A 230,686-nucleotide genomic window follows, 5' to 3' on the forward strand; every position below is an offset into this window, starting at 1 on the left:
AGAAGCGGCCACCCTGGCTGCCTTCCATCACCGCGGCGTTGTCTTTGTAGGCAGACAGGACATGATCCGGCGTCTGCTCGAAGGTGTTCTTGATCATCTTGAACAGCGACTTGGGCTGCTGTTCGCCGTCGATGGTCCAGTCGGCGTTGAAGATCTTGTGGCGGCAGTGCTCGGAGTTCGCCTGGGCAAACATGTAGAGCTCGATGTCGTTGGGATTGCGACCCAGCCGGGTGAAGTTGGTCACCAAGTAATCTATTTCGTCATCGGCCAGGGCCAGACCCAGGGTCACGTTGGCCGCTGCCAGGGCGGCGCGACCACCACCCAGCACATCTACCTGGGTAAAGGGGCGCGGCTCGTGGTGAGCAAACAGGGCGGCGGCCTCGTTCATCTCGGCAAAGACCACTTCCATCATGCGATCGTGCAGCAGGGCCGCGATCTCGCTACGCTGGGCCACGCTCAGCTCACCCTTGGCCTGCACGTAATAGGCAATGCCGCGCTCCAGCCGCTTGACCTGTTTCAGGCCGCAGTTGTGGGCGATGTCGGTTGCTTTGGAAGACCAGGGGGAGATAGTGCCGGGGCGGGGGGTAACGAGGAACAGCTGACCGCTGGGGGTGTGTTCCGGGATGGTCGGGCCGTAGCGCAGAAGCTGGCCCAAGGTCGCTCGCTCGGGGGGCGACAGCGGGCTCGTCAGCTTGGCAAAATGCACGTATTCCGCATAGACGCTTGCTATCTCTACTCCTCTCTGTGCGCAGCTCTGCAGCAGCTTGTGGACACGAAACTCAGACAGTGCTGGGGCACCACGCAAGATTTCCATATACCTTTCTCACCAAGTTTTAGAGTGTGGGGGGATTTGAGACGCGCGTATTATAGGGATCAGGCCCATCCTGAACAAACGTTTTTCTCATCTCGCGCGGTGTGACTCCCTTCATACTCTCTGGTATAAAGGTGCCTCTTTTTTGACAAATGCCGTTTTTTTCAACAAGGGTACTCACCTACTTGCGCTGCATTTTTCGACTGTTCATCGGGATGATGTTGACGCTGGCCCTGGCCGGTTGCGACTTCTACCACCCCTCCAGCCAACTGGAGCAGATCCGCCAGCGAGGCGAGATCCGGGTTGGCACCCTCTATGGCCCCACTTCCTATTACCAGCGTGACGACACCGCACTGGGGTTCGACTACGAGCTGGCGCAGCTTTACGCCGACTGGCTGGGGGTCAAGCTGACCATAGTACCGGCCTACAGCACCGCCGAGCTGGTCGAGCAACTGCAAAAGGGCAAGCTGGATCTCGCCGCCGCCGCCATCGTCGTGACCCCGGAGCGGCGCAAGCTGTTCCGCTTCGGCCCCGGCTTCTACCAGGTCTCCCCCAAGCTGGTCTATCGCAACGGCTCCCCCAGGCCCAAGAACCTCGGTGACATCAAGGGCAGCATAGTGGTGCCGGCGGGCTCCACCGGCGAGGACCTGATGAAGGAGCTGGCCAAGCAGTACCCCAACCTGAAGTGGAGCACCAATCGGGATGCGGACGTGGAGGAGCTGCTCAAGCAGGTCGCCGACGGCAAGGTGGACTACACCGTGGTGCAGGACACCATACTGGCCCGTACCCAGCGCTACTACCCCGAACTCACCGAAGGCTTGACCCTCGCCAGCAAGCAGACCGTGGCCTGGGCCATGACCAAGCTGCCCGACGACAGTCTCTACGCCAGCATCATCGACTTCTTCGGTCAGCGCTTCATGGATGGCGCCATCGCCAAGCTCGACGAGAAGTACTTCGGCCACGTGCAGAACTTCGACTTCGTCGACACCCGTACCTTCCTGCAACGGGCCAAGAGCCTGCTGCCCAAGTACCAGGCGCTGTTCCAGACCCACGCCAAGGATATCGACTGGCGGCTGCTGGCCGCCATCAGCTATCAGGAATCCCACTGGGATCCCCAGGCTCGCTCCTACACCGGGGTGCGTGGCATGATGATGCTCACCGGTCCGACCGCCAAGGCGATGGGGGTAAACGATCGCACCCACCCGGAAGAGAGCATCAAGGGGGGCGCCCGCTACCTGCAGGAGATGATGGCGAAGGTGCCCGACTCGGTCCCGGCGGACGAGAAAGTGTGGTTTGCCCTCACCGCCTACAACATCGGCTACGGCCACATGATGGATGCCCGCCGCCTGACCAAGGAGCTGGGCAAGAACCCGGACGCCTGGAGCGACGTGAAAGAGGTGTTGCCGCTGCTGCAGCAGTCACGCTGGCATCGCAAGGTACGCTATGGCTATGCCCGTGGCGGCGAGGCGCGCAACTATGTCAACAACGTGCGCCAGTACTACCAGAGCCTGCTCTGGCTCGACAACGAACAGCAGAAGGCCCATCGTCGGGAGGAGCTGGACGAGGACGACAGCAGCGAGCCGGACGTGCCGGCACAGCGTCCGGCCATCATCGCCGAAGTGGTCAAACAGATCATCACCCCCTAGCCTCGCCGGGGGTGTGTTTTCCTGCTCTGTTCTCTGTTACCATCCTTGGGTATACGAGGGGCGCTGGAGCGAACTTATTGCAATGTATTCATTGCGTTGCAGTTCCTGCCAAGGGCCCTTTCGGCCCCACGCAAGACCAGGGAGGAGAACAGGATGCGAGCACGCAGAAGAGCCATGTTGGCCCGAAAAACCAAATGTGCCTGGAGCCCGAGACGCAAGCTCAAGCTGGCCGACATGAAACGCAAGATCTGGCACAGAAACCGCTCCTTCACGCTGCTGATAGCGGAGCACACAGTATAAACCCGGCATCAGCCGGGTTTTTTTATGCCTTGTCAGGCTGCGCTTCAAACAGAACGGTGCGCTTGGAGACCAGGGTGTTGCAGTGGTTGCAAAAATAATCCACCGCGCCGCAAGCCCGAAGCCGCTCCAGCTCCTGCCCGCAGGCAGGACACAGGGCCCGGATGCGATAATGGGCCTGACACTGGCCACACGTCGTCTCGCGGCTGCGGCTGTCCAGTTCACCCTGACAGGCAGGGCAGGTCAGCGTGTTCATTCTCTTCTCGACTCCTCTGTTACGTCACTGTGCACCGGCGTCACTCGCAGCCCCTCCCCCGGTTTGTCTGCCCTGAGGAGGGCCACCAATAAAAACGGCTGCCGGTAAGGGCAGCCGCAGGGCTTTATTTCTTCGCTTTGGCCTTGAGCAGGCGCTTGCGCTGGCGTTCCTGGCTCAGGGTCAGGGTGTTCTTCTTGCCCTCGAACGGGTTGACCGACTCCTGGAACTCCACCCGGATCGGGGTCCCCATGATCTTCAACGACTTGCGGAAGTAGTTGATGAGGTAGCGCTTGTAGGAGTCAGGCAGGTCGTTCAACTGGTTGCCGTGGATCACGATGCGCGGCGGGTTGTAACCACCGGCGTGGGCATACTTCAGCTTGACCCGGCGACCGTTCACCATGGGCGGCTGGTGATCTTCCTGTGCCATCTGCATGATGCGGGTCAGCATGGCGGTGCTGGTGCGGCGAGTCGCGGACTCGTAAGCCTCGTTGATGGATTCGAACAGGTGACCGACGCCACTGCCGTGCAAGGCGGAGATGAAGTGCACCCGGGCGAAGTCGATGAAGCCCAGGCGTCTGTCCAGCTCGTTCTTGACGTCCTCTTTCACCTTCTGATCCAGGCCGTCCCACTTGTTGACCACCAGTACCACGGAGCGGCCGCTGTTGAGCACGAAGCCGAGGATGCTCAAGTCCTGATCCGTGACGGTCTCCCGGGCGTCAATGACCAGCAGGCAGACGTTGGCATCTTCAATCGCCTTGAGCGTCTTGATGACGGAGAACTTCTCCACCGTCTCGTGCACCTTGCCACGGCGACGCACGCCGGCGGTGTCGATGACCACGTATTTCTGATCGTCGCGCTCCATGGGGATGTAGACGGAGTCGCGGGTGGTACCCGGCATGTCGTAGACGATGACCCGATCTTCACCCAGCATGCGGTTGGTCAGGGTGGATTTGCCAACGTTGGGGCGACCGACGATAGCAAATTTGATGGGCAGGTCGGCGAACGGCGTCTCCTTGGTGTCTTCCCGGGTGTCGAGCTCACCAGCGGCCACCATGCGCAGCAGGGCCTCTTCGTCGAACTCCTCCAGCTCCTCTTCCTCTTGTGCCTCGGTGGCAGAGCCGACCAGGGTCTCGAGGTGAGGGGCTAGGGCCAGCTCCAGCAGGCTCAGTACGCCACGGCCGTGGGCGGCCGCCATCTGGTAGACCTCGCCCAGGGCCAGACCGTAGAACTCGGACACCGCGGAGTCACCGTCGATGCCGTCGGTCTTGTTGGCCACCAGAAACACCTTCTTGTGGGTCTTGCGCAGGTGCTCGGCGATGGCCTGATCCGCCGCGGTGAGACCGGCACGGGCATCCACCATGAAGAGCACCACATCGGCCTCTTCGATGGCCAGCAGGGACTGCTCGGCCATCTTCAGCTCGATCCCCTCCTCGGTGCCATCGATACCGCCGGTATCGACCACGATAAATTCCAGCTCGCCCAGCTTCGCCTGGCCATATTTGCGGTCCCGGGTCAGGCCGGGGAAGTCGGCAACCAGGGCATCCCGGGTACGGGTCAGGCGGTTAAACAGGGTGGATTTCCCCACGTTGGGGCGGCCCACCAGGGCAACTACAGGAGTCATAAAAGCCTCATTCTCAAGACGACAAAGGCTCCGGGTCCGAAGACCAGGAGCCGGATATTCACATTATCGGACGATCAAGGACGCTTGAGGGCGTACAACTTGCCGTCACGGCTCTGCACATACAGGGTGTCACCCTCCACCAGCGGAGCGGCATAGAGACCACTGCTGTCGAGCTGCTGCATGGCCTTGATGATCCCGTCGGTACGGTCCAGCCAATACAGGTAACCTTCCACATCTCCGACCACCACATAGTCACCCAGGATGACGGGGGCGGTCACGGTGCGGTTTTCCAGCTGGGTGTTGGACCACAGCTCGAGACCGTTGCGACGATCGACCGCAAACAGATGGCTGCGGCTGTCGGTCAGCACGATGGCATTGCCGGTCACCGCCATGTCGCGATAACCGGAATACTTGCGTTTCCACACTTCGTCGCCGCTCATCAGCTTGCGCGCCATCAACTGGCCGTTGTAGGCGATGGCGTAGAGCTCATCACCGGCAATCAGCGGGCTGGCATCGACGTCCACCATCCGATCCAGTTCGGTGGCGCCGCGCGGGTCAGCCACCTTGGATTGACGCACCGGCTGGCCGTTGCTCAGCAGGGCGATGCCCACCTTGCCATCGGCGCGGCCATAGATGACGGCACCGTTGGTGATGATGGGGGCACCGGCACTGCGCAGGGTCAGGGGCGGCTGCTCTTCGGACAGGGTCCACTGCAGCTTGCCTTCGTCGGTATCGAGCGCCACCAGGCGACCGGAGGTGGTCAGCACCACCACGCGGCCATCCTCGACGGCGGGGCTCGCCACCACTTCCCCAGGAACCGTGGTCTGCCACAGCACTTCGCCGTTGGCCTCGTTCAGGGCGTAGACCACCCCGTTTTCGGACCCGAGGAACAGCTTGCCGTAGCGGGAGACCAGACCACCGGAGAGACGGGCGCTGCGCTTGTCGGCGTTGATGGGCAGATCTGCCAGATCCACGCTCCACAGCTCCTTGCCGCTCTCGCGCTCGAAGGCGGTCACATCGCCATCGCGGGCCGCTGCATAGATGCGGTCCTCTTCCACCACCGGCTTGAGCTGGGAGTAGAAGTCGCCGATGCCATCCCCGACCGAGGAGGACCAGGCGGTATCGGCAGTGAACGCGGACTCGACCTTGGGCAGGGGCGCCATGGGGTTGAGATCCTCTTCCGAACTGAACAGGGAGCAGCCCTGCAAGGCGAAGGAGACAGCCACCCCCAGCGCCATTCGCTTGTACAGATTACGCATCCGGTGCCTCGCCCGCAGTGACGGCTGGCAGCGCCAGATCATCCATCTTCAGCTTGAGTTCGGCGCTGCTCTGCAGGCCGCCAGCATCCGCCGCCGCCTGATAGGCATCGCGCGCTTCTTCGGCCTTGCCCTGCTTTTGCAGGATATCGCCGCGCACTTCCGCCACCTGGGCCTTGAAGGCGTCGTTGTTGATCTTGCCAAGCTGGGCCAGGGCCTCGTCAGCCTTGCCCTGATCGCTCAGGACCCGTGCCAGACGCAGGGCGGCGATGGGCTTGATGCTGTCGTCGCCACTGGCGGCCACCTGGGTCAGCTGCTCGGCAGCCAGATCCAGCTTGCCCGCCTTGACGGCGGCCGCGGCCAGTTGCAGGGCGGCCAGCTCGGCATAGGCGTCACCCTTGTGAGCGGTAATGAAGCTCTTTGCCTGCTCCAGGGCGGCGTCGTCCCCCTTGGCGAGCTGGGCGGTCATCTCGTTGTAAGCCTGGGAGGCGGCTTCCTGGTTGTTCTGCTGCATCTCGTTGTAGTAGCGCCAGCCAAAGAGGCCGACCAGACCGATCACGGTCCCGGCGATCACCGAGGTGCCGTTCTCTTTCCACCAGTTCTTGATGACCTCAACCTGTTGTTCTTCAGTGGTATACACTTCCACAGCTTACTCTCCTTTCGCTGCCAGCAGGGCGATGGCGGCATCGACCGAGACGGTCTGTTGCTCGGCCTGGCCACGCAGATATTTGATGGTGATCTCCCCGCTTTGCACCTCGGTCTCCCCAAGGATCAGGGCAATGGCCGCGCCGCTCTTGTCGGCACGCTTGAGTTGTTTCTTGAAATTGCCGCCGCCGCAGTGGCTCATGAGGCGCAAGTCCGGCAGGGCATCGCGCAGGCGCTCTGCCAGGGCAAAGCCAGCCTGTTCGGTCCCCTCACCCACCATGCAGAGATAGACATCCACCGCCGGGCGGATGTCAGCATTGAGCTCGAGGGTTTCAAGCATCAGCACCAGACGCTCCATGCCCATGGCAAAGCCCACCGCCGGGGTCGGCTGGCCACCGAGCTGCTCCACCAGGCCGTCGTAGCGACCACCGGCACAGACGGTGCCCTGGGCACCCAGGCTGTTGGTCACCCACTCGAACACGGTCAGGTTGTAGTAGTCGAGGCCGCGCACCAGACGCTCGTTCACCTCGAACTGGATGCCGGCCGCCGTGAGCAGGCGCTTGAGCCCTTCGAAATGAGCCAGGCTCTCTTCGCCCAGGTGATCGAACAGACGGGGCGCCCCCACCAGGATGGCCTGCACTTTTTCGTCTTTGGAGTCGAGCACCCGCAGGGGGTTGCTGTACATGCGGCGCTGGCTCTCTTCGTCCAGCTCGCTCTTGTACTGTTCCAGATAGGCGACCAGGGCATCGCGATAGGCGGCACGTTCGCTGCTCTGGCCGAGGGTGTTGAGCTGCAAGGTGACGTGATCGCTGATGCCGAACAGACGCCACAGGCGGTGAGTCAGCATGATGAGCTCGGCATCGATGTCCGGCCCGTTGATGCCGAACAGCTCGACCCCGAACTGGTGGAACTGGCGATAGCGACCTTTCTGGGGACGCTCGTGACGGAACATGGGGCCCATGTACCACATCCGGCGTTCCTGGTTGTAAAGCAGACCGTGCTCGATGCCGGCACGCACGCAACTGGCGGTCCCTTCCGGACGCAGGCTCAGGCTGTCGCCGTTGCGGTCTTCAAAGGTGTACATCTCTTTTTCGACCACGTCGGTCACTTCACCGATGGCGCGCTTAAACAGATGGGTCTGCTCGACGATGGGCATGCGCACTTCGCTGTAGCCATAGCTGGCCACGACCTGGCGCAGGATCTGTTCTACTTTCTGCCATACCGGGCTCTGCTCCGGCAGGCAATCATTCATACCGCGAATAGCTTGGATCTGTTTTGCCACGTTGATACTCGAGAAAAAGAGGTAAAATTTGGCCGCATTATAGGGATTTTCGACCCCGAGGTAAAATCGGGTGCCCGGATGCGGGATGTAAAATCAACAACCTAAAGCCGGGGCCACCCCAGGTGGCCCCGTCATGGTTCAACCTTTGTCCACCTGGATCTGGTTGGCCGGATCCAGCATGGCGGCCCGGGCACGGATGCGACGCTCCAGAGTCGGGATCAAATCCTTGTTGTCGAGCCGGTCGACCCGCTGGCCCCCCTCGTAGAAGGCACTCTTGTTGGCGGCGCCCGCAAGGCCGAGATCGGAGACCAGCGCCTCCCCCGGACCGTTCACCACACAGCCGATGATGGAGACATCCATCGGGGTGATGATGTCTTCGAGCCGCTCTTCCAGGGCGTTGACTGTGCCGATGACGTCGAACTCCTGACGGGAGCAGGAGGGACAGGCGATGAAGTTGATGCCGCGGGAACGGATGCGCAGGGATTTGAGGATGTCGAAGCCCACCTTCACCTCTTCCACCGGATCGGCGGCCAGGGAGATGCGCAGGGTGTCGCCAATCCCTTCGCTCAGCAACATGCCAAGGCCAATGGCGGACTTGACCGCGCCGGCGCGAAAACCGCCCGCTTCCGTGATGCCCAGATGCAGGGGTTGATCGATCTGCTTGGCCAGCAGGCGATAGGCACCGACCGCCAGGAAGACATCGGACGCCTTGACGCTCACCTTGAAGTTCTGGAAGTCGAGGCGATCCAGGTAATCCACGTGGCGCATGGCGGACTCCAGCAGCGCCTCCGGGGTCGGCTCGCCGTATTTCTCCTGGAGATCACGCTCAAGGGAACCGCCGTTGACGCCGATGCGGATGGGGATGTTGTAGTGACGGGCGCAATCCACCACCGCACGCACCCGCTCTTCGTTGCCGATGTTGCCCGGGTTGATGCGCAGGCAGTCGGCCCCGTACTCGGCCACTTTGAGGGCGATGCGGTAGTCGAAGTGGATGTCGGCCACGATGGGGATGCGGGTCTGCTGCTTGATGAGCTTGAACGCTTCCGCCGCCTCCATGGTGGGGACGGAGACCCGGACGATGTCGGCGCCGACCCGCTCGATCCGCTGGATCTGCTCGACGGTAGCGGCCACGTCCGTGGTCTTGGTGTTGGTCATGGTCTGTACCGTGATGGGGGCATCGCCCCCAACCGGCACGTTGCCGACCATGATCTGTCTGGATTTGCGACGAACGATGGGTGATTCGTGTGCGGGCTTTTCGTGAACAGACATGGCGGACTGATTACTCCTGCGGCAGTGAGAAGCGGGCAGTCCGGCCGTTGTTGTAACGGCTCATGTCGAAGGACTTGCCCTGATATTCGAGATTGACCGCCATGGGCGCGCCAATGATGAATCTGAGTGGCTCGGGTCCTTCCAGTACCAGTTCGTCGTTCGCCTTCTTCAGACCGCTGAACAGGGTCTTGCCGTTGGCATCCTTGACGTCCAGCCAGCAATCGGCGGTGAAGCTCATCTTGAGCTGGGGCGCCTTGGCGGGCTCGGTGGTCGTGCTCTCGGCAGTCGAGACCGCACCGGAAACGTTCGTCGGGACGGCTGCGCTGGCATCCGTAGCGACCACAGGCAGGGTCGCGGTGGCACCGCTCACCACAACCTGGGTGGACACGGCATCGGACGCTGCGGGCAGCACGGGCTCGGCGACCTCCACGGCGGGGGCAACATTCGCTTCCGGCGTATTGACGGTCGCGCTCATCTCGGTCGCCGCCAGGGCGTCGTCACCGGCAGAGCGGCGCGCCGTGCTCTGCCACCACCAGGCGACGGAGAGCCCGATCAGCACCAGGATCACCAGCCAGGTCACCACCTTGAGCCGGCTGTCATTGGCCTGCTGGCGGGAGCGACGGGAGAAGCTCTGCATGTCGATGTTGTCGGGGGGAGTCAGTCCCAGCTTCTCGTAGGCGGCGAGGATGGTCTCCTCGGGGATGCCCACGAGCTTGGCATAGGCTCGCAGATAGCCACGAATGAAGGTATGGGACGTGTGCTTGTCATAGGTATCCGCTTCGATGGCGGCGATCAGGGTCAGACGAAGGTGAATGCGGGACGCAACCTGTTCCCGGGTCCAGCCGAGCTGTTCACGGGCGTTGCGCAGCAGCTGGCCTGGGCCCGCAGCCTGGGAGTCGTCTTGGAAATCGTGTGGCTGTTCAGTAGTCATTGGCTAAGTAACGCTTGGCTTGTTGCGAAGTGGGATATTGCCTTACCAGCTCAGTCCCGAATTGGTGAAGTAATGCCGGTTTGTCCATGGCCTGGGCCAGCCGCAGCCGGAGCCAGAGGCTCTCCTCGTTCTCCTCTGCCACATCGGCAAAGCGCGCGAGGTAAGACTGGACATCAGGAAGCTTGCCATCTTTCATGGAAAGCTCGGCCATGTCCAGCAATAACCTAGGATTGCGGGGATTATACCCCAAGGCCAGACGATAATACTCGCCAGCCTTGTCATTTCTGTGATTTTGCATCGAGCAGAGCGCCGCATTCTCGTAGGTATCGGCGATCTTCACGTAATCGGGCTGGCTGACGGCCTGCAAGAACGCCTTTTCCGCTTCGTCGAAGCGGCCACGGTTGCAGAGGAAGGCGCCATAGTTGTTCATCGCGTCAGCATTGGACGGATCCATGGCCAGCGCTTTCTTGTAGCTCGCCTCGGCGGCCTTGAAATCCGACACCTGCTGGTAGAAATAGGCAAAACCGATGTAGACCTGAGGATTGTTGGGATCGTACTGAAGGGCGCGGTCGAGGTTGAATTTGGCCTGCTCGGCATTGCCCTGGCGCAGATACTGGATACCCAGATCGAGACGAGTCAGGGCGGCAGCCTTGAGGTCGGGACCCACTTCACGCTGGGTCGAATTCTGGCCAGCGTAAGTGGTCTCTGTGACACAGCCTGGCAGCGCACAGAGCGCTGCCACTACGATCAATGTACGGATATCCATTTCCTGTCTATACAATGGCTTAGGAGTTAAACCATTTTGACGGAAATCCCATCCTGTTGCATCCGATTTTTCATGGTGCGCTTGGTGCGGTCGATCACCTCCCCCACCAGCTGCCCACAGGCGGCGTCGATGTCGTCACCACGGGTCTTGCGCACGATGACGGTCAGGCCGTATTCCATCAACACCTTGGAGAAACGGTCGATACGGCTGTTGCTCGGCTTGCCAAACGGGTTGCCCGGGAAGGGGTTGAACGGGATCAGGTTGATCTTGCAAGGGGTTTCCTTGAGGACCTTGGCCAGCTCATGGGCATGCTGCATGTCGTCGTTGATGTGATCGAGCAGCACATACTCCACGGTCACCCGGCCGCCGTTGGCGTTGGACTTGGCCAGATAGCGGCGTACCCCGGCAAGGAAGGACTCGATGTTGTACTTGTCGTTGATCGGCATGATCTCGGAGCGAAGCGCATCGTTCGGCGCATGCAGGGAGATGGCCAGGGCAACGTCGATCTGGTCCCCCAGCATATCCAGCGCCGGCACCACACCGGAGGTGGAGAGAGTGACGCGGCGCTTGGAGATGCTGAAGCCGAAGTCATCCATCATCAGTTTCATGGCCGGTACCACGTTGGCGAGGTTGAGCAGCGGCTCACCCATGCCCATCATCACCACGTTGGTGATGGGGCGCTTGCCGCCCACCACTTTGGCGGCACGCCACACTTGGCCGATGATCTCGGAGACTTTCAGGTTGCGGTTGAACCCTTGCTGGGCGGTGGAGCAGAAGGTACAGGCCAGGGCGCAGCCCACCTGGGAGGAGACGCACAGGGTAGCGCGGTCCGCTTCCGGAATGTAGACGGTCTCCACCTCCTGATCGCCCACCTGCAGCGCCCATTTGATGGTGCCATCGGCGGAGCGCTGTTCACGGCTGATCTCGGGGGCACGGATCTCGGCAATGGCCTTGAGCCGCTCGCGCAGCGCCTTGTTGACGTTGCTCATCTGATCGAAATCATCACAACCGAAGTGATAGATCCACTTCATTATCTGGTCTGCCCGGAACGGCTTCTCGCCCAACTCGACGAAGAAGGCACGCATGGCATCCCGGTCGAGATCCAGCAGGTTGGTTTTTGTTTCGCTCATCAGGGGCCTCAGCTCACACACTTCATAAATTATCGGCTGACCTACGTCAGGGGGCGGCATTGTACAAATAATGGGTCTGGCTTTCCACCTGGAGAATAAGTGGATATTGGCAGGATGACCAAAAAACAAAAGGGAGCCGAAGCTCCCTTGGTCACCAGCAGACAACATCAGCCGCGCGGGCAGATCTCGTCGTCGGAGAAGAAGTAGGCGATTTCACGGGCGGCAGAGGCCGGGGCATCGGAGCCATGGACGGCGTTGCGATCGATGCTCTCGGCGTAGCAGGCGCGCAGGGTGCCGGCCAGTGCCTCTTTCGGGTTGGTGGCGCCCATGATTTCACGGTGACGGCGGATGGCGTCTTCACCTTCCAGCACCTGTACCATGACGGGGCCAGAGGTCATGAAACCGACCAGAGCATCATAAAACGGCTTGCCCTGGTGCTCGGCGTAGAAACCGGCGGCCTGTTCGCTGGTCAGGTGCAGCATCTTGGCGGCGATGACTTTCAGGCCGGCGCTTTCGAAGCGGCTGTAAATGGCACCAATCAGGTTCTTGCTGACCGCATCCGGCTTGACGATGGAGAAGGTACGTTCGATAGCCATTGAGTTCTTTCCTTAACTACAGAGTTTTATTGTAGGAATCCATGTTCGGCGGCGATTATACGTAAACAAAAAACGAAATAACACACAAAAAATCAACTTTTTGTTAAACAAAAGAATCCTTGAAACAACATGGTGACTCATCTTGTGCCAGGGCAGAGAGAAAAAATGTGCGCTTGCGCACGATCGGCATGCTAATGCCTCAAAACCGTATCAATTGCTCAGCAAAGCAGCACTGGAAAGGGCACCCTAAGGTGCCCTTGTGATGCCGCTCACTGACTCAGCGCGTCTCCGCCAGCAGGGTATGGGCGATGGTGCGCATCCCCAGGGTATTGGCCCCGGGCGCCCACAGACTATCGCCGTTCTCGCTGAAGCAGGCGGCGAGATCGACATGCAGCCACCCTCTTCCCTCATCAGGGACAAAGCGGGAGAGGAAGCCTGCCGCATTGGAGGCCCCCCCCGGTCCGCCGCCCGGCACGGGGCGGCTGTTGGCGGTGTCGGCATAGTGGGACGGGCACTGCTGGCGATGCCAGGGCTCCAGCGGCAGCGGCCATGCTGGCTCCTGCTCCGCATCCGAATAGGCCATGGCGCGGCTCACCAGCCCCTTGTCCAGTCCAAACAGGGCGTTGTAACGCCCTCCCAGCGCCATCACGGCCGCCCCGGTGAGGGTGGCAGCGTCGATGATGAGCGGCGCACCAGACTCGCCGGCCAATTGCAAGCCGTCGGCCAGGATCAGACGCCCTTCGGCGTCGGTATTGACCACCTCCACCGTGGTGCCGTTCTTGTAGGTGAGGATGTCACCCAGCTTGTAGGCATGGCCGGATACCAGGTTCTCGGCGCAGCAGAGGATGAGCTTCACCCGCTTGTCGAGGCCACGCAGAATGGCCAGCGCCAGCGCGCCGGTGACGATGGCGGCACCGCCCATGTCGTGTTTCATGGTCAGCATGCCCTGGGAGGTCTTCATGGAGTAGCCGCCGGAATCGAAGGTGATCCCCTTGCCCACCAGGGCGGCCGCTACCGGCGCCTTGGGATCCTTGCCCGGATTAAAATCCAGCTCCAGCATCACGGGCTCGCGGTCACTGCCACGACCCACTTGATAGAGACCGACCCAGCCCGCCTGTTGCAGCGCCTCTCCCTTGAGGATGCGATGGCTGATCCGGTCCGGTGCCAGCTCGGTGAGGAAGGCAGCAGCTTCGACCGCCAGCTCCAGCGGCCCCAGCTGCTCCGGGGTGGCGTTGGTCATCTCCCGCACCCAGCGCCCGCACAGCCAGCGCGCCTCCAGCTCCTCCCTGTCCTCCTCGGACGAAGTGGCCCACTGCAACCCCACTTCCGCCTTGGGCGTCTGCAGCCCCTGGGCAAAGGCCCACTGCTGCTCCCGCTCCCAGTGGCCAGCCAGGACCACCTGCTGGATCCCCTGGCTACACAGGCGCCGCGCCGCCTGCTGGATATCCAGCAAGGGAGTGGCGCTCACCAGATGGATCACCATGCCGTCGGCACGGTGGGAGAGCAGTGCCCCCTCCCCCCACTCGGCCGGTGCAAACTCTCGGCTCAACCAGACGTTCATGCGCACACCTCCTGCAACCAGCGGGCAATCGTGCGAAGACCATGGCCCTTGGCCCCGGTCGCCCAGAGCTCATTGCCCGACTTCTGATAGGAAGCGGCCAGGTCCAAGTGCACCCAGCCCTTGCCTTCGTCACGGACGAAGCGCGACAGGAACGCCGCTGCCGTGGTGGCGCCGGCAGTACCTTCTGCGGACGCCACATTGCCCAGCTCGGCAAAGGCCGAGGTGAGCTGGCCTGCGTGCCAAGGTTCGAGCGGCAGCGGCCAGGCCTTCTCGTTTTCGGCGTTGGCGGCAGCCAGCGCGCGCACCTGCTCCGCCTCATCGAGGGCAAACACGGCATTGTAGTCGCGGCCCAGCGCTGTCTTGGCGGCGCCGGTCAGGGTGGCAGCGTCGAGGATGTAGGCAGCCCCGCTTTCGCTGGCGGCCAGCAGGCCGTCTGCCAGCACCAGGCGACCTTCCGCGTCGGTATTCTGGATCTCGACCGAGATGCCGTTGCGATAAGTGAGGATGTCGCCGAGCTTGAAGGCGTGGCCGGAGACCAGGTTCTCGGCGCAGCAGAGGATGAGCTTGACCCGCTTGTTCAGGCCACGGCTGATGGCCAGCGCCAGGGCGCCGGTCACCATGGCGGCGCCGCCCATATCGGACTTCATCGGCAGCATGTTGTCGGAGGACTTCATGGAGTAGCCGCCGGAATCGAAGGTGATCCCCTTGCCCACCAGCGCCGCGACCACGGGGGCGTTGGCATCCCCGGTAGGGTTGTAGTCGAGCTCCAGCAGCACCGGCTCGCGCTCGCTGCCACGGCCCACCGACCAGATCCCGATATGACCCGATTCACGCAAGGTTTCGCCAGCGGTGATGCGGGCGGTCACCTTGTCACCGCCGAGGCTGCGAATGAGCAGCAGAGCGGACTCCGCCAGGCTCATGGGGTAGATGGCTTCCGGGCAGCCGTTGGTCACCTCGCGCACCCAGTGGGTCGCCTTGAGCAAGGCGGCGAGTTCGGCCGCTTCCTGCTCGCTCTGTTCACCAAAATCGAGCTCGCGAACCCCCTTGGCGGCATAGAAGCCCTGGGCAAAGGCGTAACGACGCTCCCCATTCCACCCCTCGCCCACCAGTTTGATGCGCTTGATGCCGCTCGACTCGAGGCGTCTGGCCCCACGCTGGATAGCGCGCAGCGCCTCCTTCTCCTGGCCAGCGGCCAGATGGAGATGGGCCTCGTCCCCGTTGAAACTGAGCAGGGCACCCTCGCCCCAGTGGGCGGCGGCAGCCTGGGACGACAACCTTACGTTCATCATGTCAGCCATGTTCTCTTGCTTCCTTTTTATTGGCACTTTCATCAACGAATAGGGAAATCACGGGCACAAAAAAGGCCGCTCCCTCAAGGGTCACGGCCTTCACCATATCATTACTGCACCATGAGATGCTGCACGCGCAATTCACTCATGTGTAATTAAGGGGTCATCAGTGGCGCTCGGACGCCAGATTCAGGGTGTACTTGGGCAGTTCCACCACCAGATCCTCGTCCGCCAGTCTGGCCTGGCAGCTGAGACGGGATTCCGGCTCCAGCCCCCACGCCTTGTCCAGCATGTCGTCTTCCAGCTCGTCGCTCGGCTCGAGGGAGTCGAACCCTTCCCGCACCACGCAGTGGCAGGTAGTACACGCACAGGACTTCTCGCAGGCGTGCTCGATCTCGATGCCATTGCGCAGCGCGATATCCAGAATGGTTTCACCGGTCGCACCTTCGAGGGCCGCGCCGTCCGGACAGAGCTCAGGATGGGGCAGAATAATCAGTTTTGGCATATCACACCTTGTTGACGTTTTGTCCGGTCAGCACCTTGCGGATGGAGGCATCCATCCGGCGGGCTGCAAATTCGCCACTGGCAGCGTCCGCCGCCTCGATGGCCTCTTTGATCTGGTTGGTGGTGCCCGTGCTGCGCATGGTCAGCAGATGGGCGATAGCGGCATCCAGCTCGGCCCGTTCGGCGGGGCTCAATAAAGCCTCGCCATCGGCTGCCAGGGCGGCGTTGAGACTCTCGACCACCCGGTCGGCCTCGACCTGCTGCTCCGCCAGCATGCGGGCGTCCATGTCCTGCTGGGCATTGGCGATGGAAGCGCTCAGCATGTTGAGGATGTCATCTTCCCCCAGCCCGTAGGAGGGCTTGACCTGGATCTCGGCCTGCACGCCGGAGGATTTTTCCATGGCGCTGACCGACAGCAGACCGTCCGCATCCACCTGGAAGGTGACGCGAATGTGGGCGGCGCCGGCCGCCATGGGCGGAATGCCGGTCAGGGTGAAGCGGGCCAGGGAGCGGCAATCCGCCACCAGCTCGCGCTCCCCCTGCACCACGTGGATGGCCATTGCGGTCTGGCCATCCTTGAAGGTGGTGAACTCCTGGGCGCGGGCCACCGGAATGGTGGTATTGCGCGGGATCACCTTCTCGGCGAGGCCGCCCATGGTCTCCAGACCCAGGGAAAGCGGGATGACGTCCAGCAGCAGCATCTCGGCGTCGGGCTTGTTGCCCACCAGGATGTCGGCCTGGATGGCGGCACCGATGGCCACCACCTTGTCAGGGTCGATGCTGGTCAAGGGGGTGCGGCCGAAGAACTCGCCCACCCGCTCGCGCACCAGCGGCACCCGGGTCGAGCCACCGACCATCACCACTTCCAGCACCTCTTCCTGCTCAAGACCCGCATCGCGCAGGGCGCGCCGACAGGCCTGCAGGGTGCGCTTGACCAGGGGCTGGATCAGCTCGTCAAACTGGCTGCGGGTGACGGTACCCTGCCAGCCGGCAAAGGTGCAGGCAACGGCATCGGCATCGGTGAGGCCGTGCTTGATGCTGGCCGCCGCATCCAGCAACTCGCGCTGGGTACGGGCATCGAGCTGACCGGACAACCCGGCTTGCTCTTTGAGCCAGTCAGCCAGCAGATGGTCAAAATCGTCACCACCGAGTGCCGAGTCGCCGCCGGTGGCCATCACCTCAAACACCCCGCGATGCAGGCGCAGGATGGAGATATCGAAGGTTCCGCCACCCAGGTCATAGACGGCGATCACCCCTTCCTGACCGGAGTCGAGGCCATAGGCGATCGCGGCCGCCGTGGGTTCGTTGAGCAACCGCAGTACGTGCAGACCGGCCAATCTGGCCGCGTCCTTGGTACCCTGACGCTGGGCATCGTCAAAATAGGCGGGCACCGTGATGACCACGCCGTCGAGGTCTCCCCCGAGGGACGCGGCACCGCGCTCGGCCAGTTTTTTCAGGATCTCGGCCGAGACCTGCACCGGATTGACCAGCCCCTGGCGGGTCCGCAACTGGGGCATGCCCGTCTCGGTAGCCACGAACTCGTAAGGCTGCTGGCGGGTATCGATGTCGGCCAGCCCCTTGCCCATCATCCGCTTGACCGAGACGATGGTGTTGTGGGGATCGAGGGCCGCCTCACGTTTGGCATCGAAGCCAACCCGGATGGTATCGGCCTGGTAATGGACCACGGAAGGCAGCAGATCACGCCCCTGCTCGTCACAGAGGGTGTCGGCCTGGCCGCTGCGCACGGCGGCGACCAGGGAGTTGGTGGTGCCAAGATCGATGCCGACGGCACGTTTATGCTGGTGAGGTGCGGCGCTCTGGCCTGGCTCGGCAATTTGCAGTAATGCCATGGGTAATCACAATTCCTGCGTTAGAGGGTCAAGACTCGAACAGCGAGTCTTCGAATCGTTCCAGCTCCTCGAGGAGCTTGTCGACAAATTTGAGCTTGCGAACGCAATCCGCCGCCTGCAGATCCTCACCCCTGGTGAGAGAGTCGGTCAGCCGTTGCATCAACGCCTGGTGATCATGCCTGATCTCCTGGCGAAAATCCTTGATGGCCCCCTCAGGGTCGGCGTCGCCCTTGAGATCAGCCAGCCGCTCTCGCCACTCCAGCTGTTGCATCAGAAAGGCAGGATCTTGCAGTGTCTGCTGCTCGCCGCGAATATCGGTGCCCCGCAAGGAGAGCAGATACTCGGCTCGGCGCAAGGGGGCCTTGAGGGTGGTAAACGCATCGTTGATCTGGGCAGCACGCTGCACGGCAGCAAGCTGCTCCCGCTCGGGGGCAGTCGCAAAACGATCGGGATGGAACTGGGTCTGCAGCTGACGATAGGTGTCAGCCAGTTGGCGAGTATCGAGCTCGAAGCCCTCAGCCAGCCCGAACAGCTCGAAATGATTCATCCTTCGTCCTCAGACAATAGCGCTGGGAGTGCAACCACACTCGTCTTGAACTTGAAAGCAGTGGCATGGACTGGCGTCCACACCACTGTGTTGATGAGCAAGGTGTTGATCACAAGATACTCGCCGCAACAGGGCTCACCCTTGTGGCTGCGAGGCGTTGCAAACATGGGCGATCGGTCAATCGAACCACTTACACGCTGAAGCTTTCGCCACAACCACATTCGCCCTTGGCATTCGGGTTGTTGAACTGGAAGCCCTCGTTGAGGCCTTCCTTCACGAAGTCCAGCTCGGTGCCATCCAGGTGGATCAGGCTCTTGGCATCCACGATGATCTTGACGCCTTTCTGCTCGAACACCTGATCCTCGGCAGCCAGCTCATCCACGAACTCGAGCACATAGGCAAGGCCAGAACAGCCGGTCGTCTTGACGCCGAGGCGCAGGCCGATACCCTTGCCCCGGTTGATCATGAAGGAGGAAACCCGCGCCGCTGCGGCATCTGTCATGGTTATGGCCATACTGCTCTCCGGACCTTAAAGACCTTTCTTCTGCTTGTAATCGGCGATGGCGGCCTTGATGGCATCCTCCGCCAGAATGGAGCAGTGGATCTTCACCGGCGGCAGCGCCAGCTCTTCGGCGATGTCGGTGTTCTTGATACCGGCCGCTTCGTCCAGGGTCTTGCCCTTGACCCACTCGGTCACCAGGGAGCTGGAGGCGATGGCGGAACCACAGCCGTAGGTCTTGAACTTGGCATCTTCGATGATGCCATCGTCGCTGATCTTCAGTTGCAGCTTCATGACGTCACCACAGGCCGGTGCACCGACCATGCCGGTGGCGACGCTGGGATCGTTCTTGTCAAAACCACCGACGTTGCGGGGATTCTCGTAGTGGTCGATTACTTTTTCACTGTAAGCCATATCTAACTCCTGCTAATTCCGTTGTTCACCAGACCCTTGCCATGCTGGCAAGGATCAGTGATGTGCCCATTCGACCGTGTTCAGATCGACGCCATCCTTGAACATCTCCCACAGGGGGGACATCTCGCGCAGACGACCGATGGAGTCGCAGATGAGCTTGATTGCGTAGTCGATCTCTTCTTCGGTGGTGAAGCGACCGATGCTGAAACGGATGGAGCTGTGTGCCAACTCGTCGTTCAGACCCAGGGCGCGCAGCACGTAGGAAGGTTCCAGGCTGGCCGAGGTACAGGCAGAACCGGAAGAGACCGCCAGATCCTTCAGTGCCATGATGAGGGACTCCCCTTCCACATAGGCGAAGCTGACGTTCAGGTTACCCGGTACACGCTGATCCAGATCCCCGTTGATATAGACTTCTTCGATGTTCTTGATGCCATCCCACAGACGCTGGCGCAGGGCCATGATGTGCTGGCTCTCGCTCGCCATCTCTTCCTTGGCGATGCGGAAGGCTTCCCCCATGCCGACGATCTGGTGGGTTGCCAGGGTACCGGAGCGCATGCCGCGCTCGTGGCCACCGCCGTGCATTTGGGCTTCCAGACGAACACGGGGCTTGCGGCGCACATACAGGGCGCCAATGCCTTTCGGGCCGTATACCTTGTGGGCGGACATGGAGAGCAGATCAACCTTGAGCGCTTCCACGTCGACCGGGATCTTGCCCACGCTCTGGACGGCGTCCACGTGCAGCAGGATCTTGCGGGAACGGCACAGCTCGCCGATAGCAGCAATGTCTTGCACCACCCCGATCTCGTTGTTGGCGTGCATGATGCTGACCAGGATGGTGTCATCACGCAGGGCGCCTTCGATCTGCTCTAGAGTGAACAGGCCATTGGGCATGGGCTCGAGGTAGGTCACCTCATAGCCTTCCCGCTCAAGTTGGCGGCAGGTATCCAGCACGGCTTTGTGCTCGGTCTTGGAGGTGACGATGTGCTTGCCCTTGCCGGCGTAGAAATGGGCGATGCCCTTGATGGCCAGGTTGTTGGACTCGGTCGCACCGGAGGTAAAGACGATCTCGCGCGGGTCCGCGCCGATCAGCTCTGCCACTTGATTACGGGCCAGATCCACCGCCTCTTCGGCCTGCCAGCCGAAACGGTGGGAACGGGAGGCTGGGTTGCCGAACAGGCCGTCCATGGTGAGGCACTGCATCATTTTTTCTGCGACACGCGGGTCCACCGGACAGGTTGCCGAATAATCAAGGTAAATAGGCAGTTTCATCTTTTTCTCCGTTACGACGGGGTCACACAGCGACTCGTCGTGGAAAGCACGTTTATAGTTGGACTTTCAAGCTCACATCACCGCGTTCGGCCCGATCAACCAGGGACAACACGGTCTTCATTTGTTCATCTTGCTTGCCGGCGATACGGCGCACATCGGCCTGACCAACCAGCTCGGCCAGGGTGATATCCCCCAGGAAACTGGAGATGCGTTCGCTCAGATCCCGCCACAAGGAGTGGGTCAGGCACTGGGTACCACCGTGGCAGCCCCCTTTGCCGAGGCACTTGGTCGCATCGACCGATTCATCGACCGCTGTGATCACCTGACCGACCGAAATCTCGCCAGGGGCCAGACCGAGGCGATAGCCGCCACCGGGGCCACGTACGCTGCTCACCAGACCATGTTTGCGCAGACGAGCAAACAGTTGTTCCAGATAGGACAAGGAGATGCCCTGGCGCTCTGAAATATCAGCCAGGGGCACAGGCCCCTGCTCTGCATGCAACGCCACGTCGAGCATGGCTGTCACCGCGTAACGTCCTTTTGAGGTCAGTCTCATATGCCTTACCGTCTTGCGAACCAATCAATATGTGGCATATGGTCACATACCCGACTAAATCAGTCAAGTATATGCTTGAGTAAATCAGTCGGGATTAATCCTGTGCCCTGGACTTCTGGACAGAGGTGAGAATGCCCCGCAGGATGTTCAACTCCACCGCTTCGGGTCTGGCCCGATTGAACAGACGACGCAGTTTGCTCATCACATGGCCTGGGTGGTCATCGGCAATGAATCCCGTCTTTTGCAACGTCTGCTCCAGATGCTGATAAAACCCTTCCAGTTGCTGGGCGCTGGGGTACTCGACCCGCTCATCCTCCGGCTCCTGGTTCTGTACTTCCAGCCAGCGCATCCGCACCTCGTAACAAAGGGTCTGCACTGCCATGGCCAGATTGAGGGAGCTGTATTCTGGATTGGCGGGAATGGCCACATGGAAGTGGCATTTTTGCAGTTCGTCATTGGTGAGGCCGGTGCGTTCACGGCCAAACACCAGCGCGACCGGGTGCTCCATGCCCTCGGCAACCAGCTTCTCGCCCGCTTCACGGGGATCCAGCATGGGCCAGCTCAAGGTGCGGGAACGGGCACTGGTACCGATGACCAGACCACAGTCGGCAATGGCCTCGTCCAGGGTCGGCACGATTCGGGCGCGAGCCAGGATATCGCTGGCCCCCGCCGCCAGGGCGACGGCCTCCTCATCCGGCTGGGCCTGGGGATCGACCAGCACCAGTTGAGTCAGTCCCATGGTCTTCATGGCCCGCGCCGCGGATCCCATGTTGCCGGTGTGAGAGGTGTTTACCAACACGATACGAATCTGATCCAACATGCCCAGTCAATCTTCAGTCAAAAATGGCGCACAATTGTAACATAACCAATCGCTATTTTGGCACCGCTTCCAACCAGGCATTTCTGCACAAACAGGCAGATGACGCCTCCCCACCCTGCGTGGTCACGCTGACAGTGGGGTACTGCGGCTAAAGTTCGCCTGTTCGCAGCACTCGGGCTCAGCTCATTGTCGCGGCAGTGGGCACGTGCGTCTCGCGGGCACGCTCGATAAAGGTCGCCAGATCCATCAGGGGGTATTTCATCAATCCCAGCCCGTCCAGATCCAGGCTGTCCATCAGATTTTTCACCTCCAGGCCCAACTCTGTATCCCCCTCTATCTTCAGCCGGCGCTGGAAGAAGAGGGAATCCGGGTCTTCACGGCGCCCGGCGATCAGAACAAGATCCTGGCTATTGCCGCTGAAACAGACATCGGCGTGCTCACACTTCCTCGCCACTACCAATTTGCCCTCCTGCTCGCTGATAAACCAGCATAGCCCCAGATCGCTGACTTCCACTTTCAGCCACTTGCCCGTAAGAAACGCAAATTCCCCCTCTTCGATGGCCTCCCGGAATACCCTGCCCAGCAGGGCCTCCATCAGGTTTTGTTGCAGCGGGAAGGGCACCAGCTTGAGGGGGTGGCGCAAGAGACGGGGTGCCTGTTCGACCAGGCGACGTTGCAGATGTTGAAACACGATAAACTCCCAGTTTTTTGCGCATTCAAGCACAGCCCCTTCGGCAAGATCCTGTTGAAAATCAAACTTGTGCCCACTTACCTCAAGAAGGGTAAAGCCACCTAAAGCTGCCTCAGGTCAAAAAGCGGGAGGGCAAGCATGAATACAATCGGGCCACTTTTGCATTTTTGCCCTCTCGGAGCGTACCCGATGGAATTACTCTGCCCGGCAGGCAGCCTGCCGGCACTGAAGACAGCCGTGGATAACGGGGCCGATGCGGTCTACATCGGCTTCAAGGATGACACCAATGCCCGCCACTTCGCCGGGCTCAACTTCACCGACAGCAAGCTGGAAAGAGCGGTTGACTATGTCCACCAGCATGGCCGCAAGCTGCACATCGCCATCAATACCTTTGCCCACCCGGGCTCCGATGCCCGTTGGAAGCAGGCCGTGGACAAAGGGGTGGCGCTCGGTGCCGATGCCCTGATCATCGCCGATCTCGCCGTGCTCGATTATGCCAGCCGCCGCCATCCCGACATGGAGCTGCATGTCTCGGTCCAGGCCAGCGCCACCAACGCCGCTGCCATCCGCTTCTACCAGCAGCACTTCAACGTCGGCCGGGTGGTGCTGCCGAGGGTGCTCTCCATGCATCAGGTCAGGCAGCTGGCCCGCGAGACTGACGTCGGCCTCGAGGTGTTCGCCTTCGGCAGCCTCTGCATCATGGCGGAGGGGCGCTGCTACCTCTCCTCCTACATGACCGGCGAGAGCCCCAACACCGTCGGTGCCTGTTCACCGGCCAAGTTCGTGCGCTGGGAAGAGACCCCGAGCGGCCTCGAATCCCGCCTCAACGAGGTGCTGATCGATCGTTACGGCCCGGGGGAAAATGCCGGCTACCCGACCCTGTGCAAGGGCCGCTTCGAGGTGGATGGCCAGACCTATCACGCGCTGGAGGAGCCCACCAGCCTCAACACCCTCGGCCTTCTGCCCGAGCTGTTCCAGACCGGCATCCAGTCAGTCAAGATCGAGGGACGCCAGCGCAGCCCCGCCTATGTGGAGCAGGTGACCCGGGTCTGGCGCGCCGCCATCGACGCCTATCAGGCCAACCCCGAGGCCTATCAGGTCAAGGCTGAGTGGGATGCCCAGCTCGCCCGTGTCTCCGAGGGGAGCCAGACCACCCTCGGTGCCTATCATCGCCAGTGGCAATAAGGAGCCCTGTTCATGAAATTCTCTCTCGGCCCCCTGCTCTTCTACTGGCCCAAGGCCGACACCCAGGCCTTCTATCAGGCGGCCGCCGCCAGCCAGGCCGACATCGTCTATCTGGGAGAAACCGTCTGCAGCAAGCGGCGCGAACTGAAAGTGGATGACTGGATTGCCCTCGCCAGTCAGGTGGCAGGCTCCGGCAGGCAGGCGGTGCTCTCCACGCTGGCGCTGATCTCTGCCCCCTCCGAGCTAAAGGAGGTCAAGCGACTGATCGACAACGGCGAGCTGATGATCGAGGCCAACGATCTGGGGGCCGTCCAGCTCGCCAGTGAAGCCGGGCTGCCGTTCGTCTGCGGCCCCGCCATCAACGCCTACAACGCCGACGTGCTGCGCATGCTGCTTAAACAGGGGATGCAGCGCTGGGTGATGCCGGTGGAGCTCTCCCGCGACTGGCTGATGCAGCTCAATCAGGATCTGGGCAGGGAGCGCCAGCAGTTCGAGGTGGAGGTGTTCGCCTATGGTCATCTGCCGCTCGCCTACTCGGCACGCTGCTTCACCGCCCGCTCCCTCAACCGGCCCAAGGACAACTGCGAACTGGCCTGCATCGACTACCCCACCGGGCGACTTGCCAGCAGTCGCGAGGGGCAGAAGGTGTTCAACCTCAACGGCATCCAGACCCAGTCCGGTTACTGCTACAACCTGGGCAACGAGCTCAAGGGGATGGAGGGCCTGGTGGATGTGGTGCGCCTCTCGCCCGAAGGCATGGAGACCCTGACGATGCTGGAGCGCTTCAAGGCCAACGAACAGGGGATGGCCCCCCTGCTCTTGCTGCAGGAGCGGGACTGCAACGGTTACTGGCGCAAGATCCCCGGCATGAGCCTGGTGGAGTAGCGACACACCCCGTGTCACCAGACAGCAAAAAGGCCTCGTCAAGAGGCCTTTTTCGTGGGGATCAAACCCGTTTAGTCACGCTTTGCCGCTCTTGCCCTGGGCTCCGGGTGGCTGGGGCTTGCGCGCCATCAGTTCCAGCTCCAGCAAGGCATAGCGATGCTCGATGAAGTCATAGACGTTGTTGGCCAGCGCCAGCTTGAAGTAGCTGATGGCTTCCTTGCGGTTACCCTTGGCCAGCTCGAACTTGCCGAGGTAGAAGTAGGTCTCGCACAGGCGCTCGGCGAGCTCCCTGTTGTCCTTGACCCCTTTCACCACGTTGCTCATCAACTGGGTGGCATTGATGTCGCCCGTATAGAGGCGCACCAGATCCCAGTTCCAGGCGTCGTCGTCATACTTGTTGAGCCGCTCGCGCATCCGGCTCATGGCCGCCGGTCCGTTGAGCTTCTGCTCGGCCAGATAGAGCCAGATCACCCGATAAGGGTCTTCTGGTTGCGCCTCGTAGAAGCGCTTCATATCCGCCGCGGCAAGCTCGGGGCGATTGCCGTAATAGAGCGCGATTCCCCGGTTGAGATAGGCGTAGTCGTAATCCGGGGCGAGCTCCAGGGCGGAGTCGAACGCCTCATAGGCCTCGTCGTAGTTCTGCTGTTGAACCAGATAGACACCGATGAAGTTGTAGGCCTCGGCAAAATCCGGCTTCTCCCGCAGGGCGCGGTTGAAGTCAAGTCGCGCCAGGGAACGCAAGCCCACCCGGTCAAACACCACTGCACGCTCATAGAAGAGTTCTGCCCGCTGTTCGGTCGTCAATTCCATTTCACTGAGCATCTGCCCGAGTCGCGCCAACGCCAACTCGCTCTGGTAGGAGACCTGCAAGGGGGTCGCCAATACCAGTGAAGCGGGTTGCGGCTTGGGAACTTGAGGCGCTTTTACCTGACTGCTACTGCTGCAACCCCACAAGGGGAGCAACAACAGGATACCCGTGAGGTATCCAATCCCTATCCTGACGTTCAATGAACACTCCGACGCTTACGCTTGACCCCGCATATGGTAAAGATCACGGGGCCGTTTGTCATGTGGCGCAGCCCCTCTCCCTCAAATAAATCAGGATTCGACAGGGTATCCGGCATCGCTCCAGCCGCGAAAGCCTCCATCGACGCTGACGACCCGGGAATAACCCATCTTCTGCAGGTTATCCGCCACCAGGATGGAGCGAAATCCCCCACCACAATAGAGGTAGAGTTCGGTGTCGGGATCCGGATACCGGGTCTCGATGTCACGCTCTATCACCCCGCGCCCGAGATAGGTGGCCCCCGGCAGATGGCCCCTGGCCCACTCGCTCTCTTCGCGCACGTCGATCAGATGAAATGCTCGGCCCTCATCCTGCCAGCGCTTGATCTGATGCACATCGGTTTCCTGCACCTGCGGGCGGATGGCCTCTACCAGGGCCAGAAAACGGGGATTGTGTTGCATGGGCTTGCTCCTTGCTTTGGGTAATGGATGCTGGGTTGTGGGGAGCATCATGACTCACCCCGGCCACAAGAGAAAGGGCGCCTTGCGGCGCCCTTGTCTGTTACGGCAGGATCTCTTGCTGATCCGCGCCCTCTTTTTCCACCTGGGTCGGCAGCATGTGCTCCCGCTTGATCCCGAGGAACATGGCTGAGGCGCTCGCCACATAGATGGAGGAGTAGGTCCCGAAGGCCACCCCGATCACCATGGCGATGGAGAAACCGTGGATCAGAGGCCCCCCCTTGAGCAGCAGCGCCACCACCACCACGAAGGTCAACCCCGAGGTGATGATGGTCCGGCTCAGGGTCTCGGTCATGGAGAGATCCATGATCTCCGCGGTGTCCCCACGGCGTACCTTGCGGAAATTCTCCCGCACCCGGTCGAACACAACGATGGTGTCGTTCAGGGAGTACCCCACCAGCGTCATCAGCGCCGCCAGCACGGTCAGGTCGAACTCGTACTGGAAGTAGGCAAAGATGCCGAGGGTGATGATCACGTCGTGAGCCAGGGAGAGGATGCCCCCCGTGGCCAGACGCCACTCGAAGCGCACCGCCACGTAGATCAGGATACAGAGGATGGAGGCCAGCATGGCCAGGGCACCGTCGGTGGCCAGCTCGTCACCCACGGAGGGACCGACGAACTCGACACGCTTGAGCACGGCGCTCTCGTCGACCAGCTTGGCGGCCGCCAGGACCTCGTTGCCCTGCTGCTCGACCTTGACGCCCTCTTGGGGGGCCATGCGCACCAGCACATCACGGCTGGAGCCGAAGAACTGCAGGGTCGCCCCGTCAATCTTCTGCTGATCCAGCGCCTCGTGCATCTTGTCCAAGCTCACCGACTGCTGGAACCCCACCTCGATGGTGGTACCGCCGGTGAAGTCCAGCCCCCAGTTCAGGCCACGATCGTACAGAACGTAGAGGGCGAGCACCGTTACCAGAGCAGAGAGGACCATACCCAGCTTGGCGAAACGCATGAAGGGGATGGGCTTTTCAAAATGTAGAATTTGAAACATGTCTCTTCCTTAGATCGGCAGCTTGTCGATGCGCCGTCCACCCCAGGCCAGGTTGATGATGGCGCGGGATACCGTGATGGCAGTGAACATGGACGCCGTCAGGCCGATCCCGAGGGTCAGGGCGAAGCCCTTGATGGCACCGGTACCGATACCGAACAGGATCACGCAGGTGATGAGCGAGGTGACGTTGGAGTCGGCGATGGTGGAGAAGGCGCGATCAAAGCCCAGGTGAATGGCTTGCTGCACCCCGCGACCATTGCGGATCTCTTCACGAATACGCTCGTAGATCAGCACGTTCGCATCCACCGCCATGCCCAGCGTCAACACGATACCGGCGATGCCCGGCAGGGTCATGGTGGCCCCCGGGATCATCGACATGATACCTACGATGAGCACCAGGTTCATGGTCAGCGCCAGATTGGCCACCCAGCCGAAGGCACGGTAGTAGATCCCCATGAAGAGCACGATCACCAGCATGGCCCAGCCGATGGCTTCCATCCCGCTGTCGATGTTCTGCTGACCCAGGCTCGGCCCTATGGTGCGCTCTTCGACGATCTGGATGGGGGCAATCAGGGCACCGGCACGCAGCAGCAGCGCCAGGTTGTGGGCTTCGTTGGCGTTGTCGATCCCGGTGATGCGGAACTGGCTACCCAGGCGAGACTGGATGGTGGCGACGTTGATCACCTCCTCCTGCTTGCGGAACTTGCGCTTGCCGTCCGGACCAGGCTGACCCACCGGCTTGTACTCGATGAAGACGGTCGCCATCCCCTTGCCAACGTTGTCCTTGGTAAAGTTGGCCATCTTGTTGCCACCCTGACCATCGAGCTTGATGTTGACCTGGGGACGGCTGTATTCATCGAAACCGGACTGGGCACCCACGATGTGGTCACCGGTCAGGATCACGCGCTTTTGCAGTACCACGGGACGACCGTTGCGATCGTTGTAGACCTTGGAGCTCGGCGGCACGCGGCCTGCGGCAGCGGCCTGGATATCGGCAGCCTCATCGACCATGTGGAACTCCAGGGTCGCGGTGGCACCCAGGATCTCCTTGGCACGGGCGGTGTCCTGGATCCCCGGCAACTCGACGATGATACGCTCACCGCCCTGCTGCTGGACCAGCGGCTCGGCCACACCCAGTTCGTTCACCCGGTTGCGGATGATGGTGATGTTCTGCTCGAGGGCATACTTCTTCACCTCTTTGACCTTGGCTTCGCTCAGACTGGCCAGCAGGATGAAGTCATCCCCTTTCTGGTCGGTGGTGAAGACAAGATCCGCATTCTGGCGACGCAGGAAGGAGAGTGCCTTGGCCTGATCGGCCTCGTCACGGAAGACCACCTGCACCTGATCCCCGACCCGGCGCACACCGGAGTAGCGGATCTTCTGGGTGCGCAGTTCGGCGCGGAAATCCTGCACCATCTGTTCCTGCTGCTTGGCCAGCGCTTCGGCCATGTCCACTTCCATCAGGAAGTGCACACCGCCCCGCAGGTCAAGACCGAGCTTCAGGGGCGCCGCGCCGATGGCCTCAAGCCAGGCGGGGGTGGACGGAGCCAGGTTGAGGGCGGTGATGAAATTGTCGCCCAGCTTGTTGGCCACGATGTCGCGCGCCTTGAGCTGGTCTTCGGTGTTGTTGAAACGGATCAGGATGAAGCCGTGCTCGAACGCCGCATGCTTGACCGGGATCTTCGCCTCGTCGAGGGTTTCCTTCACCTGATCGAGGGTTTCTAGTTTGACTTCGGCACCACGGCTGGCAGAGACCTGCAAGGCCGGGTCTTCGCCGTAAAGATTGGGGGCTGCATATAGAAAACCGATGGCGATCACGACGATCACCATCAGGTATTTCCACAGCGGATAGCGATTTAACACGCTGTGCTCCTCGGGAGATTAGAGGGACTGGATAGAACCCTTGGGCAGAACGGCAGAGACGAAGTCACGCTTGATGGTGACCTGGGTCTGATCGTTCAGGGCCAGCACAATGTAGTCGCTGTCGGCGGAAACCTTGGCGATCTTGCCGACCAGGCCACCGGAAGTGAGCACTTCGTCGCCCTTGGAGAGGGAGCTCATCAGATTGCGATGCTCCTTGGCACGCTTGGCCTGGGGACGGTAGATCATGAAGTAGAAGATGAGACCGAACACGGCCAGCATGATGATCATTTCCATGCCACCACCCTGTGCTGCCGGAGCCGCGCCTTCTGCATACGCCTTGGAGATAATGCTCATTTAACAACCTCTTATTGATGTAGATTTGAATACTAACTTATATGTCGTTGTTATTTCACGTCATTTTCAGCCAGTGGAGGCACAGGCTTCCCTTGCCGACGGTAAAACTCAGTTACAAAGTCGTCTAATTTACCCTGCTCGATCGCGTCCCGCAAACCCTGCATCACGCGCTGGTAATAACGCAGGTTGTGGATGGTATTCAGACGGGCACCGAGGATCTCGTTGCACTTGTCCAGATGGTACAGATAGCTGCGGGTGTAGTTCTTGCAGGTGTAGCAATCGCAGTCCGCATCCAGGGTGCTGGTGTCTTCCCGGTACTTGGCGTTGCGGATCTTGACCACCCCATCGGTGGTAAAGAGATGACCGTTGCGGGCGTTGCGGGTCGGCATCACGCAGTCGAACATGTCGATACCGCGGCGCACCCCTTCCACCAGATCCTCCGGCTTGCCCACCCCCATCAGGTAGCGCGGCTTGTCGGCCGGAATTTTCGGGCAGACATGGTCAAGGATGCGATGCATGTCCTCTTTGGGCTCACCCACGGCGAGACCGCCGACCGCGTAACCGTCGAAGCCGATCTCAAGGAGACCGTCCAGCGACACATCCCGCAGCGGTTCGTAGACAGAACCCTGGATGATGCCGAACAGGGCGTTCTTGTTGCCCAGCGCATCGAACTTGTCACGGGAGCGCTTGGCCCAGCGCAGGGACATCTCCATGGACTTGCGCGCTTCCTCGTAGGTGGCCGGGTACGGGGTGCACTCGTCGAAGATCATCACGATGTCGGAACCCAGATCGTACTGGATCTCCATGGACTTCTCGGGATCGAGGAAAATCTTCTCGCCGTTGATGGGATGACGGAAGTGCACCCCCTCCTCGGTGATCTTGCGGATGTGCCCCAGACTGAATACCTGGAAACCACCGGAGTCGGTCAGGATCGGCCCCTGCCAGTTCATGAAGTCGTGCAGATCGCCGTGGGCGCGCATCACTTCCTGACCCGGGCGCAGCCAGAGGTGGAAGGTGTTGCCAAGCAGGATCTGGGCACCGGTCTCACGTACCTCTTCCGGTGTCATCCCCTTGACGGTGCCGTAGGTGCCGACCGGCATGAAGGCCGGGGTCTGGACCACGCCACGCTCGAACACCAGTTGACCGCGACGGGCACGCCCATCGGTGGTTTTCAATTCAAATTTCATTGCTACCTCTATTCAGTCAGAGAAACAGTCTGACAACAAAGGGCCCGAGGGGCCCGGTAATATGAAGCCGGCCGGCATACTGACAAGCAGAGCCTGAACGACTTCTGAAGGGCAAGGCTTAACCCTGCACCCGGCGACGGGTGACGAACATGGCGTCCCCGTAGCTGAAGAAACGGTACTGTCCCGCCACGGCGGCCTGATAGGCGGCCATCACGTTGTCATAGCCGGCAAAGGCGCTGACCAGCATGATCAGGGTGGATTCGGGCAGGTGGAAGTTGGTGATCATGGCATCGACCACCTGGAACTCGTAACCGGGGAAGATGAAGATGTCGGTGTCATTGAAGAAGGGCGCCAGCGGCTTGCCCTGGGCCAGGGTCGCCTTGGCCGCGCTCTCGAGGGATCGCACCGACGTGGTGCCCACCGCAACCACCCGACCGCCGCGGGCGCGGGTCGCCGCGATGGCATCCACCACCTCCTGGGGCACTTCGGCGTATTCCGAGTGCATGTGGTGATCTTCAATCTTGTCGACGCGCACCGGCTGGAAGGTGCCCGCCCCCACGTGCAGGGTCACGAAGGCCATCTCCACGCCCTTGGCACGGATCTGCTCGAGCAGCGGCTCGTCGAAGTGCAGACCGGCGGTCGGCGCCGCCACAGCACCCGGCTTCTGGTTGTAGACGGTCTGGTAGCGCTCCTTGTCGGCATCCTCGTCGGGACGGTCGATATAGGGAGGCAGCGGCATGTGGCCGATGGCATCCAGAATGGTCAGCACAGGGCGCGGGTCCAGGAAGTGGATCTCGAACAGAGCGTCGTGGCGGGCACGCATCTCGGCCTCGACGGGCACGCCGTCGGCACCGCCATCCAGAAGGAGACGGGTACCTGGCTTGGGGGACTTGGACGAGCGGACGTGCGCCAGCACGCTGTGCTCGTCCAGAATGCGCTCCACCAGCACCTCCAGCTTGCCGCCGCTGGCCTTCTGGCCAAACATGCGGGCCGGAATGACCCGGGTATTGTTGAACACCAGCAGATCGCCGGGGTTGAGCTGGTCAAGCACATCGACAAAATGACCGTGGCGCAGGGCGCCGGTTTGACCATCGAGCTGCAGCAGGCGGCTGGCGGTACGCTCCGCCATGGGATAGCGGGCAATCAGCTCGTCTGGCAGATCAAAATGAAAATCGGATACTTGCATCTTTCACCTCGGGGGAATCGGCGGCTAGTCTAGTTATCCCCCTCTTCCAAGGCAACCCAAAAGACTAAAAACCCAAGGAAGACAAGGGATAGCGGGCCATTTTGTGAGGCTGGGCCCGTTAAAAAACCTTTAAGGTTTTGTATTGACCCCGATCATGTTCTGGCGACGGGGGCTGGGCTAGGGTGGAAGCAGACACACAAGGAGGCCCACCATGATGACCCTCTCCGAGATCATGACTGAACACCCCTTTACCCTGGGTCCGGAAAACAGCGTCAAGCAGGCGATGGAGCTGATGCAGCAGGAGCGGATCCGTCACGTTCCCATCGTCGATGAACACCAGCATCTGCTTGGTCTGGTCACCCTCTCGGACATCCTGGCCACCCGTGAATCCAAGCTGCTGCTGATCAACCCCGAGCGGGAGGCGGAGTTCACCGACAGCGTCCAGCTCGACGAGATCATGACCCGTCAGGTGGCGAGCGTGGATCCCCACGCCGGCATCAAGGAGGCGGCCCTGTATCTGCAGCGCCACAAATATGGCTGTCTGCCGATACTCAAGGGGCGCAAGCTGGTTGGCATCGTCACCGAGTCGGACTTCATCGCCGTGGCCATCAATCTGCTGGAGCTGATGGAGGAGCAGGAGCCCCCAACCGACTTTTGATCTTAAAATTTTGTAATAAAATTACAATAAAAGCGTTTTCAGCCTAATTTAACGGCTATTAAAGTGAAATACTTTCAATTTGACTGTAAAATTACACCACAAAGCTTGCATTGTGACATTCATCACACTATGATGCCGACCATGCAATGGTTGCCGAAGAGGAGATGAGGATTGTGCACCCGCCATCTTCTCTTCATATGTCTGCAAGTTTGCACACCCCGTAGTTAGTCTTTGCTGTAAAGCATATTTATCGCCATTCCTTGTTTGATGACCCGGCCCTGTCTGTGCGACGGCGCCGGGATTTTTTTATCCCTCTTTTTTCTACTGCGCCGCCTCGTCTGCCCCCTTCTCTGCTCACGCAATGAAAACAAATCCGGTCCAGCCCTTGAAAATGTGACATGCAGGACAGAAATTGAACTTCGACAATGAGTTATCTCCGAAGGCCTGAGATATTCATGTTAGGTACAGTTGTGATGATCTATCTAATAAATAGATTTATGTGATTCAAAATTGTGGCTTTGACCGATTAGAAAAAGTCACTATGATGACTCCATCGAAAGTTAAGCGCCTCGTCTGGCACGACTCTTCAACACCAGACAGGCATATGTACATCACCAAGGAGCAAATACATGTCTACCTACATCAACACTGAAATCAAGCCGTTCAACGCCACCGCCTACCACAATGGCAAATTCGTTCAGGTGTCTGACGCTGACCTGAAAGGCAAGTGGTCCGTGGTGTTCTTCTACCCGGCTGATTTCACCTTCGTCTGCCCGACCGAGCTGGGCGACCTAGCCGACAACTACGCCGAATTCCAGAAGCTGGGCGTCGAGATCTACGCCGTCTCCACCGACACCCACTTCACCCACAAGGCCTGGCATGACACTTCTGACACCATCCAGAAGATCCAGTACCCGATGATCGGCGACCCGACCGGCACCATCACCCGCAACTTCGGCGTGATGATCGAAGAAGCTGGCCTGGCTGACCGCGGTACCTTCGTCATCGACCCGCAAGGCGTCATCCAGATCGTTGAAATCAACGCTGGCGGCATCGGCCGTGACGCACTGGAACTGCTGCGCAAGGTCAAGGCTGCCCAGTACGTTGCTTCCCACCCGGGTGAAGTGTGCCCGGCCAAGTGGAAAGAAGGCGACGCCACCCTGGCCCCGTCCCTGGATCTGGTAGGCAAAATCTAAGCCTCCCCGCTCTGAAGACCGGCCCGTTCAAGGGCCGGTCTTGTTTACGGCCCTCAGAAAATGCGCCGGTCTGCTGTGTGGACCTCTGTTTTCTGTATCCGGTCATCGTGCCGACCCGCATTCAGCAAGAAGGAATTCGACCATGTTAGATACCAACCTCAAACAACAACTCAACGGTTACTTGCAGTACATCGTCAATCCCATCGAGATCAGCGTGTCCGGCAACGACAGCGACAAATCCGCCGAACTCCTGGCATTGGCCAGCGAGATCGCCGAGATGTCCCCCAAAATTTCCCTGACCGATGGCACCAATGCCCGCAAGCCTTCCATGAGCATCGCGCCCCAGGGCCAGGCCCCGCGCGTGCACTTTGCCGGCATTCCCATGGGTCATGAATTCACCTCCCTGGTGCTCGCCCTGCTGCAAAGCGGCGGTCACCCCTCCAAGGCCGATCCGGCCGTGCTGGAGCAGGTGAAGAACCTCAAGGGCGAGTTCCACTTCGAGACCTATATTTCCCTCTCCTGCCACAACTGTCCGGACGTGGTACAGGCCCTGAACCTGATGTCCACCCTGAACCCCGGCATCACCCACACCATGATCGACGGTGCCCTGTTCCAGGATGAGGTGAACGAGCGTCAAATCATGGCGGTCCCGAACGTCTACCTGAACGGTCAGCCGTTCAGCCAGGGCCGCATTTCGCTGGAAGAGATCGTTGCCAAACTCGACACCGGCGCTGCCGAGCGCAAGGCGCAAGAGCTGAGCGGAAAAGCGCCTTATGACGTGCTGGTGGTGGGCGGTGGCCCGGCCGGTGCCGCCGCGGCCATCTATGCCGCCCGCAAAGGCATTCGCACCGCCATTGTCGCCGAACGTTTCGGTGGCCAGGTGATGGACACCGTCGGCATCGAGAACTTCATCTCCGTGCCCTACACCGAGGGCCCCAAGCTGGCAGCCAGCCTGGAGCAGCACGTCAAGCAGTACGGCGTGGAAGTGATCACCGAGCAGCGCGCCGCCGCCATCAGCAAGGATGGTTACGTCAACGTGGACCTCGCCTCCGGTGCCACCTTGAAGAGCCGCGCCGTGATCCTGGCGACCGGTGCCCGCTGGCGCGACCTGAACGTGCCGGGTGAACTCGAGTACCGTACCAAGGGTGTGGCCTACTGCCCCCACTGTGACGGCCCCTTCTTCAAGGGCAAGCGCGTGGCGGTGATCGGTGGCGGCAACTCCGGCATCGAGGCGGCCATCGATCTGGCCGGCATCGTCGAGCACGTCACCGTGGTGGAGTTCGCCGATACCCTGCGGGCCGACGACGTGCTGCAGAAGAAGGCCCGTTCCATGGGCAATATCGACATCATCATGAGCGCCCGCACCACCGAAGTGATCGGCGACGGCAGCAAGGTGGTGGGCATGGACTACGAAGATCGCACTACCGGCGAGATCAAGCATCTGGCGGTGGCCGGCATTTTCGTCCAGATCGGTCTGGTGCCGAACACCGAGTTCCTCAAGGGGAGCGAAGTGGCCCTGACCCGCTTTGGCGAAATCGAGATCGACACCAAGGGTGCCACCTCCCTGCCCGGCGTCTATGCCGCAGGGGATGCCACCACGGTACCGTTCAAGCAGATCATCATCTCCATGGGGGCAGGTGCCACCGCCGCCCTGGGTGCGTTTGATTACCTCATTCGCAACCCGGCGCCGGAAGCACAAGCTACCCAGGCCGATGCCGTGACCGCCTGATAACCGTCACCCAACAAAAAACCGACTCCCTGGAGTCGGTTTTTTTATCCCTGTCATTGGGTCGCCAGCCTTCAGCGCCCCTGCGGCGCGTCCCTCTCCTGCCCCTCTTCACTCACCGCTCTCTCTTCTGCATCAGGCGCGGCATAGCTCGCCGGCACTGCCTCCCCTTCCAGATCCGTTCTTGGCTCCAGCTCCGCCGTCATGGGGGTGTTGGGGGGCACCGGCATGAAGACCTGATGCTCCGTCAGCGGAATGGGGGCTCGCTTACGCCTGCGCCAGCCGAGATAGGCCGACAGCAGCAGACCGCACAGGGCAAAGTAGACGAACAGCCCCTGTGGTCCGAACGTTGCCATGGTAAAGGGGGCCAGCAGCGGACCCGTCATGGCCCCCAGGCTGTAGGCAAGCAGCAACCCCTGGTTTGCCCCCAGCACCTGATCCGGGCGCAGTTCATCGCAGGCATGGCTGAGGCTCAAGGGATAGATGGAGAACGCCATGCCCCCCAGCAGGAAGACAAGAGTCCCCTCGACTGGCTCACGCCAGGGCTCCGGCAGCAGCACCATCCACAACGCGATCAGGGTCAGCAGGGCGCAGAGCAGCAGGATCACCAACCGTCTGTCGTAACGATCAGATGCACGTCCGATAGGATATTGCAGACACATCCCCCCAGGATCACCAGCGCCATCATGTCCGCCACCTGGGAGAGGGAGGCGCCGCTGTCGGTGAAATAGAGCGGCAACAGCCCATAGATGGCCCCGAGGATGAGGCCCGAGGTAAAGCTGCTGCCCATCCCCGCCGGAGTGAGGCGCACCAGCTCCAGCACTCCCACCGGCTGGGGTGCCACCATGGCCGGCGTCGCCACCCGGGAGAGAGCCAGAGGCACCACGGAGAGAGTCGCCGCCATGGCGCACAGGGCGAACGGCGTCAGCACCATGGGGTCCACCTGCTTGAGCAGCAGCTGGCCCAGGGCGAGTGAACCGTACAGCAGGATCATGTAGAGGGACATCAACCGCCCCCGGTTCGCCGGGGTGCTTGAGACCAGCATCCAGGACTCCAGCACCACGAACAGGCCGCCGGTGGCAAACCCCCCGATCAGCCGCAGCGCCGCCCAGGTGACAGGCTCCACCACCATGCCGTGCAGCAGAAACAGAAAACAGAGCAGGGAGGCATAAGCCGCATAGGCCCGGATATGCCCCACCCGGATGATGAGGCGGGCATTGATGAAGGTCCCCAGCACCAGGCCGCCGAAATAGGCAGCCGACACCAGACCGATGGCCTGGGCGGACTCCTGCTCGGCGGAGAGACGCACCGTCAGCAGGGTATTGAACAGACCGTGACCCAGAATGAAGATCACCAGACTGGTCAGGGGGGACAGCAACCTTGTCAGTGCCATGGAGCCTCCTCGCAACAAAAGGGTCATGGTAGCCCCTGCCTCCCGCCCCCTTCAACCCGAATGCCCTCCCCCTGCGGGGCTATGCTTGACGGGAACCCCACATGGAGATCCGAAAGATGAGACTCATGCTGTTGTTGGCCGCCCTGCTCTTTTGCGGCAGCGCCCTCGCCTTCCACTGCCCCATGGACATGAAGAAGATAGACGACGCCCTGGCCGCAGGCCCCGCCCTCAGTGCCGAGCAACTGGCCGAGGTGAAGCAGTTGAGGGCGGACGGAGAGACCTTGCACAACGCGGGCAAGCATCAGGAATCGGTCGATACCCTGGCCAAGGCCATGGCCATTCTCGGCATCGATCAGGGCTGATACCGCCCCTTCGCCGCGCGACGGTCTCTTTCGCATCGCCCGGATACAGACCGCCAAAATGAAACAAGGCCCTCGCCATCACTGGCGGGGGCCTTTTCACTGCGGATGTCAGCGCTGAACGGGGCTACACCCGACCACTGTAGACCAGGGTGCAATAGTTGAAGGCTATCTTGCCGTCAACGGCATGGCGAGCAAACTCGCGGCGAACGAGCGCCGTCATCTGATCGTGGGCCGGCGTGCCCGCCACAGGCGCATAGGAGGAGGAGTTGAGCCGTCCAAGCACCCCGTCAAGATCGAACAGCTGACTGTTCTCGAAGCGATCGAGCCGGTACTCCCCGGTGAAGAAGGCGCGAAAATCCGCCTCACCGAGGTTGCGATGATTGACCTCCTCGTAATCCCCCGAGTAGGCGTGCAGCCCCTCTTCATAGGCCTTGAGAAACGGGGTGTTCGTCAGCCTGTCATTCCAGATGAGGGCGACCTGGCCACCGGGCTTGAGCAGCCGCTGGCACTCCTGCCGAAAAGCCGCGCGATCGAACCAGTGAAACGCCTGGGCGACCGTCACCAGATCCATCGCCCCCGTGGGCAGGCCCGTGGCTTCCGCACTGCCGTGCAGCCAGCCGATGTTCCCCACCTGGGCGAGCAGCCGTTTGGCGGCTGCCCGCATATCGTCGTTGGGCTCCACCGCCCAGACCCGCGCAACCCGGGGGGCCAGCAGGGCGGTCAGGATGCCGGTGCCCGCACCGATGTCCGCCACCTGGGCCTCTGGCCCCATGGCCAGCTCCCTTGCCAGAAAATCCAGCATGGCGGCGGGATAACCGGGTCGATATTTCACATAGGCCTCGACCCGGGTCGAGAATCGCTGGGTACTGTCCATGGCAGACTCCTCTCTTGCTGCGGCCTTCATGCCGGCTCCCGGCCTGGTGACCAGGATCCCCATGCCACTACACTTGACCCCATCATGCAAGCCCCAAGCGGGTGGCAAACGGCGTACAGGCTGGCTTGCCACCCAGCGAAGCAGCAGGCGCTGCGGGCGGCAGGCGCTGCGGGCGGCAGGATACCCATCGGGGCGCCCGCTCACGGGCGTCGAAGGACAAACACCAGGATGGAGCTGCGACACAATGAGACCAGTCAAGAACAGGATTTGCCTCTGGTATGACGGGGATGCCGAGGAGGCGGCACGGTTTTACGCCAGCCTCTTCCCCGACTCCGCCGTCGGTGCCGTACACCGGGCCCCGGCCGACTATCCCGCCGGCAAGGAAGGGGATGTGCTGACGGTCGAGTTCAGGGTGATGGGGACCCCCTGCCTCGGCCTCAACGGCGGGCCCGGGGTCCGCCACAACTGGGCGTTCTCGTTTCAGGTGGCTACCCAGGACCAGGCCGAGACGGATCGCTACTGGCACGCCATCATCGACCATGGCGGTCAGGCGAGCGAGTGCGGCTGGTGTCAGGACAAGTGGGGCATCTCCTGGCAGATCACTCCTCAGGTCCTCATCGAGGCGATAAGCGATCCCGACCCCGAGGCAGCGAGGCGCGCCTTCGAGGCCATGATGCAGATGGGCAAGATTGATATTGCCACTATCGAGGCGGCGCGCCGGAGCGAGTAGCCCCTTCGCACGGGCGCCACACACAACAAGGCCACCCCTGGGGGTGGCCTTGTGCATATTGGCAGTCAGCCTTACGGCGCTGATCACTACCATTTAAGTTGGAAACTCTCTGGTCAAAAAATTCAATATCTTAGCGATTCCCAATATGACAATTAAGTTGGAAACTTGAAAGAGATTCTCCATCCGCTCCACAAACAAACAGGACATTGAAGTTGGAAACCGAAACCCGCCACATCTTAATATGACGTAATCATTGGCACGCCTATTCGTTCCACATCGAGCCTTACCCTAGGACTCCATCGGGAAAGCCTGCGCAATAGAAACGGCTTTCCATCCCCAAGTACCGCGTTTTTTGTTGAAATTGAGAACTGCCGTACCGGATATCATCAAGCCATCTTTTATGTTGTGCTCCACAACCAGTGGAGGAGCAATAAATATGTCATTTTCCGTAAATCCCATTCCGTTGGACACGCGAACTTTATCGCTAAACTGCTTCTTGATGTGTTCGCTTGGTTGTTTGCTTGTGGGAGTAGCTTGGCAAACTCGATATTTAGGCCCGTCTTTTGATATGTACCTAGACAACCTGAGAGCAATCGAATCCCCTTCAGAGAACGACTCAGTCAAATCATTAAGAGGAACAAGTCCGTCAATAATACGATCAACAATAAAATGAAGAACCCCTCTATCGCGATTCACGTGATCAACAACGCCAATTATCTCGTGGAACACATCCCACCTCGTTTTGGACGCCCTACTGTCGAGAAGGAAAATCTTGAAGCGCTGGTTGTCGTCGATCTCGCCTTTGACCCTTATCGCGTCGCCAAGGATGAATTTTTTTCCTCCGAGTTTTGATTCGGGAATGCTCTCCTCCGAAGGGAAGGTGGATGTTTCAAGGAATATCTTTCGCTTCTGTATCGACTTACCATCTTTGCCGAGAACGGTAAATTTTTGGTTCTTCGCGGGATCTTGGGGAAGTGGAAGTTGACAGACAGGGTGCTGGTAAACTGGCTGTCTCCAAACACACCACCACCATCACCCTGCTGTCGCCGTGCATCATATTGATATTGCCTCCTTCTGGCCAGGTTATACCGTCATCGCCCAAGCGCTTTCTGCCAACCATCACACCCTGTTTACCCTTGAGCCTCGCGCCGACCTGTTGCCCCGTTGTCGCCGATGCCTGCAACCCACGCCATTGATCCACGACCAACGTATCCGCCGGGTGCGTGAGCGAGACCTATTTGACCGACAAGTCTGGTTACAACTGCCTGTTCGCCGCGTCGACTGTCTGCGCTGTGGTCGCGTCAGTGAACATATCGACTGGCTCCCCTCTGGCTCCCGCCTCACCCGGCGCATGCAGTGCTGGATTGAAGCGCTCGTTCAGTACCTCCCCATCCGCCATGTCAGCCAGCTCACCGGGGTCGGTTGGCACACCATCAAGGAGATCGACAAGCGCCGTTTGCAGACCAGTGTGGGCACCATCGAACTTGGGGAGGTGCGGCGGCTGGTGATGGATGAGTTTGCCCTGCACAAGGGACACCGCTATGCCACCGTGATCATGGATGCCGAGCGAACCCGCGTCCTGTGGGTGGGGCACGGCAACAGCCGGGCCGCTATCCGTCCCTTCTTCGAGCAGCTCGGCGAGCGATGCCAGCAGATTGAAGCGGTGGCGATGGACATGAACACGGCGTTCGACCTGGAGGTGAAGCAACACTGCCCGCAGGCGGAGGTGGTCTACGACCTGTTCCACGTGGTGGCTCGCTATGGCCGAGAGGTGGTGGACCGGGTGCGAGTGGAGCAGGCGAATGCACTGAAAAGCGATAAACCGGCGCGAAAAGTGGTCAAAAGTGCGCGTTGGTTGCTGCTACGTAATCGGGCGAAGTTGAGTGAAAAACAGGATGTGAAGTTGCAGGAGCTGTTGGCGGCGAATCAACCGCTGGCGATGGTGTACGTGCTGAAAGAGGGGTTGAAGGGCATCTGGTATGCGCCGAGCGTGTGGGAAGGATGGCGACGATGGCGGAGCTGGATGCGGCAGGTGAAGGAAAGCGGGCTAGCGCCGCTGCAACGATTTGGTCGAAATTTATCGAAATATATGCGGGGGATCCTGGCGAGTGCAAACTACCCGATGCACACGAGTGTGCTGGAAGGGGTGAACAACAAGATCAAAGTGATAAAGCGTATGGCATATGGATTTAGGGACTCAGAATACTTTTTTCTGAAAATCAAGGCGGCCTTCCCCGGAAAGCCGCGATGAACCAAATTTTTCACCCACGTTTGCATTGACCCATGGCAAGTCACTCCACAATAGGGCTTCGGCAACCGGGGAACGGGACTTATAGAAATCATGGTTGGACGAGGCTGCCTGTGTTTCAGCAAACCAGGGCCGGGAGGCGATTTCCGCTACCACTTCGGGGATTTTATGCCCCTCGCTCTCCTTCACACGCATGAGGGTCTCAATTTCAAGCTTAGCTGCGGCCAAATCGCTACCTTCCAACATGTATTGAGCGACACTAATCCTTATTTTTCCTGTGAACTTATCCTCGGCACGGCAGGACAATGCTTTGCAATAACAGCCGATGGCTGCATTCCGATCCATCGGAGAAATGATGTCACCCAACAAACCCCAAGCCCAGTAGTCGTTCGGTTTGGCCTTGGCGACGGCGAGACCGAAAGCCAAAGCTTCGGCATGCATACCGATGGAGATAAGCACCTTTGCCTTGTCCAATTTGAGCCAGATGTTGTCTGGAAAGCGCTCGATCGCCGCATCGATGTAAGGGAGGACGTATTCTTGCTCTCGCTCGTTTTCGGAGGCAGCGGCTTCCTTTCCCGCTTGCTGGAGTACCCTCTCAGCCAGGGACGGATACTCCTTTCCGTCTTCCGAGCGATATCGCTCGAAATCCTCAGGACGCAGATATTCCAGATTCCACAGACGAGAGAAAACGAGCATACTCAATTTGTCTTGACCCGCCAGTTTTGAGGCGAGTTGGAGAAAGCAAGCGTGCAGGAGTGAAGGCTTTTCAACATCCAGTTTGAGATAGTCGTTCAGGTTGCGTTTGATCGTTCCGATATTGACGTTCTCGGCAGCAATCAGCGCCTTGGAGTGTTTGAACAACTCCCAGCCGAACCCCGTTTGTGTTTCCCTGTCTGCCTGGCATTGAGCCAGAGCCTTTCGGTATGCGGCGACTGCTTCCGCATGTCTGCCCGCCTTGCTAAGAGCTTTGGCTTGACTGATTTCCCGCCCACAGGGGCTGCACAAAGCTAGGGCACTACGAATTCCCTTCGTGAGAACCTCGTCAGATGGGTCAACTCTAATACTCTCCAGTTGGCTACGATAATGGGGCAGGTTATCAAGCATCCCATTGCTGGCATCACGTTTGATAAGGTCTATTAAGCACCAACAATAAGCTTTCTTATCCCAGTAATCACGATCAAGTGATCCCATGAGCTCCAATGCCATGCGATATGCCTCATCAACATCCCCCTGCTTGCGTTTTGCGTAAACGTCGGTGCGTGTAATCATCCTCGCATACCCTCTGTAAGCATCTGGCCAATTACTCTGACCAATGGGCTAGGTGTGCAGGCAGTTATCACGGGCTGACATTTAGTAAATTGATCTCTACCATTGTACCAAACGTCGTAAACGGCGACAGATCCGTCCCTGACAAAGTGATAGCGCAGAAACCATTGCTGCTCTACGACATTCTGAACCGTTATTCCGCTCGCGCTGCACAGCCCGATGACCTTCTGGTGGAAGTCATTCAGGAACTGTTTGGAAAAACTCGCTTCCGCAATTGCTGAACCACTTTCAGGAAAAATCAGCCTGCCTTTGAGAGGGGAAAGTAGGGATGCAACCTCGACGCCCAAGTCGTTTAAGTTCCGTTCGATAACATCGGTAATCTTATGCTTGCCGTTGTAGGTTATATCTACGCGGGCGGACTCCGCTTCACGATTGAAGTGGTAGGCCTCTTGGTATTGGTTATGAGAAATATTTACTATAACGATGCCCTTTCCATCGATAAGTTTATGAACCTCCGTCAGTATCGAGAGTAGAAACTTGGCGTTGCAGGGAATGCCGAAAGTTTCATACTTCTCCGTAGCGGATGCACCCATTGATGAGGGAGGTGAAGAAACAGAGGCTGAAGGGCAGACTTCTAGAGCTCCTGCGGCATCGAATAGACCCCGTACAGGGTTTGAGACAATTTTAATGCCGCTCCACGGTTGTAGATTAGGCGGGTCAAGCAAATAGAGTTTTTGGGCAGTACGCGTTATTGAGGTGTAGAGCCATCGGAAATAGTCGGCCGTCAGTTGGCTTTGATGGCTCTTGCATTTCACGAACACGTTGTTCCATTCGCTGCCTTGGGCTTTGTGGCAGGTAATTGCGTAGCCGAATTTTAGCCTAAGAGCATTGAAATACGGGTCTGTTTTCAATGCTTGCTTGAACTCCACGCTTTTTCTTTTCAACTGAGGGTTTCGGATGCAGAAATCGAGATAAAGAGCCTTGTTCTGATCAGAAGATAATGCAGACTCCTTGCTGTAAAGCAGATCCTCTATGATTTTGGCTTGAAAAAAGTGCGCGACGCCATCGAAGTCTTTGAAGCCGATAATCACGTCTTTGAAAAGCAGCGAGACGGGGATCTCCTCAAGCATCCCTGAATCTTGGATTTTCCTTTTTAGTTTAATAGTGCGTTTCTCTGTGACCGTGCCCACCTGCCGAACCAAGCCGAAATCGCCATTCGAAATGAATATCCCGTATGCGTTGCTATTGGAGACAGCCATCACCTTATCTCCCGGTACAACTTCCGGGTAGCCAGGGAAAAAATGCTCACGAATCAGGCGATTGTAGTCACCGACTTCGGAGTTAGAGTGAGCAATAAGTATCGATTCTCCGTTTATCTTGTTCCCGCAGGATTCGAGATATCGCCCCATCAAATCCTGGTGTTCGACCTTCTGAACGTCGGGGTAACTGAAATCAACTACCAGTTGGTTGAAAGACTTGGCACGCAATGCGCTTCTAAGGGGAACTGCGTTCGCCATTACGCCGCTTTCCGATTTCTGTCGGACAACCTCAGATAACTCGAACTCAGTCGAGCGCACGTGATGTTCGCGGTATAGGTAGTCAGAATCTAATGCGGGGGAAAAATTCATCCCGACCGGTGGCAGTTGCGCATCATCACCGATGAAAATTACCTTCTTGCAGTGATCATTGTGATCCAAATTTACGAACTTTAGGAAGTCAGCAAGCAGATATCCCGTTCCGAATCGGAAAAACTCGCCCTCTTGATAGATATCCGAAATCATTGAGGCTTCATCCACGATGTAAACTGTGTCGGAAGAGAGGCAGTTAACATTCAGTCTGGCGTAAAATTTGTAGGTTTCGGTACCGTCGGTATCGTCGTCGCAATACTCAGCTATATCATCGAACGAGTAGATGGTCTTGTGAATCGTGTATGCGGGTGATTTAGTCTTGCTTGCGATCACCTTGGAAGCCTTGCCTGTTGGCGCAGCTAGAACATAATTGCGCCCAATGGCACGAAAATATTCTGTCAGCCCCTTAGTGATAAAGGTCTTGCCGGTTCCCGCATAGCCTTTGAGGAGAAAAACGCTTTCTATTCTGCCATCTAGGAATCGTTCAAGTTGGCTGACGAGTTTCGCCTGACCGTCGGTCAGGTCATATCCCGCGAAAACGTCGTAAATACTTATCAACCTGCGCGTGTTAGAAGGGCTGAAGTCAATTGCCCTTGAGGCATTGGTGGAAGCATGCTTGAAGCTGACAAGCGCTGCTTCGTCGAGAGCTTGGCTGAGGTTAGCGATCTCTGCTTGCGCAGCTTTCTCAGAAGCCTCCAAGCGGCTCAATTCCTCCTTAGCAGCGGCATGCATTTCTGCCTTTGTGTCGGTGTCGGGGACAGCAACGCCTTCCGAGGCCTTGGCCGGTGGGATGTAAGCCGGATACGGTTCGAGAACATCACCGCTGTAGGTTTTGTAGAACCACAATGCGAGAAGGTATGCCTCTTCAATCAGTGACAAGGAAGTCTGAGCATCTATCGAGCAGCCATGAGCGGCTTTGTTGCCGAGGATACGCAAGGCGTGAAGTTTCTGACATACGGATTCACCAACTGCGTCTTGGAAATAGGGAGATTTGAGTTTTTCGAAAAAACCGTCAGTTAACTCACTGGGCAGCCTCAGTTCTCTGTATATGATACCAACCAGTACTTCCGCGAAGCAGCGAAGCTTTACTGCAACTGTGTGTGGATCCGTGTGCGCATATTGCTCAGCGAAAGCAGCATGCTGATATAGCTGTGGCCAACAGGCTTTTAACGGCTCAAAATTACTGGGATTCATTTGGATTTTTTCATAAGGCAACAATTCAAGTACAGTTCGCCAGCGTAACCTAAAACATGTAGTTAATGCTGGGTGTATGTCACAACCACTATATCTTGCGAGTATTTAGCTGACCACTAGACAGACCCCGCGAATGACCCTGCATAGATTGGATGCTAGTTATATGGTCCTAGTGACTCGTAGATTGTAGTCATTAAGTGCCTGATGCAAACACCTGCGTTGAAGATCGCGGGGGCCAATCGGCACAAAAAATATAAGAGACTGATTCAAAAGGATTTAATATGTTTATCGTTCTTGTGGTCAACCGCTCACGAATACCCCAAACTAGATGATGACCCAATGAACTCCTGAGTGATGATTCGCATTGGGCTGCCATCAACAACCCCCAGACGGAGGCGCAGACTAATCATGACTCATGTAGAGCAATCTCCCCCAACCAGCAATCTATCTGTTCTGGAGTCGCTCGGTCTACCACGTAACTGGCTAGCCGCCCATCAGCACATAGTGTCTGGTGTATCTCCTGAGATCGTCGTCAAACTGAGCACGCTATTGGGGTCTAATACCCGAACAATTTGCCAGATGATTGGCATTAGCCGAGACACACTGAATCGCCAAATCAAACGGGGCAATCGCTTATCGACAGCTCAGGGAGATCGCGTTTACTGGGCAGCCTTAGCAGTGGACGCAGCCATATCCCTACACCGGGGAGATACTGCTAAAACGATGAGATGGCTCACCCGCTCTGCGTGGGGATTAGGTGGTGAAAAACCGGCCGATGTGATTACTACGCCTATGGGAGCGCAGGCAGTTATCGATCTTGTCGGCCGGATTCGGCATGGCATCCCCTGTTGATTAACAGTTCATACGTGACCATAAAGCACCAACAATAGGCTCATCTGGTGAGCCGATCACCCCGACCAATCGGCTCATTTGATGAGCCGATCACCTCGACCAATCGGCTCACTTGATGAGCCGATCACCTCGACCAACCGACTCACTTGATGAGCCGATGACCTCGACCAATCGACTCACTTGATGAGCCGATCAACACAACCACTCAAATCGTGGTTAGATAAGCTCTCGATTGCCTTCAATTTTCCCAAATTGATCAGGGTCTGCGGGTTGATAATCATCCGAAAACATATTCATCAACCGATGCTCCTGTCTCAGGTTGGCCAGCGCCCCAAAAAAGCAGCCTTCACATAGGTGTACCTGATATCGTTCACCATCGTGCTGCGAACCATAACCCCAGCAAGCTTCCAGCGTGCCGAATTCCTGCGTACCGAGCGATTTAGTAGTACTAGCACCACAGACATCGCACAAAATATCGACGACCTGTGTGGTAGGAACGATTGCTTCGACCTTCATGGCAATACTCCTCGTTGTGATGCCTGATATCAGAACCTGTATAGGTATCGATGGCGAGCATCAGGGCATAGGATGTTGAGCGGCATACGCCGCAACCAGCCGCACAGCCAATGCGTAACTGAGCGGTAGACGTGTTTTGTATTTCCTCAGGCAGTCTGGCCTATCGACTGCCCGTTCCAGTGCAGATAGAGAGCTTGCCTGCTCGGCCAGCAGCCCCAGTTGCTCAGCCAGTTTCCTATCCCGTTCTTCCCAATCCACACTGGGATGGTGAACTGCTCGCTTGGCGGCAGGTAACTGTTGATACAACCAGGCACGATCATGTTTATAGAGCCAGGTGAAAGCCGTTCTGCACACCTGCTCGACAAAGCCTCGACTAGCATCAGCATGTTTTGCCAAATATGCAGCCACCGTTACACGGTGCTCACGGAGACGGTTAACCCTTCTCAAATGCCGTCGCCAGTCAGACAGCCCTTGGTGGCTCTGAATAATGGCTTCGACCGCCCCGACAGAAACGCCATGACTGTGCGCGATCTGCTGCCGTGATCCCCCCATGAACGCCTGACGCCATATTCCCCGCTCAACTTCAGCTGTAATGCGCTTGGCACGGTGATCAACCGGTTGATTGTGTCTCAGGGCGAGTTGCTTGATATAGCCGATGCTGTATCCGGTCTGGCAGGCAATCTGTCGCATGGAAACCCGCTTCACCAACAATGTCAGTATTGCTGTTTCTGATAGCTGTCCGTCGCTAGGCATAGTGGATTGTATCTGCACCGCAGCTGGGCTACTGATAGAAAAAAATTCCGCTGGGCTACGGCTTACAAACGCCATCAGCATCACATGTTTCAGGTAGTGGTGACTGCGGTCACCGTGCACCAGCCCCGAGACGTATCGATAGTTGGCCAGCCCCGGCGGCACTATTGGCGTTATATCGGCAAACAACCCCTGCCAGAACTCCGTCATGGCCTGCAACAGGGGCTGGCTACGCAGATGGCCTCTGGCCGTCAGATAGCCCTGTTGCCCGAGCCATCGCTGGTACAGCTCAGCTAGCGACTCCGTTGGCGACTGGACGCACAGATACCGATGCATAGCGGTGATATATGTAGAAAGTTTGATTTCCTGTTCAGATGGACGCGATGGTTCACAGGGTATCTCGGGATCCGGTATTAGCAGTCGCCGATCAATACCTCCCGCACTGGCCGCCAGGGTTTGCAATCGTAGCTCATGCTTGGCACAGGCCGTGACCCCATACAACTGGTGTACCGTATGCCAATACCCACACCCGAACTGCTTTTCATCTTCTAGAAGACAGGCCGGACACCATTTCAGGCAAGCGCCACCGACCCTTAGTTTGCTGGCGGCTTGTCCTGACAGGGCCATTATTCCCCTCCCCTCACCCAGCATGGCGGCAGCCAGGGCGTGGACTTGGTGCTTATTGTTCAGCGTCAGGGCGAACAATGGGAAGGCCGAGCCGTGGTGCAGCAGGTATTGCGGATCCACCCCCGCCGCCTGGGCAGCCGCCTTAATATGGCCTGGTAATGCCGGATGCAACCGAACAGCAGGACAGTGGAATAGCTGGTTACAAAAATGGTTTCGATCACTGTATGCCGAATGAACAAAATACTGGCTGACCCAGCTGTAGGCCGACTCGCCAGGAATATAGGTGGGGATCACCGAGGTCAACACTGATCACCCCTCAGATCCCAAGAGCCCCACCAGATCGACGCCTGCATGCTGCAACATCATTAGATGGGCCAGAGGGTGCAACGGATCTCGGGCTGACTTCTCATGGTAGCCCCGTGCATTGCGCAGCTGTGGGGGTAATTGCCATACCTGACCTGGCCCCCCACTATTGGTGAAATACGCAGTAAGTGCCAGGGGATCACATTGCGAGTCCATCTGCTGAAACCACGCATTGATCGTTTTGATACTTTTGACCGTGCGCATCGCCTCGCCCGAGATGCCCATCGAATCAGTCACCAGCTGAGTTAGCGCACACAGGGTGAGAGCACTCGCGGACTGGGCTAATGCCAGCGACGCCAACTCAATCTCTTTCATCCGCTCGGAAAAATGACCATCGTATCCCCCCATCCAGTGCCCACAATGGGGGCAGAGGCCCTCGTATGGTGGGATCAGTTGTTCCGACAATAATTTGGCAGAAAAACCACAGCCTGCGCAGTGACCAGACAAACCGCATTGATGCCGATAACAATGGAACACTCCTGGTAGTTGATGATCTCGGTGGTAGTAGGGCATACCATGGAGCTCATAATCCTCGGCAATACAGTCTGCGCACCAGCGCCAATATTGGTGTTGTACATTGTGCAGGCCAGTCACCCGTAACCGAAGCTGAGAACGGCCCGCCAGTGCTGATGTCACTATCCTCTGCTCATCCGGAGTCAAAAAAGAAGCTAAATAATTGCCGACAGAGTGATCCTGCCACGCACGTTGAACGTGTCGGGCCCGAAATTGGGTATCGAGGACAGGATCGTCGGGATGACATAAACGATGGGGACGGATTTGTGGGCTGCTCAGCCCCAGCACCTGGGCCGTTGCAGTAAACGTCCCGTGCGTGCTCAGCACATGCATCCGGCCAACTACCGCCCCTAAATGCTCACCAGGTAGCAACTCCAGCCGATGGAGGATCATTTCCACGACCCCTTATCTACAGAGTAACCGAGTTGCCCCAGCAATGAATCCGGGGATAATTGCTCTAAAGTTTTTAGCTTCTTTTCCTCTGTTTTTGGCAGCTTTTTGGTGATTTTAACCTCGCCTTGCAGCAGGATTTCTCCTTCTGCTGAATATGCGTCTCCATCAACAACCTGACTATTTCCCACTGATTCGAGCAGTAACATCGGCGATAAGTCCTCAAATTGGTAGTAATCACCTTTACGCAGAGCACTCAACGCAGGCTGGAGGATTTTAAATTCGCGATTGAAACATAGGTCCAATGCTGCGATCGAGAGATCTTGATCTGTTGGTTTCAGCAGGGTTAGATATGATAGCGTGGCGCGAACTAGACTGGTTGCAATAGCCGGGATACCGGCACTCAAATAATGTATATGTTGGCGTAACACATCCTCTGATGTTTTCTGGTTTTTCAGAAATCTGGTTTGACATATCAGGCGGATAAAACGCAGCCAAAATGAGCTATTTATATCGCAGCTAACCAACTGCATAAATCCATTTTTAGTTGCTCGGCGGGTTAGCGTCATTTCGCTATCAAACAATTTCATCGTGGCCAATGTTCCGACAAACATCAACGGGATCCCCACTCGATTTAATAGTTCCTCTAAAAATTTCATGGTGGTTTTCTCGTTGTTACTGATCACTTCATTCTTGGCAGACCTGGCCAGGTTTTGCGCTTCATCAAGGATCAGCAAACCAACCCCATGGCCGATAAACGATTTTTGCACTACCGAAATCAACTCATTAACAGAGCGGTTCCTATGGGTATGGCTATAACTCTCACCAGTGACAGCGTCGAGTGATTCTAACAAGTTCAGCAAAAGTGCTTTTTGGCCACGGCGATCATGAATTTCAATGTACAGATAGGTCACCTGCACTCGACTCACAATAATTTCGTGACCATGCAGGTCCGTATAGCGATCATGCTCTATCGTTTGTGGTATCTGTTGGCAAATTTGCCTAACCATCGTGCTCTTCCCACGTCCGCTGAGCCCTAGCAGTAACAGGCTATACTGAACAGACAACCCAAGACTCAGTACATGAGAGGCTTTCCATGGCTCGGCTTTGTCACGATCAATTGCAGCTAATATCCGGCGCACATCTGCCCCCACAGGATTGCGTCGAGTATACCCGGCCTCGATCATTCGTCGTATTTGGTCATATAAACGGTACGCCTCATCTGGAGAGGTATACACGTCCGCCAGTTGATCTATGGCAGTGCGGATAAAATATGAATGCAGCGATTCATCCACCCCTGCAAGATCCAGATCACACTGAAAAGGGATCTCACAGTTCGCATAAAATTGTGCCGTTGAGAGCGGCAAGCCAAGCCCCTCGATATAGGGGTTTCCCCGATATTTTGAATTGGGATGTGGGTAATATTGAGGTGCGGCCATGACTATTTCTCCTGAACTGTAAATATTGTCGGATCAGCAAGGTTCTGACTGGGTGTTTTTTTAATATAATTATCTTGCTGATATGTATTTCTTAAATCAGCAGCAATAGCCATTTCCTCATGATGACGTTGCAAGTTCCCTTCGACCTGTTTATGGCTTTTCATTCCTGACTGTATATTTTTTGCAGTGGATTTTTTCAGTCCACGATTAGTTTTTCGAATTACCTCATCACATTCGCGAAAGTCCATTTCTAACACTGCGCGAGCATTGAATCTCTTCTCATCTAACGCAGCCAATTGTTGTTTAACAATATACAGGCGATGCATGACATTTGCCCAAACCTGATTCCGATATGCCTCACTGCGATCTGTCAGCTCAACCTGATAGACCTCATCACTATCTTCAGTTTTAAACCAAAGATGATTAGTACATGTATCTATGTACCTGACTCTGATTTTGAAACGCCCGAGATTTTTCGCCTGATCCAGCCACTGCATTCGAACAATTTCATTACTGCTATAGTAAAGGCCTCGAAAAAATATCCCCTCAGCACGCACCGTAGCCTCATCCTCTGGCAACAGAGCAAATCGCAGGCGGTCTATGGGAACAGGCCTCACCATCACTGAATTTTTCAGACCCCAGTTCCATACATCACGAGGAGTAAAACCAACCCCATCACGTGACATTTCTAGGTTGTGCGAGGTCACGCGCTGACGATGATTATTTGAATAGATAATGATATTAATAAGCCGATACATGAACTGTTCATACGTCAGCAGGGGGCGACGAGATGCGTGCTGATCCTCCTTATGTGGATACTTAACCACCTTGCCTGCCTCGAACGGGACCGCTAGAGTCTGAATAATGTCGAAAGTTTTCTCCACTTGGCCTTTCATATCCCCGCGATGATAGGCATTAAAATTACCAACTGTGACACCAATGAGTCCGCGCAGCAGGCTGCAAATATTGGTATCAGTATTCTCAGAGCCCCGGTCGAACGTTAATTCACGACATGGTAAATTGCAGGGCCAGTCAGCCTCTTCGATCTCCACACCATACTGCCGACAAAACTCTTGCTTACTGCTCATCGCATTGAATAAAGCCTGGCTTGCTCCATGCCAACAAGGCGAGTCGAAACCAACATGCAATCCAACAATCATACTGCTGGCGGTATCAACGACAAAATATATAACCGGTCTTCCAGTACTCAGTAGTTCATCGTTACTATACGGGTAACGGATGTAAACATCGGCAATAGTACTGTCTATTTCATATCGTGACGTTGGCCCCCGCAGGCCCGCACGGGCAAGACCTGGCTTTCCTGCATGGTCACGAGAGTAATTAATACTGCCTACTCGTTTTTTTAGGAACGTGAGATTACTGACGAATTTTTTTAGATGATATTTAAATATCCTTGGTGATATTAAATCTTCCCTATGAAGTAACATTTTAATTGGTTCTGCTACGTCACAATCCTCAACACCCTTCGGTAAAACATTGACACACTCATATTTCAAACAATAGTCAAAGTATAGCTCTGACAGCCTCACGTCTGAGCCAGATTTAATAGATTTTGAAAAACGCTCAATTTGTATAATATCTCGCCGAGTAATGCCACGATATGGTGTACCATATCGAGTAATTGGGCCGTTCTTGGTTGCTCTCTGACCTAAGGGCACATCTGGCAATTGAAAGTTGCTGCCACAATTAAAATAGTGTGGGAGCAATGAATTTGGAAATGATCCAAAAGTGAAATAACTGTTCAATTGAGCGCAAATGTATTTCCTACTTCGACCGGAATTTTCAATCAACGTTTGCAATATACCACTTGCATCACCATATAAATAGCGATGTAACAATTCAGGCTGACTAAGCAACGGACTGATTACAGCCAGCCTCTCATTGCGAATCTTGATCCATTGAGGTTCTAGCTCACTATCAGAGGAAAACAAAATTTTTGGAAATTGATGTTCAGCAAGAGTCCACTCACCACTTTCAATATTAGACTCGACATTCTCGATTAATAGATTAGTCGGCCGTTTTGGTGGCCCATCTAATAATTCACTTACAGCTAACAACCCCATGTCATAACAAATAGAAACAATCAGAAACTCTGAACCACCATTTGTATTAGTGATCAGTTTCTGGTTAACTCGCATGGACCACCTCGTTGAATGGCACAGGCCTATATAACTCTAAACGTTGTGTAAGATCAACGATGATAACACCATGATAAACTGCATATTGAAATACACATTTCACCTGCACGTCAGAAACATTCAACTCCTTGGCCACCTGCTGGATCAACACTAACAACGTATTTGAGGGATGGGCAATCAGGTGATGTTTGATACGTCCCAATACAATGAGGTATATGGTCTCAGATACCTGTATATACTCAGGCATATCAAAGCACTCACGTAGAAATTCCAGATTATATATATGTATTTTATTGAAGCTTTTTTCCGTTAACAACACATGATCAATATTTTGAGTGCGCCAATACTCAAGAGCAATTTTCTCTTTTGCTCGTGTTCGATTAACGACTCGGGGACTTGTGATCGCAGAATCCAGTGCATCGGAATATTTAAAGCTGTATGCTGTCAATCGTGCTTTGCCACTATCGGATTGCCTCAGCACGACAAAATCCTGAGTCATAGTTTTAGCTGGGATGCGGCCACCATAATTCGCCCGCTCTTTGTAATTACCAGGATGGACAATGTGCAGAGATGCCGCAATTTTGAGCGTTTCATGCAGTGGTAACGGATACTGTTCGAGAATGTCGATAACGGTTGGATCGCGTTCGAAATAGAAAAATGGTGCCCTCTCGCCACGACTCAGCAGATGATGCTCACGCCGAGTTTTGTGACTATACACAATCTGCCCCTGACCATAGGTATGGGACTGCCGCACCGTGACCCAGGGCCGATACCCCCGAGCCTGGATACTGCGGTTGTACCGTTCTGTTTTTGCGATCTCCGCATCGGTGACGATGGGCTGCTGAACCGTTTTTTGCTGCATGACTACTCCTACCTGACTTGCATACAACCTAGTAACTGGGCAGGGAGTCGTCAACCGCAATAGCGCACGTAAGGCGTTGTTTTTACTTATTTATTTTTATAAATAATAACTATCGACGCTATCATGGCAAAAATGCCACACTCAACAAAATTTCATTTTTTATCTTAAAAAACATAGAGTTATAAAAAATCACATAAGCATACATAATCACGAATATTTATTTTTATAAATAATAAGCAAATATTTTTTATTCCTTTTTTGACATAAGAGGGTGGCGGATATAGAACATTATTCTGAGGCGATTGGTGATTCCGCTCAGAAAAAATGTCCATTTTGGGCTACAAAAGGCTCCATGCGAAGAGCAATCAATGCATCCATACCAAAAAATTCAGCCCGGCAAGGGTGGCCTGCCGGGCTGTGGGTGACTGACGAGCGGATAACTCACGTCAACAAGCGATTAGACATGCCATCCAGCTTCGCTTTGGTCTTTTCCCAACCGGGCATCACCTGACTCATCAACCGGTAAAACTCAGCCTGTTAGAGCTCGCCAAAGAGCTCAATAACGTCAGCAAAGCCTGCAAGCTCATCGGCTACAGCCGTCAGCAGTTCTACGAAATTCGCCGTAATTACCAGACCTATGGTGCCGAGGGATTGCTCGACAAATTGCCCGGCTGCAAAGGGGTTCATCCCAATCGGGTCGCTCCCGAGATTGAACAGGCCATCCTCGATTACTCCCTCACCAGACCAACCCATGGCCCACTGCGGGTCGCCCAAGAACTGGCTCTGCATGGTATCAACGTCAGTGCCGGTGGAGTGCGTGGCGTGTGGCAACGGCACGACTTGCTCTCCAAACACGACCGCTTGCTGCGCCTTGAGAAAACGCACCGTGTGCATATTCCGGCCGATCATGAACACCGATTCCGGTTCAACGTAAACACCATTTCCGGACCAATGTGAACGCTCATTCCGGCTCAACCTGAACACTTTGCCCCTCCTTTCCGGAAACAGTGTTCAACATCCCGGAATCACTGTTCACATTCACCAGAATCATCCTTAACGCATTGATTTAACAACCTTTGATACGCTCTCCCTTTTGCCAGGGAAGAGCCTATGTCTGCCAAGAGGATTGCAATGCGTAAAATTCGTGAAGTGCTGCGACTGCGGCTGGAAGCTGACCTCTCTGTTCGCCAAATCAGTATCTGTACCAAGGTCAGTGTCGGCTCCATCCAGAAACTCCTCAAAAGTGCCCAGGCGCTCGGCCTTAGCTGGCCCCTGCCCACCGAGCTTGATGATGGCCGACTGGCTGCCCTGTTTTATCCGCAGGCCGATACCACCATATCGGCCTGCCATGTCGTGCCGGATTGGCCCTCTGTCCATCAGGAGCTCAAGCGCAAGGGGGTCTCCAAACAGCTGCTCTGGGAGGAGTACACCCAGCGCTATCCCAATAGCTGTTACAGCTACTCCCAGTTCTGCGACCGTTACAAGTCCTGGTGTCAGTTGCAAAAGCGCTCCATGCGCCAGATCCATAAGGCGGGGGAAAAGCTCTTTATCGACTACTGCGGGCCCACGGTGCCCATCGTGTCGCCGACCACGGGTGAGGTCCGTCAGGCACAAGTCTTTGTCGCCGTGCTCGGTGCGTCCAACTACACCTTTGCCGAGGCCACCTGGTCACAGTCACTGCCGGACTGGCTGCAAAGCCATGTCCGTGCCTTTGAGTTTTTCGGCGGGACACCGGCACTGCTGATCCCCGACAACCTCAAGAGCGGTGTCAGCAAGGCTTGCCGATACGATCCCGAGCTCAACCCCAGCTACCAGCAGTTGGCCGAGCACTATCAGGTGGCGGTGATGCCAGCTCGTCCTTACAAGCCCAAGGACAAGGCCAAGGCGGAGGTGGGTGTGCAGATCGTCGAGCGCTGGATCCTGGCCCGTCTACGCCATCAGACCTTCTTCTCGCTTGCCGAACTCAACCAGTGCATCCGTGCCTTGCTGAACGAACTCAACGAGCGTCCGTTCAAGCAACTGCCCGGTAACCGACGTGACGCATTTGAGCAGTTGGACCGCCCGGCACTGGGACCACTGCCGGTGCATCCCTATCGCTATGTCGCCATCAAAACGGTCAAGGTCAACATCGACTATCACGTCAGCTATGAGCGGCACCATTACTCGGTGCCACACCAGTATGTGGGTCAGCAACTGGAGCTCCATGCAGGCGACACACTGCTTCAGGTCTATCACCAGCAACAGCTGGTCGCGAGCCATCCACGTAAAACCATCCCGGGGATGAGCACGCTCCCTGAGCACATGCCGGAACGTCACAGCAAGCAGCAACGCTGGACCCCAGGGCGTCTTAAACAGTGGGCTGCTGACATCGGACCGAGCACCTTGTGCTGGGTTAGCGAACGGTTGGAAGAGAAAGCCCATGCCGAGCAGGCATACCGACTCTGCCTGGGGCTGCTGAGTCTTAGCCGGGAGTATCCGCCATCACGGGTTGAAGCCTGTTGCCAGTTGGCCAACCGGGAAGGTCTGGTGCGACTCAAACAGCTCAAGTCGGTGCTGACCAGTGGCCGCGACCAACTGCCCGCAAGCCCGCTGAGCTACCCAGAGTTACCGCAAGAGCACGAGAACATCCGTGGTCCCCAGAGCTTCCACTAAAGAGGATACGCCCCATGACCCAACAAACCCTGACCCGCCTGAGAAACCTGAAACTGACCGGCATGGCGGATGCCGTGCAACAACAACTGGAACATGCGAGTACCTACGAAGGGCTGCCCTTCATCGAGCGGCTAAGCCTGCTGGTCGAACACGAACAACTGAGCCGGGAGCAGCGTAAGCAAACTCGGCTGGTCAAGCAGGCAAGGCTCAAACTCCAGGCCACGGTGCAGGAGCTGGACTACCAGTCAGCACGCAACCTGGAGCGGTCACAGGTAGCAAACCTGGCCCAAGGAGAGTGGCTGCGCCGGGGCCAGAACCTGCTCATTACCGGCCCCTGTGGCTGTGGAAAAACCTACCTGGCTTGTGCGCTGGGCTACCAAGCCTGTCAGCAAGGGCATAGCACTCGTTACTACCGGCTGCCACGTCTGCTGCTTGAGCTGAGCCAGGCCAAGGTAGATGGCAGTTACGCCAGACTGTTGGGTCAACTGGCAAGGATAGAGCTGCTGATCCTGGATGACTGGGGACTGGAGGCGGTGAATGCCGAACAGCGCAACGCACTGCTGGAGATCATGGATGATCGGTATGGGAAATACTCGACGATAGTGGTCAGTCAGCTGCCAACTGAAGAGTGGTACGCGAGCTTGGGTGACAACACCCTGGCAGATGCGATCCTGGACCGGCTGATGCACAACGCTCACCGGCTGCCACTGAAGGGAGAATCGATGAGGAAGAGGAGAAGTGAGTTGACCCAATCTGAACAGTCGAGTTAGAAACGAGATGACGTGAGCGCGTTAAGGATCAGGGGGTTCACGTTGGCCGGAATGGCTGTTCAACTTCGCCGGAATACGCACCGTGAGCAGACCATTGAGCTCAATGACGAGCAAATTCGCCTGTTAGAGCGCTTCAGCCCCGAGTTTCGCGAACGTCAGATTGAGGTCCACTACACCGGGGAACTGGTGGCGGTCGATACCTTCTTCGTCGGCGCGCTCAAGGGGGTTGGTAAGGTGTATCTGCAAACAGTACTGGACTGCTACAGTCGCCACGCCTGGGGGCTCTACACCAGCAAGCTGCCGGTGACCTCGGTCCATGTGCTCAATGAAACGGTACTGCCGTTTTTCGAAGCCCACGAGGCACTGATCTATACCATCTTGTCGGACAACGGGCGTGAGTTCTGTGGACGACCTGACCACCATCCCTACGAGCTGTTCCTGCAACTGGAGGGGATTGAGCACCGGACAACCAAGGTACGCAGGCCGCAGCGCAACGGCTTTATCGAGCGACTGCATCGCACACTGCTGGATGAACACTTCCGTATCAAGGGGAGGACGACCTGGTATGAGTCGGTAGAACAGATGCAGGCAGACCAGGATAGCTACCTGGAGCACTACAACACCCAGCGGCCACATCAAGGCAGGATGATGGAGGGTCAACCCCCCTACAACATGTTCAAGAAGAGTCTGAAATTGATACCGAAGGAAGTGCGCACTAAAATAGCGTAAACAAGACACCGGTTTGAGGCCGGTGTCAGGTGATAACTAGATCTGTACATACCAATAGAGGCTTATGATCTCACATCAAGGACTTATTCGCTCTTTCCCTAACCTTCCCTTAATGTCAGGACACCAGTTGATAATACAAATTATTTTCTACTCAGCATCTTAAATATGTCTAGAGCCTTTGAACAGGTGTGATACAAATAAGGTTCCAAGATGCAAAGCCTTTCGAGCATTGCCTCTATTCTAAAAATTGCATCATCACTGATTGGCAGATATGCTAATTCTGTACACCATTGCCCTATATATTCAGCCCAGTCATTCTTATCCTCAAAGGCAGCTCCTGCGACTAAACCTAATGAAAGATAGTTTTCGGGCTCAGAGTCCACATCAATATAGTCCCGATATAGACGACTTAAAATCACTACCGACGCAGAAAGCTTTCTGCTTCTAGTCAGACAAGAAACTTGCGCTAACCCGTTCAGCACCTGATAGACTGAATCTTTATCGTTTACCGAGGATAACTTATGCTGTGCGCTTTCTAACAGCGAAACTGTATGTTCCAAATATTTTTCATCAATTTTCCAGAAAGGCGCTGAATTCATCAAAACTTTGAACGATGCTAATGAAACATTAGCGCCGACTTGCTTATCAAGCAAATTAAATATTTCTCTCGGCACATCAGCTGGAATAGAGTTACCTTCCAACGGTCCAGGTAAAAACGAATTCATATTGAGTCGAGAACCAGTCATAAGCTCTTCTTGCAGACATTCAGCGATCTCGAATTCACCAACTTCTTGACATACATTATATACCCGTCCATAAATCTCATTAATGAATTGATCTGCTGTCAAGTACGTTGGTAACCATCTTGGCTCCTCTAGTAGATCAATAAAATTTTGACAGTAAAAATAAAGCCCTCTCTGTTGAGCCGCCCATTGCTCTACTTTGTCAAAGGTAACATTTTCTTCCAGTGCAGCTTCAACAATTAAGGCTGACTGGGCAAGTGAAGCGAGACGCCGGTAGAATGGTGGCATACTGCGAAATATCTGAAGTCGCGCCAGTTCACCATCGACGAAAACAGCCATCGAGCAAAAAAGACGTAGATTTTCTAATGTTTTTACAGCCGACACACTCTCAAAAAGAGCTTTAAGAGTCGCATCTAATGAATTTGCGAATTTCAAAATACCGATTTCAAGGCAAGATATCAAAAGTATCGGATGACTGCTTTCAATTGCTCGCTTTGCTATTGACTGATACGAATCTTCGTCAACGAGCCTAGTTGAAATGACTTTTGATATTGACTTATGCATACAAAGCAATAAATTATTTTCAGTTACTCCACCTTCTATTCTACCTTCGAGGTACTGCTTGAGTTCATTATTACAGAACTCCTCAATGTTTTTACTCCCGCTGTACTTACCCACAAGCCGTTCATAATAACGGATTTCATTTGGGACCAGTGTTGAAACACTATTTGATGGTCCTTGAAACTCATTCTTTAACACACCTTTAATGTGGGCTGGTGATAAATCCAAATCAAGCAACAAGTCAGATACATCATCATCACTTACTGCCTCCATTGAGAGAACTGCTCTCCAGTACTCAAACTCCTCTTTCGAAAGGCAACTCTTCTTCGCTACTGTCTCAAATATACTTAACCGTCTGTCGATATCTCCCAAAAGCGGCCAAAAACTATTATTAAGTATCTGCACATCACCTTTGGTTAAAGAAAATGCTGAACTTTCTTCTGGAATATTTCGTAGAAACCAAACATTGCGATTAATATCCTCTAAGGAGGACTCTTCCTCGACATTGTCAAAAGTACTGCGAATAGCTTTAAAGAGAGCGGTTCTGGAAAATGCGACTTCTTTATCACCAAAACTAATCGTGACATCTGTTACTAGCTCTAGTTCTTCCAACAACTTACTATCAGATAATAGTTCCTCTCTCACCAAACTGGGGAATAAATTGAGAGTGTGCGAAACCATATAAGCTCGCACTGAATATGAGTTAGTCATAAACCTCTTCCTCCAGTATCGATTTCTGAGCGATACTTTTAACCTCCGACTTCATCGAATCAATTACAGTCTTAAAGCTCCACGGGTCATTATCCTTTAGCGGCCCCAAAACAAACTCATCCAACCATGCTTTGTAGCCTTTCTTTTGCTCGTCTGATAAAGACTCCGGCGGAATCAACACTGAATTCACTTTAATAACCTCGCCTAAATAGGCCATACCTTCATCCCCTCTTATTTTATGAGCTTGGGCCCACTCCCTATAACCCATAAGCTCATATAGCCAGCAGGAGCTAGCGCGACTTAGTTCAGGTGAGATATCGGCGGTCCACTGAGTTTTTATTGCTTTTGCAATAGTCTTCATCGTCTCATGTAGCCACTGGGCATCTCTTGGGAGCTGAACCAGACCACTAATCCTGATCAAAAACAGATTTTCTCTTATCATTCTTAGCTGTTTAGTTGGTTTAAACTCACCATCAGACATAACGGAGTGATTTAGGTGATATTCAAGCTCTTCACTGGAAATGCTAACAATCTCTAACCCAAACTCCCGAAGTAATGTTCTGAATTCAAGCTTCTGAGCTTTAGAAATAAGTCCTTTATGGTGTAGCGTCTCGATAAAGTCTAATGATGTATAGATTGGTACTGTTCTTTCATCAAATGCAATATTTCGATGCTTATTCATAAATCGATCATCTATCAAAGCTGCATCGCATATTTTTAGCGCCTCAAAAAGCTCTTCTGTTGGCTTGGCATAATTGTTCTCAGAAGCAGCTATTTGGTCTTTTTTTAAAGGTATTTCAGCGAGTGTAACTTTCCCAGATGTAAGCCCATTAAAAAACAACTTTCTTATACTTTCTATTTTCGAATCTGCCTGCTCGACAACTGAACCGTAGTTTATCAGCGTTCTATATCTATCACGCTCGCCCTTAAATACATACACTTCGAATCCGGCTTCGCTAAGTCTATCAAGCATATCAACGGTAATCAGGTAGGTAATTGACAGTGAATCGAGAAATAATCGTGCTCCACTGAACACTTCAAGATCGACAGGCCATTCTTTTTCGTGCTGGCTAAGATAATTTAAGGCTTTAACACACTGAAATTCAGTGATTACGGCTAGATCTTTGAGTTTTTTTATTAATTGGGAACATGAAGTAAGACTGTGATGAAATAAAGAAAGGTCAGCTTCCACCTCTCTAAAGGTGCCTCCTGCCTTATATACAGGGTAGGAACACACGACCACAGATTGCGACTCATTCGCAGGATTCTCACGCACCTCTTCTAGCATAAACGCAAGCTCTTCACCTACATCTAGTGCCAGCTCAGGATTATTAATTTTCTTAGGATGAAAAACGGAAATTTTGCCATCAGTAACAAGCCGCTCAAAATACTTTGCCTTTTCAATTTGGCTCGGCTGATGAAAAGCAACTTTCTGCTTCTCTTCAAAAAGCCATCGCATAAAAGAATGCGGGATAACTATTTTTTCAAAACAATCAAACAGATGGGTTAATATCCCAATATTTTCCATCACCAAAGCACTGGAAGCATCGACTACAATTGTATTACCAACAATGACCTGATCCAACCTTACACCATGAAATAGCGGAATTACATTTTTCCGCCTTATATCTTTAGCCTTTTTATTTTCAAATGGCTGGATCAGATAAAAATCAGACATTGTCTTATTCAATAGTTCCGCTACTGTAAAAATGGGTGCATCGCCATCTAAATAGGCTTTATAGACCCTCTCATTTTTCTCTCTAGCCTCGGACACCATCTCCCTTAGGTCTTCGAATGATGCCCTTCGCAATGGACCGTTGTCATTAGAGAGATCTATTGCCTTATTGAGCCATGCTGATGTTTCTTGATTGTCCTCCGTGCCCATTGTTGTAGCGATGAAGTATGATGATGCTAGCACTTGAGGATCATCCATATATTTTCCTGTACAGAAATCTAAAATTTGCCTTGCTCTCCGTGGAGAAATTGCTTTAGCTAACTGGGCAGCTTGTAAAAGGTCATTGGCCTTTAACTCATCCCGATTATTCCAGCAATCTTCCACAAAAATGCTAAGAGACTCCCAGTCACCACCAAATATAGCTAGATTGATCTCAAGAGTTTTAAGATCAGTCTGTTGCGACTTATACTGCTTCAATCGAACAATCTGTTCATGAGCACCGATTAAGTCTCCTTTTCTAAAAAGAGACCAAGCCCAATGGGCTTGCAGCCTCTCGCTTCTTTTTACAAGATCTATCTTATCTAATAAAAACTGATGAAGTTCAGCAAACCGCCCCAATAAACAGGCCGCATTACAGACTCTGATAGCATCAGTTTCCTGGCCTGTTCGGTAAAAAAGATCTCGGCAGTATGAGTAGTATTTACTACCTCGATTTGTCCTTTCTAACAAATTAACCAAATGAGCAAGATCACTTGTATCTTCACTTTGTTGATATTGACTTATAGCTAATGCAACTGGGTCAGCCCCCTTAACTGATTCGATGATATTTTGCAACTTTCTGACATCAGCATCTGACGCTCCAGAATTCCCGACCTTCTGTAAAAGCTGTTGTGCATCATCGACCAACCCTGACTTCGCTAATGCCTCTATCTCTAGCATACTAATTGCAATGGAATTAACGGCGGCTTCCATTTGAGTTCTGTGGCGGTTAATATAATCCACTGCTGCCGATATTGGCTGTTGTACCTGTGCCAATACAAATCTGGCTAAACCAAGAGTTGCATCATTCTCTGGACTTAGTGCTGTTTGTCTATTTACTTCCTTTTCTATCGCATCAAAATCGATTTCAATTCCAAAAGCAAATGCCAATGACAAATTCTCAAGTGTTTTCTGAGTGTAACTAACAAAGTAGCTCTCAAGTTCTGAAATTGCTTGTTCGTGTGTTTCACTGTTTCTAAGCTGTAACCACAACACATATTTATCTGATATATTAGCGACATCTTCAGCACCGAGGTGCCTTGCCTGACCTGAACAATATTTGAATAGTTCGACAGCTCTATTTCTAAGCGCTGTCGATTCAGAATCATCTGCAAGTGGAAACTTATCTGCTGCTAAAGGAATAAAAGCCAACACGCTCTCGCGGAGTTCAACCGCCTTAATTGCATTTACCAAGAATGCAAACGCAGAAATCTGCGCCAGTGCTGGTGAAATATAAAATGATGCGTCGCCTATCGCCTGCGCCGAATCTAAAGCCTTTTCCCATTGATGCTCTATCAACAATGTAGAAACCAAAAAGACTTTGCCATCATTGTCTAAATCTTGAGAGCTTAATCCTGCACTTTCTAACCAGAGCAAAGCAGCGTCGTTTCCTTCTACTATTTTTTTAATCATAAAAAAGGCAGAATAATTTGAAGCCCCCCCTGCAAGCAAACCAGACGCCGCATCTACTCTGTTCAATTCAATAGCATCGATAAAGGCCTGTGCTATCGCAGCCTCCTCCGTTTGACACAATTTTTTAGAACATGATAGCCATTTTTTCGCTAGCTGAGCCCTTTCTCCTACACATAAGTATCTTGCAATTAGCGCTAGCGCCCTAGCTTTTACTTGAGGGGTGCCGCCGGACAGCTCTCCATCAATAATGCTTTCTGCTAAAGCAATCGATTTCTCTTTCTTAGGAAAAGAACCGAAAAATCTCAGCAAGGTAATTTCGTGGGCAAGTTTTTCTATTCTTTCGTCTTGAAGATGCTGAGCGGTAAATCCGGCCCCCCTCATCTGATCAACTATCAAATCCGCTGTTTGTTTTGGATGATTTTTAACGGTTTCCAGTAGCTTTTTTTCACTTTCCTGGCGCATTGATTTAATTTGAAGCCACACTTCAATAAAATAAATAAAAATACTTAGACCAATTAACACCCACCCGGTTATAAACATTGGAGTTGATATTGGTCCACTATATTCTGGGAAGAATTTTTGGTTACTCAAAAGCCAATTTAAAATATCTAGCCATAAAGGAGTGTTGAGAATGCCTACTCCTGCCAACAACAACGGTACACTTAGTGCTTTCGCTAATGAAGGTCTATATAGTGCAACTAAAAATTTTATGTTTTTTCGCACAACATCCCAATCAATATTCATGTTGTTCTAAACCCTCTCTGAAGGTGGAGTTTCCTTATCAAATGGCTTGGATATCTGCGCCGTTTCGGTATTGGTTGGTAGCGTCACCTCTTTTGGTGGGCTCTTCTCTTATCAACTCGGTCATCTGTATGCCCATCTACCGCACAGAGAAGTAATCTCGTAGAGCTCATATTCCATGGCGCCATCGCAGATGGTTATTCCACTGCTGCATGTAGTGAATTCGTAGCATGGTGTCGAGTGGATAGGAACGGCTGCCGTTGTCAGCTTTCGGGTAGACCGGTTCAATGACACTGAGCATTCTGGCCCATGGGAGCAAAGCGTCCATGCGGGCTAGGAATGTCTCTTTGCGGGTTTTGCGGCGTTTACCATTGAACTTGCTATCCGCGAAAGTAAACTGTTGGACCATGCTGAACCTCATCCCTGATACCAAGTGAGACTGATAGTCTCACACCAGAGACTTGTTCGCACCTTCCCCAACACGGCTGAAAGATCAAAATGCGATCATTTTTATAATTTAATGACTCTCAGTCCACGGAATAATAAAAAGGCCCTGCTGTTGCAGGGCCTTTGAGTTTCCAACTTGAATGGTCGGTTTCCAACTTCAATGTCACGGTTTCCAACTTAAATGGCCGTGATCAGGCGCCGCGATTACTTGGCGTAATCCTCGGTCGGCACGCAGGAGCAGAACAGATTGCGATCGCCATAGACGTCGTCGATGCGGTTGACCGACGGCCACAGCTTGCTGGCGCGCACCGCGTCGGACGGGAAGACCGCCTCGGCGCGGCTGTAGCCACGGTTCCACTCTGCATCCATCACGTCGTCCTGGGTGTGCGGCGCATGGACCAGGGGGTTGTCGGCGAGACTCCAGTGGCCGTCCTGCACCCGGGCAATCTCGGCGCGGATGGCGGTCATGGCTTCCACGAAGCGATCCAGCTCGCGCTTGGATTCGGATTCGGTCGGCTCGACCATCAGGGTGCCCGCTACCGGGAAGCTCATGGTCGGCGCGTGGAAGCCGTAGTCCATCAGGCGCTTGGCCACGTCCATCTCGCTGATGCCACTGGCTTCTTTGAGCGGGCGGATGTCCAGGATGCACTCGTGGGCCACCCGGCCGTTGCGACCTGTATAGAGCACGGGGAAGGACTCGCCGAGCTTCTTGGCCAGGTAGTTGGCGTTGAGGATGGCGACCTGGGTGGATTTCTTGAGCCCCTCGTCCCCCAGCATGGCGATGTACATCCAGCTGATGGGCAAAATGCTGGCCGAACCGAACGGGGCGGCAGACACGGCGCCGTTGTCACGGCTCTCCTTGTCGGTCTTGACCACGGCGTGACCGGCTACAAACGGTGCCAGGTGTTTCTTCACACCGATGGGGCCCATGCCCGGACCGCCACCGCCATGAGGAATGGCGAAGGTCTTGTGCAGGTTGAGGTGAGAGACGTCCGCGCCGATAAAGCCTGGTGCCGTCAGCCCGACCTGCGCGTTCATGTTGGCGCCGTCGAGGTACACCTGACCACCATACTGGTGAACGATGTCGCACACCTCCTTGATGGTCTCCTCGTACACCCCGTGGGTGGAGGGGTAGGTCACCATCAGGCAGGAGAGCTGGTCTCCGACCTCGGCGGCCTTGGCGCGCAGGTCGTCCAGATCCACGTTGCCTGCCTTGTCACAGGCGGTGACGATGACCTTGAGGCCCGCCATCTGGGCGGAGGCCGGGTTGGTGCCGTGGGCAGAGGCCGGGATGAGGCAGACATCGCGATGCCCCTCGCCGCGAGACTCGTGGTACTTCTTGATGGCCAAGAGGCCCGCGTATTCGCCCTGAGCGCCGGAGTTGGGCTGCATGCAGACCGCATCGTAGCCTGTCACCTTCACCAGCCAGTCTTCCAGATCTGCCAGCAGCAGCTGGTAGCCCTGGGTCTGCTTGAGCGGCGCGAAGGGGTGCAGCTTGCCGAATTCAGGCCAGGTCACCGGGATCATCTCGGCGGTGGCGTTGAGCTTCATGGTGCAGGAGCCGAGAGAAATCATGGCGTAGTTCAGGGCCAGATCTTTCGCTTCGAGACGGTGGATGTAGCGCAGCATCTCGGTCTCGGAGTGGTACTTGTTGAATACCTCGTGGGTCAGCACGGCGTCGGTGCGCAGCAGATCCTGCGGAATGGCGTGATGAGTCTGGGCGGCCTGGTCGAGGGCCTCCACATCGAGGCCGTGACCCGCCCCAAGGAACAGGTCGAACAGCTCGGCTACATCGCCTCGGGTGGTGGTTTCAGAGAGGGACACACCGACTGCACCATCGAGATCCGCACGCAGGTTGATGCCGAGCCCTTCGGCCTTGGCAATGAGTGCAGCCTTGTCCGACGTCAGTACTGTGAGGGTATCGAACCAGCTTCCGTGCTTGAGGGCCACGCCCTTGGCGGTGAGGCCGAGCGCCAGGATGGTGGTCAGACGGTGCACGCGGGAGGCGATGGTTTTCAGCCCCACCGGCCCGTGGTAGACGGCGTAGAAGCTCGCCATGTTGGCCAGCAGCACCTGGGCGGTACAGATGTTGGAGTTGGCCTTCTCGCGGCGGATGTGCTGCTCGCGGGTCTGCATGGCCATGCGCAGGGCGCTCTTGCCACGGGCATCCTTGGAAACGCCGATGATGCGACCCGGCATGGAGCGCTTGTAGGCATCGCGGGTGGCGAAGAAGGCGGCGTGGGGGCCACCGTAACCCATGGGCACACCGAAGCGCTGGGCACTGCCGAACACCACGTCGGCACCCAGTTCACCCGGGGATTTGAGCAGCAGCAGGGAGAGCATGTCGGTCCCGACGCAGGCCAGCCCCTTCTGGGCCTGGACGGCGGCAATGAGGGAACGCAGATCGGTCACATTGCCGGTGGTGCCCGGGTACTGGAACATGGCACCGAACACCTCTTCGCTCACGGCCTCGCTCGCAGGGCCGACCACCACATCGAAACCGAAGTGGACCGCGCGCTCCTTGACCACGTCGATCACCTGGGGGTGAACGTCGTCGGCCACGAAGAAGAGGTTGGATTTGGATTTGGCCATGCGCTTGGCCAGCGCCATGGCTTCGGCGGCGGCGGTGGCTTCATCGAGCAGGGAGGCGCTCGCCAGATCCATGCCGGTGAGATCCAGGGTGAGCTGCTGGAAGTTGAGCAGGGCTTCGAGACGGCCCTGGGCCAGCTCGGGCTGATAGGGGGTGTAGGCGGTGTACCAGCCCGGGTTTTCCAGCACGTTGCGCAGGATGACGTGGGGCACGTGGGTGTCGTGGTAGCCCATGCCGATGTAGCTCTTGGCGATCTGGTTCTTGGCCGCATAGCCCTTGAGCTTGGCCAGGGCCTCCACTTCGGTCATGGGGGCGCCGATACCAAGCGGCCCCGGACGACGGATGGCGGCGGGGACCGTCTGCTCAATCAGATCGTCCAGGCTCTCGGCACCCACGGTGGCGAGCAGGGCCCGCAGTTCTTCCTCACCCGGGCCGATATGACGGCGGATGAAATCGGTTTTTTGCTCGAGTTCAAACAGTGACTGGGTCATTTCCCTATTTCCTGGTAATAGGTCCTGGCATGACATCCTGATAACCAAGACCTGATGTTCCTGTAGCCGGTCGATACCGGCTCCACTCATGTTCTGTGTCCGCCGCGGGCAGACGGGGAATGCGGCAAGGGCATCCCGAAGGCGCAAAGGCTGCGCCCATCCTGCAACCGCCATGGCCGCAGGATGGCAGTCATACAAGTGGGCCCTGCTGTGTTGGCAGGGCCCGGGGGCATTACTCTTCGTCCACCACGTTCTGGTAGCCTTCGGCATCCAGCAGGTTGGCGAGCTCGCCCGCGTCGTCCAGCTTGATGCGGAACAGCCAGCCGGCGCCGTAGGGGTCGGAGTTGACCAGCTCGGGGCTGCCTTCCAGCTCTTCGTTGACGGCCAGGATCTCGCCGCTCACCGGGCTGTAGATGTCGGAGGCAGCCTTGACGGACTCCGCCACGGCGCAATCTTCACCGGCGCTCACCTGCTTGCCCACTTCCGGCAGATCGACGAACACCATGTCCCCCAGCAGATCCTGGGCGTGCTCGGTGATGCCGACCACGGCTTCGCCGTTGGCTTCAACACGGACCCACTCGTGGGAGGTGGCATATTTCAGTTCGCTCGGGATATGGCTCATTTGTGCTTCCTTTATGCTCTTGGATCGCTTCAACAAAAATGGGGCGGCGAAGGTCAACCCTCACCGCAATCAATGATTACACCAACGGCTGGCCGTTGCGCACGAAGGCCGGCTTGGTGACTTTCACGGTGACCTGCTTCTTGCGGATCTCCACCTGGGCCTGTTCGCCGATATCGCGGGGCACCCGCGCCAGGGCAATGCTGTAACCCAGGGTGGGCGAGAAGGAGCCGGAGGTGATCACCCCTTCCCGTGTTTCGCCGCTCTCGCTGGTGAAGGTGACCGGCATGCCGGCACGCAGCACGCCCTTTTCTTCCATCACCAGACCCACCAGCTTGGGCTGGTTGCCGGCGGCCTTCTGGGCTTCCAGGGCGGCGCGGCCGATGAATTGGCGGGAGGCAGGCTCCCAGGCCAGGGTCCAGGCCATGTTGGCGGCAAGCGGAGAGATTGACTCGTCCATGTCCTGACCGTAGAGGTTCATGCCCGCTTCCAGGCGCAGGGTATCACGGGCACCCAGGCCACAAGGGGCCACGCCGTTGTCCAGCAGGGCCTGCCACAGATCGCACGCCTTCTCTTGGGGGACCACGATCTCGTAGCCATCTTCGCCGGTGTAGCCGGTGGTGGCGATGAAGAGATCCCCGGCCTGCACACCGAAGAAGGGCTTCATGCCCTCGACCGCCGCATTCTGCTCGGGGGTGAACACCTTGGCCGCCTTGGCCTTGGCGTGGGGGCCCTGCACCGCGATCATGGCAAGCTCGGGGCGCTCGGTCACGCTCACGGCAAAGTCGATGGCGTGATGGCGGATCCAGGCCAGATCCTTCTCGCGGGTGGCGGAGTTCACCACCAGGCGGTAGAAGGTATCGGTCAGGAAGTAGGTGATGAGGTCATCGATGACGCCGCCTTCCGGATTGAGCATGCCGCTGTAGAGGGCCTTGCCGGGGACGGTGAGTTTGGCCACGTCGTTGGCCAGCAGGTGTTGCAGGAAGGCTTTGACCCGCTCGCCGGTCAAATCGACGATGGTCATGTGGGAGACATCGAACATGCCTGCATCGGTGCGCACCACATGGTGCTCTTCCAACTGGGAACCGTAGTTGATGGGCATCTCCCAACCGTGGAAGTCCACCATCTTGGCACCCGCTTCCAGGTGTTTCGGATGCAATACAGTAGTCTGGATCATCGCTGTGTTTCCTTAAGCGTTCGCGACAACACTCGCAATCCGCCCCGGCTCGTCGGGAACTACGGACCACAAGCTCTGTGCTCGTTCCCGCCCGGGCGGGCAGGAGTGATTCCTTGAACGGAGCGGATTATATGACAAGCGTGCCGGGGCACCGCTCAAAAAAAACTAATCCTCACCCAACTCACTGACACCAGACACTAAGGCAAAAACAGTGATAAAAACAGCCAAAACCGCGCCACTGCGGGATTTAATGTTGATTTTTACCGTCCCGTCACAATTTACAGAAAAACGTTTCGCTTCTCGCCAACATTAAAGGCTGACACCCCGAAGGGGCATCTCGCCCTGTCAGATTAGTTTTTTTGTTAAAACCCCGGGGTAATATTAGATTTTTTCACCTTTGGCCAGGGTGGGCAGCTCCCCATCCAGCCCCATGGCGGCCCGGATCATGCCCTGCTTGAGGGGACCAAGACCGTCGACGGCGCGAAGCCCCACCCCGCGCACCAGCTTCTTGAGGGGGTTGCTGCCCGCAAACAGTCGCTTGAGCCCCTCCATGGCCGCCAGCATGCGCGCCGCCTCGCTCTTGCGCCAGCGCTCATAGCCCCGCAGGTTGGCGAGCAGGCCGATGTCCGCGCCCTTGCCGTGATGAATGAGGATCTGCTCCGCCAGGGCGGCGGCATCCAGCAAGCCCAGATTCACCCCCTGCCCCGCCAGCGGGTGGATGGTGTGGGCCGCATCCCCCACCAGCACCAGCCGCTCGCGGGCAAAGTCGCGGGCGTAGCGGGCGGTCAGCGGAATGGCGCTGCGAGCCCCCTCCACCTTGCACAGCCCGAGGCGCCCATCAAAGGCGGCGGTGAGCTGGCGGTTGAAGCCGTCGTCATCCAGGGCGCAGAGCGCCTCGGCGCGGGCCGCGGGCACAGACCACACGATGGAGCAGAGGTCGGGCTGCCACAGGGGCAGGAAGGCGAGCGGCCCCTGGGGGGTGAAGATCTGGCGCGCCACCGCCTCATGGGGTTCGGCACAACGCACCGTCGCCACCAGGGCGTGATGACCGTAATCCCAGCTGGTGAGGGGAATATCTGCCTGACGGCGCACCCAGGAGTGGGCGCCGTCGGCGGCCACCACCAGCTTGGCCGAGAGGGCCTGGCCATCTTCCAGCAGCAGCAGGGCGCCCGCTGGCCCGCACTGCAGGCTGGTGGCCCGGGCCGGGGTCAGCATCTGGATATTGCTGGCCCCCGCGATGGCGTCCAGCAGCGCAAGCTGGATCACCCGGTTCTCGACGATGTGGCCAAGGGCCCCCTGACGCAGGCTGGCAGCATCGAAATCGATGTGGCCGAAACTGTCCTGCTCCCACACCTGCATCTTCTCGTAGGGCTGCAGGCGGCGCGCCACTATGCCGTCCCAGGCGCCGACCCCTTGCAGGATGTGCTGACTCGCGAGGCTCAGGGCACTGACCCTGTTGTCCGGCGTCTCACCGAGCGTTGCATCGGGCAGCCGGCCTTCCACGATGGCCACCTTGATCGCCCGGTTCTTGAGGGCGGCAGCGAGCCCCAGGCCCACCATGCCCCCCCCACGATCACCACATCCACATCTTGCATCTGCATTCTCTTGTGTCCTTTCCGGGCGAGTCGCCAGGATCTGCGAGGCGACGCCCACAGGCGTGCCTCTTGCTCGAAATCGTCTTTGCCGCCGGGGCGACAGCGCTTATTGGCCGCACACCTCGTCCACGAATCCCAGGGTGCGGGAGGCGAGCGGTGCCTTGAGCCAGGGCACTCTGCCCATCAGGGAGAGCGCCAGATTGCGGCCCACCACCAGGGGAGCGTGATGGTTTGAGAAGAGCTGGGCCAGGGAGGACGTGAGCCAGACGGTCTGGGCCTGATCGTCCCGCCGCTGCTGCCAGTAGCCGCTTAGCACCTCAAAGCCGCCGATGTCTTCCCCCGCCGCGAGCGCACGGGCCAGGGTCCGGGTCAGCACGTCCAGATCCCGCATGCCGAGGTTGAACCCCTGACCGGCGATGGGATGCAGCAGGTGAGCGGCGTTGCCCACCAGCACGGTACGCTGGGCCAGGGGATAGTCGGCCACCGTCAGCACCAGGGGGTAGAGGTTGCGCGCCCCTGTGCGCACGAAGCGCCCGAGTCGCCAGCCAAAGGCCTGCTGCAGACGGGCGAGAAAGGCGGCATCATCCAGCGCCATCAGGGCCTGTGCCTCGTCCCGCGGGACGCTCCACACCAGGGAGGATAGGCCGTCCTGCATGGGCAGCAGGGCCAGCGGCCCTCCGTCGGTGAAGCGCTCGAAGGCCCGTCCGGCGGGATCCTCGGCGGTCTTGACGGTGGCGATGATGGCGCTCTGACCATAATCGTGGCGACTGACCGGCATCTTGAAATGCTGGCGCACGAAGGAGTGGCCCCCGTCGGCCGCCACCAGCAGCCGGGTGCGGTAGCGCGCGCCCCCCTCCAGGGCGAGCGTCACTCCCCCCTCGTCGGGGTCAATGGCCTCAAGCCTGGCCGGGCACAACATACGGATCTGCGGGCAGGCGGCGATCGCCTCTTGCAGCACGATGCCCGCCGCCGACAGCTCGATCACCTGACCGAGGGCGGGCAGGCCATACTCCGCCGCCGACAGCCGGGTCTGGCCGCAGTGGCCCCGATCCGACACATGGATATGGGTGATGGGGGAGCAGCGGGGCGCCAGGTGCGGCCAGAGGCCGTGACGGGCCAGCGCCTCGCAGGTACCGGCGGAAAGCGCGATGGCACGGGCATCGAAACCGGGATGAGCATTGAGCTCGGGCGCACTCGCCTCCAGCAGCAGGATCTGCAGGAGGGCACCATCCTGTCCTTTCAGGGCGGCAAGGGAGAGTGCCAGCACGGCACCGCTCATACCACCGCCGACGATAGCCACGTCGACGTGAACCAGATCAGTTTGAGACATGAGAAGAGGGCATAGGCGAAAAAACGTGGGCCAATCCTACCACAAAGGTGGCGGACGGGATGCGAAGCCACGGGCAAAAAACCGCTTTGGCACCATGGGTTAGCAGAGTACCTCCCCTGCTCTCACCCCTTGTAAAACAGAAAGAGCGCCGTGATGCGCTCTTTCATTGACCCGCTGGGCGGGCAGATCAGTGCAGGGTCGGCGGCGTGCTCGGCGCGGCCGGGCGCTTGCCAAACTCCTCGAACGCCATCATGACTCCGAGGCGCACGTGTTCGTAGAGCACCAGGAAGGAGGCTTCGTTCTCTTCATCTTCCTGATCGAACTCGGCAGAGACCTGGGTGATGCTGGCGATGTCCTGAATCATCTCCTGCAGCTCTTCGGATGCCTTGGAGAGCTCCTGTTGGACCACGCCAAAGCCGGCCAGGAAGGCCTGGGACCAGTCCACCAGCGAGTCGATGCGCTCATCGAGCGGCGCCTCGTCGCTTGGCAGCAGCAGCTCGACGCCCTTTTGTGCCATCAGGCTCTCGATCACCTCGTGATAGAGGTCGGTCATCACCTGGCGCACCGGTGCCGGCAGACCGAAACCGTCGTTGATCAGATCATTGAAATGGGGCTGCCAGCTTTTGTCGTCCAGGGCCACGCCACCGCACACCAGGCCGCAGATCACACCATGGGCCTCGACGGCCGTCGCCATGAGGTCGTGCTGTGCCATCAGGTCCGCCACGGCGGCGTATTTCAGGGGGTTTGTTTTGCTCATCTAGGATCCGCTCAAAGTTCAGGCAAATATGCAGAATTTATGGCCGAGATCCTAGCATTCTCCCCCTGCCAGAGCCAGCAAGGCCTTGAAACTTCTGCATCTGCGCTATATAGTCCCGCCCAGTTGTCCACGTGGATAAAGGCGGAAATCAGCCCCGCCGTATTGAGGAAGGCATGAGCATAGAGGCCGTAGAAATCGTCATTCTGGGACGTCCCTACAAGGTGTCCTGTCCCTTGGGACAACAAGATGCCCTGCGCCAGGCCGCCGACCAGCTGACCGACAAGCTCATCGAGCTTCGTCAACGTTCCAAGGTCTCCAGCAACGAACAGCTGGCCGTCATGGCAGCGCTCAATTTCTGTCACGAGCTCTGCCTTGAAAAAGAGAAAAACCACCAATACTCTGAGACCATGGACAAGCGGATCAAGATGCTGCAACGCACCATCGAAGCCGCCTTGATCGAGCACGGACAATACGGTGAATCCAGCGAAGAGGCGCAACGGCCCTAATCGCACCGAGTTTTGAAATTCCCTGGAGTGTTTGTCAGCCGGTTCAAGTCCCCGAGCCGATATTCATACCAAACAGGGGGTCTGCCTTCTGGCTATTGAGCATGCTCGGCCCGACCGAGAAGCCTGCGGCCAGATTAGATCTCCGCCTTGAACCGACGGTTCAAGGGCCCAAACCGGCAACGGCATCTCCGGGGTACCTACCCAAAAAAGCCCGTCATCATGACGGGCTTTTTCTTTGCCTGCGCGGCAACCCCCTTCCACTCCCCTGCGGCGTCTCGCCACCCGGCAGGAGGCAGTAAAAAGCCCGCCAACGGGGCGGGCTCTTGGCCGTGTCAGACGGCCATCTGCTCGTGGGGCGCGCCGTTGTGGCGCAGCCACACAAAGCTCAAGGCCACGATCAGCACCATCACCGTCATGATGGCCCCCAGGGTCACCTGCCCCGTCATCGGGAAGCTGGCGGCCAGCAGGGTTACCACGCCAGCCCCCAGATTCTGCATGCCCCCGAGCACGGCTCCCGCGGTGCCCGCCTGGCCCGGGAAGGGCTCGATGGCACAGGAGGTGGCGGTCGGATAGAGGATGCCGCTGCCAATGAAGTAGACCGCAGCCCCGCCCACCAGGGAGGCAGCGCTCACCATGCCGAGCAGCCCGGGTACCAGGATGATGAGCGACCCCAGGGCCAGGAAGGCGATGCCAAGGCGCATCAGCTTGCCCTGGCTCAGGCGAAAACTCAGTCTGGCGGAGAGCCAGGCGCCGAACAGATAACCGGGCAGCGGCAGCACGAACAGCACGCTGACGGTGCGGGCACTCAGCTTGAGCACGTCCCCCAGCAACACCCCGGCCGCCGCCTCGAACACCGCGAGGCCGGCAAAGGTGGCCATCAGACAGAGCAGGTTGCCTTGAAAGCGCGGGTTGCCGAGCACATGACGATAGGCGGCGCCCACCCGCAGCGAATGCTGGCGGGCGGATGCTGGCAGCGTCTCCCCAAACCAGGCCAGCAGTGCCAGGGTGGTCAGGGCACCAAAACCGAACAGGAACCAGTAGCCGGCACGCCAGTTGAACAGCTCGGTGAGCCAGCCGCCCAGCACAGGTGCCAGCAGAGGGGAGAAGATGACCCCCATGCTCACCAGGCTGTTGGCACGGTTGAGCTCGGCGCCACTGTAACGGTCGCGCATCACGGTCCGGCTCATGGCGCCCCCTGCCCCGGTGCCCAGCCCCTGGATCAGGCTGCCCGCCAGCAAGGCGGTGAAGCTCGGGATCAGCTGGATGGTGAGGGTACCGACCAGGAAGATCATCATGCCGATGATGAGCACAGGGCGACGACCGATGCGATCCGACAAGGGGCCATAAACGAACTGGGAGAGGCCGTAGGGAATGAGGTAGCAGGCCATCACCGCCTGCAGCTGGCCGGAGGCCACATGGAAGTCCCCCGCCATCATGGGAATGGAGGGCACATAGAGGGTCTGGGTCATCTGACCCACGGCGACCATCAGAATGGTCAGGAAAAACAGGGGATAGAAGCTGTGCCGATACATATCTCGTCCGAAAAAAATCAAAAAGCCGCCACCCTCCGGGCAGGGATCTGCAGGAGGTGTCTGACAAAGGTCGTTGAAGAGGAACAAGGCAGAGGACCCGCATCCGCCAGCAGCAGGACGCTCTCTGGCTTGCGACAATCTTAGTGATTCATATCACAAAAAACGAACGAAACTTTATAATCTGCTTACCCAAGTTTTTCTAATGCGACGGGGCCCAAGGCCCCGTCACTGTCATCTCATCATGGGAAAAGGATTCATTCTGTCCCCTCTTTACCCCACTCTTCTCACCTCCGCCGACGCGCCTTCGAACATGGGGTTACCCGCCTCCCCCAGTCTCAGACAACGAGGGGCAACCTTGCCGGCCAGCCCCTCGTCATGGGTCACCAGCAGCAGGGCGCAGCCAATCTCTCCCAGTTCCTCCAGCAGACAGGCGATGGTCTGTTGCTGGCTCAGGGGGTCGAGCCGGGACGTGGGCTCATCGGCGAACAGCAGCACGGGGCGCAGCAGCAGGGCCCGGATAAGCGACAGCCGCTGCAGCTCCCCTCCCGAGACCTGGTTTGGCAGGCGCGTCAGCAGCCGTTCATCCAGCCCCAACCGGGCCAGATAGTCGACAAGCCGATGGCGAGGCAGCCTGTGCAGACGCAGCACATCATCGAACTGGGTGGCGAGGCGCACCCGGCTGGCAAAGGCCTGCACCGGATCCTGATAGAGCTTCTGCCAGCGGCAGGGGGCTATCCCTTCCCGGCGCAGCACCTCCCCTTGCAGGGGGCGTTGCAGACCCAGCAGCACGTTGCCGAGGGTGCTCTTGCCCGCGCCGCTCGGCGCCATGATGGCCATTCGCTCCCCTTGCGCCAGGGCAAGGTCCAGCCCCGTGAACAGGGGTTGATCCCCATATCCCATGGCAAGCCCCTTTCCGCGGATGAGCCAGTCTCCGGTGGGAGGGACAGCCGCCTCGGGCCAGGCGGAGGGCTCCGCCGCCAGCAGGGCCCGGGTATAGGCATGGGATGGCGTGTGCAGCACACGCTCGGCGGGCCCCTGCTCCACGATCTCTCCTCCCTTGACCACCAGCACCCAGCCCCCCAATGCGCGAGCCAGGGAGAGATCATGGGTGATGGTCAGCAGATGGCGTCCACGGGCCAGGTAGCCCAGCAACAAGGCACCCAGCCTGGCTGCGGCCCGGCTGTCGAGCCCCTTGGTGGGCTCGTCGGCCACCAGCAGACGGGCCTCCCCCAGGGTGGCGGCGGCAAAGGCCGCACGCTGGGCCATGCCTCCCGAGAGCTGGTGTACAAAGGCGCCCTCCCGCCCGGCCAGTCCAAGCCGCTCGAGGGCGGCGCGGGCCCGCGATCGGGCCTCCTTGCCCCCTGGCAGCCACCCCTCCTCCACCTGGGCAAGCAACCCCATGGTGGGATCCAGCGCCAGCACCGGCTCCTGGGGCAACATCGCCAGCTCCCGCCCCCAGAGAGTGCGCAGGCGAGGCGTGTCGGCCAGGTTGTGATGGCGGCCACCCGACACCATCTCGCCCCGGCCTGTCAGAGGGGTTGGCAAGGTCCCCATCAGGGCATGAGCCAACAGGGATTTGCCCGAACCGCTCTCCCCGATCAGGGTAAGGGCGGTGCCGGGATGAATGGTGAAATCCAGCGCCTGCAGCAGGGTTTTCTGGCCATCATCGACCTGCAACCCCTTGATATGAATGGCCGTCATGAGGTGGCTCCTTGTGAAGATGGCATGTCAAGGCCGCGCGTCTGATGAAGCAGCACCAGGGCCAGCAACATCAGCCCCATGACAAGAATGGGGGCCAGCAGCAGACGGGGAGCCTCCTGATAGTGGGGCAGCGCCTCCGTCATCATCAGCCCCAGCTCGGGCGTTGGCGGCTGAATGCCGACGCCGACAAAGCCCAGGGTAGAGAGGGTTAGAATGGCACCCGCTAGGCCGAAGGCCATCATGGTGAGCAACTGGGGGGCGAGCTCGGGCCAGAGATGGCGCCGCACCACATGGGCATGGCCGAATCCCAGCAGACGGGACGCCTCCACCTGGGGCGAGGCGAGCAGCCCCCGGCTGCGGGCACGCACCACCCGGTAATACTCCACCCACTGGGCCATGGCCAACCCGAGATAGAGGATGGCAAAGCCACCCTGGGCCATGGCGGAGAAGAGCAGCACCAGCAACAGGCCTGGCAGGGCCAGCACGCCGTCGGCCAGGCTGCGCAACAGACCGTCGACCCAGCCGCCGCGCCAGGCCGAAAGCCAGCCCAGCAATGAGCCCAGCAGCGCCGCCGTGATGACGCACAGCAGTCCCAACAGCAGGGAGAGCCGGGTCGCCGCCGCGAGGCGCGCCATCAGGCTGCGCCCCATCTGATCCCGCCCGAGGGGCTCCTGCCAGGAGGGATCAGCCAGAAACTGTGCCAGATCCTGAGCCGCCGGATCGGGCCAGAGCACGGGGCCCAGCAGGGCAAACAGCACCACCAGCAGGAGCAGACCCAGCCCCGTTTTGACAGACAACGACATGATCAGGACTCCTTGGGACCACGGGGGTCAATGGCAAGACAAAGCAGATCGGTGAGGGTATTGAGCAGCACGAAGAGCACCGCCAGCACCAGCACTGTCCCCTGAACCATGGGGATGTCGCGCCAGAAGATGGCGTGCACCAGCGCATGGCCGATCCCGGGCCAGGCAAACAGGCTCTCGACCACCACGACCCCCTCGATGAGCAGCACCAGCTGCACGCTGGTGTAGGCGATGATGCTGACCCCGGTGTTGCGCAGACCGTGGCGCCAGAAAACCCGGGCCGGCGAAAGCCCCTTGGTGAGGGCAAATCGGTAATAACCGGACTGCACCACGGTGAGCACGCTTTCACGCACCACCCGGGAGAGCACGCCGGAGAGCCCCAATCCCAGGGTCAGGGCGGGCAGCAGCAGGTTGCTCCCCTCCCCGTGCCCTGCCGCACTGACCCAGCCCAGCTCCACCGAGAGCATCACCATGAGCACCAGGCCGAGCAAGAAGGGGGGCAACGCACGCATCAGCACGCTCCAGCCCAGGGTCAGGCGATCACACCATCCCCCCGGGCGCAGCGCACTCAGGCTGCCAAGCGGCAGCGCCACCATCAGCGCCAGCACCACGGAGGCGCTCGCGAGCATCAGGGTGGCGCCCAGGTGATGACCCACGTCGGTGGCGACCGGTGCGCCCGTCACCAGGGAGCTGCCGAGATCCCCTTGCAGCAAGGCCCACAGCCAGTCGCCAAAACGGGCAAGGGCCGAGCCGGCCAGCCCCAGCTCGCTGCGCACCGCGTTGGCCGCCTCGACGGTGACATAGTCATAGCCATAACGACCCGCCGCGATGCGAAAGGCGATGTCTCCGGGCAGGGACTGCACCATCAGAAAACAGAGTCCGGCCACCAGCAGGGCAACCACCAGCGCCTGCACCAGACGCTGACCCAGTATCCCCATGACGCGAGACAAGGGTGTCGCTGTCATCGTGCGCTCCATGTCAACTTGTCCAGGCCATAGCTGCGCTCCTGGGGATCGAGTTCAAACCCCTCCAGCCCCCGACTGACCGCCGCGCTCTGGCGGTACCAGGCGATGGGCAGGAGCGGCAACTCCTGTTGCAGTGTCGTGGCTATCTCCCGGCGAGCCGCGGCGGCGTCTGTGGGCGACAAGGCTTGCGTGGCAAGGCGGGTCAGTGTTTGCGTCATAGCTGGGGAGTGCCAGTTCATCACCCCCCAGTCCGCACCGGCAGGGGCCAAGTCCCCCAGCAAGGTAACCAGGGGATCCGGTACCAGGGCATAATTGCGGGCGTAGAGACCAAGCTGGAGGGAGCCGTCCTGATGGCCCGCCGGGATCTCGCTCGAGTTGCCCACCGCCACCTTGAGCTCCACCCCTACCGCCTTCCACTGCGCCTGCAGTGCCGTGGCAAGGAGCGGCAGCTCCGGACGGTCAGGGAAGGTACGCAGGGTCAGGGCGAAGCGCTCTTCCCCCTTGCGCAGCACACCGTCCTCCCCCGGCTGCCAGCCTGCCGCCGCGAAGGCCGCCCGGGCCGCCTTGACGTCATAGGCAAGCGGCGTCAACCCGAGCTGGTGCCACTCCCCCAGAGTGGGAGGAAAGAGCTGGGTTGCCGCCATCTCGGGATCCCGCAGCAGGGCGGCTGCCATACCACGACGATCGATGGCGAGACTCAGGGCACGGCGCACCACCGGATCGCTCAGACGAGGGTCGGCGCCATTGAGCTTGAGCTGGATGGTTCGTGGCAGGGTGACCGAGGCGATGGAGACCCGTGACGCCTGCTGCAAGCGGCGGATGCTGACCGGATCCAGCCCCCAGGCAATATCGGCCTGACCGCTCTCGGCCATCAGGGTGCGGCTCTCTGCACGCCCCACCGTCAGGTAGCTGACCTCCTCGATTGCGGGCCTGGCCCCCTGCCAGGCGTCGAAACGCACAGTCTCTATCCGCTGGGGTTGTTGCAGGCGGGTGATGCGGTAGGGGCCAGAGCCTATCACCTGGGTTACCTCCCCCTTGGCATCGTAGGCGGCCTTCGCCAGGATCTGGGTGCTGGGGTGGGCCAGCACGGCCGGCAGGGAGGCGAAGGGTTCGCTCAGGGTGACCTTCAAGACGCCATCGCCAGCCTCGATGGACGCAATGGGAGCGCTGGTCATCACGCCGGGCTTGCGCCAGGCCTGTTGCAGGGCAAAAGCGGCCTGCTCGGCGCTCACCTCGCTGTCATCGTGAAACCGGGCCCCGGGGCGCAACGTGAATCGCCACTGCAGACCGTCATCGCTACGCGACCACTCACTGGCAAGCCCGGGTTGCAGATTGCCTTTCCCATCGACATCTACCAGGGTCTCCGCCACCTGCATGCGAGTAAAGAAGACCCCGTTGCTGGCGGGGTCGACACTGTGGATCTCCCAGGGCCCCACCATGGCAAGCGGTTTGCCGTCGGCTGCAGTCGTTCCTGCCATCAGAGCCAGGGCGAACCACCCGGCTGCGGTGCATTTTTTTGTCATCCTTTCCATCCAAGCTTCATGTTCATCAACCAAAGAAGTGGAGTTATAACATAACAATTAATCAGGAAGAATGACTTTTGATTTTTGATAAATGGCTTATTTGAAAGACAAAAAGCGACTGCGATGCAGATCGTCAAACAACGGGGAGTCAAAAGGGAATAAAAAAGATGGCCCGTCAGGGCCATCATGATGGCGTCAGCGAGTCACCATCTGCTGCGCCCGCTTGACCTGATCCTCGGGGCTCTCATTGCGCGGTGGAATGGTGATGCCCTTCTGGCAGGCGGGCCTGGCTTCCATGCGTGCCATCCATGTCTGCAAATGCACCAACCCCTCGATGGAGATACCACTCCAGTCGTGGATGCGCACCCAGGGCCAGGTAGCGATGTCGGCGATGCTGTACTCGTCCGCAAGATACTCATGGTGTGCCAGATGGCCATCGAGCACCTCGAACAGGCGTCGCCCCTCCTTCTGGTAACGCTCGATGGCGGCCGGGATCTTCTCGGGGAAATAGCGATAGAAGACGTTGGCCTGCCCCATCATGGGACCGACGCCCCCCATCTGGAACATCAGCCACTGGATGGCCTGGGAGCGGCGCTTGGGATCCTGCGGCAGCAACTTGCCGGTTTTTTCCGCCAGATAGATAAGGATGGCGCCGGACTCGAACACCGCGAAGTCACCATTGTCCCGATCGACGATGGCCGGGATGCGGCCATTGGGGTTGATGGCCAGGAACTCGGGCTTCTTCTGCTCCATGGTCGCGAAATCAAGGGGAATGACCTTGTAGGGCAGCCCCAGCTCTTCGAGGGCGATCGACACCTTGAACCCGTTGGGCGTGGCGGCAGTGTACAACTCTATCATCTTCGACTCCTTGAACGTTCAGGGGAAAGGATCAGGCCTGGGCGCTGGACCGGGCACTCACCCGGTCATGCCAGTCCTGCAAACGGGGCTGTTCGGGGGTGATACGCAGGCCGACCACCTTGCCAAAATCAATGGTACAGAGGGCAAGAATGTCGGCGATGGTGAAGCGCTCCCCCGCAATATAGGGCACCTCGGCAAGACGGGCATCAAGCTTGTCAAACCAGATCTGAGCCTGTTGCTTGCACTCCTCCCCCCATTCGGGGAAGACCCGCTCCCGGTCTTTGTAAAAACCGGTGATATGACGAAACGCCATACCGGTCGGCAGCCAGAGGTTGAACTCGATGAAGCGACTCCACATCTCTATGGTGGCGCGCTCCAGCGCGGTGCTGCCAAACAGGTTCGGTTCGGGGTGAAGCTCTTCAAAATAGCGACAGATGGCCAGGGTTTCACTCAGACAGGTTCCGTCATCGAGTTCCAGCACAGGAATGCGCCCGGCCGGGTTCTTGGTCAAAAAAGCGGGCGCCAGGTTTTCCCCCGCCCCCAGATCGACCTGCTGATATTCCATCTCGATCCCCTTCTCCGCCAGAAACATTCTGACCCGACGGGCATTGGGGGCTCGTCTCAGCTCATAAACCTTCATGTCACCTCCGTCGACGAACACACGGTGAGCCGCTGCACAGGCCATAGCAAAGCGGCACAATGTCGGTCAGTTATGACAAATATTGTGCCGCTTGAACAGCCCGCATCGAGGGTGAGATGATTAGCTGCTCAGTACCCCTGGTTGGCGCTGGCGCAGCAAAATAAGACGGGAAAGCAGCGGGAAATAGGATTCAAACTTGCTTTGCAGCACCAGGCTGCAGGCAGGATCCGCCAGTTCGGCCTCATCCAGCAGAATACCGTTGGAGACGAAATAAAAATGCGGATCCCGGACATCCGGCCCCTGTGGAGGATGTTCATACTGTCGATGCACCAACAGGGGAAGCACCGGCAATCCCAGTGCACTGCCTCCTGCTGGCCAGAGCGGAACAGGCCAGGCAGCGCCCTCTTCTTCCAGCAGCAGGATCGCCGCTTCATCCTTCGACGGTTGCCACTGCTGGGGCTGTGCCACCCGGACCTCGGTGACATAATCGCTCTCTTCGCTGGCGGCACGCAGTGCGGCCAACACACCCAGAGTCGTCGGCGACGACGGTTTCTGACTGATTAATGACAGATTCATGGCTCATATCCCTATGCTCACCACAGCCTGTTATCCGGCTGTCGCGATAAGACTAGTTGATTACAGGTCTTTATTGGAGCCGTCAGATCTGTCAGTCACCACCCTGACCGAATGAGGGCATAGCAGTTGCTATTCCCGAATATCTTGGTAAGATGTCGCGTCCTTTTATCCCCCGTTCTTTAACATCCAGTGGTGAACCTATGCATCCGATGCTGAATATCGCCGTGCGCGCTGCGCGCAACGCCGGTCAAGTAGTAGTAAAAGCCTTTTCTCAACCCGAGAACATCGAGGTTATCCAGAAAGGCAGCAATGACTTCGTGACCAACGTTGACCGTGACGCCGAAGCGGCCATCATTCACACCATCAAAAAATCTTACCCGGAACACAGCATCGTTGCTGAAGAGTCTGGCGAGATTGCCGGTACCAATCCGGACTACCAATGGATCATCGACCCACTGGATGGCACGACCAACCTGGTCAAGGGCATTCCGCACTTTGCCGTTTCCATCGCTCTGCGCGTCAAGGGCAAGACCGAACAAGCCGTTGTCTACGATCCCATCCGTGACGAGCTGTTCACTGCCACCCGCGGCAGCGGCGCCCAACTGAACGGCTACCGCATCCGTGTCGGCAAGGCCAAAGAGCTCTCCGGCACTATCCTGGCCACCGGGTTCCCGTTCAAGCAGAAGCACCACATCGAACCCTATCTGAAGATGTTCCAGAGCATGTTCATCGAGTGTGCCGATATCCGTCGTGCTGGCTCCGCCGCGCTGGATCTCGCCTATGTTGCCGCTGGCCGCGTCGACGGTTTCTGGGAAATCGGCCTGAAACCCTGGGACACCGCCGCCGGTGAGCTGCTGGCCAAAGAAGCCGGCGCCATCGTCACCGACTTCGTCGGTGGTCACAACTACGAAAACTCCGGCAACATCGTGGTGGCCAACCCCCGCGTGCTGAAAGAGATGCTCGGCAAGATCCGCGAAAACCTGCCGGAATCCCTGGCCAAGTAATCCCGGATACCCGTGAAAAAAATGCCAGTCGGTTCGCCGACTGGCATTTTTTATTCCTGACTTCAGCGAAAATCCCGCCCCTCTCGATGACTCAACAGGATCAGATAGTGCCGTTGCGTCCCATGTTGATCACCACCCGGCGGTTCTTGGCTCGGCCAGCGTCCGTTTCGTTGGAGGCCACGTGATGTTTCTCACCGTGCCCTTCCACCGAGATCTTGCCCTCCTCGATGCCGAGATCCACAAACACCTGCTTGATGGCATCCGCCCGCTTCTCGGAGAGCTTCTGGTTTGGCCAGCGGCCGCCATAGCTGTCGCTGTAGGCGTCGATCACCACCACATCGATGCTCTTGTCTGCCTTCACATAGTCACCGATCATCGCCAGCCGCCGCTTGGAGGCCGGTGACAACTGATCGCTGTTCTTGTCATAGGAGAGCACGCTGAAGGCGATGTCGTTGAAGCTGTAGGGCAGCAAGCCACTCAGGCAGTCCATGAACGCCTGGTACTTGACCCTGAAATTGATCGACGAGAGCGATACCCGCACCGGCCTGTCCTGACGATACCAGTCGCGATACTGGAAAGTCGGCATACGTCCTCCTTCCAGCTCGTCCAGCATGGTCCAGGCGGTCTGCCCCGCCACCAGGCCGTCAAACTGCTGATAGAACTGCAACTGGCTGATCTGTCGCCCGGCCACCCCGGGACGCCAGCTGGGGGGCATGATCCCGAGGCTCACTGTCTGGGTACGCGCCTGGGGTCGCTGCCCCTTGAGCTCGAAATCCAGATTGATCTTGCGCCCGGCCCGGCTGACAAAGGCCCCGGTTCCCCAGCGGGGAATAGGATGCTCCAGCCTGCACTCCACCTGGGTATCAGAGGTCAGGCGCCAGACGGATTGATCCAGACCGGCGCCAAATTCGGTCACGCCCGCCTGCAACTGCATACTCACTGATATGCTGATCAACCCCAACACCCAAGCATTCAACGGCTTGTCCTCCACACTATCTCGAATTATCTATCGGCAGCGGCAGGACAAGCTTTAGGTCAAAACGCTCAGTGGGGGGAAGAAGGGGCCATCAGCTTGAAGCTGGCGATGCGTCCCGCCAGATCCCGGGCCAGGGCATCCAGTTCGGCACTGTGTTGTTGCAGGGTATGGGAGTGCTGGCGATGGGCCTCATACACGTCACGGATGGTCATCACGTTTTGCTGGATGTCGTCGGTCACGTAACGCTGCTCCTCGGTGGCGGTGGCCACCTGGGCCGTCATGTCGCTCACCTTGCGCACCTCGTTGACGATGTCGGTCAGCTCGCTCCCCGCCCGTTTGGCCTCCGTCACGCTAAGGCCGGCCTGTTCGGTGCCCGTGTGCATTGCAGCCACCGCCTCGTTGGCCCCCTGGCGCAAGCGGCCCAGCATCCGCTCTATGTCATCCGCCGCCTGCTGGGTACGGGAGGCAAGCGATCTCACCTCGTCGGCCACCACTGCAAAGCCGCGCCCGGATTCACCGGCACGGGCCGCCTCGATGGCGGCATTGAGGGCCAGCAGGTTGGTTCTGTCCGAGATCTGCTTGATGAGGCTCAAGGCCTCCCCCACCGACTCGGTATCCCGATGCAGGCTGTCCACCAGGTGCTGGGTATCCACCAGCGTGCCCGCCACCTGCTGGATGGTGTGGATGGTCTGATCCACCTCCTTGTCACCCTGCTTCGCCCGGCCGATGGCCTGCTGAGTCGCCTGGGAGGTCTGGGTTGCGTTGCGGGCAATCTCCGCGACAGTCGATGCCATCTCGGTGGCGGCAGTCGCCACCAGATCCACCTGCCCGCATCCCCTGACTACGCCGGCATTTACCTCGGCAATGACCTCGGCCGAGCTGGCGGCGCTGCGTATCAGCACGTCACAGGAGTGGCGCACAGCCAGCAGCAAACTCTCCAGGTGCCCGAGGAAATGGTTCAGATCCCGCGCCAGGGCCCCCAGCTCATCCCCGGATCGCCAGTCGACCCGCACGGTCAGGTCGTTCTCCTGCACCAGGCGCTTGAAGGTCTGGTGCAGGGCCATAAAGCCCAGATGCAGATCCCGCACTACCCGCCAGCAGACGAAGGTGGTCAGGACGATGCACAGCAACACGCCAACCGCCCCCCACCAGAAGTCACTGGCACTCCCGACCCGCATCTGTTCAACCCGCTCGAAGAGCTGCTGATAGAGGCTGTCTTCTATCTCCTTGAGCAGGCCTATCTTGTCGGTACTCAAGGCAAACCAGGCCTCCGCATCGACACCAAAACCGCCGCTTGCCGCCTTGTCCAGGGCCAGTTTCTCCATGGCGGCCACCTTGGCCACCACGGGTGAGGCGAGGCTGTCGTTCAGCAACTGACGCTGGGCTGGACTCGCCACCGCCTGGAAACGTTCGAGATAGGTGTTCTGGGCCGCCAGCAGGGAAATGAACTGCTGCAACAGCGCAGGCGTGAAGCTGTCACGGCCAAAGACGTTGCTGAGCGTCGCCCGCTCCAGCCCCGCACGCTCCTTGCTCTGCAGGAAGGCAGCGTAGGCATTGGTCTGCAGGGCGATGGTGGCATCCATGCTGTCGACACTTATCTTGTCCACTACCGCCAGCAAGGCGGTCACGAGGCGGGTATAGAAGCCGACCTGTTCCGCCACCTCGACCCCCAGGGCGCTGACCCGCTCACGCATGGCGGTGAGTCCCGCCACTCCTTGCTGCACCTCGGTCAGCGCCAGCAAGGCAGGATCCTGATGAAAACGCTGCAACAGGCTGTCCACCACCTTGCGCTGGGCAGGCAGCGCATCGCGAAACTTGCTGCCGCCAGAGCCGAGGAAGCCGGCCGACATGCCGCGCTCCCGTTGCAGCTCATGGGCCAGCTGCGCCGCCTCCTTCACCACCGCCAGCGCGACCAGGGCGCCGCTCATCTCCTGTTCGACCCGATAACGTTCATAGACGTACCGGCCGGAGAAAAACAGCAGGGCCAACAGCGGCAGACAGACCACCAACATCATCTTGTGTGCCAATCCCAGCTTCTTCATCGTCCTCTCCCTCCATGGTTGACGTCGCCCATTATAAGCACAGGTGTTTCAAAATGGCCCTCTTGCCGTCCCATGGCGGCAGATAAGGGACAAGGGCACGCTTTTTTGCCATAATGCCGCCTCCTTTCACGCCGACCGAGATACCATGACCGACGCCGTTCACACCCTCAAGGGCCGTTTTCGCGGCTTTTACCCCGTCGTCATCGATGTTGAAACCGCCGGATTCAATGCCAAGACCGATGCCCTGCTGGAAATAGCCGCCCACACCCTCAAGATGGATGAGCAGGGCTGGCTCGTCCCTGACCAGATCTTCCATTTTCATGTCCAGCCTTTTGAGGGCGCCAATCTGGAGAAAGCGGCGCTGGAGTTCACCGGCATCGACCCCTTCAACCCGCTGCGGGGCGCGGTGGACGAGAAGGAAGCACTCACCGAGATCTTCAAGGGGGTGCGCAAGGGCATGAAGGAGCAGGATTGTGGTCGCGCCATCATAGTGGCCCACAACGCCACCTTCGACCACGGCTTCGTGATGGCCGCCGCCGAGCGGGCCGGCCTCAAGCGCAATCCGTTCCACCCCTTCGCCACCTTCGACACCGCCGCCCTCTCGGGTCTTGCCCTGGGGCAGACGGTGCTGGCCAAGGCCTGTCAGAGCGCCAATATTCCCTTTGACAACAAAGAGGCCCACTCGGCCCTCTACGACACCGAGCGCACCACAGAGCTCTTCTGCCACATCGTCAATCGCTGGAAGAGCCTGGGAGGCTGGCCTCTGGCCAACCCGGATGAAACGACGGACACCGAAGACGAGGGCTGAACACTCCCAGCCCCTGCCCAGACAGGCTGCCCATGGCAGCCTGTCTGCATGAGGGGACCTGTCTGGGCAACGAAGAAGGGCCATTTTCCCGGTTCCCGTTCACCGCCAGCAGAAGATGCGTCCCTTGGCCGGGATCTGCCGATTTTTTTCTCGACATTTAGCCTGTTTTTCGCAAACTAGCTGGCTTTCACACGACTGACAGCAACACAATCCATAAGGAAATCAAATGAATCCTGTTGTTATCGCGGTGGCGCTGATGCTGGTGCTCAGCCTGCTGCGGATCAATGTGGTGGTCTCCCTCGCCATCGGTGCCATCGTGGGTGGCCTGCTCGGCGGACTCTCCCTCGAGCAGACCCTCAGCACCTTCACCGGCGGCCTGGGCGGCGGTGCAGAAATCGCCCTCTCCTACGCCATGCTGGGGGCTTTCGCGGTAGCCATCTCCCGCTCCGGCATCACCGATCTGCTGGCCCGCAAGGTCATCAACCAGCTCGGCAAGGATGCCAGCAGCACCCGCATTCTCTGGGTCAAGAGCCTGCTGCTCACCTCGGTGCTCGCGGTCTCCATCTCCTCCCAGAACCTGATCCCGGTGCACATCGCCTTCATTCCCATCCTGATCCCGCCGCTGCTGCATGTCATGGCCCAGATGCAGATCGACCGCCGTCAGGTGGCCTGCGTCATCACCTTCGGCCTGACCGCTACCTACATGCTGCTGCCGGTGGGCTTTGGCGGCATCTTCCTGAACAACATCCTGGCCAAGAATCTCGTCGACAACGGCGTACCGGTGGAATTCAGCCAGTTGCCCCTGGCGATGGCCATCCCGGTATTCGGCATGTTCCTCGGCCTGCTCATCGCCGTCTTCTTCAGCTACCGCAAGCCGCGTCAGTATGATCTGGAGAAGATCCTGGCCGCCGAACCCGAGACGGTCGAGCTCAATCTCAACCACATCTGGGTCGCCCTGCTGGCCATCGCCGTGGCACTCGGTCTGCAACTGATGACCAACAGCATCGTGCTGGGGGCGCTCGCAGGCTTCATCATCTTCACCTGCGGCGGCGTCATCAAATTCCGCGAGAGCCAGGATGCCTTCACCCAGGGTGTGCGCATGATGTCCCTCATCGGCTTTATCATGATCTCGGCCGCAGGCTTCGCCGCCGTCATGAAGGAGACCCACGGGGTGGAGAGTCTGGTGCAGTCCGTCTCCAGCATGATGGCAGGTCACAAGGGACTGACGGCCTTCCTGATGCTGCTGGTGGGCCTGCTCATCACCATGGGGATCGGCTCCTCCTTCTCCACCGTGCCCATCATCGCCACCATCTATGTGCCCCTGTGCATCCACCTCGGCTTCTCGCCCATGGCGACCATCGCCCTGGTGGGCACCGCGGGCGCGCTGGGGGACGCGGGCTCCCCCGCCTCCGACTCGACGCTCGGCCCCACATCGGGCCTCAATGCCGACGGTCAGCACGACCACATCTGGGACAGCGTGGTGCCAACCTTCATCCACTACAACATCCCCCTGGTGATCTTCGGCTGGATTGCCGCCATGGTGCTCTGAGACCATCCCGAGCAGACAGACAAAAGGCGACCCCGGGGTCGCCTTTCTTGTCTTGCACATGCCTCAGATGGCCGGTTGCAGCCCCCGCCTGCCGGCCAGGGCGCAGAGACAGGCAACCAGGGCCAACCCCATGCCGGCTGCTCCCACCCCGAGCCAGTGTCCCTGTTGCCAGACCAGCATCCCCAGGCTGGAGCCGAGGGTTCCCCCCAGGAACATGCCGGTCATGAAGAGGGTATTGATGCGCCCCCTGGCCTCAGGTCTCAGACCATAGATGCGCTGCTGATGGGCGATGAGTGCGCTCTGCACGCCGAGATCCAGCAAGATGACCCCGCACGCCAGCCCGGCCAGAGAGAGCCACAGCTCGAAGCAGATCCAGGCAAGCACCACCAGCACGGCACCGGCCAATACCACTGGTCTGGCCCCCAACCGATCCGCCATCCGGCCTGCCAGAGGGGCCGCCACCACCCCAGCCACCCCGATGACGCCGAACAGACCCGCCATGTCGGCCCCCAACCCATAGGCAGGTTCGGCCAGGTAGAACGCCAGCACGGTCCAGAAGGCGCTGAAGGAGGCAAACAGCAAGGCCTGGGTCAGGGTCGCGCGGCGCAGGGCGGGCTCCTCGCGCCACAGACCGACCAGAGAGTGAAGCAGACGGCCATAACCGAGGGGAGAGCGCGGCAATCCGGACGGTATCATCCTGGCCATCAGCAGAGCCCCCGACAGGGCCAGGGGAATGGCCAGCCAGAACATGGCGCGCCAACTGCCATAGGCGGTGACCAGGCCGGCGACCGTTCGGCTGAGCAGTATCCCGGCCAGCAGGCCGCTCATCACGCTGCCGACCACGGCACCCCGGCGGGCGGGATCTGCCAGGGTCGCCGCCACCGGAACTATCTGCTGGGCCGCCGTGGCCCCGATGCCGAGCAGGACGGAGGCCAGCATCAAGGTGGTGGCACTCGTGGCCGTGGCCGCCAGCAGGGAGGCCAGCGCGATCAGTGCAAACTGCCCCGGAATGAGCCAGCGGCGCTCGACCACATCGCCAAGCGGCACCAGCAAAAGCAGACCCATGGCATAGCCGAGCTGGGTCAGCATGGCGATCAATGGCATGCCCGAGTGCCCGGGAAAGTCCTGCGCCATCACCGCCAGCATGGGCTGGTTGTAGTAGATGTTGGCAACTGCCAGGCCGCATGACAGGGCCATGGCGAAGAGCAGGGAGGGGCCGGGGGTTGCGGCCCCTCCGGCAGAAGGCGATGTACTCATGATCTTCTCCTCGTGGTAGAAGGGCTCCCGCCAGGATACGGGCCCCATGCGCACAGCCTACCCGGGGAGCGTCGCCACCAGTAGAGCGGTGGGGACCATAACAGTTATTCCGCTGGTGCATGCCCCACGCCGGGCAGGCCGGTCACGAATGCCAGAAAGGCGCTCGCCTTGGCACCGGGCTGGCGACCTGCCGGGAGCAGGGTCCAGAGCTCCTGCATGGGCAGTTGCCACTCGGGCAGCACCGCCACCACCTCGCCGCGGGCAAGCTCGGGGGCAAACATCCACTCCGAGGCGATACCAAGCCCCAGGCCTGCCAGCACGGCGGCGCGCATGCCTTCGGCCGCCGAGACCGTCAGCCTGCCTTCTCCGGAAACCACCCTCTCCTCGACGCCACGGCGAAATCGCCACTGCTGCCCCACTCCGGGCCGTGGACTGTAAAGCACCAGATCATGCTGTTGCAGAGCCTGAGGGGTCTCAGGCTCTCCTTTGGCGGCCAGATAGGCCGGCGTCGCCAGCACCCGCATGTCGCTTCGGGCGAGGCAGCGGGCGACCAGCGACGAGTCGGCCTGTTTGCCGATCCGCAGAGCCACCTCGATGCCCGCCGAAATGAGATCCACATTGCCGTCATCCAGCAGGATCTCCAGATCCAGTCCCGGGTGAGCCGCCAGAAAACCGGCAAGATGGGGAATGATATGCAGGCGGGCGAAGGTGACGGGAGCGCTCACCCGCAGGCGTCCGCTCAGGCCCGCCCGGCATTGCTGCACCATGGCATCGGCCTCGTTGACCTGGGCCAGGATCTCTCTCGCCCGCAGATAGTAGGCCTCTCCGGCCTCGGTAGGCGCCAGCCCCCGGGTCGAGCGCAGCAACAGGCGGCTGCCAAGGTGCGCCTCAAGCTGGGCAATCAATCTGGAAACCGTGGGTTGCCCCATCCCCAGTCGGCGGGCCACCGCCGAAAACGAGCCGGTCTCCACCGCCAGCACGAACACCTCCATCACCCCCAAGCGATCCATTTATGGCTCCTCTGCCCTGTGGCACTGTTCGTGGCACAAGGTAGCACCGGGCCTGCCCTCTCGCACCCTCGTTCTGGCAGGAGGCACAAGAAAACCGCGTCATGAGCGCTCCTGCCATGGGAGAAAGGTGTCGGGATGAAATATCAACCAGGAACGATCGAACAGAGGGACTCGAAGACAAGGCTACAGGAGCTCGATTGCCCCAAGGCTAGCCCAGTGCCACTTCCTGAATGGCGGCACTGTGGGCGAAATAGCGGTGACAGAACTGCATGAACTCCGGCAGCGGCAAGGGACGCGAGTAGAAATAACCCTGGATCTCATCCACCCCTATGGTGAGCACCGCCTTGAGCTCATCGCTGTTTTCCACCCCTTCTGCCACGACACGCACCCCCAACTGATGAGAGAGGGTGGTGATGGTCTCGACGAAGAGCGCCTGCCGGGTGTCACTGTCGATCGCGGTGATAAAGGATCTGTCTATCTTGAGCTTGTCGAAATAGAGTTCACGCAGGTAAGAGAACGAGGACCAGCCGGTCCCGAAGTCATCGAGGGCCACCCGCACCCCTATCTGGCGCAGGGAGTGGATGATCTGCTTGCTCAGGGCGATGTCATCGAGGGCGATGGTTTCGGTCAGCTCCACTATCAACTGGTGCAATCCCAACGGACCATCACCCATCTTCTCTTCAATCTCCCTGGCCAACCCCATGTTGAACATGGAGTTGGAGAGGTTGATGGAGATCTCGAGCGGTGCTAGCGCCTCCTCCGGGAAGCCGGACAGATCGAGCTGCATGCGCCGGATGATCCAGCCCCCCAGCGCCTCGCCCAACCCGTTCTCTTCTGCCAGCGAGATGATGTCGAGGGGGGCAATAAAGCCATATTCCGGATGATGCCAGCGGATCAGCGCCTCGGCCCCCAGCCTCACCACACTCTGGCCGCGCACGATGGGCTGATAGTAAAGGGCCAGTTGCGGGCATTGCGGGCAGTGGATAAGCTCCCGCAGCTCGGTCGACAGCCGGCGTTTGCGCTGATAGTGCTGATACATGCTGCTGGAGAAGAGCACATTGCGATTCAGCCGCTTGCGCTTGGCGCTGTCGAGGGCGATATCGGCAAATAGCAGCATCTCTTCCGGTGAATGATCCGGTTTCACGTACTGGCTGGTGCCCATGAAGACCCGCACCCGGTGCGCCGGATCGGCAGCAAACACCAGATCCGCCAGCTCGCTGCGCAGTTGCTCCAGAAACGGGAAGCGCAGATAGGTGGGCATGGTGCCGGTGATGATGAGGGTGAACTCGTCACTGCCGGTTCGGGCAACGAAGATCCCCTGGCCAGAGGCGGCCTTGATCCGCGCCGCAAGCCGTTTGAGCAAGGCGTCCCCCACTTCGTAACCCAGACTGTCATTGACCTCCCTGAAATGCCCCAGATCCATGAGGCAGACGGTGATGCTGCTGCGCCGACCGGGATGGCTGGTCCACTGCTGGAGGTGCTTGATGAGCGCCGCCCGGTTGGGGAGACGGGTGAGAGGGTCGTTCCACGCCAGAAAATGCTGGCGACGCACTTCGCGAAACAGCACCATCAACATCACCATGGTCGCCAACATCAGAAAACCCAGGATGAAGAAGTTCTGGGTTTTCGACTCGTTGAGCAGCTCGCGCTGGGCGATGGCAGAGGGCCCGGTGAAGTTTTTCACCATCACGTCCCGCACCCCGCGCATCTCGTCATCGAGCGCGGCCGTGAACATCTTGAGTGCGGGGGAATCCGGCTCCCCATGCACCACATCCTGCTCATAATGTTCGAAGAGAGCGAGGATCTTGCCGACCGCCTTGTCCGCACCGAATCGGGCCCTGACCGACTTTGCCTCCTCCCCGTGCAGGAAGACATCGAGCCGGTTCCAGGCAATGTCAAAGCGCTTGTTCATCTCCTCCCGGCTGGCGGCACCGGCACGATAGAGCTGCAAGCCCTCCTCGAAGGCGTGGATCTCCAGCTCGAGCTGGGCCAGTGCCCAAGCGGAGAGCTGGGTGTAGCGCGTCACCGCATTGAACGCGCGGTCATAGTTCCAGACCGACCAGAGGGTCACCCCCAAAAAGGTGGTCACCATCAGGATCAGGCTCAAGAACTTGCCGCACAGCATCTTATTTGCTCTCCAGCGCCGCCAGCTGCCACACCATCCGGCTGTGATAGAGCTCCTTGTTGAGTTCGGGATGGTCGGTGAGGGGATAAATGACCCAGAGCGGCCCCTTGTTGCGTAAAGTCAGCGCCTTGCCATCCTGCTTCTCGGCCACCAGCACCGGGTACTTCTCCCCGTCTTCCAGCGGCAGTGCGGCCCAGTATTCATTGACCGCGAGGGCCTTGACCTCCTGGCTCTTTAGACCGTAGATCCTGACCAGGTCCCGCAGCAACACCCCGCGATAGAGGTGCTCCCCCTCGGTCCAGGGCGTCCCTGTCTTAACCTCCGTCTGCGGCAAGGCCTCAAACTCTGCACGGGTCAGCACCACCTCCCCCTTGCCATTGCAGCACCCCGCCCCCGCAATTCTGAAGAAGGGCTCCTCCGCCAACACCATACCCGACACGAGCCATCCAGATATCAGCAACACCTTGCCAAGCCACTTGCCCATCACGCACCTCCCTGTCATACGGTTTATTTATTCATCTCACTCTGCTGACTCATATGCAAACAACAGAATGCACCTTCAGACCAAAGTCGCAGTCGTTTGCAACCAGCAACTATCTCTACGCCTTCCAAAAGTACCCAATCGCTTCCCAAAGAATGACACCAGGCGCCACCCCCAGGCAAATGGATTGCACCATTTTTCTTTTCACTGGCTCCTCATAAAACCGGGTGCCCGCCCCGGCCGGAAAAAGGTGACAATCTTTGCTACGCATCTGAAAAACAGACACAAAAAAGGCCGCTCCATGGAGCGGCCTTCTCATCAGTGCAGTCAGGGTTTAGCTGTCGCGGCGCTTGCCACCGAATTTGCGACCCTTGTCGAAACCGCCTTCACGGCGATCCTTGTTGAAGGGACGGTCACCCTGTGGACGGCGATCCTTGTTGAAAGGACGGTCGCCACGGAACGGGCGATCACCGCGGGGCGGACGGGGAGCAGTGTTGCTGCCGGCCGGCACTTCGGTGTAGCGGCTGATCTGCAGCGGACGCTGGCAGACACGGGCCTTCTTGATCACTTCCAGCACTTCGGCGCTCATGCCCTTGGGCAGATCGACGGTGGAGAAGTCATCGGCGATGTCGATGTTGCCGATGAAGCGGCTCTCGATGTTCGCTTCGTTGGCGATGGCACCCACGATCTGGCCCGGCTTGACGCCGTGATGGGCCCCCACGTCGACGCGGTAGCGCTCCATCTCCACGTCCGGGTTGTCTTTGAGCGGACGCGGCTCCAGGGACGGCATGCGACGAGCCGGGCGATCGCCACGGTCGGCGAAATCACGGCCACCACGGTCATTGAAGTCACGACGCTCGAAACCACCGCGATCGTTGCCGGCGTTGAACACCGGATCCGGAATGGAGTCATCCAGCAGCAGCGGTTGGTCGCCCTGTACCAGCTTGGCCAGTGCGGCAGCCAGCTCCAGCGGATCGGCAGAGTCTTCTTCGATCAGCTCGTTCACCAGGTTCACGTAGATCTCGAGCTCTTCGCCCATCATGGTTTCGCGGATGCGCTCCTTGAACTTGGCCAGACGGTGCTGGTTGATGTCCTCGGTGCTCGGCATCTTCATCGGCTCGATGGCCTGACGGGTTGCGTGCTCGATGGCGCGCAGCATGCGACGCTCGCGCGGTGCCACGAACAGGATGGCTTCGCCCTTGCGACCGGCACGGCCGGTACGGCCGATACGGTGAACGTAGGATTCGGTGTCGTAGGGGATGTCGTAGTTCACCACGTGGGTGATGCGCTCAACGTCCAGACCACGGGCAACCACGTCGGTGGCGATCAGGATGTCCAGCTGGCCTTGGCGCAGCTTGTCGACGGTACGTTCACGCAGCTTCTGCGGGATGTCACCGTGCAGCGCTTCACAGGCGTGACCACGGGCAGCCAGCTTGCCGGCCAGCTCTTCGGCGGCGTTCTTGGTGCGAACGAACACCAGCAGGGCTTCGTAGGGCTCGACTTCCAGCAGACGGGTCATGGCGTCCAGCTTGTGCAGACCGGTCACCTGCCAGTAACGCTGGCGGATGGTGGTAGCGGTCGCGGTCTTGGAAGCGATCTTGATCTCTTTGGGCTGCTTCAGGTGCTTCTGGGCCACACGGCGGATCTGCTCCGGCATGGTGGCGGAGAACAGGGCAACCTGACGACCGGCCGGGCACTGTTCCATGATCCAGTCCACGTCGTCGATGAAGCCCATGCGCAGCATCTCGTCCGCTTCGTCCAGCACCAGGGCTTTCAGGCCGGAGAGGTCCAGGTTCTTGCGACGGATCAGGTCCATCACGCGGCCCGGGGTACCCACGACAACCTGAGCACCGCGGCGCAGGGCGCGGGTCTGGGTTTCGTAGGAGGCGCCACCGTAGATGGGCAGCACGTGGAAATCAGGCATGTGGTGGGCATAGCGTTGGCACGCTTCAGCCACCTGCAGGGCCAGTTCACGAGTCGGTGCCAGCACCAGGATCTGGGTGTTGCGGTTACCAGCTTCCAGACGAGACAACAGAGGCAAGGCAAAAGCAGCGGTCTTCCCTGTACCGGTTTGCGCCTGCCCCAGCAGATCGTGGCCCGCCATCAGGTGGGGAATTGCTGCGGCCTGGATGGGGGACGGGCGCTCATAGCCCACGTCCTGCAGCGCTTTCAGTACAGGCGCGGCCAGTCCAAGCTCACTAAAAAGGGGCAGTTGTTCGGTATCAGACATAGATTCTTCCAGATTAAGGCAGGCGGCTAACACCGCGGAATAGCAAAAAGGCGGCGATTATAGCGCCACTTTGTTCTGCTGTCTTGAAAAATGTGATAAGCCTCTCAAGACGTTGGCAATTATAGAGGGATCTTGCGACTATGGCTTGCTTATTTTTCACTCATGGTGCGTTATTGCAGATCACGCTTCGCCAGAGTCCTTGTCCCGCTTGTGTTTGAGCACCGCCATGGTCAACCGGCTGGTGCACAATAAACGACCACGTTCATCGCGAATTTCTATCTGCCACACCTGAGTCGTCGCCCCCAGATGCAGTGGCGTGCAGCGCCCCGTCACCACCCCTTCCCGCTTGGCTCTCAGGTGGTTGGCATTGACCTCCAGCCCGACACAATAACTGTCAGACCCGACCGCCATGTTGGCCGCCAAGGAACCCAGCGTCTCCGCCAGCACCACGGAGGCGCCGCCGTGCAACATGCCGAGCGGCTGATGGGTGCGGTGATCCACCGGCATGGTGGCCTCCAGCCAGTCGAGACCAAAGGCGGTATAGACGATGTCGAGGTGGGCCATCAGGGTATTGCGAGAGCTGGCGTTGAGCCCTTCGAGGCTCATGGGCTTGCGCCAGATGGGGCTGCTTTCTTGACTCATGGTGAGCGGACTCCTTGCGTGATCAACGGGTTATCGCTGCGCCGTAGCGGCAAACCAGCAGTGTCGGCGAAAAAGGCGCAGAAAAAAAGATGCCCCGCTTGAGGGGGCATCTTCAGGGCTGGCTGGCCAGGCCCTGTCACCAGGGGTAGGTCACCCCGGGCCACCCGGCCCAAGGGACGTCCCGCCCAGGCAGGCTCGGCTCGGGCCACTGCCACACCTTGCCGAGCCAGGCGCGCAGTTCGGCCTCCAGTTCGGCATCGGTGAGCGGCGCCTCGGCCACCTTCCAGAAGAAGAGCTCCACCGCCACCTCCGGCAACACCGAGGGATAGAGGTAAACCCCGCCCCAGAACTCGGGCTCCCGCGCCGGGCTCCACAGACCATAGGCAAAGGAGCGTTTGGCCAGAAACTCGGAGTGCTGCCACTCCAGATCGGCCTCGTGCTGGCTCAGGCTGAAATTGGCGGAGGGCCACACATCGTCCGGGCGAAACAGCTGATGAAGCTGCTCGCGCTCGCGCAGCATGGCGACGAACTCCACCACCGCCTGGGTCGGATTGACCGGCAGCAGCAGGAAGTGCGGGTGCCGATAGGCTTGCGGCACCCGAAACCGCTTGGGCAGGGTCAGCATCAGAGCAGTTCCAGCAGGGCCTGCAGCGGGTGCTTGAGTTTCTCCCCCTCCATCCGCTTCACCTGGCTGCGGCAAGAGTAACCGGTGGCCAGACAGCGAGCTTGCGGCAGGCGAGCCAAGGGCTCGGCCCAGCTCAGGCCATAGATGCCCTTGGAGTTCTCCACCTGTTTGGCATCATGGCCATAGGTACCAGCCATGCCGCAGCAGCCCACCGACACCGGTTGCAGGGTGGCACCGAAGCGGCGGAACAGGGTGCTCCAGTCACCGTGGGTCGACGGCTTGGCGGTCTTCTCGGTGCAGTGGGCGAACAGATACCAGGGCTCGGCGCCGGCGTCCGCTTCTCGCACAGGCAGCGCCTCGGCCGGCAAGGAGAGCAGCCACTCCTGGGGCAGCAGCACCTGGAAGTCGCCACGGGCGGGGCCGAGCGCCTTCACGTATTCGTCCCGATAGCAGAGCACCAGGGAGGGATCGACCCCCACCATGGGGATGCCGAGCGCCGCCACCTTGTTGAGGAACTGGGCGCTGCTGGCCGCGGTACGGGCAAAGGCGCGCAGGAAACCCTTTACGTGCTGGGGCTTGCCGTTGGGCTTGAACGGCAGCAGATAGGGCTGCAGGCCGAGCTTGCTGGCGAGCTTCACTAGGTCACGCACCACGGGGGCATCGTAATAGCTGGTGAAGGGATCCTGCACGATGAGCACCACTTTTTGACGCTGCTCGGGGCTCATGGCCTCCAGCCCCGGCAGGTCAAAATAGCGGGCGCGATGGTCACGCAGCTCCTCGGCCAGGGTCGGCACGCTCAATAGCGGCACGTCCACCATGCCGATGCTCTTCTCGGTCGCCTTCTGGGCCCACTCCTTCTCGAGGAAGAAGTTGACCAGTTTCGGCGCCTTGGCCAGCAAGGGGGCATAGCTTTCCACCGTGCCGACGAAGTAATCCTTGGGTCCACGCAGATAGCGGCTGTGATAGAGCTGCATGAAGCGAGCGCGGAAGGTGGGCACATCCACCTTGATGGGGCACTGGCTAGTGCAGGCTTTACACGCCAGGCACCCCTCCATCGCCTCCATCACCTCGTGGGAGAAGTCATACTCGCCGCGGGCGCGGGCCACCGTGTTGCGAAACTTGTCGACAATCTGCTTGAAGCGCAGACCACCGCTTTGCAGCGCCACCTCCTCACTCAGCGGATCGAAGCCCTGCTGTGCCAGCTGGCGCAGCCATTCGCGCATCAGGCCGGCCCGCCCCTTGGGAGAGTGACGGCGGTCGCGGCTGATCTTGACCGAGGGACACATGGGGGAGTCGGTCTCGAAGGTGAAACACAGACCGTTGCCGTTGCAATCGAGGGCCCGGGTATAGCTCTCGCGCACGGCAATCGGGATCTGGCGGTCGAACTTGCCGCGCTTGGGCCCGTCCACCGAGACAAGCGAAGCGCCGCTGCCATAAGGCATGCAGATCTTGCCCGGGTTGATGCGATTGGCCGGGTCGAACGCCCCTTTGACCCGTTGCAGCTCCTCCCACAGCTCGCCGAAAAAGGCGGGGCTGTATTCGGAGCGGAAGCCCTTGCCGTGCTCCCCCCACATCAGGCCGCCGTATTTGGCGGTGAGCGCCACCACCTGATCGGAGATGCGCCGCAGCAGCACCTCCTGCTCGGGATCGCACAAGTCCAGCGCCGGGCGCACGTGCAGCACCCCGGCATCGACGTGGCCGAACATGCCGTAATCAAGGCCGTGAGCGTCCAGCAGGGTACGAAACTCCATGATGAAGTCCGCCAGGGATTCCGGCGGCACGGCGGTGTCTTCGGTGAAGGCCACCGGCTTTTTGCGCCCTTCGGCGTTGCCGAGCAGCCCCACCGACTTCTTGCGCATGCCATAGATGGTCTCGATGCTCGGCAGGTGGTTGCACACCTGATAGCCAATGACACCTGCTTCACCACGCGCCAGCAGGCCGTCGATGCGCCGGCACAGCTCCGCCACCTTGGCCTTGTGCGCATCCTCGTCGGTGTCGGCAAACTCGACGATATTGAGCCCCTGCAGATCCTTGCCGGGCACATCCTGGATGAGATCCTTCACCGAGTGCCAGATGATGTCGGCGCGAGCCAGTCCCAGCACCCGGGAGTCCACCGTCTCCACCGACAGGGCGTGGGCCTGTACCATAAAGGGGGCGTTTCTGAGCGCGGAGGGGAAGCTGTCGTACTTGACGTTGACCAAGGTGCGGTAGCGCGGGATGGGGGTGATGTTGAGCCGGGCTTCGGTGATGAAGCCCAAGGAGCCTTCCGAGCCGCACAGCACCCGGCTCACATCCAGAGTGTCGGTATCGGGCTGATAGAGGTGCTTGAGATCGTAACCGGTCAGAAAGCGGTTGAGCTTGGGGAAGGTGGCTTCGATGTCGGCGCGCCGCTCGCGGCCGATGCGATAGAGGGTGCGATAGATCTCCCCCTCCCGGGTCTCGAGGGCCAGCTTGTCCGCCAGACGCTCGCCGGTCACCGGCTCGGTCGCCATGAGATCGCCGTTTTCCAGCACGGCCTTGAGGCCGAGCACGTGATCCGAGGTCTTGCCGTACACCAGCGACCCCTGCCCCGAGGCATCGGTGTTGACCATGCCCCCCAAAGTGGCCCGGTTGGAGGTGGAGAGATCCGGCGAGAAGAAGTAGCCGTGGGGTTTGAGATAGGCGTTGAGCTGGTCTTTCACCACCCCGGCCTGGGCCCGCACCCAGCCCTCTTCCAGATTAATTTCCATGATCTGGTTCATATGGCGCGAGAGATCGACGATAATGCCGCCGCCCAAGGATTGGCCATTGGTGCCGGTACCGCCGCCGCGAGGGAAGAAACTCAAGGTTGCGTACTCGGGCCCCTGGGCCAGCTTGAGCATCATCGCTATGTCATCCGCGCTGCGCGGATAGAGAACCGCCTGAGGTACGACCTGATAGACGCTGTTATCCGTCGCCATCGCCAACCGGCTTGCATAAGACTTTTCGATATCACCACGAAATGCTGATCGCGCCAGCAACTCAAGAAACTGCAGGGTTGTAGGTGACAAACTGTCCTGGTAATCGAGTCTCGGGATCATGAATCCTTGTTCCCATCCTTTGCTTGATGCCGGCATCCCGGCGACAACGACCGTTCGGACCTGCCTCTTTGCGGGTGTCCGAACCAGTCCGCTCACATGTGAGCGGGCAGTATATCAGCTAGAAAACCGCTTGCGCGCGCAATCTTCACCATTTGAAAGGAGGACTTTTATGGCTCACTACAGCCATGTTATCAGTACGCTTATTCGCACCGAAAAACAGGCGCTGACCCTGTCGCTGTTTGGTTGCATCACCTTTGCCATTTTCGGGATCGGCTATGGTCTGTTCGTCGGTTCCAACGCCATCATGCTGGACGGCATCTTCACCCTGTTCAGCATGGGCATGACGGGCCTTGGGCTCATCACCGCCTACCTGGTTACCCGCCCCTCCGACGCCCGTTTCCAATACGGCTACGCCCACTTCGAACCCATCGCCAACGTCATCAACGGCGCCATCATTCTGCTGCTCTGCCTTGGCGCCCTCTATGGCGGCATCACCTCCCTGCTGGCGGGCGGACGAGAAATAGATCTCGGCCACGCCCTCATCTATGCCGTCGTCTCCACCTTCTTCTGCGGCATCCTCTATCTCATCGAGGCCGACGTGGCCGAGCGGGTCAACTCCGAGCTGGTGCGGGTGGACTCCAAGGAGTGGCTGGTGGATACCCTGCTCAGCGCCACCCTGCTCATCGGCTTTCTGGTCGCCATCGGGCTCGATACCCTGGGTTACGGCCACTACAACCGCTACATAGACCCGGTGCTGGTCTCGCTGCTGGCCCTGTGTGCCACCCTCATCCCCATCAAGGTGCTCGGTCGCAACCTGCGGGAAGTGCTGAAGATTGCCCCCAAGGGGGATGTCTCCCGGCTGGTGGCAAGCGAAGTCGAAGCCCTGCGCCTGCGCCATGGGGTCGAGTGCTACAGCCACCTGGCGAAAAGCGGCCGCCGCTTCGATCTCGAGCTCAACATCCTGGTGGCCCCCGGCCAGGAATGGCCCGTCGAGCGCCAGGATGCCCTGCGCCAGGAGCTCTGGTCCCGCCTCGGCGACACCCTGGGAGACGCCTGGCTGTCGGTCTGCTTCACCCGCGAGAAACGCTGGCTCTGACCCGGACTGCACGCTGAATGACGCGCGGGGCTGCACAGCCCCGCGCGATGACTCATCCGGGATCCCCACTCCGGCGTTGGTTGTTCTGCACTTTTCTCCTGTGTCTCCCGCGTCTCCCGAGTCTCCCCGTGTTCTGCCCTCTGCGGGTGTGCTCAACGGACCTCTGGTCCCAGGACATCCACCAGTGTTCCTCCCCCGCCAAAGACACAAACGTTTGCCACCCCTGTTGGATCAAGATTTATTTTCATCCCATACCAAACAAATAAAAATTCGTTGCTAAAAGAAAGTGTCACCGCTATTTATTTGTGTGCAGGGAGGCGGTGATTGAATGCCAAAGAGGGAGTTGTTATTAACCGGAAAAATAAAATAACAAACATCGTATCATTATACAGTTGAGGCAATATCCATGAAAAACACAGTCATTGCTGTCATGACGCTGATCATGACCGGTGCGGCACAAGCTGCCATTCCCCAGTTGAATTATGAGTGCCCGGGCCAGATCCAGTTTCACAGCGATGAAGGGGGCCCCGTCTATATCAACGGCCAAGAGGCCAAGGTCAAGGAGTACGGTGAGGACTTCTTCGAGGTGAAGGGGTCAGGAGTCATTCTCTCCATCAGCAACATCAACGGGAAATACGACGTCTCTTACAACAGCAAGAATGGCTCCGGCGTCTGTCATCCCGTCTCCACCGCAGCCCCTGCTGCTGCGACTTCCCACAAGGCCAGTCCCGCAGAGAAAGCCTGTCTCAAGGCGGTCTCCGACAAGACAGACGTGGCACAGCAGCAGCTCCAGGTGATCGACGTGATGGACTCGGAAGCCGGGGTAGGCGTCACCATCAAGGTGCCGGGTGCAGAGGCTCCCTGGTCATGCCTGAGCGACAAGAAGGGTCATGTTCAGGGCGCGGCCTATACCGGCAATTGACCTGACGACCAGGGCTAACGTCCCCTGAAACAACCCGTGTGAGCGCAAACGAGGAGGCCTGGGCCTCCTTGCTTTTTATACGTAAAATATATGATTCATGCGAATTAGTTGGTGGCGAACAAGTTAAATCTAGAATAATAACTCCATATCAAACACCATAACCCCCCCTATTCCTCCTTTCTCCCATGACACCGCCGCAATATTTCCCCCTGAAACAAATTATTACAAAAACAATGGATATATATGAGCCTGATGAATCCGGTTGTTGGTATCAGCTCGTTTATTTTCCTTGTTCAGCACCTATGTTTGTGGTCGTGTCAATGTGTTGCTCTTTTATCTCCAGTCAAACTTGGCTGCGCATCAATGCCTCTTTCCCTTGCCTCCCCCGTCGGCAATCCCCTCGTCGCGTCCCCCTGACAGCCCCCTTGCCAAATGGCGGCGAGTCGTTATCATCAGGGCTCACTTTTGACCCGAGGTTTTATTGCCCATCATGGACAATCCCCGAAGTAGCCCTTCGTCTTTTCCCATCAAAGCCTATCTGTACCTGCTCAACCAACGCCTCTGAAGCGATCGTCTCCGTCACCACGGCCACGCCGTGACCACGATTCACTGCATCTGTCTTCATTGAGGTCAATCACATGGAATTCTTGCTGGACCCGTCAATCTGGGTCGGTCTGCTTACCCTGATCATCCTGGAAATCGTTCTCGGGATAGACAACCTGGTCTTCATCGCCATCCTGGTGAAAAAACTGCCCCCCGCCCAGCGGGACAAGGCGCGCATCATCGGTCTCTCCCTGGCCCTGCTGATGCGCCTGGGACTGCTCACCATCATGTCATGGCTGGTCACCCTCACGGCTCCTCTGCTGCACATCTGGGATCACCCCTTCTCCGGTCGGGATCTCATCCTGATGGGAGGCGGCCTCTTCCTGCTGTTCAAGGCCACCTCCGAGCTGCATGAGCGACTCGAGGCCAAGCCCGAGGAACAAGGCGGCACCGGCGTCTATGCCGGGTTCGGGGTGGTGATCGCCCAGATCCTGGTGCTGGATGCGGTCTTCTCCCTGGACTCCATCATCACCGCCGTCGGCATGGTGGATCACCTCGGCGTCATGATGGCGGCTGTGACCATCGCCATGGTAGTGATGGTGCTCGCCTCCAAGCCCCTGACCCGCTTCGTCAACGCCCACCCCACTGTGGTGGTGCTCTGCCTGAGCTTCCTCTTGATGATCGGCTTCAGCCTGGTGGCGGAGGGCTTCGGCTTCCACATTCCGAAGGGCTACCTCTACGCGGCCATCGGCTTCTCGGTGCTCATCGAGTTCTTCAACCAGCTCGCCCAGCGCAGTGCCCTGCGCCATGAGGCTCGCCAGCCCCTGCGCGAGCGCACCACCGCCGCCATCTTCAAGCTGATGGGGGGGAACAAGCGCTCAGCCCACCCGCAGGAGGACGAAGAAGAGGTGCAGGCTCAGCCCCTGCCCCCTGGTTTCGGTGAAGAGGAGCGTTACATGGTGAGCGGCGTGCTGTCGCTGGCCGAGCGTTCCATTCGCACCATCATGACCCCGCGCTCCGAGATGGAGTGGATCGACGTGAGCGACAGCGAGGACGAGATCCGCGCCCTGCTGCAACGGGCCCCCCACAGCCTGTTCCCGGTCTGTGACGGGGAGCTGGACGAGATCATCGGGGTGGTCAAGGCTCGGGATCTGCTGTTTGCCCTCAACGAGGGGCAATCCCTGGCAGCACTAGCCAGACAGAACGAGCCCGTCATCGTGCCCCAGACCATCAACGTGATCCGGCTGCTGGCGGAGCTGCGCCAGGCCAGGGGCAGCCTCATTCTGGTGGCGGACGAGTTTGGCGTCATCCAGGGGCTGGTCACCAACCACGATCTGCTGGAGGCCATCGTCGGCGAGCTGCCGGACGAGGACGAGACCCCCGATGTGGTGCGCGAGGGCGAGCATTGGCTCATCCACGGCACCACCAACATCCATCAGGTGGAGCAGGCCCTGAACTGCGACGGGCTGGTGAGCGAGAGCGACGAGTACGTGACCCTGGCGGGCATGCTGCTCTCCCACTTCGGCAGTCTGCCCGACGTCGGTCAGCAGTTGCACCTCGGCCAGTTCTGCTTCGAGGTCATGGCCGTGAGCGAGCGGCGCATCGAGCGAGTACGGGTCACCCCACTCTCCCCCTGATCATCGGTGGCAATGCAGCAAAAGAGGGCCTTTGGCCCTCTTTTTTCTGGCGCGAGCCCGGCCCCTCCCGCGCCATTGCTGCGATAACGGCAATTCTCTTCTGCAATACCCCCTCTTTTTCACAATAACAATCCCCTCTAGAGTCACCTCACTCCCAAAGATTGAGGAATCCATCATGCACCACGATCCCCTGTTCTGCCCCCTTCGCCTCGGCCAGCTGCACCTTGCCAACCGCATCGTCATGCCCCCCATGACCCGCTCCCGCGCCAGCCAGCCCGGGGACGTGGCCAACGCCATGATGGCGACCTACTACGCCCAGCGTGCCGGGGCCGGCCTCATCATCAGCGAAGGCACCCAGATAGATCCCCTGGGCAAGGGCTACGCCTGGACGCCGGGCATCCACAGCGCCGAGCAGGTGGCAGGCTGGAAGCAGGTAACAGACGCGGTCCACGCCGAGGGGGGCATCATGTTCGCCCAGCTCTGGCACGTGGGCCGGGTCACCCATCCTGACAACATCGGCGGCGCCCAGCCCCTCTCCTCCTCCGCCATCCAGGCCAAGGGAGTGAAGGTATTCGTCGACAACGGCAGCGATGCCCCGGGGTTTGTGGAGACCGTCACCCCGCGCGCCATGACCCAGGCCGACATCGACGCCGTGGTGGGGCAGTTTCGCCGGGCCGCCCGCAACGCCATGGAAGCGGGCTTTGACGGCATCGAGTTGCACGCCGCCAACGGCTACCTCATCAACCAGTTCCTCGACTCCGAGTCCAATACCCACACCGACGGCTATGGCGGTTCGCTCGAAAACCGGCTGCGTTTCCTCAAAGAGGTGACCGAGGCGGTCTGTGACGAGATCGGTCCCGACCGGGTCGGGGTACGCCTTGCGCCACTCACCACCCTCAACGGTACCGTGGATGCCAACCCCCAGGAGACCTATCTGGCCGCCGCGCGCCTGCTGGGCAAGCTCGGCGTGGTCTATCTGCACGTCGCCGAAGCGGACTGGGACGACGCCCCCCTGATGGCGGAGAGCTTCAAGCAGGGGCTGCGCGATGCCTTCCCCAACACCCTCATCTACGCCGGCAAGTACGATAGGGAACGCGCCCGCGCCGCCATCGAGGCGGGCTGGGCCGACATGATTGGCTTCGGTCGCCCCTTCGTGGCCAACCCCGACTTGCCGAACCGCCTGCGCCACGGCCATCCGTTCGCCCCCCACGATCCCGCCACCCTGTTTGGCGGCGGCGAGAAAGGGCTGACCGATTACCCCGTCTATGGGGCAGAGCGGGCATAGGGCGGCTCGCGCCGAACGCCTTACCGGGCGGGCCCCACCAGCGTGGGGTCCGCCTTGCTGTCTTGCCAGTGCAACAACAACTCAAGACATTGTTACGCCATATGACTCAATCTGCGCCCCCTCTCTTTCAAGGAGTCACCATGAACCATACCCAGGCCTGGTGCTGGCACGCCCCCGGCGAACCGGACCAGCTCACCCTCACCCGGCAAGCGCTCCCCACCCCCGAGCCCGACGAGGTCCTCGTCGCCAACCGGATCATCGCCTTCAATCCGGTGGACTGGAAACTCATCGAACAGGGTCATCCCCACTGGCAGCCAGGCCATGTGCCTGGCGTCGATGGCATGGGCACCCTGGTGGCGCTGGGGGCCAACGTCACCCACCTGCGCCCCGGCACCCGGGTCGCCTATCACACCGACCTGCGCCACGGCGGCAGCTTTGCCCGCCACACCCTGGTGCCGGCTCGCGCCCTGATGCCGGTGCCCGATGCCCTGAGCGACGAGGCGGCCGCCGCGCTCCCCTGCCCCGGCCTCACCGCCTGGCAGGCGCTGGCCAAGCTGCCGCACCTGTACGGGGAGGCCCTGCTCATCTCGGGGGCTGGCAGCAGTGTCGGCCGCTTCGCGGTGCAACTTGCCCTCCAGAAGGGGGCCCGCGTCTTTGCCAGCGCCAGCCCGCGCCACCACCAGTGGCTCAAACAGCTAGGCGTGCAGGGGGTGGCGGACTATCGGGATCCCGACTGGCTGGCCCAGTTGCAGGCCGCCAACGGCGGTGAACCCTTCGAGGGGATCATCGATCTGGTCTCCAGCCAGCAGGCAGAAGCCTTGCTGCCTGCCCTTGGCTATTACGGCCACATGGTGACGGTGCTCGGGCGCATCGCGCGCAACCCGCTGCCCGCCTTTAGCCATTGCCACTCATTGCACGAGATTGCCCTCGGCGCCCAGCACCCCTTTGGCTCGGATAAACAGTGGAGCCGTCTGGTGGCGGCCGGTGTCGCCATGATGGCGCAGATGGCGAGCGGCGAGCTGACCCTGCCGCCGCTGGTGGTGGGCGACTTTGACGCCCTGCCCGCCCTGCTCACCCACGTCAAGCAGGAGGGACAAGGGGAAAAGTATCTGGTGAGGGTGGGTTGATACCCGCCCAACGATGGCACAAAGAGGCCCGCCATGGCAGGCCTCCTCCATTCAAGGTGTGCAAGGCGGCCTGCTCAGTGCAGGCTCACCCCGTGCAGGGCGGCATGGAGGCGAATGTCCCGGGTCAGACGCACCTTGTCCGCAATGCTCAGCCAGCTCGCCTCCACGGCATTGAGACTGAGGCGGCACAGCTGCTCCTGGCTGGCGCCAAGCCCGTCGGCCAGGGCCTGGAAGTTGGCCCCCAGGTATCCCCCGAAATAGGCGGGATCGTCGGAGTTCACGGTGACGCAGAGCCCCTGCTCCAGCAGCCTCAGCACATTGTGGTGGGCCATCTGGTCAAACACCCTGAGCCGCACGTTGGAGAGGGGGCAGACGGTGAGGGGCAACCGGGTATCCGCCAGGTAGCTCAGCAGCGCGGGATCCTCGACGCAGCGCACCCCGTGATCGATGCGCTGCACCCCGAGCTCCCGGATCGCCTGCCAGATGTAGTCCGCAGGTCCCTCCTCCCCCGCGTGGGCCACCACCGGCAACCCCAGTTCCCTGGCCCGGGCAAAGACCCGGGCGAACTTGCTGGGCGGATTGCCCTGCTCCCCCGAATCGAGGCCGACCCCGTGCAGGCGCGCCAGGTGCGGAGCGGCCTCTGCCAGGGTGGCGAATGCCGCCTCTTCACTCAGGTGGCGCAGGAAGCTCATGATAAGCCGCCAGCTGATGCCAAAGGCTGCTTCGCCAGCCTGCAGCGCCCGCTCGATGCCCCCCAGCACGGTGGCGAAGGGCACGCTGCGGGCGGTGTGGGTCTGGGGGTCGAAAAAGATCTCCACGTGCACCACGTGATCGGCAACGCAGCGCTCGAGATAGGCCCAGGTGAGGTCGAAGAAATCCTGTTCGTGGATGAGCACGCTGGCGCCGAGGTAGTAGAGATCGAGGAAGGATTGCAGGCCGTCGAACTCATAGGCAGCGCGCAGGCTGTCGACATCGGGCCAGGGCAGCGCCACCCCGTTGCGCTGGCCGAGGGCGAACATCAGCTCGGGTTCGAGGGTCCCCTCGATATGCAGGTGCAGTTCCAGCTTGGGCAAGCCGGCAATAAAGTGCTCCATGATGACGGCTCCATCGTCAGACTCCGTGCGGACACCACCGGGGCGGCGCCCTCCCTTCGCCTTCATTGTGCACCCATCTGGCCCGCCGGAGGAGACTTGTCATCAAAGGGCCTTATAATGGCGGCACAAAAACCATAACCGATTGAAGAGACGAACAGAGGGATGCCCTGTCCCCGCTCTTGCGCCCTACAAGGAGAATTCATGAAGAAAAACGTCATCTGTGACATTGACGGCGTCATCCTGCACAACAACGATCTCATTCCCGGCGCCGACCGCTTCGTCCACCGCCTGCTGGAGCAGGGCAGCAAGCTCCTGTTCCTCACCAACTACCCGGCCCAGACCCAGAAAGATCTGCAAAACCGCTTCCGCTCCGCCGGAATAGAGGTGCCCGAGGAGTGCTTCTACACCTCCGCCATGGGCACCGCCGACTTTCTCAAGCGCCAGGATGGCAAGAAGGCCTATGTGATTGGCGAAGGGGCCCTGACCCACGAGCTCTACAAGGCCGGCTTCACCATCACCGACATCGACCCGGACTTCGTGGTGGTGGGGGAGACCCGCAACTACAACTGGACCATGATGCAGCAGGGCGCCAAGTTCGTGGATCAGGGGGCCCGCTTCATCGCTACCAACCCGGATACCCACGGCCCCATGATGCACCCGGCCTGCGGCGCCCTGTGTGCCCCCATCGAGCGGATGACCGGCAAGAAGCCCTTCTATGTCGGCAAGCCGAGCGCCTGGATCATTCGCGCGGCCCTCAACCGGATGGAGGCCCACTCCGACGACACCATCATCATCGGCGACAACCTGCGCACCGACATCCTGGCAGGCTTCCAGGCCGGTCTCGAGACGGTGCTGGTGCTCTCCGGGGTGAGCAAGGTGGCGGACATCGACCGCATGCCGTTTCGACCGAACCACATCTTTGACTCCGTGGTGGACATCGACATCGTCTGATCCCGGGTGCCGCCCTTCCGGTAGCCTTCAGCCTGCACGGGCCCCCTTGGCAAAGGGGGCCCGTTTCGTTTAACGTAAGCGCAACATCGTTAAACAAACTAAACGGGAGCAGGATGCTCCTTCGCCACTCAAGGACGCACCATGAAGAGCCTGAACGACTGGATCCTGCTGGACAAGCACACTGTCTCCCCCACCCCGATGATGCCAGCCCCCGAGCGCATCAGGACCGGAACGCCGAGCCAGACGGCATGGAACCACTACTCCGACCCTAGCCAGCAGTTTCACGTGGGCTTCTGGGCTTGCGAGCCGGGCTGCTGGGCCGTTCACTATACCGAACACGAATACTGCCAGATGCTGGAAGGGGAGGCGGTGATCCACGACGAGCAGGGCGGCCGGCTGCACCTCAAACCGGGGGATCAGTTCGTCATTCCCGCCGGTTTTGTCGGGCAGTGGGAGACCCTCACCCCTTGTCGCAAGCTCTATGTGATCTTCGAACCCGCCGCGACTTGACGCGCACGTCAACCCTGACCCTCTCTCTTCAGGCGGCCGGACGGCCGCCATCCCCTGCGCAACTTGACGCTTACGGCATGATTTTCTGCGGTTTTCCCGCTTGCAAAAGGGTTTTCCGCTAGGCATTGTGATTGGCGAGGAATGTAAATGGAATTTCGAGCCCAAACGTGGGGGGCTCATATAAAAATCAAGAGGATTACCGCCAATGTGTTCTATTTTCGGCATTCTGGACATCAAGACCGACGCCACTGCCCTGCGCAAATCGGCCTTGGAGATGTCCAAGCGACTGCGTCACCGCGGGCCTGACTGGTCCGGCGTCTACAGCTCCGACAAGGCCATCCTGGTGCACGAGCGCCTGGCCATCGTCGATCCGGGCAACGGCGCACAGCCTCTCTACAACCCCGAGCGCACGCACGTATTGGCCGTCAACGGCGAGATCTACAACCACAAGGAGCTGGAGAAGAACCTCAAGGTCGACTTCCAGTTCCAGACCCACTCCGACTGTGAAGTGCTGCTGGCCCTCTACAAGGAGAAGGGCCCGGCGTTCCTGGACGATTTGAACGGCATCTTCGCCTTCATCCTCTATGACGCCGAGCAGGATGCCTACCTGATTGGTCGCGACCACATGGGGATCATCCCCCTCTATACCGGCCGCGACGAACACGGCAACTTCTATGTCGCCTCCGAGATGAAGGCCCTGGTGCCGGTGTGCAAGAGCGTCGAGACCTTCCCGCCGGGACACTACCTGTGGAGCAAGGATGGCGAGCTTAAAACTTGGTACAAGCGGGACTGGATGGAATACGCGCCGGTCGAGCACAACGTCAGCGACAAGGCCGAGCTCAAAGCGGCCCTGGAAGCGGCGGTCAAGCGCCAGCTGATGTGCGACGTGCCCTATGGCGTGCTGCTCTCCGGTGGTCTGGATTCGTCCGTCATCTCCGCCATCACCAAGCTCTATGCCGCCCGCCGGGTGGAAGACGATGGCAAGAGCGAAGCCTGGTGGCCGCAGCTGCACTCCTTCGCCGTCGGCCTGGAAGGGTCGCCGGATCTCGCCGCCGCCCGCAAGGTGGCCGATCACCTCGGCACCATCCACCACCAGATCCACTTCACCGTGCAGGAAGGGCTGGATGCCCTGCGGGACGTCATCTATCACCTCGAGACCTATGACGTCACCACCATCCGCGCCTCCACGCCTATGTACCTGATGGCCCGCTACATCAAGGCGATGGGCATCAAGATGGTGCTCTCGGGCGAGGGTTCGGACGAGCTGTTCGGTGGCTACCTCTACTTCCACAAGGCGCCCAACGCCCGGGAGTTCCACGAGGAGAACGTGCGCAAGCTGGCCTCCCTGCATCTGTATGACTGCCTGCGGGCCAACAAGTCCATGGCCGCCTGGGGCGTGGAAGGCCGCGTGCCCTTCCTCGACAAGGAGTTCATGGACGTGGCGATGCGCCTCAATCCCGCCGACAAGATGTGCGGCAAGGGCAAGATCGAGAAGCACATCCTGCGGGAAGCCTTCGAGGATCTGCTGCCCCACGAAGTGGCGTGGCGCCAGAAGGAGCAGTTCTCCGACGGCGTAGGCTACTCCTGGATTGACAGCCTGAAAGCCATGGTCGAGGAAGAGGTGACGGATCAGATGTTCGAGGCCGCGGCCTTCCGCTTCCCCGTCAACACCCCGCTCACCAAGGAGGCGTACTACTACCGCGCCATCTTCGACGAGCACTTCCCGCTGGAGTCCGCCGCCCGCACCGTGCCCTACGGCAAGTCGGTCGCCTGCTCCACCCCGACCGCGCTCGAATGGGATGCCAAGTTCAAGGAGATGGCCGACCCCTCCGGTCGCGCCGTGATGGACGTCCACCAGCAGGGTTACTGATCGCCCCAGACCTGAATACAAAGCCCCTCTCGAGGGGCTTTGTTGTTTTCTGCCATTCCATTGCCGATTTTTGCCTTCCCCTTCCCTGTTTGCGGCTTGGCGCAGGAAACGCCTCGTGTCACATTGTCTGCGCCTGGAAGCAAAGATAACGACACAAGGAAGAGACCATGAAACGACTGTTACTGCCCCTGATACTGGGCACCCTCCTTTTCAATGGCGCCGCCTGCGCGGGCGACCACCTCTGGAGTCAGAGCCTGCCCGATTACAGCCAGGGTTATGACGAGACGCGGGATCCGGCCCGCGATCTCGCTGCCGCTACCGCCAAAGCCAGTGCCGAGGGCAAGAAAGTCCTGCTGCTGGTGGGGGGCGAATGGTGCAGCTGGTGCCAGGAGATGAACCGCTTTCTGGACCGGGAACCCGATCTCGCCGGCCAGCTCAACCGCACCTTCGTGGTGGTCAAGGTGAACGTCAGCGAGCAGAACAAGAATGAATCCTTCCTGAAAGCCTATCCCGAGTATCTGGGGGTCCCCCACTTCTACGTGCTGGATGCCACGGGCAGGCTGCTCGAGTCCTTCAACACCGGGCTGCTGGAGAAGGGGAAGAGTTACGACGGGGAGAAACTCGGCAAATTTATCGCCTATTTCCAGCCCAGGACCACCCACGGCTGACTCGCCAGTCCATAAAACAGGGCCCCGCACGGTCAGTGACAGTGCAGGGCCCTGATGGCTACGCAAACAGGGAAGTGGCATGTCTGCGACAAACAGGCCATCCATCACCCCGGACAAGGACGAAAAAGATGTTGCGAATACTGGGCAAGGCGTCGTCAATCAATGTGCGCAAGGTACTGTGGACCTGTGCCGAGCTGACCCTCCCCTTCGAGCTGGAGGAGTGGGGATCCGGCTTCAAACCCACGGACACCCCGGCGTTTCTGGCGCTCAACCCCAATGCCATGGTGCCCGTCATTCAGGATGAGGATTTTACGCTGTGGGAGTCGAACACCATCATCCGCTACCTGGCGACGCGCCATGGTACCAATGCACTCTATCCCGCCGAGGCGAGAGCCAGGGCTCGGGTCGATCAATGGATTGACTGGCAGGCATCGGACTTGAACACCGCCTGGCGCTACGCCTTCCTGTCGCTGGTGAGGCGCTCCCCCCAGCATCAAGACCATCAGGCCCTTCACGCAGCTTGCCTGCAGTGGTCTCACTGCATGGAGATCCTGGAGAGACAGCTTCAAACAACCGGAGGATATGTGGCCGGTCCGCACTTCTCGCTGGCAGACATTCCCATCGGGCTGTCAGTCAACCGCTGGCTGGAGACGCCCTATGATCGCCCGTCGCTACCCGCCGTGGACGACTACTACCAGCGACTGAAAGAGCGGCCGGGGTTTCGACGCTATGGGGCCAATGGCACGCCCTGAGGCGAGCAAGATAACTCGGGCAAGGAAAGAGACGGCAGACCGGGCCAACGCGCTGGTCCGGTCTGCACAGCTTCAGGGCTGGGCATCCGGCTGATTGGCGGGGGCGGCCTTGATAAAGGCCTGCAACTGCTCGCAGTTGGCGACGATGCGCGCAATGGTGGGGTAGTCATCCAGGGTCATGTCGAAGCGGCGGGCGTTGTAGACCTGGGGTACCAGCATGCAGTCCGCCAGGGTAACCTCATTGCCCACGCAATAGATGCCGGAGGTGGTCATGAGAAGCTGCTCCAGCGCGGTGAAGGTCTCGTCTATCCAGTGGCGATACCAGGCATCCCGCGCCATCTTGCTCTGCCCCAACTCCTGCTCCAAGTAGTGCAACACGCGCAGGTTGTTGAGGGGGTGGGTGTCACAGGCGATCATGTTGACTATCTGGCGCACCTGGGCGCGCTCGATGGGGGCGGAGGGCATCAGGGGGTAGGCGGGATAGGTCTCGTCGAGGTACTCCATGATGGCCACCGACTGACCCAGATGCACGTCATCGTCCACGAGAAACGGCACCAGCCCCTGGGGATTGACCCGGCGGTAGGCCTTCTCCTTCTGCTCACCCTGCCGCAAGTTGACCGGGTGCTGCTCATAATCGAGCCCCTTGAGTTGCAGTACCAAACGCACGCGAAAGCTGGCCGATGAGCGCCAATATCCAAACAACTGCAGCATAGTGTGTCCCTGTGGTGGCAGGTGTCTGCCACCTGCCGTGTCGCCCGCCCCTCCCGGGGTCGGGCTCTCCTAGCTCGCCCGCTCGGCCGTTGCTTGCGTGACCCGCTGCAAAATGGTGCCAAACAGACTCATCCCGTTGCGATCCTGCATCGCGATGGACACTGTATCACCAAAGCGCAGAAAGGGTGTAGTGGCTTGACCTGACTCGATAATTTCCAGCATCCGCCGCTCGGCAAGGCAGGAGGATCCCCGGCTTCTGTCGTAGTTGGAGACGGTGCCCGAGCCGATGATGCAGCCCGCCCCGAGCGGCCTTGTCTTGGCGGCATGGGCAATCAGCTCATCAAAGTTGAAGGTCATGTCCACCCCGGCGTCGGGCTGCCCGAACAGGGCGCCGTTGAGGTGGGTCACCAGGGGCAGGTGGACCTTGCCATCGCGCCAGTCATCCCCCAGCTCGTCCGGGGTGATGGCCACCGGCGAGAAGCTGCTGGAGGGCTTGGACTGGAAGAAGCCGAAGCCCTTGGCAAGCTCCCCCGGGATGAGGTTGCGCAGGCTCACGTCGTTGACCAGCATCAAGAGCTTGATGTGGCTCGCCGCCCCCTGCGAACGGGTGCCCATGGGCACGTCGTCGGTGATGACGGCCACTTCCGACTCAAAATCGATGCCCCACTCCTCGGAGCCCATCACGATGGGGCCACGGGGCGGCAGGAAGCTGTCAGAGCCTCCCTGATACATCAGGGGATCGTGCCAGAAGCTTTCTGGCATGTCGGCGCCGCGGGCCTTGCGCACCAGCTCCACGTGATTGACGTAGGCACTGCCGTCAATCCACTGGTAGGCGCGAGGCAGCGGGGAGAGGCACGCCTCCTCATCGAAGGGGAAGGCGTCGGGGCAGGCGCCCTCGTTGAGTCGCTGATAAACCTTCGCCAATTGCGGCGCCACTTCGCCCCACTGGTCGAGGGCCGACTGCAGGGTCGGGGCAATGGTCGTCACGTGGACGGCGCGCGCCAGATCGCGGCTCACCACCACCAGGGCGCCGTCGCGCTTGCCATTGTTCAGGGTTGCCAGTTTCATATCGAATTCCTTATTTGCCGAGCGTCTCTGGACGCTGCCAGCTGGTGACATAACCGGGGTATTCAACCCCTTCGCAGATCGGGCCGACGGCCAGGGCATCACGGGTGTCGAGCATCACCGCCACCTCGTCGGTGAAGGTCTTGGCATGGGCCAGCCCCGCCGCAAAGGCCTTGGGATGGGGACCATGGGTGAAGCCGGCAGGGTGGAAGGTGACCATGCCCCGCTTGATGTTGTCCCGGCTGAAGAAGTCCCCGGCGTGGTAGAAGAGCACCTCGTCGAAGTCGTCATTGCTGTGGTAGAAAGGCACCCGCAGGGCACCTGGGTCGCTCTCGATGGGACGCGGCACGAAGGTGCAGATGACAAAACGGCTCGCCACGAAGGTGGAGTGGGCCGAGGGAGGCAGGTGGTAGCGGTGGCTCATCAGCGGGCGGATGTCCCGCCAGTTGAGGCGCACCACGCACAAGTCCCCGTGCCACCCTTGTGCATCCAGCGGGTTGAACGGCCAGGTGACGACCGAGACCTGATCGTGGCGCTTGATCTGCAGCGACCAGGGGTTTTCATCCTGCTGGGCCAGGAAGCGCTCGTTGATGGCGGGCACGTCCAGGGCCGCCGGATCGAAGATGGCGTGATTGCCCACCAGTCCCTTGTCCGGCAGCTGATAACTGTCTTCCGTCGCCTCGATCATCAGGATGAAGAGGGGCGCGGTGGGCTCGATGCGCCACATGGTGCCACGGGGGATCACCACATAGTCGCCATCTCTCAAGATGAGGTGTCCGTAGTCGCAGTAGAACTCGCCGCTCCCCTCGTGAATGAACAGGAGCTCGTCGCCATCGGCGTTTCGCACCAGAAACGGCATGGGATCATGCAGGCGCCAGATGCGGTAGCGGCAGTGGGGGTTGCTGAGAATATCCGGCATCACCCAGGGGGAGAGGGAGCTCACCTCCTCCTGCAGATCGTTCAAGTCAAACGCCCGTGGCCGAAGCGGCCCCTCCCAGTTGACCCAGTCGGTGGGAGCATGCTTGTGGTGCATGTGGGTGGCCGGACCGAAGAAGCCCGAGCGCCCCAGTTCGCGCTCATAGATGGCCTGCTCCGGCAGATCGGCATGGGCCTGGCGGGAGTGGGTTCCCTCCCGATGGGGGAAGCTTATCCAGTTACGCATCACTCGGTTCTCCGTTTTTCTGGCCCTGCGCGGCACTGTTCACCTCCCCTTGCGTGGATCCGTCCAGCACGCCACGGCGGATCTGATCCAGCTCGATGGATTCGAACAATGCCTGGAAGTTGCCCTCACCAAAGCCCTCGTTGCCCTTGCGCTGGATGATCTCGAAGAACACGGGACCGATGACGGTGTCCGTGAAGATCTGCAGCAGGATGCCGTCCTTCGTCGGCGAGCCGTCGATGAGGATGCGCAGCGTCTTCAGCGCCGCCAGATCCTCCTGATGACCCGCCACCCGGCTGTCCACCTTCTCGTAGTAGGTGTCCGGCGTCGGCATGAAGCCGGTTCCCCGCCCTCTGAGCGTGCGGATGGTGTGATAGATGTCGGCAGAGGCGAGCGCGATGTGCTGGATCCCCTCCCCCTTATACTGGCGCAGGTACTCCTCTATCTGGGACTTGTCGTCCGCCGACTCGTTGATGGGAATGCGAATTTTGCCGCAGGGGGCCGTCATGGCGCGCGAGTGCAGTCCGGTCAGCTTGCCCTCGATGTCGAAGTAGCGGATTTCCCGGAAGTTGCCGATCCGCTCGTAGAAATTCGACCAGAGGTTCATGTTGCCGCGATGGACGTTGTGGGTCAGGTGGTCGATCTCATAGAGCCCCGCGTCCACCTCGGCCATGCGGGCCTGCCAGTCGGGGTAGAAGATAAAGTCCACGTCATAGATGGAGCCCCGCTCGCCATAGCGATCGACAAAGGAGAGGGTACTCTCGCCGATACCGTAGATGGCGGGGATGTTGAGCTCCATGGGGCCGATTTTGCCCACAAACGGCTTGGCCCCCTGGCCAATGGCGTACTGCTGGGCACGGCCGGCATCGCTCACCCGAAACGCCATGCCGCACACGCTCGGACCATGGGCCCGCGCAAACTCCTCCGCCTGGGAGTGGGGCTCGGCATTGACCACGAAGTTGATGTCCCCTTGGCGATAGAGCCAGCACTGCTTGTGCCTGTGCTTGGCCACTTCGGCAAAGCCCAGTGAGACGAACAGCGCCTTGAGGGCCGCAATGCCCTTGAGATCCGGCGCCGTGTACTCGACGAACTCAAACCCGTCGGTGCCAAGGGGGTTGATGGTGTGAGTACGGGAAGAGGGGGTGGTCATGATGCGCTCCTTGCGATGAACTGATAACGAAACGGTTCACGCCGCAAGGGCTCGACAGGCAGCCCGCACGGCATTGTTAACAACTTGTTTCATTAGAGTGGCGAGCGCAGGGAATGAGAAGGGGCGGCGTTCAGATAGTTTGGCGGGGATCCGCGCCAAAAAATGTAAATGAAATGTGACATAACAGCCCCAACCTTGCACTGCGCTCGTTAGCGTCCCGCAAGGCTGTCAGCTTTGCCTTACAGCGACCAATAACGGGGTTCGATATGGGGCAGCACCGCCCTCGCCTTTAGTAATCGAGTCCTTTGCGGGTTGATGAGCCAGGCCTGCTCCCCCAACGCCAGCAGGGGCAGATCGTGCAGGCTGTCACTCAGGGTGAGTGCGGCCTCCAGGGTCAGGAGCTCGGGCAGCAGCTTGTGCCTGCCATGGCAATAGAAGCGCGGCACTAGGCCGCCGAAACGGTAACCCATCCGCGAGCCGATGATGCGGTGAGGGAGCCTTGGCAGTTGACGATGGAGCTGGGCACGGACCAGGGCGCGGGGACTGGCGGAGATGACCCAGCAGCGGTGCCCCTCCCCCGTCAGGAGGGCTCGCGCCTCCCGATACAGACCGGGCCGGGTCAGGCTGTACTGCCGTACCAGGGCGCGCCAGGCCAGGGGGGATAGCCCGAGGGTGATGGCCCACCAGATGAGTGCAATGCCGCGACTGCGCTGACCTGGCAGCAGATAGATCACGGCACCGAACGCCATCAGTGGCCACAGCAGCAGCGGCCAGATACGGCGGCGCAAGATGAAACGCAGCAACCCCGCATGGCTGTCATCCAGCGCCAGGGTGTCATCGAAGTCGGCCAGGATCCAGCCACGGGCTGGGACTCTCGCGGTTGCAGCGCTCATTCGGTGATCTCTGCGATGGCGGCATGCAACTCGGGCAGGAGGAACAGCGCCCCCTCATCGGGCGGACAAACGAGATCGAAGCTCTCACCAGCCAGGGTGAAGGCGAGGCGCCAGGCGTGCAGATAACCGCGATCCGCCGCCGTGCCGCCGTAACGCTCATCTCCGAGGATGGGGGCTCCCACGCTCTTCAAGGCCACCCGGATCTGGTGGGTCTTGCCGGTCCGGGGCTTGATGCGATAAAGGCGCAGCCCCTCGCGCACCGAAACGGAGTCGAACCAGCTGATGGCCGGGTTATCCTGGGTGCGGCTCAGCATCCAGCTGCCGCCTCGCCCTTTCTCCATGTCACCCTTCACCCAGCCCTGCTTCTTCTTCGGCTTGCGATCGGAGAGTGCCAGATACTGCTTGCTCACTTCCCGCGCCGCGAAAGCCATGCTGAGGGCGCGATTCGCTTCGGCGGTGCGGGCCAGCAGCACCAGCCCAGAGGTCATCTTGTCCAGTCGATGGACCGGATAGAGGTCAAGACCGGTATCCATTCTGACCCGATTGACGAGACCCGGCTCGCCGGCATCATCGTGCATGCCAATGCCCGGACGCTTGTTGATCACCATGAAATCTTTGTGCTGCAATAGTATCCGGTACATGTATAACCCTTTAGAATGTTACTTGTTAACAACTTGAATGCAGGCCTGCAGGCCATCTTCATGGACCCTCAGCACAAGAATCGCACGAATGAAAAAAGGTTCATCGCGGCTTTCCGGGGAAGGCCGCCTTGATTTTCAGAAAAAAGTATTCTGAGTCCCTAAATCCATATGCCATACGCTTTATCACTTTGATCTTGTTGTTCACCCCTTCCAGCACACTCGTGTGCATCGGGTAGTTTGCACTCGCCAGGATCCCCCGCATATATTTCGATAAATTTCGACCAAATCGTTGCAGCGGCGCTAGCCCGCTTTCCTTCACCTGCCGCATCCAGCTCCGCCATCGTCGCCATCCTTCCCACACGCTCGGCGCATACCAGATGCCCTTCAACCCCTCTTTCAGCACGTACACCATCGCCAGCGGTTGATTCGCCGCCAACAGCTCCTGCAACTTCACATCCTGTTTTTCACTCAACTTCGCCCGATTACGTAGCAGCAACCAACGCGCACTTTTGACCACTTTTCGCGCCGGTTTATCGCTTTTCAGTGCATTCGCCTGCTCCACTCGCACCCGGTCCACCACCTCTCGGCCATAGCGAGCCACCACGTGGAACAGGTCGTAGACCACCTCCGCCTGCGGGCAGTGTTGCTTCACCTCCAGGTCGAACGCCGTGTTCATGTCCATCGCCACCGCTTCAATCTGCTGGCATCGCTCGCCGAGCTGCTCGAAGAAGGGACGGATAGCGGCCCGGCTGTTGCCGTGCCCCACCCACAGGACGCGGGTTCGCTCGGCATCCATGATCACGGTGGCATAGCGGTGTCCCTTGTGCAGGGCAAACTCATCCATCACCAGCCGCCGCACCTCCCCAAGTTCGATGGTGCCCACACTGGTCTGCAAACGGCGCTTGTCGATCTCCTTGATGGTGTGCCAACCGACCCCGGTGAGCTGGCTGACATGGCGGATGGGGAGGTACTGAACGAGCGCTTCAATCCAGCACTGCATGCGCCGGGTGAGGCGGGAGCCAGAGGGGAGCCAGTCGATATGTTCACTGACGCGACCACAGCGCAGACAGTCGACGCGGCGAACAGGCAGTTGTAACCAGACTTGTCGGTCAAATAGGTCTCGCTCACGCACCCGGCGGATACGTTGGTCGTGGATCAATGGCGTGGGTTGCAGGCATCGGCGACAACGGGGCAACAGGTCGGCGCGAGGCTCAAGGGTAAACAGGGTGTGATGGTTGGCAGAAAGCGCTTGGGCGATGACGGTATAACCTGGCCAGAAGGAGGCAATATCAATATGATGCACGGCGACAGCAGGGTGATGGTGGTGGTGTGTTTGGAGACAGCCAGTTTACCAGCACCCTGTCTGTCAACTTCCACTTCCCCAAGATCCCGCGAAGAACCTGAAAAAATGCCTGTTTTGGCTGTTGTTGCTTGGCATCACTTGCTTCTCGCCCCTCCAGGCCAGTGAACGGACACGTGATCTGCCGGAGAAGGTGGTATTGCAGTTGCGCTGGCTGCATCAGCCCCAGTTTGTGGGCTATCACATGGCCAAGGCCAAGGGGTATTACGCCGACGCCGGTCTGGATGTCGAGATAAGGCCAGGTGGCAAGGGAATAAGTCCGGTTCAGGAGGTGCTGGCCGGACGCGCCGACTTTGGCGTCGGCAACACCGAGGTGCTGACCCACTACGCCCAGGGCAAGCCACTGCTGGCGCTGGCCAGCGTCTACCAGCACTCTCCCTCCATCTTCCTGGCACGCCGCGACAGCGGCATTCTCACCGTTGCGGACATGCGTGGCAAACGGATCATGATGTTTCCGGGTCATCAGGATGCCGAACTGCTGGCCACCCTCTACTATCAGGGGCTTCACGAGCGCCAGCTCATCCCGGTACCCACTTCGGTCAACATCGACGATCTGATCGCCGGCCGGATAGACATCTTCAACGCCTATCTGAGCAATGAGCCCTTCTATCTGGAAGAGCGCGGCATCTCGGTGTCCGTCATCAACCCTCGCAACTACGGCATCGATTTCTACAGCGACATTCTCTTCACCACCCAGGCACAGGAGCGGCTCAATCCGGAGCGGGTGGCACGTTTTCGTGCAGCCAGCCTCAAGGGATGGCGCTATGCCCTCACCCACCCCGAGGAAGCCATCGCCCTGCTGCGCACGGAGTATGGCGTCAACCGCAGCCAGGCCCACATGGAATACGAGTTGCAGATGAGCAAGGAGATGATCCAGCCGCTCTATGTGGAGATCGGGTATATGAATCCGGATCGCTTCGCTCACATCATGCGGCAGCTGGTGGAGATAGGCCTCCTTGCCAAACCGGTCTCCCTGACCCGTTTCCTCTATCAGGTCCCCTCAGAACAGTGGATCTTCTGGCGTCCATGGTTCCTGCTGAGCCTGGGTGTTGGTGGTCTCATCTTGCTGCTCTCCCTCTATCTTCTGATGAGCAACAAGCGGCTCAACCAGGAAGTGGCCCTGCGCAAGCAGCGAGAGCAGGAGATACTGCAACTGGCCCGCCTCGATCCCCTTACCGGGCTGCCCAATCGCCTGAGCCTGATGGAGCAGTTGAAACACCAAGTGCAAAGCGACAATCCGGGCTGCCTGCTGTTTTGCGATCTCAATGACTTCAAGCGCATCAACGACAACTTCGGCCACAGCCAGGGGGATGCCATCCTCTGCCAGCTGGCCCGACGGATCCACGGCGCCATCGGCCACCAGTGCTATTTTGCCCGCTTGGCGGGGGACGAGTTCATCCTGCTGCTGCCGGGCTACGATATCCGTCAGGCAGAGGAGGTCACCGCCGTGATCCGCCAGGCCATGCAGGCCCCCTTCGTGGTCAATGACCAGCCGATGCAGGTGGGCATCAGCATCGGCGTCAGCCACTACCAGCATGACTGGAGCCCGGAGCAGTGGCTCATCCAGGCCGACAGGGCCATGTATTGTGACAAGGGTGGCCGCGTCATCACGCTGGCGGAGCAGTCCGGCTGACTTGCTCATCTCCCGGCACACAGATCCGATACCCCCGTGAAACCGATAAACAGGAAGGCCACCCCAGGGGTGGCCTTCCTGCATTGCATGAGTCTGAATGCTCTTACCCGAAGGTCTGCCCCAGGGATTTGAGCTGGCGAGCCTTGGTGAGCAGGATGTCGCTCGAGGCGTCCATGTCCTGCATCTTGTTACTGTTGGTGTGGGAGTGCTGGGAGATGGCGTTGACGTTGCGGCTGATGTCCTCCACCACCGCCTGCTGCTCCTCTGCCGCCGTCGAGATCTGGGCCGAGAGGTCCACCACCCGTTCTATTTCCGCCAGCACCTGATGCAGGCTCTCTGATCCCTGGCGGGTCAGGGTCACGCAGGATTGGGTCTGTTGCAGGTTCTGCTGCATCATGCCCTTCCAGCCGTTCAGGGTACGCTGGATCTGGCCTATGCTGCTCTGGATCTGCTCGGTCGCCTTGTGGGTGCGCGTGGAGAGGGTTCGCACCTCGTCCGCCACCACCGCAAAGCCTCGCCCCTGCTCCCCTGCCCGCGCAGCCTCGATGGCGGCGTTGAGCGCCAGCAGATTGGTCTGATCCGCAATGCCCTGGATCTCGCTCATCAGCACACCGATGCGGTCCGACTCCTCCGCCAGTGCCACGGCGGCCGTGAAGGCATGCTCTGCCTGGGTGGCCAGCTCCGTCACCCTGTGCTGGGTATCTTCCAGCTGCTGATCGGTGTGTTGGCAGTGCGCCTTGGCCTGGGCTATCTGGTTGTCCGTCTCCAGGATATTGCGGGCAATCTCGTGGGCTGTCGCCGCCATTTCGGTGATGGCCGTCGCCACCTGCTGGGTCTGGACATCCTGTTCGGCGATGTCGGCGCTCGCCTCGCTGGAGGCTGTTTTCAGATGCACCGCGAGATCCTGCAGGGAGAGGGTCGCATCGTCCACTCGTCCAAGGACGGTGCGGATCCTGGCCTGCAACAGCTTGATGTGGAAGTCTGCAATGGCACTGGCATCCTCCCCCGAATAGATGAGCCGGGTCAGGCTGTCATATTCGTCCGCGAGCTGTCGCAGATAACGGGGGGTCGTGATGAGGGTGTCACGATAGATCAGGGCCAGCCACAAGAGGGGCAACAGGGTGAACAGCGGCCCCCAGGGCCCCATCAGATAGGCTCCCCCCGCCAGCATCAGCAAGACACCGACGATGGCCAGCCCGTGGCGCATCGGGCGCAGGCTCAATCCGCCCTTTCGCTCCCCCCGCTCCACGCTCTTCAATCTGGCATAGGTGCGCCCGGCCACGGCTTTCATCTCCGGCGCGGCGCGACTGCGGACCGACTGGTAGCCATTGATCCGCCCCTGCTCGAAGATAGGGGTGACATAGGCATCCACCCAATAGTAACGCCCATCCTTACAGCGGTTTTTCACCATGCCGCGCCAGGGTTTGCCCTGCTTGAGCTTGCCCCAGAGGTCAGCAAAGGCGCAATGCTGTTCACTTAAGCGGAGCCGCATTGCGATTTACCGGAAAACGGGTCTTTGATATCTTCACCGCCCTGGGTCTCGATGGCCTGGGGCGTTTTTCTATGAACATGACGCCTATGCAGCCCCGCAACTCCGCCAACCTCCGTGGCGTATGGGCTGGCGATAACGCGCCCGCCATCACTGCCATCTGGTTCGCGATGAGCTGACAGGCAAACTTAAAGCTCACCTCATTGGGCGCTCGCTGATGGGCTACGGCGGCCTGGCTGGCCTCCCGCCTGACCAGATTGTATCCAAGCAGCAATCCCCACAGCTCCTGATAGACCAAGTCCACTTTCTTGCTTCTCAGCGTGATGGCGTTGTGCTGCATCGCGCTTTTGATATCCCGGTATCCCAGCTCGATTTCCCAGCGCTCGTGGTACAGGGTCGCCACCTGAGCTGCACTGAATCGCGCCACGGGCAGGGAGGTAAAGACCGTTTTCTCCTTGCCTGCCACCTCATAGGTCACTGCGCGAACTTGCCAGTGTGTCGGCAACGCCGGGTTTTTCTTGCGAGCCTGAGGCGAGACCGTCATTTGCAACAGACGGTCACCGTCGCCATAGCGCTCAAGTTCCGTGTATACCAGCCCCTTGCGTTCCGGGATGAGCCAGTGACGGTCGGTGTCTTCGGCCTGAATACGCAGCAACAGGTCGGCACCGAAGAAGCCTTTATCCAGCAGGGTCACTGACTTGTCCGGCAATGAGTGAATGAACTCGCTGGCCAGGGGGATTTCCCCTTTGCGGTACGGGCTGATGGCCGCGTTGGCAATGACATGCGAGCGGACATTCATGAGCGTGACCAACCGCAGCATCGGGTAGGGTGTCTGCCGGTTGGTTGAGGTGTTACCCGAGCCGAAATGTGCTCTGAGTTCAGGCATATCCTGGGTTCGGAACAGGGCCCCATCGATGGCAAAGACCTGTAAACCGTGCCAATGGTCTTCAGGATAACGTTCCCGCCCCCACACATCGGCGCACTGTTTGAACAGCCACTCGAGCGGCTGTTTGCCGAGTCGCTGACGGGCCTGAGACAGGGCACTGTCCGCGAGCAAGGCATCATTGGCCAACCCTTCTGCACAGATGTTGAGGCGCCGAGCGACCTCGGAGATGGGCTCATTGCGGAAAAAGGCCATCCCCACGACGAGCCACAAGACCATATCAGAAGGTAAGCGGCGTCGGCGGATAGTGGCCTTTTCAGACAAGGCGGCAGCGGCAGTAATCCATTCGTCGGGAATATGGTCGGCAAAAATGGCCAGCCGAGCCAGCATGTCGCCAGATGCCTCAACAACATCGTTCAGATCGTTTGCAATAGACATAAAAAAATCCGGAACCAGTGATTGGTTCCGGATTGTCCTACAGCAGAAGGATCGGTCAATGGATCCTTAACTGATCAGCATTGCAGCAAAGGCGGCCTTGGGCATGTCCGGGTGGCGAACCATGTTGTGGTGCTGGCCGATGAGCTCGGCCCGGCTGTACCCCGCTACCCGGCAGAAGTGATCATTGGCGTAGGTGATCACACCCTGCAGGTCCGTGGTGGAGACCAGCTGTTCATTGGCAGGAAAATCCACCTCTTCGTCGATGAGATGAACCTGGGTTTTCTTCATGGTGCACACCCCTTGTTTGATCACCCACTGAGCGTAGCCAAACGCCTACGGGCAAGCAACGCAGAGACCCAGTCGGGGAGGATGGCTGAGATACAATTTGCATCCTGTTTGACGCCGCGCAAGATTTTGGCCCCCAAAGCCCCGGTTTGGCCAAAAAATACCCGTAATTTTCCCAGGTTCACCTCTCTCCCGCACGATGCATCACACCCAAAAATGGTTCCAACGAGTCTGTGATACTGGCGTTGCAGGGAACCCCCTCAGGGGAGAGCGCACTTGATGCAACCTTGGACCTAAGCATAATTGACGTTAACGTAAACGTAGTGTGAGATGGTACCGTTCACCCTACACATCCAGCAGACACGCACCCCATGAAAGGAGTCACCATGTCCAACCTCTCCCCCTCGGCCGGCAAGCGTTTTCGCACGGCCCTGGCCAACGAAAAGCCCCTGCAGATTGTCGGCACCATCAATGCCTACATGGCGCTGATGGCAGAGCGCAGCGGCTTCCAGGCCCTCTATCTCTCCGGCGCCGGGGTAGCGAACGCCTCCTATGGCCTGCCGGACCTCGGCATGACTTCCATGAATGACGTGCTCATCGATGCCGAACGCATCACGGCTGCCACCCAGGTGCCACTCCTGGTGGACATCGACACCGGCTGGGGGGGCGCCTTCAACATCGCCCGCACCATCCGCGCCTTCGAGCGCGGCGGTGTGGCCGCCGTCCACATGGAAGATCAGGTGGCCCAGAAGCGTTGCGGCCACAGGCCCAACAAGGCCGTGGTCAGCGTCACCGAGATGGTGGACAGGATCAAGGCGGCGGTGGATGCCCGCCAGGACGAGAGTTTCGTCATCATGGCCCGCACCGACGCCCTGGCGGTGGAAGGGCTGGGCTCGGCCCTGGAGCGCGCCGCCGCCTATGTGGAGGCGGGCGCCGACATGATCTTCGCCGAAGCGGTCACCGAGCTCGAGCAGTACGACCGTTTCAGGCAGGCGGCCGGGGTGCCGATCCTCGCCAACATGACCGAGTTCGGCAAGACCGAGCTGTTTGACAAGGAGGCGCTCGCCGCCCACGGCGTGGACATGGTGCTCTACCCCCTGAGCGCCGCCCGCGCCGCCAACCAGGCCGCCCTCAACGTCTATCAGACGCTTCGCCGCGACGGCCACCAGCGCGCCGTGGTCGACACCATGCAGACCCGGGAGTCCCTCTACGATTTTCTCGGTTACCACCACTACGAGCAGACCCTGGACAGGCTGTTCACCCAGGATCTTTCGACCAAGGAATAAGACGGCGACCGGCCGCCTTATGCTGGCGGCTGGCGCATCAACGGACTGAATGAGGAAACATGTGATGAGCGCCCTGCCCGAAACCACCGGCTTCAAGCCGAAGAAATCCGTCGCCCTTTCCGGCACCGCCGCCGGCAATACCGCCCTGTGCACCGTGGGCCTCAGCGGCAACGATCTGCACTACCGTGGCTACGACATCCTGGACGTGGCCACCAGCTGCGAATTTGAAGAGATAGCCCACCTGCTGGTGCACGGCCATCTGCCCAATGTGGCGGAGCTCGCCGCCTACAAGGCCAAGCTCAAGGCCCTACGCGGCCTGCCAACCGGGGTGAGGACCGCCTTGGAACAGTTGCCTCCCTCCGCCCACCCCATGGACGTGATGCGCACCGCCGTCTCCGTGCTGGGGTGCCTGTCGCCGGAGAAGGACGATCACAACCACCCGGGCGCCCGGGACATCGCCGACAAGCTGATGGCCTGTCTCGGCTCCGTGTTGCTCTACTGGTACCACTTCAGTCACAACGGCAAACGCATCCATGTGGAGACCGACGACGACTCCATCGGCGGCCACTTCCTCCACCTGCTGCACGGGCACAAGCCACGCGACTCCTGGGTGCGCGCCATGCACACCTCCCTCATCCTCTACGCCGAGCACGAGTTCAACGCCTCCACCTTCACCGGCCGCGTCATCGCCGGCACCGGCTCGGACATGTACTCCTGCATCACGGGAGCCATCGGTGCCCTGCGCGGGCCCAAGCACGGGGGCGCCAACGAGGTGGCCTTCGAGATCCAGAAGCGCTACGAGAACCCGGACGAGGCGGAGGCCGACATTCGCGCCCGGGTCGAGAAAAAAGAAGTGGTCATTGGCTTCGGCCACCCGGTCTACACCGTCTCCGATCCCCGCAACAAGGTAATCAAGGAGGTGGCGCGCGAGCTCAGCCAGGAGCAGCACAACACCAAGATGTTCGACATCGCCGAGCGGCTGGAGTCCACCATGTGGGAAGTCAAGAAGATGTTCCCGAACCTCGACTGGTTCAGCGCCGTCAGCTACCACATGATGGGGGTGCCCACCGCCATGTTCACCCCGCTGTTCGTCATCGCCCGCACCTCAGGCTGGTCGGCCCATGTCATCGAGCAACGCATCGACGGCAAGATCATCCGCCCGAGCGCCAACTACGTCGGCCCGGAGGATCTCCAGTTCGTGCCGCTCAAGGAGCGCAAGTGATGATCAACACGCAATATCGCAAGCCCCTGCCCGGCACACAGCTTGACTACTTCGATGCCAGGGAGGCGGTCAACGCCATCGCCCCCGGCGCCTGGGACAGGCTCTCCTACACCGCCCGCGTCCACGCCGAGAACCTGGTTCGCAAATGCGATCCGGCCATCCTCGACGAGTGCCTCGGCCAGATCGTTTTCGGCCAGCGCGAGCGCGACTTCCCCTGGTTCCCGGCACGGGTGGTGTGCCACGACATCCTGGGGCAGACCGCCCTGGTGGACCTCGCTGGCCTTCGCGACGCCATCGCCGATCAGGGGGGCGATCCCGCCCAGGTGAACCCGGTCGTGCCGGTGCAGCTCATCGTCGACCATTCCCTCGCCGTGGAGTGCGGCGGCTTCGACCCCCAGGCGTTCGAGAAGAACCGCGCCATCGAGGATCGCCGCAACGAGGATCGCTTCCACTTCATCAACTGGACCAAGCAGGCGTTCAAGAACATCGAGGTGATCCCGCCAGGCAACGGCATCATGCACCAGATCAACCTGGAGAAGATGTCCCCTGTCATCCACGCCGATCGCGGTCTGGCCTACCCGGATACCTGCGTCGGCACCGACAGCCACACCCCCCACGTGGATGCCCTCGGCGTCATCGCGGTGGGGGTGGGCGGGCTGGAAGCCGAGAACGTCATGCTGGGACGCGCCTCCTGGATGCGGCTGCCTTCGATCGTCGGCGTGGAGCTCTCCGGCAAGCCGCAACCCGGCATCACCGCCACCGACCTGGTGCTGTCGCTCACCGAATTCCTGCGCCAGCAGAAGGTAGTCGGCGCCTATCTGGAGTTTCGTGGGGAGGGCGCCGCCGCCCTCACCCTCGGCGATCGGGCCACCATCTCCAACATGGCGCCGGAGTATGGCGCCACCGCGGCCATGTTCTTCATCGACCAGCAGACCCTCGACTACCTCAAGCTCACCGGCCGTGACGACGAGCAGGTCAGGCTGGTGGAAACCTATGCCAGGGAGGCCGGTCTCTGGGCCGATGCCCTGGCGGGCGCCCAGTACGAGCGGGTGCTGCACTTTGACTTGTCGAGCGTGGTGCGCACCCTGGCGGGCCCCTCCAACCCCCACCGTCGCCTGCCGGTGACCGAACTTGCCACGCGGGGCATCGCGGTGGATCTGGACAAGGCTCGTGCCCAGGAGGCTGACGGCCTCTTGCCCGATGGCGCCGTCATCATCGCCGCCATCACCAGTTGCACCAACACCAGCAACCCGCGCAACGTGATTGCCGCAGGCCTGTTGGCCCGCAACGCCAACCGGCTCGGCCTCAGCCGCAAGCCCTGGGTCAAATCCTCCCTCGCCCCTGGCTCCAAGACAGTCGCCCTCTACTTGAAAGAGGCGGGACTGGACGAGGAACTTGAGCGGCTCGGCTTCGGCGTCGTGGCCTTTGCCTGCACCACCTGCAACGGCATGTCCGGTGCCCTGGATCCCGCCATCCAGCAGGAGATCATCGAGCGGGACCTCTACGCCACAGCGGTGCTGTCGGGCAACCGCAACTTCGACGGCCGCATCCATCCCTATGCCAAGCAGGCGTTTCTCGCCTCGCCCCCCCTGGTGGTGGCCTACGCCATCGCCGGCACCATCCGTTTCGACATTGAAAAAGATATGCTGAGGGTGGTGGACGGCAAGGAAATTCGCCTCAAGGATATCTGGCCGTCTGATGAAGAGATCGACGCCGTGGTCAAGGCGTCGGTCAAGCCGTCCCAGTTCCGCCAGGTCTATATCCCCATGTTCACCCAGGAAGAGGATCAGGGTCCCAAGGTGACGCCCCTGTACAACTGGCGTCCGCAGAGCACCTATATCCGTCGCCCCCCTTACTGGGAGGGGGCACTGGCGGGCGAGCGCACCCTGCGCGGCATGAGGCCCCTGGCGCTGTTGCCGGACAACATCACCACAGACCACCTCTCCCCTTCCAACGCCATCCTGCCCGGCAGCGCGGCGGGGGAATACCTGGCGAAGATGGGCCTGCCGGAGGAGGACTTCAACTCCTACGCCACCCACCGCGGCGATCATCTGACCGCCCAGCGCGCCACCTTCGCCAACCCCCAGCTGGTCAACGAGATGGCGGTGGTGAACGGCGTGGTGCAGAAAGGGTCCCTCGCCCGCGTCGAGCCGGACGGCAAAGTGATGCGGATGTGGGAAGCCATCGAGACCTACATGGCACGCAAGCAGCCCCTCATCATCGTGGCCGGTGCCGACTACGGTCAGGGCTCGTCCCGGGACTGGGCAGCCAAGGGGGTGCGCCTTGCCGGGGTGGAGGTGATCGCGGCAGAAGGCTTCGAGCGCATTCACCGCACCAACCTCATCGGCATGGGGGTGCTGCCGCTCGAGTTCAAACCGGGCACCACCCGCCTCACGTTGGGCCTCGATGGCACCGAGACCTACGATGTGGTGGGGGAGCGCCAGCCGCGCACCGATCTCACTCTGGTGATCCGCCGTCGCAGCGGCGAAGCGATCCAGGTGCCCATGACCTGCCGCCTCGACACCGCCGAGGAGGTCTCGGTCTATGAGGCGGGCGGCGTGCTGCAACGCTTCGCCCAGGACTTCCTGGCGTCGGCTGCGCAAAAGGCCGCAAGCTAAATCGCAACCCCGCTCCGCCCCTTTGAAAAAGGGGAAGGCATAAAGCACCCTCTCTCTTTGGGAGAGGGTTGGGATGAGGGGAAAGTCTCCTCATCCGCCCTTCGGGTACCTTCTCCCAGAGGCAGCAGGATCTATGACTCTTTTCAGGACACTCTCTATGGCCCACATACCACAAGTCAGAATTCCGGCCACCTACCTTCGCGGCGGCACCAGCAAGGGGGTCTTCTTTCGCTTATCTGACCTGCCCGAGCGCTGCCAGCAGCCGGGCCCGGCACGGGATGCCTTCTTCCTGCGGGTCATCGGCAGCCCCGATCCCTACGGCGCCCACATGGACGGCATGGGGGGGGCCACCTCCTCCACAGCCAAGTGCGTGATCCTCTCCAAAAGCCAGCAACCCGATCACGATGTGGACTACCTCTACGGCCAGGTCGCCATCGACAAGGCATTCGTGGACTGGAGCGGCAACTGCGGCAACCTCTCCACCGGCGCCGGGGCCTTCGCCATCCACGCCGGCCTGGTGGACCCGTCCCGCATCCCGGAGCACGGCACCTGCAAGGTGCGGATCTGGCAGGCCAATATCGGCAAGACCATCCTCGCCCACGTGCCGGTGACGAACGGCCAGGTGCAGGAGACAGGCGATTTCGAGCTGGACGGGGTGACCTTCCCCGCCGCCGAGATCATACTGGAGTTTCTCGACCCGTCCGACGAGGGTGAAGACGGTGGCGCCCTCTTCCCCACCGGCAATCTGGTGGACGATCTGGAGGTACCCGCGTCTGTTGTAAAGAGCGGCGTACTGAAAGCCACCCTGATCAGCGCCGGCATCCCCACGGTGTTCGTCAACGCCGAGGAGATCGGTTATGAGGGCACCGAGCTGCGCGAGCAGATAAACACGGACCCCGAGGCCTTGGCACGTTTCGAGGCAATCCGGGTTGCCGGTGCCCTGCGCATGGGGCTCATCAAGCGCCCCGAAGAGGCGGCCACTCGCCAGCACACCCCGAAAATTGCCTTCGTCGCACCCGCCAAGGATTACCGCACCGCCAGCGGCAAGGAGATTATTGCTGGCGAGATCGATCTGCTGGTGCGGGCCCTCTCCATGGGCAAGCTGCACCACGCCATGATGGGCACCTGCGCCGTGGCCATCGGCACGGCGGCGGCCATTCCCGGCACCCTCGTCAATCTGGCCGCCGGGGGTGGCGAGCGCGAAGCGGTGCGCGTTGGCCACCCCTCCGGCACCCTGAGAGTCGGAGCCCAGGCAGAGCAGGTAGCGGGACAGTGGACGGTCACCAAGGCGGTGATGTCCCGCTCCGCCCGCATCCTGATGGAAGGCTGGGTGCGGGTCCCTGGAGATGCCTTCTAGCCCGCTGCGGCATCACACCGACCAGGCCAGCCAGACGAAAAGAGCCCCAAGGCGACTGCCTCAGAGCTCTTTTTTGGATGTTTCATGCAGTGAGAAGCACATCATCATTGCGGTCTTGCCACACACTCCACCTTTCTTGGCACATTGTGCTTCGCGTCCCCGCCGATGAGCCGCTTGACCTGCCCGGGTGGGCAGCGACCGTCATCCACATAGGCGGTCTCCCCAAGGGGCAGCCTGCCTGGGGGCGGATCCTGACTCAGATAGGTGACGGGAATGGGCGCAGGCGCAAACCCACTGCACCCCGACATCAGGAGTGCGCCGCACCACAGAGCCAGCATGCCTCCCCTCTTTCCTGCAACTGCAACCGCCATCGCTCACTCCCTGCCTCTGTCGGGGCACCGACCCGGCGCCCCTCGTTTCGGCAGTCTACCCAGGGATGGCGCCGGACCGACACCCGTCTCCGGCGCCGTTGTGACGATTCCAGACACAGGCAAAAATATCGGCTTTTCACGGCTTCGACCCGTAGTAGTGGGTCAGCAGGGCATCGGCCTCGTCCACGGAGATCGCCATCTGCGGCCAGCGCGCGGCCTTCTCCCTGATGTCCCGCAGGCTCCCCAGCTCCGGGCGCAGTGCGCTGCCGAGGTGGCGGTTCAAGGCATCAAAGCGGGCGATCACCCCCTGTCGGCTGAAGTGCCCGGGCGCCAGATCCAGCCGGTAGCCCTGAAACAGCCACTGGAGTCCCTGATAGACGGCGGGGTGATAGACGCTGTGATGATCCTCCTCCTCGAAGTAGCGGCTGGTGACGTGCAGGTTTGCGCCGGGTGCCCCCACTACCCGCCGCGCAAACTGCTGCAGGCGATCCCGGTGAAACGCCGAGCGCCCGAATCCCGGGGTGAAGGGGTTGTTGGCCACCGCCATGAACAGCGAGGAGGCGTGCCTGAGCGGCCCGGTCAACTCCGACGCGATGCGCTCGTAATTGCGGGGGTAATCGAACCAGAGGCTGGCGTCGATGGCGATCACTCCCTGGAACTGGCCGCTATCTTGCGCCTGTGCATCGAGCGCCAGCAGGCCGCCGAGGGAGTGGCCCACCAGCAGGGCCGGCGCCCGGGTCCGAAACCTCTCCTCGATGAGGGGGCGCAGCTCCTCACTCAGATAGCGCAGGAATCGGGGCCCGCCCCCCGTCACGGCATAGCCGGGCCCCGCCGGTGACCCATTGGGCAAGGTCATGGTGTGGCTCGGGGTGTAATCCCGCATCCGGTCGGTGTTGTGGACCGCGACGATGATGAGGGGGGGGATCGCCGGATTGAGCCCGGCCCGCAGGGCCCGGGTGATGCCGACAACCTCCAGCAGACTCTTCTCCCCGTCGAGCAGATAGAGCACGGGGAACCGAGCCCCGGGCTCGCGTTCATATTCCTGGGGCAGGGAGATGCTGTATTGCCGCGTCTCCCCCAGCAGGGCCGAATGGTGGGTGAAGCGCTGGGCGTAGTGGAGCATGTCTGCCTGGGCAGAAGAGAGTGTGATCATGGTGAGCAGCAGGATGATGAGTCTTGTCATTGGATGAACCAGGATTGTGTCGCCAGCCTTGGGGATCCCCCGTAGGGCGGCGCACAGAGACGGCAGCAGGGCCCGCAGACCCTGCTGTCGTCGGTCGTTACAGCTTGTAGGTGAAGCCTGCCATCAGGTTCGCCGGCTCGCCGTACATGTTGAAGGTGCTGGTGGAGCCGACCCGGTAGAAGTACTCCCGGTCGAGCAGGTTGTAGAGGTTCAGGGTCGCCTGCATCCTGTCGTTGATCTCGTAACGCACCGCCGCATCGAACAGGGCATAGCCCCCCTGATGGGTCTCGACCCCCTTCTGGTTGAAGCCGTAGTCGCTCACCGCCGTCATGCCTGCCCCGAGGTGCAGCCCCTGCACCCAGTTGGCCAGGTGGTAGTCGGTCCAGAGTGAGAGGGCGTGACGGGGGATAGTGTCGAATTTCGGGTTGTGATCCCCGGCCTTCTCCTCGATGTCGGTGAAGGTATAGCCGGCCATCACCATCCAGTTCTGGCTGAGATAGCCGCTCGCCTCCAGCTCCACCCCTTGTGTCTCCACCTTGCCGGTCGCCCAGTAGGTGTTGGTGATGGCAATGCCCTGATCGTCGTAGGCCTGGGCCGCGATGTTGTCGTCCTTCATCAGGAAGAGGGTCGCCCGGGTGTTGAGCAGGCCGTCACGCAGCGAGGACTTGATGCCGGTCTCCCACTGGCTGCCCTCCCGGGGCTTGAGCAGGTTGCCGCTCTCGTCCTGGCTGGTCTGGGGCTTGAACACCTTGGAGTAGCTGGCATACCAGGCGTGTTCGTCGCTCAGGTCATAGACGGCCCCCGCGTAGGGGGTGAGCTTGCCGTTGAACGCACTGGACTCGCCGCTCTGGGCTCCGGAACTCAGGGTCGTGCTGACGGCATCCAGATCGTACCAGGAGACGCGGGCCCCGGTGATCACCGCCAGCGGCTCCAGCAGACGCCAGGTCACCTTGCCATACAGACCGAGCTCCGACTGCTCCTCATGGTCATTCTTGGTGTAGCTGTAGTCCGGCTTGGCGACCCGGGTCGGGTCGAAATCGAACACATTGATCTTGCCGAGGTTGCGGTTGGTGTAGGTCTGGATGTCCGACTCGTAGCGCTTGTAGTCGGAGCCCAGCACAAACTCGCTCTTGTGCCCCAACAGATCGAACATCTGACTGTAGTTGGCATCGAAGGCCATGTTCTTCTGCTGGTTCCCCTGGCCGTTGAACATCAGCCCGGTGTTGCCCGCCGCGTCCACGGGGCCGTTGGTGAAGGTCTGCTCCAGCCGCATGTCGTGATCCATGTAGCGGGCCGAGACCTGACCCACCCCGCCGTTGGCAAAGGCGTGTTGCAGCGAGGCCCCCACATCCGTGGTGTCGGCGTCGAAGAAGTCTTCAGCCGACCCCAGGTAGGTGCTGCGGCCGATGTCGAGCAGGGAGCCGTCCTTGTACGCCGGCAGGCCGTTGGTGGGCAGGATGTCCTTGGTCTGGTGCAGGGCGTAGACGGAGAGCCGGGTGCGATCCGAGAGATCGAACTCCAGGGTGCCGTAGTAGGTACCGTTGTCGTTGTTGTTGTAGTCCACCTGGTTCTTGATGTCGGCGTTGGCCACCACGACGCGGCCGCGCAGGGAACCCTCGTCGTTGAGTGCGCCCCCCATGTCCGCCTCCAGGTAATGCCTGTCCCAGCTGCCATAGCGCGCCGTGACCGAGCCCTTGAAGGCGTCGGTCGGACGCTTGAGCACCATGTTGATCACGCCCCCCAGCTCGCTGGTGCTGTTGAAGAGGCCGGAGGGGCCGCGCATGATCTCCACCCGATCCACCGCCGCCAGCGACGGCAGGGTGCCGTACTTGCTCTGCATGGGCGATGGCAGACCGTTGAGGTTCACCTCGTCGTATTCATAGCCGCGGGAGAAGATGGAGGAGCGACCGCTGTCGTTGACCAGGGTGCGCAGACCCGGCGTGTACTTGGCCAGATCGTCCACCGCCACGAAGTTGCGCTCCTCGATGTAGTCGTTGGTCAACACGGTGATCGACTGGGGGATGTCTTTGAGGGCCGCCGGCGTCTTGGTGCCGACGGTGGCCGAGTCGACCCCATAGCCTCCCGTCTCCTCCGACGGCGACATCCCGTAGAGTGGATTGCCATAGACGACCAGGGTTTCGTCCGGCTTGATGTCCGGTGTGTGTGCCCCTGCCGGGGCGGCAACGGTGACGGCCAGAGCGGCAGAGATGGCCAGAGCCAGCGGGCTTCGCGCTTTATCCTTCAAGACAACCATAGTAAGAGTGACCCCAAGATAGAGATGATAATCATTTTCATTTAATTTTCCGGGGGCTAATATATCACTCCATCTTCCGCCGCAGTTTTGCGGTGTGGTCATTTCACTCTTCGACATGGTCAAATTGCACATGACTGACACAGTGGCAAGGGACACCAGCGCACGCCAGCGAGGCCGCTTCACCGGCAGGGTGGAGAACCTGGTGATCCAGGAGGGTCTTCGCTTTCACAACAAGGACATCGTTCACAAGGCAGACTTCGCCACCGAGCGGGAGTTGCCGCCGCAGTTGATCATCGCCATTCCCCTCGAGAGCCGGGCCCTGATGACCTATGGCGCCACTCACAGGCTCAAGGGGTGCCGCTTCCACGAGTCCGACCCCATAGTGGCAACCGCCATCCTCTATACCGAGCCCGACATCGTGCAGGGGGCGGCCAAAGCCCAGGTGCGCAGCCGCAGCATCGTCCTCTCCCTGGACCACACCTGGCTCGCCCACAATCTGGCACAGGCGCATCGCAAGGCTTTCGCACAGACCTTCAGCCGCCATCTGAGCCGCGTCGACTGGACCCTGCCCGCTGCCCTTGGACAGATTGCGGAAGCGCTCAATCTCACCAGCAGCCAGAACGCCTCCGAGATGCTGATGCGCAAGGCCTTTGCCCTCAGTGTCTGGGAGAGCCTGATGACCAACCTCCAGCAGGCCGCCTCCCCCTGTTGCCAGCGCCAGAACGAGCAACCGACGCGCCTCAAGATGCTGCTCAGAGATGAAAAAGTGGACGAGATGACCCTGACCGAGATCGCGGCCACCCTCGGCATGAGCGTCTCCACCTTGCAGCGAGCCGCAAAAAAAGAGCTGGGCATGAGCCTGCAGCGCTACCTTCGCCAGCGAAAGCTGCAAGAAGCGCGGGCCAGGCTGGAGGCGCGCAGCCTCTCTCTGCAAGGGGCCGCCGCCCACGCCGGCTATGACCATGTGGCCAATTTCATCACGGCGTTTAGAAAGCAGTTCGGCTTCTCGCCGACGCGGATCGCCAGACAGGGTAAAGAGCAGGAACAGGCGCCCTCTGCAACGCCTTGAGCCTCCTTGTTCATGCGCAATACATCTTTGCTCTGGGATAGTAGGCACCACGCAGGTGGGGTGGCGCTTGAAATCAGCGCTCGTCATCCACACATTCAGTGCATACAATGCGTTAACGAAGCACAACTGGTCGCTTCACCCCGGAAATCAAGAGGACATCAAGATGGATACCCGTTCTATCTACACTGGCACCCAGGGTGCCGTGCGCGACACCAACAAGGTGCTGCGCAACACCTACATGCTGCTCTCCCTCACTCTTGGCTTCTCAGCCGTGGTAGCCGGGGTAGCAACCGTCATGAACATGCCGCCCCTGCACTGGGCCGTGTTCCTCATCGGTGTCTACGGCCTGATGTTCCTGACCGAGAAGAACCGTGACAACGGCATGGGGCTGGTGTTCACCTTCGCCCTGACCGGCCTGCTGGGCTATAGCCTCGGCCCCATCATCAACATGTACATGAACAACGGCGGCGGCGAGATCGTGATGACGGCGCTGGGCGGTACTGCGCTCACCTTCTTCGGCCTGTCTGCCTATGCCCTGACCACCAAGCGGGATCTCTCCTTCCTCGGCGGCATGCTGTTCGTCGGGTTCTGGGTACTGCTGGTTGCCATGGTCGCCAACATCTTCCTGCAGATGAGCGCCCTGAGCCTGGCCCTGTCCGCCATGTTCATGCTCTTCTCCTCCGGCGCCATCCTGCTGACCACCCAGCAGATCGTGCGCGGCGGCGAGACCAACTACATCTCTGCCACCGTCACCCTGTATGTCTCCATCTACAACATCTTCCTGAGCCTGCTGAGCCTGCTTGGCGGCAACCGCAACTGATGGATGCTTGATATGCACAAGACCCCGCTTCGGCGGGGTTTTTATTGACGCCCATTTCTGTCAGGATAAGTTGCAAATCAAGGATATGAAGCGAAGTGGCCCTGATCCAAATCAGGGCCGTTTCGTTATCGACAGGTTATGCTGTCGCTTTCGTTTCGCTCAAGGGTTGCCTTCATCCCATGCCCATGGACTTCTCAGGTTTATTGCGCCGTCTGCTGACCGACAGCCACATCGATTTCACCTCGTTCAAGGGTGGTGCCTAGCATGCCGATGGATTTTTCCGGCCTGCTGCGCCGGCTGCTGACAGACAGCCACATCTATTTCGCCCTCAAGGTCCTGCTCGCCATCGCGGGACTGCTCGCCTTCGCGCTGGCTACCGGTGACATCCAGCTCACCGTGCTGCTCTCCCTCGGGGTGGTGGCCGGCGCCATCGCCGAGACCGACGACAGCCTCTGGGGCAGGGTCAAGAACCTCGCCATGACCCTGCTCTGCTTCCTGTTTGCCTCATTGTGCGTGCAGTATCTCTTCCCCACTCTTTGGCTCTTTGCCATCGGGCTCGCGGGCTCCACCTTTATCTTCGTCATGGTGGGTGCCCTCGGCCAACGCTACGCCACCATCAGCTTTGGTTCCCTGCTGATTGCCATCTACACCATGCTGGGGGCTGCCAAGGCGCCGGATCTCTTCTATCAGCCGCTTGCCCTGTGCGCCGGGGCCCTCTGGTACGGCCTGGTGTCCCTGGTCTGGCTCTGGCTGCTGCCCTACAAGACCCTGCACGAGCAACTGGCCCAGAGCTACTTCGCCCTCGCCCGCTACTTGCAGGAGAAATCCCGCTTCTTCCCGGCCGACGAACACGGCGCCCAGGCCATCCGCCACAATCTGGCCCAGCTCAACATCAACCTGGTCAATGCCCTGAACCAGGCCAAGACGGCGCTCAATGCCCGTCTTCATGCCCCCGGCCGCCACGGGGTTGCCCCCGAGCTTGCGGGCCTGCTGCGCCTATACCTGCTTGCCCTGGAGATCCAGGAGCGGGCCACCTCCAGCCACTACCCCTACAGCAAGCTGGAAGCGGAGCTCAAGCAGGGCATCGTCCTCGACGGCTTCCAGGAGGTGCTGTCACAGCTTGCCGACGCCTGTCAGCAGCTTGGCTACGCCATCCTGGTGCACAAGCCCTACACCCACCACAAACGCATTCACTGGACCCTGGAGGCCCTCGGCGATCAGCTGGAGTTCACCCACCTCAAGCAGCACTACCCCAAGACCCTGCTGACACCGATGAAGTTCCTGCGTCGCAACCTGGCCAGCATCAACCAGTTGCTGCAAAGCGCCGAAGATCTGCAAAACCCCGCCGCGCCGCCCACCAGCCTGCCTCCCCTGGCACGGCCGGTCGCCCTGCCCTTGCTGGCATTGCTCAGGCAGCACCTGACCCCGAACTCCATGGTGTTTCGCCATGCCCTGCGGCTCTCCCTCGGGCTGGTAGTGGGCTATGGCATTCTGCAGGCGTTTCACCTGGACAAGGGGTACTGGATCCTGCTCACCGTATTGTTCGTCTGCCAGCCGAGCTACAGCGCCACCCGCCGTCGTCTGGTGCAGCGGATGCTCGGCACCTTCGCCGGTATCCTCATCGGCGTGCCCGTGCTCTGGTTCTTCCCCGAGCTGCACCTGCAACTGGGGATCATGGGGCTTGCCGCCTTCCTGTTCTTCACCCAGGTACGCAGCAACTACAGCGCCGCCGTCTGCTTCATCACCCTCTACGTGCTGATGGCGTTCAACCTGCTGGATGGCATCGGCTTCGCCATCCTCGGACCCCGGCTGCTCGATACCCTGCTCGGCTGCCTGCTCTCCTACGCCCTGGTGGCCTGGCTCTGGCCCGACTGGCAATACAAGCGGTTGCCGACCCTTATCGCCAACTCCCTGTCCGCCAATGCGAAGTACCTCTCGGCGGTACTCGCCAGCCTGCATCGCCAACGGGATGAATCCCTGGACTACCGGGTGGCCCGCAAGTGTGCCCACCTCGCCGACAGCGAGCTGGCCATGGCCTGGCAGAGCATGCTGGTGGAGCCGAGCAAACGCCGCCGCTTCCTGGATCTCTGTTTCACTCTCACCTGGCGCAACCATGCCCTGCTCTCCTATATCTCGGCGCTTGGGGCCCATCGCGACAAACTCGAGCCCATCGAGGGGCTGGAGGAGATAAGCCGCCACATCAGCCAGACCCTGGAGCAGGCCGCCGGTCACCTGGCGGGGGAGATGCCGACGCCGCTCGCGGGAGCCTGTCCGGCCATCGCTCCGGAGAGCAGCGAGGAGCAGCTGATGCTGAGCCAGCAGCTCACCCTCATCAGCCAGTTGGCAGACGAGCTGCTGATGCTGGCCAACGACGGCCAGTTGCTGACAGGTCAGGGTCGAACCTAGCCGGACATAGCCGCCGGGCCTGTCCCGCCCGAGGCAGGCGCCAAGCGCCGCCCCGGTTGCCGGACGGGACGCAAGGCGCTACCATGCCCGCCCCATTGAGATAGCCTTTTCGAGGAAGCGTCATGTCCGAGGCACATCATTTGCAGTTCAACGGCCAACTCATCGAGACCGATGCCCAGGGCTATCTGCGCCACAGCGAGCAATGGAGCGAGGCGCTGGCCCTGGTGCTGGCCGAGAAAGAGGGGATAGTGCTGGAGGATCCGCACTGGGAAGTGGTGCGTTTCGTACGGGCCTTCTATCTGGAGTTCAACACCTCCCCCGCCATCCGCGCCCTGGTCAAGGCAATGGAAAAGCAGTATGGCCCGGAGAAGGGCAACAGCCGCTACCTCTACAAGTTGTTCCCGGAAGGCCCCGCCAAGCAGGCCACCAAGATCGCAGGCCTCCCCAAGCCGGTGAAGTGCATCTAGGCCTCCTCGGCAGCCCGATAGCCCGATAGCCACACTGCCTCCCCCGTGTTGGACACAAAAAAAGACCGCGCCCATGTTGCCATGAGGCGCGGTCTTTTCATTTCATCATGCTGTCAGGGGTTGTAGGCCACCACGGAGCCGCTCAAGCCCGTCATCTGGCTGATCCGGCTCTGCATGCCCTGCAACTTGGCCTTGGAGACATCCGGCCCGATGAAGACCCGGTTGATCTGCCCCTGCACCGGGGTTCTCGGCGACGTCTGGGCCGAGTAGCCCGCCGCCCTCAGCTTGCTCACCAGGGCATTGACGCTGTCTGCATTCTTGAAGGCGCCGAGCTGCAGGATCCAGCTCCCCTGAGCCGGGGCTGCTGCCGCCGGTGCCGTAGTCGGCTGGGCCATCTTGCTCGCGATGAGATCATCCATGGTCTTGATCTGGCCCGCCTGTGGCTTGGCCTCCACCGGTTTTTGCACCTCTACCGGCTTGGTTGGCACCGGCTTGGGTTTGGGCTGCTCCACCGGTTTCTTGGCGATCACTTCCGGCTTGGGCTCGGGTTTGGGCTGGGGCTTGGGTTGCGCCACGGCCTGTACCGGCTGCTGCTGGGTGATGGGAGCCTGACTGGCTCCCGCTGGATTGGCTCCCCCCTGATTGGCCAGGGTCACGGTATCGCCAATCTCCTCTACCTGCCACTGGGTCGCGGCAGAGGCCTGCTGCTGACTCGCCAGATGCTCGGCCGGCAGGGTGCTCGCCGCCGAGACCTGAAGCGCAGGTTTGGCGGGCTCGAGCTCCGGACGCAGGGGGATCTTGGCGAAGGCCTCGTCCTTCTGCTCCAGCTTGTTGCCGTCCATCAGGTCCGGCAGAAAGATGACCACCAGGGCGACCAGGATGACGGTCCCCACCAATCTGTTTTGAAACTTCGAAGCCAAGTTAATTTCCACCCATGTTACTTAGGATCCATTGCAATCTTGCACACTTCGCAAAGAACGCCTCCCCTCACGCCGGCTGGCGAAGCCGGGTCCCTCGCCACCCACTTGGCCTGAAAGGGGATTATCCAGTGCAAAACCCGGCCCGTCGTCACGTTGACGGAGCCAGGGGAGCGAACGGCTCAGACCGAGCCCAGAGCCAGCACGTCGGCGACAGTGTAAAACGAGCCGAACACAATGACCATATCGTCAGGACTCGATGTGGCCAAGGCGGCGCCGTAGGCATCCCCCACGCTGGCAAAGGTGAGCGCCGCGCCCCGGCCGCTGCCAAAGGCCGTCGCCAACTGGTCGGCCGTGGCCGCGCGCGGGCCGTGGAGGCTTGCCAGGAACCACTCGTCAATCAGACCGTCAAGCTCGGCCAGCGACCCCGCCATGTCCTTGTCCTTGAGCATGCCAACCACGGCGCGGCGCTTGCCCTTGCCGGGGCGCTGGCGCAGCTGGCTGGCGAGATAGGCCGCAGAGTGGGGATTGTGGGCCACGTCGACGATGACCAGCGGCGAGGTTTGCAACTGCTGCATCCGGCCAGCCAGGCGGGCATTGGCCAGGCCGTCGCGGATGGCGGACTCCGCCAATGGCAGACCGAGGGACTCCAGGGCCGCCAGCACGGTGACCGCATTCATCAGCGGCAGGGCCGGTTTGGGCAATCCCGACCAGTGGTGCAGGCCGTGATAATCCCAGTCACCTTCATGCTCGTCACCACGAAAATCGATGCCGACCTGACGCAGGCAGGCGCCGAGGCGCGCCGCTTCGCTGGCGATGGTCGACGGCGGATTGGGCTCCCCGCTGATGGCGGGTTTACCTTTGCGATAGACGCCAGCTTTCTCCACCGCCACCGCCTCCCGGGTATCCCCGAGCCAGTCGCAGTGATCCAGGGCAATGGAGGTGATCAGGGCGACGTCCGATTCCACCACATTGGTGGCGTCGAGCCGCCCCCCCAGCCCCACTTCCAGCAAGAGCACATCGGGCGCGGCGCGTCGAAACAGCCACAGACCCGCCAGGGTGGCGAACTCGAAGAAGGTGAGGGCGATGTCGCCCCGGGCGGCTTCCACCTCGGCAAAGGCCGCGCAGTGATCGCCATCGGCCAGCTCCTGGCCATTGACGCGCACCCGCTCGGTAAAGCGCAGCAGATGGGGGGAGGAGTAGACACCGACCCGGTAGCCGGCGGCCATCAGGATGCTGGCCGCCATGGCGCAAGAGGAGCCCTTGCCGTTGGTGCCCGCCACCGTGATCACCTTGAACGGCAGTTCGGTGAGGCCCATGCGGCGGGCAACCGTGCCGACCCGCTCCAGCCCCATGTCGATGTTGGCCGGGTGGATCTGCTCCAAATAAGAAAGCCAGTCGACCAGCGACCGGCTTTGGGATTGTTGCATGTGTGAACTCATCTTCAGTCTTCGATGACCTGAGTGTTCATCAGCTTGGCCAGCAGACCGGCCAGACGGTTGCGCATTTCGCGCCTGTCGATGATGAGATCGATTGCGCCCTTCTCCAGCAGGAACTCGGAGCGCTGGAAGCCTTCCGGCAGTTTCTCGCGCACGGTCTGCTCGATGACGCGGGGGCCGGCAAAGCCGATCAGCGCCTTGGGTTCGCCTACGTTGATGTCACCCAGCATGGCCAGACTCGCGGAGACGCCACCCATGGTGGGGTCGGTCAGCACGGAGATGAAGGGCAGGCCCGCCTTGGTGAGGCGATCTAGGGCCGCACTGGTCTTGGCCATCTGCATCAGGGAGAACAGGGCTTCCTGCATCCGCGCACCACCGGAGGTGGAGAAGCAGACCAGACCGCGGCCCTCCTTGATGCTCTCCTCGACGGCGCGCACGAAGCGGGCACCGACCACGGAGGACATGGAGCCCCCGATGAAGGAGAACTCGAATGAACAGGCGACGGCCGGTACCCCCTTGAGGGTCCCCTTCATCACCACCAGCGCATCCTTCTCGCCCGTCTCTTTCTGGGCGGCAGACAAACGATCCTTGTAGCGCTTGGAATCCTTGAATTTCAGGATGTCTTGCGGCTCCAGCTCGGCCGCGACTTCGCTGCGTCCCTCTGCGTCGAGGAAGCTCTCGAGACGGGCACGTGCGCTGATGCGCATATGATGGTCACACTTGGGGCACACTTCGAGATTGCGCTCCAGCTCTGCCCGGTAGAGCACCTGTTCGCAAGCAGTACACTTGGTCCACACCCCTTCCGGAATGTTGTGACGACGCGGTGTGGTGATCTTGCTCTTGGGAAGGATCTTCTCAAGCCAGCTCATGGAATTCCTTAATGCATTTGTGCCTGACAAAACACATCGAGCCTTGATTGTTCAATGACTTAACGGCTCGATGGCAATAAACGACGGATCATTAAACCACAAATTTTCGGGCCCAGTTACTAAAAACTGGTCGTACCCGGTGCCGAGTCCGGCAGCCACAGCGGGCCGAGGGGCGGCCGGGGCAACCCGAATTCGGCCGGGTAATCGACATCCACCAGATAGAGGCCGCCCGCCTTGGCGGTCGGGCCCGCCAGGTTGCGATCCTTCGCCGCCAGCACCTCGGCAATCCACTCCACCGGTTGAAGCCCCTGCCCCACCAGCAGCAGGGAGCCGGTGATGTTGCGCACCATGTGATGCAGGAAGGCGTTGGCCTTGATGTCGAGCACGATGTAGGGGCCGGAACGGCTGACACACAGGTGGGTCACATTGCGCCAGGGAGTGTTGGACTGGCAGGCGACGGCCCGGAAGGTGCTGAAGTCATGCTCCCCCAGCAGGCTCTGGCCGGCCTTATGCATCAGATCCGCATCAATGGTTTCGTGGTAGTGACTGACGCCACTGCCGAGGATGGCCGGCCGGTAGTTGTGGTTGTAGATGACGTAGCGGTAGCGACGGGCGGTGGCGCTGAAGCGGGCATGGAAATGCTCGTCCACCTCCCTGACCCAGCGCACGGCGATGTCAGGGGGCAGGTTGGAGTTGAGCCCCAGGGTCCAGGCGCCTTCTGCGCGGTTCGACTCGGTATCGAAGTGGATCACCTGGCCGGTGGCATGCACCCCCGCATCGGTGCGACCGGCACACTGGATGGAGACGGGGTGGTTGGCGATGCGGCTGAGGGCTTTTTCCAGCTCCTCCTGAACGCTGATCACTTCGCGCTGGCGCTGCCAGCCGAAGTACCGGCTGCCGTCATATTCAATACCAAGGGCAATTCGCATGGGTAACGGTGTCTTCTGATGAAAGGATGCAGTGAAAGAAACGGGGCGGATTATACGCGCTCGGGCTCAAAAGTCCCAGACCGGGCGAGGCCGCGGTGCGGGGCCCCCAAAGCGAGAGGGCAGCCCGCGGGCTGCCCTCTCTGGTGCATGGATGACAAGGGCCTGCCTAGCCCAGGCGCTTGAGCAGCTTCTGCGCCTCGCTGCGCTGGTGCTCGCTGCCCTGGGCCACCGCCTCTTCCAGCAGCTCACGGGCGCTCTCCTTGTCGTCGATCTCGAGGTAGGCCCGGGCCAGATCCAACTTGGCCCCCACCCCACCGTCATCGGCATCCACATCAAAGCCGTTGGACTCCGGCAGCACCTCGGGGAAACCGTCCAGCCCCACATCCAGGGAGAAGCCCTGATAGGGTTCCTGCTCCGTGCTGCTGGCATCGGCATCGGCCAGCAGCTTGTCGATTTCAACGAAGTCGCTGTCTTGCACCTGCTCGCGGGGTTTCACCTCCCCCTGATGGGACTCCACCTCGGCGAAGGCATCCTCGAAGTCCGCCAGGGCCAGCTCGCTGGGATCCCACTCGGACGCCGCCGGCTTGGTGGGCTCCAGCCCGAGCTCGGCCAGCATGTCGTCCACATCGTCCTTGCCAAACCCCGTCTCGTCGATGTGCGGCGCCTTGGCGGCAAGCTCATCGTCGGTCGGCTCGCCAAACCCGGTCTCTAGATCGCTCAGATCGAAGTTGGCCAGTGTCTCGTCACGCTGGCTGCGACTCTCCTCCTGTGCCTGGGCCAGATCCGCTTCCAGATCCGCGTCCAGCTCGGCAAACAGGGCGGCCTGCAGCTCCTCTTCGGTCATGATCTCGTCATGACCACGGGCAGAGGAGGCGGGCTCGTCGGAGAGATCGAGTTCCGGCACCACGGGCAGATCGAAGTCCCCCTCGTGGGCCAGATCCAGCTCGGGCACCAGATCCGGATCCCGGTTCGCCGTCGTCACCGCAGGCTCCACATCAAAAGCGGAGAGCGCCGTCTCGTCATCCCGGAAGATGACATCGGCGGCAGCACTGGCGCCATCTTGCTTCCTGATCACTTCCGGCTCGTTGAGATCCGGCATGCCATGGAGGGGCTCGTCATCCGCGATGCCCACCGTCATCAACTGATCAAACTCGCTGTTCTCGTCTCCCATGACCATGGAGGTCGACTCGGAGAGGCTCTTCTCCTGCTCTTCCAGCTCGCGGCGAGCACGAGCACGCAGCCAGAGCGTGACCAGGGCAAGCACCAGGAGTACCGGCAGCAGGATGATCATGGCGAGATTGAGCGGCGAAGAGAGCAGCTCCATCAGCCAGCTCTGTTTGGGCACAGGCGCCACCACGGGAGGCGTCGGATTGGCCTTGAGTTCCGCCACCTCTTTTTGTAGGGCGGTCTGATCCTGCAACTGGGCCTTGAGGGTCTCCACCTCTTCGGTCAGGGCTTGCAAGCGCAGCTTGAGCCTGTGGTTCATCTCGGTGACCTGGCCGAGCTGGGCGTTGGCATCTTCCAGGGCCAGCGCCATCTCGGTGGAAGGTTTGCCCACCGCAGTGGCGGGCAGGGGCGCCGGCGCCGTGCTGGCGGCGCTGCTCGCAGCACCGCTCACCACCACGGGAGTGGAGACGACCGCTTTGGTGGTCTCCTTCACCTCGGGGGCAGGAGCCGTCGCCTTGGGTGCCGCCGGGATCGGCGCCGCCTTGGGCGGTGTATTCTTGGCCACCACAGCCGGCTTGGCCGGAGCAGGCTTGCTCACCACCGGCTGGGCGACGTGGGATTGCTTGTTGGCCAGGTATTTGGGGCTCAGCCCCTTCCAGCTCGCGTTGTCGCTGTTGAAGCGACGGCGTGCTTCGGCATCCGTGATGCGCCCCGCCTCTGCGGCGGTGGGCAGCAGGATGTGGGAACCCACCAGAATATGGTTGATGTTGCCGTCTGCGAAGCTTCGGGGGTTCTTGTCATAGATGGCCACCATGGTCTGGTAGACGCTTACCCGGTTGGACGGGCGATGCTTGCTCGCCAGACTCCAGAGGGTATCGGTGGGACGCACGGGACCATAACTGCCAGCCGACGCAGCAGGCACCTGACGCACGATGGGCTCGGCTCTGGGCAGGGTGACGGGCGCCACGGGCTGGGCCCGGGGCTCTGGTTGCACCGCGGGGGGCGGTGAGCCATCCGGTCCCTTGAGTTCGACAAAGAAGGGTTCTCGCGCCCCCTCTTCGGCCTGAACCGTGCCCAGAAGCCCCAATGCGAGTAGCGTTGCCAGCGTTATGCGGGAATGTCCCATATTCGTTCCTTCGTATGACGGCCCTATCACATTGAAAAATCTGGATAGTTACCCCAAAACAATCGGCTCAATATAAATCAGGCGCCGGTCTCAAGCCAGCGATCCGACATATTTCGCGCCCGGCGGCGACCAGAAAGCAGCCCCAGACGCGAACCAGAGTGTAGAAAAAAACCTAGTCCACTGATATCACACGGTATTCCAAAAACCGGAGAGTGGGTTCCCGGTCACATCCCGGGGCCAGGGCGCCCACATCAAGGCGGGGTTCCCTCCCCGCCCGGGGCCGACATCCGGCCTCAGAGGTAGTCGCGTACCAGCAGTTCGGCAATCTGCACGCTGTTGGTCGCCGCGCCCTTACGAACGTTATCGGCCACGATCCACATATTGATACCACTCGGATGAGAAATATCCTGGCGCACCCGCCCGACCATCACATCATCCTGGCCGGTGGCATCGCGCACCGGGGTCGGGTAGTCCCCTTCATCATCAAACAGGGTGACGCCCGGGGCATTGCGCAACAGATCCTTGACCTGCTCGGCGTCCAGCGGCTGGTGCAGCTCCACATGGACCGCCTCGGCGTGACCATAGAAGACCGGTACCCGCACGCAGGTAGGGTTCACGGCGATGCTGGCATCCCCCAGGATCTTCTGGGTCTCCCACACCATCTTCATCTCTTCCCGGGTGTAGCCGTTATCGGTGAAAGCATCGATCTGCGGGATCAGGTTGAAGGCGATCTGCTGCGGATAGAGGGTCGGCTCCACCGGGCGGCCGTTGAGCAGGTGGGCGGTCTGGCCCGCCAGCTCGCTCACCCCTTCCTTGCCGGAGCCGGAAACGGATTGGTAGGTCGCCACGTTGATGCGACTGATGCCTACCTCATCGTGCAGGGGCTTGAGGGCCACCAGCATCTGGATGGTGGAGCAGTTGGGGTTGGCGATGATGTTGCGGTTGCGAAAATCGGCCAGCGCGTCCGGGTTCACTTCCGGAATGACCAGGGGAATGTCCTCGTCGTAGCGGAAGCAGGAGGTGTTGTCGATGACGATGCAGCCATGCTCGGCGGCGATGGGCGCCCATTTGGCCGAGACCTCTGCACCGGCGGAGAAGAGTGCGATCTCCACCTGGCTCCAGTCAAAGGCCTCCACGTCAAGGATGTCGACGTTCTTGCCGCCAAAGCGCACCGTGTCCCCAGCGCTGCGACTGGAGGCGAGCGGATAGAGGGTCGCTACCGGGAAGGCGCGTTCCTCCAGGAGCTCGATCATGGCCTGACCCACGGCGCCGCTCGCGCCCAATACCGCTACGTTGAATTGCTGACTCACTGTTGTCTCTCCTGTGATGCTGCCCGTCGGGGCCGGGCATGAGGGCCCCGGCTGGCACGTGTATCGGTTTGATGACAGGCCCGCCATGATGCCGGGCCGGGGGGAGGCGCCGCCTGGGCAAGCCCCTCCCCTTGTTGAAATCGGGTTTATTGCTCCGAGACGGCAAAGCCCAGTCGGGCCAGTCTGTCGTCGGCGAAGGGCCCTTTCAGTTGCAGGGCGCCCAATTCGCGCCGCTCGGGGTAGCGCTTGCGCTGCTCATCGAAGCTGCCGGGCAGCCCGATCCGGTTGCGAAAACGGGCGTCGTCCCGGCGCACGTCATAAACAAGGTGGACAAGCTGCTTGATGAGCGCCTGATCCGCCGGCTGCCCCGGCGTCAGCTCGCGCACCTCGGGGGCAGGCAGCAGGGATTGCAGATCCTGGCGCGGGGTGCGCCCCAGTTGCCGGCACAGCGCCTCATAGAGCATCCAGGTGCCACGGGCCTTGCCTTCCAGGCTGTAACCGGCGATGTGCGGGGTGGCCAGCTCGGTATGGGGCACCAGTTCCTTGAGGGGCTCCGGCTCTCCTTCCCACACGTCCATCACCAGCCGCAGGGGATGGGGCCCCTGCTGGCGGACAAGCAGGGCACGGTTGTCCCACACCTCGCCGCGGGATGCGTTGATGAGGATCTGCCCGGCCGGACGCTCGGCGATCTCCTCAGCTCCCAGCAGGTGGAAGGTGGCCTCATCCCCTTCACGAAGATAGGGGACATGGAAGCTGACGATGTCGGCATCCAGGGCAGTGCGGTAATCCACGAAGTCGCCAGCGGCGCCGCTACGGGCCAGGGGCGGGTCGCAGCGCAGCACCTTCATCCCGAGCGCCTCGGCCTTGCCGGCCACGCTCTCGCCGGTGTTGCCGGCGCCGATGACGGCGAGGCTCATCTCGCTCAAGATCAGCTCATGGCGTTCCGCCAGAACCAGCAAGGCGGAGAGCACGTAGTCCCCCACCGACACCTTGTTGCAGCCGGGGGCGCTGAAGAAGGGGATGCCCCGCGCCGCCAGCAGCCCCTGATCGATGTGATCCGTGCCGATGGTGGCCGTGCCGACAAACCCCAGCCTGGGGCAACTCGCCAGGAGCGCTTCGTTGACCCGGGTCACGGAGCGCACCAGCAGCACATCCGCCTCTTGCAGATCCGCGGCCTTTATTTCTCGTCCCAGCAGGGGAACCACTTCACCAAATTCCGCAAACAGCTCCACCGCATGGGGCATATTTTCATCAACGACGATCTTCATCGGCACGCATCTCGTCCACAAGGGCCACAGGCGCGCCATTCTAGCCCAAACGCGGCGGATTTTCAGAGGCTTGTTGGCAGACCGCTCTGTGGCCATCTTTCCGCCTTCTGGCCTCAGGTGCGGGCACGATGCCCGGCAGCATCATATGTAACAGCCTGTTGCCCTCGCCCCCTTCGCCTTGACCAGAGCAACCTGACTGGCACAATGACGCCTCTTTTTAGCCGCTCGCGCCACCGAACCGGACCCCTTGATGCCGACTCACTCCTCTTCGTTGCCACGCCGCAAGGTGCTTCATTTCAATGCCCTCCTGCTCCTTCCCCTGCTGCTGCTCGTCTGCCTGCCCTGGCAGCCGTTCATGACCCAGGCCCTGCAATCGGGCTGGCTATGGTGGCCCTACGCCCTCACCCGCATGGTGGACTTGCCGGGGCTGGTCTTCACCATCGCCGCCCTGCTGCTGCTCACAAGACACAAGCTGACGCTGGACGGTCGCGCCTTATTGGCGCTGGCTGGCGCCCTCTTTGTCGTGCTGGCGAGCGACTGGGTCATCAAGAGCCTCATCAAGCTGCTGACCGAGGAGCCCAGGCCCTACCTCATCTGGCTGGAGAGCCAGGAGCTGATCCCCGCCATCCGCCAGTTCTATGGGGGAAGCCAGGCCCTTCGCAGCGAACAGGTCCACGCCGCGACCCAGTTGCTGGCGCTGCCCGCCTGGCTCGGTCAGCACTGGCAGGCAGAGGTCAACTACGCCTTTCCCTCCGGTCACAGCATCGCCGCCATGAGCCTCGCCCAGTTCTTCGGCCTGATCTGGCTGGCCCGGGCTCCCGCCGGGGCCTGGCTGCTGCCACTCTGGGCCATCGGGATCGGCCTCTCGCGCACCCTTATCGGCATGCACTGGCCCCTGGATGTGCTGGCAAGCGCCCTGCTTGGCAGCCTCACCGCCCTCCTGGCCGCCCGCTGGTGGTTGCGCCACTACTGACCTCCAATAAAAAACGGGCACCTGGGTGCCCGTTTTTATCGCTTGTACGCCACTCACCCCTTCTGCTGCCAGCCCTCGGGATACTTGTAGCCGACGAAGCGCTTGGCGGCATAAGCCTTGAATTCAGGGGAGTTGTAGGCGGCCGCCACATTCTTGGCGAACGGCTTGCCCGCATCGGCGCTCTTTACCACCACCCAGTTGATGAAGTCATAGCTGCGCTCGAGGAAGAGGCCGGAGCTGAACGGGATCCCGCTTGAGGCGGCAAAGTTGCCGTTGATGACGGAGAAATCCACATCCTCACGGGAGCGCGGCAGCTGCGCCGCCTCCAGCAGCACCAGCTTGAGGTTGTGGGGGTTCTTCACCACGTCGAACTCGCTCGCCTTGAGGGGATTGATCCCCTCCTTGAGGCTCAGCCAGCCCAGATCCTGCAACATCAGCAGTGCCCGGGCCTGGTTGGTGGGATCGTTCGGGATGGCGACCGTGCTTCCCTCTTTCACCGCCTTCAGATCCCCCAGCTTGCCGGCGTAGAGCCCCATGGGGCCGGTCGGCACCTGGGTGATGGGCGCCAGAGAGAGACCCCGGTCTTTGGCGAAGCTCTCCAGATAGGGCTTGTGCTGGAAGCAGTTGACGTCAAGCGACCCGTCCGCCAGGGCGATGTTGGGGGTCACGTAATCGGTGAACTCCACCAGTTTGACCTTGTAGCCCTTGGCTTCGAGCTGCGGCTTGATAGAGTCGGTGACCATGTCGGCAAAGTCGCCAACCGTGGTGCCGATGACGATCTCTTTCTTCGCCTCATCGATGGCAAAGGCAGACAGCGGCAGGCTGCTGGCGAGCAACGCCAGGGCGGAAAGGGTGAAGAAGGAACGACGTTGCATAAATACTCCCTGTCAACATGATCATCAAAACGGTGAGCGGTCGGGGGCGCGAACATGCAGTCAGCGCACAACCATCTAGCCATCCAAACGGCTAAATGAGCATACCATAACAGAGCTCGTAGCCTTCGCCAAGCAACAAAACCGGGCAAGCTTGGCCAGCACGATGTAAAGCGCATCCCGCAACTGGATGAAAAATCTTTGACGGAGCACGCAGTTATGCGCCTTGCCCTCTCCCTGCCTGGCGTCAAACTGACTTATTGTGGTCATTCGATACCCATTTCAACGGGTTCCTATGAGGGCCTGATGGGCTGCTCTACACCCAGACAACACAAGGAGTCACCGTGTTCGATCATGTTGAAATCAAGGTGGTGCGTTTTGACTCCTGTCAGCACTTCTACGCCACCGTACTGGCTCCTCTTTTGATAGAACTCAAATGGTCTGATGAGACGGCTGCCGGTTTTGGCCTGATGGGCCGCGATCACGTGGGCTTCCTGATTGAGCGGGGGCAGCAGGGCGCCTCCTGCCATCTCGCATTCAGGGCCGACGACGCGCCCCAGGTGGATGCGTTCCATCACGCGGGGATCAAGGCAGGTTTTGCCTGCAATGGGCTGCCGGGGCTGCGTCCCCACTATGCCCCCAATTACTACGCCGCCTTCCTGCGCGATCCCGATGGCAACAACATCGAGGCGATGACCTACCTTGAATGCCCAGGCACGGCAAGCGAGTGAAGCAGCGCCACTCAGTCAGCCAACGAAAGCCTTCAGGCGAGGCAGTCCGCCACAGACAAGGAGACATTCATGCTTGAGCAAAACACCACCGGCCTGCTGGTCGTCGATATCCAGGGCAAACTGGCCCGTCTGGTCGAGGAGAGCGACACCCTGATTACCAATACCGCCAGGCTGGTGCAAGGGGCCAGGGTGCTGGGGCTGCCGGTTGTCTGGCTGGAGCAGAACCCGGACAAGCTCGGTGCCACCGTGCCCGAATTGCAGTCGCTACAGGCAGGCGATCTTGTGCTGCCCAAATACAGCTTCGGCGCCCTGGGTGAGCCGACGGTGGCGGCCGCGTTGGCCGAGAGCGGGATCGAGCATTGGCTGGTATGTGGCATCGAGACCCATATCTGCGTCTACCAGAGCGTGCTGGGGCTTCTCGCCAGCGGTGCCGGGGTCTCGCTGGTGGTGGATGCGGTGTCGTCCCGCACCCGTGTCAACCGGGATCTCGCCATCGCTCAGCTGGCGGCCCGGGGCGCCGCCCTCACCTCGGTGGAGATGTGCCTCTATGAGCTGATGGGGGATTGCCGCCATCCGGCATTTCGCCAGATCCTCTCCCTGGTGAAATGACCGCCATGATGGACAATATGGCGCCCTTTCTGTTCGCCCTCATCGCCTTCGGGGCGGCACTCATGGTGACGGTGACGGGGATGGCGGCCACCCGTCACTATCTTGCCTGGCTCTGGCTGGGGATAATGCTCTTCTTCGGGCTGTGGTGGACGCTGCTGGGGATGCCGCCGCTCCTTGCCGAACCAGCCCCTCTCTGACCATGCCGCCCGGACGGCTCAGCCCATCAGACGCTCCTGCAGATAGTCGTATCCCCCCTCCTCCCTTGGCACAAAGCTCAGCCTGTGGGTCAGACCAGGGGGCGCATCATCGGCATGATGGGAAACGAACAACAGCTGGGTTCCCTCGCCCACGAGGCGCGCCACCATCTCCCGTACCAGGTGACGGTTGAGGGGATCCAGTCCCTGCAGGGGTTCGTCCAGGATGAGCAGCGGCGGATGTTTGACCAGGGCACGGGCGATCAGCACCAGTCGCTGCTGACCGAAAGAGAGAGAGTGGAAAGGCTGCGCCCCCTGATCGGCCAGCCCCAGCAGGGCCAGCCACTGGTTGGCCAGCGCCAGCTGACGATCCCCCGGCCGGGTATAAAGCCCGATGGAGTCGTAGAAACCGGAGAGGATCACTGTCTGCACCGGGCAGCTGACACGATAGTCCAGATGCAGCGCCGGGCTCACGAGCCCGATATGGCGCTTGATCTCCCAGATGCTCTCGCCGCTGCCCCGCCGCCGTCCGAACAGATGGAGCTCATTGTTGTAACCTTGCGGGTGATCTCCGGTGATGAGGGAGAGCAGGGTCGACTTGCCAGCGCCGTTTGGTCCCACCAGTTGCCAGTGCTCCCCCTCGTCAATGGTCCAGTCGAGCCCGTCGATGATCACCTGATCCCCGTAAGCGATACGCATGGCTTTCATGACGACCCGAGGGCCGGGAGGCAAGGGCTCGGGTGTCGTCAGCGGTGGCGGCAAACGGGGAGACGTGGTTTCGGCGCGAGCCAGCTGGGCCACCTCCTGGCTGCCGAGCACCGCCTCGCGCTCCCCCGCCAGCAGCAGACGACACTCGCCGAGCAGGCCGAGGTGAGTGGCAAAGGGGGGGATCTCATCAAAACGATTGACGATCACCACCAGGCGCAGCCCCTCTGACACCAGGTCGGCCAGCAACATCATCAAAGAAGCCCTGGCCCCCTGATCCAGGCCATCGAAGGGTTCGTCCAGCACCAGCAGCTCGGGTCGCCCCAGCAGGGCCCGGGCCAGCAGCAGCTTGCGCCCCTCCCCGCTCGAGAGGTAGCGATAGGGGCGCTCCCACAGGGATTCAATGCCAAAACGGGCCAGCAGCGCGCGTGCCTCATGCTCCTCGCCCCCCGCCTCCAGCATCAGGGTCGATACCCGATACCCCGCCTCCTCCTCTTCCCCCAGCATGTCGGTATTGCGCCGCTGCCAGTCCAGCTCCCCCAGCTGTTGCTGCGACTCGAACGAGAGTCGCTCGGCCCGGACTCGACCCGATACCGCTCCGGCACGCACGACCAGCTCGCCGCACAGGGCCGACGCCAGCGCCGTCTTGCCGCTGCCGTTGCTGCCGACGAAGGCCCAGCAGGCCTGCGGGGTGAGACAGAGTTCGGGAATAACCAGGGTGTGGTGGCCACGCAGGGCCAGGGTGGCGGATTGCCACTGCAATGAGGTCATAGGATCGTCCTGTGATGGGTGCGGAGCACCTTGCTCTTTCCCCTTGTAACAGAAAAAGGGGGGCGCAGACAAAAACGGCGCCATTGCGGCGCCGTGTCATCAAAAAGCGGGAACGGGTTTAGCCGGCCTTGTGCTGCTCGGCCAGATAGAGCCAGGTGTCGACCACGGTATCGGGGTTGAGCGACACGGAATCGATCCCCTGCTCGACCAGCCAGGCAGCGAAGTCCGGGTGATCGGACGGCCCCTGGCCGCAGATCCCCACGTACTTGCCCGCCTTGCGGGCGGCGGCGATGGCCATGGCCAGCAGTGCCTTGACCGCCTCGTTGCGCTCGTCGAACAGGTGGGCGATGAGCCCGGAGTCCCGATCCAGCCCCAGGGTCAACTGGGTCATGTCATTGGAGCCGATGGAGAAGCCGTCGAAGTGCTCGAGGAATTTGTCCGCCAGCAGCGCATTGGAGGGCAGCTCGCACATCATGATGACTTTCAGGCCGCGCTCGCCACGGCGCAAGCCGTTCTCAGCCAGTATCTCCACCACCTGCTCCGCCTCACCCAGGGTACGCACGAAGGGGATCATCACCTCGACGTTGGTCAGCCCCATGACATCCCGCACCCGTTTCATTGCCTCGCACTCGAGGGCGAAGCAGGGGCGGAAGCTGTCGGCGATGTAGCGCGACGCACCACGGAAACCGATCATGGGGTTCTCTTCATGGGGTTCGTAACCACGGCCCCCCACCAGGTTGGCGTACTCATTGGACTTGAAGTCCGACATCCGCACGATGACCCGCTCAGGCCAGAAGGCGGCCGCCAGGGTAGCGATCCCTTCCGTCAGCTTGGCTACGTAGAACTCACGTGGGCTCTCGTAGCCCGCGATCATCCTGGTGATGGTGGCCTGGAGTTCCGGGGTCTGCTGATCGAACTCCAGCAGCGCCTTGGGGTGCACCCCGATCATGCGGTTGATGATGAACTCGAGGCGGGCCAGGCCCACGCCGGCATTCGGCAACTGGGCAAAATCGAAGGCGCGGTCCGGATTGCCGACGTTCATCATGATCTTGATGGGCAGGCGCGGCATGTTGCCCACCTCGGTCACCGCCACGTCAAAGTCGAGCTCGCCGTCATAAATGAAGCCGGTATCCCCTTCCGCACAGGAGACGGTGATGAGCTGACCATCCTGGATGTGGTCGGTGGCGTTGCCGCAACCCACCACTGCCGGAATGCCAAGCTCCCGGGCGATGATGGCGGCGTGACAGGTGCGTCCACCCCGGTTGGTGACGATGGCGGAAGCGCGCTTCATGATGGGCTCCCAGTCCGGGTCGGTCATGTCGGTGACCAGCACATCGCCGGGCTGCACTTCATCCATCTGGCTGATGGAGGAGATGACACGGGCCGGACCCGCGCCAATCTTGTGGCCGATGGCGCGCCCCTCGATCAGCACCTTGCCGGTTTGCTTGAGGGCAAAGCGCTCGAGGGTATTGGCTTCCTGGCGGCTACGCACGGTTTCCGGACGGGCCTGAACGATGTAGAGCTTGCCATCCTGACCATCCTTGGCCCACTCGATGTCCATCGGGCGACCGTAGTGCTGCTCAATGATGAGGGCCTGCTTTGCCAGGGCCATCACTTCCTCGTCCGTGATGCAGAAGCGGTTGCGCTCGGCATCGGTGGTGTCGACCACCTTCACCTGACGGCCATGACCGGCATCCCCGGAGTAGGTCATCTTGATGAGCTTGGAGCCCAGCGTCTTGCGCACCACAGCAGGGCGCCCGGCCTTGAGGGTCGGCTTGTGCACATAGAACTCGTCCGGGTTGACGGCCCCCTGCACCACCATCTCGCCCAGGCCCTGGGCGCCGGTGATGAAGACCACGTCGTTGAAGCCGGATTCGGTATCCAGGGTGAACATGACGCCGGAGGCGGCGAGATCCGAGCGAACCATGCGCTGTACCCCGGCGGAGAGAGCGACCCCCTTGTGGTCATAGCCCTGATGGACCCGGTAGGAGATGGCGCGATCGTTGAACAGAGAGGCAAACACATGCTTGATGGCAGTCATGACGGCATCGATGCCGCGCACGTTGAGGAAGGTCTCCTGCTGACCGGCAAACGACGCATCCGGCATGTCTTCCGCAGTGGCGGAGGAGCGCACGGCAAAGGATGCCTCGAGCCCCGCGCTCAGCTTGTCATAGGCCTCGCGCACCGCCTGCTCCAGAGCGGGCTGGAAGGGTGCTTCCACCACCCAGTCGCGGATCTGCTGACCGGCTCGGTTGAGGGCGGCGATGTCATCCACATCCAGACTGTCGAGCAAGTCATGGATCTTGCCGTTGAGGCCGCTTAACTCCAGAAACTCGTTAAACGCAAAGGCCGTGGTCGCAAACCCGCCCGGTACGGACACGCCGGCCCCCGAGAGGTTGCTGATCATCTCGCCAAGGGATGCATTCTTGCCGCCGACGCGTTCAACGTCCTGCATACCGAGCTGTTCGTACCAGAGTACGTACTGTTGCATTTGCATGTCTCCAGGTTGGGGGGCCAGGGTGACAATTCACCTGCTGTGCCAAGTCGTGTGTTTTTGTTAGTGTCTGTTGCCAACGACCATGAAAACGTTTTCTATTTATTGTCAAAAAAAATCCCCGAGCAAGAGTTGGGGATGGTCGTTTGACACAGGCATTCTACAATAGCGACACAAAAAGGTAACGACTCAGGTTTGCAACCGAGTTCACAACTTGGGCATGGCAGATCTGTTGACAAAAACGATATGGTTTCGAGAGATACTTATTTCTCGCCGCCCTCTGGAGCGCACCACAGGAGTCCGCAGTGCACACCGTATTCTATGTATCCGACGGCACCGCCATCACCGCCGAAGTCTTCGGCCACGCCGTGTTGAGCCAGTTTCCCCTGGCCTTCGAACAGGTCACCATCCCCTTTGTCGAGACCCAGGAGAAAGCGCGCCAGGTACGGGCACGCATTGACGAGCAGTTTCGCCAGACCGGGGTGCGCCCCATCCTGTTTCACACCATCGTCGACCCCATGGTGCGTGAAGAGGTGCTCAAGGCCCAGGCCAGCAGCCACGATTTTCTCAACACCTTCGTAAGCCCTCTCGAACAGGAGCTCGGTATCAAGGCCGAACCCAGGTTGCATCGCACCCATGGCATGGAAAACCGCAAGCTGTACGACGATCGCATCGAAGCGGTCAACTTTGCGCTGGCCAACGACGATGGCATCACCACCAGGGAGTATGACGAGGCAGACATCATCCTCATCGGGGTCTCCCGTTGCGGCAAGACACCGACCAGCCTCTATCTGGCACTGCAATTTGGCATTCGCGCCGCCAACTATCCCTTTATCGAGCAGGACATGGGATCGCTGGAGCTGCCCGCCGCCCTCAAGGCCAATCGCCACAAATTGTTCGGCCTCACCATCATGCCGCAGCGGCTGCACGAGATCCGCAACCAGCGCCGCGCCAACAGCCGCTACTCCTCGCTTGATCAATGCAAACAGGAGCTGGCCAGCGTCGAGAGGCTGTTCCGCCAGGAGGCGATCCGCTTCCTCGATACCAGCTCCCACTCGGTCGAGGAGATCAGCGCCAAGATCCTGGAAGCGACCGGCCTTCGCCGCCAGCTCTGCTAACCTGCAAGGCTGTGACAGCACAACGCACCATGAAATAGATGAGTGGCAAGATAACGAAACAGAGAAACAGGATGAAAAAATGATGCCAGCATCATCGCTGGCATCCCATCACTCGCGGGGCAAGCAGGCTCAGGGCTTGTTGAGCTCCTTGTTGTTCATCAACATGCCGTGAAAATGGATGAGTCCCCTGCCCTTGCGGACTCGCTCGCTCAGCCAGCAGGCTGGCACCAACCCCATCCCGGCAGCAAGGATGAGCACCATGGCGACGTGGTTCACCAGGTAATCCGCTCCCAACCAGCCCCAGACAACAAGGCTGCTCATCGCCATCGTCAGCAACATGGGGGAGAGCCAGATCCCGAGCCAGAGCACGGCCATCACCAGGCCACCGACTATACGCTCCATCATATGAGTCCCTTTTTATCAAAGGGCAAAAGCATCATAAAAACCAATTCGCGTCAACAGGCGCAAATCCACCCGTACACAAAATCAGCAATCACTCTCAAAACCCCTTTCCAGATCATGAAAAACCTGCATGTCGCACAAAATAGCAGCCGATGATGAGGAAAATAGGTGCATGAATGGTCGATTATCACTATTCTGCTCGGGTTGGTAGCCGCTACAAAAAACAGCCAGCGGCAAACCGTAACGATATAAATACGGATTTCGTCACGTTTTCGGCACAAGATGCCGCGCCAGGCAGAGGACGTGCTGTGGCTGACGGGACGCGAGCCGAGTGATTTCAGCGACGTAAGGAAGGAAGCATGGATCTTCAACAACACGGCGAGGAGCTCAAGCGCGGTCTGAAAAACCGCCATATCCAGCTTATCGCACTGGGCGGTGCCATCGGTACAGGCCTGTTCCTCGGCATTGCCGACACCATCAAGATGGCGGGCCCTGCGGTGCTGCTGGGCTATGCCATCGGCGGCTTCATCGCCTTCCTCATCATGCGCCAGCTGGGCGAGATGGTGGTGGAAGAGCCGGTTGCCGGTTCATTCAGCCATTTTGCCTACAAGTACTGGGGTGACTTCGCCGGCTTCGCCTCCGGCTGGAACTACTGGGTGCTCTATGTGCTGGTGAGCATGGCCGAGCTGACGGCAGTCGGCATCTATGTCCAGTACTGGTGGCCCGAGATCCCGACCTGGATGTCGGCGGCCTTCTTCTTCGTGCTGATCAACGCCATCAACCTCTCCAACGTCAAGGCGTTCGGCGAGATGGAGTTCTGGTTCGCCATCATCAAGGTGGTCGCCATTCTCGGCATGATCGGATTCGGCGGCTGGATGCTGTTCTCCGGCAGCGGCGGCCCCGAGGCCACGGTCAGCAACCTCTGGGCCCAGGGTGGCTTCTTCCCCAACGGCGTCGGCGGGCTGGTGATGGCCATGGCCTTCATCATGTTCTCCTTCGGCGGTCTGGAGCTGGTCGGCATCACGGCAGCGGAAGCGGACAATCCCGAGAAGAGCATCCCCAAGGCCACCAACCAGGTGATCTACCGCATCCTCATCTTCTACATCGGCGCCCTGACCGTACTGCTCTCCCTCTATCCCTGGGGCAAGGTAGTGGAAGGCGGCAGCCCGTTCGTGATGATCTTCCATGCGCTCGACAGCAACTTGGTAGCCAACGTACTTAACCTGGTGGTGCTGACCGCCGCGCTGTCGGTGTACAACAGCTGCGTCTACTGCAACAGCCGCATGCTGTTTGGCCTGGCCAAGCAGGGCAACGGCCCCAAGGCCCTGCTCAAGACCAACAAGAGCGGCGTGCCCCTGACCGCCATCACCATCTCGGCCGCGGCCACCCTGCTGTGTGTGCTCATCAACTACCTGATCCCGGGCAAGGCCTTTGGTCTGCTGATGTCCCTGGTGGTCTCCGCACTGGTCATCAACTGGGCCATGATCAGCCTGGCGCACCTCAAGTTCCGCAAGGTGAAGGCCGCAGAAGGGGTCACCACCAAGTTCAAGGCACTGTGGAGCCCGTTTGGCAACTACCTCTGCCTCGCCTTCATGGCCGCCATCCTGGTGATCATGTACATGAACGACGGCACCCGCATCTCGGTCGAGCTGATCCCGGCCTGGGTCCTGGTACTCGGTATCGGCTATCTGCTCAAACAGAAGAGCCAACGCAAGCTGGCGACCAACCTGGGCTAGGCATCGAGCCTCCTCAAACAAAAATGCCGGTCAGTGACCGGCATTTTTTTATTCCATTCCCGTTTCACCAGATCCTGTTCGTGGCTCGCTTGTCCTGCCAGCCCCTGCAATGACAAACCCGAGGGGTTGCCTCGGGTTTGAGTGATGGACAAAGGGGCTGTGTTATTCCAGCAGGAAGACGGCTTCTACATTGTCAGTGATGCTGATCTGCTGCTGTTGATAGCTGTTTTCCATCATGTCGGCGGCAGGGGCTGCCGCGGCCTTCATGGCACGGGTATAGACCGGCATGGGGGAACTGTTGCGGTATTCAACGCTATACACCTTGCCAAGCTTCATGCCGAAAGCCTTGGCCAGGGACTCCGCCTTGCTCGTGGCATCAGCGACAGCACCAAGCCGGGCCTGCTCCTTGATGAGCTGTGGTGACTTCAGGCCGTACTCTATCTGGGTCACGGACTCCAGACCCGCCTTGAGGGCGGTATCCATCAACTGGCTGAGTTTGTCGAGTTGATAGAGTTTGACGGCCAGTTGGCGCTGGGCACGGTAACCCACCATTTCAGGCTGCTTGTTCTGGGGGTACTGGTACTCGGGGGAGATCACCAGGTTGCCCGCCTCGACGTCGCTGCGCTTGATGCCCAGGCTCTCCAGCTGGCCAAAGAAGGCTGCAACCTTGGTATCTACCTGCTGTTTGGCCTTGATGCCCTGCTTCTCCAGTGCCGTGACGGCGACATTGAGCGTCAGCATGTCTGGTTCGGCCTTCTGCTCCGCATAGCCACTGACGACCAGATGGGGGGCCTGGGGAACCTCGATGGCAAGCAACGGAGCACTGACAACCAGCGCGGACAGGGTAAGAAGGGGACGCCACATAAAAAAACCTCCATCATTTAGATGGAGGTCATTATGCATGTCGTCGATTGGGATTCATATATCGTGTGTCGGCGGGATCTGGTCCAGCACCTGATTGGTCATGTCGATATTGATACTGATCTCCCCTCCTCCTGAATTGCCATGGCTTGTCATCACGGGAGCAGGCGCCGGGCTGCCAAACAGCGATTCATCCTCAAAGTGGAACGAATCCCACGACAGAACATGACCTTGTGATGGCAGATTCGGCTCGGACGTCGTCACAACGGCCAGCGCCCCCCAGTCAAGCTCCTCACCGTGGCTGAGCAGCCCCTGCAAGGAGGTATCGCTCAGACTTTGCAACGAATACTCCTGCTGCCCCCACTCATGGCCGACCAGCACCATCATGTGGGGCAGGGGCGCATCCTCTGCTGGCGTGAAGCTGATACGAGAAGCGGCAAAGTCCACATTCAGCAACCCCGCCACCTCACCATCTTCGCTCTCCAGCTCCAGACCGTTGAGCGTGTCACCCGTCATCGTGGCCTGATAGCCAAAGCGGCCGGTGCAGACGATATTGTCCTGCCCGTTCCAGCTATAGCGAATGCCGTCGATGTCGACCCAGTTGAATGACTGCATGGTGACCCTCTCCTGATACTGCAGCTATCTTATCTGCCCACTCCATCAAATAACAGGGGCCGGGCACACCCGGCCCCCATACCCTGCTTACGGATCGACCTTGAGGTTGCCCTGATCCAGCAGATCCTGAATGATCTGCAGATTGGATTTGCCAGCCGTCAGATCCACATTGTCAAAGAGGATGGTATGAGTCGTGGTGCCACTTCCCGCTCCATCCAGATCAATGGTCAGAGTCGACTTGCCACTGCCCGGACCAGGAGCAAAGGTAAGATAGTGATCCAGTGTGCTCGCATCGGCATGCTCACCACTGAGCAGTTCACTCAGGTCCAGAACATCTCCATTGGCCCCCGTGGTGAAGTCTTTGATGGTATCCGTGCCTCCTGCATCACCTGCCATCCATTTGAAGGTATCCTTGCCAGCCCCACCAGTCAGGGTATCACTGCCGGAACCCCCAATCAGCAGGTCGTCGCCACCACCACCACTCAAGATGTCGTTACCTGCCAGTCCGCTCAAGACGTTGGCATTACCATCGCCGGTCAGGCTGTCGTTGAACATGGACCCTACCAGATTTTCCATGTTGCTCAGGCTGTCTGTCCCTGCCCCTCCGGTATTCTGACTGGCACCATTGACTGTGACCGTGACCCCAGCAGCGCTGTCGAAGTAACTGGCCGTATCATTGCCGTTGCCGCCGTTCAGGGTATCGTTGCCAGCGCCACCGATCAGGAGATCATTGCCTTCACCGCCATTCAAGGTGTCGTTGCCGAGCCCCCCAAGCAGGATGTCGTTCCCGGCATTCCCGTTGAGCCTATCGTTTCCAGACCCCCCGATCAGGATCTCGTCGAGATAGCTCCCGGTGAGTGTCGAACCGCTCTGCACATCCACATACACCTTGGCCGTATCTGTGGTCGTGCTATTGGTGTAGTTGAACGAACCCTCGTAAGAGCTGGGGGTCGCATTGCCGGAAGTATTGTCAAATGTTACCGAGCCTGCATTGTCTGTGACGGTCCCTCCCACAGCTCCCGAGATGCCCGTGATCATCTGGGTCGCAGCCAGAGGCCCGGTGTCATTGGCAAGCAGGGCCCAATCCGGAATGGTCGCGGGGTCCTGGTTGGTGATGATAAAGTCATCACGAACCACGGTAGGACCGACCGCCGGGTTGATAACGATGGACAAGGTGCTGGACGCAGTATCCCCATCGTTGTCTATCACACTGTAACCCACGACCTGGTTTATCCCCCCGACCGGAATGGATGACGGCGGAGTATAGGTGTAGGCGCCGTTGTCCATGTCCACCTTGAGGATGCCGCCAGCAAGTGTAATGGTCCATTCGTTGGTCGTTGTATTGAAGGTCCCGGCTGATGTCCCTCCCGAAACGCCGGCGGAGTCCGTCTTCTGGTTGTAGGTATAAGTCACCCCGCCCACGGTAATGGCATTGAGCCAGCCACCATCGGCCCCGGCACTCGCCGCTACACCGTTGATAAGTTGTCCTGCCAAGGGCGGGGCTACCACGGTGCTCAAAAGGGTCGCGGTCAGTTGGCTGAAGTCAGTCACCACCACTGCGGTGGTATTTGCCGGGCTGGCACCACTGACCCCGTTGTAGGCAATGGGATCCAGTGCAGACTGGGTCGCTCCCGAGCCCATACCGAGCGCGTACGAATTGATGTTGTTCGCCGTCAGGAAATCGGCCCAGTCCTTGGTTTCACCGCTCAGTGTCGTGCCGTCACCATCGATCCCGTTTCCACCGCCAAGCGAGTTGTTGCCATCAGGAACTGTGGCGGGGGTACCGCTCAACGAGCTGGCATTTGGCAGACCATCCGACATGAAGTAAGAGACATTTTGCGCATTAGCGAGTTTACCTGTATCGCCAAAGGCTTTGATTGCCTCGTTCAGTGCATCATCGTAGTTGGTCGAGTCAGTGGGGGTAAGGCCAAGGATGATCGCCTTGGCTACATCGATCGAGACCCACACCCCGGTCGGATTGGCGGCTGAAGTGGAGAAGGTCACGATATTGACCATGACGCTGCCGTAGGCGCTGTATTTGTCCAGCAGCTCCAACGCGGACTTCTGCATCACCTGCATCCGAGTCATGCCTTGATATCCAGATGGATCACCCATACTACCGGAGATATCGAGGATCAACATCAGATTCGTGTTCTGCACCTGAGTCGCCTGGCCTGCATTGGTAACAGCATTGGCAATGGGGGCATCATCGCTGATCACAACCTGCAGGTTACCCGTGCCACTGTCGCCACTGGCATCCGTAGCCGACACGACGAAACTCGGACCATTCGCTGTATCACTGTTGCCTTGAACATTGTGAGTCAGCACATTGTCTTTGAGCGTGTAGGTATAGTTCACCGTGTAGACACCGGCTGTGGGGCCGCTGACACCGGTTACCGTCAGCATTCCCTCCGTATTGTTGATCAAGGTCTGACTGCCGCCACTGGTCAAATTGTAAGCCTGCCCACCGATGGTCAAGGTAGTCAGATTTTCACCTTGGGTGTTGATGGTGAAGCTGCCATTGAATATCTCCGAATTACCACTGGCAGCCGTCCCCTCAGGCAGTCCCTCCTCATCAACCATCGCATTGCCGATGGTCAATACAGGGACACGGGTATCCTGAGCAATATTGATGGTCAGAGTTGCCGGATCCGTATCACCATCACCATCTTTGAGCGTGTAGGTAAATACCTCCGAGGCCCCCACGGGAACCGATGCCGCCGTGAGCGTATAACTGTATTCGCCATCCAGCCCCATGGTCAGCGTCCCATACAGCCCGGTCACAGTGAATCCACCGGCAGGATTACTGTCTGAATTGCCGTTCGAGCTCACGACCTGGCTGATTGCCGCACCATCCGCCCCCATGACGTCCACCCCGGCACCGGCTGTGCCGCCGATGGTACCCGCCCCGGTAATGACATTCCCCGTCACCGGAGTGAACACACCTTCGGTGGCACTGTCAGCATCATCGTGGGCCGTCGGCACGTCATCGACAATCTGCACGCTCAGGGTGTTCGAGGCCGAGTCCCCGTCGCTGTCCACCAGGCTCACCGCGAAGTCTTCGAACAGGCTGTTGTTGCCGTTCGCCGTCGGGTGCGCCTCGTTGTCGTTCAGGGTGTAGCTGTAGCTCACCAGCCCGGTCGCCGGGTTGTACCCGGTGATGGTCAGGGTGTTGCCCAGCGGCGTGGTCACCCCGCTCAGCGGGAAGCCCGCCACCACCCCGTTCACCACGATGTTGATGCCACCCACGCTCAGGGTCTTCACCCCGTCCGGCGCGCTGATGGTGAAGTCCCCCGTCACCGTGGTCGACTCCTTGCTGCTGTCCGACCCCGCCGACTCATTCTCGCCGCGGGTCGCCAGCAGGTCGTCTTCGTACACCTTCGCATCCCCGCCCTCGCCCTTGGGCGTCAGGTTGGTGATGGTCACCCCGTCATCGTCGTTCTTGATGGTCAGGGTCAGGGTCGCCGTGCTCACGTCTCCGTCCGCATCCGTCAGGGTGTAGGTGAACACTTCGCTGCCCACCCCGCCCCCGGTCAGCGCCTTGAAGTCACCGTCGTTCGGGTTGAGGGTGTAGGTGTAGGTGCCGTTGGCATTGAGCACCAGGCTGCCGTAGGTCCCGCTCAGGGTGCCCGCGGTCACCGCCGCGCCATCCGCCCCCTGCACGTCGTTGGTGATGACGTTGCCATTGAGGACCAGGTTGTTCTCGCTCGCCGCCGTCAGGTTGACGTCGCTCACCGCCGTCGGCACGTCATCGACAATCTGCACGCTCAGGGTGTTCGAGGCCGAGTCCCCGTCGCTGTCCACCAGGCTCACCGCGAAGTCTTCGAACAGGCTGTTGTTGCCGTTCGCCGTCGGGTGCGCCTCGTTGTCGTTCAGGGTGTAGCTGTAGCTCACCAGCCCGGTCGCCGGGTTGTACCCGGTGATGGTCAGGGTGTTGCCCAGCGGCGTGGTCACCCCGCTCAGCGGGAAGCCCGCCACCACCCCGTTCACCACGATGTTGATGCCACCCACGCTCAGGGTCTTCACCCCGTCCGGCGCGCTGATGGTGAAGTCCCCCGTCACCGTGGTCGACTCCTTGCTGCTGTCCGACCCCGCCGACTCATTCTCGCCGCGGGTCGCCAGCAGGTCGTCTTCGTACACCTTCGCATCCCCGCCCTCGCCCTTGGGCGTCAGGTTGGTGATGGTCACCCCGTCATCGTCGTTCTTGATGGTCAGGGTCAGGGTCGCCGTGCTCACGTCTCCGTCCGCATCCGTCAGGGTGTAGGTGAACACTTCGCTGCCCACCCCGCCCCCGGTCAGCGCCTTGAAGTCACCGTCGTTCGGGTTGAGGGTGTAGGTGTAGGTGCCGTTGGCATTGAGCACCAGGCTGCCGTAGGTCCCGCTCAGGGTGCCCGCGGTCACCGCCGCGCCATCCGCCCCCTGCACGTCGTTGGTGATGACGTTGCCATTGAGGACCAGGTTGTTCTCGCTCGCCGCCGTCAGGTTGACGTCGCTCACCGCCGTCGGCACGTCATCGACAATCTGCACGCTCAGGGTGTTCGAGGCCGAGTCCCCGTCGCTGTCCACCAGGCTCACCGCGAAGTCTTCGAACAGGCTGTTGTTGCCGTTCGCCGTCGGGTGCGCCTCGTTGTCGTTCAGGGTGTAGCTGTAGCTCACCAGCCCGGTCGCCGGGTTGTACCCGGTGATGGTCAGGGTGTTGCCCAGCGGCGTGGTCACCCCGCTCAGCGGGAAGCCCGCCACCACCCCGTTCACCACGATGTTGATGCCACCCACGCTCAGGGTCTTCACCCCGTCCGGCGCGCTGATGGTGAAGTCCCCCGTCACCGTGGTCGACTCCTTGCTGCTGTCCGACCCCGCCGACTCATTCTCGCCGCGGGTCGCCAGCAGGTCGTCTTCGTACACCTTCGCATCCCCGCCCTCGCCCTTGGGCGTCAGGTTGGTGATGGTCACCCCGTCATCGTCGTTCTTGATGGTCAGGGTCAGGGTCGCCGTGCTCACGTCTCCGTCCGCATCCGTCAGGGTGTAGGTGAACACTTCGCTGCCCACCCCGCCCCCGGTCAGCGCCTTGAAGTCACCGTCGTTCGGGTTGAGGGTGTAGGTGTAGGTGCCGTTGGCATTGAGCACCAGGCTGCCGTAGGTCCCGCTCAGGGTGCCCGCGGTCACCGCCGCGCCATCCGCCCCCTGCACGTCGTTGGTGATGACGTTGCCATTGAGGACCAGGTTGTTCTCGCTCGCCGCCGTCAGGTTGACGTCGCTCACCGCCGTCGGCACGTCATCGACAATCTGCACGCTCAGGGTGTTCGAGGCCGAGTCCCCGTCGCTGTCCACCAGGCTCACCGCGAAGTCTTCGAACAGGCTGTTGTTGCCGTTCGCCGTCGGGTGCGCCTCGTTGTCGTTCAGGGTGTAGCTGTAGCTCACCAGCCCGGTCGCCGGGTTGTACCCGGTGATGGTCAGGGTGTTGCCCAGCGGCGTGGTCACCCCGCTCAGCGGGAAGCCCGCCACCACCCCGTTCACCACGATGTTGATGCCACCCACGCTCAGGGTCTTCACCCCGTCCGGCGCGCTGATGGTGAAGTCCCCCGTCACCGTGGTCGACTCCTTGCTGCTGTCCGACCCCGCCGACTCATTCTCGCCGCGGGTCGCCAGCAGGTCGTCTTCGTACACCTTCGCATCCCCGCCCTCGCCCTTGGGCGTCAGGTTGGTGATGGTCACCCCGTCATCGTCGTTCTTGATGGTCAGGGTCAGGGTCGCCGTGCTCACGTCTCCGTCCGCATCCGTCAGGGTGTAGGTGAACACTTCGCTGCCCACCCCGCCCCCGGTCAGCGCCTTGAAGTCACCGTCGTTCGGGTTGAGGGTGTAGGTGTAGGTGCCGTTGGCATTGAGCACCAGGCTGCCGTAGGTCCCGCTCAGGGTGCCCGCGGTCACCGCCGCGCCATCCGCCCCCTGCACGTCGTTGGTGATGACGTTGCCATTGAGGACCAGGTTGTTCTCGCTCGCCGCCGTCAGGTTGACGTCGCTCACCGCCGTCGGCACGTCATCGACAATCTGCACGCTCAGGGTGTTCGAGGCCGAGTCCCCGTCGCTGTCCACCAGGCTCACCGCGAAGTCTTCGAACAGGCTGTTGTTGCCGTTCGCCGTCGGGTGCGCCTCGTTGTCGTTCAGGGTGTAGCTGTAGCTCACCAGCCCGGTCGCCGGGTTGTACCCGGTGATGGTCAGGGTGTTGCCCAGCGGCGTGGTCACCCCGCTCAGCGGGAAGCCCGCCACCACCCCGTTCACCACGATGTTGATGCCACCCACGCTCAGGGTCTTCACCCCGTCCGGCGCGCTGATGGTGAAGTCCCCCGTCACCGTGGTCGACTCCTTGCTGCTGTCCGACCCCGCCGACTCATTCTCGCCGCGGGTCGCCAGCAGGTCGTCTTCGTACACCTTCACATCCCCGCCCTCGCCCTTGGGCGTCAGGTTGGTGATGGTCACCCCGTCATCGTCGTTCTTGATGGTCAGGGTCAGGGTCGCCGTGCTCACGTCTCCGTCCGCATCCGTCAGGGTGTAGGTGAACACTTCGCTGCCCACCCCGCCCCCGGTCAGCGCCTTGAAGTCACCGTCGTTCGGGTTGAGGGTGTAGGTGTAGGTGCCGTTGGCATTGAGCACCAGGCTGCCGTAGGTCCCGCTCAGGGTGCCCGCGGTCACCGCCGCGCCATCCGCCCCCTGCACGTCGTTGGTGATGACGTTGCCATTGAGGACCAGGTTGTTCTCGCTCGCCGCCGTCAGGTTGACGTCGCTCACCGCCGTCGGCACGTCATCGACAATCTGCACGCTCAGGGTGTTCGAGGCCGAGTCCCCGTCGCTGTCCACCAGGCTCACCGCGAAGTCTTCGAACAGGCTGTTGTTGCCGTTCGCCGTCGGGTGCGCCTCGTTGTCGTTCAGGGTGTAGCTGTAGCTCACCAGCCCGGTCGCCGGGTTGTACCCGGTGATGGTCAGGGTGTTGCCCAGCGGCGTGGTCACCCCGCTCAGCGGGAAGCCCGCCACCACCCCGTTCACCACGATGTTGATGCCACCCACGCTCAGGGTCTTCACCCCGTCCGGCGCGCTGATGGTGAAGTCCCCCGTCACCGTGGTCGACTCCTTGCTGCTGTCCGACCCCGCCGACTCATTCTCGCCGCGGGTCGCCAGCAGGTCGTCTTCGTACACCTTCGCATCCCCGCCCTCGCCCTTGGGCGTCAGGTTGGTGATGGTCACCCCGTCATCGTCGTTCTTGATGGTCAGGGTCAGGGTCGCCGTGCTCACGTCTCCGTCCGCATCCGTCAGGGTGTAGGTGAACACTTCGCTGCCCACCCCGCCCCCGGTCAGCGCCTTGAAGTCACCGTCGTTCGGGTTGAGGGTGTAGGTGTAGGTGCCGTTGGCATTGAGCACCAGGCTGCCGTAGGTCCCGCTCAGGGTGCCCGCGGTCACCGCCGCGCCATCCGCCCCCTGCACGTCGTTGGTGATGACGTTGCCATTGAGGACCAGGTTGTTCTCGCTCGCCGCCGTCAGGTTGACGTCGCTCACCGCCGTCGGCACGTCGTCCAGCACCACGACATCCAGCCCTGCACTGGTCGTGTCGCCATCGAGGTCCGTCAACACAACGTTGAAGCTCTCCGTCAGAGCCCCATCATTTGCAGGTTTGTTATGTGTTTCGTTATCGTTCAGGGTGTAGCTGTAGGTCACGCTGCCAACCCCTGTCACCGGGTTGTAGCTGACGCCGGTCACCAGCAGTTGATTTCCCAAAGGACTGGGGATCCCCTGGGGGAAGGTGGTCAAGACCTGGCCATTGCTGATCAGCGTCACACCTCCCAGCGTCAGGCTTTGTACTCCATCTGCCGCATTGAATGTAAAGGTACTGCTCTTGGTCAAGGCTGCGCCATCGGAGGCTGAGCCATCCGGCAATGCGGCTTCATCAAGGACAAGCTCACCACCCTCGACCTGCAATCCATTCAGCGAGACAGGCTCATCTACAGGGGTGATGGTGATGGTCAGAGTGGAGTCGTTGGTATCATCCCCATCCGTTACGGTGTAATTGACCGCAGGTACAGGGCCTGTGTAGTTCAGCGCAGGGGTAAAGGTATAGGAGCCGTCGGCATTGATGATCAGCGTACCAATCCCATCCAGCGTGCTCTCAACGCCGGCAGCAATTCCCTGATTGCTACCCCAGCTATAGGAAATGACAGACGTATCAAGGGGACCATCCGGATTGTTGCTGTTGTCGAGCACATTGCCACTGATGGCCTGATCTTCCTGGGTAACAGCAGACTCATCCTGATCATCGAGCTGATTCTCGGGCAGAAGATCGTCTTCCTGCAGCACATTCTGATCGATCAACGTGTCATAGCCGGTATCGAATCCGGCCTCAGCTATGGTCGCATCTCCGATGCGATCTATGACAACAAAACCACCATTGCCACTGGCCCCAGCGACCCCGCCGATACCGCCACCACCACCGGCGGCAGGTGCCCCACCGGCAGCAGAGGCTTCGAAGTTCTTGGTCGGGTCAACCCCTTGCAGGATGGATTGTTGCAGCGCCGCAATTTCTGGCGACACTTCAGGCGAGCCTTGCTGATGATTGGCAACCGATGAGGAAGATTGCCCCTCTGGAGGCATCTCTGTCCCTGCCGGAACACCATTGTCCGCTGCAGGTTTGTCATCGTAGGGAGCCAGCATCAATTTGGCATCATCAGCGATATTGAGTCTGGCGCCAGGCTGCAGTATCTCGCCAGGCTGGAGAGGACGACTGCTGCCATCGGCAAGCAGGATCTGAACGTTGCCTTCTACGGAAGAGACGACCACGGTTTTGTCGATGATTTGGGTGCGCATATCCATTGCTCCAGGGTGACAGATCTTGATGCCTACACTCTAGATACGCCCCCGTCCTGCTTCCGTTGCAAAAATGTACAGGGTTGAGTCTCTTTGACTTCATCCGATGCAGCGAATCGAACGAATATTTTTTACATATAAAAATCAATTAAGTAACAGCGCGAGTTTTAGTGATATTACCTATATGTCGCGTAAAAATGATGTACATATTCTAAACAGATATAAAAAAGGGCCCTTAATGGGCCCCTTTCTATCGAGTTGTACCGCTTATGCCAGTGGAAATGCTGGGTGAACGAACCCCTGATAACCATCGATATGCAAACTGGACAACAATTCAACCTGCCGTTTATCTTCCACCCGGGTGGCGATGGTCGTGACACCCGCGTTGTGGGCAGCCCGACAGACAGCCGCCAGGAAGGAGGTATCGGCGCCTGGTTCCATGACCTGGCTGGTATACCCGTGGTCCACCTTGACATAAGCGGGGGCCAGCTCTTCCAGATAGCCGAGGGACTGGAAGTGCCGGCCATAGTGATCGACCCCCCACAAGAAGCCGTGCTCTCGCAACAGCTCAACCAGATGAGTCACATACTCTTTGTGTTTCATGATGGCCGCTTCCGGGATCTCGAACAGCAGTCGCTCCTTCAGCTCCACGTTCAGCGACAGATAGCCTCTGAGCCATGTCAGGAACTCATCCGAACAGAGAGAACCCGCCGTGATATTGACTGCCAACACCAATTCCGGTTGCTGCTTGAACAAGGGGACGCAGGCTTCTAGCACCGCCTTGTCAAACTCGGCCCCCATCTTGAACTGCTCGATCGCAGGCAAGAACTGCCCTGCGAAGTAATCCGTTCCATCTCGCGAGATGGCCGCGAACAACTCGGCATGCAGGCGGGTACCATCATCGAAGCGGCACGCAGGCTGTGCCTTGAAGCGCCAGAGATGTCTGGCAATGGCATCCTGCACCAGGTCTCGCCAGGCAAGGCGTCCCATCAGTCCCTGCTCATTGCCGCCTTCCATCACGACGGCACCGCGCCGCTCATTGCGCGCTTTGCCAAGGGCGTTATCCGCCTTCGTCAGCAGGGCCGAGAGATCGTCATTGCCATCACGGCCGGCGATGCCGACGACGGACAGCGCACCGCTTTCTCCCATGGGATTGACAACCAGATCGGCGATACGGCTGTTGATGAGCTCCGCCAGCTCCTTGAGCTGAGAGAGATCATCGGTGGGGCAGAGCAAGGCATACTCGGTCGCCGAGATCCGGGCCAGTGCCGCGCCATCCCAACCATCCAGCAGTTCCCTGAGCACCTGTGCAATGGACTTGACCATGTTGTCCCTTGCAGCAAAGCCCTCTTCCCGATAGAGATCGTCCAGCATGTCGACGGCCACCAGCATGACCCCGCCCTGCCCGGCCTCCGCAATCCAGGCATTGACCTGCCCGACGAAGTAAGAGCGGTTGCCAAGCCCGGAGACGGCATCCACATAGACGCGGGATCGCAGGTTCTCGGCCTCGTCGGCCTGCTCTTTGAACTGCACGGCAAGCTTGCTGGAAAGGGTATTGATGGCCTGTACCACTTGCCGCAGCTCGCGGGTCTTGGGCTCGGGAATGGCGTGGCCGAAATGGTGCAGCTCGATTTCAACCGCCTGATCGCAAATCAGCTTGAGCGGTTTGAGCAGATAATTGAGCGCCCGCATCAGCAAGAGAGTAGTGACGAGAAAGCCGACCAGGAACCAGGTGGCCAGTTCGCTCATTCCTTTCCAAAGCTCGTAGTAGGCTTGTCCAGGGTGGCCGACGACCTTCAGCTTGCCCAGTTGCAGCCAACCCGACGTCAAAATCGATTCATTGGCCACTTCAGGGAACAGATCCAGCCCAATGAACCACTGTGGGACCCCTTCAATATGGCTGCTGTTCTCCAGCTCGATGACATCCTTGGAGGCCAGCAGATCGAGACGGACCAGCTTGTAGTAACCCCCGTCGAACACCGCCTTGATCACGGATTCGGCACTGACCTTGTCGCCGTTCTCCAGATAGGGGGTCAGCGCCAGACCCAGTGCGGTGGACGTATTGATGACGGTGGTCTCCTGCTGCTGCGCCAGGTAGTTGCGGGTCGAATTGAATTGCACCCAATAGGTGGCGGCAAACAGCAATCCGAACAGCAGCAGCATGGTTGCCAATAGTTGTCTGTAGAGCGTCATAGGTTAATCATCCAAATTGACCGCAGGCCGAGCCAATCGCCCCGATGTCATGCGATTGCGTAAGTCTGTCCATAATCCCAAGCGGGATGATTGCCCGGCCAGTTCCCCTTGACCACGCGCTTTCATCAGCCACAAGTGACTACCGTTAAAACTGTAAATTGGCAACAAATCCGCCCGTTGGGTCGCCGGGCGAATTGAGCCGACAAGATTGTCCAGAATCAGGGGTACTGCCGCAGGCGTCTCATAGTAGGCAACGACCATATGAAACTGGTTATAATCCAATGCCTTGACATATACCATTCGCATTTTTTCATCAGGGATGCCAAGTTCCAGCAAGGTAAAATACTTGGAAATGCTGAAGTCTTCACAATCTCCTCCTGCTGCGCCCAGAAATTCCAGCGGTGTCGCCCAATAATCCTTCTTGTGCCACAACTTGATGTCATCGATGAAACGCATCTGGTTGAAGAACTGGTTCACCTTCTCCAGCTTCTGCCGATCCGTCAGCCCCGCTGCCTTGTTCTGCATTGCCAAAGTGCGCCAGCTGGTGACCCGTTTGCCGGCCCTGGGGCCATAGGTCTCCTCCGCGCGCTTGACCAGTTTCATATCCTCCGGTGAGAGAGGCTGGCTGGCGCTGAGCAGCAGGGGGATCGCCAGCAGGGCCAGCCATAGCAGGCGAACCCGCCAGGGCGCACGTGCACCTGCTACAGCTCGATACCCATCACGTCGGCTCCAGCCTGTCGATGCCACTTCTTTCTGTGTCATGACGCCGCCATCATCCCCTGACCACCGGACGCATAAAAGAATGACTGCAGCACGCTGCAGCCATTCCCCTTGCCTGATATGACATCAGTGGCAGGGCCATCAGTTGTTGTTGGCCTGCCATTCAGCCGGTTGCTGCACATTCAGGGCATTGAGCAGACCACCGGTGGCATTGAGGATACGATAATCTGCCAACAGGGAGTCGTACTCGGCCGTGATGTAGCTGCGGCGAGCCTCGAACAGTTCGTTCTCCGTGTTCAGCACGTCCAGCAAGGTCCGTTGGCCCAGGCCGAATTGCTTCTTGTAGGCCTGTACGGTGTCATAGCTGGCGTCCACGTGCTCTTTGAGGAAGACTTTTTGCTTGGCCAGCGACTCTTTGGCGTTCCAGGCGAGGCGGGTCCCCTCTTCCACCTGACGGAAGGCATTCATGTGAATGTCTTTGGCCTGGGAATAGAGGGCTGAGGTTGCCTTGCTTTCTGCCAGATCGGACCCACCGCGGAACAGGTTGTAACGCATCCGGACCATGGCGGTGAGATCGTCGTTACGGCCTTTGACCGCATCGATGTCCTCGTTCCAGTTCTGATCCACTTCAAAGGCTACGTTCGGGTAGAACCCGGACTTGGAGCCTTCATGCTGATACTTCGCCTCTTCGATGTCCTGCAGGGATGACAGCAGGGTCGGGTGAACCTCTGTTGCCGTCTTCAGCGCATCTTCCAGCGTTGCGGGCAGGAGTTGGGTGTTCGGTACTGGCTGAACGAGATCCTTGGGCACTTCATTGACGACACGGATGAACTCGCTCTCGGCATCCCGATAGTTGTTCTCCGCCGCCGCCTGGTTGGAGTACGCCCGAGCCACACGACCGTCGATCTGGGTCTGGTCAGCGGTCGACCCCAGACCGGAGTCGGTCCGTTTCTGGATGTCACTGCGGATCTGTTCGTGGGTTTCAAGGTTCTGCTTGGACAGCTCCAGGATCTCCTGCTGACGCAGCATGTTGAGGTAGACCTCGGCCACGCGCAGGGCCGTGTTCTCCGCCTCGGAGATCATCGCCAGGCGCTGGGCCTGGGCGGCGGCATCGGTCCGTGCCACGTTGCTGCTGACATCAAAGCCGTCAAACAGCATCTGGCGAAGGCTGATCCCGGCCTCCTTGCGCGTCATGGAGTCATCGATCGTCTGTGAATTGGGACCTGCGGCACGGGTCGAGGGACTGTCAGTCTTCTCGTAACCGACGCCACCACGCAGATCAATGGTGGGGTAATAGCCGCCCTTGGCTCCATCATGCTGATACAGTCGTGCCTGATAGAGATCAAAAGCTTCCTTGATTTTCGGATGGGTAGCCAGTGACTGCGCCACTGACTGTTCCAGCGTCTGTGCCTGGCTCAGGCCCGGGAACAGTATGGTGCCACTAACCAGCATGGCAACAATCGTCTTCTTCATGGTATCTCCAGTCATGTTGTTTTTAGATTGTTGGCTTATCGTTCTCTCAGTGCCGACTGCTTAGCCCTCAAGATGGGTTTCAGCAAGTAGTCTAGGACACTTTTTTTACCAGTAATAATATCTGCACTGGCTAACATACCGGGGATGATGGGAAGTGCGTTAAGCTCATCGCCCAGATAACTCTTCTCGGTTCGTACTCGCACCAGATAGAAGGAATTGCCCTCCTCATCCTGGATTGAGTCGGCACTTATCTGTTCAACCTTGCCATGTAAACCTCCATAAATAGTGAAATCATAGGCAGTTATCTTGACCACGGCCTCCAGTCCGGGTCTGAGGAACGCGATGTCCTTGGGCGACACCTTGGCTTCAACCAGCAGGGTGTCTTCCAGCGGCACTATCTCCATCAGGTCCATGCCCGGCTGAACGACCCCACCCAGCGTATTAATCTTGAGCTTTTTGATGGTCCCCTTGAGAGGCGCAATCACACTGGTACGATCGACTCTGTCCCTGAGGCCGACCTGACCCTCTGACAACTGGCTCAACTTGCCTTGACGTTCGTTCAGCTCGGTCTGGGAGTCCGCCCGGAATTTCAGGGCGATATCATTTCGCTTCGAGATGGTCTCCCGCAGTACCGAGTTGAGCTTGGGCACCAGCAGGCGGTTCGCCTCCAGCTCCCCTTGCATTTCGTTGACCTGCCGCTCCAGTTTAATTAGCTCCACTTGAGGAACTATACCCTCTTTTGCGAGAGGACGGCTGATGTTCAGCTCCTGACGAGCCAGATCAACGCTGCGGCCCACGGTCCGGATCTTGGCATTGAGCTCTATGGTCTCCTGCTCTTTCTGCTCGATCTGCTGTCCCAGAATGTAGAGCTGGTTCTTGAGGTTGTTTAACCGCGCCTCCTGCACCGATCTTTCACGGGCGGCATATTCGGCAAACACATTCTCGTACCCTTCGGGGAACTCGATGGCCTGTTTGTCGATGGCTACCTGTTCACGCCACCCCAGATTGGGCTCGTTCTTGACCACCACGCTGCGAATTTCGGCGCGCAGGCGGGCGATATCCCCCTTGAGGGTGACCAGCTCCTGCTCCCGTTCGCGAAAATCCGACTTGAAGCGGGTATCGTCGATGCGCAGCAGTGGCTGTCCCTTCTCGACGATGTCCCCCTCCTTGACGAAGATCTCCTTGACGATCCCCCCTTCCAGGTTCTGGATCACCTGCAACTGGCGCGACGGTATCACCTTGCCCTGGCCGACTGTCACTTCATCCAGCTCTGCCCAGGCTGCCCAGACGATGGCGCTGACAAAAAACAGGAAGCAGGCCCACAGCAGGACTCTGGCACGGGTGGGTGTCGTCAGCAGCACGGCGGCGGCGCCGTCATCCACGTACTCGAGATGCTCGGGGGCAGGCAAGACCGTATCTGAGGGCGTTTTCTTGAACCAGTGGTTAGCCATTCGCCGTCTCCTGCACCCGCACCTTGCCTTCCTTCAATTGCTGCAACACCACCTCTTTGGGACCGTCCGCCACTATCTTCCCCTGCTCCACGACGATGACCCGGGAAGCGACATCCAGCATGGAGGTCTTGTGGGTGATGAGGATAAGGGTGGTTTCGGGGCCGAGCCGCGCCAGCTCCTGCTTCACGTGCATCTCTGACTGGTTGTCCATGTTGGAGGTCGGCTCGTCCATCACCAGAATGGGGGGATCGTTGAGCAGGGCGCGAGCCAGCAGGATGGACTGACGCTGGCCACCGGAGAGCTGACGTCCCCCTTCGCCAATCTGTCTGTCGAGACCGTTGGGATCCCGGTTGGTAAAGTTGGTGACCCCGGCCCGCTTGGCGGCGCGCAAGACACGGGCATCGTCCACCAGGGGATTGCCCAGCATGATGTTGTCTCGAACTGAACCAAAGAAGAGGGTCACATCTTGCGGCACACAGCCGATGTTGCGGCGAATGATGGTCGGCGGCAGTTGGTCCAGCTCAAAGCCGTCCAGACGCACCAGGCCGTCAGTCGGGCGATAGAGGCCCATCAGCAATTTCTCCAGCGTGGTTTTACCTGCACCGATGCGTCCGATGATGGCCACCTTCTCACCCGGCTCGATGCGCAGGTTGATGTTGTGCAGGGTACTGCTCTCCATGCCCGGATACTTGAAGGAGACATTTTCAAACTCGATGCGCCCCTGGATGACCGGATGGTGGATGTACTGCCTGCCCTCCTCCTGCTCACCCGGCGTCATCATGATCTTCTCCAGGATCTCGAGCGCCGACTTGGCCTGGTTGTAGCGGGTGGAAAGCACCGAGAGCTGCACCATGGGGGCGATGGCCCGGCTCGACAGCATCACGGCCGCTATCATGCCCCCCATGGTCACCAATCCTTCCGAGATCTGGTAAACACCGACGATCACCAGTCCCACTGTCACCACCTGCTGGATGTAGCTCGCCAGAGAAGACATGGAGTTGGTGATGCGCCGGGTCTGCACGCCCCAGGTCGAGATGTGGGACACCGCCTGCTCCCAGCGGTGCTGGAACATGCTCTCGGCCCCGAAAATCTTCACGGTCTCAAGGCCCGAGATGCTTTCGATCAGATTGGCGTTCTTCTGAGAGGCGAGCCGGGAGCCCTCCTCGATGGATTGCTTCAGCGGTGCCTGAATGTAGAAGCTGTAGGCCACCAGGATCAGGATGGCGATGATGGGCACCACCACCATCACACCGGCGAAAATCCAGATGATGAAGAGGAAGAAGATGGCAAACGGCAGATCGATCAGGGTGGAGACGGTGGCCGACGTGAAAAACTCGCGCACCGATTCAAACTCCTGCAAGTGCTTGGCAAAGGCACCGGTCGACGCAGGCCTGGACTCCATCTTCATGCCCATCACCTTGGCAAAGATTTTGGCCGACAACAGCACGTCGGATTTCTTGCCTGCAATATCGATGAAGTAGCTGCGCAGCTGGCGCATCACGAAGTCGAAGGTGAACACCACCATGGCTCCAACCGCCAGCACCCAGAGGGAGTCGAATGCCAGGTTGGGCACAATCTTGTCATAGACGTTCATGGTGAACAGGGGGCTGGCGATGGCAAACAGGTTGATGAGGATCGAGGCTACCAGCACATCCCGATAGATACCGCGGGACTCGAACAAGGTGCTCCAGAACCAGTGACCATCACGGGTCTCCAGCACTTTGGGCGAGCGCTCATCAAACTTGAACTGCCGCTTGACGTAGAACAGACGACCATTGTACTCGTCACCCAGCTGGGCAAGACTGACCCATTGGGCCGCGTCTCCGGCCTGGGGAAAGATGACCCTCGCCTGGGTCCGTTCTTCATTCCATTCAAGCAAGATGCAGGCGCCGCCATTGCGCGTCTGCAAGACGCAGGGCAGCAGCAGGGAGGAGATCTGTTCAAGGGGCTGGATCACTTCGCGGGCAGAGAGACCGCCCCGCTCGGCGGCACGACTGAAGAGCGCCGTGCTGAGACGCCCGGAGACCAGTGGCAAGCCGGTGGTGAGAGCATCCTGACTGTTGGGCACCCCGTAAAAGCGGGTCAAAAAGACCAGGCACTCCAACAGTTCATCTATATGGCTGGTTTCTGCTTGCATAGCATCCCATCAAACATGATTCAGAAGGTTGTCTCGGGGCCGAATATCCAAAGCCCGGCGGCGATCCGGAAAAACAGAACAGACCTCGCCACCCAGACCCACAACCCGATTAGCGCACAGAGCCGGGACACTGCATGTCTCGCCTCCCTCACAGATTTTCATGCCGGAAACGGAGGGGACATGCCGGGCACCTGATGTTGCCAAGAAATATGCCACCCGGTTCGAAGAGACACCGCCCGGTATACAAACTGCAAAGAGTTATTGATAACTATATCTTTTTTCAAGCCGACCATCTTATCAAGGTGACTTGAACGAAACTATACTCCAAAGACTGAATTTCATCTAATAACCCACTGTTTTTTTGACGAAATTAGAGTTGGCGCTCGCCCGTGGAAGGGAGAGAAAAAGGGCGTCCCAGGCAGTGCCCCTGAGGGCCTGAGCGTGCCAGCGCCGCGGCAATGGCGGTCATGGCGCTCCAGCGATTCTCGCACCAGGCGGGGGCCAGCAGGGTCGGGCGGCGCGCCGACGCCGAGACTCTGTGATAGACCACCTCGGGAGGCGTGTACTGGATCATGGCGACCGCCGCCGTCACATACTGCTCCATCGTCAACACATCCAACCGTCCCGCCTGCCACGCCTTGCCAAGAGTGCTCCCCTCCACCACATGCAGTGGGTGAAGCTTGATCCCCTCGACGCCGGTCTCCACGACACGGTGGAGGGTTTCCAGGCTGTCCATCGGCACCTCCCCGGGCAGGCCCACGATGAGGTGGGCACACACCTTGATGCCTCGCAGATGGGCTCGGGCAACGGCATCGGCATAAGCGGCATAGCCGTGACCCCGGTTGATGCGTTGCAACGTCTTGTCATTGGCACTTTGCAGCCCGAGCTCCAGCCACACCTCGTAACCTCTGGCCTGATAACCTGCCAGCAGATCCAGCACAGCATCGGGTACACAATCAGGGCGAGTTCCGACGCAGAGCCCCACCATGTCGCTCACCGACAAGGCTTCTTCATACATGCGCTGAAGGTACTCCACTTCGGCATAAGTACTGGTATAGGCCTGAAAGTAGGCCAGATAGCGCCTGGCCCGGGTCACCTCGTCCCGGCGTGCCAGCAGTTGCTGCACCACGGAGAGTTGCTGGGCCGACTCGTCGGCAAAGGAGGAGACATTGCAGAAAGTGCAGCCACCCCGGCCCAGGGTGCCGTCCCGGTTGGGGCAGGTAAAGGCCCCGTGGATGGAGAGCTTGTGGATCTTCTGGCCGTGGCGCTGCTTGAGATCCTGGCCAAATGTATTGATGAGTTCGTGTAACTGCATGACACCTCCGAAATGAGGTGTCATTCTAGCGACGCAGCCCGGCGGGCAGGCTGCGCTGGATCAATCCCGCTCTCTACCCAAAAATCATATAAATATTCACGTTAGATGCGATAAATACCCAACAGTCAGCATTCACGGTCACTTTTGACAACCTGTCACTCCTGCCACCTGGAGAAAAGTGTCATAATCTCTCGCCCATAACCGGCTGTAACTACTGAAAAAATCCTGTTTAGTCTGCTTATGAACAAATGCAAGACGCAGGATCCTGAAATGTGATCCCCGCCAAGCACACCAGAGATGACTTTGTAAAATTACTACAGTTTCCCGCCACCATGCAGTCAACCACCAAATCGTCCATAACCAGAATATAAATCCAACACACAAACAAAAGGCAGTCATAAATACACAAAAATGCTGATTGAGTCTCAAAAACCCACATTTTGTTATGGCGATGTAACATTGCAAACAAGCGGGATGTCCAATTGACCTTGCCCGAAAATCCCATTAGTTTGGAGATTCGCCACCTCAGGCGGACGGAACCACAAGAGCCAATCGCAATTTATGCAGTCTGTTGATGACAGTGCGATGGAAGGCCGAGCAAGGGAGAAATGCAATGTCACTATATGATCCAAAGCTGGAGAGGGATAACTGTGGCTTCGGCCTGTTGGCCCACATGGAAGGGGAAGCCAGCCACAAGCTTGTCCGTCTCGCGATGTCAGCCTTGGCTCGCATGCAGCACCGCGGCGGTATCTCCGCCGATGGCAAGACCGGCGACGGCTGCGGCCTGTTGCTGCAAAAACCCGACAGCTTCTTTAGAGCGGTCGCCGAAGAGAAGGGATGGCACCTGGGCCGCAACTACGCGGTCGGTATGCTGTTCCTCAACCCCGATCCCATCCTGGCCCAGGCCACGCGCGACATCATCGACGAGGAGCTGGAAAGAGAGACCCTGAGTCTGGTCGGCTGGCGCAAGGTGCCCATCGATACCAACGTACTCGGTTCCATCGCCAAGGCGTCCCTGCCCAGTATTGAACAGGTCTTTGTCAACGCGCCTCCGGGCTGGGTCGACAAGGATCTCGAGCGGCGCCTCTATATCGTGCGCCGCCGCATCGAGAAGCGCATCAGCGACGACTACTTCTATGTGGTCAGCCTCTCCAACTTGGTCACCGTCTACAAGGGACTGTGTATGCCGGTGGATTTGCCGCGCTTCTATCTGGATCTGGCCGACATACGCATGCAGGCCGCCATCTGCGTGTTCCACCAGCGTTTCTCCACCAACACCAGCCCACGCTGGCCGCTGGCGCAGCCGTTCCGCTACCTCGCCCACAACGGCGAGATCAACACCATTGCCGGCAACCGCCAGTGGGCCAAGGCGCGCAGCTACAAGTTCGCCACCCCGCTGATCCCCGATCTGCAAGAGGCCGCCCCCTTCGTCAACACCACGGGGTCGGATTCCTCCAGCCTCGACAACATGCTGGATCTCTTCCTGGCCGGCGGCATGGACCTGTTCCGAGCCATGCGCCTGCTGATCCCGCCTGCGTGGCAGAAGCACCCGAATATGGATGACGACCTGCGCGCCTTCTACGACTTCAACTCCATGCACATGGAGCCCTGGGACGGCCCGGCCGGCATCGTCATGACCGACGGTCGCTACGCTACCTGCGCACTCGACAGAAACGGTCTGCGTCCGGCCCGCTACGTCATCACCAAGGACAAGTTCATCACGCTGGCCTCCGAAGTGGGCACCTGGGACTACACCCCGGACGAAGTGCTGGAGAAGGGCCGTGTCGGCCCGGGGGAGCTGTTCGTGGTCGATACCAGCAACGGCAAGATCTGGACCAGCTTCGAAATTGATGACGATCTCAAGAGCCGTCACACCTACAAGCAGTGGATGGACAAGCACTGCAAGCGCCTGGTGCCCTTCGAGCAGATGGACGATGCCAGCACGGGGTCGCGCGAATTCCCGGATGACCGGCTCAAGACTTACCAGAAGCTGTTCGGCTACTCCTTTGAAGAGCTGGATCAGGTGATCCGCGTGCTCGGCGAGAATGGCCAGGAGGCAGTGGGCTCCATGGGGGATGACACCCCGATGGCGGTGCTCTCCTCCAGCCAGCGTACCCTGTACGACTACTTCCGCCAGATGTTCGCCCAGGTGACCAACCCGCCCATCGATCCCCTGCGGGAAAATCACGTCATGTCCCTGGCCACCTGTATCGGCCGCGAACAGAACGTGTTCAACGAGACCTTCGGTCACGCCCACCGGGTGCTGTTCCAGTCGCCGATCCTGCTCTACTCCGACTTCCATCAGTTGCTGGCCCTGGAAGGGGAGCACTACCGCCATGCGGTGCTGAGCCTCAACTACCTGCCCGAAGAGGGGCTGCAAGCCGCCCTCGAGCGCCTCTGCCACGAGGCAGCTGAAGCGGCCCGCAGCGGCGCGGTGCTGCTGGTATTGTCAGACCGGGACATCAGCCCGGATACCCTGCCCATCCCGGCCGCCATGGCGGTGGGTGCGGTGCAGCGTACCCTGGTGGACAACAACCTGCGCTGCGACGCCAATATCCTGGTGGAGACCGCGAGCGTGCGCGACCCGCACCACTTCGCCGTGCTGCTGGGCTTTGGCGCCACCGCCATCTACCCCTATCTCGCCTACGAGACCCTCGCCAAGCAGGTAGAAGAGGGCGTGCTCAAGATGAGCCTGCGCCAGGCCATGCTCAACTACCGCAACGGCATCAACAAGGGCCTCTACAAGGTGATGTCCAAGATGGGCATCAGCACGGTGGCAAGCTACCGCTGCTCCCAGCTGTTTGAGGCGGTGGGCCTCTCCAAGGCTGTGGTCGAACTCTGCTTCCGCGGCGTATCGAGCCGCATCCAGGGTGCCGACTTTGCCGACATCCAGCAGGATCAGATCAATCTGTCCCGTCTGGCCTGGCTCGGCCGCAAGCCGCTGACCCAGGGCGGCCTCTTGAAATTCGTCCACGGTGGCGAGTACCACACCTACAACCCGGACGTGGTGCAGACCCTGCAAGTGGCGGTGCGCTCCGGCAACTACGCCGATTACAAGGAGTATGCCCGTCTGGTGAACGAGCGGCCGGTCGCCACCCTGCGGGATCTGCTGTCGCTCAAACAGGGCACCACCCCGGTTGCGCTGGATCAGGTGGAGCCAGCCGCCAGGCTGTTCCCCCGCTTCGACTCCGCGGCCATGTCCATCGGCGCCCTCGGCCCTGAAGCCCACGAGGCCCTGGCCATCGCCATGAACCGCCTCGGCGGTCAGAGCAACTCCGGCGAAGGCGGTGAAGATCCCAAGCGTTTTGGTACCGAGAAGAACTCTCGCATCAAACAGGTGGCTTCCGGTCGCTTTGGCGTCACCCCGCACTACCTGATGAACGCGGACGTGGTGCAGATCAAGGTCGCCCAGGGTGCCAAGCCCGGTGAAGGGGGCCAGCTGCCCGGTGACAAGGTCACCGCGCAAATCGCCCAGCTGCGCTACTCCGTGCCCGGCGTGACCCTGATCTCCCCGCCGCCGCACCACGACATCTACTCCATCGAGGATCTGGCCCAGCTCATCTTCGACATCAAGCAGATCAACCCGAACTGCCTGGTGTCGGTGAAACTGGTGTCCGAACCTGGCGTCGGCACCATCGCCTGTGGCGTGGCCAAGGCCTATGCGGACTTCATCACCGTCTCCGGCTACGACGGCGGCACCGGCGCCAGCCCGCTCACCTCGGTCAAATACGCCGGCTCCCCCTGGGAGCTGGGCCTGGCCGAAACCCAGCAGGCGCTGGTGGCCAACGGCCTGCGCCACAAGGTGCGCCTGCAGGTGGATGGCGGTCTCAAGACCGGTCTCGACATCATCAAGGCGGCCATCCTCGGCGCCGAGAGCTTCGGTTTCGGTACCGGCCCCATGGTGGCACTCGGTTGCAAATACCTGCGTATCTGCCACCTGAACAACTGCGCCACCGGCGTCGCCACCCAGGATGAGAAGCTGCGCCGCGAACACTTCACCGGCCTGCCGGAGATGGTGATGAACTACTTCAAGTTCATCGCCGAGGAGACGCGCGAGCTGATGGCCGAGCTTGGCGTCACCCAGCTCACCGACCTCATCGGTCGTACCGACCTGCTGGAAGCCCTGCCCGGCCTCACCGCCCGTCAGGCCAAGCTGGACTTGTCCGGCATCCTGGCGGCCCCGGTTGCACCGGCAGGCTCCAGTCTGTTCAGCCAGCAGCACAACCCCACCTTCGACAAGGGGCCCTTGAACCTCAAGATGGTGGAAGACCTGCTGGACGCGGTGGAAAACATGAGTGGCGGCGAGTTCCGCTACGACATCCGCAACACCGACCGCTCCGTGGGTGCGCGTCTGTCCGGCGAAATCGTCAAGCGCCACGGCAACCAGGGCATGGCGGCCGAACCGGTCAAGGTGCACTTCAACGGCACCGCCGGCCAGAGCTTCGGCGTCTGGAACGCCGGTGGCCTTGAGATGATCCTCACCGGGGATGCCAACGACTACGTGGGCAAGGGGATGACCGGCGGCAAGCTGGTGATCAAACCCCACGTCGGCGTGGCGTTCAAATCCCACGAGGCGGCCATCATCGGCAACACCTGCCTCTATGGCGCCACCGGCGGCAAGCTCTATGCCGCAGGGACCGCAGGCGAGCGGTTCGCGGTGCGCAACTCAGGGGCCTTGGCGGTGGTCGAGGGGATTGGCGACAACGGCTGTGAATACATGACAGGCGGCATCGTCACCGTGCTCGGCAAGACCGGTGTCAACTTCGCGGCGGGCATGACAGGCGGTTTCGCCTACGTGCTCGACGAGTGCGGCAACTTTGCCAAGCGCACCAACCCCGAGCTGGTCGAACTGCTGGAGGTGGCGGATCTGGCCATCCACCAGGAGCACCTGCGCGGTATCATCACGGCGCACCTCAACGAGACAGGCAGCTCGCGTGCCGAGGAGATCCTGGCCAACTTCGACTCCTATGTGCCCAAGTTCAGGCTGATCAAACCCAAGTCCAGCGACGTCAAATCGCTGCTTGGCCACACCAGCCGTTCCAGTGCAGAACTCAGAATCCAGGCGCAATAAGGAGGGAACCCTATGAGCCAGAACGTATTCCAGTTTATCGATGTCCAGCGGGTCGACCCGCCCAAGAAGCCGCTCAAGATCCGCAAAATCCAGTTCGTGGAGATCTACGAGCCCTTCAACCAGGCCCAGGTCGGCATGCAGGCGGATCGCTGCCTCGACTGCGGCAACCCCTATTGCGAGTGGAAGTGCCCGGTACACAACTACATCCCCAACTGGCTGAAGCTGGCCAACGAGGGACGCATCCTGGAGGCGGTGGAGCTCTCCCACCAGACCAACAGCCTGCCGGAGGTATGTGGCCGCGTTTGCCCGCAAGACAGACTGTGTGAGGGTGCCTGCACCCTCAACGACAGATTCGGCGCCGTGACCATCGGCAACATCGAAAAATACATCACCGACAAGGCGTTCGAGATGGGCTGGCGCCCGGATCTCTCCAAGGTGGTCAAGACCGACAAGCGGGTCGCCGTCATTGGCGCGGGCCCCGCGGGCCTTGCCTGTGCCGACGTGCTGGCACGCAATGGCGTCACCCCTGTGGTGTTCGACAAGTACCCGGAGATAGGCGGCCTGCTCACCTTCGGTATCCCCTCCTTCAAGCTGGAGAAAGAGGTGATGCAGCGCCGCCGCGAGATCTTCGAGGGGATGGGAGTGGAGTTTCGTCTCGAGACCGAAGTGGGCCGTGACGTCACCTTCGCCGATCTGCTCGGCGAGTTCGATGCGGTCTTCCTCGGGGTCGGCACCTACAAGTACATGAAGGGCGGCTTTGCCAACGAAGAGGCGCCGGGGGTCTACGACGCCCTGCCCTACCTCATCTCCAACGCCAATCGCTTGCTGGGCTTTGAGAAGGCGCAAGCCGATTACATCGACTTCGCCGGCAAGCAGGTAGTGGTGCTGGGGGGCGGCGACACCGCCATGGACTGCGTGCGCACCGCCATCCGCCAGGGGGCCGATCGGGTGATCTGTGCCTACCGCCGGGATGCCGAGAACATGCCGGGCTCCAAGCGGGAGGTGAAAAACGCCCAGGAGGAAGGGGTGGAATTCATGTTCAACCTGCAACCTGTCGGGGTCGAACTGGACGCCCACGGCCGCACCTGCGGCATCAAGGTGGTGAGCACAGAGCTCGGCGCCCCCGATGCCAATGGCCGCCGCAATCCTGTGGTCATTGAAGGCTCCGAGCAGGTGCTGCCCGCCGATGCGGTGGTGATGGCGTTCGGCTTCCAGCCCAACCCCCAGCCCTGGATGGCAGAGCACGGCGTCGAGCTCGACGGCCGGGATCGCATCAAAGCGCCCGAGAAGGCCGAGTACGCCTTCCAGACCAGCAACCCCAAGGTGTTCGCCGGTGGTGACGCGGTGCGCGGCTCGGATCTGGTGGTGACCGCCATCTATGAGGGTCGCAAGGCGGCCGAAGGGATCATGGACTACCTGGCCGTGTGATCTGCCGTCGCAACCACGCTGTCATGCAAACAGCCCCGCTCGTGCGGGGCTGTTTTTTATCTCGCTCTCAATCCGCCAGAACCGGCTAGATACTCCAGCTCTCCGGCAGCCGTTCGGTAAGGGTGGAGATGTATTCGAAGGTACGTGCCCGCTTGGGGGTGGTGAACATCTGGCGCGCACTACCCGCCTCCACCACCTCCCCGGCCTCCAGGAAGATCACCTGCTGCGCAATCTGGGCTGCAAGGCGCAAGTCATGGGTGGCGATCAGCATGGTGGTCCCCTCACTGGCCAGCTGGCGCAGCACGGCCACCACCTCCTGGGCAAGCTCGGGATCCAGCGCCGAGGTAGGCTCGTCACAGAGCAGCACCTTGGGGGATGGCGCCAGCGCCCGGGCAATGGCAACCCGCTGCTGCTGACCGCCGGAGAGGGTGGCAAGCACCGCCTCGGCCTTGTGCCTGAGCCCCACCTTGTCGAGCAGTTGCAGGGCGCGCGCCACTGCCCTCTCCCTGGGCCACTTCAACACGGTCACCAACCCTTCCATCACGTTCTCCAGCACCGTCATGTGCGGGAACAGCTGGAAATTCTGGAACACCATGCCGGTCTGCTGGCGCAGGGCCAGCACGCTTTGCCGTGACAGATGCCGGGTAAAGTCGAGCTCGCTGCCCCCCAGCACCAGCTGGCCTGCATCGGGTCGCTCCAGCAGGTTCACGCAGCGCAGCAAGGTACTCTTGCCGCTGCCGGAGGGACCGATCAGGGCGGTGACGCTGCCCGCGGCCATCGCCAGCCCCACCCCATTCAACACGCGCTGCCCCGCAAACTGTTTCTCGATGCCACTCAAGCGGATCATAGGGCGACCTCCCGGGTCTCTTTGTGAGCCAGTCGCTGCTCCAGCCTGTCTTGCAGGGTGGAGAGCACCGAGCTGAACATCAGGTAGATGAGGGCCGTCTCGATATAGAGAATGAGCGGCTCATAGGTGACGGAGGCGAGGCGCTGGGCCGCCTGAAACAGCTCGGGCACGGTCACCGCCGCCGCCAGCGACGTGTCTTTGACCAGGGAGATGAAGGTGTTGGAGAGCGGTGGCACCGCGATGCGCGCCGCCTGCGGCAGGATCACCCGCCACATCACCTGGGGCCAGTTCATGCCGATGGAGTAGGCCGCCTCCCACTGCCCCTTGGGGATGGCCGCCAGGGTGGCACGAATGATCTCCGAGCTGTAGGCACCGATGTTGAGGGTGAAACCGATGACGGCGGCGGTGAAGGCGTCCAGCACGATGCCGGCGCTCGGCAGACCGTAAAAAATCAGAAACAGCTGCACCAGCAGCGGCGTGCCCCGAATAAGCCAGACATAGAAGCGGACCAGCATCACCAGCGGGGCCGGACCATATAATCTGGCCAGCGCCACCGACAAGCCGAGCACGATTCCCAGCACGAAGGTAATCAGAGTGAGTGGCACAGAAAAAATAAGCCCCGCACTGAGCAGGGGCCAAAAAGAGTCGATCATTAACTGCAACCAGGCCGGCACGTTAATATCCTCAGTTGTTATTATGTTGCCGCGATATTATTGCGAGACGTCGGTGCCGAAATATTTCTGCGATATTTTCTGATATTCGCCATCCTGCTTGGCATTGCGCAGCGCCTGATTGATGGCAGCCAGCAACTCGGGTTGCCCCTTGGCGAGCAGGGCGGCAGATTGCTCCCCCTTGGCCTCGCTGGCCGCCACCTTCAATTTGGCGTCTGGCTTCTGTTTCTTGAAGTCGAGGAAGGAGAGGCTGTCGTTGATGGTGGCATCAACCCGCCCGGTCAGCACCAGTTCGAGTGACTGGTTGAATCCCTCGGTGGCCACCACCTCGGCACCCGATGATTTCGCCAGGTGGGCGAAGTTGCTGGTCAGGGACTGGGAGGATTTCTTGCCCTTCAGATCGGCAAAACTCTTGATGCTTTGGTTGTCGCTGTGCACCACGATCACCGCCTTGGAAGTGATGTAGGGGTCTGAAAAATCATATTTTTTCAGCCGTTCAGGGGTGATGGCCACTTCGTTGAGCACCAGGTCGTAGCGCTTGGCGTCCACCCCGGCGATAAGCCCGTCCCACTTGCCCTCGACGAACTGCGGCTTCACGCCCAGACCGCTTGCTATCAGCTCGCCGATCTCCACGTCAAAGCCCACCAGCTTGCCGCTCTTGTCGTGGTAGGTGAAGGGAGGATAGGTCCCTTCGGTGCCGATCTTGATCACTCCGGCCCGCTGGATATCGGCCAGGCTTGACTGTGCCTGTACCGATGTCATCAGTGCCAGCGGCAGTGCCGCCATTAAAAACAGGGAGTGCCGTTTTTTCATTATTCACCTCGTTATATTTATGAACATCCAGAGCGCTTGCCAACCACCACAAAATAAAACCAGCCGGTTATCATGTTTAATTTAAATTAATTATCGGCAGAGATAACCTTCATAGTGCTTGCTGGCGGTATGGATGAAACATAACGTGGCTCATGGCATGACCCAACCATGAAATACGGGGATATTTAGCGAAATAATGAATAACGAATAAATAATGGCCGGGCTGGCCGAGGAATTGCCCCGCTGGCGGCGCTCCGTCAGCGGAAACCATATCAGGCGGGTTGCAGCTCCCGCGGGATGGCAGAGTGGCCCAATCACGACACAACGTATCAATCGGGCCAAAATTCAGTCTGATGGCAAATGGGATTGCCACGCACCACGTGGAAGGTAAAGCCGCGATGGCGCGCGCCTTGACGTCACCGTCAGTGATCACCCCTTCGGTCACCACCTCCCGCCCTGCTTCAGCAGGCGGACGATGTCGATATTCCAAGGCCCGGCCGCCGGGTAGCGCCGATGGATCTCGACGAAGTTGACCCGCCCCTCGCGCCGCCCCCCCGACGTTGGCCAGTCACAGAGAAAGTCATCGCTCAGCCACCTGGGGGTCTTGACGAAATCGTTGCTTTGCATGGCCTGCCAGTAGGCCTCCACAACTGCTTTTGGTTCCATGGTCTTGTTTTCCATGCCGTTCCCCTACAACCGCACCACCAGCCACTCCCCCTTGCCCACCGGCACCAGGGAAGTCAGGAAATCGGGGTCACGCCGCACCTGTGCCATCCACTCCCTCATCTCGTCTTCATGGGAGATGGCATTGTCCACCACCAGCAGGCCACGAGGGGCAAGCAGGCGCTGGATCTCGGGCCACCAGGCCTGGTAGTGGCGGCGCTCGGAGTCGAGGAAGATGAGCTGATAGCCCGCCGTCGGCAGGCAGGGCAACAGGCTGCCGGCCTCCCCCGCCAACTGCTCAATCCAGTGAGTGAGCCCGGCCCGCTCAAAGTTGGTCGCCGCCATGGTCCGTTTGCCCTCGTCCAGCTCGATGGTGGTGACCCGGCCCCCCAGCCGTTTCACTGCCTCGGCCAGCCAGAGGGTGGAGTAACCGTTGGAGGTGCCGATCTCCAGCACAGCCTGCGCCCCCCTCGTCTGCACCAGCACCGCCAGCAGTTCGCCGGTGTCGCGGGTAATGTTGAGCATCTTGCTGCCACGGGAGTGTTGCGCGCCGTCATTCTGCTCGCCAAAGCGCTCCAGCTCCCGTTTCAGTTGTTCCAGTGCCATGTCTCCTCCTTGACTGTGTAAACGAGTCGGCCCGGTGCATGGCATGGCTGGACCGCCCCTCATGTTCATCATTTTGCTATCGACCCACTCGGTGGCCCATCCCCTGCGTCATCCGGATAAAGACAACACCCTGGCTCACTATGTGATTACGCTGGTGCACTGCTGCTGGCGGGAAAGCCAATCGTCACGCGGTCTGGCGGTGGCCCCCCGCGCCGTCGGGCAGCTGGATACCAAGGGCAAGCCGCAGATCGCCTAGGGGGCCACCCGGGTAAAGTCGATGGCGGGGCAGCTGGGCGCCACGCCCTTGGTGAGCGTCAGGGGCTGGGCACGATAGCTGAGCCGGTAGCGGCCCGGTTGGGACAGATCGTAGGCCTGCGCCAGATCCGCATCGGCCTGGCTCTGCTCCCCCGCCCCCAGGTGCAGGAAGTCGCCGTCCCCGGGGGTACCTCGCTTGGCAAGCGGCCCTCGATAGTCCAGCGGCTGCCCATCGCGGGTCAGGTCGATGGCATCGGCAAACCACCCCTCGAAGGGGGTGAACCAGGTCAATACCTCGAGGGGCGTCTCCCCCCGGTTGGTCAGGGTCATCACCAGGGGCAGGGGTTCGTTCACCCCGCTCTCTGCGCTGACCGACAGCTCGCACTGCAAGGGCGCCAGTGCCAGGGTGGTAAGCAAGAGTGTCATCATGGTGCCTCCGTCAAAAAAAGGGGCCATCCGGCCCCTGTTTGCAACTCAATTTTCGCTCGGGGTATTCTCGGCGAAATATTCGTGGTTGTCGGCATTGTTCAGGGCCTTCTGGGGATCCGTGCTCGCCAGATTGCGCGCATTGGCCTGACCGTATCCCAGATCGTCGGTGCCCGCCACCACGTTGAAGTGGCTCAGCTCGTGGACAATGGTGCCGGCGCGGGAATCGGTCCCGGTGACCGGCGCAGTCCAGAAGCTCTTGCACAGATAGACCTTGTAGGGCTGGTCCGGATAGACATAGGCAAAGTAACTCTGCTTGCAACCGCAGTCGAAGGTGAGCGGCTTGTTGTCGATGGCATCCTTGATCTTGCTGAAGTTGGTCTCGGCCTGGTTCCAGCGGGTGGCGTCATAGGCGCCAAACCAGCTGCGGTAGCGCTGTCCATTCGGCTTGTCCACCGCGAGGTAGCTGCTGGAGTTGTTGGCGATGCCACTCGCAGCATCGAGCGCCGCCAGGATGTCGCTCTTCTGGGTGTTGGTGCAACGGCCGCTGAAGCTGACCGAGGCGCTCACTGCCTGGGGCTCGGCCACCGCCGCCTTGGCCAGCACCCGATCGTCGCTCACCCCGTCCACCCAGAGGGTCACGGCATTGGACTCGCTCGCCTGGGCCTGTTTGGCCTTGGCCGCTTTCCCCTCCTGCGCCACGGTCGGCAGCAGGTAACGGATGCTGTACTGGCCCTGGGCGCTCATGTCGTAGAGACCGGAGACCTCCGCCTGCACAGTCAGGCTCTGGCCTGCCTTGAGCAGTTGGTAGTCCTTGTCACTCGGGGCGGCCCGCTTGATCAGGGCCCCTTCGTAATCCACCGGCTGGCCGTCACGCTCCACCTGGAACAGGGGGGCATCCTCGCTGCCCGGCAGTTGCCATTTGAGCAGACGAACCGGCTTCTCCCCGGTGTTGGTCAGGGTCAGGTTGACACGCACATCGTCTGTGCTGCCCTCCACCAGGGTGAGCCGGGCATCGAGTCCGGCGGCGCAGAGCGGGGACGCCAGCACGCCGGCCAGCAACAGGGCAATTGGAGTCGCTTTCATCATGTTTCCTCATTCATTGAGTGTCGCCTTGTCAGGCGGTCTGCTTCCTTTAAGGCCCTCTTTGGGGCCCATCCACCCTAGAGCAGAAGCACCACCCCACCATCCCTCCATATGGGGGACGCCCCCCATCAGAGGGGGATCCCCTTGGCTGCGACAAAGATTGCCCGCCCGGCCCGAGCGTGCAGGCAACCCCGTGGGGTGCATTTGCCATAAAAAAACCCGGCGCAAGGCCGGGTGACGGGATGAGAAGGCGGGATCAGGAGGACAGCAGCGCCAGGGCCGGCTGCGCGTTGCCCGGCATCAGCCGATAGGCCTTGTGGTGCTTGACCAGGGTGGTTTTCTTGTTGCCCTGGCTCAGCAGCAGTCCCCGGGCAAATGCCGCCTCGGCCAGTACCTGCTCGTCCCCGCGCACATAGAGGGTGAGGGGCTTGACCAGCTCACCTCCCTCGATATGGCCCTGATACTCGCTGGCCGAGATGATCAGGCTGGATTGCCCCTGGCTCAGCAGCCGCTGCCGGGTGTGCAGTTCGCTGTCGGTGAACACCAGCCAGCCCGCCCCCTCCAGCGCCAAAAGCAGATCGGCCAGGCGCGCCCCCAGCTGTACCGGCTCATGCATGGCACGCTCATACTGGCGCTGCACCCGCTCAAGCAGCCCCTTGAGATCGGCCCCCGCCCCCAGCGTCCGCCCCAGTTGCACCCAGGCCTTGAGATCCTCCATCACCAGCCGGGAGAAGCGTTTCTCCTTGAGAGAATCCGCCATCCAGGTACAGAGAAAGTGGCTCTCCTGGGCGGGGGTGCGTTTGCCCGTCTTCTGGGCAGCGGTGCGCTCCAGCTCCGCCAGGCTCTGGCGGGCCATCTCGAGCAGGGCCTGATTGTAAGCAGGAAGGGTCATCTCGGATCCTCTGAAACGGGGCGGCCAAGGGGCCGCGTCATCGACAGCACAAAGGCGCCAGTGGCGCCTTTGGAGAGTAAACGCCCCTCCCCGACCGGGAGGGTGCGACGTTGCCTTATTTCGGCTGACGGGGCTTCTTGGCCGCCGCCAGACGCTTGAGACGCTGGCCTTGCAGTTTCGCCTCGGCCATGGCCTGGGCGGCGGCATTGTCTTCACGCTGCGGGCGCTTGCCGAAGCGGCGGCGCTCCTGCAACTGCTTGATGAGGTCGTCACGGCTGCTCACCTCGTAACCCGGCACCATGATGCGGCGGATCTTCTGGCCGATGAGGGCCTCGATCTCCAGCAGGGTGCGCTCCTCCTCGCGACTGACGAAGGAGATGGCCATGCCGCTCTTGCCAGCGCGACCGGTTCGGCCGATACGGTGCACGTAATCTTCCGCGAGGAACGGCAGATCATAGTTGACCACGTATTCCAGGCTCGGAATGTCCAGGCCGCGGGCGGCCACCTCGGTGGCCACCAGCACCCGCAGCTTGCCTTCGGTGAATTCACGCAAGGCGCGGCGACGGCTCCCCTGGGCCTTGTCACCGTGTACCACGGCAGACTTGATGCCGTCGAGGTTGAGCTCCTCCACCAGTTCATCGCAGCTCTCGCGGGTGCTGGCAAACACCAGCACCTGCTGCCAGTTCTGCTTGCCGATAAGCTCGGAGAGCAGCTCGCGTTTGCGCTTCTGTTCCACCGGATAAACGGTGTGGCTCACGGTGTCGGCAGTGGAGTTCTGCTTGTCGACGGCCACCACCTGGGGTTTGTCCAGCATGAGGTTGGCCAGCTTTTTTACCGCCTCGGAGAAGGTGGCGGAGAAGAGCAGGTTCTGGCGGGTCTTGTTGACCGCCTGCAGGATCTGCTGCACATCGGCGCTAAAGCCCATGTCGAGGATGCGATCCGCCTCGTCCAGCACCAGAGTCTCGACCCCGGAGAGGCTCAGGTTGCAGGCGGTGAGGTGCTCGAGCAGACGGCCAGGGGTGGCCACTATGATGTGTGCGCCCGCTTTGAGCTTCTTGGCCTGCACATCCTGTTTGCCGCCACCCACGATGGTGAGGGTAGTAATATCAAGATACTTGGCGAAATCGTTGATATTGCTCGCCACCTGGGCCGCCAGCTCGCGGGTCGGGGTCAGGATCAGCACGCGGGCATTGGAAGGCTGCACCGGCGCCGGGTTGTCTACCAGGCGTTGCAGGATGGGCAACGCAAAGGCGGCTGTCTTGCCGGTACCGGTCTGGGCACTGGCCAGCACATCGCGGCCACGGCGAATGGCCGGGATGGCCTGGCTCTGCACAGGGGTCATCTCCTGATAACCGCAATCTGAGATGGCGCGCAAAATCTCGGGGGCAAAATCGAACGATTCAAATCTCATGTTGGGTTCCTGTGTTCCAGCGGAGCTGTAGTTGGCGTGGATGGCCTGGGCCGGCGTGTGGCCTGGCATCGGCGAGGCGTGGAGCCAAGGACGGCTGGGTCTGACATCAGATCAGAAGATGAGCCGGAAAATGGCGGGCGCGAAGTGTAACAGATAGGCGGCAGGAATGCCGCCTCAAATGGCCTGTATTTTTCCGGGGGCTGCGCTATCCAGACGCGGCAGCAGGCGCAGCCCGGGCAGTGAGATCAGCGCACCCGCTTGCTCGGACGCTTGAGCAGCCGCATACCGATGGCCGCCACCGCGATGACGAACAACCCGAAAGAGGTGACAAGCAGGCACTTGGTCAGCAGCTCCTGATGATGGGCAAAGACCGGGGTCGCCATCACCATCTTGCCCACCATGCTCAATACCAGGGACCAGAGGAAGGCGCTGGCAAAACTCGCCACGGCCACCCGCAGCAGGTGCAGGCGGGAGACTCCCATCAACATGGGGGTCAACACTCTCACAAAGGGGATGAAACGGGACACGAACATGGCCCAGAAGCCGTAACGATCCAGCAGTCGGGAGGCCCTGGGCAGGCTCCCTTCCGGGATCATTCGCTCCACATGGCCCATGAAACGGGTGCCATGCAGTGCCTGCCCCTGCCAGTAGGCGAGCACGCTCCCTATCCCGGCCGCGAGCGGCAGATAGAGCAAGGTCACCTCGGGCCCCAGCACCCCCATGCCCACCAGACCGCCCGCCAGCAGCACCAGGCTGTCACCGGGCAGGGGCAGAAAGACGAAGCTCGATTCAAGGAAGAGGATCACCACCAGACAGGTGACGAGCAGACCGATTGCCTGCATTTGTATAAGCTGATCAAAATCCTGATGCCATATGGCAAGCAGCATGTCCTGCATCTGGTGTGACTCCCATCAACGTAATGCGCATTCGTCATGATGACCCGAAGGCCCCGTCTGGTAATCCATCCCTGCTACCACCCCAATGTTCGTATGGGAGGCCTCTTATACACCCGGGGAACTGAACAATAAATTAATGTCTGTGATTTCTGCCCAGCGGTTCACCCTTCTCGCCCCCCCCCTGCCCCCGCCAAAGCGAGGGCAGCTTGGCCCATCAGGCCAATGCGCACACCCTAAAACAGGACGGGTCGGCCCTTGCCAGGCTGCCAAGCCAGATGAAACCCGTTACAGTGTGAACATGCCCCAATGGACGGGGTACTCATGGAGCCAGGTATGGCAAGACAGCTCTCTTCTCACACACTTTCCTTGCTGGCGGTGCTTGCCGGCGTCTCTGCCGGTCTTGTGACAAAGGCCCGTGCCAGCGACGAGAGCCTGGTGCAACAGCGCGCCAACGCCGTCGTCTCCCTGATGAGCTACGCTGTGGTGCCGGATATCACCGCCAGCAACCTGAATATCGGCAGCGGCACCAACGACACCTCCGCCCTCACCATCACCCAGCTCGGGGGTGGCGCCACCCTGAGCGAGGATGTTCCCCTCTATCTGGAGGGCACCCTGGGCTACAGCCGCTACGATCCCCAGTTCGTGTTCACCGATGGCAACGAGACCCGCACCATTCCCACCAAATGGAACAGCCTGAGCGCCACCGGCGGCATCGGCTGGGATGTCGGGGTCCACCGGGATCGCTTTGGTGGCAATCTGGTGCTGCGGCCCATCGCCAATGTCACCCTGGGCACGGTGGCCAGCGACCTTCGCATCGGGGCCGCCCTGCTCGAGCACAGGAGCGGCCAGAATCTGGACTTCCTCGACGGCGGCACCCTCAATGTCTATGGCCTCGGCGGCTCATTGATGCTGGACTATGAACTCTTCTCCGCCGCCCAGGACATCGATGCCGAACTGCGCTACTCCTACCAGCATCTGCAAAGCTTCACCGGCACCGCCGAGAGCGTCAGCGGTCAGGCCGATGCGGAAAACCTCGGGCTTTACCTGCGCCGCCGCGCCCCCCTGTGGGACTGGACCCTGCTGGACAGGCCCCTTCGCTACGTGCTGGAAGGGGCCAGAACCGAATACCTGGGGCAGCAACGGGGGCAGCTCGGTTTCAACAGCCTCAACTCTCTGGGACTTGGCCTCGAACTCGACAGCAGCAAGTACGACATTTTCATCACCCGCACCCGGCTGGTGGTCCGCTATATGTTCAGCAACAGTACCAGCGGCTACTCCATCGGACTGGCGATGAGTTTTTAGCCCTCTCACGCCATTGGCCTTCTCTGCCTGTACGCCATGGTGGATGCCCCTCTGGAGCCAAAATTGCGTGATGTACCGCCCAGTTGATAAAGATTGTTCTTCGTTCCTGCACACCACTCACTACAGTCATGCTTTGTCGCCCACTCAACTCCATCTGGCACCAGTGGGCCCCATGTTCATTGCCAGCCAACAGGACTGGCTAGTAGCGCCGGATATGGCTTCGACAGCCGAGGAGGAATGAGATGGATGTGACCAGTCTGCTGGCACCGTTGCTGACCAAACTCTGGTTTGTGCTCCCCTTGCTGTTGCTGGCCGCGATAGTCAAAAGCCCCTGGTTCAAAGGGATGGTCGGGGAGTGGTTTCTCAATCTCTGCCTCGGGCTCTTTCTCGACAAACGGGAATATCACCTGCTCAAGGATGTGACCCTGCCGATTTCTCAGGGCACTACCCAGATAGATCATGTGATTGTTTCGCGGTTTGGCCTGTTCGTGATCGAAACAAAAAACATGAAAGGATGGATATTCGGCAATCCGGCCCATAAAAGCTGGACTCAGCAGATATATCGCTGCAAGCATCGTTTTCAAAACCCGCTGCATCAAAATCATCTACACGTCATGACCCTGAAGGCCCTGTTGGGCCTAGCGGATCAGCAACTGCACTCAGTGATTTACTTTATTGGCGACTGTACTTTCAAGACGCCAATGCCGGACAACGTCATGAACCGTGGATTGATCCGATATATCAAGGAGAAGACCACACAGGTATTGACCCCTGCAGACATCATCCAGGTGGTCAAGACCATCCAGCAAACACGATTGACTCCCAACTGGCAGACCCACAGACAACATGTTGCACAACTAAAGGCGCGCCACCTGGCGCCCTCACGAAAATCACCCTCTGCTACCCTTCTGGCTGACAACACGACTGCCTCCTCTCGCATCCTGCCTGCGCCCACAGAGCAGAGTCCTGCATGCCCCCGATGTGGCAACCTTATGGTATTGCGTACCGCCAGCCGAGGGGAGCATAAAGGCACCCAGTTTTGGGGATGCAGCGGATATCCAAAATGCAGGGGGATGACATCATTCAAAATTACACGCTAGAAAAATAACTGCGGTACAGACCTGGCAACCATGGGGCCATAATCACAAACCCAGATAACCTCTATTCAAAGGAATTGATGAATGAGCATAAAAAAAATATCGGTAACAATGGTGATCGCCAGCATGAGTATATTGCTGACATCCTGCGCATCTGACCCGCAGCCAACATGGAGAAAAGAGGGCGTGTCACACGATGACACTCTCACTGCATTGTCTCAATGCAAATATGAGATCCGTCTGAACAATATCTCTGATGAGGAAAAAAACGAAGTCATCACCGATCCTGATTACCCATGACCCTCAGCCAGCTTCAAGAGCCGATATGGCATCGGAGGGCTTGCCACGACTGCATGCCCCAATTCAACCAACATGCTCTTGAGGTCAAAACGATGATTAAACCGGAAGCAGTATTCCGCAAGATGCCTTGGTAAATGCTTCGCTCCGAGCGTATGGCAACTGCCCCGCAGCGAGTTTTTCACATTTCCTATCATCGTGTTTACCCAGTTGAATGCCGGATGATCCAGCCAGTCCAGGTTGCCCCCGGTGACAACACCCAGGTGCTCACAATTGGCCTCCTTGACCGCTTTGAAACAGGCCAATCCATCGGATATCACCGCGCTACCACTGGCAATATGCCGTTTTGCCCAATCAGCAACGGACTTGGTTTTGAAACCATCGACCACCGTCATCCGCATCTTGATTGGATGTCCTTCCTTGTTCAGGGCCACTGCTGCCACAAACGGCGTCTTGCCTGCCGCGCCCCGACCCCGTTTACCACCACGGCGCTCGCCACCCCAGTAGACATCATCGAGCTGAATGATGCCGCTGATGGGCTGCTTGTCATCGGACTCTTTCATGGCTTGCAGCAGCTTGTGCTTGAGCATCCAGGCGGTGTCATATTTGACGCCCAACTGGCGCTTTAGCTCCATCGCTGACAAGCCTGTTTTGGTTTGTGACAACAGGTGCATTGCCAGAAACCACTTGGTCAGTGGGAGCTTGGTGTTTGCGAAAATCGTGTTTCCAGTCAATGACATCTGGTGACGGCAGTGATTGCATTGCCACACACGTGGCCGCCTTCTCAGGCGACAACAGGTCTTGTTGGCACATTCAGGGCAGACAAAGCCGTTAGGAAAACGCCAAGTGAACAGCGCGTTTTCGCACTGAGCCTCAGTGCCATAGTCCTTGAGAAACTCAAACAGGCTGTAGCCTTTCTGGAATTGGATTTTGCTTTTGGCCATGATCTCGCACCTCGATAACTGTACGTAAGATCAGTATAGTTCGTGGTAACTGACTGCTAATCATGGGTAATCAGGTCACCGATTGTATGCAGGCCAAGGGGTATCGCTGGAGAGCCTATTAATGACTTCAGCCGGTTGTCATTAATCATGGCAACCGGCTGTTATATTTCTTACTGACCAAACGCCTCATCACTTAATTGTCGCCATCTTCCGTACGCAGGATTGCTCCCTGTCATCCACCCGCTTGGCAAACCAGGCGGTGGTGAGGTTGCGGGTGATCTTGGGGCTCTTTAGCTGGATGCCGGGCAGGATGGCGCGGGGTTGCCGTGTCCCGGCCTGTTTGTCGGCTAGGGCGAAGACCCTGTGGTAGAGATCGCTTTTGGCAAAGTCGTTGCTGTCCCCCAGCTTCAGGCTTTGGTGAATGGCCTGCTTGCTCATGTTGACGCGGCTGGCGATGCTGTGGACCGCGAGTTCGGTCTTGCCGGGCAAATCCGAGTCGTAACGGATGAGATCCCCGTCCAGGGCCAGGGGCTTGCCACTCACCCGGCTTACCGCCGCCTGGAAGGCCGCATTGCGGCTCGCGTACCAGCCCGCATTGAAGTCGGCGAAGCGATAGAGGGTATCCGGGTAGTCGGCGGGATAGCCGAAGATGTGTTTGGTGCCAAACCAGATACCGCCCCGACGAGTGAACACCTCGTGGCGAATGGACTCCTTCACGGGATAGGGGTAGCCACGGGCGTTGGCTTCGGCAAAGGCGACGCTCACCTGCATGGGGCCGCCGGTGCGCACCGGGTTGAGGTTGCCAAAGAGCTGCTTGCCCATGGGGACGCTGCCTATCATGTCTTCGAAGATCTCGCTCATCTCCCGCTCGGTGCGAAGCTTGTCGATGCGCTCGGCATAGCTCTTGCCAGTGGGGGATTGGATGGAGAGGGCCGTGCGCACCATGAACTCGGGGATGAGCAGCTTGCCGGCCCGGGCATTGATCTCCTTCCAGGCAATCTTGTTGAGGTTGGGCACCACGGGGTCCGCCTGATAGGTCGCCTCCTGCTCCGCCACCGCCAGCACGCTGCAGACGTTGTGATCGCTCACCGTCAGCCCCTGGGTGGTGAGCGCCGTCACCACGTCATTGGCCCAGCCCGGCTTGTCCACCACGCTGCGCGGCAAGAAGCGCACGATACGGCTCTTCATGTCGGCCGGTTTTTGCGGCTGCATCGCCTTAGGCGTGGGGCGCCCCGCCGGCGTCGCCGGGCTGGTCGGGGCGGGAGGCTCGCTGGCACAACCCGACAGCAGGGCAAGGGAAAGCAGTGACAGCCAGCGCCAATGGGCATGAAACAAAGAGTGAGAGGGGATCATGAAGGCTTCCTGAAGAGCGGGACCTGCCCCTCATCGCGAATGAGAGGGCTCGAATGCATGGAGGCGGACATTGTAGGGAACAAGTCTGACAAGATGAAGGCGGATGAACCTGCTGGCCCGCTGGCTGCGGCATCCCCTGGCGCCATCACGCCAGCTCCACCCGGTTGCGTCCCAGGTGCTTGGCCTGATAGAGGGCGAGATCGGTGCGCTGGAGCAGGGCATCCACCCCCTCCCCGCTCTGGCTGATACCCAGGGCAAGGCTCACGGTGAATCTTACCCCGTCACCTGAGACCAGCTCTTCGGTCGCGCACCTTATCTGCTCCGCCAGCGCACGGGCCTTGTCGCCCGTCATGCCGGGCAGCCAGATGGCAAACTCCTCTCCCCCAAGGCGTGCCACCACCCCATCCAATGGGCAGAGCTGGCGCAGCAGGGTGCTGAATTCACGCAGTACGTTGTCGCCAATCGCGTGGCCATAGCGATCGTTGATCAGCTTGAAGTGATCGAGATCCAGCAGCAGGAGCGGCGTCCCCTCCTCTCCGTGCGCCTCCAGCACGGCGCGAAACGCCCGGCGATTGGAGAGCCCGGTCAGCTCGTCTGACATGGCGAGAGAGGAGAGCCGCATCTGGGTGCCATACATCTGCTGCACCATCAGCAGCACACCCCAGGCCGAGGCCAGCATGCCGAGCGTGCGCAGGCTGTCTTCCACCGTGGAGAGCCACCAGGGCTGGAAATAGACCTCATCCATCAGATCGATGACGCCGGAAACGAGCCAGAGGATCAGCCCGCCGGTGAGGGAGAGATAGGTTCTCAAGGTGATCTGGGCACACTGCACCACCCAGAACATGAACATCAGGGTCAACACGTTGAGCGCTTCGGCCAGAGCCCCGACGGTATAGAGGTTGTGCTCTGCCAGGGGATCAAAGCTGACCCCGGCCAGGATCCCCGTCAGCAGCAGCAGACAGGGCAGGCTCACCAGCGCGAGACGACGGCAGGGAGGAAGCGAGAAGAACCGGGCGGGGTGAACGGATAACCTGAGGGGAGTCTTCATCATGTTTTGGGCTCCAAGCGCGCATGTCTTCTATCCCGAATGGCAGCCGTTGGCTGCCATCGCCAGCGAACCCCAACGGCATTCCTGGTGGCAAATCACTGATATTGTGGGCCGATTTTTCCATAAAAAACAATCCCCTCACCATATGGGTCAGGGGATTGTTGCAACGGGGACGGCGCGATCTGTCGTGAATCCGGGCGGGCGGCCCTTCCCTGCTCGCCCTCACGGCAAGCGGGCAGTGCCGTCTCAGGCGCTCTGGCGCAGGGCCTGATGCTGGGCGGCGCCGTTGATCACCGCCTGCAGGGAGGCGTTGACCACGTCGCGACCGACGGCAACGCCACACATCCGGGTGCCCTCGACGCCCAGCAGCACATAGGCGGCGGCGCGGGATTCGGTGCCGGCGGTGAGCGCATGCTCGGAGTAATCCAGCACATCGATGTGCATGCCGGTCTGACGCTGCCAGCCGTTGACCAGGGCGGTGATGGCTCCCTCCCCTTCACCGCACAGTTGCAGGGTGCCGTGGGGGGTCTGCAACTCCAGGCGCAGGCTCTCCTGACTGTCATGACCGAGCTGGAAGCGCCCGATGCGATAGCCGTGGGCCGGCTCAAGATAGTGCTGCTCGAACAGGGCGCGGATCTGCTCCGGGCTGATTTCGCTGCTGCTCGCCTCAGCCTCGGCCTGTACCCGGCGGCTGAAGTCGATTTGCAGCCAGCGCGGCAGTTGCAGACCGAGGTCACGCTCCAGCAGATAGGTCACCCCTCCCTTGCCGGACTGGCTGTTGATGCGGATCACCGCCTCGTAGCTGCGACCGAGATCGGCAGGATCGATGGGCAGGTAAGCCACGTCCCAGTAGTGATCCGGTTTTTCTGCCGCGAGAGACTTGCGGATGGCGTCCTGGTGGCTGCCGGAAAACGCCGTGTAGACCAGCTCGCCGGCATAGGGGTGGCGCGGGTGCAGGGCAATCTGGGTGCAGGCCCCCACGGTGGCGACGATGGCATCCATGTCGGACAGGTCCAGCTCGGGGTCAATCCCCTGGCTGTAGAGGTTCATGGCCATGGTGACGATGTCCATGTTGCCGGTGCGCTCCCCGTTGCCGAGCAGGGTGCCCTCGATGCGATCCGCCCCCGCCAGCACCGCCAGCTCGGCGGCGGCCACCCCGCAGCCTCTGTCGTTGTGGGTGTGGATGGAGATGCTCACCTCGGGTCGCGCCTTGAGGTGTCGGCAGAACCACTCCACCTGATCCGCAAACACGTTGGGGGTGCTCACCTCCACCGTGGCGGGGAGGTTCAGGATCATGGGACGGGCAGCGGCACGCCACTCGTCGATGACGGCGTCACACACCTCGACGGCGAACTCCACCTCGGTGCTGCTGAAGCTCTCCGGAGAATACTGGAAACTCCACTCGGTGTCCGGATTGCGGGCCGCATACTCCCGCACCCAGCGCGCCCCCTGCACGGCGATGGCCTTGACCCCGTCCTTGCCTGAGTTGAACACATAGTTGCGCTGGGTCGGGTTGACCGAGTTGTAGACGTGAACGATGGCCCGCTTCGCCCCCTTGAGGGCCTCGAAGGTGCGGGCGATCAGATCTTCGCGCGCCTGCACCAGCACCTGGATGGTGACGTCATCGGGGATGAGGTTGCGCTCGATGAGTTCGCGCACAAAATCGAAGTCGGGCTGGGAGGCCGCCGGGAAGCCCACCTCGATGTGCTTGAAACCGATGTGGGTCATCAGCGCCCACATTTGCAGCTTCTGGGCCACCGTCATGGGCTCGACCAGCGCCTGGTTGCCATCGCGCAGGTCCACGGCGCACCAGAGCGGTGCCCGCTCCAGTACCCGGTTGGGCCACTGGCGATCCGCCAGGTTGATCACGGGGGCACGGCGGTATTTGCGATGATCGAAGCTCATATTCAGATTCCCTTGACGGATGGGCGAGGCGCCGGACGACCGGGCCGACAGGCGGGTGGGGCAAGGAGGGGAAGCGGGTTGGTGCGGTAACACCGTCCCTGACGAGTCGCGCGGCGGTAACCCCGCGACCGGTTTTCCTGCGGCCCCCGTCGGTCACCGGGGCCGGCCACGGCAGCCGGATCGGGCTGCGGGCGCTGATCCTCTCGCACGCCACCTTTCGGTGTGTCGGCGCAGACGACCTTGTTTGTATGAGCACCCAGTATAGGGAGGTCGTGGGGGCGAGAGATTGCGAAGATTGCACCCCATCATGCCAATTCAGCAATATTGATGCAGTGAAAGTTCATTCATGGGGTGAGTATCACCACCCATGATGAATTATTCGCCATCTCACCCATCTTCCTTGAAGGCGTTTCCCCGGAAGTGGCAGGGCGCAGGCAATAAAAAATGTCCGCAGTCAAGCGATTGTTGAAATCAGCCTGATGGCCGGAAGTCTATATGGGGTGCGGGTTTGGCTCTACTTCGGGCCGCCTTGCGGGGCTGTGGCGTTGTGGGCTGGGAGCCACATAGGAGCTTCGCGGTAGAAAGCCCGAGCGTGCTGCATCGGGGGCGGTTGCCTGCAGGCGGTAGCCGCGTTTGGTCTTCATAGCCCAATCGGTCGCCGTCCTCCAGAATGAAGAACGCGCAGCCTTGGGCTGCGCGTTTGAGGGATGGCCGCCAGCGGAAACCGGCATCATCAGCTTGGCTTCGGCGGCGCGGCCTTGCCCGCGCCTCCCTTCCTGAATCCCCGATCTCCGACCATGAAGGCTTCTAGCATGTGCGGAATTAGCACCGTGGCATCGACCGCCTCGCCGTAGGTCTGCGCGTGCAGCGTAGCGTAGCGGTCGAGGTCGGCTTTCAGGCTGGCCGGGCAAGCAAAAGTCAGCTTCGTGGATTCCGTTTTCGGCAGCGGCCCGAGCCGTAGCTTGCGCGTCGTCATCGCGAAGTCCCCCTGTTGAAGAAAAGTGGCTGGTACGGCCGCAGCACCAGATCGCGGTTGACGATGATGCGAACCGGCAAGCCGGGGCGCTCCGTCAAGGTGGGCTGGATGTTGAGGTTGCGCCGGGTCATCTCCTGACCGACCTGATTGATGCTGTCCTGGGCGCTATCGCGGCCGGCGATGATGACGCGATCACCGTCCTGCCGGTTCTCCGGCGCAGCCAGTTCGGCACCGATGCCCAGTAGCGTCGTCAGTGCCGCACCGGCAAAGACGCGATCCCAATGCCAATCCACATCATCTTCCAAGCCGGCGTAGCCGGCCGGATCGGTGCCGGCCAAGTTGTCGAGCTTGAGCGAAGACGTGTCGGGCAGGATGATCCGGTTCCACACCACTTGCACGCGGCTCTGCCCGTAGCTGACCTGGCTGTTGTATTTGCCCAGGATGCGTGACCCCTGCGGGATCAGCAGGAACTTGCCGGTAGCCGTGTCATAGACCGGCTCCGTCACTGTGGCGATCACATCGCCCGGCAAGTCCGACTTGATGCCCGTCACCAGCGCCCCGGCGACCACCGTTCCGGCCATGACCTGATACGGCGACGCCGGCAGCGTCAGGTTGCCGGAATCACGGGCTTCCGTGGTTCCGGCTTTCTGGAATGCCTCTTTCTGGTCTTGCCGGTTCTGCACGGCGGTCGGGTCGGCGGGCTGGGCCGCCGTCGACGCAGGCCCGGCCGCCAGCGGGTCGAAGGCCGCATTGGCGGTGAAGCCCGGCGCAGCGGCTACCTGTGTCTGCGCCACCGGCGCGGCCTTCTGCGAACCAGAGCGGAAGAACACCGCCGATGCCGCTGCTGCTTCGGCTTCCTTGCGCAACGCGTCGTTGGGGTCGTTGCCGGGGGCCGCGTAGGCGGCCGTCACCGGCTGCTGCGACTTCACAATGGCCGGGCCAAGATCGCCTGGCAGCGGCGGCCCCAACTCCGGCACGGATGCCGCCAAGGGGGGCGGCAGCTTCGAGTAGTCCGCCGGCAGCGCGTCCAACCCTTCGGACTTCGAGACGCGATCGACGTTGTAAAGCTCGGTCTGCTCGCCTGCACCGCGCCGCTGCGGTTGCAGCGACCACATCAGCGCGCCGAGCACAGCGACCGAGAGACCGCCGACGAGGATGGCCAGCGTGCGCCGGTTCAGGCGCGTGACCGGGCGCGGTTGGGCGCGCAGCGCAACTGCCTCGGGTGCCACCTTGCCCGCATGCGGCGTGGCGAGGTCGGGAGTGTCGTCCTGGCTCATGGTCAGTTCCTCCGCGCCAAGCCATCCGTGCGTTCGATACGCACCACGTCACCCTTGTCGCCGCCCAGGCGCAGTTCGGCCGCGCCGAACAGCCGATCCACGATGTAGTAAGGCGAGCGAAAACGGTAATTCACCAGTTGTCCGTCGCCCTGCGCGCCGATGACGAACAGCGGTGGCAGCTCGCCTTGGGCGATTCCCGGCGGGAACTGGATATAGACCTTCTCGCCATCGTCGAAGGCGCGCAGCGGCTTCCACGGCGGATTGCTGCCTGAGACGGAATATCGGAAGCGGATCTTCTCCAGCGACAGTCCGGTATCGACCGGTGCGGCGGCGCTAGCCGCCTGCGACTGGCGCTGCAAGGCCAACATCCGGTCTTTTGGGTAGTCCCAGGACACCGACGCCATCCATGCCTTTTCCGTCGAGGTCAGTTCCAGCAGGTATGTTCTGCGACTGGTGGTGATGACCAAATTCGTCTTGAGGCCTGAGCGGATGGGCTTGACCAGCACATTGATGCGCATCGCGTCGCCGCTGCCGCTGGACGTGTCACCGACGATCCAGCGCACGGTATCGCCGGCTGCGACCGTCACTAGTTCCTCGCCCGGCTGCAAGGAAACCACGGTCACGCGTCCCGGCGCGGCATAGACTTGGTAGAGCGCACCATCGGTGAAGGGCCACACCTGAATCGCATTGACGTAGCCCTCGCGCGTGGGCGCGATGCGCGCCTCGGCATTGGCACGGGAAACGCGCACCTTCTCATCGGCCGGCTCCGGCTTAGCCGGGGCCGCGTCCAACTCGTGCAGCGGCTTCAACTGCGCTGGCAGCGCCAGCGGCTCGGGCATGGCGACGACTTCCACTGGAGCAGGCGGCTCCGGCAGCGGCTGTGCCTGCACCGGCTCATCGAGCGAAATGGACGGAGGCGGCTTGCCCTGCGAAGCGCAGCCCGACAGGGCCACCACGGTCAGCGCGAAAGCGTATAAGCGGAAAGACAGGTTCATGGCTTGGCTCCTTCAGAAGAATCCAGTTCGCGGCTCCACGACAGGCCGTTGACGTAGATACCCAGCGGGTTCTTGCGCAGGCGCTGTTCGGTGCGCGGGGTTTGCAGGACGGTGGAAAGCACCGCGTTCCATCGCTCGGTCCCGGCGGGGGCACCGTTGATGAACCGTTGCTCCGTCCAACGGACGTTGAACGAGGCATCGCTGGCGCGTACCACGCTGGTGATCTGCACCGTCACCGACTCGCGGCCAACACGGGCGAAAGGATCGTTCTTGCTGGCGTAGTCGTTGAGCACCGCCGCGCCTTTGTCGGTGGTGTAGTCGTAGGCGTCCAGCCAGTTTTGCCGCACCACGATGGGATCGATAGACAGCGAGCGCACCAGCGTCACGAAGCGCGCCAGGTGGTGCGCGATCTGCGCATCGGCGGGCCGGTACGGCGTGGCGGCTTCGCCGACGGCGCGCACCTGCCCCGACTGATCGACCTCGATGACGTAAGGGGTGACGATGGACTGCGCCGAGCGCCACACCAGGCCACCGGCCATCAGCAGCGCAAGCGTGAGGCAGCCGAAGGCCATAAAACGCCAGTTCTTGGCCTGGACGCGGGCCGAGCCGATGCGCTCGTCCCACACCTGCGCGGCGGATTGGTACGGGGTGGCAGGCTGCGGCGTGTCGGCATAGCGCACCTGCGGGCGTTTGAATCGCATAGGGTTCTCCTTGGTGGTCAGGTATCGGGTCACGCATCGGGGCGCAGGCTTGGGCCTTGCCCTGAGCCGCCGCCGTCGCCACTGCGCAGCGTGTGGGCTGCGGTGGTTGCGGCATGGGTGATCTGCTGGCGGCGGTGCATCCGCTTTGCCCAGGCGGGTTGCTCTTGCTTCGGCGCGCTGGCTGCGCCTTCGCCTGCGGCGGCCTGGCCGGAACCGGCAGCGCCGACATCCGCACCGTTCCATCCTGCCCGGAAGGAGTCGGCCACCTTCTGACCGGCAGCGGAAGCGCCCGATGCAGCTCGGCGGCCTGCCGCTTGCGCGCCGGTCTTGGCGACATTGCCGAGGCCCGCAGCCGCGCCTTTAGCCCCGCCGCCCGCAGCGGCGGAACCGGCCTGGAATGCGGACTTGGCGCTGCTGGCCGCCGACGTGGCGGCGCGTGCGCCGCTCCCGGCCAGCTTTGCGGCGGCCGGGGCCATGCGTGCGCCCGCCATGACGGCACCGCCCACGCCGGTCGCGGCGGCACCGATGGCAACACCCGTGCCTACCGCGCCGACGGCAGCGCCCGCCATCGCACCCGCGCCGAGCTGCGGCGCACCGGACACAAGGCCCGTGGCGATGCCGGGGCCGAAGATGCCCAGCGCCAGCAAGGCAAGCGAAGCCAGCATCACGACAAGCGCATGGTCGATGGAAGGCTCGTCGGGATGAACCTGGAACTCCGCGAACAGGCCCGAGCCGATGCCGACGATTACCGCCAGCACCAAGACCTTGATGCCTGACGAAACCACATTGCCGAGCACCTTTTCCGCGAGGAACGAGGTTTTGTTCCAGAGCGCAAACGGGATCAAGACGAAGCCGGCAAGCGTGGTCAGCTTGAACTCGATCAACGTGATGAAAAGCTGAACCGCGAGCACGAAGAAACAGAGGATCACCACCAGCCAAGCGATGAACAGCACCACGATGGGGTCGAGGTTCACGAACACTTCGGGGAAGCCGGCCATGTCACCGATCTGGTCGAGGATCGGCGCAGCGGCGTCGATGCCGGTCTTGGCAAGCCGACCCGGCTGCAAGAAGTTCTCCATCGTTATGGCCGAGCCAGTGGCGGTGATGCCTAGCCCGGCGAACGAGCGGAACACGATGCTCGACAGCCAATTGAAGTTACCGATGATGTAGGCGAAGGCACCGACGTAAAGCACCTTGCGCAGCAGCTTGGCGATCACGTCCTCGCCCTGGCCGGTCGCATGGCTCATGGCCCAATACAGACCGGCAATGGTCATGTCGATGACAATGAGAGTGGCCGTCAGGAACGCGACTTCGCCTTGCAGCAGACCGAAACCGGAGTCGATGTAGCGCGAGAAGGTATCGAGGAATCTGTCGATGATCGTTACGTCGTTCATGGCGTGTCCTCCGCAGCGGCGAGCGACGCATCACCTTCCGGCGCGTCGTCGGTTGGCGTGTCGAAACTCGCCGGAATCGGCGGCAGTTCTGCCAGCGTCCGGTATTCGTCCGGCCCAGTCTGGCCGGTGAAGAAGCGCCGCCGGAAGGCTTCGGCAGCGGCGCGACAGGTGTCTTCGCCTGCGGTTTGCCGGTCGGCTGCGCATTGGGCGCGCAGCGCCTTGAGCCGCACGGGATCGGCGGCCAAGGTGGCGGTCAGGTCTTCAGCCGGCTGCTGGCCGCATGCGGTCAGCAGCACGGCCAGCAGGACAGGAACGCATCGCATGGCCGCCTCCCGTCAGTTGTTGTAGAAGTTGACGGACTGCGGTGTGTACGGCGTGCCGGTGCCCAGGAAGCGCCGCCGCACTTCGCGGGCGCGCTCGGTGGCCGCTGCCTGCCGCGCCAGCTCCAGCGAGGCCGCCCTGTCTTGTGTGATCTGGAGCTGCTGGGCCTGGATGGACTGCTTGGCCTGCAAGGCGAGAAGCTGGTTCGTTGCCTGCATCGCTTGCAGCGCACCCGTGGCCGATTGGCTTTGGCTCACGAGGTCGGCCAGCGCGCTTTCGTCTTGCGTCAGGTTCTGCGACACCTGCGCCTGCATCCGCATCGCGGTGTGCAGGCCGTCGAGCGTGTTCTTCCAGCGTTCGCGTGCGTCCTGTGCCATGCGGTCGCCGCTGATGGTGGCGGCGTACTGCTCCGGGTACAGGCGCGAGAACGTGGCATCCATGCTCTGCACGTCGTAGGCCAGCCCTTGCGCCTCGGCAATCAGGCGTTCAGTCGTGGCGAGCGTCGAGCGCAGCCGGTTGACGATGTTGAAGTCGAGATTCGCCAGGTTGCGCGCCTGGTTCATCAACATCTGCGCTTCGTTCTGGAGCTGGTTGATCTGGTTGTTGATCTGCTCCAGCGTGCGGATGGCAGTCAGCGTGTTCTGCACCAAGTTGACGGGATCAACGAAAGTGAGCGCCGCCGCTGGCTGAGCGAGCATCAGCGAGCCGGCCAGCGCGGCGGCGAGCGAAACGGAAAGTACACGGGTCTTCATGGCGAAATCTCCAGGGGTTGAGTAGCGAGGAAAGAAGCCGCCGACGGCGAGGACGGCAGCAGGTCGGCGGCCCAATCGAGGCCGCGATGGCGTAGCCACGCACCGGCGAAGCCGGGAGCGCCGGCCTGCGTCAGCACTCGGTCAATGTCGCGTTGGTCTTGCGGTGTGGATGCGCCCGAGAAGGCGAGCGCGGCTGGCCCCAGGTCGAGGTCGAACAGACGATTGCCCAGGCGCGATTGGTAGTAGTAGTCGCGCTTGGGCTGCGCGGTGGCGACGATTTCGATTTGCCGACTGTTGAGGCCAAAGCCCTCGTAGACCGTGCGAATCTGCGGCTCGGTCGCCTGCGGGTTGGGCAAGAAAATCCGGCTCGCGCAGCTTTCGATGATCGCGGGCGCGATGGTCGAATCCTTGATGTCGGCAAGCGACTGCGTGGCGAAGATCACCGACACGTTTTTCTTGCGCAGAGTTTTCAACCATTGCCGGATGCGTGCCGCGAAGGACGGTTCATCAAGGAATAGCCAGGCTTCATCGAGAATCAGCAGCGTGGGAGCACCGTCGAAACGTGCATCGAAGCGGGCGAACAAGTAGCGCAGCACCGCTTGCACGGCGGCGGGGCTGTGCATTAGCTCTTCCATCTCAAAGCCCTGCACGTCGCCGCTGCCGAGCCGGTCGCGGTCGGCATCCAGTAGCTTGCCGTGCGCGCCGCCCAGCACATACGGCGACAATGCCTGCCGCAGCGCGTTCGATTGCAGCAGCACCGAAAGCCCGGTCATCGTGCGCTGCTCCACCGGCGCACCAGCGAGGCTGCCGAGCGCCGACCAAATGGCGGCTTTCTCGTCGGGGCCGACGGTCACGCCTTCATGCAGCAGGCGGCCTTCGATCCACTCGGCGGCCCAGGTGCGATAGCCTTCGCTGTCGATACGGGCCAAGGGCTGAAAGGCAATGGCGCCGTCCGCGCCGAGGTCGTAGTGTTCGCCGCCCAGGCCCAGCACCGTCGCCCGCATGGATCGCCCCATGTCGAAGGCGAAGATGCGCGAGCCGCCATAGCGGCGGAACTGCAAGGCGAGCATCGCCAGCAGGACAGATTTTCCCATGCCCGTCGGCCCCGCGACCAGCGTATGCCCCACGTCGCCGATGTGCGTCACCAGCCGGAACGGCGTCGCGCCATCCGTGCGCGTGACGATCAGCGGCGGGCCGTCGAGATGGGCGTTTTTCTCCGGCCCAGCCCACACGGCGGACACCGGCATCATGTGCGCCAGATTCAGCGTCGAGACGATGGGCTGGCGCACGTTGGCATAGGCATTGCCTGGTATGGACGACAGCCACGCATCGACTGCATTTAAGGTTTCGGGGATGGTGACGAAGCCACGTCCTTGGATGACACGTTCCACCATGCGCAGCTTTTCGTCGGCTACGGCAGGGTCGTCATCGAACACCGTCACCGTGGCGGTGAGGTAGCCGAAGGCGACTTGATCGCTGCCAAGCTCTTGCAAGGCGGCATCCGCGTCGGCCGCCTTGTTGCTGGCATCCGTGTCCACCAGCGGCGATTCCTGCTGGAAGATGGTTTCGCGCAGTAGCGCAATGACATTCTTCCGTTTCGCAAACCACTGGCGACGCAGGCGGCCCAGCTCCTTTTCCGCCTCGGCTTTATCGAGGCAGAGAAACCGGGTACTCCAGCGATAGGCAAAGCCCAGGCGATTGAGGTCGTCCAGCAGGCCCGGCCAGGTCGAGGTCGGAAAGCCCCGCACCGACACCACGCGCAGATGCTGGTCACCCAGCATGGGCGCAAGGCCGCCGACTAGGGCGGAATCGGCCAGCAGTGCGTCGAGGTGGAAAGGCACCTCGGGCACGGCCAGCCGGTAGCGCCGCGTGGACACCGTGGCGTGAAGATAAGTCAGCGTCGCGGCATCGTCCAACCAGACGATTTCTGGCATCACGCCATCGAGCAGGTCGAAAACCCGATCCGTTTCTGCCAGGAAGGCGTCAAGCCGACCGCGCCAGTCCACACCATCGCCCGGCGCGTGCTCGTAGAGCAGCTTGGCTGCACGAGCGCGGGATTCCTCCGGCGGCAGATAGGCTAGCGTCAGGTGATAGCTGCTTTCGTAGTGGTTCCCCGATTCCTCAAAGGCAGCGCGGCGTTCTTCGTCCACCAGCCAGGACAGCGGTTCGGGAAAGTCGGAATGCGGATAGTCCGCGGCCGACTGGCGCTCGGCTTCCACGAACAGCGCCCAGCCCGAACCCAGCCGGCGCAACGCGTTGTTTAGCCGTGCCGTCGTGGCGATCAATTCGCCCTGCGTGGCGCTGTCCAGATCAGGCCCGCGAAAGCGCGCCGTGCGCTGAAACGAGCCATCCTTGTTCAGCACCACGCCCGGCGCGATCAGCCCAGCCCAGGGAAGCCAGTCGGCCAGCAAGGCGGGCCGCTGGCGGTATTCGGCAAGGTTAAGCATGGCGGCGTCTCCTACACGTCCAGCAGCGGCTTGTGCTTGATGTGCCGGGCGAAGACCTGCATGAACTGCGGATCGACCCTCGCGCCCCACACGGCCAGCGAGTGACCGACGATCCAGAGCACTACGCCAGGAATCCAGAGTTGCAGGCCCAGCCCGACGGCAGCGGCTAGCGTGCCGTTGGCAATCGCCACCGTGCGCGGTGCGCCGCCCATCAAGAGCGGCTCGGTCAGCGAGCGATGTAGCGGCACCTCGAAGCCGGCCGCGAAGCTATCCGGGCCACTCATACGACAGCCCCGCCGGAGAAGCTGAAGAACGACAGGAAGAACGAGGACGCGGCGAACGCGATGCTCAAACCGAACACGATCTGGATCAGCTTGCGAAAGCCGCCCGACGTGTCGCCGAAGGCGAGCGCGAGGCCCGTGGCGATGATGATGATGACCGCGACGATGCGTGCCACCGGCCCCTGAATCGACTCCAGAATGGATTGCAGCGGGCCTTCCCATGGCATCGAGGAGCCGGATGCCTTCGCCGTGCCCGCCGTCATCAGCATGACTGCGGCCAGCAGCAGGCCGTGGTGCGCGGGGCCGGCCAGCCGCCGCAGGCGTGCGATGGTTGAAACCGGATTTACGGAATTACGGAAAGCGTGAACGTGCATCTGCGTCATGGCAGTTCTCCAGGTAGGTCAAGGGACGAGGAAGGCGCAGCGGCATCGGCTGCGAGAGGAACCGGCATCAGCTCGGGAAACGGTGTTTCCAGCGCGTCCGCCAGGCGATAGCCGGTGCCGTCGAAACCGACGACACGGGCGATGCTTTCGACGCGGCGCTTGCGGCCACGCCCGGCGATGTGGATCACGACGTTGACCGCCTCGGCGATCAGCGCACGCGGTGGGTTCACCGCCACTTCAAGAATCAACTGTTCGAGGCGCAGCAGCGCGCCCAGCGCGGAACCGGCGTGGATGGTGGCGATGCCGCCGGGGTGGCCGGTGCCCCACACCTTAACCAAGTCCAGGGCTTCGCCGCCGCGTACCTCGCCGACGATCACGCGGTCGGGGCGCAGGCGCATCGTGGCCCGCACCAGCTCGGTCATAGACACGACGCCAGCGCGGGTGCGCAGCGGCACATGGTCGCGGGCTGCGCATTGCAGCTCGATGGTGTCTTCGAGCACAAGCACGCGGTCGCCCGTGGCGGCGATCTCCGCAAGCAAGGCATTGGCGAGTGTGGTTTTGCCGCTGCTCGTCGCCCCGGCGATCAGGATGTTCTGGCGCTCACGCACGGCGCGGCGCAGGAACTCGGCCTGGCCTGTGGTCAAGATGCCGTCGGCCACATAGCGATCCAGCCCGATGATGCTCACGGCGCGCTTGCGCAGCGCGAAGGCTGGGCCGGGCGCTGCGGGCGGCAAGATGCCCTCGAACCGCTCGCCGGTTTCGGGCAGCTCGGCGGTCAGCAGCGGCCGCCCGCGATGCACCTCTGCGCCGACGTGCGCAGCCACCAGCCGGATGATGCGTTCGCCATCGTCTTGGGACAGCTCCACGCCCAGCGGCATGCGGCCCGATGACAACCGATCCACCCATAGGGTGCGGTCGGGGTTGAGCATGATTTCCACCACGTCGGGGTCGGCCAGCGCAGCGGCGATGACTGGCCCCATTGCCGTGCGCAGCATCTGGATACGGCGATCCAGAGAGGTTGCGGCGGATGAGAGTTCGGGCGGGGTTTGCGGAATGGCGCTCATGAGGCACGCTCCTGCGCTTCAGCCAGTGCCTCCGCGTCATCCATTCGCGCCGGGTCTGGGTGCAGTTCTTCCACAACGTCGCGCACCAGGCTGCGGCCACGCAGCAGGTGGCGGCCGAGCCGCTCCACGAATTGCTCGAAACGCGCTTTGCCTTGGGCGCGAGCTGCGTCCTGATGGGCTTCGGGAATCGGGGTGCTGACGGTCAGGAAGTAGCGGATGAACAGCGCCAGTGTTTCGATCTGGATGTTCTGGTCGCGCTCCATGCGCTCGGCCTGCCGCGACAGGCGATCGAGCCGCTTGGCGATGGCCGCCTCGCGCTGGTCGCCAGCATCGGGCGATAGCCACGACGCGAGCGCCGCCGCGACAATGGACGACTTGGACACGCCTTTCTTGGCGGCCAGTTCTTCGAGACGCTTGGCGTGCTCGGGCTGAATGAACAGATTGAGGCGGTATTGGCTCATAAGTCGATTCCGTCGTTGGGGTCGAGGGAAGCCAGCCGGGCCGTGCGCTGCATGGCCGGGTCGAGCTGGCCGGGAAGCGGCAGCGGCAGGTCGTCGTCGTCATCGAGCAGAGTCAGGTCATGGCCGGCGAGCAGCGGTTCGGGGCTGTATTCGCTGACTTCGGATAGCTCCGGCTGTCGGCGTGGGCCGCCGTCATCGGCGGTGCCTGTGCCATCGCCGGACAGGCCCGCAGCCCGGACCGTTGACACGGCTGGGATCGATAGGCCGCTCCAGTCGTCGGGCCGGGCCGGTGGCGCGTCCGCGTATTGCCCGGCCGCGAGCACAGGCGGCGGTAAAACGCGGTTCTTGAAATTCGCGTCGGCGTAGTAGCGCAGCTTCTTGGCCTTGATCGGTGCCACGCTGGACACCATCACCACAGCTTCCTCAGTCGGAAGCTGCATCACTTCACCGGGCGTCAGTAGCGGGCGGGCCGTCTCCTGCCGCGACACCATGAGGTGCCCCAGCCACGGTGCCAATCTGTGCCCGGCATAGTTGCGCTGCGCGCGCAGTTCGGTAGCGGTGCCAAGCGTTTCGGAGATCCGTTTCGCAGTGCGTTCATCGTTGGTGGCGAACGTCACGCGGACATGGCAGTTATCCAGAATCGAATGGTTCTGGCCGTAGGCTTTGTCGATCTGGTTGAGCGATTGGGCGATAAGAAAACTGCGGATTCCGTAGCCCGCCATGAAGGCAAGCGCCGTCTCGAAGAAGTCCAGGCGGCCCAGCGCCGGGAACTCATCGAGCATCAGCAGCAGCTTGTGGCGGCGTTCGATGCCGTCGCTGCCGTCGAGCGATTCGGTGAGCCGTCGGCCGATCTGGTTGAGGATCAGGCGAATGAGCGGTTTCGTCCGCGAAATATCCGAAGGTGGCACTACCAGATAAAGCGACACCGGATGCTCGGACGCGATCAGGTCGGCGATACGCCAGTCGCAGCGCGAGGTGACTTCGGCCACCGTGGGGTCGCGGTAGAGGCCCAGGAACGACATGGCGGTGCTCAACACGCCGGAACGCTCGTTGTCCGACTTGTTGAGCACTTCGCGCGCCGCCGAAGCGACGACTGGATGCGGGCCACCACCTTCCACGTTCACGAGGTGCTGTGTGGTCATCATCCGGTGCAAGGTCAGCTCGAAGGGGCTGGCCGGATCGGAGAGGAAATTGGCGACGCCGCGCAGCGTCTTGTCCTCGCCCGCGTAGAGCACATGCAGGATGGCCCCGACCAGCAGCGCGTGCGAAGTCTTCTCCCAATGGTTGCGCTTCTCAAGCGCGCCTTCTGGATCGACCAGAATGTCGGCTATGTTCTGTACGTCACGCACTTCATGTGCGCCGCGCCGAACTTCTAGCAGCGGGTTGTAGGCCGCCGACTTCGCATCGGTCGGATTGAACAGCAGGCAGTGTGAGTAGCGTGAGCGCCAACCTGCGGTGATCTGCCAATTCTCGCCCTTGATGTCGTGGACTACGGCGGATGCAGGCCAAGAAAGCAGCGTCGGCACCACAAGGCCGACGCCTTTGCCTGAGCGCGTGGGCGCGAAAGTGAGGATGTGTTCCGGGCCTTCATGCCGAAGGTACTTGCCATCGTGCTGACCGAGGAACACGCCGATCGGCTGCGTAAGGCCGGCTTTGCGAATGTCCTCCGTACTTGCCCAGCGTGCCGAGCCATAGGTCGTGACTAGGCGTGATTGACGAGAGCGCCAGATCGACATGCAGACTGCGACCACCACCGCCAGCAAGCCACTGCCACCCGCTATGGCACCGCCCGTGTCGAAAACGCGTGGCGCGTAGGCATCGAAGAAGAACCACCACTCAAACAGCTTCCACGGGAGGTAGATCGGTGTGCCGAGGAAATCAAACCAGGGGGAGCCAAGGCGTACCTGATAGCCAAGGGCTGCTGCCGTCCATTGTGTGGCGCCCCACACACCCGCGATCACGATGCCGAATACCACGGCTATCTGACCGAACAGCACATTCGTACCTTGCATAGCCCCGCCTCCAATCTCTCCTACGCTGATTCCCTTGGGAAACGCGGCTTAGAAATGTGCCGCAGGCGTCAGGATCGGTGCTGGCTTAGTGCCGGTCAAAGACCGTTTGGGGCAGAAAGGTCGATAAGAAAGAATGAATTCGCGCTGTGTCTAGCCAGGGAGTGACTCCGTAAGCGCCGGCGAATATCAGCGTGCCGAACAGAAGATTCAGGCAGACTAGCGAATTGCTGAATTGCTGAATTGCTGAATTGCTGAATTGCTGAATTGCTGAATTTCAGAATTTGGGGGATTCTTTGGGCGGTGTGTATGGCGTTTTTCCGTCACCGTAGAACCGCTTACGTGTTGCCTCCGCTACCCGGTTGCAAAGCAGTTCGCCCAAAGTAGGCCGATCCGTCTTGCATTGCTGGCGCAACTTCTTGAGCTGTTCCGGGTCTGCCACCAGCTCTTCTACTGTCGGGGTTTTCTTTTCTGCACTAGTGGCTTTGTGCGGTTTATCAGATTGACCGCATGCGACTAGCATTGCAGCGACGAGCGTGATGGCGAGTCTCATGGCATCAATTCCTCCGGAAGATCGGGATTTCGGCTTTTTGTTGACCTGAGAAACTCTGGCAATTCGATGGCCTGTACTCGCTGAATGAAGCGCGCAAGCTCGTCAAACGGATCGCCTTCAAGTCTGAGTAGATAGGTCGTCAAAGGTGGTACGCGTGTCGAAAGCGGCCTCGCCACGACTCCTGGCTCTCGGGAGGCTGCAATGTGTGCAGCCCCTGTAAGTCCGAGTGCAAAACCGGCAGATACCAACGCCATCATCAGGTCGAAAGTGGTAACCCGCTCGGCAACTAGAGGCTGCATTTCAGCCCGGCTAAGTACTCGCTCAATGTGCTTGGCGTGGCCCTCGCACACTTGAGGATCAGATAGCACTAGCGGGTAGCGCAGCAGTTCATCCAATGGAATTCGCTTAAGAGCCAGCAACGGATGCCGAGCTGGCAGCGCCACCATAAGCGTGTCAGTCCACGCGGGAAGTGCGACGATTCCATCACCTACGTCGTCGGACTGTGCAAAGCCGACGTCATACAGGTCGTCGTGCAATCCTTTGATTTGTTGGGATAGTGGCACCTCAAAAAAGCGAATCTCAACCTCGGGCTCCTCCTCGCGACACAACGCCAATAGGGCTGGTAAGCACAGTAGTGTTGCGCCGTCTGACAAGGCGACGCGGAGTTGTCCATGAAAGCCATTTTTTGCTGCCTTCACGCAGTCCCGCGCCTGTTGCAAGGATGCGAACACCCGAGGTGCGTGCTCCATGAGCATCAACCCAGCTCGTGTCAAACGCGTGCTTCTCGTGTTCCGAATAAAGAGCTGTGCTCCTAACTCCTCTTCGAGTTCTTTGATCGTGCGAGACAGTGGGGACTGCTCAATATGCAGTTTCGCAGCGGCGCGAGCGAAGTGAAGTTCCTCGGCGAGCGCCATAAAACAACGTAGATGTCGAATTTCCATGCGTCCCCTACTAATCGTCGATCTATTCAGTATTTAAAACTCGCTGCCATGCTGCGTTCTTCCAACTCAAGGACTCAGGGTGAAGATTGCAGATTCACATGCTCTGGCGAACCAGAAAGCGCTTTAGCGAGAACACCCCATTGCACGGCTGCGTCGGCGCGAGCACGGACCAGAGCCGCTCGCTGGGACAAGGTGCCACGCTCCGCTTCTGCAACAACGGTCGCATCCACCTGTCCCGCCTCAAAGAGGCGTCGACTGCGGTCAAGGAGTCGATCAGCGACGACAAGACCATCGACCTGATGCTGCAGAGAAGTCCGCTGGGTCTGCCAGCCCAGATAAGCGTTCTCCACATCCTGAAGCGCAAGCAAAACCGTGCGTTCCAGGTCAGCCTGTGCGCCGCGACTGCGTGCTGAGCCCTCGTCGATTCCCGCTTGTATTGCTCCACCGTCAAAGATCGGAAGCGTCACACCCAAGCCCAGAGAGAAAATGTTCCCTGCCACACGTGTTCCGTTGTTCTCGAAGCGTTGGCGCCCACCACTCAAATCGAGCACAAGTTTGGGGAACCGCTCGCCTTCTGCTGCGTTCCATCGCGCCGTCGCCGCTGCAAGACGCGCCTGCGCGGCTCTGACGTCGGGGCGCTGCTGCAGCAATTCGCCTGGCACGCTTCTGGGAGTCCAATCGGGCATGGTGAGAGAGGCAAGCGCAGGACCGCTGCCAAGCGCCCCCGGAATCCGGCCAACGAGCACATCCAAGGCATGCGTTGCTTCGCCGCGTACGCGTCGCAACTGCTCTTGCTCCACCCGGAGGGCGATGACCTCGGAACGCGTGCGTTCAATGTCAAAGCCCGTAGCTTGACCTGCCTTGAACTTCTGCTCTGTCAGACGCTCAAGGCGCTCGGCGACTTGAAGTCGCTCTTTTGCCAGATCTTCCAGCTCTGCCGCCTGCCGCTGCTGCAGTGCAGCGGACACTGTCTCAAAGGCGATCTGCCAACGTGTCGCGAACCAGTTCTGTTCGACAGCAACTGCGTCCATCCGTGCGCCATCAGCGGCATGCGAGAGGCGGCCCGCTAGATCAACTTCCCATGAAGCCGACAGCGGAAGCCTGGCATCGCTGCTGATGGTCGGTGCCAAAGAAAAGTCGCGCGCGCGCGTTGCTTGGGGCGTGAGCGCCAAGCTAGGGAACATTGAAGCGCGTGTACGTCGGGTGATCGCCACAGCTTCATCAATCCGCGCTCTTGCAATAGCGAGATCGGTGTTGTGCTCCAGCGCGTTGCGCACCAGCGCGTCAATCAGCGGATCACCGTACGCCGTCCACCACTCGGCCGGGAGTGCTTGTGCTGGCACCTGCTGCACAGCCAGACCCGCTTCGTTCATGAATTTGGCCGGAACCTCAACGCGTGATGTCTCCACCCTGTGAGGCGAGTGGCTGCACGCGGCGAGAAGCGTGATCGATAGGAATGCAACAGCAGTAAGGCCGCGGCGGGCGTAGGGATCGGACATGTTGAGCCACTAGGTTGTGAATTGAGGAGGCCGTCTTGACGGGCATAGTTCATGGCGTGTACTATACCGTCCAGACGGTTCAAAAATCAAGCATCTTTGGAGTTTCACCATGGCAACTCGTATGAAATCAAGCCCAGAGGAGTCGCATTCGGCGGACAACGGCGCTGAAGCCCCCTCCATCTCTAAGAAAGCGCAACAAACACGGGAGCGCATCCTTCAAGCTGCGCGTGACGTAGTCATGGAGGGAGGTGCCGGGCACCTAACGCTTGACGCGGTCGTTGCACGGGCAGGAATGAGCAAAGGTGCGTTCCTGTACCACTTCGAGACCAAGCGCGATCTGCTCCTCACGATGATTGATGACCAGGTCTCGGCGTTTGATGGCGGGCAGGAAGAGCGAGAGCTGCCATTCGTCGGCGATCCAGACCCTTGGCTATCCAGCCAGGTCTCGGCTATGCCTGACGGCGGGATGCAAAAGATGAGCGCTGCATTGCTGGCGGCCGTGGCTGAAGACCCCACGCTGCTTGAGCCTGTGCGCGGCTGGTACCGCAGGCAGTACGAGAACGCGAGCAAATCTCCACGCGGCACCGATATCGCCGGAATCGTTCTATTTGCCTTGGACGGAGTCTTCCTCGCCGAAATGATGGGTTTTCCGACGTTTGCTGCCGAAGACCTTTCTCGACTCATGCACACCCTCCAGGCGCTCGCCCGCGGCGAACTGGAACTCACCCCTATTGATAAACGCTGATGAAAGGCCTTCCCGTGTCTTGCACTCCCTTTAAATCCCAGTCCTGGCAAATGCAGAAAGTCGGCCTCGCGTTTGTTCTGCTCGCATCGCTTGCCGGCTGTGGTAGTCAGAAGGAGCCTGCTTCCGATCCACCGCGAGCGGTCAAGCTGCTCACGGTGGGGGATGTAGGTTCTGTGGCCAATCGCATTGAATTGAGTGGTCTAGCTCGCTCCAGTGAGCGGAGTACCTTGGGGTTCGAGACTGGCGGGCGTATCAGCAAGCTTCATGTGGACGTGGGAGATCGCTTCTCTCGCGGACAGCTTCTGGCTGAGTTGGATGTTCAGCCCGAGCAACTCCGCCTAGAACAGGCTCGGGCGACACTCGCTGCTGCGGAAGCCGCATTGGCAGACAGAATCGTGCAGACAACGCAGCAAAGGGGGCTGCTTGAGGGCAACGTAATCTCCCCGGCTGCATTCGAGAGTGTGAAAGCACAGTTGGTTGCAGCTGAAGGCCAGGTGCGCAATGCAAAGGCCGCATTCGGCCTTGCCGAGCGTGCGCGAAGGGGGGCCGCCATTCATGCGCCATTCGACGGCGTCGTCGCGGAGAAACTCGCTCTGCCGTTCACAGATATTGCAGCCGGAGCGCCGGTGCTTCAAGTGGATGGACTACGCAGCGGCGTAGAAGTCCTTGCGACTGCATCGACGACCCAGGCGGCAAATATCAAAATTGGGCAGGTCGCCGAACTGCGCCTGAGCGAGTCAGCAAGTCCCGTTCGTGCTTCGGTACAACGCATCGGCTTGCGTGCTGAAAATGGCTCACTTTTACCTGTCGTGCTCGTTCCTCAAGATGCTACTCTTGCGCGCAGTCTTCGACCCGGGTCTGCCGTTCAAGTATTGCTGAAGGCACCGGAAGCGAAGGATGCCTCACCAGATCGTCTGATGCTTCCCTATTCGGCACTGGTGCTCAGTGAGAAAGCAGGACAAGCCGCAGTGTTTGTATATGACGTGACCGGAAAGAAGGTGCACCGCCGGGAAGTGCAATTCCAGAGCGAGCCAGGCGGCGACAACGTTCGCGTTGTGGGCGGCCTGAAGCGCGGCGAGATGGTAGTCGCGGCTGGCGCGAGTTGGCTGACGAACGAGCAACAAGTCACCCCACTCAAGGCCACGACCCAATTGGCCGGACGCTGACCCGCTACAGGAAGACTTCGCTATGAAGATCACAGAAATGGCGCTGCGCGCCAGCAGACTCACCTACCTTGCCGCGGTCATCATTCTTGTTGCCGGCATTGCCACGTTTCTCAATTTCCCTTCGCAGGAAGAGCCATCGGTCACGATTCGAGATGCGGTTGTTGCCGTTCTGAACCCTGGCATGCCAGCCGAACGTGTTGAGCAGTTGATCGCGCGTCCGATCGAGGAGCGTTTGCGGGAGCTGGCCGAGGTCAAGCGTGTAACCACAACCGTTCGCGCGGGCGGGGCCGTCATACAGGTCACGATCTGGGAGCGGTACACCGACCTAGCCCCCATATGGCAGCGCGTTCGCGCGAAGGTTGCCGATGCTCAGCCTCTGCTTCCACAGGGTACGTTGGGGCCATTTGTCAACGACGACTTCGGCCGTGTTGCCGTGGCCTCCATTGCGGTGACCGCGCCGGGCTACTCCATGGGCGAAATGCGTGTGTCGTTGAAAGAGATGCGCGATCGCCTATACGCGCTTCCCGGCGTTGATCGCATCAGCTTCTACGGCTTGCAGGAAGAGCGCGTCTATCTCGAATTTGATCGACCAAAACTAGCCCAGCTTGGATTGACCCCACAAGGGGTGATCGATCAACTCGTTAAACAAAACGTCGTGCTTTCAGGCGGGCAAATCGCCATCGGTGGCATCAACGCTTCGCTGGCTGTTAGTGGAGAGGTTCGCGACGCCGCCTCGCTGCGCGCGTTGCCGATCATGATGGCGCAAGCTCAGGGTGCGCGCGGTGCTTCGCCTGCTCCTTCAATCTCACTGGGAGAGCTTGCGCGCGTGCAGGTACAACCTGCAGATCCTCCCGAGTCTGCTGCAGTCTATAAGGGCCAGCCTGCCGTAGTGATGGCAGTGTCCATGACCTCGGGCCAGAACGTGGAGCAATTCGGCGTAGCCCTCAAATCCCGTGTGGCCGAGCTTGAGAAACTTCTGCCCGCAGGTTTCGAGCTCTCCTATGTGACATTCCAGGCAGACGTCGTCAAACGTGAAATGGGCAAGATGAACCAGGTGATGATCGAAACGATTGTCATCGTGCTCGGCGTCGTCGTCCTTTTCCTGGGATGGCGCACAGGATTCATCGTCGGGATGATCGTGCCGCTTACCATTCTGGGGGCACTGATCGTGATGCGCGCGCTGAACATCGAGCTGCAAAGTGTTTCGATGGCAGCCATCATCATCGCTTTGGGGCTCTTGGTAGACAACGGCATCGTGATTGCCGAAGACATTGAACGGCGCTTGGCAGCCGGTGAAGACCGCAAACAGGCTTGTCTCGAAGCGGGTCGTACCCTCGCACTGCCGCTGCTGACGTCCTCATTGGTTATCGTCATCGCCTTCTCCCCGTTCTTCTTCGGCCAGAGTGCGACGAGTGAGTATCTGCGCTCTCTCGTCATTGTCCTCGCGCTCACGTTACTCGGATCTTGGCTGTTGTGTCTGACCGTCACTCCACTGCTGTGCTACCACTTCACCAAAGTGCATCATCAACCGGCGAATGACGCGCAAACCTACAACACACGCTTCTATCGCGGCTATCGCAAGTTGCTTGAGTGGGTGCTTGACCACAAGGCGATCTACGTTGGTGTGATGACGGGTGCATTGGCCGTAGCTCTGTACGGATTCACGACACTGCCATACGACTTCTTGCCGAAGTCCGACCGAGTTCAATTCCAAATACCGGTGCAGCTCGCCCCTGGAACGGATTCACGGCTCACTCTTGCCAAAGTGAAGGAAGTGAGCGGCTGGCTCGGTGATCAAGAAATCAACCCCGAAATCACGGATCACATTGGCTACGTCGCTGACGGTGGGCCGCGCTTCATCCTTGGGCTCAATCCCCCATTGCCAGCATCGAACATCGCGTACTTTGTCGTGACGGTCAAGGCAGGCACCAACATTGACGTCGTGATTGCCCGAACTCGGGCTTACTTCGCGCAGCATCATGGAGATGTACGCGCAGAGCCTCAGCGGTTCTCGCTAGGCACTACCGAAGCCGGCACAGCCGTCTACCGGGTCAGTGGGCCGGATCATGAGGTGCTGATGAATGCGGCGGCGAAAATTGAGTCCGCGCTACGGGAGCTGCCAGGTACGGCCAACATCAAGAACAACTGGGATACCCGTGTCGGCCGTCTCGATGTTCGGGTCGATCAAGATCGTGCGCGACGTGCTGGCGTCACCACCGACGACATAGCTGCCTGGCTTGGCACCCGCTACATCGGCCAGTCGATCTCTGTGATCCGAGATGGCGATACCAGCGTGCCAATCGTGATGCGCGGGACGTCCAATGATCGGCGCAGCACTGCGGACGTTGGTTCGACGACCATCTATCCAGCGTCGGGTGGCCAGCCGGTTTCCCTGGCGCAAGTGGCCGATGTCACGCTCGCTAGCGAGCCGTCTGTGATCCAGCGCCGCAATCTCATTCGTACAGTCACAGTTCAGGGGCAGAACACCGCATACACCGCGCAAGAGATCGTGGATCACCTCGCACCTCGGATCGCCGCAATTGAACTACCTGCAGGCTATGCCATAGAGCTTGGTGGAGAAATTGAGGAATCGGCTGAATCGAATGCATCGCTCACGCACTACATGCCGTTCGCTCTTCTGGCGATGTTGCTGCTATTCATCTGGCAGTTCAACTCCTTCCGCAAGCTGATCGTGATTCTCGCAACGATTCCCTTCACGTTGATTGGGGTCGTGATTGCACTGAAGGCAACAGGCACTCCTTTCAGCTTCATGGCGACATTCGGGGTGCTTGCGCTGTTCGGAATCATCGTCAACAACGCCGTTCTTCTGCTCGAACAAATTGAACACGGCCTCTCGGAAGGTCTCGCCCGACATGAAGCCCTGGTGGGAGCTGCGATGCAGCGGCTGCGTCCAATCGTGATGACCAAGGTGACCTGTATCGCGGGTCTCGTGCCCCTGATGTTGTTTGCGGGGCCGCTGTGGAAGGGCATGGCCATCGGCATGATCGGTGGTCTCGCACTTGGCACGCTCGTGACGCTTGGCCTGATTCCGTTGCTCTACGAGGTGCTGTTCGGAATGAAGTGGCCGGGCAGCAAACGGAGTCACGAGGCGGTACAACAACCAGTGCAACCGGTCTGATCCCTCAGCGTAACTGTCCACACGCTTCCCCCGATCTCTCTCGTGGCCGGAGAGATCGGGGAGACAGATTCTCGCCATCAGAGAGTTTAAGAAGAAATCAGAAGCAGAGCGAATTGACCGCCTACTGCCTATTCTTTGATGCTTTGATGCTTTGATAATCAATTTTCACTGAATAGATTTGGAGAAATATATGAACCCGTTGTCATGGAATCCATGGTTGGTTCTACTGATTGCCGGCCTGTTCGAAATCGGTTGGCCACTAGGCCTCAAGATGGGTGCGGCCAATGCAGCGATGCGCTACGTGGGGCCGGCGATTGCAGTTGCCTGTATGGCAGCCAGCGGCTTTTTCCTATGGTTATCTCTTAAACAGATCCCCATAGGAACAGCTTATGCGGTCTGGACCGGCATCGGTTCGCTGGGCGCGTTTTTCGTGGGCGTGTATGTGTTCGGCGATACCGCCTCCTTGATACGTTGGGTTGGAATTGCGCTGGTTGTTGCTGGCATCGTCTGTCTGAAAATGGGATAAATGAAAATATATATGAAACGCCCTATTTCATTAATCCATTTTGTGCTGCTGGCAGGCCTCACGGCAACCTTATCTGGCTGTGCTTCAAACGGAATGACTCGATCAGGGTTTCTTGGTGATTACGATGTATTGGGAAAAACGAAGTACGAAAATGTTCTGCTCTTCAAGGCGCCAGGCTTTGAACCCAGTCGTTACCGGGAAATATTAGTCGAGGATGCTCAGGTAGTGACGGCAACTGGACGCATAGGTGGGCTTGAAGCTGAGCAAGTGCGAGAGCTTCTCGATCACGTCAACAGTGAACTGCGACATCTCCAAACTAAGTCCGAAGCTCCCGCATCGTCAGGCCGCATACGTGTGCGTGTGGCAATTACGACCATTGAGACGCCCAATAGAGCAGTCAACACCCTAACGACGTTGCTTGTTGGACCAGTGACAACTGGGGGAGCTAGTTTGGAGTTTGAGGCAGTAGATGAACAAACAGATCGTCGGGTGGCTGCTGCTAGCTGCTTCGAGCACGGCAACGCTCTCGCGGATTTCAAAGGCTCCTACACACTGCTCGGGCATGCAAAGTCTGCAATCACCACCTGCCTTGAACGGATCAATAGCGCTTGGAGAAGTGCTGGCTCGTGAATAGCTGCTATTCCATAACTTCGCGCGGATCGCGAGGAGCCTCATCAAGGGGATTCGTAGGGTGCCGTTCTTGTAACGTCTGCAGCATTCTGGAGTGGCTCTGCTTCGTCGCAAAATTGCCGGCGTTTCTCGTTCTTGTCTATTCGAAACGCTGCGTGGTGCTGCTTGCAGAGGTAAAGCGCCTGGAGGTGTGTAAATTCACACGATGGAGTTTGGCCGGTGTGCTGGCAACGGTAGTTCTGACAGGGTGTTCCACTTACCGTCCTTGGATCAACCCGACACTTTCCGACGCCGCCTTAATGTCTCTCGCCGAGAACGACCAACGCATCAGGCCGTCGGAGGTCAACCAACCGGTGGTTGTAGCGGTGACACTGTCAGGCGGGGGCGCTCGGGCGGCGGCCTTCGGCCTGGGCGTGCTGCGCGAACTCAAGGCCACACGCTTCGCGCTAGAGGGCCAGGAGACCACTCTGTTGGATCAGGTGTTCCTGGTCAGCGGAGTGTCGGGGGGCAGCATCCTTGCCGCGCACTTCGCGGCCTTCGGCGATGCCACGCTGACTCGTTTCGAGCCGGATTTTCTGCTTGTGCCTTTTGAGGGGCGACTCATACGTGAAGCTCTGTGGCCTGAGCGTCTTTATAGACTAACTTCACCTTGGTTTGGGCGCAGCCAGATCCTGGCTCAACGCTTGGACGAACTTTTTGAAGGCCGCACCTTTGGTGACGTGCGCCGACGACCGGGCGCGCCCGAACTGATGATCACGGCAACCGACCTCACGACCGGTGCCCCTTTCGATTTCACCACCGAGCAATTCCGGCTAATCTGTTCCGACCTCGATGCAACGCCGCTGTCTTTCGCGGTGGCGGCCTCGTCGGCAGTACCGCTGGTGCTGTCGCCCGTAACGGTGCGAAACAACGCCAATACCTGTCCGCCGCCTCTCCGATCTTTGCCTGTCAGAGGGCAAAATTACAGATCACGCATCCTGCAAAGCGGCATAGACAGCTACCTCAATGCGCACGATCGGCCCTATATCCACCTCGTGGACGGTGGTGTCTCCGACAACCTCGGCGTACGTCTGATGCTAGACCGGCTAGTAGCTTCGGGCTCAATGAGCGCCAATTTCTCGGAGGTCAAGCCCGGAAGCTTGCGCCGACTCGTGTTGGTGACGGTGAACTCCGAACGAGGACTGAGCGAGAGAGTGGACAGTAGCGACCGAGTTCCCAGCACGACGCAAGTACTTGAGTCGCTGATCTTCGGTGCCGGCGCTCGCGAGACCCAGGTGACGCTGGCCATGCTTAACGACGACCTGCAACACTGGCGTTCCGAGATTGTCCGCACCCGTGGCCAAGCGGACAGCCCCTTTGCGGCCGACGCAGAAATCTACGTAGTAAGCGTAAGTCTGAACGACGTGCCGGACGACAAGATCCGGCATTCGCTGCTGCGCGTGCCCACAGCCTTCACGATCGAGGCTACGGATGTCTTGGACCTGCAAACTGCGGGAGGCGAAGCACTGAGGCAATCCAAGGAGTTTATGGCATTGATTGAATCTCTAAGAAGAATCACAGCAGCCAAGCAGACTGCGCCTGGTACTCAGCTTCCCTTGATATCTAACTGATACCGATACTGGGCTTTCGTCCAAGTTCCCAAGAGGCACTTCCGCCGATAACCTTTGCGGCAAGCTGTTGTCCCAGTCGCGGCTCAATTACCGGCCGCCACGGCACAAGGCTGAACCCCATGCCGTCATCGAGCATCGCGTAGCGCCCGCTGGCGAGCATAATGGAACGCCGGTAGATACCGGCTACGCGCTGCCCGTCGGCCACCGGGCGATGCTCTAGGCCGGTTTCCGCCGCAATGTCTTTCGCGGCCTGCACTAGTTCCCGATTGCGTAGCGTGCCCAGCAGGTTGCGCGCGAGGATGACGCGCTGCCCGCGGCGCTGTGCCAGCCCCTGTTCTTCGAGGAAATCGGCTCGCTGCTGTATGGCCTGCTTGGTATCACCGCCAAAGCCCAAGTTGCCCAGCCCACGGCCACCGCCGATCAGTTGCTGGTCAAGCCAAGTCGCGCCGATGACGCGGGCCTGCCGTTCAATAGGAAGGTGTGATTTCAGCTCTACGGCTACATCGCCCAGCCGTTGCGCGTCGTATTGGCGGCCACGCTCGGCCAGGTCGTCCGGTACCTTCCATAGCCCTTCGGCCACGCGCTCCACGATGCAAGCCCGGCGCAGGGCTTCCAGCCGCCGGACATGAGCGGCGACGACTTCCTGCGGGTCGCGTCCGGGCGTAGCCCGGCCCTGCTCGATTACCAGGTGATGATCGGTGCGGTACAGGCCATCGCTCGCCAGCGAGGCGATGTTCTTGTCGGCCGTGCGCACCTCAGTCGAACCCTTCACCTCTACCACAGCGCCCGTGGGATAGTTCGCCAGTTCGTCGCGGGCGTTCAGTGCAACGTAGTGGGCCTTACCGTCCGTGCCGTCGATGATCAGATAGCCTCGGTCGTGCAACTCATCGGCAAGCCCCTTCGCGGCCACGCGGCCGATGAGGCTGCGACCATCGTCGCCCGGCTCGAACACCGCCAGCTCACGCGGCTGGCCGCTCATGGCCCGCTGCATCGTTCGGATGATGTCGCCACGCTCACCCAGGGCACGCAAGGTCTTCTCGGCATCGGCATGAATGGCCCAGGTGCCGGGCTGCACCTCGTCGGCTAGGCCCAGGCGCTGCAAGCGTTGCAGGCGGCCGATCAGCAGCAGGCGCTGGCGTTGCAACCTCGGCTCGTTGAGCCGTTCGACATGCACCCGGCCATCCTCGCCGGTCTCGCGCTGCAAGGTGCGATCCAGGCTCGTCCACCGCTCCTGTTCCACCTCGCGCCTCAAGGTCTGCTGAATCTCCAGTTCGGTGCGCGGCCCCAGCCACTCGGTCGCCAGCTCGGCGGCGCGATGGCGGAAGCCGTGGGCGATGTAGTCACCCGCGATGATGAGGTCTTTGCCGGTGTCGTCGCGCCCGCGCACGATCAGGTGGGTGTGCGGGTTGTCGGTGTTCCAGTGATCCACCGCCACCCAATCCAGCCGCGTGCCCAGGTCGGCTTCCATGCGGCTCACCAGATGCCGGGTGTAGGTGCGCAGGTCGTCCAGCTCGGCCCCGTCCTCGGGCGAGACGATGAAGCGGAAATGGTGCCGGTCGTCGGCGCAGCGTTCCTTGAAGGCGTCCAGATCGGCTTCGTCGGCCTGTGGCCCGTAGCCCCGGCCCGGTTCGCCATCGCGACCCGCGCCGTCGCGCTCGATGTAGCGCAGGTGCTTGGCGAGCGATTGCGGGCTGGCCCGCTGGTGATTGACCAGCAAGGTCTTGATGGTCACGCGCCGCGACATGGGCATTAGCTTCGCCCCGGCGAAGCGCGCCGCCGTGTGGCCACGTCCGAGCCGAGAGCCGGGCCGCTGGCCGGTGCCAGCCGCGCCAGGACGGCGTACTGCCGACTTGCCGCTGCTGGCTTTGCCGGCCTGCTTGAGCACCTTGGAAACGAAGCTCTGCCCCTGGCCCTTGCCCCGGTTCTTCGGGGCGCTGGGGCGCACGCGAAAGTCGTCGTCGCGGCTGTCGGTCATGGCTGCGCTCCCCGCAAGCTTGGGCGTGTCCTGTCGTGCGAAGCACGCGGACATGCCAGCATTGGCGCGACCCTCGCGCCAAACGCGGCACGGTGGCGAAGCCGCTCCGTGCCGCGTTCCCCCCATGTGCTGACTGGCTTTCGACGCGGCCAGGTGCCGCGTCCTTTTGTCTTGCCTTCCGCCTTTGCCCTTCGCTGTCGCTCCAGGCAACGGCGGCCCGGCGGCGCTGCTGCGTGAACAGACAGCGCGCCGGCGAAAGCGCCAATGGCCGCAGGCCGGGCGCGTTCGAGGCAAGACGCCTGAACGTTGGACGGCTGCGCCGGATGCTGCGCGACGTGCGGTGCGAATGCACCGGCACGACAGGCGCAGCGACACTGAAGCAGCCAGCAGAACGACATGCCCGATGGCACGTCAGAGCGCAGCGAATCGGCGGCCATCATGGGCGTATCTCCGGCCACACCGGATGCGCAACGCCGATCACGGCGGATGCGCTGACCGGGCCGAAATAGCGGCTGTCGAACGATGCTGGATTCGTCACGCTCAACAGGAGCAGTTCGCCCGGTTCAAGGCGGCGGCAAAGCTGCAAGGACGGCAGCGCCCGGCCCAGCCGGTCGGCGGGCAGTACGGCGGCCGAAGGCACGCCGTCGATGCGTACCTGACCGGCGACGATGCAGACGTGTTGCGGCGCGACCGCGCCCACACGTTTGAGCAGCGGAACGCGCGTCGGCAGGTAGCCGCGCTGCGCAGCGAGCGCGGCAGCCGTGGCCGGAAGCGGCACCAGCACGATGCTGTCCACGGACAACGGACGTGGCAGCGAGGCGGTGCGCGGGTCGAACGGGTCAATGCGATACCAGCCGACCGCCACGCTGTCGGACGGGTTGTAGGTCAGACGCGGCAGCGGCGACACGAAAGCCGCCCAGGCCAGCGCAGCGAAGCCGATGGCGGCCAGTGTCGCCAGCACGATGCGAGCGCGCAGGCGTGAGCGAGGACGCGGCGCCACGTCGGGCGCGTTGGGTGTGGTGGTCGGGGCGGTCATGGCAGCACCTTCCCGGCCAGCCAGGCGGTATGCCGCTCGGTGGTGTATTCGGGCAGCGCAAGGCGAGCCGCAAGACGGTTGCCCAGCGTGCGCCAGTACGCCGGCGACACGTCGATGGCAGCGATGCCCAGCGCCTCGATGCCGTCGATGCGCTCCAGCACGGCGCGCACGTTGGCATCGCCTTCGGTGTGTAGGAGCAAGCGCGCGCCCGGCTGAACACCGGGGATGCGCTGCGCCGCGTCCAGCGGTGTGCAAGCCTGCATCACCATGAGTTGCCAGCGGATCGTGCCGTAGTCGTTGGCCTGCCAGCGGATGCGGCAGAGCATCGCGCCCGGCAGGAACACCGCGCAGCGCCGCCAGCGGTCGAGCTGAAGCGTGCGCGCCGGTTCGCCGAAGCGCAGGTAGAGCTTGAAGCGATGTTCGAGGTAGGCCAGCGAAACGCGCGTCAGCGGCACATTGCCGGCCTGTCCGGCGAGTGCCGAAAGCGCAGGCAGCGGCGCAGCCGGTGCCGCGTTCGCGGCAGGCCAAGCGAATGCGTTCATGGTGTGTTCTCCGGCGGAAACTCCCGCTCCAGCAGGCCGCGCAGCAGGTCGGCCACGGTCACGCCTTGCGTGAAGGCCGACACCTTGATGCGCGCCCGCATGGCGGGCGTGATGTCGAGCGTGAGGCGGGCCGTGTAGAGGTCGCCTTTGCCCAGCGCGTCGGCATCGCCCTGACGAATCCACGCCTCGGCGTGCGGATTCGCGGGCGGACGTGCGCCGATGCCGACGCGCTTGCCCGTGCGTTTGCTGTTGGGTGGCTGCTGCGCTGTCATGTCGGCCACCGCAGCAGTTCGTCCACCAGGGCGGTGATTTCGCGGGCGGCGGCACTGTCGGGCGCTGTCTCGCGTGCGAGCCGGCCAGCGGCCACGCTGTCGGCGAAGACGATGCGCTGATGCACCTCCGAGCGCAGCGCGGGCAGCGGCTGTTCGGCGAGCGATTGCCGCGCCTCGCGCCCGATGATGGTGGTGCTGACGCGCCGGTTGATGACGAAGGCCGCGCGGAGCAGCGGCCGGAACACCTGCGCCTCGCGGATCAGCGAAACCATTTCCGAGCTGGCCCAGAGGTCGTAGGGGCTGGGCTGCACCGGGATCAGCACGCGCTCGGCCGCCAGCAGCGCGGAGCGCGCCAAGGCGGCGATGCGCGGCGGCCCGTCGATGATGACGTGATCGGCCCGCCTGGCGAGTTCTGGCGCTTCCTGATGCAGCGTTTCGCGTGCGAGGCCCACGGCGCTGAACAGCCGTGGCAAGCCTTGCTGGCTTCTGCGCTGCGTCCAGTCCAGGGATGAACCCTGCGGGTCGGCATCGAGCAGGACGACATGCTGGCCGCGCATCGCCAGTTCGCCCGCGATGTGCGTGGCGAGCGTGGTCTTGCCGACACCGCCTTTCTGGTTGAGCAGAGCGAGGATCATGGCGCGGCCCTCCCTGCTGGAAAGCCGGGCTTTACCTGCCGTGCAAAACGCTGTTCGCCGTGCCGTTTCTCGGTTGTCCACCGAAACGGCGCGCTTCTACTAAAAGTTATGTATTTCTTGTTAGGGAAGTTAGAGGGGCCGCAAACCCGCGCCGTTATTGGCTTTCCGGCGTTTTCGTACTCCTGATAGCACGATAGGCGTACTCCCGATAGCACGATACCCGGTACTCCTGATAGCACGAGGCCGTCCACACCTTTTCCACGAGTTATCCCCGTGCCGTGTGCAGCACGGGCCGGAAGGTCAGCAGTTCTTGTCCGTCGTCCGGCATTCGCTCGATGCCCAGGACGTAGCCGGGCAGCGACTGCCGCGCCACCAGGACGCGCAGGTCGTAAGCGAAGTCGGAGAAGCGCGCAGCGCTGCCCGACTTGCGGTGCAGGTGCCGGAAGTCGAATTGCCAGCCGCCCGGCTGCTTGCCGCCGTGCTTGCGCACCAGGCGGTACAGCCAGCGCTCGATCCCGCCCTTCAAGCGGAAATAGGCTGGGTCGATGGTCAGCACCAAGGCGGCATCGAGCACGCCCGCATAGAACCAGTCCGGCAGGATCAGTTCGATGCCCAGCGGCACGCCGCTGGCATCGGCCAGTTCCTTCCACTCGTTGATCCACGAGAAGCGATGCAATCGCCTTCCCGTGGTTTCGCGGATGGACGTGGCCACCGTGGTCGATTGCAGCCGGTCGAGCGCGGCTTTCAGGCGCAGGTAGTCGTTGAGAGACGTGCCGCGCCCGATGAAGCGCAGGATCTCGTAGGGAGTGGCGCGTATCCAGCGCGACGGGCGCAAGCCCGCGTCGCGCGCCTCCACGATCTGCGAGGCGGCCCAAATCAGCAGGTCGGCATCCCATATCGTTGCGATGCCGTGCTCCTGCGTACCCTCCACGCGGATGGTGATGCCGCCGGCGCGGAAGTCGATCGGCGCGGTACGCCGCGACTTCGCCAGCGAGAAGAACGGAAAGGCCATCAAGTCCTGGCTGTCGCGGGGTGCCATGTCGCCCGGCAGCGCGCGGAACAGGTCGAGCTGTTCGCGCTGCAAGGCTTGCCCTGGCGGGCTGGACATGGCGACGGCCACCCACGCGCCAGCGATCAGCGGCCATCACGGTAATCGCCCGCGTGGCGTTCGGCATATTCCGGGTCGGAAGTCGCCTCGTAGCTGCGCTGGTCGGCCCAGGCATCGAGGTCGGACACCGCGTACATGACGCGGCGGCCGAACTTGCGGAACTTCGGGCCGCCGCCGATCAC

General features: G+C 60.4%; 186 protein-coding genes, 1 other RNA gene and 7 pseudogenes (2 of these 194 running past the window's edge). 56 read left to right on the forward strand and 138 right to left on the reverse strand.

Features of this window, described 5'->3' with window-relative positions:
- Window positions 1-814: the 5' end (the start) of a phosphoribosylformylglycinamidine synthase gene (gene purL, locus C2U37_RS21560; protein WP_104453030.1), read on the reverse strand. 3,080 nt of this gene lie to the left of the window's left edge; only the first 814 of its 3,894 coding nucleotides appear in the window; the start codon lies at window positions 812-814; the stop codon falls past the left edge of the window.
- A gap of 149 nt (window positions 815-963) precedes the next feature.
- On the opposite strand from purL, the gene mltF reads away from it, so the two are divergent.
- Window positions 964-2,457, forward strand: coding sequence for a membrane-bound lytic murein transglycosylase MltF (gene mltF / locus C2U37_RS21565; protein ID WP_042880710.1), 1,494 nt, complete (start codon window positions 964-966; stop codon window positions 2,455-2,457).
- A gap of 322 nt (window positions 2,458-2,779) precedes the next feature.
- Here the strand turns inward: mltF and C2U37_RS21570 are convergent, their stop codons facing one another.
- From C2U37_RS21570 to ubiT, 21 genes are all read right to left on the reverse strand, one after another.
- The gene (locus C2U37_RS21570; RefSeq protein ID WP_104453031.1) at window positions 2,780-3,010 is read right to left on the reverse strand and encodes a zinc ribbon domain-containing protein; all 231 of its coding nucleotides are present in this window, start codon (window positions 3,008-3,010) and stop codon (window positions 2,780-2,782) included.
- Between the two features lie 124 nt (window positions 3,011-3,134).
- Window positions 3,135-4,631: a ribosome biogenesis GTPase Der gene (gene der, locus C2U37_RS21575; RefSeq protein ID WP_104453032.1), complete on the reverse strand. Its 1,497-nt coding sequence runs from the start codon at window positions 4,629-4,631 to the stop codon at window positions 3,135-3,137.
- A 74-nt stretch (window positions 4,632-4,705) separates the two neighbouring features.
- Window positions 4,706-5,890, reverse strand: coding sequence for an outer membrane protein assembly factor BamB (gene bamB / locus C2U37_RS21580; RefSeq protein ID WP_104453033.1), 1,185 nt, complete (start codon window positions 5,888-5,890; stop codon window positions 4,706-4,708).
- Complete coding sequence (locus C2U37_RS21585; protein ID WP_010675047.1) at window positions 5,883-6,533, reverse strand: YfgM family protein; 651 nt, start codon at window positions 6,531-6,533, stop codon at window positions 5,883-5,885. The genes bamB and C2U37_RS21585 overlap by 8 nt, the downstream gene beginning before the upstream one ends.
- A gap of 3 nt (window positions 6,534-6,536) precedes the next feature.
- Window positions 6,537-7,814, reverse strand: a complete 1,278-nt coding sequence (gene hisS, locus C2U37_RS21590; protein WP_042016650.1) for a histidine--tRNA ligase — start codon at window positions 7,812-7,814, stop codon at window positions 6,537-6,539.
- Window positions 7,815-7,952: 138 nt separating this feature from the next.
- Window positions 7,953-9,083, reverse strand: coding sequence for a flavodoxin-dependent (E)-4-hydroxy-3-methylbut-2-enyl-diphosphate synthase (ispG, locus tag C2U37_RS21595; protein WP_010675049.1), 1,131 nt, complete (start codon window positions 9,081-9,083; stop codon window positions 7,953-7,955).
- A 10-nt stretch (window positions 9,084-9,093) separates the two neighbouring features.
- Window positions 9,094-10,014 (reverse strand): RodZ domain-containing protein, encoded by a 921-nt coding sequence (locus tag C2U37_RS21600; RefSeq protein ID WP_039038722.1) that lies wholly within the window; start codon window positions 10,012-10,014, stop codon window positions 9,094-9,096.
- Window positions 10,004-10,795 carry a PilW family type IVa pilus biogenesis/stability lipoprotein TapF gene (tapF, locus tag C2U37_RS21605; RefSeq protein ID WP_104453034.1) on the reverse strand — a complete coding sequence of 264 codons (792 nt, stop codon included), beginning with the start codon at window positions 10,793-10,795 and terminating at the stop codon, window positions 10,004-10,006. The genes C2U37_RS21600 and tapF overlap by 11 nt, the downstream gene beginning before the upstream one ends.
- Window positions 10,796-10,806: 11 nt before the next feature.
- Window positions 10,807-11,910 carry a bifunctional tRNA (adenosine(37)-C2)-methyltransferase TrmG/ribosomal RNA large subunit methyltransferase RlmN gene (locus C2U37_RS21610; protein ID WP_039038724.1) on the reverse strand — a complete coding sequence of 368 codons (1,104 nt, stop codon included), beginning with the start codon at window positions 11,908-11,910 and terminating at the stop codon, window positions 10,807-10,809.
- Between the two features lie 167 nt (window positions 11,911-12,077).
- Complete coding sequence (gene ndk, locus C2U37_RS21615) at window positions 12,078-12,506, reverse strand: nucleoside-diphosphate kinase (protein WP_042016652.1); 429 nt, start codon at window positions 12,504-12,506, stop codon at window positions 12,078-12,080.
- Window positions 12,507-12,783: 277 nt separating this feature from the next.
- Complete coding sequence (gene pepB, locus C2U37_RS21620; protein WP_041213015.1) at window positions 12,784-14,067, reverse strand: aminopeptidase PepB; 1,284 nt, start codon at window positions 14,065-14,067, stop codon at window positions 12,784-12,786.
- On the reverse strand, window positions 14,064-15,365 hold the full coding sequence (gene pepB / locus C2U37_RS21625) for an aminopeptidase PepB (RefSeq protein WP_041213016.1): 1,302 nt from the start codon (window positions 15,363-15,365) through the stop codon (window positions 14,064-14,066). The genes pepB (C2U37_RS21620) and pepB (C2U37_RS21625) overlap by 4 nt, the downstream gene beginning before the upstream one ends.
- Window positions 15,366-15,522: 157 nt before the next feature.
- Complete coding sequence (fdx, locus tag C2U37_RS21630) at window positions 15,523-15,861, reverse strand: ISC system 2Fe-2S type ferredoxin (RefSeq protein ID WP_005299781.1); 339 nt, start codon at window positions 15,859-15,861, stop codon at window positions 15,523-15,525.
- 1 nt (window position 15,862) lies between these two features.
- Window positions 15,863-17,710 (reverse strand): Fe-S protein assembly chaperone HscA, encoded by a 1,848-nt coding sequence (gene hscA, locus C2U37_RS21635; protein WP_104453035.1) that lies wholly within the window; start codon window positions 17,708-17,710, stop codon window positions 15,863-15,865.
- A 28-nt stretch (window positions 17,711-17,738) separates the two neighbouring features.
- Window positions 17,739-18,257, reverse strand: coding sequence for a co-chaperone HscB (hscB, locus tag C2U37_RS21640; protein ID WP_010675057.1), 519 nt, complete (start codon window positions 18,255-18,257; stop codon window positions 17,739-17,741).
- A gap of 190 nt (window positions 18,258-18,447) precedes the next feature.
- Window positions 18,448-18,771, reverse strand: a complete 324-nt coding sequence (gene iscA / locus C2U37_RS21645) for an iron-sulfur cluster assembly protein IscA (protein ID WP_010675058.1) — start codon at window positions 18,769-18,771, stop codon at window positions 18,448-18,450.
- Window positions 18,772-18,786: 15 nt separating this feature from the next.
- Window positions 18,787-19,170: a Fe-S cluster assembly scaffold IscU gene (gene iscU / locus C2U37_RS21650; protein ID WP_010675059.1), complete on the reverse strand. Its 384-nt coding sequence runs from the start codon at window positions 19,168-19,170 to the stop codon at window positions 18,787-18,789.
- A gap of 54 nt (window positions 19,171-19,224) precedes the next feature.
- Window positions 19,225-20,439 (reverse strand): IscS subfamily cysteine desulfurase, encoded by a 1,215-nt coding sequence (locus C2U37_RS21655; RefSeq protein ID WP_010675060.1) that lies wholly within the window; start codon window positions 20,437-20,439, stop codon window positions 19,225-19,227.
- 52 nt (window positions 20,440-20,491) lie between these two features.
- Window positions 20,492-20,995: a Fe-S cluster assembly transcriptional regulator IscR gene (gene iscR, locus C2U37_RS21660; protein ID WP_025327241.1), complete on the reverse strand. Its 504-nt coding sequence runs from the start codon at window positions 20,993-20,995 to the stop codon at window positions 20,492-20,494.
- Window positions 20,996-21,089: 94 nt separating this feature from the next.
- Window positions 21,090-21,815 carry a tRNA (cytosine(32)/uridine(32)-2'-O)-methyltransferase TrmJ gene (gene trmJ / locus C2U37_RS21665; RefSeq protein WP_042880722.1) on the reverse strand — a complete coding sequence of 242 codons (726 nt, stop codon included), beginning with the start codon at window positions 21,813-21,815 and terminating at the stop codon, window positions 21,090-21,092.
- 178 nt (window positions 21,816-21,993) lie between these two features.
- Entirely contained in the window at window positions 21,994-22,506 is a 513-nt protein-coding gene (gene ubiT, locus C2U37_RS21670; RefSeq protein ID WP_104453299.1) for a ubiquinone anaerobic biosynthesis accessory factor UbiT, read from the reverse strand.
- A gap of 189 nt (window positions 22,507-22,695) precedes the next feature.
- Between ubiT and ubiU the strand changes: the two genes are divergently transcribed.
- A complete protein-coding gene (ubiU, locus tag C2U37_RS21675) occupies window positions 22,696-23,691 on the forward strand; it encodes a ubiquinone anaerobic biosynthesis protein UbiU (protein WP_010675064.1) in 996 nt (331 codons plus the stop codon).
- Between the two features lie 12 nt (window positions 23,692-23,703).
- Window positions 23,704-24,576 (forward strand): U32 family peptidase, encoded by an 873-nt coding sequence (locus C2U37_RS21680; protein ID WP_104453036.1) that lies wholly within the window; start codon window positions 23,704-23,706, stop codon window positions 24,574-24,576.
- Between the two features lie 75 nt (window positions 24,577-24,651).
- On the opposite strand, the gene nlpI is transcribed toward C2U37_RS21680, so the two are convergent.
- The 7 genes from nlpI to queA form a co-directional block, all read right to left on the reverse strand.
- Window positions 24,652-25,584 (reverse strand): lipoprotein NlpI, encoded by a 933-nt coding sequence (gene nlpI, locus C2U37_RS21685; RefSeq protein WP_280520777.1) that lies wholly within the window; start codon window positions 25,582-25,584, stop codon window positions 24,652-24,654.
- A 90-nt stretch (window positions 25,585-25,674) separates the two neighbouring features.
- Window positions 25,675-26,043, reverse strand: coding sequence for a rhodanese-like domain-containing protein (locus tag C2U37_RS21690; RefSeq protein ID WP_039038735.1), 369 nt, complete (start codon window positions 26,041-26,043; stop codon window positions 25,675-25,677).
- 100 nt (window positions 26,044-26,143) lie between these two features.
- Window positions 26,144-27,091 carry a protein translocase subunit SecF gene (gene secF / locus C2U37_RS21695; protein ID WP_039038736.1) on the reverse strand — a complete coding sequence of 316 codons (948 nt, stop codon included), beginning with the start codon at window positions 27,089-27,091 and terminating at the stop codon, window positions 26,144-26,146.
- A 9-nt stretch (window positions 27,092-27,100) separates the two neighbouring features.
- A complete protein-coding gene (gene secD, locus C2U37_RS21700) occupies window positions 27,101-28,954 on the reverse strand; it encodes a protein translocase subunit SecD (protein ID WP_039038737.1) in 1,854 nt (617 codons plus the stop codon).
- 18 nt (window positions 28,955-28,972) lie between these two features.
- Window positions 28,973-29,308, reverse strand: a complete 336-nt coding sequence (gene yajC / locus C2U37_RS21705; protein WP_010675070.1) for a preprotein translocase subunit YajC — start codon at window positions 29,306-29,308, stop codon at window positions 28,973-28,975.
- Window positions 29,309-29,358: 50 nt separating this feature from the next.
- Window positions 29,359-30,495 carry a tRNA guanosine(34) transglycosylase Tgt gene (gene tgt / locus C2U37_RS21710; RefSeq protein WP_010675071.1) on the reverse strand — a complete coding sequence of 379 codons (1,137 nt, stop codon included), beginning with the start codon at window positions 30,493-30,495 and terminating at the stop codon, window positions 29,359-29,361.
- A 118-nt stretch (window positions 30,496-30,613) separates the two neighbouring features.
- Window positions 30,614-31,681, reverse strand: a complete 1,068-nt coding sequence (queA, locus tag C2U37_RS21715) for a tRNA preQ1(34) S-adenosylmethionine ribosyltransferase-isomerase QueA (protein WP_010675072.1) — start codon at window positions 31,679-31,681, stop codon at window positions 30,614-30,616.
- 211 nt (window positions 31,682-31,892) lie between these two features.
- Between queA and C2U37_RS21720 the strand changes: the two genes are divergently transcribed.
- The 3 genes from C2U37_RS21720 to ahpF all read left to right on the forward strand — a co-directional run bounded on the left by C2U37_RS21720 (window position 31,893) and on the right by ahpF (window position 35,264).
- A complete protein-coding gene (locus tag C2U37_RS21720; protein ID WP_104453037.1) occupies window positions 31,893-32,339 on the forward strand; it encodes a CBS domain-containing protein in 447 nt (148 codons plus the stop codon).
- 629 nt (window positions 32,340-32,968) lie between these two features.
- Entirely contained in the window at window positions 32,969-33,535 is a 567-nt protein-coding gene (ahpC, locus tag C2U37_RS21725) for an alkyl hydroperoxide reductase subunit C (protein WP_010675074.1), read from the forward strand.
- A 142-nt stretch (window positions 33,536-33,677) separates the two neighbouring features.
- Window positions 33,678-35,264 (forward strand): alkyl hydroperoxide reductase subunit F, encoded by a 1,587-nt coding sequence (gene ahpF, locus C2U37_RS21730; protein ID WP_104453038.1) that lies wholly within the window; start codon window positions 33,678-33,680, stop codon window positions 35,262-35,264.
- Window positions 35,265-35,335: 71 nt separating this feature from the next.
- Here ahpF and C2U37_RS21735 read toward each other — a convergent pair.
- Window positions 35,336-36,654 (reverse strand): annotated as a pseudogene (locus C2U37_RS21735) (MFS transporter).
- Window positions 36,655-36,770: 116 nt separating this feature from the next.
- Here C2U37_RS21735 and C2U37_RS21740 point away from each other — a divergent pair.
- Entirely contained in the window at window positions 36,771-37,016 is a 246-nt protein-coding gene (locus tag C2U37_RS21740; RefSeq protein ID WP_041215012.1) for a hypothetical protein, read from the forward strand.
- Between the two features lie 124 nt (window positions 37,017-37,140).
- Here C2U37_RS21740 and C2U37_RS21745 read toward each other — a convergent pair whose 3' ends face one another.
- Window positions 37,141-37,890: a class I SAM-dependent methyltransferase gene (locus C2U37_RS21745; RefSeq protein ID WP_010675078.1), complete on the reverse strand. Its 750-nt coding sequence runs from the start codon at window positions 37,888-37,890 to the stop codon at window positions 37,141-37,143.
- A gap of 244 nt (window positions 37,891-38,134) precedes the next feature.
- Between C2U37_RS21745 and C2U37_RS21750 the strand changes: the two genes are divergently transcribed.
- Complete coding sequence (locus C2U37_RS21750; protein WP_104453039.1) at window positions 38,135-38,620, forward strand: VOC family protein; 486 nt, start codon at window positions 38,135-38,137, stop codon at window positions 38,618-38,620.
- 288 nt (window positions 38,621-38,908) lie between these two features.
- On the opposite strand, the gene C2U37_RS24765 is transcribed toward C2U37_RS21750, so the two are convergent.
- Window positions 38,909-39,349, reverse strand: coding sequence for a hypothetical protein (locus C2U37_RS24765; RefSeq protein WP_158656297.1), 441 nt, complete (start codon window positions 39,347-39,349; stop codon window positions 38,909-38,911).
- A gap of 319 nt (window positions 39,350-39,668) precedes the next feature.
- Between C2U37_RS24765 and C2U37_RS21760 the strand changes: the two genes are divergently transcribed.
- On the forward strand, window positions 39,669-40,871 hold the full coding sequence (locus C2U37_RS21760; protein ID WP_076611394.1) for an ISL3-like element ISAeme19 family transposase: 1,203 nt from the start codon (window positions 39,669-39,671) through the stop codon (window positions 40,869-40,871).
- Here the strand turns inward: C2U37_RS21760 and C2U37_RS21765 are convergent.
- Entirely contained in the window at window positions 40,818-42,137 is a 1,320-nt protein-coding gene (locus C2U37_RS21765) for a tetratricopeptide repeat protein (RefSeq protein ID WP_104453041.1), read from the reverse strand. The two genes, C2U37_RS21760 and C2U37_RS21765, sit on opposite strands and share 54 nt — an antisense overlap.
- Complete coding sequence (locus C2U37_RS21770; RefSeq protein ID WP_104453042.1) at window positions 42,134-44,956, reverse strand: ATP-dependent DNA helicase; 2,823 nt, start codon at window positions 44,954-44,956, stop codon at window positions 42,134-42,136. Before C2U37_RS21770 ends, C2U37_RS21765 begins: the two co-directional genes overlap by 4 nt.
- Before the next feature lie 408 nt (window positions 44,957-45,364).
- On the opposite strand from C2U37_RS21770, the gene C2U37_RS21775 reads away from it, so the two are divergent.
- Window positions 45,365-45,808: an antitoxin Xre/MbcA/ParS toxin-binding domain-containing protein gene (locus tag C2U37_RS21775; protein ID WP_077097823.1), complete on the forward strand. Its 444-nt coding sequence runs from the start codon at window positions 45,365-45,367 to the stop codon at window positions 45,806-45,808.
- Between the two features lie 216 nt (window positions 45,809-46,024).
- On the opposite strand, the gene C2U37_RS21780 is transcribed toward C2U37_RS21775, so the two are convergent.
- The 6 genes from C2U37_RS21780 to C2U37_RS21805 are packed head-to-tail and all read right to left on the reverse strand — an operon-like array spanning window position 46,025 to window position 53,427.
- On the reverse strand, window positions 46,025-46,324 hold the full coding sequence (locus tag C2U37_RS21780; RefSeq protein ID WP_024941359.1) for a hypothetical protein: 300 nt from the start codon (window positions 46,322-46,324) through the stop codon (window positions 46,025-46,027).
- 60 nt (window positions 46,325-46,384) lie between these two features.
- Entirely contained in the window at window positions 46,385-48,007 is a 1,623-nt protein-coding gene (locus C2U37_RS21785) for a TnsD family Tn7-like transposition protein (protein WP_077097821.1), read from the reverse strand.
- Window positions 48,008-48,010: 3 nt separating this feature from the next.
- Complete coding sequence (locus C2U37_RS21790; protein WP_077097819.1) at window positions 48,011-48,970, reverse strand: TniQ family protein; 960 nt, start codon at window positions 48,968-48,970, stop codon at window positions 48,011-48,013.
- Complete coding sequence (locus tag C2U37_RS21795; protein WP_077097817.1) at window positions 48,967-50,406, reverse strand: AAA family ATPase; 1,440 nt, start codon at window positions 50,404-50,406, stop codon at window positions 48,967-48,969. The genes C2U37_RS21790 and C2U37_RS21795 overlap by 4 nt, the downstream gene beginning before the upstream one ends.
- 2 nt (window positions 50,407-50,408) lie before the next feature.
- Complete coding sequence (locus C2U37_RS21800; RefSeq protein ID WP_077097815.1) at window positions 50,409-52,565, reverse strand: transposase; 2,157 nt, start codon at window positions 52,563-52,565, stop codon at window positions 50,409-50,411.
- The gene (locus C2U37_RS21805) at window positions 52,555-53,427 is read right to left on the reverse strand and encodes a TnsA endonuclease N-terminal domain-containing protein (RefSeq protein ID WP_077097813.1); all 873 of its coding nucleotides are present in this window, start codon (window positions 53,425-53,427) and stop codon (window positions 52,555-52,557) included. The genes C2U37_RS21800 and C2U37_RS21805 overlap by 11 nt, the downstream gene beginning before the upstream one ends.
- Window positions 53,428-53,934: 507 nt before the next feature.
- Between C2U37_RS21805 and C2U37_RS21815 the strand changes: the two are divergent.
- From C2U37_RS21815 to C2U37_RS21830, 4 genes and pseudogenes are all read left to right on the forward strand, one after another.
- Window positions 53,935-54,315: pseudogene (locus C2U37_RS21815) on the forward strand (helix-turn-helix domain-containing protein); the annotation flags it as partial.
- 222 nt (window positions 54,316-54,537) lie between these two features.
- A complete protein-coding gene (gene istA / locus C2U37_RS21820; protein WP_104453043.1) occupies window positions 54,538-56,079 on the forward strand; it encodes an IS21-like element ISAs29 family transposase in 1,542 nt (513 codons plus the stop codon).
- A gap of 14 nt (window positions 56,080-56,093) precedes the next feature.
- Window positions 56,094-56,849 carry an IS21-like element ISAs29 family helper ATPase IstB gene (gene istB / locus C2U37_RS21825; RefSeq protein WP_077097809.1) on the forward strand — a complete coding sequence of 252 codons (756 nt, stop codon included), beginning with the start codon at window positions 56,094-56,096 and terminating at the stop codon, window positions 56,847-56,849.
- A gap of 75 nt (window positions 56,850-56,924) precedes the next feature.
- A pseudogene (locus C2U37_RS21830) lies at window positions 56,925-57,578 on the forward strand (integrase core domain-containing protein); the annotation flags it as partial.
- Between the two features lie 140 nt (window positions 57,579-57,718).
- Here the strand turns inward: C2U37_RS21830 and C2U37_RS24770 are convergent.
- From C2U37_RS24770 to C2U37_RS21870, 9 genes and pseudogenes are all read right to left on the reverse strand, one after another.
- Window positions 57,719-59,593, reverse strand: a complete 1,875-nt coding sequence (locus tag C2U37_RS24770; RefSeq protein ID WP_143239023.1) for a hypothetical protein — start codon at window positions 59,591-59,593, stop codon at window positions 57,719-57,721.
- On the reverse strand, window positions 59,586-63,683 hold the full coding sequence (locus tag C2U37_RS24775) for a tetratricopeptide repeat protein (RefSeq protein WP_158656299.1): 4,098 nt from the start codon (window positions 63,681-63,683) through the stop codon (window positions 59,586-59,588). The genes C2U37_RS24770 and C2U37_RS24775 overlap by 8 nt, the downstream gene beginning before the upstream one ends.
- Before the next feature lie 144 nt (window positions 63,684-63,827).
- A pseudogene (locus tag C2U37_RS21840) lies at window positions 63,828-64,089 on the reverse strand (transposase); the annotation flags it as partial.
- A 242-nt stretch (window positions 64,090-64,331) separates the two neighbouring features.
- Window positions 64,332-67,208 carry an aminomethyl-transferring glycine dehydrogenase gene (gcvP, locus tag C2U37_RS21845; protein ID WP_042864002.1) on the reverse strand — a complete coding sequence of 959 codons (2,877 nt, stop codon included), beginning with the start codon at window positions 67,206-67,208 and terminating at the stop codon, window positions 64,332-64,334.
- 232 nt (window positions 67,209-67,440) lie between these two features.
- The gene (gene gcvH, locus C2U37_RS21850; protein WP_010675081.1) at window positions 67,441-67,830 is read right to left on the reverse strand and encodes a glycine cleavage system protein GcvH; all 390 of its coding nucleotides are present in this window, start codon (window positions 67,828-67,830) and stop codon (window positions 67,441-67,443) included.
- Between the two features lie 76 nt (window positions 67,831-67,906).
- Window positions 67,907-69,004, reverse strand: a complete 1,098-nt coding sequence (gene gcvT / locus C2U37_RS21855) for a glycine cleavage system aminomethyltransferase GcvT (RefSeq protein ID WP_010675082.1) — start codon at window positions 69,002-69,004, stop codon at window positions 67,907-67,909.
- Window positions 69,005-69,385: 381 nt separating this feature from the next.
- A pseudogene (locus C2U37_RS21860) lies at window positions 69,386-70,605 on the reverse strand (FAD-dependent 2-octaprenylphenol hydroxylase).
- Window positions 70,606-70,705: 100 nt separating this feature from the next.
- Window positions 70,706-71,929, reverse strand: coding sequence for a 2-octaprenyl-6-methoxyphenyl hydroxylase (ubiH, locus tag C2U37_RS21865; RefSeq protein WP_104453045.1), 1,224 nt, complete (start codon window positions 71,927-71,929; stop codon window positions 70,706-70,708).
- A gap of 187 nt (window positions 71,930-72,116) precedes the next feature.
- Window positions 72,117-72,686 (reverse strand): UPF0149 family protein, encoded by a 570-nt coding sequence (locus C2U37_RS21870; RefSeq protein ID WP_042864005.1) that lies wholly within the window; start codon window positions 72,684-72,686, stop codon window positions 72,117-72,119.
- 173 nt (window positions 72,687-72,859) lie between these two features.
- Here C2U37_RS21870 and zapA point away from each other — a divergent pair, with 173 nt between their 5' ends.
- Together zapA and ssrS are read left to right on the forward strand one after the other, a co-directional pair.
- Window positions 72,860-73,192, forward strand: a complete 333-nt coding sequence (gene zapA / locus C2U37_RS21875; protein WP_158656301.1) for a cell division protein ZapA — start codon at window positions 72,860-72,862, stop codon at window positions 73,190-73,192.
- 16 nt (window positions 73,193-73,208) lie between these two features.
- A non-coding RNA gene (gene ssrS, locus C2U37_RS21880) (6S RNA) lies at window positions 73,209-73,391 on the forward strand.
- 133 nt (window positions 73,392-73,524) lie between these two features.
- Here ssrS and emrD read toward each other — a convergent pair.
- The 8 genes from emrD to C2U37_RS21920 all read right to left on the reverse strand — a co-directional run bounded on the left by emrD (window position 73,525) and on the right by C2U37_RS21920 (window position 81,790).
- On the reverse strand, window positions 73,525-74,724 hold the full coding sequence (gene emrD, locus C2U37_RS21885; protein ID WP_010675087.1) for a multidrug efflux MFS transporter EmrD: 1,200 nt from the start codon (window positions 74,722-74,724) through the stop codon (window positions 73,525-73,527).
- Between the two features lie 270 nt (window positions 74,725-74,994).
- Complete coding sequence (locus C2U37_RS21890) at window positions 74,995-76,425, reverse strand: ABC transporter ATP-binding protein (protein ID WP_104453047.1); 1,431 nt, start codon at window positions 76,423-76,425, stop codon at window positions 74,995-74,997.
- On the reverse strand, window positions 76,422-77,228 hold the full coding sequence (locus tag C2U37_RS21895) for an ABC transporter permease (protein WP_010675089.1): 807 nt from the start codon (window positions 77,226-77,228) through the stop codon (window positions 76,422-76,424). Before C2U37_RS21895 ends, C2U37_RS21890 begins: the two co-directional genes overlap by 4 nt.
- Window positions 77,229-77,230: 2 nt before the next feature.
- Window positions 77,231-78,193, reverse strand: a complete 963-nt coding sequence (locus C2U37_RS21900; RefSeq protein WP_104453048.1) for an ABC transporter permease — start codon at window positions 78,191-78,193, stop codon at window positions 77,231-77,233.
- Entirely contained in the window at window positions 78,190-79,716 is a 1,527-nt protein-coding gene (locus C2U37_RS21905; RefSeq protein ID WP_104453049.1) for an ABC transporter substrate-binding protein, read from the reverse strand. The genes C2U37_RS21900 and C2U37_RS21905 overlap by 4 nt, the downstream gene beginning before the upstream one ends.
- Window positions 79,717-79,911: 195 nt before the next feature.
- The gene (locus tag C2U37_RS21910) at window positions 79,912-80,574 is read right to left on the reverse strand and encodes a glutathione S-transferase family protein (RefSeq protein WP_103858435.1); all 663 of its coding nucleotides are present in this window, start codon (window positions 80,572-80,574) and stop codon (window positions 79,912-79,914) included.
- Between the two features lie 31 nt (window positions 80,575-80,605).
- Window positions 80,606-81,214: a glutathione S-transferase family protein gene (locus C2U37_RS21915; protein ID WP_041213036.1), complete on the reverse strand. Its 609-nt coding sequence runs from the start codon at window positions 81,212-81,214 to the stop codon at window positions 80,606-80,608.
- A gap of 120 nt (window positions 81,215-81,334) precedes the next feature.
- Window positions 81,335-81,790 carry a hypothetical protein gene (locus tag C2U37_RS21920; RefSeq protein WP_103858437.1) on the reverse strand — a complete coding sequence of 152 codons (456 nt, stop codon included), beginning with the start codon at window positions 81,788-81,790 and terminating at the stop codon, window positions 81,335-81,337.
- Window positions 81,791-81,990: 200 nt separating this feature from the next.
- Here C2U37_RS21920 and suhB point away from each other — a divergent pair, with 200 nt between their 5' ends.
- Complete coding sequence (suhB, locus tag C2U37_RS21925) at window positions 81,991-82,794, forward strand: inositol-1-monophosphatase (protein ID WP_039038754.1); 804 nt, start codon at window positions 81,991-81,993, stop codon at window positions 82,792-82,794.
- 100 nt (window positions 82,795-82,894) lie between these two features.
- Here the strand turns inward: suhB and C2U37_RS21930 are convergent, their stop codons facing one another.
- Both C2U37_RS21930 and C2U37_RS21935 read right to left on the reverse strand, forming a co-directional pair.
- Window positions 82,895-83,770 (reverse strand): flagellar protein MotY, encoded by an 876-nt coding sequence (locus tag C2U37_RS21930; protein WP_181023085.1) that lies wholly within the window; start codon window positions 83,768-83,770, stop codon window positions 82,895-82,897.
- A 68-nt stretch (window positions 83,771-83,838) separates the two neighbouring features.
- Window positions 83,839-85,812 carry a methyl-accepting chemotaxis protein gene (locus C2U37_RS21935; RefSeq protein ID WP_199770481.1) on the reverse strand — a complete coding sequence of 658 codons (1,974 nt, stop codon included), beginning with the start codon at window positions 85,810-85,812 and terminating at the stop codon, window positions 83,839-83,841.
- Between the two features lie 145 nt (window positions 85,813-85,957).
- Between C2U37_RS21935 and rnt the strand changes: the two genes are divergently transcribed.
- On the forward strand, window positions 85,958-86,620 hold the full coding sequence (rnt, locus tag C2U37_RS21940; protein ID WP_010675098.1) for a ribonuclease T: 663 nt from the start codon (window positions 85,958-85,960) through the stop codon (window positions 86,618-86,620).
- A 226-nt stretch (window positions 86,621-86,846) separates the two neighbouring features.
- Complete coding sequence (locus C2U37_RS21945) at window positions 86,847-88,169, forward strand: Na+/H+ antiporter family protein (RefSeq protein ID WP_104453050.1); 1,323 nt, start codon at window positions 86,847-86,849, stop codon at window positions 88,167-88,169.
- Between the two features lie 63 nt (window positions 88,170-88,232).
- On the opposite strand, the gene C2U37_RS21950 is transcribed toward C2U37_RS21945, so the two are convergent.
- The 8 genes from C2U37_RS21950 to ydiJ form a co-directional block, all read right to left on the reverse strand.
- The gene (locus C2U37_RS21950) at window positions 88,233-89,426 is read right to left on the reverse strand and encodes an MFS transporter (RefSeq protein ID WP_010675100.1); all 1,194 of its coding nucleotides are present in this window, start codon (window positions 89,424-89,426) and stop codon (window positions 88,233-88,235) included.
- Between the two features lie 104 nt (window positions 89,427-89,530).
- A complete protein-coding gene (locus C2U37_RS21955) occupies window positions 89,531-90,436 on the reverse strand; it encodes a LysR family transcriptional regulator (protein WP_104453051.1) in 906 nt (301 codons plus the stop codon).
- 208 nt (window positions 90,437-90,644) lie between these two features.
- The gene (locus C2U37_RS21960) at window positions 90,645-92,561 is read right to left on the reverse strand and encodes a putative bifunctional diguanylate cyclase/phosphodiesterase (protein ID WP_104453052.1); all 1,917 of its coding nucleotides are present in this window, start codon (window positions 92,559-92,561) and stop codon (window positions 90,645-90,647) included.
- A 1-nt stretch (window position 92,562) separates the two neighbouring features.
- Entirely contained in the window at window positions 92,563-93,045 is a 483-nt protein-coding gene (locus tag C2U37_RS21965; RefSeq protein WP_104453053.1) for a molybdopterin-binding oxidoreductase, read from the reverse strand.
- 331 nt (window positions 93,046-93,376) lie between these two features.
- Window positions 93,377-95,272: a DEAD/DEAH box helicase gene (locus C2U37_RS21970; RefSeq protein ID WP_016351112.1), complete on the reverse strand. Its 1,896-nt coding sequence runs from the start codon at window positions 95,270-95,272 to the stop codon at window positions 93,377-93,379.
- Window positions 95,273-95,452: 180 nt separating this feature from the next.
- A complete protein-coding gene (locus C2U37_RS21975; RefSeq protein WP_104453054.1) occupies window positions 95,453-95,914 on the reverse strand; it encodes a hotdog fold thioesterase in 462 nt (153 codons plus the stop codon).
- 136 nt (window positions 95,915-96,050) lie between these two features.
- On the reverse strand, window positions 96,051-96,539 hold the full coding sequence (locus tag C2U37_RS21980) for a hypothetical protein (RefSeq protein ID WP_104453055.1): 489 nt from the start codon (window positions 96,537-96,539) through the stop codon (window positions 96,051-96,053).
- Window positions 96,539-99,598, reverse strand: coding sequence for a D-2-hydroxyglutarate dehydrogenase YdiJ (gene ydiJ, locus C2U37_RS21985; RefSeq protein ID WP_199770482.1), 3,060 nt, complete (start codon window positions 99,596-99,598; stop codon window positions 96,539-96,541). The genes C2U37_RS21980 and ydiJ overlap by 1 nt, the downstream gene beginning before the upstream one ends.
- A gap of 169 nt (window positions 99,599-99,767) precedes the next feature.
- On the opposite strand from ydiJ, the gene C2U37_RS21990 reads away from it, so the two are divergent.
- The 5 genes from C2U37_RS21990 to C2U37_RS22010 all read left to right on the forward strand — a co-directional run bounded on the left by C2U37_RS21990 (window position 99,768) and on the right by C2U37_RS22010 (window position 106,208).
- Entirely contained in the window at window positions 99,768-100,694 is a 927-nt protein-coding gene (locus C2U37_RS21990) for a cation diffusion facilitator family transporter (RefSeq protein ID WP_041214996.1), read from the forward strand.
- Window positions 100,695-101,100: 406 nt separating this feature from the next.
- The gene (locus tag C2U37_RS21995) at window positions 101,101-101,616 is read left to right on the forward strand and encodes a hypothetical protein (RefSeq protein WP_233462885.1); all 516 of its coding nucleotides are present in this window, start codon (window positions 101,101-101,103) and stop codon (window positions 101,614-101,616) included.
- 638 nt (window positions 101,617-102,254) lie between these two features.
- Window positions 102,255-103,796 (forward strand): TerC family protein, encoded by a 1,542-nt coding sequence (locus C2U37_RS22000; protein WP_039038766.1) that lies wholly within the window; start codon window positions 102,255-102,257, stop codon window positions 103,794-103,796.
- Window positions 103,797-103,971: 175 nt separating this feature from the next.
- The gene (locus C2U37_RS22005; protein WP_104453058.1) at window positions 103,972-105,081 is read left to right on the forward strand and encodes an alkene reductase; all 1,110 of its coding nucleotides are present in this window, start codon (window positions 103,972-103,974) and stop codon (window positions 105,079-105,081) included.
- 140 nt (window positions 105,082-105,221) lie between these two features.
- On the forward strand, window positions 105,222-106,208 hold the full coding sequence (locus tag C2U37_RS22010) for a zinc-binding dehydrogenase (protein WP_104453059.1): 987 nt from the start codon (window positions 105,222-105,224) through the stop codon (window positions 106,206-106,208).
- A 74-nt stretch (window positions 106,209-106,282) separates the two neighbouring features.
- Here C2U37_RS22010 and C2U37_RS22015 read toward each other — a convergent pair whose 3' ends face one another.
- Complete coding sequence (locus C2U37_RS22015) at window positions 106,283-107,302, reverse strand: adenosine deaminase (RefSeq protein WP_104453060.1); 1,020 nt, start codon at window positions 107,300-107,302, stop codon at window positions 106,283-106,285.
- A gap of 201 nt (window positions 107,303-107,503) precedes the next feature.
- Between C2U37_RS22015 and C2U37_RS22020 the strand changes: the two genes are divergently transcribed.
- From C2U37_RS22020 to C2U37_RS22040, 5 genes are all read left to right on the forward strand, one after another.
- Entirely contained in the window at window positions 107,504-108,253 is a 750-nt protein-coding gene (locus tag C2U37_RS22020) for an HAD-IIA family hydrolase (protein ID WP_005337281.1), read from the forward strand.
- A 141-nt stretch (window positions 108,254-108,394) separates the two neighbouring features.
- Window positions 108,395-108,763: a cupin domain-containing protein gene (locus tag C2U37_RS22025; protein ID WP_043155137.1), complete on the forward strand. Its 369-nt coding sequence runs from the start codon at window positions 108,395-108,397 to the stop codon at window positions 108,761-108,763.
- A gap of 205 nt (window positions 108,764-108,968) precedes the next feature.
- Window positions 108,969-110,633: an asparagine synthase B gene (gene asnB / locus C2U37_RS22030; RefSeq protein ID WP_041213050.1), complete on the forward strand. Its 1,665-nt coding sequence runs from the start codon at window positions 108,969-108,971 to the stop codon at window positions 110,631-110,633.
- Between the two features lie 167 nt (window positions 110,634-110,800).
- Complete coding sequence (locus tag C2U37_RS22035; RefSeq protein WP_104453061.1) at window positions 110,801-111,301, forward strand: thioredoxin family protein; 501 nt, start codon at window positions 110,801-110,803, stop codon at window positions 111,299-111,301.
- Between the two features lie 128 nt (window positions 111,302-111,429).
- Window positions 111,430-112,053, forward strand: a complete 624-nt coding sequence (locus C2U37_RS22040) for a glutathione S-transferase family protein (protein WP_104453062.1) — start codon at window positions 111,430-111,432, stop codon at window positions 112,051-112,053.
- A 72-nt stretch (window positions 112,054-112,125) separates the two neighbouring features.
- On the opposite strand, the gene maiA is transcribed toward C2U37_RS22040, so the two are convergent.
- The 7 genes from maiA to C2U37_RS22075 form a co-directional block, all read right to left on the reverse strand.
- Window positions 112,126-112,764, reverse strand: a complete 639-nt coding sequence (gene maiA, locus C2U37_RS22045) for a maleylacetoacetate isomerase (protein ID WP_199770483.1) — start codon at window positions 112,762-112,764, stop codon at window positions 112,126-112,128.
- A 69-nt stretch (window positions 112,765-112,833) separates the two neighbouring features.
- Entirely contained in the window at window positions 112,834-113,832 is a 999-nt protein-coding gene (locus tag C2U37_RS22050; protein ID WP_010675121.1) for a fumarylacetoacetate hydrolase family protein, read from the reverse strand.
- A 10-nt stretch (window positions 113,833-113,842) separates the two neighbouring features.
- The gene (locus C2U37_RS22055) at window positions 113,843-114,991 is read right to left on the reverse strand and encodes a homogentisate 1,2-dioxygenase (RefSeq protein WP_104453064.1); all 1,149 of its coding nucleotides are present in this window, start codon (window positions 114,989-114,991) and stop codon (window positions 113,843-113,845) included.
- The gene (gene hppD / locus C2U37_RS22060; RefSeq protein WP_052814552.1) at window positions 114,984-116,138 is read right to left on the reverse strand and encodes a 4-hydroxyphenylpyruvate dioxygenase; all 1,155 of its coding nucleotides are present in this window, start codon (window positions 116,136-116,138) and stop codon (window positions 114,984-114,986) included. The genes C2U37_RS22055 and hppD overlap by 8 nt, the downstream gene beginning before the upstream one ends.
- A 239-nt stretch (window positions 116,139-116,377) precedes the next feature.
- Complete coding sequence (locus C2U37_RS22065) at window positions 116,378-117,031, reverse strand: HAD family hydrolase (protein ID WP_104453065.1); 654 nt, start codon at window positions 117,029-117,031, stop codon at window positions 116,378-116,380.
- Complete coding sequence (locus tag C2U37_RS22070; protein WP_103242962.1) at window positions 117,028-117,672, reverse strand: TIGR01621 family pseudouridine synthase; 645 nt, start codon at window positions 117,670-117,672, stop codon at window positions 117,028-117,030. The genes C2U37_RS22065 and C2U37_RS22070 overlap by 4 nt, the downstream gene beginning before the upstream one ends.
- Window positions 117,673-117,772: 100 nt before the next feature.
- Complete coding sequence (locus C2U37_RS22075; RefSeq protein ID WP_076611394.1) at window positions 117,773-118,975, reverse strand: ISL3-like element ISAeme19 family transposase; 1,203 nt, start codon at window positions 118,973-118,975, stop codon at window positions 117,773-117,775.
- 97 nt (window positions 118,976-119,072) lie between these two features.
- Here C2U37_RS22075 and C2U37_RS22080 point away from each other — a divergent pair, with 97 nt between their 5' ends.
- Window positions 119,073-120,665 carry a GGDEF domain-containing protein gene (locus tag C2U37_RS22080; RefSeq protein ID WP_104453066.1) on the forward strand — a complete coding sequence of 531 codons (1,593 nt, stop codon included), beginning with the start codon at window positions 119,073-119,075 and terminating at the stop codon, window positions 120,663-120,665.
- 103 nt (window positions 120,666-120,768) lie between these two features.
- Here the strand turns inward: C2U37_RS22080 and C2U37_RS22085 are convergent, their stop codons facing one another.
- The 3 genes and pseudogenes from C2U37_RS22085 to C2U37_RS22095 form a co-directional block, all read right to left on the reverse strand.
- Window positions 120,769-122,157, reverse strand: a complete 1,389-nt coding sequence (locus C2U37_RS22085; RefSeq protein WP_104453067.1) for a methyl-accepting chemotaxis protein — start codon at window positions 122,155-122,157, stop codon at window positions 120,769-120,771.
- Window positions 122,138-123,475 carry an IS4-like element ISAeme15 family transposase gene (locus tag C2U37_RS22090; protein ID WP_104452794.1) on the reverse strand — a complete coding sequence of 446 codons (1,338 nt, stop codon included), beginning with the start codon at window positions 123,473-123,475 and terminating at the stop codon, window positions 122,138-122,140. Before C2U37_RS22090 ends, C2U37_RS22085 begins: the two co-directional genes overlap by 20 nt.
- Window positions 123,476-123,559: 84 nt before the next feature.
- Window positions 123,560-123,763 (reverse strand): annotated as a pseudogene (locus C2U37_RS22095) (PAS domain S-box protein); the annotation flags it as partial.
- Between the two features lie 383 nt (window positions 123,764-124,146).
- Here C2U37_RS22095 and prpB point away from each other — a divergent pair.
- The 4 genes from prpB (at window position 124,147) to prpF (ending at window position 130,243) form a co-directional block, all read left to right on the forward strand.
- On the forward strand, window positions 124,147-125,046 hold the full coding sequence (gene prpB, locus C2U37_RS22100) for a methylisocitrate lyase (RefSeq protein WP_104453068.1): 900 nt from the start codon (window positions 124,147-124,149) through the stop codon (window positions 125,044-125,046).
- A 64-nt stretch (window positions 125,047-125,110) separates the two neighbouring features.
- Window positions 125,111-126,268 carry a bifunctional 2-methylcitrate synthase/citrate synthase gene (prpC, locus tag C2U37_RS22105; RefSeq protein ID WP_069785208.1) on the forward strand — a complete coding sequence of 386 codons (1,158 nt, stop codon included), beginning with the start codon at window positions 125,111-125,113 and terminating at the stop codon, window positions 126,266-126,268.
- Window positions 126,268-128,886, forward strand: coding sequence for a Fe/S-dependent 2-methylisocitrate dehydratase AcnD (acnD, locus tag C2U37_RS22110; protein WP_199770484.1), 2,619 nt, complete (start codon window positions 126,268-126,270; stop codon window positions 128,884-128,886). Before prpC ends, acnD begins: the two co-directional genes overlap by 1 nt.
- Window positions 128,887-129,043: 157 nt before the next feature.
- Window positions 129,044-130,243: a 2-methylaconitate cis-trans isomerase PrpF gene (prpF, locus tag C2U37_RS22115; protein WP_104453069.1), complete on the forward strand. Its 1,200-nt coding sequence runs from the start codon at window positions 129,044-129,046 to the stop codon at window positions 130,241-130,243.
- A gap of 104 nt (window positions 130,244-130,347) precedes the next feature.
- On the opposite strand, the gene C2U37_RS22120 is transcribed toward prpF, so the two are convergent.
- The 3 genes from C2U37_RS22120 to C2U37_RS22130 all read right to left on the reverse strand — a co-directional run bounded on the left by C2U37_RS22120 (window position 130,348) and on the right by C2U37_RS22130 (window position 134,051).
- Window positions 130,348-130,581 carry a DUF6719 family protein gene (locus C2U37_RS22120; RefSeq protein WP_102983837.1) on the reverse strand — a complete coding sequence of 78 codons (234 nt, stop codon included), beginning with the start codon at window positions 130,579-130,581 and terminating at the stop codon, window positions 130,348-130,350.
- 169 nt (window positions 130,582-130,750) lie between these two features.
- The gene (locus C2U37_RS22125; protein ID WP_104453070.1) at window positions 130,751-131,797 is read right to left on the reverse strand and encodes an alpha/beta hydrolase; all 1,047 of its coding nucleotides are present in this window, start codon (window positions 131,795-131,797) and stop codon (window positions 130,751-130,753) included.
- A 97-nt stretch (window positions 131,798-131,894) separates the two neighbouring features.
- Complete coding sequence (locus C2U37_RS22130) at window positions 131,895-134,051, reverse strand: TonB-dependent siderophore receptor (RefSeq protein WP_104453071.1); 2,157 nt, start codon at window positions 134,049-134,051, stop codon at window positions 131,895-131,897.
- 130 nt (window positions 134,052-134,181) lie between these two features.
- Here C2U37_RS22130 and C2U37_RS22135 point away from each other — a divergent pair, with 130 nt between their 5' ends.
- The 4 genes from C2U37_RS22135 to C2U37_RS22150 all read left to right on the forward strand — a co-directional run bounded on the left by C2U37_RS22135 (window position 134,182) and on the right by C2U37_RS22150 (window position 138,813).
- Window positions 134,182-135,120, forward strand: coding sequence for a helix-turn-helix transcriptional regulator (locus C2U37_RS22135; protein ID WP_202395052.1), 939 nt, complete (start codon window positions 134,182-134,184; stop codon window positions 135,118-135,120).
- A 163-nt stretch (window positions 135,121-135,283) separates the two neighbouring features.
- Window positions 135,284-135,940: a Bax inhibitor-1/YccA family protein gene (locus tag C2U37_RS22140; RefSeq protein WP_010675134.1), complete on the forward strand. Its 657-nt coding sequence runs from the start codon at window positions 135,284-135,286 to the stop codon at window positions 135,938-135,940.
- A gap of 264 nt (window positions 135,941-136,204) precedes the next feature.
- On the forward strand, window positions 136,205-138,346 hold the full coding sequence (yccS, locus tag C2U37_RS22145; RefSeq protein ID WP_104453072.1) for a YccS family putative transporter: 2,142 nt from the start codon (window positions 136,205-136,207) through the stop codon (window positions 138,344-138,346).
- A 122-nt stretch (window positions 138,347-138,468) separates the two neighbouring features.
- Window positions 138,469-138,813, forward strand: a complete 345-nt coding sequence (locus tag C2U37_RS22150; RefSeq protein WP_029314727.1) for a TusE/DsrC/DsvC family sulfur relay protein — start codon at window positions 138,469-138,471, stop codon at window positions 138,811-138,813.
- 113 nt (window positions 138,814-138,926) lie between these two features.
- On the opposite strand, the gene dedD is transcribed toward C2U37_RS22150, so the two are convergent.
- From dedD to C2U37_RS22185, 7 genes are all read right to left on the reverse strand, one after another.
- On the reverse strand, window positions 138,927-139,733 hold the full coding sequence (dedD, locus tag C2U37_RS22155; RefSeq protein ID WP_069785214.1) for a cell division protein DedD: 807 nt from the start codon (window positions 139,731-139,733) through the stop codon (window positions 138,927-138,929).
- Window positions 139,734-139,912: 179 nt separating this feature from the next.
- A complete protein-coding gene (gene folC / locus C2U37_RS22160; protein WP_199770485.1) occupies window positions 139,913-141,172 on the reverse strand; it encodes a bifunctional tetrahydrofolate synthase/dihydrofolate synthase in 1,260 nt (419 codons plus the stop codon).
- 2 nt (window positions 141,173-141,174) lie between these two features.
- The gene (accD, locus tag C2U37_RS22165; protein ID WP_104453074.1) at window positions 141,175-142,038 is read right to left on the reverse strand and encodes an acetyl-CoA carboxylase, carboxyltransferase subunit beta; all 864 of its coding nucleotides are present in this window, start codon (window positions 142,036-142,038) and stop codon (window positions 141,175-141,177) included.
- A 119-nt stretch (window positions 142,039-142,157) separates the two neighbouring features.
- Entirely contained in the window at window positions 142,158-142,967 is an 810-nt protein-coding gene (gene truA / locus C2U37_RS22170) for a tRNA pseudouridine(38-40) synthase TruA (RefSeq protein ID WP_104453075.1), read from the reverse strand.
- Between the two features lie 166 nt (window positions 142,968-143,133).
- Window positions 143,134-145,260: a FimV/HubP family polar landmark protein gene (locus tag C2U37_RS22175; protein ID WP_104453076.1), complete on the reverse strand. Its 2,127-nt coding sequence runs from the start codon at window positions 145,258-145,260 to the stop codon at window positions 143,134-143,136.
- Between the two features lie 293 nt (window positions 145,261-145,553).
- Window positions 145,554-146,570 (reverse strand): aspartate-semialdehyde dehydrogenase, encoded by a 1,017-nt coding sequence (locus C2U37_RS22180; protein ID WP_104453077.1) that lies wholly within the window; start codon window positions 146,568-146,570, stop codon window positions 145,554-145,556.
- A 146-nt stretch (window positions 146,571-146,716) separates the two neighbouring features.
- Entirely contained in the window at window positions 146,717-147,838 is a 1,122-nt protein-coding gene (locus C2U37_RS22185; protein ID WP_104453078.1) for a 4-phosphoerythronate dehydrogenase, read from the reverse strand.
- Window positions 147,839-148,088: 250 nt separating this feature from the next.
- Here C2U37_RS22185 and C2U37_RS22190 point away from each other — a divergent pair, with 250 nt between their 5' ends.
- Complete coding sequence (locus C2U37_RS22190; RefSeq protein ID WP_104453079.1) at window positions 148,089-148,811, forward strand: phosphatase PAP2 family protein; 723 nt, start codon at window positions 148,089-148,091, stop codon at window positions 148,809-148,811.
- A 53-nt stretch (window positions 148,812-148,864) separates the two neighbouring features.
- Here C2U37_RS22190 and C2U37_RS22195 read toward each other — a convergent pair whose 3' ends face one another.
- Complete coding sequence (locus C2U37_RS22195; RefSeq protein ID WP_104453080.1) at window positions 148,865-149,686, reverse strand: MetQ/NlpA family ABC transporter substrate-binding protein; 822 nt, start codon at window positions 149,684-149,686, stop codon at window positions 148,865-148,867.
- Between the two features lie 341 nt (window positions 149,687-150,027).
- On the opposite strand from C2U37_RS22195, the gene C2U37_RS22205 reads away from it, so the two are divergent.
- The 3 genes from C2U37_RS22205 (at window position 150,028) to C2U37_RS22215 (ending at window position 151,220) form a co-directional block, all read left to right on the forward strand.
- Window positions 150,028-150,414, forward strand: coding sequence for a VOC family protein (locus C2U37_RS22205; RefSeq protein ID WP_041214969.1), 387 nt, complete (start codon window positions 150,028-150,030; stop codon window positions 150,412-150,414).
- Between the two features lie 69 nt (window positions 150,415-150,483).
- Window positions 150,484-151,023 (forward strand): hydrolase, encoded by a 540-nt coding sequence (locus C2U37_RS22210; protein WP_104453082.1) that lies wholly within the window; start codon window positions 150,484-150,486, stop codon window positions 151,021-151,023.
- A 5-nt stretch (window positions 151,024-151,028) separates the two neighbouring features.
- Window positions 151,029-151,220, forward strand: a complete 192-nt coding sequence (locus tag C2U37_RS22215; RefSeq protein ID WP_223915819.1) for a hypothetical protein — start codon at window positions 151,029-151,031, stop codon at window positions 151,218-151,220.
- Window positions 151,221-151,238: 18 nt separating this feature from the next.
- On the opposite strand, the gene modF is transcribed toward C2U37_RS22215, so the two are convergent.
- Both modF and ppsA read right to left on the reverse strand, forming a co-directional pair.
- Complete coding sequence (modF, locus tag C2U37_RS22220; protein ID WP_104453083.1) at window positions 151,239-152,693, reverse strand: molybdate ABC transporter ATP-binding protein ModF; 1,455 nt, start codon at window positions 152,691-152,693, stop codon at window positions 151,239-151,241.
- Between the two features lie 118 nt (window positions 152,694-152,811).
- Window positions 152,812-155,184: a phosphoenolpyruvate synthase gene (gene ppsA, locus C2U37_RS22225; protein WP_048207926.1), complete on the reverse strand. Its 2,373-nt coding sequence runs from the start codon at window positions 155,182-155,184 to the stop codon at window positions 152,812-152,814.
- A 308-nt stretch (window positions 155,185-155,492) separates the two neighbouring features.
- Here ppsA and ppsR point away from each other — a divergent pair, with 308 nt between their 5' ends.
- Complete coding sequence (ppsR, locus tag C2U37_RS22230; RefSeq protein WP_010675153.1) at window positions 155,493-156,305, forward strand: posphoenolpyruvate synthetase regulatory kinase/phosphorylase PpsR; 813 nt, start codon at window positions 155,493-155,495, stop codon at window positions 156,303-156,305.
- A gap of 129 nt (window positions 156,306-156,434) precedes the next feature.
- On the opposite strand, the gene C2U37_RS22235 is transcribed toward ppsR, so the two are convergent.
- Window positions 156,435-156,710 carry a hypothetical protein gene (locus C2U37_RS22235; RefSeq protein ID WP_080770124.1) on the reverse strand — a complete coding sequence of 92 codons (276 nt, stop codon included), beginning with the start codon at window positions 156,708-156,710 and terminating at the stop codon, window positions 156,435-156,437.
- Between the two features lie 356 nt (window positions 156,711-157,066).
- Between C2U37_RS22235 and C2U37_RS22240 the strand changes: the two genes are divergently transcribed.
- Window positions 157,067-158,443, forward strand: a complete 1,377-nt coding sequence (locus tag C2U37_RS22240; protein WP_010675155.1) for an amino acid permease — start codon at window positions 157,067-157,069, stop codon at window positions 158,441-158,443.
- A 162-nt stretch (window positions 158,444-158,605) separates the two neighbouring features.
- On the opposite strand, the gene C2U37_RS22245 is transcribed toward C2U37_RS22240, so the two are convergent.
- From C2U37_RS22245 to C2U37_RS22285, 9 genes are all read right to left on the reverse strand, one after another.
- Window positions 158,606-159,307: an SIMPL domain-containing protein gene (locus C2U37_RS22245; RefSeq protein ID WP_104453084.1), complete on the reverse strand. Its 702-nt coding sequence runs from the start codon at window positions 159,305-159,307 to the stop codon at window positions 158,606-158,608.
- 54 nt (window positions 159,308-159,361) lie between these two features.
- The gene (locus C2U37_RS22250) at window positions 159,362-159,919 is read right to left on the reverse strand and encodes a hypothetical protein (RefSeq protein ID WP_042879892.1); all 558 of its coding nucleotides are present in this window, start codon (window positions 159,917-159,919) and stop codon (window positions 159,362-159,364) included.
- 87 nt (window positions 159,920-160,006) lie between these two features.
- Window positions 160,007-168,766, reverse strand: a complete 8,760-nt coding sequence (locus C2U37_RS22255; protein WP_104453085.1) for a retention module-containing protein — start codon at window positions 168,764-168,766, stop codon at window positions 160,007-160,009.
- A 267-nt stretch (window positions 168,767-169,033) separates the two neighbouring features.
- On the reverse strand, window positions 169,034-170,959 hold the full coding sequence (locus tag C2U37_RS22260; protein WP_104453086.1) for an EAL domain-containing protein: 1,926 nt from the start codon (window positions 170,957-170,959) through the stop codon (window positions 169,034-169,036).
- 3 nt (window positions 170,960-170,962) lie between these two features.
- Window positions 170,963-171,706: a transglutaminase-like cysteine peptidase gene (locus C2U37_RS22265; RefSeq protein ID WP_372587717.1), complete on the reverse strand. Its 744-nt coding sequence runs from the start codon at window positions 171,704-171,706 to the stop codon at window positions 170,963-170,965.
- A gap of 114 nt (window positions 171,707-171,820) precedes the next feature.
- Entirely contained in the window at window positions 171,821-173,152 is a 1,332-nt protein-coding gene (locus C2U37_RS22270) for a TolC family outer membrane protein (protein WP_010675164.1), read from the reverse strand.
- 35 nt (window positions 173,153-173,187) lie between these two features.
- The gene (locus C2U37_RS22275; RefSeq protein WP_010675165.1) at window positions 173,188-174,603 is read right to left on the reverse strand and encodes an HlyD family type I secretion periplasmic adaptor subunit; all 1,416 of its coding nucleotides are present in this window, start codon (window positions 174,601-174,603) and stop codon (window positions 173,188-173,190) included.
- Complete coding sequence (locus tag C2U37_RS22280) at window positions 174,596-176,740, reverse strand: type I secretion system permease/ATPase (protein ID WP_039040368.1); 2,145 nt, start codon at window positions 176,738-176,740, stop codon at window positions 174,596-174,598. Before C2U37_RS22280 ends, C2U37_RS22275 begins: the two co-directional genes overlap by 8 nt.
- A 370-nt stretch (window positions 176,741-177,110) precedes the next feature.
- Window positions 177,111-178,055, reverse strand: coding sequence for a TIGR01212 family radical SAM protein (locus C2U37_RS22285; protein ID WP_104453087.1), 945 nt, complete (start codon window positions 178,053-178,055; stop codon window positions 177,111-177,113).
- A 613-nt stretch (window positions 178,056-178,668) separates the two neighbouring features.
- On the opposite strand from C2U37_RS22285, the gene gltB reads away from it, so the two are divergent.
- Both gltB and C2U37_RS22295 read left to right on the forward strand, forming a co-directional pair.
- Complete coding sequence (gene gltB / locus C2U37_RS22290) at window positions 178,669-183,126, forward strand: glutamate synthase large subunit (protein ID WP_104453088.1); 4,458 nt, start codon at window positions 178,669-178,671, stop codon at window positions 183,124-183,126.
- Window positions 183,127-183,138: 12 nt separating this feature from the next.
- A complete protein-coding gene (locus tag C2U37_RS22295; protein ID WP_041213089.1) occupies window positions 183,139-184,554 on the forward strand; it encodes an FAD-dependent oxidoreductase in 1,416 nt (471 codons plus the stop codon).
- Between the two features lie 85 nt (window positions 184,555-184,639).
- Here the strand turns inward: C2U37_RS22295 and C2U37_RS22300 are convergent, their stop codons facing one another.
- The 5 genes and pseudogenes from C2U37_RS22300 to C2U37_RS22320 form a co-directional block, all read right to left on the reverse strand.
- Window positions 184,640-185,401: an amino acid ABC transporter ATP-binding protein gene (locus C2U37_RS22300; protein WP_104453089.1), complete on the reverse strand. Its 762-nt coding sequence runs from the start codon at window positions 185,399-185,401 to the stop codon at window positions 184,640-184,642.
- Window positions 185,398-186,054 carry an amino acid ABC transporter permease gene (locus tag C2U37_RS22305; protein ID WP_199770487.1) on the reverse strand — a complete coding sequence of 219 codons (657 nt, stop codon included), beginning with the start codon at window positions 186,052-186,054 and terminating at the stop codon, window positions 185,398-185,400. Before C2U37_RS22305 ends, C2U37_RS22300 begins: the two co-directional genes overlap by 4 nt.
- 57 nt (window positions 186,055-186,111) lie before the next feature.
- Entirely contained in the window at window positions 186,112-186,885 is a 774-nt protein-coding gene (locus tag C2U37_RS22310) for an amino acid ABC transporter substrate-binding protein (protein ID WP_104453091.1), read from the reverse strand.
- A gap of 332 nt (window positions 186,886-187,217) precedes the next feature.
- A pseudogene (locus C2U37_RS22315) lies at window positions 187,218-187,566 on the reverse strand (nuclear transport factor 2 family protein); the annotation flags it as partial.
- A 9-nt stretch (window positions 187,567-187,575) separates the two neighbouring features.
- Entirely contained in the window at window positions 187,576-188,154 is a 579-nt protein-coding gene (locus C2U37_RS22320; protein WP_104453092.1) for an O-methyltransferase, read from the reverse strand.
- Between the two features lie 61 nt (window positions 188,155-188,215).
- Here C2U37_RS22320 and C2U37_RS22325 point away from each other — a divergent pair, with 61 nt between their 5' ends.
- Window positions 188,216-188,410 carry a hypothetical protein gene (locus tag C2U37_RS22325; RefSeq protein ID WP_104453093.1) on the forward strand — a complete coding sequence of 65 codons (195 nt, stop codon included), beginning with the start codon at window positions 188,216-188,218 and terminating at the stop codon, window positions 188,408-188,410.
- Here the strand turns inward: C2U37_RS22325 and C2U37_RS22330 are convergent.
- From C2U37_RS22330 to C2U37_RS22350, 5 genes are all read right to left on the reverse strand, one after another.
- Window positions 188,407-188,838 carry a hypothetical protein gene (locus tag C2U37_RS22330; RefSeq protein WP_041213092.1) on the reverse strand — a complete coding sequence of 144 codons (432 nt, stop codon included), beginning with the start codon at window positions 188,836-188,838 and terminating at the stop codon, window positions 188,407-188,409. The genes C2U37_RS22325 and C2U37_RS22330 overlap by 4 nt on opposite strands.
- A gap of 45 nt (window positions 188,839-188,883) precedes the next feature.
- Entirely contained in the window at window positions 188,884-189,924 is a 1,041-nt protein-coding gene (locus C2U37_RS22335; RefSeq protein WP_029314738.1) for a M35 family metallo-endopeptidase, read from the reverse strand.
- A gap of 253 nt (window positions 189,925-190,177) precedes the next feature.
- Window positions 190,178-190,813 carry a DUF2913 family protein gene (locus C2U37_RS22340; protein ID WP_104453094.1) on the reverse strand — a complete coding sequence of 212 codons (636 nt, stop codon included), beginning with the start codon at window positions 190,811-190,813 and terminating at the stop codon, window positions 190,178-190,180.
- Between the two features lie 115 nt (window positions 190,814-190,928).
- Window positions 190,929-192,224 (reverse strand): DEAD/DEAH box helicase, encoded by a 1,296-nt coding sequence (locus tag C2U37_RS22345; RefSeq protein ID WP_010675179.1) that lies wholly within the window; start codon window positions 192,222-192,224, stop codon window positions 190,929-190,931.
- A 245-nt stretch (window positions 192,225-192,469) separates the two neighbouring features.
- Window positions 192,470-193,120, reverse strand: coding sequence for a DedA family protein (locus tag C2U37_RS22350; RefSeq protein ID WP_010675180.1), 651 nt, complete (start codon window positions 193,118-193,120; stop codon window positions 192,470-192,472).
- A 333-nt stretch (window positions 193,121-193,453) separates the two neighbouring features.
- Between C2U37_RS22350 and C2U37_RS22355 the strand changes: the two genes are divergently transcribed.
- The 3 genes from C2U37_RS22355 (at window position 193,454) to C2U37_RS22365 (ending at window position 195,819) form a co-directional block, all read left to right on the forward strand.
- Entirely contained in the window at window positions 193,454-194,422 is a 969-nt protein-coding gene (locus tag C2U37_RS22355) for an autotransporter domain-containing protein (RefSeq protein ID WP_104453095.1), read from the forward strand.
- A gap of 242 nt (window positions 194,423-194,664) precedes the next feature.
- Window positions 194,665-195,522 (forward strand): nuclease-related domain-containing protein, encoded by an 858-nt coding sequence (locus C2U37_RS22360; RefSeq protein WP_104453096.1) that lies wholly within the window; start codon window positions 194,665-194,667, stop codon window positions 195,520-195,522.
- Window positions 195,523-195,603: 81 nt separating this feature from the next.
- The gene (locus C2U37_RS22365) at window positions 195,604-195,819 is read left to right on the forward strand and encodes a hypothetical protein (protein ID WP_104453097.1); all 216 of its coding nucleotides are present in this window, start codon (window positions 195,604-195,606) and stop codon (window positions 195,817-195,819) included.
- Here C2U37_RS22365 and C2U37_RS22370 read toward each other — a convergent pair.
- From C2U37_RS22370 to C2U37_RS22465, 20 genes are all read right to left on the reverse strand, one after another.
- On the reverse strand, window positions 195,810-196,760 hold the full coding sequence (locus C2U37_RS22370; protein ID WP_005342491.1) for an IS1595-like element ISKpn3 family transposase: 951 nt from the start codon (window positions 196,758-196,760) through the stop codon (window positions 195,810-195,812). The genes C2U37_RS22365 and C2U37_RS22370 overlap by 10 nt on opposite strands.
- A gap of 189 nt (window positions 196,761-196,949) precedes the next feature.
- Window positions 196,950-198,113 (reverse strand): DUF1615 domain-containing protein, encoded by a 1,164-nt coding sequence (locus tag C2U37_RS22375; RefSeq protein ID WP_199770488.1) that lies wholly within the window; start codon window positions 198,111-198,113, stop codon window positions 196,950-196,952.
- Window positions 198,114-198,258: 145 nt separating this feature from the next.
- Entirely contained in the window at window positions 198,259-199,164 is a 906-nt protein-coding gene (locus C2U37_RS22380; protein WP_052455399.1) for a GGDEF domain-containing protein, read from the reverse strand.
- A 243-nt stretch (window positions 199,165-199,407) separates the two neighbouring features.
- Window positions 199,408-201,066 carry a 2-isopropylmalate synthase gene (leuA, locus tag C2U37_RS22385; RefSeq protein WP_104453098.1) on the reverse strand — a complete coding sequence of 553 codons (1,659 nt, stop codon included), beginning with the start codon at window positions 201,064-201,066 and terminating at the stop codon, window positions 199,408-199,410.
- Window positions 201,067-201,799: 733 nt separating this feature from the next.
- The gene (locus tag C2U37_RS22390; RefSeq protein ID WP_004883121.1) at window positions 201,800-202,042 is read right to left on the reverse strand and encodes a DUF2274 domain-containing protein; all 243 of its coding nucleotides are present in this window, start codon (window positions 202,040-202,042) and stop codon (window positions 201,800-201,802) included.
- Entirely contained in the window at window positions 202,039-203,319 is a 1,281-nt protein-coding gene (locus C2U37_RS22395) for a TrbI/VirB10 family protein (RefSeq protein ID WP_004883119.1), read from the reverse strand. The genes C2U37_RS22390 and C2U37_RS22395 overlap by 4 nt, the downstream gene beginning before the upstream one ends.
- A 2-nt stretch (window positions 203,320-203,321) precedes the next feature.
- A complete protein-coding gene (gene trbG / locus C2U37_RS22400) occupies window positions 203,322-204,314 on the reverse strand; it encodes a P-type conjugative transfer protein TrbG (RefSeq protein ID WP_004883112.1) in 993 nt (330 codons plus the stop codon).
- Window positions 204,311-205,015 carry a conjugal transfer protein TrbF gene (gene trbF / locus C2U37_RS22405; protein WP_004883108.1) on the reverse strand — a complete coding sequence of 235 codons (705 nt, stop codon included), beginning with the start codon at window positions 205,013-205,015 and terminating at the stop codon, window positions 204,311-204,313. The genes trbG and trbF overlap by 4 nt, the downstream gene beginning before the upstream one ends.
- 29 nt (window positions 205,016-205,044) lie before the next feature.
- Window positions 205,045-206,409, reverse strand: coding sequence for a P-type conjugative transfer protein TrbL (gene trbL, locus C2U37_RS22410; protein WP_004883106.1), 1,365 nt, complete (start codon window positions 206,407-206,409; stop codon window positions 205,045-205,047).
- Window positions 206,406-206,732: a hypothetical protein gene (locus C2U37_RS22415; RefSeq protein WP_004883103.1), complete on the reverse strand. Its 327-nt coding sequence runs from the start codon at window positions 206,730-206,732 to the stop codon at window positions 206,406-206,408. Before C2U37_RS22415 ends, trbL begins: the two co-directional genes overlap by 4 nt.
- Before the next feature lie 12 nt (window positions 206,733-206,744).
- Window positions 206,745-207,482: a P-type conjugative transfer protein TrbJ gene (trbJ, locus tag C2U37_RS22420; RefSeq protein WP_004883101.1), complete on the reverse strand. Its 738-nt coding sequence runs from the start codon at window positions 207,480-207,482 to the stop codon at window positions 206,745-206,747.
- Window positions 207,479-209,929: a conjugal transfer protein TrbE gene (gene trbE, locus C2U37_RS22425; protein ID WP_004883099.1), complete on the reverse strand. Its 2,451-nt coding sequence runs from the start codon at window positions 209,927-209,929 to the stop codon at window positions 207,479-207,481. Before trbE ends, trbJ begins: the two co-directional genes overlap by 4 nt.
- A gap of 11 nt (window positions 209,930-209,940) precedes the next feature.
- Window positions 209,941-210,213, reverse strand: a complete 273-nt coding sequence (locus tag C2U37_RS22430) for a VirB3 family type IV secretion system protein (RefSeq protein WP_004883097.1) — start codon at window positions 210,211-210,213, stop codon at window positions 209,941-209,943.
- Window positions 210,210-210,593, reverse strand: coding sequence for a TrbC/VirB2 family protein (locus C2U37_RS22435; protein WP_004883090.1), 384 nt, complete (start codon window positions 210,591-210,593; stop codon window positions 210,210-210,212). Before C2U37_RS22435 ends, C2U37_RS22430 begins: the two co-directional genes overlap by 4 nt.
- Complete coding sequence (gene trbB, locus C2U37_RS22440; protein ID WP_004883088.1) at window positions 210,590-211,657, reverse strand: P-type conjugative transfer ATPase TrbB; 1,068 nt, start codon at window positions 211,655-211,657, stop codon at window positions 210,590-210,592. The genes C2U37_RS22435 and trbB overlap by 4 nt, the downstream gene beginning before the upstream one ends.
- The gene (locus C2U37_RS22445; RefSeq protein WP_004883086.1) at window positions 211,654-212,118 is read right to left on the reverse strand and encodes a ribbon-helix-helix protein, CopG family; all 465 of its coding nucleotides are present in this window, start codon (window positions 212,116-212,118) and stop codon (window positions 211,654-211,656) included. The genes trbB and C2U37_RS22445 overlap by 4 nt, the downstream gene beginning before the upstream one ends.
- Window positions 212,115-214,130, reverse strand: a complete 2,016-nt coding sequence (locus C2U37_RS22450) for a conjugal transfer protein TraG (protein ID WP_004883083.1) — start codon at window positions 214,128-214,130, stop codon at window positions 212,115-212,117. The genes C2U37_RS22445 and C2U37_RS22450 overlap by 4 nt, the downstream gene beginning before the upstream one ends.
- Before the next feature lie 274 nt (window positions 214,131-214,404).
- Window positions 214,405-214,680: an EexN family lipoprotein gene (locus C2U37_RS22455; protein ID WP_004883082.1), complete on the reverse strand. Its 276-nt coding sequence runs from the start codon at window positions 214,678-214,680 to the stop codon at window positions 214,405-214,407.
- Complete coding sequence (locus C2U37_RS22460) at window positions 214,677-215,621, reverse strand: LysR family transcriptional regulator (RefSeq protein WP_004883081.1); 945 nt, start codon at window positions 215,619-215,621, stop codon at window positions 214,677-214,679. The genes C2U37_RS22455 and C2U37_RS22460 overlap by 4 nt, the downstream gene beginning before the upstream one ends.
- A 74-nt stretch (window positions 215,622-215,695) precedes the next feature.
- Window positions 215,696-217,120: an efflux transporter outer membrane subunit gene (locus C2U37_RS22465; protein ID WP_028699135.1), complete on the reverse strand. Its 1,425-nt coding sequence runs from the start codon at window positions 217,118-217,120 to the stop codon at window positions 215,696-215,698.
- Window positions 217,121-217,229: 109 nt separating this feature from the next.
- Here C2U37_RS22465 and C2U37_RS22470 point away from each other — a divergent pair, with 109 nt between their 5' ends.
- From C2U37_RS22470 to C2U37_RS22495, 6 genes are all read left to right on the forward strand, one after another.
- Window positions 217,230-217,865: a TetR/AcrR family transcriptional regulator gene (locus C2U37_RS22470; RefSeq protein WP_028699136.1), complete on the forward strand. Its 636-nt coding sequence runs from the start codon at window positions 217,230-217,232 to the stop codon at window positions 217,863-217,865.
- Window positions 217,865-219,031, forward strand: coding sequence for an efflux RND transporter periplasmic adaptor subunit (locus C2U37_RS22475; protein ID WP_023123862.1), 1,167 nt, complete (start codon window positions 217,865-217,867; stop codon window positions 219,029-219,031). Before C2U37_RS22470 ends, C2U37_RS22475 begins: the two co-directional genes overlap by 1 nt.
- A 22-nt stretch (window positions 219,032-219,053) precedes the next feature.
- Window positions 219,054-222,170 (forward strand): efflux RND transporter permease subunit, encoded by a 3,117-nt coding sequence (locus tag C2U37_RS22480; RefSeq protein WP_004883075.1) that lies wholly within the window; start codon window positions 219,054-219,056, stop codon window positions 222,168-222,170.
- 190 nt (window positions 222,171-222,360) lie between these two features.
- Window positions 222,361-222,696 carry a DMT family transporter gene (locus tag C2U37_RS22485; RefSeq protein ID WP_004883073.1) on the forward strand — a complete coding sequence of 112 codons (336 nt, stop codon included), beginning with the start codon at window positions 222,361-222,363 and terminating at the stop codon, window positions 222,694-222,696.
- Window positions 222,697-222,708: 12 nt separating this feature from the next.
- Window positions 222,709-223,326: a DUF3313 family protein gene (locus C2U37_RS22490; protein WP_004883071.1), complete on the forward strand. Its 618-nt coding sequence runs from the start codon at window positions 222,709-222,711 to the stop codon at window positions 223,324-223,326.
- Between the two features lie 155 nt (window positions 223,327-223,481).
- A complete protein-coding gene (locus C2U37_RS22495) occupies window positions 223,482-224,936 on the forward strand; it encodes a patatin-like phospholipase family protein (RefSeq protein ID WP_196636953.1) in 1,455 nt (484 codons plus the stop codon).
- Here C2U37_RS22495 and C2U37_RS22500 read toward each other — a convergent pair.
- The 7 genes from C2U37_RS22500 to C2U37_RS22540 form a co-directional block, all read right to left on the reverse strand.
- Window positions 224,929-226,911: a relaxase/mobilization nuclease domain-containing protein gene (locus C2U37_RS22500; protein WP_004883068.1), complete on the reverse strand. Its 1,983-nt coding sequence runs from the start codon at window positions 226,909-226,911 to the stop codon at window positions 224,929-224,931. The genes C2U37_RS22495 and C2U37_RS22500 overlap by 8 nt on opposite strands.
- 436 nt (window positions 226,912-227,347) lie before the next feature.
- On the reverse strand, window positions 227,348-227,947 hold the full coding sequence (locus C2U37_RS22510; RefSeq protein ID WP_004883067.1) for a S26 family signal peptidase: 600 nt from the start codon (window positions 227,945-227,947) through the stop codon (window positions 227,348-227,350).
- Window positions 227,944-228,489, reverse strand: a complete 546-nt coding sequence (locus tag C2U37_RS22515) for a DUF2840 domain-containing protein (RefSeq protein WP_004883064.1) — start codon at window positions 228,487-228,489, stop codon at window positions 227,944-227,946. The genes C2U37_RS22510 and C2U37_RS22515 overlap by 4 nt, the downstream gene beginning before the upstream one ends.
- A complete protein-coding gene (locus C2U37_RS22520) occupies window positions 228,486-228,761 on the reverse strand; it encodes a hypothetical protein (RefSeq protein WP_004883063.1) in 276 nt (91 codons plus the stop codon). The genes C2U37_RS22515 and C2U37_RS22520 overlap by 4 nt, the downstream gene beginning before the upstream one ends.
- Entirely contained in the window at window positions 228,758-229,396 is a 639-nt protein-coding gene (gene parA, locus C2U37_RS22525) for a ParA family partition ATPase (RefSeq protein WP_004883061.1), read from the reverse strand. The genes C2U37_RS22520 and parA overlap by 4 nt, the downstream gene beginning before the upstream one ends.
- 265 nt (window positions 229,397-229,661) lie before the next feature.
- Complete coding sequence (locus C2U37_RS22535; RefSeq protein WP_425267602.1) at window positions 229,662-230,480, reverse strand: replication initiator protein A; 819 nt, start codon at window positions 230,478-230,480, stop codon at window positions 229,662-229,664.
- A 50-nt stretch (window positions 230,481-230,530) separates the two neighbouring features.
- On the reverse strand, window positions 230,531-230,686 hold the 3' portion of the coding sequence (locus C2U37_RS22540) for a helix-turn-helix transcriptional regulator (RefSeq protein WP_004883058.1). It continues 129 nt past the right edge of the window; only the last 156 of its 285 coding nucleotides appear in the window; the start codon falls outside the window, past its right edge; it ends in the stop codon at window positions 230,531-230,533.

The organism is Aeromonas sp. ASNIH1 (assembly GCF_002934285.1).
GTDB classification, from domain to species: domain Bacteria; phylum Pseudomonadota; class Gammaproteobacteria; order Enterobacterales; family Aeromonadaceae; genus Aeromonas; species Aeromonas caviae.

Bases quoted from the DNA above. Each gene is read 5' to 3' on its own strand.
- mltF (WP_042880710.1), top strand. From the start codon at position 964: ATGCCGTTTTTTTCAACAAGGGTACTCACCTACTTGCGCTGCATTTTT.
- C2U37_RS21570 (WP_104453031.1), bottom strand. From the start codon at position 3,010: ATGAACACGCTGACCTGCCCTGCCTGTCAGGGTGAACTGGACAGCCGC.
- der (WP_104453032.1), bottom strand. From the start codon at position 4,631: ATGACTCCTGTAGTTGCCCTGGTGGGCCGCCCCAACGTGGGGAAATCC.
- bamB (WP_104453033.1), bottom strand. From the start codon at position 5,890: ATGCGTAATCTGTACAAGCGAATGGCGCTGGGGGTGGCTGTCTCCTTC.
- ispG (WP_010675049.1), bottom strand. From the start codon at position 9,083: ATGTCTGTTCACGAAAAGCCCGCACACGAATCACCCATCGTTCGTCGC.
- C2U37_RS21600 (WP_039038722.1), bottom strand. From the start codon at position 10,014: ATGACTACTGAACAGCCACACGATTTCCAAGACGACTCCCAGGCTGCG.
- C2U37_RS21610 (WP_039038724.1), bottom strand. From the start codon at position 11,910: ATGAGCGAAACAAAAACCAACCTGCTGGATCTCGACCGGGATGCCATG.
- ndk (WP_042016652.1), bottom strand. From the start codon at position 12,506: ATGGCTATCGAACGTACCTTCTCCATCGTCAAGCCGGATGCGGTCAGC.
- pepB (WP_041213015.1), bottom strand. From the start codon at position 14,067: ATGAACGTCTGGTTGAGCCGAGAGTTTGCACCGGCCGAGTGGGGGGAG.
- pepB (WP_041213016.1), bottom strand. From the start codon at position 15,365: ATGGCTGACATGATGAACGTAAGGTTGTCGTCCCAGGCTGCCGCCGCC.
- fdx (WP_005299781.1), bottom strand. From the start codon at position 15,861: ATGCCAAAACTGATTATTCTGCCCCATCCTGAGCTCTGTCCGGACGGC.
- hscA (WP_104453035.1), bottom strand. From the start codon at position 17,710: ATGGCATTACTGCAAATTGCCGAGCCAGGCCAGAGCGCCGCACCTCAC.
- hscB (WP_010675057.1), bottom strand. From the start codon at position 18,257: ATGAATCATTTCGAGCTGTTCGGGCTGGCTGAGGGCTTCGAGCTCGAT.
- iscA (WP_010675058.1), bottom strand. From the start codon at position 18,771: ATGGCCATAACCATGACAGATGCCGCAGCGGCGCGGGTTTCCTCCTTC.
- iscU (WP_010675059.1), bottom strand. From the start codon at position 19,170: ATGGCTTACAGTGAAAAAGTAATCGACCACTACGAGAATCCCCGCAAC.
- C2U37_RS21655 (WP_010675060.1), bottom strand. From the start codon at position 20,439: ATGAAACTGCCTATTTACCTTGATTATTCGGCAACCTGTCCGGTGGAC.
- iscR (WP_025327241.1), bottom strand. From the start codon at position 20,995: ATGAGACTGACCTCAAAAGGACGTTACGCGGTGACAGCCATGCTCGAC.
- trmJ (WP_042880722.1), bottom strand. From the start codon at position 21,815: ATGTTGGATCAGATTCGTATCGTGTTGGTAAACACCTCTCACACCGGC.
- ubiU (WP_010675064.1), top strand. From the start codon at position 22,696: ATGGAATTACTCTGCCCGGCAGGCAGCCTGCCGGCACTGAAGACAGCC.
- C2U37_RS21680 (WP_104453036.1), top strand. From the start codon at position 23,704: ATGAAATTCTCTCTCGGCCCCCTGCTCTTCTACTGGCCCAAGGCCGAC.
- C2U37_RS21690 (WP_039038735.1), bottom strand. From the start codon at position 26,043: ATGCAACACAATCCCCGTTTTCTGGCCCTGGTAGAGGCCATCCGCCCG.
- secF (WP_039038736.1), bottom strand. From the start codon at position 27,091: ATGTTTCAAATTCTACATTTTGAAAAGCCCATCCCCTTCATGCGTTTC.
- yajC (WP_010675070.1), bottom strand. From the start codon at position 29,308: ATGAGCATTATCTCCAAGGCGTATGCAGAAGGCGCGGCTCCGGCAGCA.
- tgt (WP_010675071.1), bottom strand. From the start codon at position 30,495: ATGAAATTTGAATTGAAAACCACCGATGGGCGTGCCCGTCGCGGTCAA.
- queA (WP_010675072.1), bottom strand. From the start codon at position 31,681: ATGCAAGTATCCGATTTTCATTTTGATCTGCCAGACGAGCTGATTGCC.
- C2U37_RS21720 (WP_104453037.1), top strand. From the start codon at position 31,893: ATGATGACCCTCTCCGAGATCATGACTGAACACCCCTTTACCCTGGGT.
- ahpC (WP_010675074.1), top strand. From the start codon at position 32,969: ATGTCTACCTACATCAACACTGAAATCAAGCCGTTCAACGCCACCGCC.
- ahpF (WP_104453038.1), top strand. From the start codon at position 33,678: ATGTTAGATACCAACCTCAAACAACAACTCAACGGTTACTTGCAGTAC.
- C2U37_RS21740 (WP_041215012.1), top strand. From the start codon at position 36,771: ATGAGACTCATGCTGTTGTTGGCCGCCCTGCTCTTTTGCGGCAGCGCC.
- C2U37_RS21745 (WP_010675078.1), bottom strand. From the start codon at position 37,890: ATGGACAGTACCCAGCGATTCTCGACCCGGGTCGAGGCCTATGTGAAA.
- C2U37_RS21750 (WP_104453039.1), top strand. From the start codon at position 38,135: ATGAGACCAGTCAAGAACAGGATTTGCCTCTGGTATGACGGGGATGCC.
- C2U37_RS21765 (WP_104453041.1), bottom strand. From the start codon at position 42,137: ATGATTACACGCACCGACGTTTACGCAAAACGCAAGCAGGGGGATGTT.
- C2U37_RS21770 (WP_104453042.1), bottom strand. From the start codon at position 44,956: ATGAATCCCAGTAATTTTGAGCCGTTAAAAGCCTGTTGGCCACAGCTA.
- C2U37_RS21775 (WP_077097823.1), top strand. From the start codon at position 45,365: ATGACTCATGTAGAGCAATCTCCCCCAACCAGCAATCTATCTGTTCTG.
- C2U37_RS21780 (WP_024941359.1), bottom strand. From the start codon at position 46,324: ATGAAGGTCGAAGCAATCGTTCCTACCACACAGGTCGTCGATATTTTG.
- C2U37_RS21790 (WP_077097819.1), bottom strand. From the start codon at position 48,970: ATGATCCTCCATCGGCTGGAGTTGCTACCTGGTGAGCATTTAGGGGCG.
- C2U37_RS21795 (WP_077097817.1), bottom strand. From the start codon at position 50,406: ATGGCCGCACCTCAATATTACCCACATCCCAATTCAAAATATCGGGGA.
- C2U37_RS21800 (WP_077097815.1), bottom strand. From the start codon at position 52,565: ATGCGAGTTAACCAGAAACTGATCACTAATACAAATGGTGGTTCAGAG.
- C2U37_RS21805 (WP_077097813.1), bottom strand. From the start codon at position 53,427: ATGCAGCAAAAAACGGTTCAGCAGCCCATCGTCACCGATGCGGAGATC.
- istA (WP_104453043.1), top strand. From the start codon at position 54,538: ATGTCTGCCAAGAGGATTGCAATGCGTAAAATTCGTGAAGTGCTGCGA.
- istB (WP_077097809.1), top strand. From the start codon at position 56,094: ATGACCCAACAAACCCTGACCCGCCTGAGAAACCTGAAACTGACCGGC.
- C2U37_RS24770 (WP_143239023.1), bottom strand. From the start codon at position 59,593: ATGACTAACTCATATTCAGTGCGAGCTTATATGGTTTCGCACACTCTC.
- C2U37_RS24775 (WP_158656299.1), bottom strand. From the start codon at position 63,683: ATGAATATTGATTGGGATGTTGTGCGAAAAAACATAAAATTTTTAGTT.
- gcvP (WP_042864002.1), bottom strand. From the start codon at position 67,208: ATGACCCAGTCACTGTTTGAACTCGAGCAAAAAACCGATTTCATCCGC.
- gcvH (WP_010675081.1), bottom strand. From the start codon at position 67,830: ATGAGCCATATCCCGAGCGAACTGAAATATGCCACCTCCCACGAGTGG.
- gcvT (WP_010675082.1), bottom strand. From the start codon at position 69,004: ATGATCCAGACTACTGTATTGCATCCGAAACACCTGGAAGCGGGTGCC.
- ubiH (WP_104453045.1), bottom strand. From the start codon at position 71,929: ATGTCTCAAACTGATCTGGTTCACGTCGACGTGGCTATCGTCGGCGGT.
- C2U37_RS21870 (WP_042864005.1), bottom strand. From the start codon at position 72,686: ATGAGCAAAACAAACCCCCTGAAATACGCCGCCGTGGCGGACCTGATG.
- zapA (WP_158656301.1), top strand. From the start codon at position 72,860: ATGAGCATAGAGGCCGTAGAAATCGTCATTCTGGGACGTCCCTACAAG.
- emrD (WP_010675087.1), bottom strand. From the start codon at position 74,724: ATGTATCGGCACAGCTTCTATCCCCTGTTTTTCCTGACCATTCTGATG.
- C2U37_RS21890 (WP_104453047.1), bottom strand. From the start codon at position 76,425: ATGACGGCCATTCATATCAAGGGGTTGCAGGTCGATGATGGCCAGAAA.
- C2U37_RS21895 (WP_010675089.1), bottom strand. From the start codon at position 77,228: ATGTCGTTGTCTGTCAAAACGGGGCTGGGTCTGCTCCTGCTGGTGGTG.
- C2U37_RS21900 (WP_104453048.1), bottom strand. From the start codon at position 78,193: ATGACAGCGACACCCTTGTCTCGCGTCATGGGGATACTGGGTCAGCGT.
- C2U37_RS21905 (WP_104453049.1), bottom strand. From the start codon at position 79,716: ATGACAAAAAAATGCACCGCAGCCGGGTGGTTCGCCCTGGCTCTGATG.
- C2U37_RS21910 (WP_103858435.1), bottom strand. From the start codon at position 80,574: ATGATAGAGTTGTACACTGCCGCCACGCCCAACGGGTTCAAGGTGTCG.
- C2U37_RS21915 (WP_041213036.1), bottom strand. From the start codon at position 81,214: ATGAAGGTTTATGAGCTGAGACGAGCCCCCAATGCCCGTCGGGTCAGA.
- C2U37_RS21920 (WP_103858437.1), bottom strand. From the start codon at position 81,790: ATGAATCTGTCATTAATCAGTCAGAAACCGTCGTCGCCGACGACTCTG.
- suhB (WP_039038754.1), top strand. From the start codon at position 81,991: ATGCATCCGATGCTGAATATCGCCGTGCGCGCTGCGCGCAACGCCGGT.
- C2U37_RS21935 (WP_199770481.1), bottom strand. From the start codon at position 85,812: ATGAAGAAGCTGGGATTGGCACACAAGATGATGTTGGTGGTCTGTCTG.
- rnt (WP_010675098.1), top strand. From the start codon at position 85,958: ATGACCGACGCCGTTCACACCCTCAAGGGCCGTTTTCGCGGCTTTTAC.
- C2U37_RS21945 (WP_104453050.1), top strand. From the start codon at position 86,847: ATGAATCCTGTTGTTATCGCGGTGGCGCTGATGCTGGTGCTCAGCCTG.
- C2U37_RS21950 (WP_010675100.1), bottom strand. From the start codon at position 89,426: ATGAGTACATCGCCTTCTGCCGGAGGGGCCGCAACCCCCGGCCCCTCC.
- C2U37_RS21955 (WP_104453051.1), bottom strand. From the start codon at position 90,436: ATGGATCGCTTGGGGGTGATGGAGGTGTTCGTGCTGGCGGTGGAGACC.
- C2U37_RS21960 (WP_104453052.1), bottom strand. From the start codon at position 92,561: ATGCTGTGCGGCAAGTTCTTGAGCCTGATCCTGATGGTGACCACCTTT.
- C2U37_RS21965 (WP_104453053.1), bottom strand. From the start codon at position 93,045: ATGGGCAAGTGGCTTGGCAAGGTGTTGCTGATATCTGGATGGCTCGTG.
- C2U37_RS21970 (WP_016351112.1), bottom strand. From the start codon at position 95,272: ATGTCTGATACCGAACAACTGCCCCTTTTTAGTGAGCTTGGACTGGCC.
- C2U37_RS21975 (WP_104453054.1), bottom strand. From the start codon at position 95,914: ATGAGTCAAGAAAGCAGCCCCATCTGGCGCAAGCCCATGAGCCTCGAA.
- C2U37_RS21980 (WP_104453055.1), bottom strand. From the start codon at position 96,539: ATGCTGACCCTGCCCAAGCGGTTTCGGGTGCCGCAAGCCTATCGGCAC.
- ydiJ (WP_199770482.1), bottom strand. From the start codon at position 99,598: ATGATCCCGAGACTCGATTACCAGGACAGTTTGTCACCTACAACCCTG.
- C2U37_RS21990 (WP_041214996.1), top strand. From the start codon at position 99,768: ATGGCTCACTACAGCCATGTTATCAGTACGCTTATTCGCACCGAAAAA.
- C2U37_RS21995 (WP_233462885.1), top strand. From the start codon at position 101,101: ATGAAAAACACAGTCATTGCTGTCATGACGCTGATCATGACCGGTGCG.
- C2U37_RS22000 (WP_039038766.1), top strand. From the start codon at position 102,255: ATGGAATTCTTGCTGGACCCGTCAATCTGGGTCGGTCTGCTTACCCTG.
- C2U37_RS22005 (WP_104453058.1), top strand. From the start codon at position 103,972: ATGCACCACGATCCCCTGTTCTGCCCCCTTCGCCTCGGCCAGCTGCAC.
- C2U37_RS22010 (WP_104453059.1), top strand. From the start codon at position 105,222: ATGAACCATACCCAGGCCTGGTGCTGGCACGCCCCCGGCGAACCGGAC.
- C2U37_RS22015 (WP_104453060.1), bottom strand. From the start codon at position 107,302: ATGGAGCACTTTATTGCCGGCTTGCCCAAGCTGGAACTGCACCTGCAT.
- C2U37_RS22020 (WP_005337281.1), top strand. From the start codon at position 107,504: ATGAAGAAAAACGTCATCTGTGACATTGACGGCGTCATCCTGCACAAC.
- C2U37_RS22025 (WP_043155137.1), top strand. From the start codon at position 108,395: ATGAAGAGCCTGAACGACTGGATCCTGCTGGACAAGCACACTGTCTCC.
- asnB (WP_041213050.1), top strand. From the start codon at position 108,969: ATGTGTTCTATTTTCGGCATTCTGGACATCAAGACCGACGCCACTGCC.
- C2U37_RS22035 (WP_104453061.1), top strand. From the start codon at position 110,801: ATGAAACGACTGTTACTGCCCCTGATACTGGGCACCCTCCTTTTCAAT.
- C2U37_RS22040 (WP_104453062.1), top strand. From the start codon at position 111,430: ATGTTGCGAATACTGGGCAAGGCGTCGTCAATCAATGTGCGCAAGGTA.
- maiA (WP_199770483.1), bottom strand. From the start codon at position 112,764: ATGCTGCAGTTGTTTGGATATTGGCGCTCATCGGCCAGCTTTCGCGTG.
- C2U37_RS22050 (WP_010675121.1), bottom strand. From the start codon at position 113,832: ATGAAACTGGCAACCCTGAACAATGGCAAGCGCGACGGCGCCCTGGTG.
- C2U37_RS22055 (WP_104453064.1), bottom strand. From the start codon at position 114,991: ATGCGTAACTGGATAAGCTTCCCCCATCGGGAGGGAACCCACTCCCGC.
- hppD (WP_052814552.1), bottom strand. From the start codon at position 116,138: ATGACCACCCCCTCTTCCCGTACTCACACCATCAACCCCCTTGGCACC.
- C2U37_RS22065 (WP_104453065.1), bottom strand. From the start codon at position 117,031: ATGAGCGCTGCAACCGCGAGAGTCCCAGCCCGTGGCTGGATCCTGGCC.
- C2U37_RS22070 (WP_103242962.1), bottom strand. From the start codon at position 117,672: ATGTACCGGATACTATTGCAGCACAAAGATTTCATGGTGATCAACAAG.
- C2U37_RS22085 (WP_104453067.1), bottom strand. From the start codon at position 122,157: ATGCGGCTCCGCTTAAGTGAACAGCATTGCGCCTTTGCTGACCTCTGG.
- C2U37_RS22090 (WP_104452794.1), bottom strand. From the start codon at position 123,475: ATGTCTATTGCAAACGATCTGAACGATGTTGTTGAGGCATCTGGCGAC.
- prpB (WP_104453068.1), top strand. From the start codon at position 124,147: ATGTCCAACCTCTCCCCCTCGGCCGGCAAGCGTTTTCGCACGGCCCTG.
- prpC (WP_069785208.1), top strand. From the start codon at position 125,111: ATGAGCGCCCTGCCCGAAACCACCGGCTTCAAGCCGAAGAAATCCGTC.
- acnD (WP_199770484.1), top strand. From the start codon at position 126,268: ATGATCAACACGCAATATCGCAAGCCCCTGCCCGGCACACAGCTTGAC.
- prpF (WP_104453069.1), top strand. From the start codon at position 129,044: ATGGCCCACATACCACAAGTCAGAATTCCGGCCACCTACCTTCGCGGC.
- C2U37_RS22120 (WP_102983837.1), bottom strand. From the start codon at position 130,581: ATGCTGGCTCTGTGGTGCGGCGCACTCCTGATGTCGGGGTGCAGTGGG.
- C2U37_RS22125 (WP_104453070.1), bottom strand. From the start codon at position 131,797: ATGACAAGACTCATCATCCTGCTGCTCACCATGATCACACTCTCTTCT.
- C2U37_RS22130 (WP_104453071.1), bottom strand. From the start codon at position 134,051: ATGGTTGTCTTGAAGGATAAAGCGCGAAGCCCGCTGGCTCTGGCCATC.
- C2U37_RS22135 (WP_202395052.1), top strand. From the start codon at position 134,182: ATGACTGACACAGTGGCAAGGGACACCAGCGCACGCCAGCGAGGCCGC.
- C2U37_RS22140 (WP_010675134.1), top strand. From the start codon at position 135,284: ATGGATACCCGTTCTATCTACACTGGCACCCAGGGTGCCGTGCGCGAC.
- yccS (WP_104453072.1), top strand. From the start codon at position 136,205: ATGCCGATGGATTTTTCCGGCCTGCTGCGCCGGCTGCTGACAGACAGC.
- C2U37_RS22150 (WP_029314727.1), top strand. From the start codon at position 138,469: ATGTCCGAGGCACATCATTTGCAGTTCAACGGCCAACTCATCGAGACC.
- folC (WP_199770485.1), bottom strand. From the start codon at position 141,172: ATGAGTTCACACATGCAACAATCCCAAAGCCGGTCGCTGGTCGACTGG.
- accD (WP_104453074.1), bottom strand. From the start codon at position 142,038: ATGAGCTGGCTTGAGAAGATCCTTCCCAAGAGCAAGATCACCACACCG.
- truA (WP_104453075.1), bottom strand. From the start codon at position 142,967: ATGCGAATTGCCCTTGGTATTGAATATGACGGCAGCCGGTACTTCGGC.
- C2U37_RS22175 (WP_104453076.1), bottom strand. From the start codon at position 145,260: ATGGGACATTCCCGCATAACGCTGGCAACGCTACTCGCATTGGGGCTT.
- C2U37_RS22185 (WP_104453078.1), bottom strand. From the start codon at position 147,838: ATGAAGATCGTCGTTGATGAAAATATGCCCCATGCGGTGGAGCTGTTT.
- C2U37_RS22190 (WP_104453079.1), top strand. From the start codon at position 148,089: ATGCCGACTCACTCCTCTTCGTTGCCACGCCGCAAGGTGCTTCATTTC.
- C2U37_RS22195 (WP_104453080.1), bottom strand. From the start codon at position 149,686: ATGCAACGTCGTTCCTTCTTCACCCTTTCCGCCCTGGCGTTGCTCGCC.
- C2U37_RS22210 (WP_104453082.1), top strand. From the start codon at position 150,484: ATGCTTGAGCAAAACACCACCGGCCTGCTGGTCGTCGATATCCAGGGC.
- C2U37_RS22215 (WP_223915819.1), top strand. From the start codon at position 151,029: ATGATGGACAATATGGCGCCCTTTCTGTTCGCCCTCATCGCCTTCGGG.
- modF (WP_104453083.1), bottom strand. From the start codon at position 152,693: ATGACCTCATTGCAGTGGCAATCCGCCACCCTGGCCCTGCGTGGCCAC.
- ppsA (WP_048207926.1), bottom strand. From the start codon at position 155,184: ATGCAACAGTACGTACTCTGGTACGAACAGCTCGGTATGCAGGACGTT.
- C2U37_RS22235 (WP_080770124.1), bottom strand. From the start codon at position 156,710: ATGATGGAGCGTATAGTCGGTGGCCTGGTGATGGCCGTGCTCTGGCTC.
- C2U37_RS22240 (WP_010675155.1), top strand. From the start codon at position 157,067: ATGGATCTTCAACAACACGGCGAGGAGCTCAAGCGCGGTCTGAAAAAC.
- C2U37_RS22245 (WP_104453084.1), bottom strand. From the start codon at position 159,307: ATGTGGCGTCCCCTTCTTACCCTGTCCGCGCTGGTTGTCAGTGCTCCG.
- C2U37_RS22250 (WP_042879892.1), bottom strand. From the start codon at position 159,919: ATGCAGTCATTCAACTGGGTCGACATCGACGGCATTCGCTATAGCTGG.
- C2U37_RS22255 (WP_104453085.1), bottom strand. From the start codon at position 168,766: ATGCGCACCCAAATCATCGACAAAACCGTGGTCGTCTCTTCCGTAGAA.
- C2U37_RS22260 (WP_104453086.1), bottom strand. From the start codon at position 170,959: ATGACGCTCTACAGACAACTATTGGCAACCATGCTGCTGCTGTTCGGA.
- C2U37_RS22270 (WP_010675164.1), bottom strand. From the start codon at position 173,152: ATGAAGAAGACGATTGTTGCCATGCTGGTTAGTGGCACCATACTGTTC.
- C2U37_RS22275 (WP_010675165.1), bottom strand. From the start codon at position 174,603: ATGGCTAACCACTGGTTCAAGAAAACGCCCTCAGATACGGTCTTGCCT.
- C2U37_RS22280 (WP_039040368.1), bottom strand. From the start codon at position 176,740: ATGCAAGCAGAAACCAGCCATATAGATGAACTGTTGGAGTGCCTGGTC.
- C2U37_RS22285 (WP_104453087.1), bottom strand. From the start codon at position 178,055: ATGCAGTTACACGAACTCATCAATACATTTGGCCAGGATCTCAAGCAG.
- gltB (WP_104453088.1), top strand. From the start codon at position 178,669: ATGTCACTATATGATCCAAAGCTGGAGAGGGATAACTGTGGCTTCGGC.
- C2U37_RS22295 (WP_041213089.1), top strand. From the start codon at position 183,139: ATGAGCCAGAACGTATTCCAGTTTATCGATGTCCAGCGGGTCGACCCG.
- C2U37_RS22300 (WP_104453089.1), bottom strand. From the start codon at position 185,401: ATGATCCGCTTGAGTGGCATCGAGAAACAGTTTGCGGGGCAGCGCGTG.
- C2U37_RS22305 (WP_199770487.1), bottom strand. From the start codon at position 186,054: ATGATCGACTCTTTTTGGCCCCTGCTCAGTGCGGGGCTTATTTTTTCT.
- C2U37_RS22310 (WP_104453091.1), bottom strand. From the start codon at position 186,885: ATGAAAAAACGGCACTCCCTGTTTTTAATGGCGGCACTGCCGCTGGCA.
- C2U37_RS22320 (WP_104453092.1), bottom strand. From the start codon at position 188,154: ATGGCACTGGAACAACTGAAACGGGAGCTGGAGCGCTTTGGCGAGCAG.
- C2U37_RS22325 (WP_104453093.1), top strand. From the start codon at position 188,216: ATGTTCATCATTTTGCTATCGACCCACTCGGTGGCCCATCCCCTGCGT.
- C2U37_RS22330 (WP_041213092.1), bottom strand. From the start codon at position 188,838: ATGATGACACTCTTGCTTACCACCCTGGCACTGGCGCCCTTGCAGTGC.
- C2U37_RS22335 (WP_029314738.1), bottom strand. From the start codon at position 189,924: ATGATGAAAGCGACTCCAATTGCCCTGTTGCTGGCCGGCGTGCTGGCG.
- C2U37_RS22340 (WP_104453094.1), bottom strand. From the start codon at position 190,813: ATGACCCTTCCTGCTTACAATCAGGCCCTGCTCGAGATGGCCCGCCAG.
- C2U37_RS22345 (WP_010675179.1), bottom strand. From the start codon at position 192,224: ATGAGATTTGAATCGTTCGATTTTGCCCCCGAGATTTTGCGCGCCATC.
- C2U37_RS22350 (WP_010675180.1), bottom strand. From the start codon at position 193,120: ATGCAGGACATGCTGCTTGCCATATGGCATCAGGATTTTGATCAGCTT.
- C2U37_RS22355 (WP_104453095.1), top strand. From the start codon at position 193,454: ATGGCAAGACAGCTCTCTTCTCACACACTTTCCTTGCTGGCGGTGCTT.
- C2U37_RS22360 (WP_104453096.1), top strand. From the start codon at position 194,665: ATGGATGTGACCAGTCTGCTGGCACCGTTGCTGACCAAACTCTGGTTT.
- C2U37_RS22365 (WP_104453097.1), top strand. From the start codon at position 195,604: ATGAGCATAAAAAAAATATCGGTAACAATGGTGATCGCCAGCATGAGT.
- C2U37_RS22370 (WP_005342491.1), bottom strand. From the start codon at position 196,760: ATGGCCAAAAGCAAAATCCAATTCCAGAAAGGCTACAGCCTGTTTGAG.
- C2U37_RS22375 (WP_199770488.1), bottom strand. From the start codon at position 198,113: ATGATCCCCTCTCACTCTTTGTTTCATGCCCATTGGCGCTGGCTGTCA.
- C2U37_RS22380 (WP_052455399.1), bottom strand. From the start codon at position 199,164: ATGATGAAGACTCCCCTCAGGTTATCCGTTCACCCCGCCCGGTTCTTC.
- leuA (WP_104453098.1), bottom strand. From the start codon at position 201,066: ATGAGCTTCGATCATCGCAAATACCGCCGTGCCCCCGTGATCAACCTG.
- C2U37_RS22390 (WP_004883121.1), bottom strand. From the start codon at position 202,042: ATGACGACGCGCAAGCTACGGCTCGGGCCGCTGCCGAAAACGGAATCC.
- C2U37_RS22395 (WP_004883119.1), bottom strand. From the start codon at position 203,319: ATGAGCCAGGACGACACTCCCGACCTCGCCACGCCGCATGCGGGCAAG.
- trbG (WP_004883112.1), bottom strand. From the start codon at position 204,314: ATGAACCTGTCTTTCCGCTTATACGCTTTCGCGCTGACCGTGGTGGCC.
- trbF (WP_004883108.1), bottom strand. From the start codon at position 205,015: ATGCGATTCAAACGCCCGCAGGTGCGCTATGCCGACACGCCGCAGCCT.
- trbL (WP_004883106.1), bottom strand. From the start codon at position 206,409: ATGAACGACGTAACGATCATCGACAGATTCCTCGATACCTTCTCGCGC.
- C2U37_RS22415 (WP_004883103.1), bottom strand. From the start codon at position 206,732: ATGCGATGCGTTCCTGTCCTGCTGGCCGTGCTGCTGACCGCATGCGGC.
- trbJ (WP_004883101.1), bottom strand. From the start codon at position 207,482: ATGAAGACCCGTGTACTTTCCGTTTCGCTCGCCGCCGCGCTGGCCGGC.
- trbE (WP_004883099.1), bottom strand. From the start codon at position 209,929: ATGCTTAACCTTGCCGAATACCGCCAGCGGCCCGCCTTGCTGGCCGAC.
- C2U37_RS22430 (WP_004883097.1), bottom strand. From the start codon at position 210,213: ATGAGTGGCCCGGATAGCTTCGCGGCCGGCTTCGAGGTGCCGCTACAT.
- C2U37_RS22435 (WP_004883090.1), bottom strand. From the start codon at position 210,593: ATGACGCAGATGCACGTTCACGCTTTCCGTAATTCCGTAAATCCGGTT.
- trbB (WP_004883088.1), bottom strand. From the start codon at position 211,657: ATGAGCGCCATTCCGCAAACCCCGCCCGAACTCTCATCCGCCGCAACC.
- C2U37_RS22445 (WP_004883086.1), bottom strand. From the start codon at position 212,118: ATGAGCCAATACCGCCTCAATCTGTTCATTCAGCCCGAGCACGCCAAG.
- C2U37_RS22450 (WP_004883083.1), bottom strand. From the start codon at position 214,130: ATGCAAGGTACGAATGTGCTGTTCGGTCAGATAGCCGTGGTATTCGGC.
- C2U37_RS22455 (WP_004883082.1), bottom strand. From the start codon at position 214,680: ATGAGACTCGCCATCACGCTCGTCGCTGCAATGCTAGTCGCATGCGGT.
- C2U37_RS22460 (WP_004883081.1), bottom strand. From the start codon at position 215,621: ATGGAAATTCGACATCTACGTTGTTTTATGGCGCTCGCCGAGGAACTT.
- C2U37_RS22465 (WP_028699135.1), bottom strand. From the start codon at position 217,120: ATGTCCGATCCCTACGCCCGCCGCGGCCTTACTGCTGTTGCATTCCTA.
- C2U37_RS22470 (WP_028699136.1), top strand. From the start codon at position 217,230: ATGGCAACTCGTATGAAATCAAGCCCAGAGGAGTCGCATTCGGCGGAC.
- C2U37_RS22475 (WP_023123862.1), top strand. From the start codon at position 217,865: ATGAAAGGCCTTCCCGTGTCTTGCACTCCCTTTAAATCCCAGTCCTGG.
- C2U37_RS22480 (WP_004883075.1), top strand. From the start codon at position 219,054: ATGAAGATCACAGAAATGGCGCTGCGCGCCAGCAGACTCACCTACCTT.
- C2U37_RS22485 (WP_004883073.1), top strand. From the start codon at position 222,361: ATGAACCCGTTGTCATGGAATCCATGGTTGGTTCTACTGATTGCCGGC.
- C2U37_RS22490 (WP_004883071.1), top strand. From the start codon at position 222,709: ATGAAACGCCCTATTTCATTAATCCATTTTGTGCTGCTGGCAGGCCTC.
- C2U37_RS22500 (WP_004883068.1), bottom strand. From the start codon at position 226,911: ATGACCGACAGCCGCGACGACGACTTTCGCGTGCGCCCCAGCGCCCCG.
- C2U37_RS22510 (WP_004883067.1), bottom strand. From the start codon at position 227,947: ATGACCGCCCCGACCACCACACCCAACGCGCCCGACGTGGCGCCGCGT.
- C2U37_RS22515 (WP_004883064.1), bottom strand. From the start codon at position 228,489: ATGAACGCATTCGCTTGGCCTGCCGCGAACGCGGCACCGGCTGCGCCG.
- C2U37_RS22520 (WP_004883063.1), bottom strand. From the start codon at position 228,761: ATGACAGCGCAGCAGCCACCCAACAGCAAACGCACGGGCAAGCGCGTC.
- parA (WP_004883061.1), bottom strand. From the start codon at position 229,396: ATGATCCTCGCTCTGCTCAACCAGAAAGGCGGTGTCGGCAAGACCACG.